The 230,686-nt window shown below is 68.5% G+C and carries 214 protein-coding genes and 2 riboswitches (1 of these 216 running past the window's edge); of the genes, 97 read left to right on the plus strand and 117 right to left on the minus strand.

All coding sequences use genetic code 11. The annotated features are described in order from the left end of the window. Positions 1–990, plus strand: the 3' portion of a protein-coding gene (locus EV649_RS02615) for a M1 family metallopeptidase (protein WP_130380109.1). The gene continues 1,146 nt to the left of window position 1, outside the view; 990 of the gene's 2,136 nt are visible here — the last part of the coding sequence; its start codon lies off the left edge, out of view; the stop codon is at positions 988–990. Here the strand turns inward: EV649_RS02615 and EV649_RS02620 are convergent. Beyond that, positions 987–1,355, minus strand: coding sequence for a DoxX family protein (locus EV649_RS02620; protein ID WP_130380111.1), 369 nt, complete (start codon positions 1,353–1,355; stop codon positions 987–989). The two genes, EV649_RS02615 and EV649_RS02620, sit on opposite strands and share 4 nt — an antisense overlap. 78 nt (positions 1,356–1,433) lie before the next feature. Here EV649_RS02620 and sigJ point away from each other — a divergent pair, with 78 nt between their 5' ends. After that, positions 1,434–2,291 (plus strand): RNA polymerase sigma factor SigJ, encoded by an 858-nt coding sequence (gene sigJ, locus EV649_RS02625; protein ID WP_130380113.1) that lies wholly within the window; start codon positions 1,434–1,436, stop codon positions 2,289–2,291. Here the strand turns inward: sigJ and EV649_RS02630 are convergent. After that, complete coding sequence (locus EV649_RS02630; RefSeq protein WP_241997675.1) at positions 2,265–3,161, minus strand: diacylglycerol kinase family protein; 897 nt, start codon at positions 3,159–3,161, stop codon at positions 2,265–2,267. The two genes, sigJ and EV649_RS02630, sit on opposite strands and share 27 nt — an antisense overlap. A 36-nt stretch (positions 3,162–3,197) precedes the next feature. On the opposite strand from EV649_RS02630, the gene EV649_RS02635 reads away from it, so the two are divergent. The 11 genes from EV649_RS02635 to EV649_RS02685 all read left to right on the plus strand — a co-directional run bounded on the left by EV649_RS02635 (position 3,198) and on the right by EV649_RS02685 (position 16,759). Beyond that, positions 3,198–4,610, plus strand: coding sequence for a serine hydrolase (locus EV649_RS02635; RefSeq protein WP_241997676.1), 1,413 nt, complete (start codon positions 3,198–3,200; stop codon positions 4,608–4,610). Between the two features lie 47 nt (positions 4,611–4,657). Then, positions 4,658–5,596 (plus strand): NAD(P)-dependent oxidoreductase, encoded by a 939-nt coding sequence (locus tag EV649_RS02640; RefSeq protein WP_130380117.1) that lies wholly within the window; start codon positions 4,658–4,660, stop codon positions 5,594–5,596. 97 nt (positions 5,597–5,693) lie between these two features. Continuing rightward, positions 5,694–5,826: riboswitch (guanidine-I (ykkC/yxkD leader) on the plus strand. A 56-nt stretch (positions 5,827–5,882) separates the two neighbouring features. Further along, entirely contained in the window at positions 5,883–7,460 is a 1,578-nt protein-coding gene (locus tag EV649_RS02645; protein ID WP_130380119.1) for an amino acid permease, read from the plus strand. After that, a complete protein-coding gene (locus EV649_RS02650; RefSeq protein ID WP_130380120.1) occupies positions 7,457–8,074 on the plus strand; it encodes a DUF1989 domain-containing protein in 618 nt (205 codons plus the stop codon). Before EV649_RS02645 ends, EV649_RS02650 begins: the two co-directional genes overlap by 4 nt. Beyond that, positions 8,071–8,697: an urea amidolyase associated protein UAAP2 gene (locus tag EV649_RS02655; protein WP_130380122.1), complete on the plus strand. Its 627-nt coding sequence runs from the start codon at positions 8,071–8,073 to the stop codon at positions 8,695–8,697. Before EV649_RS02650 ends, EV649_RS02655 begins: the two co-directional genes overlap by 4 nt. A gap of 2 nt (positions 8,698–8,699) precedes the next feature. Beyond that, positions 8,700–10,652, plus strand: a complete 1,953-nt coding sequence (locus EV649_RS41030) for a 5-oxoprolinase/urea amidolyase family protein (protein WP_198682274.1) — start codon at positions 8,700–8,702, stop codon at positions 10,650–10,652. Then, positions 10,649–12,244 carry an allophanate hydrolase gene (gene atzF / locus EV649_RS02665; protein WP_198682275.1) on the plus strand — a complete coding sequence of 532 codons (1,596 nt, stop codon included), beginning with the start codon at positions 10,649–10,651 and terminating at the stop codon, positions 12,242–12,244. Before EV649_RS41030 ends, atzF begins: the two co-directional genes overlap by 4 nt. 17 nt (positions 12,245–12,261) lie before the next feature. Continuing rightward, positions 12,262–13,446 (plus strand): M20 family metallopeptidase, encoded by a 1,185-nt coding sequence (locus tag EV649_RS02670; protein WP_130380124.1) that lies wholly within the window; start codon positions 12,262–12,264, stop codon positions 13,444–13,446. Beyond that, positions 13,443–14,606, plus strand: coding sequence for an amidohydrolase family protein (locus EV649_RS02675; protein WP_130380126.1), 1,164 nt, complete (start codon positions 13,443–13,445; stop codon positions 14,604–14,606). The genes EV649_RS02670 and EV649_RS02675 overlap by 4 nt, the downstream gene beginning before the upstream one ends. A 33-nt stretch (positions 14,607–14,639) precedes the next feature. Next, positions 14,640–15,938 (plus strand): amidase family protein, encoded by a 1,299-nt coding sequence (locus EV649_RS02680; RefSeq protein ID WP_130380128.1) that lies wholly within the window; start codon positions 14,640–14,642, stop codon positions 15,936–15,938. An 8-nt stretch (positions 15,939–15,946) separates the two neighbouring features. After that, a complete protein-coding gene (locus tag EV649_RS02685) occupies positions 15,947–16,759 on the plus strand; it encodes a MerR family transcriptional regulator (RefSeq protein WP_130380130.1) in 813 nt (270 codons plus the stop codon). Here EV649_RS02685 and EV649_RS02690 read toward each other — a convergent pair. The 3 genes from EV649_RS02690 to EV649_RS02700 are packed head-to-tail and all read right to left on the minus strand — an operon-like array spanning position 16,746 to position 19,611. Beyond that, complete coding sequence (locus EV649_RS02690) at positions 16,746–17,240, minus strand: DUF3830 family protein (protein ID WP_130380132.1); 495 nt, start codon at positions 17,238–17,240, stop codon at positions 16,746–16,748. The genes EV649_RS02685 and EV649_RS02690 overlap by 14 nt on opposite strands. Beyond that, on the minus strand, positions 17,237–18,622 hold the full coding sequence (locus EV649_RS02695; protein ID WP_130380134.1) for an amidase: 1,386 nt from the start codon (positions 18,620–18,622) through the stop codon (positions 17,237–17,239). The genes EV649_RS02690 and EV649_RS02695 overlap by 4 nt, the downstream gene beginning before the upstream one ends. Then, a complete protein-coding gene (locus tag EV649_RS02700; protein WP_241997677.1) occupies positions 18,619–19,611 on the minus strand; it encodes a D-2-hydroxyacid dehydrogenase in 993 nt (330 codons plus the stop codon). The genes EV649_RS02695 and EV649_RS02700 overlap by 4 nt, the downstream gene beginning before the upstream one ends. 67 nt (positions 19,612–19,678) lie before the next feature. Here EV649_RS02700 and EV649_RS02705 point away from each other — a divergent pair, with 67 nt between their 5' ends. From EV649_RS02705 to EV649_RS02715, 3 genes are read left to right on the plus strand one after another with little or no spacing between them, the layout of a single operon-like run. After that, positions 19,679–20,434 (plus strand): Asp/Glu racemase, encoded by a 756-nt coding sequence (locus EV649_RS02705; RefSeq protein ID WP_198682276.1) that lies wholly within the window; start codon positions 19,679–19,681, stop codon positions 20,432–20,434. Beyond that, complete coding sequence (locus tag EV649_RS02710; protein ID WP_130380136.1) at positions 20,431–21,600, plus strand: M24 family metallopeptidase; 1,170 nt, start codon at positions 20,431–20,433, stop codon at positions 21,598–21,600. Before EV649_RS02705 ends, EV649_RS02710 begins: the two co-directional genes overlap by 4 nt. 4 nt (positions 21,601–21,604) lie before the next feature. Further along, positions 21,605–22,792, plus strand: a complete 1,188-nt coding sequence (locus tag EV649_RS02715; protein WP_130380138.1) for a PLP-dependent aminotransferase family protein — start codon at positions 21,605–21,607, stop codon at positions 22,790–22,792. Here the strand turns inward: EV649_RS02715 and EV649_RS02720 are convergent. Then, entirely contained in the window at positions 22,789–25,698 is a 2,910-nt protein-coding gene (locus EV649_RS02720) for an FAD-binding and (Fe-S)-binding domain-containing protein (RefSeq protein ID WP_130380140.1), read from the minus strand. The two genes, EV649_RS02715 and EV649_RS02720, sit on opposite strands and share 4 nt — an antisense overlap. Positions 25,699–25,743: 45 nt before the next feature. On the opposite strand from EV649_RS02720, the gene EV649_RS02725 reads away from it, so the two are divergent. Both EV649_RS02725 and EV649_RS02730 read left to right on the plus strand, forming a co-directional pair. After that, positions 25,744–26,472, plus strand: coding sequence for a maleate cis-trans isomerase (locus EV649_RS02725; RefSeq protein WP_157996234.1), 729 nt, complete (start codon positions 25,744–25,746; stop codon positions 26,470–26,472). After that, positions 26,469–27,119 (plus strand): GntR family transcriptional regulator, encoded by a 651-nt coding sequence (locus EV649_RS02730; protein WP_130380142.1) that lies wholly within the window; start codon positions 26,469–26,471, stop codon positions 27,117–27,119. Before EV649_RS02725 ends, EV649_RS02730 begins: the two co-directional genes overlap by 4 nt. A 19-nt stretch (positions 27,120–27,138) precedes the next feature. On the opposite strand, the gene EV649_RS02735 is transcribed toward EV649_RS02730, so the two are convergent. Further along, entirely contained in the window at positions 27,139–28,611 is a 1,473-nt protein-coding gene (locus EV649_RS02735) for an NAD-dependent succinate-semialdehyde dehydrogenase (protein WP_130380144.1), read from the minus strand. A gap of 80 nt (positions 28,612–28,691) precedes the next feature. On the opposite strand from EV649_RS02735, the gene EV649_RS02740 reads away from it, so the two are divergent. Continuing rightward, positions 28,692–29,945 carry an aminotransferase class III-fold pyridoxal phosphate-dependent enzyme gene (locus EV649_RS02740; RefSeq protein ID WP_130380146.1) on the plus strand — a complete coding sequence of 418 codons (1,254 nt, stop codon included), beginning with the start codon at positions 28,692–28,694 and terminating at the stop codon, positions 29,943–29,945. Positions 29,946–30,060: 115 nt separating this feature from the next. Here the strand turns inward: EV649_RS02740 and EV649_RS02745 are convergent, their stop codons facing one another. Together EV649_RS02745 and EV649_RS02750 are read right to left on the minus strand one after the other, a co-directional pair. Next, positions 30,061–31,422, minus strand: coding sequence for an MFS transporter (locus tag EV649_RS02745; RefSeq protein WP_130380148.1), 1,362 nt, complete (start codon positions 31,420–31,422; stop codon positions 30,061–30,063). A 262-nt stretch (positions 31,423–31,684) separates the two neighbouring features. Further along, positions 31,685–32,395, minus strand: a complete 711-nt coding sequence (locus EV649_RS02750; RefSeq protein ID WP_130380150.1) for a TetR/AcrR family transcriptional regulator — start codon at positions 32,393–32,395, stop codon at positions 31,685–31,687. A gap of 103 nt (positions 32,396–32,498) precedes the next feature. Here EV649_RS02750 and EV649_RS02755 point away from each other — a divergent pair, with 103 nt between their 5' ends. Further along, complete coding sequence (locus EV649_RS02755; RefSeq protein ID WP_130380152.1) at positions 32,499–33,950, plus strand: DHA2 family efflux MFS transporter permease subunit; 1,452 nt, start codon at positions 32,499–32,501, stop codon at positions 33,948–33,950. Here the strand turns inward: EV649_RS02755 and EV649_RS02760 are convergent. The 6 genes from EV649_RS02760 to EV649_RS02785 form a co-directional block, all read right to left on the minus strand. Further along, the gene (locus tag EV649_RS02760; RefSeq protein ID WP_130380154.1) at positions 33,937–34,920 is read right to left on the minus strand and encodes a glycine betaine ABC transporter substrate-binding protein; all 984 of its coding nucleotides are present in this window, start codon (positions 34,918–34,920) and stop codon (positions 33,937–33,939) included. The two genes, EV649_RS02755 and EV649_RS02760, sit on opposite strands and share 14 nt — an antisense overlap. Further along, positions 34,917–35,738, minus strand: a complete 822-nt coding sequence (locus EV649_RS02765) for an ABC transporter permease (protein WP_130380156.1) — start codon at positions 35,736–35,738, stop codon at positions 34,917–34,919. Before EV649_RS02765 ends, EV649_RS02760 begins: the two co-directional genes overlap by 4 nt. 115 nt (positions 35,739–35,853) lie before the next feature. Then, the gene (locus EV649_RS02770; protein WP_130380158.1) at positions 35,854–37,020 is read right to left on the minus strand and encodes an ABC transporter ATP-binding protein; all 1,167 of its coding nucleotides are present in this window, start codon (positions 37,018–37,020) and stop codon (positions 35,854–35,856) included. Beyond that, complete coding sequence (locus EV649_RS02775; protein WP_241997678.1) at positions 37,013–37,576, minus strand: ABC transporter permease; 564 nt, start codon at positions 37,574–37,576, stop codon at positions 37,013–37,015. Before EV649_RS02775 ends, EV649_RS02770 begins: the two co-directional genes overlap by 8 nt. Positions 37,577–37,784: 208 nt before the next feature. Beyond that, positions 37,785–38,141 carry an iron-sulfur cluster assembly accessory protein gene (locus EV649_RS02780; RefSeq protein WP_130380162.1) on the minus strand — a complete coding sequence of 119 codons (357 nt, stop codon included), beginning with the start codon at positions 38,139–38,141 and terminating at the stop codon, positions 37,785–37,787. Positions 38,142–38,330: 189 nt separating this feature from the next. Then, a complete protein-coding gene (locus EV649_RS02785) occupies positions 38,331–39,425 on the minus strand; it encodes a glycerate kinase (protein ID WP_130380163.1) in 1,095 nt (364 codons plus the stop codon). A 219-nt stretch (positions 39,426–39,644) separates the two neighbouring features. Between EV649_RS02785 and EV649_RS02790 the strand changes: the two genes are divergently transcribed. From EV649_RS02790 to EV649_RS02800, 3 genes are read left to right on the plus strand one after another with little or no spacing between them, the layout of a single operon-like run. After that, positions 39,645–40,040, plus strand: coding sequence for a VOC family protein (locus EV649_RS02790; RefSeq protein WP_130380165.1), 396 nt, complete (start codon positions 39,645–39,647; stop codon positions 40,038–40,040). Beyond that, on the plus strand, positions 40,007–40,696 hold the full coding sequence (gene nfi / locus EV649_RS02795) for a deoxyribonuclease V (protein WP_130380167.1): 690 nt from the start codon (positions 40,007–40,009) through the stop codon (positions 40,694–40,696). Before EV649_RS02790 ends, nfi begins: the two co-directional genes overlap by 34 nt. Next, positions 40,689–41,210, plus strand: a complete 522-nt coding sequence (locus EV649_RS02800; RefSeq protein ID WP_130380169.1) for an NUDIX domain-containing protein — start codon at positions 40,689–40,691, stop codon at positions 41,208–41,210. Before nfi ends, EV649_RS02800 begins: the two co-directional genes overlap by 8 nt. Here the strand turns inward: EV649_RS02800 and EV649_RS02805 are convergent. The 8 genes from EV649_RS02805 to EV649_RS02840 form a co-directional block, all read right to left on the minus strand. After that, positions 41,175–41,876, minus strand: coding sequence for an SRPBCC family protein (locus EV649_RS02805; RefSeq protein ID WP_130380171.1), 702 nt, complete (start codon positions 41,874–41,876; stop codon positions 41,175–41,177). The genes EV649_RS02800 and EV649_RS02805 overlap by 36 nt on opposite strands. Continuing rightward, positions 41,873–42,727 carry a xanthine dehydrogenase family protein subunit M gene (locus EV649_RS02810; RefSeq protein WP_130380173.1) on the minus strand — a complete coding sequence of 285 codons (855 nt, stop codon included), beginning with the start codon at positions 42,725–42,727 and terminating at the stop codon, positions 41,873–41,875. The genes EV649_RS02805 and EV649_RS02810 overlap by 4 nt, the downstream gene beginning before the upstream one ends. Next, entirely contained in the window at positions 42,724–45,123 is a 2,400-nt protein-coding gene (locus EV649_RS02815) for a xanthine dehydrogenase family protein molybdopterin-binding subunit (RefSeq protein WP_130380175.1), read from the minus strand. Before EV649_RS02815 ends, EV649_RS02810 begins: the two co-directional genes overlap by 4 nt. Then, the gene (locus tag EV649_RS02820) at positions 45,120–45,611 is read right to left on the minus strand and encodes a (2Fe-2S)-binding protein (protein WP_130380177.1); all 492 of its coding nucleotides are present in this window, start codon (positions 45,609–45,611) and stop codon (positions 45,120–45,122) included. The genes EV649_RS02815 and EV649_RS02820 overlap by 4 nt, the downstream gene beginning before the upstream one ends. A 75-nt stretch (positions 45,612–45,686) precedes the next feature. Next, a complete protein-coding gene (locus EV649_RS02825) occupies positions 45,687–46,829 on the minus strand; it encodes an XdhC/CoxI family protein (RefSeq protein ID WP_130380179.1) in 1,143 nt (380 codons plus the stop codon). Then, positions 46,822–47,847: a VWA domain-containing protein gene (locus tag EV649_RS02830; protein WP_241997679.1), complete on the minus strand. Its 1,026-nt coding sequence runs from the start codon at positions 47,845–47,847 to the stop codon at positions 46,822–46,824. Before EV649_RS02830 ends, EV649_RS02825 begins: the two co-directional genes overlap by 8 nt. A 69-nt stretch (positions 47,848–47,916) precedes the next feature. After that, complete coding sequence (locus EV649_RS02835; protein WP_130380183.1) at positions 47,917–48,792, minus strand: MoxR family ATPase; 876 nt, start codon at positions 48,790–48,792, stop codon at positions 47,917–47,919. Positions 48,793–48,830: 38 nt separating this feature from the next. Then, a complete protein-coding gene (locus EV649_RS02840) occupies positions 48,831–49,406 on the minus strand; it encodes a nucleotidyltransferase family protein (protein WP_130380185.1) in 576 nt (191 codons plus the stop codon). A gap of 82 nt (positions 49,407–49,488) precedes the next feature. Here EV649_RS02840 and nadA point away from each other — a divergent pair, with 82 nt between their 5' ends. Beyond that, positions 49,489–50,670 carry a quinolinate synthase NadA gene (gene nadA / locus EV649_RS02845; RefSeq protein ID WP_130380187.1) on the plus strand — a complete coding sequence of 394 codons (1,182 nt, stop codon included), beginning with the start codon at positions 49,489–49,491 and terminating at the stop codon, positions 50,668–50,670. 119 nt (positions 50,671–50,789) lie between these two features. On the opposite strand, the gene EV649_RS02850 is transcribed toward nadA, so the two are convergent. The 6 genes from EV649_RS02850 to EV649_RS02875 form a co-directional block, all read right to left on the minus strand. Further along, a complete protein-coding gene (locus tag EV649_RS02850; protein WP_157996153.1) occupies positions 50,790–51,737 on the minus strand; it encodes a type IV toxin-antitoxin system AbiEi family antitoxin domain-containing protein in 948 nt (315 codons plus the stop codon). Between the two features lie 211 nt (positions 51,738–51,948). After that, on the minus strand, positions 51,949–53,136 hold the full coding sequence (locus tag EV649_RS02855) for a glycosyltransferase (RefSeq protein ID WP_130380191.1): 1,188 nt from the start codon (positions 53,134–53,136) through the stop codon (positions 51,949–51,951). Next, positions 53,136–53,552, minus strand: coding sequence for an adenylyltransferase/cytidyltransferase family protein (locus EV649_RS02860; RefSeq protein WP_130380193.1), 417 nt, complete (start codon positions 53,550–53,552; stop codon positions 53,136–53,138). Before EV649_RS02860 ends, EV649_RS02855 begins: the two co-directional genes overlap by 1 nt. Beyond that, the gene (locus EV649_RS02865; protein WP_130380195.1) at positions 53,552–54,277 is read right to left on the minus strand and encodes a CDP-alcohol phosphatidyltransferase family protein; all 726 of its coding nucleotides are present in this window, start codon (positions 54,275–54,277) and stop codon (positions 53,552–53,554) included. Before EV649_RS02865 ends, EV649_RS02860 begins: the two co-directional genes overlap by 1 nt. Next, complete coding sequence (locus EV649_RS02870) at positions 54,274–54,702, minus strand: adenylyltransferase/cytidyltransferase family protein (RefSeq protein WP_130380197.1); 429 nt, start codon at positions 54,700–54,702, stop codon at positions 54,274–54,276. The genes EV649_RS02865 and EV649_RS02870 overlap by 4 nt, the downstream gene beginning before the upstream one ends. A 70-nt stretch (positions 54,703–54,772) precedes the next feature. After that, a complete protein-coding gene (locus tag EV649_RS02875; protein ID WP_130380199.1) occupies positions 54,773–55,978 on the minus strand; it encodes a glycosyltransferase family 4 protein in 1,206 nt (401 codons plus the stop codon). A 61-nt stretch (positions 55,979–56,039) separates the two neighbouring features. On the opposite strand from EV649_RS02875, the gene EV649_RS02880 reads away from it, so the two are divergent. Next, positions 56,040–57,752 (plus strand): right-handed parallel beta-helix repeat-containing protein, encoded by a 1,713-nt coding sequence (locus tag EV649_RS02880; protein ID WP_241997680.1) that lies wholly within the window; start codon positions 56,040–56,042, stop codon positions 57,750–57,752. 130 nt (positions 57,753–57,882) lie between these two features. After that, positions 57,883–59,463: a right-handed parallel beta-helix repeat-containing protein gene (locus EV649_RS02885; RefSeq protein WP_241997681.1), complete on the plus strand. Its 1,581-nt coding sequence runs from the start codon at positions 57,883–57,885 to the stop codon at positions 59,461–59,463. 354 nt (positions 59,464–59,817) lie between these two features. On the opposite strand, the gene EV649_RS02890 is transcribed toward EV649_RS02885, so the two are convergent. The 6 genes from EV649_RS02890 to EV649_RS02915 are packed head-to-tail and all read right to left on the minus strand — an operon-like array spanning position 59,818 to position 66,206. Then, on the minus strand, positions 59,818–61,200 hold the full coding sequence (locus EV649_RS02890) for a mannitol dehydrogenase family protein (RefSeq protein WP_130380203.1): 1,383 nt from the start codon (positions 61,198–61,200) through the stop codon (positions 59,818–59,820). Further along, positions 61,197–62,030, minus strand: a complete 834-nt coding sequence (locus EV649_RS02895) for an ABC transporter permease subunit (RefSeq protein WP_130380205.1) — start codon at positions 62,028–62,030, stop codon at positions 61,197–61,199. The genes EV649_RS02890 and EV649_RS02895 overlap by 4 nt, the downstream gene beginning before the upstream one ends. After that, a complete protein-coding gene (locus EV649_RS02900) occupies positions 62,027–62,905 on the minus strand; it encodes a sugar ABC transporter permease (protein WP_130380207.1) in 879 nt (292 codons plus the stop codon). The genes EV649_RS02895 and EV649_RS02900 overlap by 4 nt, the downstream gene beginning before the upstream one ends. Then, positions 62,902–63,948, minus strand: coding sequence for an ABC transporter ATP-binding protein (locus tag EV649_RS02905; protein WP_130380209.1), 1,047 nt, complete (start codon positions 63,946–63,948; stop codon positions 62,902–62,904). Before EV649_RS02905 ends, EV649_RS02900 begins: the two co-directional genes overlap by 4 nt. Then, the gene (locus EV649_RS02910; RefSeq protein ID WP_130380211.1) at positions 63,945–65,153 is read right to left on the minus strand and encodes an extracellular solute-binding protein; all 1,209 of its coding nucleotides are present in this window, start codon (positions 65,151–65,153) and stop codon (positions 63,945–63,947) included. The genes EV649_RS02905 and EV649_RS02910 overlap by 4 nt, the downstream gene beginning before the upstream one ends. A 57-nt stretch (positions 65,154–65,210) precedes the next feature. After that, complete coding sequence (locus tag EV649_RS02915; RefSeq protein ID WP_130380213.1) at positions 65,211–66,206, minus strand: LacI family DNA-binding transcriptional regulator; 996 nt, start codon at positions 66,204–66,206, stop codon at positions 65,211–65,213. Between the two features lie 144 nt (positions 66,207–66,350). Here EV649_RS02915 and uxaC point away from each other — a divergent pair, with 144 nt between their 5' ends. Then, the gene (gene uxaC / locus EV649_RS02920; RefSeq protein WP_130380215.1) at positions 66,351–67,757 is read left to right on the plus strand and encodes a glucuronate isomerase; all 1,407 of its coding nucleotides are present in this window, start codon (positions 66,351–66,353) and stop codon (positions 67,755–67,757) included. A gap of 170 nt (positions 67,758–67,927) precedes the next feature. Next, positions 67,928–69,340: a right-handed parallel beta-helix repeat-containing protein gene (locus EV649_RS02925; RefSeq protein WP_241997682.1), complete on the plus strand. Its 1,413-nt coding sequence runs from the start codon at positions 67,928–67,930 to the stop codon at positions 69,338–69,340. On the opposite strand, the gene EV649_RS02930 is transcribed toward EV649_RS02925, so the two are convergent. Both EV649_RS02930 and EV649_RS02935 read right to left on the minus strand, forming a co-directional pair. Further along, positions 69,326–70,612 carry a hypothetical protein gene (locus tag EV649_RS02930; protein WP_241997683.1) on the minus strand — a complete coding sequence of 429 codons (1,287 nt, stop codon included), beginning with the start codon at positions 70,610–70,612 and terminating at the stop codon, positions 69,326–69,328. The two genes, EV649_RS02925 and EV649_RS02930, sit on opposite strands and share 15 nt — an antisense overlap. Beyond that, a complete protein-coding gene (locus tag EV649_RS02935) occupies positions 70,612–72,237 on the minus strand; it encodes a Wzz/FepE/Etk N-terminal domain-containing protein (RefSeq protein WP_130380219.1) in 1,626 nt (541 codons plus the stop codon). The genes EV649_RS02930 and EV649_RS02935 overlap by 1 nt, the downstream gene beginning before the upstream one ends. Positions 72,238–72,397: 160 nt before the next feature. On the opposite strand from EV649_RS02935, the gene EV649_RS02940 reads away from it, so the two are divergent. The 3 genes from EV649_RS02940 (at position 72,398) to EV649_RS02950 (ending at position 77,860) form a co-directional block, all read left to right on the plus strand. Then, positions 72,398–74,617 (plus strand): LamG-like jellyroll fold domain-containing protein, encoded by a 2,220-nt coding sequence (locus EV649_RS02940; RefSeq protein ID WP_130380221.1) that lies wholly within the window; start codon positions 72,398–72,400, stop codon positions 74,615–74,617. A gap of 163 nt (positions 74,618–74,780) precedes the next feature. After that, positions 74,781–76,310: a fibronectin type III domain-containing protein gene (locus tag EV649_RS02945; protein ID WP_130380223.1), complete on the plus strand. Its 1,530-nt coding sequence runs from the start codon at positions 74,781–74,783 to the stop codon at positions 76,308–76,310. Positions 76,311–76,366: 56 nt separating this feature from the next. Next, positions 76,367–77,860, plus strand: a complete 1,494-nt coding sequence (locus EV649_RS02950) for a fibronectin type III domain-containing protein (RefSeq protein ID WP_241997684.1) — start codon at positions 76,367–76,369, stop codon at positions 77,858–77,860. Here the strand turns inward: EV649_RS02950 and EV649_RS02955 are convergent. The 16 genes from EV649_RS02955 to EV649_RS03030 all read right to left on the minus strand — a co-directional run bounded on the left by EV649_RS02955 (position 77,847) and on the right by EV649_RS03030 (position 94,696). Further along, on the minus strand, positions 77,847–79,115 hold the full coding sequence (locus tag EV649_RS02955) for a hypothetical protein (RefSeq protein WP_130380225.1): 1,269 nt from the start codon (positions 79,113–79,115) through the stop codon (positions 77,847–77,849). The two genes, EV649_RS02950 and EV649_RS02955, sit on opposite strands and share 14 nt — an antisense overlap. A 9-nt stretch (positions 79,116–79,124) precedes the next feature. Continuing rightward, the gene (locus tag EV649_RS02960; protein ID WP_130380227.1) at positions 79,125–79,871 is read right to left on the minus strand and encodes a WecB/TagA/CpsF family glycosyltransferase; all 747 of its coding nucleotides are present in this window, start codon (positions 79,869–79,871) and stop codon (positions 79,125–79,127) included. Continuing rightward, a complete protein-coding gene (gene gmd, locus EV649_RS02965; RefSeq protein WP_130380229.1) occupies positions 79,868–80,851 on the minus strand; it encodes a GDP-mannose 4,6-dehydratase in 984 nt (327 codons plus the stop codon). Before gmd ends, EV649_RS02960 begins: the two co-directional genes overlap by 4 nt. After that, positions 80,848–81,777, minus strand: coding sequence for a GDP-L-fucose synthase (locus EV649_RS02970; protein ID WP_130380231.1), 930 nt, complete (start codon positions 81,775–81,777; stop codon positions 80,848–80,850). The genes gmd and EV649_RS02970 overlap by 4 nt, the downstream gene beginning before the upstream one ends. Continuing rightward, a complete protein-coding gene (locus EV649_RS02975; protein WP_130380233.1) occupies positions 81,777–83,261 on the minus strand; it encodes a sugar transferase in 1,485 nt (494 codons plus the stop codon). Before EV649_RS02975 ends, EV649_RS02970 begins: the two co-directional genes overlap by 1 nt. Before the next feature lie 239 nt (positions 83,262–83,500). Next, positions 83,501–84,394, minus strand: coding sequence for a phytanoyl-CoA dioxygenase family protein (locus EV649_RS02980; RefSeq protein ID WP_130380235.1), 894 nt, complete (start codon positions 84,392–84,394; stop codon positions 83,501–83,503). Positions 84,395–84,440: 46 nt separating this feature from the next. After that, complete coding sequence (locus EV649_RS02985) at positions 84,441–85,769, minus strand: glutamate-1-semialdehyde 2,1-aminomutase (protein ID WP_130380237.1); 1,329 nt, start codon at positions 85,767–85,769, stop codon at positions 84,441–84,443. Beyond that, the gene (locus EV649_RS02990; protein ID WP_130380239.1) at positions 85,766–86,314 is read right to left on the minus strand and encodes a dTDP-4-dehydrorhamnose 3,5-epimerase family protein; all 549 of its coding nucleotides are present in this window, start codon (positions 86,312–86,314) and stop codon (positions 85,766–85,768) included. The genes EV649_RS02985 and EV649_RS02990 overlap by 4 nt, the downstream gene beginning before the upstream one ends. Positions 86,315–86,316: 2 nt before the next feature. After that, complete coding sequence (locus EV649_RS02995) at positions 86,317–87,555, minus strand: polysaccharide pyruvyl transferase family protein (protein ID WP_130380241.1); 1,239 nt, start codon at positions 87,553–87,555, stop codon at positions 86,317–86,319. After that, positions 87,552–88,460, minus strand: a complete 909-nt coding sequence (locus EV649_RS03000) for a glycosyltransferase family 2 protein (protein ID WP_130380243.1) — start codon at positions 88,458–88,460, stop codon at positions 87,552–87,554. Before EV649_RS03000 ends, EV649_RS02995 begins: the two co-directional genes overlap by 4 nt. Next, positions 88,457–89,752 (minus strand): hypothetical protein, encoded by a 1,296-nt coding sequence (locus EV649_RS03005; RefSeq protein ID WP_130380245.1) that lies wholly within the window; start codon positions 89,750–89,752, stop codon positions 88,457–88,459. The genes EV649_RS03000 and EV649_RS03005 overlap by 4 nt, the downstream gene beginning before the upstream one ends. Next, the gene (locus EV649_RS03010) at positions 89,749–90,864 is read right to left on the minus strand and encodes a class I SAM-dependent methyltransferase (RefSeq protein WP_198682277.1); all 1,116 of its coding nucleotides are present in this window, start codon (positions 90,862–90,864) and stop codon (positions 89,749–89,751) included. Before EV649_RS03010 ends, EV649_RS03005 begins: the two co-directional genes overlap by 4 nt. Positions 90,865–90,878: 14 nt before the next feature. After that, positions 90,879–91,529: a PIG-L family deacetylase gene (locus EV649_RS03015; protein WP_130380249.1), complete on the minus strand. Its 651-nt coding sequence runs from the start codon at positions 91,527–91,529 to the stop codon at positions 90,879–90,881. Then, on the minus strand, positions 91,529–92,365 hold the full coding sequence (locus tag EV649_RS03020) for a glucose-1-phosphate cytidylyltransferase (protein WP_130380251.1): 837 nt from the start codon (positions 92,363–92,365) through the stop codon (positions 91,529–91,531). Before EV649_RS03020 ends, EV649_RS03015 begins: the two co-directional genes overlap by 1 nt. 25 nt (positions 92,366–92,390) lie before the next feature. Continuing rightward, a complete protein-coding gene (locus tag EV649_RS03025) occupies positions 92,391–93,635 on the minus strand; it encodes a class I SAM-dependent methyltransferase (protein WP_130380253.1) in 1,245 nt (414 codons plus the stop codon). After that, positions 93,635–94,696: an SDR family oxidoreductase gene (locus tag EV649_RS03030; RefSeq protein WP_130380255.1), complete on the minus strand. Its 1,062-nt coding sequence runs from the start codon at positions 94,694–94,696 to the stop codon at positions 93,635–93,637. The genes EV649_RS03025 and EV649_RS03030 overlap by 1 nt, the downstream gene beginning before the upstream one ends. Positions 94,697–94,883: 187 nt before the next feature. Here EV649_RS03030 and EV649_RS03035 point away from each other — a divergent pair, with 187 nt between their 5' ends. From EV649_RS03035 to EV649_RS03090, 12 genes are all read left to right on the plus strand, one after another. Further along, positions 94,884–95,681: a class I SAM-dependent methyltransferase gene (locus tag EV649_RS03035; RefSeq protein ID WP_130380257.1), complete on the plus strand. Its 798-nt coding sequence runs from the start codon at positions 94,884–94,886 to the stop codon at positions 95,679–95,681. Positions 95,682–95,796: 115 nt separating this feature from the next. Beyond that, the gene (locus EV649_RS03040; RefSeq protein ID WP_130380259.1) at positions 95,797–97,119 is read left to right on the plus strand and encodes a nucleotide sugar dehydrogenase; all 1,323 of its coding nucleotides are present in this window, start codon (positions 95,797–95,799) and stop codon (positions 97,117–97,119) included. After that, positions 97,116–98,354, plus strand: a complete 1,239-nt coding sequence (locus tag EV649_RS03045) for a glycosyltransferase family 4 protein (protein WP_206751576.1) — start codon at positions 97,116–97,118, stop codon at positions 98,352–98,354. The genes EV649_RS03040 and EV649_RS03045 overlap by 4 nt, the downstream gene beginning before the upstream one ends. Before the next feature lie 2 nt (positions 98,355–98,356). Continuing rightward, positions 98,357–100,276 carry an asparagine synthase (glutamine-hydrolyzing) gene (asnB, locus tag EV649_RS03050; protein WP_130380261.1) on the plus strand — a complete coding sequence of 640 codons (1,920 nt, stop codon included), beginning with the start codon at positions 98,357–98,359 and terminating at the stop codon, positions 100,274–100,276. A gap of 27 nt (positions 100,277–100,303) precedes the next feature. Next, entirely contained in the window at positions 100,304–102,454 is a 2,151-nt protein-coding gene (locus EV649_RS03055; RefSeq protein WP_130380263.1) for a bi-domain-containing oxidoreductase, read from the plus strand. Next, the gene (locus EV649_RS03060) at positions 102,451–104,388 is read left to right on the plus strand and encodes an alginate lyase family protein (RefSeq protein ID WP_198682278.1); all 1,938 of its coding nucleotides are present in this window, start codon (positions 102,451–102,453) and stop codon (positions 104,386–104,388) included. Before EV649_RS03055 ends, EV649_RS03060 begins: the two co-directional genes overlap by 4 nt. Before the next feature lie 68 nt (positions 104,389–104,456). Then, on the plus strand, positions 104,457–105,707 hold the full coding sequence (locus EV649_RS03065; protein WP_157996154.1) for a hypothetical protein: 1,251 nt from the start codon (positions 104,457–104,459) through the stop codon (positions 105,705–105,707). Continuing rightward, complete coding sequence (locus EV649_RS03070) at positions 105,704–107,389, plus strand: Wzz/FepE/Etk N-terminal domain-containing protein (RefSeq protein ID WP_130380267.1); 1,686 nt, start codon at positions 105,704–105,706, stop codon at positions 107,387–107,389. Before EV649_RS03065 ends, EV649_RS03070 begins: the two co-directional genes overlap by 4 nt. Next, on the plus strand, positions 107,386–108,606 hold the full coding sequence (locus EV649_RS40695) for an O-antigen ligase family protein (protein ID WP_157996155.1): 1,221 nt from the start codon (positions 107,386–107,388) through the stop codon (positions 108,604–108,606). Before EV649_RS03070 ends, EV649_RS40695 begins: the two co-directional genes overlap by 4 nt. Beyond that, on the plus strand, positions 108,603–109,811 hold the full coding sequence (locus EV649_RS41035) for a glycosyltransferase (RefSeq protein ID WP_198682279.1): 1,209 nt from the start codon (positions 108,603–108,605) through the stop codon (positions 109,809–109,811). The genes EV649_RS40695 and EV649_RS41035 overlap by 4 nt, the downstream gene beginning before the upstream one ends. After that, on the plus strand, positions 109,808–111,424 hold the full coding sequence (locus tag EV649_RS03085; RefSeq protein WP_130380271.1) for a right-handed parallel beta-helix repeat-containing protein: 1,617 nt from the start codon (positions 109,808–109,810) through the stop codon (positions 111,422–111,424). Before EV649_RS41035 ends, EV649_RS03085 begins: the two co-directional genes overlap by 4 nt. Positions 111,425–111,428: 4 nt before the next feature. Further along, positions 111,429–111,785: a hypothetical protein gene (locus EV649_RS03090; protein ID WP_130380273.1), complete on the plus strand. Its 357-nt coding sequence runs from the start codon at positions 111,429–111,431 to the stop codon at positions 111,783–111,785. A 42-nt stretch (positions 111,786–111,827) separates the two neighbouring features. Here EV649_RS03090 and EV649_RS03095 read toward each other — a convergent pair whose 3' ends face one another. The 4 genes from EV649_RS03095 to EV649_RS03110 form a co-directional block, all read right to left on the minus strand. Further along, positions 111,828–112,370, minus strand: a complete 543-nt coding sequence (locus tag EV649_RS03095; RefSeq protein WP_157996157.1) for a sigma-70 family RNA polymerase sigma factor — start codon at positions 112,368–112,370, stop codon at positions 111,828–111,830. A gap of 57 nt (positions 112,371–112,427) precedes the next feature. Further along, on the minus strand, positions 112,428–113,951 hold the full coding sequence (locus EV649_RS03100) for a sugar transferase (protein WP_130380277.1): 1,524 nt from the start codon (positions 113,949–113,951) through the stop codon (positions 112,428–112,430). A gap of 299 nt (positions 113,952–114,250) precedes the next feature. Then, positions 114,251–114,526, minus strand: a complete 276-nt coding sequence (locus tag EV649_RS03105) for a hypothetical protein (RefSeq protein ID WP_130380279.1) — start codon at positions 114,524–114,526, stop codon at positions 114,251–114,253. Beyond that, positions 114,523–115,341: a PspA/IM30 family protein gene (locus tag EV649_RS03110; protein WP_130380281.1), complete on the minus strand. Its 819-nt coding sequence runs from the start codon at positions 115,339–115,341 to the stop codon at positions 114,523–114,525. Before EV649_RS03110 ends, EV649_RS03105 begins: the two co-directional genes overlap by 4 nt. A gap of 165 nt (positions 115,342–115,506) precedes the next feature. Between EV649_RS03110 and EV649_RS03115 the strand changes: the two genes are divergently transcribed. From EV649_RS03115 to EV649_RS03175, 13 genes are all read left to right on the plus strand, one after another. Beyond that, positions 115,507–116,094, plus strand: a complete 588-nt coding sequence (locus tag EV649_RS03115) for a DUF3043 domain-containing protein (protein WP_130380283.1) — start codon at positions 115,507–115,509, stop codon at positions 116,092–116,094. 35 nt (positions 116,095–116,129) lie between these two features. Further along, a complete protein-coding gene (locus EV649_RS03120; RefSeq protein WP_130380285.1) occupies positions 116,130–117,140 on the plus strand; it encodes an aldo/keto reductase family protein in 1,011 nt (336 codons plus the stop codon). After that, entirely contained in the window at positions 117,137–117,346 is a 210-nt protein-coding gene (locus tag EV649_RS03125) for a hypothetical protein (protein ID WP_130380287.1), read from the plus strand. The genes EV649_RS03120 and EV649_RS03125 overlap by 4 nt, the downstream gene beginning before the upstream one ends. Positions 117,347–117,388: 42 nt before the next feature. Then, positions 117,389–117,461: riboswitch (cobalamin riboswitch) on the plus strand. A gap of 114 nt (positions 117,462–117,575) precedes the next feature. Then, positions 117,576–118,292 (plus strand): SCO2322 family protein, encoded by a 717-nt coding sequence (locus tag EV649_RS03130; protein WP_130380289.1) that lies wholly within the window; start codon positions 117,576–117,578, stop codon positions 118,290–118,292. Then, positions 118,293–119,378, plus strand: a complete 1,086-nt coding sequence (locus tag EV649_RS03135; protein ID WP_130380291.1) for a CbiQ family ECF transporter T component — start codon at positions 118,293–118,295, stop codon at positions 119,376–119,378. It begins immediately after the preceding gene. Beyond that, the gene (locus tag EV649_RS03140) at positions 119,375–120,985 is read left to right on the plus strand and encodes an ABC transporter ATP-binding protein (protein ID WP_130380293.1); all 1,611 of its coding nucleotides are present in this window, start codon (positions 119,375–119,377) and stop codon (positions 120,983–120,985) included. The genes EV649_RS03135 and EV649_RS03140 overlap by 4 nt, the downstream gene beginning before the upstream one ends. Further along, on the plus strand, positions 120,982–121,791 hold the full coding sequence (locus EV649_RS03145; protein WP_130380295.1) for an ECF transporter S component: 810 nt from the start codon (positions 120,982–120,984) through the stop codon (positions 121,789–121,791). Before EV649_RS03140 ends, EV649_RS03145 begins: the two co-directional genes overlap by 4 nt. After that, positions 121,784–122,311: a bifunctional adenosylcobinamide kinase/adenosylcobinamide-phosphate guanylyltransferase gene (locus EV649_RS03150; protein ID WP_130380297.1), complete on the plus strand. Its 528-nt coding sequence runs from the start codon at positions 121,784–121,786 to the stop codon at positions 122,309–122,311. Before EV649_RS03145 ends, EV649_RS03150 begins: the two co-directional genes overlap by 8 nt. Beyond that, the gene (gene cobS, locus EV649_RS03155) at positions 122,308–123,084 is read left to right on the plus strand and encodes an adenosylcobinamide-GDP ribazoletransferase (RefSeq protein WP_130380299.1); all 777 of its coding nucleotides are present in this window, start codon (positions 122,308–122,310) and stop codon (positions 123,082–123,084) included. Before EV649_RS03150 ends, cobS begins: the two co-directional genes overlap by 4 nt. 150 nt (positions 123,085–123,234) lie before the next feature. Next, complete coding sequence (locus EV649_RS03160) at positions 123,235–124,410, plus strand: ROK family transcriptional regulator (RefSeq protein ID WP_130380301.1); 1,176 nt, start codon at positions 123,235–123,237, stop codon at positions 124,408–124,410. 80 nt (positions 124,411–124,490) lie between these two features. Further along, on the plus strand, positions 124,491–125,570 hold the full coding sequence (locus tag EV649_RS03165; RefSeq protein ID WP_130380303.1) for a substrate-binding domain-containing protein: 1,080 nt from the start codon (positions 124,491–124,493) through the stop codon (positions 125,568–125,570). A 114-nt stretch (positions 125,571–125,684) separates the two neighbouring features. Further along, the gene (locus EV649_RS03170; RefSeq protein ID WP_198682280.1) at positions 125,685–126,500 is read left to right on the plus strand and encodes an ATP-binding cassette domain-containing protein; all 816 of its coding nucleotides are present in this window, start codon (positions 125,685–125,687) and stop codon (positions 126,498–126,500) included. Beyond that, on the plus strand, positions 126,497–127,801 hold the full coding sequence (locus tag EV649_RS03175) for a sugar ABC transporter permease (RefSeq protein ID WP_130380305.1): 1,305 nt from the start codon (positions 126,497–126,499) through the stop codon (positions 127,799–127,801). Before EV649_RS03170 ends, EV649_RS03175 begins: the two co-directional genes overlap by 4 nt. A gap of 83 nt (positions 127,802–127,884) precedes the next feature. On the opposite strand, the gene EV649_RS03180 is transcribed toward EV649_RS03175, so the two are convergent. The 6 genes from EV649_RS03180 to gcvT form a co-directional block, all read right to left on the minus strand. Next, a complete protein-coding gene (locus tag EV649_RS03180; protein ID WP_130380307.1) occupies positions 127,885–128,904 on the minus strand; it encodes a dipeptide ABC transporter ATP-binding protein in 1,020 nt (339 codons plus the stop codon). 18 nt (positions 128,905–128,922) lie between these two features. Further along, positions 128,923–130,116, minus strand: coding sequence for an ABC transporter ATP-binding protein (locus EV649_RS03185; RefSeq protein WP_241997686.1), 1,194 nt, complete (start codon positions 130,114–130,116; stop codon positions 128,923–128,925). Continuing rightward, on the minus strand, positions 130,113–131,105 hold the full coding sequence (locus EV649_RS03190) for an ABC transporter permease (RefSeq protein ID WP_130380309.1): 993 nt from the start codon (positions 131,103–131,105) through the stop codon (positions 130,113–130,115). Before EV649_RS03190 ends, EV649_RS03185 begins: the two co-directional genes overlap by 4 nt. A 97-nt stretch (positions 131,106–131,202) precedes the next feature. Further along, the gene (locus EV649_RS03195) at positions 131,203–132,960 is read right to left on the minus strand and encodes an ABC transporter substrate-binding protein (protein ID WP_130380311.1); all 1,758 of its coding nucleotides are present in this window, start codon (positions 132,958–132,960) and stop codon (positions 131,203–131,205) included. Positions 132,961–133,001: 41 nt separating this feature from the next. Next, on the minus strand, positions 133,002–134,009 hold the full coding sequence (locus tag EV649_RS03200) for an ABC transporter permease (RefSeq protein WP_130380313.1): 1,008 nt from the start codon (positions 134,007–134,009) through the stop codon (positions 133,002–133,004). Between the two features lie 351 nt (positions 134,010–134,360). Continuing rightward, a complete protein-coding gene (gene gcvT, locus EV649_RS03205; protein WP_130380315.1) occupies positions 134,361–135,461 on the minus strand; it encodes a glycine cleavage system aminomethyltransferase GcvT in 1,101 nt (366 codons plus the stop codon). 97 nt (positions 135,462–135,558) lie between these two features. On the opposite strand from gcvT, the gene EV649_RS03210 reads away from it, so the two are divergent. After that, positions 135,559–137,064: a leucyl aminopeptidase gene (locus EV649_RS03210; protein ID WP_130380317.1), complete on the plus strand. Its 1,506-nt coding sequence runs from the start codon at positions 135,559–135,561 to the stop codon at positions 137,062–137,064. A gap of 61 nt (positions 137,065–137,125) precedes the next feature. On the opposite strand, the gene EV649_RS03215 is transcribed toward EV649_RS03210, so the two are convergent. Further along, a complete protein-coding gene (locus tag EV649_RS03215; RefSeq protein WP_130380319.1) occupies positions 137,126–137,443 on the minus strand; it encodes a hypothetical protein in 318 nt (105 codons plus the stop codon). A gap of 184 nt (positions 137,444–137,627) precedes the next feature. Here EV649_RS03215 and lpdA point away from each other — a divergent pair, with 184 nt between their 5' ends. The 5 genes from lpdA (at position 137,628) to EV649_RS03240 (ending at position 143,381) form a co-directional block, all read left to right on the plus strand. Further along, positions 137,628–139,019, plus strand: coding sequence for a dihydrolipoyl dehydrogenase (lpdA, locus tag EV649_RS03220; RefSeq protein WP_130380321.1), 1,392 nt, complete (start codon positions 137,628–137,630; stop codon positions 139,017–139,019). A gap of 128 nt (positions 139,020–139,147) precedes the next feature. Beyond that, positions 139,148–141,034 (plus strand): 2-oxoglutarate dehydrogenase, E2 component, dihydrolipoamide succinyltransferase, encoded by a 1,887-nt coding sequence (sucB, locus tag EV649_RS03225; protein ID WP_130380323.1) that lies wholly within the window; start codon positions 139,148–139,150, stop codon positions 141,032–141,034. 102 nt (positions 141,035–141,136) lie between these two features. Beyond that, positions 141,137–142,024 carry a TIGR01777 family oxidoreductase gene (locus tag EV649_RS03230; protein ID WP_130380325.1) on the plus strand — a complete coding sequence of 296 codons (888 nt, stop codon included), beginning with the start codon at positions 141,137–141,139 and terminating at the stop codon, positions 142,022–142,024. 4 nt (positions 142,025–142,028) lie between these two features. Further along, positions 142,029–142,712, plus strand: coding sequence for a class I SAM-dependent methyltransferase (locus EV649_RS03235; protein ID WP_130380327.1), 684 nt, complete (start codon positions 142,029–142,031; stop codon positions 142,710–142,712). Between the two features lie 99 nt (positions 142,713–142,811). Next, entirely contained in the window at positions 142,812–143,381 is a 570-nt protein-coding gene (locus tag EV649_RS03240; RefSeq protein WP_130380329.1) for a hypothetical protein, read from the plus strand. Positions 143,382–143,505: 124 nt separating this feature from the next. Here EV649_RS03240 and EV649_RS03245 read toward each other — a convergent pair whose 3' ends face one another. Beyond that, positions 143,506–145,107 (minus strand): protein kinase, encoded by a 1,602-nt coding sequence (locus EV649_RS03245; RefSeq protein WP_130380331.1) that lies wholly within the window; start codon positions 145,105–145,107, stop codon positions 143,506–143,508. A 138-nt stretch (positions 145,108–145,245) separates the two neighbouring features. On the opposite strand from EV649_RS03245, the gene lipB reads away from it, so the two are divergent. Then, complete coding sequence (gene lipB, locus EV649_RS03250; protein ID WP_347233129.1) at positions 145,246–145,917, plus strand: lipoyl(octanoyl) transferase LipB; 672 nt, start codon at positions 145,246–145,248, stop codon at positions 145,915–145,917. Here lipB and EV649_RS03255 read toward each other — a convergent pair. After that, the gene (locus EV649_RS03255; RefSeq protein ID WP_130380335.1) at positions 145,899–147,278 is read right to left on the minus strand and encodes a sulfatase-like hydrolase/transferase; all 1,380 of its coding nucleotides are present in this window, start codon (positions 147,276–147,278) and stop codon (positions 145,899–145,901) included. The genes lipB and EV649_RS03255 overlap by 19 nt on opposite strands. 193 nt (positions 147,279–147,471) lie before the next feature. Between EV649_RS03255 and EV649_RS03260 the strand changes: the two genes are divergently transcribed. Beyond that, on the plus strand, positions 147,472–148,632 hold the full coding sequence (locus tag EV649_RS03260) for a hypothetical protein (protein ID WP_130380337.1): 1,161 nt from the start codon (positions 147,472–147,474) through the stop codon (positions 148,630–148,632). 3 nt (positions 148,633–148,635) lie between these two features. Here the strand turns inward: EV649_RS03260 and EV649_RS03265 are convergent, their stop codons facing one another. The 5 genes from EV649_RS03265 to EV649_RS03285 form a co-directional block, all read right to left on the minus strand. Continuing rightward, on the minus strand, positions 148,636–149,604 hold the full coding sequence (locus EV649_RS03265) for a LysR family transcriptional regulator (RefSeq protein ID WP_130380339.1): 969 nt from the start codon (positions 149,602–149,604) through the stop codon (positions 148,636–148,638). A 109-nt stretch (positions 149,605–149,713) separates the two neighbouring features. Further along, positions 149,714–150,880: an ABC transporter permease gene (locus EV649_RS03270; protein WP_130380341.1), complete on the minus strand. Its 1,167-nt coding sequence runs from the start codon at positions 150,878–150,880 to the stop codon at positions 149,714–149,716. Continuing rightward, on the minus strand, positions 150,877–151,758 hold the full coding sequence (locus tag EV649_RS03275) for an ATP-binding cassette domain-containing protein (RefSeq protein ID WP_130380343.1): 882 nt from the start codon (positions 151,756–151,758) through the stop codon (positions 150,877–150,879). The genes EV649_RS03270 and EV649_RS03275 overlap by 4 nt, the downstream gene beginning before the upstream one ends. Positions 151,759–151,889: 131 nt before the next feature. Further along, positions 151,890–152,549, minus strand: a complete 660-nt coding sequence (locus EV649_RS03280) for a response regulator transcription factor (RefSeq protein WP_130383499.1) — start codon at positions 152,547–152,549, stop codon at positions 151,890–151,892. Between the two features lie 4 nt (positions 152,550–152,553). After that, complete coding sequence (locus EV649_RS03285) at positions 152,554–153,939, minus strand: sensor histidine kinase (protein ID WP_130380345.1); 1,386 nt, start codon at positions 153,937–153,939, stop codon at positions 152,554–152,556. A gap of 56 nt (positions 153,940–153,995) precedes the next feature. Between EV649_RS03285 and lipA the strand changes: the two genes are divergently transcribed. The 3 genes from lipA to EV649_RS03300 all read left to right on the plus strand — a co-directional run bounded on the left by lipA (position 153,996) and on the right by EV649_RS03300 (position 157,121). Further along, entirely contained in the window at positions 153,996–154,931 is a 936-nt protein-coding gene (gene lipA, locus EV649_RS03290; protein ID WP_130380347.1) for a lipoyl synthase, read from the plus strand. 26 nt (positions 154,932–154,957) lie between these two features. Further along, positions 154,958–155,653: a DUF4191 domain-containing protein gene (locus tag EV649_RS03295; protein ID WP_130380349.1), complete on the plus strand. Its 696-nt coding sequence runs from the start codon at positions 154,958–154,960 to the stop codon at positions 155,651–155,653. A gap of 172 nt (positions 155,654–155,825) precedes the next feature. Then, on the plus strand, positions 155,826–157,121 hold the full coding sequence (locus EV649_RS03300; protein WP_241998082.1) for a cyclopropane-fatty-acyl-phospholipid synthase family protein: 1,296 nt from the start codon (positions 155,826–155,828) through the stop codon (positions 157,119–157,121). Here EV649_RS03300 and EV649_RS03305 read toward each other — a convergent pair whose 3' ends face one another. Next, positions 157,122–157,583, minus strand: coding sequence for an RDD family protein (locus tag EV649_RS03305; protein WP_130380353.1), 462 nt, complete (start codon positions 157,581–157,583; stop codon positions 157,122–157,124). It abuts the gene before it with no gap. A 190-nt stretch (positions 157,584–157,773) separates the two neighbouring features. Here EV649_RS03305 and glnA (EV649_RS03310) point away from each other — a divergent pair, with 190 nt between their 5' ends. Then, positions 157,774–159,198, plus strand: a complete 1,425-nt coding sequence (gene glnA, locus EV649_RS03310) for a type I glutamate--ammonia ligase (protein WP_130380355.1) — start codon at positions 157,774–157,776, stop codon at positions 159,196–159,198. Positions 159,199–159,286: 88 nt separating this feature from the next. Here the strand turns inward: glnA (EV649_RS03310) and EV649_RS03315 are convergent, their stop codons facing one another. Further along, a complete protein-coding gene (locus EV649_RS03315) occupies positions 159,287–159,793 on the minus strand; it encodes a peptidoglycan-binding domain-containing protein (protein ID WP_130380357.1) in 507 nt (168 codons plus the stop codon). A gap of 86 nt (positions 159,794–159,879) precedes the next feature. Further along, on the minus strand, positions 159,880–160,755 hold the full coding sequence (locus tag EV649_RS03320; RefSeq protein ID WP_130380359.1) for an aldo/keto reductase: 876 nt from the start codon (positions 160,753–160,755) through the stop codon (positions 159,880–159,882). Between the two features lie 85 nt (positions 160,756–160,840). Here EV649_RS03320 and EV649_RS03325 point away from each other — a divergent pair, with 85 nt between their 5' ends. Beyond that, complete coding sequence (locus EV649_RS03325; RefSeq protein WP_130380361.1) at positions 160,841–161,410, plus strand: TetR/AcrR family transcriptional regulator; 570 nt, start codon at positions 160,841–160,843, stop codon at positions 161,408–161,410. Between the two features lie 567 nt (positions 161,411–161,977). On the opposite strand, the gene EV649_RS03330 is transcribed toward EV649_RS03325, so the two are convergent. Beyond that, positions 161,978–162,811, minus strand: a complete 834-nt coding sequence (locus tag EV649_RS03330; protein WP_198682281.1) for a helix-turn-helix transcriptional regulator — start codon at positions 162,809–162,811, stop codon at positions 161,978–161,980. A 121-nt stretch (positions 162,812–162,932) separates the two neighbouring features. Between EV649_RS03330 and EV649_RS03335 the strand changes: the two genes are divergently transcribed. Continuing rightward, entirely contained in the window at positions 162,933–163,946 is a 1,014-nt protein-coding gene (locus EV649_RS03335) for an aldo/keto reductase (RefSeq protein WP_130380363.1), read from the plus strand. Between the two features lie 3 nt (positions 163,947–163,949). On the opposite strand, the gene EV649_RS03340 is transcribed toward EV649_RS03335, so the two are convergent. Then, complete coding sequence (locus EV649_RS03340; protein WP_130380365.1) at positions 163,950–165,821, minus strand: glycoside hydrolase family 76 protein; 1,872 nt, start codon at positions 165,819–165,821, stop codon at positions 163,950–163,952. Positions 165,822–165,981: 160 nt separating this feature from the next. On the opposite strand from EV649_RS03340, the gene EV649_RS03345 reads away from it, so the two are divergent. Together EV649_RS03345 and EV649_RS03350 are read left to right on the plus strand one after the other, a co-directional pair. Continuing rightward, positions 165,982–167,031, plus strand: coding sequence for an LLM class flavin-dependent oxidoreductase (locus EV649_RS03345; protein ID WP_130380367.1), 1,050 nt, complete (start codon positions 165,982–165,984; stop codon positions 167,029–167,031). A 122-nt stretch (positions 167,032–167,153) separates the two neighbouring features. Further along, a complete protein-coding gene (locus EV649_RS03350; protein WP_130380369.1) occupies positions 167,154–168,041 on the plus strand; it encodes a peptidoglycan recognition family protein in 888 nt (295 codons plus the stop codon). Positions 168,042–168,054: 13 nt separating this feature from the next. Here EV649_RS03350 and EV649_RS41935 read toward each other — a convergent pair whose 3' ends face one another. Beyond that, entirely contained in the window at positions 168,055–168,909 is an 855-nt protein-coding gene (locus EV649_RS41935; protein ID WP_277875607.1) for a hypothetical protein, read from the minus strand. A gap of 122 nt (positions 168,910–169,031) precedes the next feature. Here EV649_RS41935 and EV649_RS03360 point away from each other — a divergent pair, with 122 nt between their 5' ends. After that, complete coding sequence (locus tag EV649_RS03360; RefSeq protein WP_130380373.1) at positions 169,032–169,337, plus strand: pyrophosphatase; 306 nt, start codon at positions 169,032–169,034, stop codon at positions 169,335–169,337. Here the strand turns inward: EV649_RS03360 and EV649_RS03365 are convergent. The 5 genes from EV649_RS03365 to EV649_RS03385 are packed head-to-tail and all read right to left on the minus strand — an operon-like array spanning position 169,325 to position 173,118. Continuing rightward, positions 169,325–169,897, minus strand: a complete 573-nt coding sequence (locus EV649_RS03365) for a DUF1700 domain-containing protein (RefSeq protein ID WP_130380375.1) — start codon at positions 169,895–169,897, stop codon at positions 169,325–169,327. The genes EV649_RS03360 and EV649_RS03365 overlap by 13 nt on opposite strands. Further along, positions 169,894–170,235: a PadR family transcriptional regulator gene (locus EV649_RS03370; RefSeq protein ID WP_130380377.1), complete on the minus strand. Its 342-nt coding sequence runs from the start codon at positions 170,233–170,235 to the stop codon at positions 169,894–169,896. The genes EV649_RS03365 and EV649_RS03370 overlap by 4 nt, the downstream gene beginning before the upstream one ends. Before the next feature lie 51 nt (positions 170,236–170,286). Continuing rightward, complete coding sequence (locus EV649_RS03375) at positions 170,287–171,831, minus strand: DUF6297 family protein (RefSeq protein ID WP_130380379.1); 1,545 nt, start codon at positions 171,829–171,831, stop codon at positions 170,287–170,289. Then, entirely contained in the window at positions 171,828–172,472 is a 645-nt protein-coding gene (locus tag EV649_RS03380) for an ABC transporter ATP-binding protein (RefSeq protein ID WP_130380381.1), read from the minus strand. The genes EV649_RS03375 and EV649_RS03380 overlap by 4 nt, the downstream gene beginning before the upstream one ends. A 10-nt stretch (positions 172,473–172,482) precedes the next feature. Then, a complete protein-coding gene (locus EV649_RS03385; protein ID WP_130380383.1) occupies positions 172,483–173,118 on the minus strand; it encodes a class I SAM-dependent methyltransferase in 636 nt (211 codons plus the stop codon). A 96-nt stretch (positions 173,119–173,214) separates the two neighbouring features. Between EV649_RS03385 and EV649_RS03390 the strand changes: the two genes are divergently transcribed. Continuing rightward, entirely contained in the window at positions 173,215–174,198 is a 984-nt protein-coding gene (locus EV649_RS03390; protein WP_130380385.1) for a carbohydrate kinase family protein, read from the plus strand. An 11-nt stretch (positions 174,199–174,209) separates the two neighbouring features. Here the strand turns inward: EV649_RS03390 and EV649_RS03395 are convergent, their stop codons facing one another. Genes EV649_RS03395 through EV649_RS03435 form a run of 9 tightly spaced genes read right to left on the minus strand, consistent with a single transcriptional unit; the run spans position 174,210 to position 183,806 of the window. Next, the gene (locus tag EV649_RS03395; RefSeq protein ID WP_130380387.1) at positions 174,210–174,671 is read right to left on the minus strand and encodes a hypothetical protein; all 462 of its coding nucleotides are present in this window, start codon (positions 174,669–174,671) and stop codon (positions 174,210–174,212) included. A gap of 53 nt (positions 174,672–174,724) precedes the next feature. After that, positions 174,725–175,405 (minus strand): GntR family transcriptional regulator, encoded by a 681-nt coding sequence (locus EV649_RS03400; RefSeq protein WP_130380389.1) that lies wholly within the window; start codon positions 175,403–175,405, stop codon positions 174,725–174,727. A 43-nt stretch (positions 175,406–175,448) separates the two neighbouring features. Continuing rightward, a complete protein-coding gene (locus EV649_RS03405; RefSeq protein WP_130380391.1) occupies positions 175,449–176,726 on the minus strand; it encodes an alpha/beta fold hydrolase in 1,278 nt (425 codons plus the stop codon). Continuing rightward, a complete protein-coding gene (locus EV649_RS03410; protein ID WP_198682282.1) occupies positions 176,723–177,547 on the minus strand; it encodes an ATP-binding cassette domain-containing protein in 825 nt (274 codons plus the stop codon). Before EV649_RS03410 ends, EV649_RS03405 begins: the two co-directional genes overlap by 4 nt. Beyond that, a complete protein-coding gene (locus tag EV649_RS03415; RefSeq protein ID WP_130380393.1) occupies positions 177,544–178,347 on the minus strand; it encodes an ABC transporter ATP-binding protein in 804 nt (267 codons plus the stop codon). Before EV649_RS03415 ends, EV649_RS03410 begins: the two co-directional genes overlap by 4 nt. After that, positions 178,344–179,327, minus strand: a complete 984-nt coding sequence (locus EV649_RS03420; RefSeq protein WP_130380395.1) for an ABC transporter permease — start codon at positions 179,325–179,327, stop codon at positions 178,344–178,346. The genes EV649_RS03415 and EV649_RS03420 overlap by 4 nt, the downstream gene beginning before the upstream one ends. Further along, positions 179,324–180,271, minus strand: a complete 948-nt coding sequence (locus EV649_RS03425; protein WP_130380397.1) for an ABC transporter permease — start codon at positions 180,269–180,271, stop codon at positions 179,324–179,326. Before EV649_RS03425 ends, EV649_RS03420 begins: the two co-directional genes overlap by 4 nt. Next, complete coding sequence (locus EV649_RS03430) at positions 180,268–181,962, minus strand: ABC transporter substrate-binding protein (protein WP_241997687.1); 1,695 nt, start codon at positions 181,960–181,962, stop codon at positions 180,268–180,270. Before EV649_RS03430 ends, EV649_RS03425 begins: the two co-directional genes overlap by 4 nt. Further along, positions 181,962–183,806 carry a beta-L-arabinofuranosidase domain-containing protein gene (locus EV649_RS03435; RefSeq protein WP_130380399.1) on the minus strand — a complete coding sequence of 615 codons (1,845 nt, stop codon included), beginning with the start codon at positions 183,804–183,806 and terminating at the stop codon, positions 181,962–181,964. Before EV649_RS03435 ends, EV649_RS03430 begins: the two co-directional genes overlap by 1 nt. Positions 183,807–183,924: 118 nt before the next feature. Here EV649_RS03435 and EV649_RS03440 point away from each other — a divergent pair, with 118 nt between their 5' ends. After that, positions 183,925–184,557, plus strand: coding sequence for a hypothetical protein (locus EV649_RS03440; protein ID WP_130380401.1), 633 nt, complete (start codon positions 183,925–183,927; stop codon positions 184,555–184,557). Between the two features lies 1 nt (position 184,558). Here EV649_RS03440 and EV649_RS03445 read toward each other — a convergent pair whose 3' ends face one another. Both EV649_RS03445 and EV649_RS03450 read right to left on the minus strand, forming a co-directional pair. Continuing rightward, complete coding sequence (locus EV649_RS03445; protein ID WP_130380403.1) at positions 184,559–187,081, minus strand: polynucleotide kinase-phosphatase; 2,523 nt, start codon at positions 187,079–187,081, stop codon at positions 184,559–184,561. Next, entirely contained in the window at positions 187,078–188,478 is a 1,401-nt protein-coding gene (locus EV649_RS03450) for a 3' terminal RNA ribose 2'-O-methyltransferase Hen1 (protein ID WP_130380405.1), read from the minus strand. The genes EV649_RS03445 and EV649_RS03450 overlap by 4 nt, the downstream gene beginning before the upstream one ends. Positions 188,479–188,696: 218 nt before the next feature. On the opposite strand from EV649_RS03450, the gene EV649_RS03455 reads away from it, so the two are divergent. After that, positions 188,697–189,020: a hypothetical protein gene (locus EV649_RS03455; RefSeq protein ID WP_130380407.1), complete on the plus strand. Its 324-nt coding sequence runs from the start codon at positions 188,697–188,699 to the stop codon at positions 189,018–189,020. Between the two features lie 23 nt (positions 189,021–189,043). On the opposite strand, the gene folE is transcribed toward EV649_RS03455, so the two are convergent. Then, the gene (folE, locus tag EV649_RS03460) at positions 189,044–189,655 is read right to left on the minus strand and encodes a GTP cyclohydrolase I FolE (RefSeq protein WP_130380409.1); all 612 of its coding nucleotides are present in this window, start codon (positions 189,653–189,655) and stop codon (positions 189,044–189,046) included. An 81-nt stretch (positions 189,656–189,736) separates the two neighbouring features. Between folE and EV649_RS03465 the strand changes: the two genes are divergently transcribed. Further along, positions 189,737–190,408, plus strand: coding sequence for a helix-turn-helix domain-containing protein (locus tag EV649_RS03465; protein WP_130383503.1), 672 nt, complete (start codon positions 189,737–189,739; stop codon positions 190,406–190,408). A gap of 9 nt (positions 190,409–190,417) precedes the next feature. Next, positions 190,418–190,903 (plus strand): Cys-tRNA(Pro) deacylase, encoded by a 486-nt coding sequence (ybaK, locus tag EV649_RS03470; RefSeq protein WP_130380411.1) that lies wholly within the window; start codon positions 190,418–190,420, stop codon positions 190,901–190,903. Here the strand turns inward: ybaK and EV649_RS03475 are convergent. Genes EV649_RS03475 through EV649_RS03485 form a run of 3 tightly spaced genes read right to left on the minus strand, consistent with a single transcriptional unit; the run spans position 190,890 to position 195,480 of the window. Then, positions 190,890–192,215, minus strand: coding sequence for a glycoside hydrolase family 32 protein (locus EV649_RS03475; protein ID WP_198682284.1), 1,326 nt, complete (start codon positions 192,213–192,215; stop codon positions 190,890–190,892). The two genes, ybaK and EV649_RS03475, sit on opposite strands and share 14 nt — an antisense overlap. A gap of 23 nt (positions 192,216–192,238) precedes the next feature. Further along, complete coding sequence (locus EV649_RS03480; RefSeq protein WP_130380415.1) at positions 192,239–194,344, minus strand: phospholipase C, phosphocholine-specific; 2,106 nt, start codon at positions 194,342–194,344, stop codon at positions 192,239–192,241. Positions 194,345–194,397: 53 nt separating this feature from the next. Beyond that, positions 194,398–195,480, minus strand: coding sequence for a 3-deoxy-7-phosphoheptulonate synthase (locus EV649_RS03485; protein ID WP_130380417.1), 1,083 nt, complete (start codon positions 195,478–195,480; stop codon positions 194,398–194,400). A 205-nt stretch (positions 195,481–195,685) separates the two neighbouring features. Here EV649_RS03485 and EV649_RS03490 point away from each other — a divergent pair, with 205 nt between their 5' ends. The 4 genes from EV649_RS03490 to EV649_RS03505 all read left to right on the plus strand — a co-directional run bounded on the left by EV649_RS03490 (position 195,686) and on the right by EV649_RS03505 (position 197,737). Continuing rightward, positions 195,686–196,201 (plus strand): GNAT family N-acetyltransferase, encoded by a 516-nt coding sequence (locus EV649_RS03490; protein WP_130380419.1) that lies wholly within the window; start codon positions 195,686–195,688, stop codon positions 196,199–196,201. A 64-nt stretch (positions 196,202–196,265) separates the two neighbouring features. Beyond that, positions 196,266–196,622 carry a hypothetical protein gene (locus EV649_RS03495; protein WP_347233114.1) on the plus strand — a complete coding sequence of 119 codons (357 nt, stop codon included), beginning with the start codon at positions 196,266–196,268 and terminating at the stop codon, positions 196,620–196,622. A 44-nt stretch (positions 196,623–196,666) separates the two neighbouring features. Next, the gene (locus tag EV649_RS03500; protein WP_130380421.1) at positions 196,667–197,215 is read left to right on the plus strand and encodes a histidine phosphatase family protein; all 549 of its coding nucleotides are present in this window, start codon (positions 196,667–196,669) and stop codon (positions 197,213–197,215) included. Positions 197,216–197,443: 228 nt separating this feature from the next. Then, positions 197,444–197,737 (plus strand): WhiB family transcriptional regulator, encoded by a 294-nt coding sequence (locus tag EV649_RS03505; RefSeq protein WP_130380423.1) that lies wholly within the window; start codon positions 197,444–197,446, stop codon positions 197,735–197,737. 44 nt (positions 197,738–197,781) lie between these two features. Here EV649_RS03505 and EV649_RS03510 read toward each other — a convergent pair whose 3' ends face one another. From EV649_RS03510 to EV649_RS03530, 5 genes are read right to left on the minus strand one after another with little or no spacing between them, the layout of a single operon-like run. Then, positions 197,782–198,195, minus strand: a complete 414-nt coding sequence (locus EV649_RS03510) for a PLD nuclease N-terminal domain-containing protein (RefSeq protein ID WP_130380425.1) — start codon at positions 198,193–198,195, stop codon at positions 197,782–197,784. Positions 198,196–198,230: 35 nt separating this feature from the next. Continuing rightward, positions 198,231–199,103 (minus strand): ABC transporter permease, encoded by an 873-nt coding sequence (locus tag EV649_RS03515; RefSeq protein WP_130380427.1) that lies wholly within the window; start codon positions 199,101–199,103, stop codon positions 198,231–198,233. Beyond that, positions 199,093–199,863 (minus strand): ABC transporter ATP-binding protein, encoded by a 771-nt coding sequence (locus tag EV649_RS03520; protein ID WP_130380429.1) that lies wholly within the window; start codon positions 199,861–199,863, stop codon positions 199,093–199,095. The genes EV649_RS03515 and EV649_RS03520 overlap by 11 nt, the downstream gene beginning before the upstream one ends. 22 nt (positions 199,864–199,885) lie before the next feature. Beyond that, positions 199,886–200,953, minus strand: a complete 1,068-nt coding sequence (locus EV649_RS03525) for an ABC transporter substrate-binding protein (protein ID WP_130380431.1) — start codon at positions 200,951–200,953, stop codon at positions 199,886–199,888. A gap of 32 nt (positions 200,954–200,985) precedes the next feature. Then, positions 200,986–201,894 (minus strand): sulfite exporter TauE/SafE family protein, encoded by a 909-nt coding sequence (locus EV649_RS03530; protein ID WP_130380433.1) that lies wholly within the window; start codon positions 201,892–201,894, stop codon positions 200,986–200,988. A gap of 293 nt (positions 201,895–202,187) precedes the next feature. Here EV649_RS03530 and EV649_RS03535 point away from each other — a divergent pair, with 293 nt between their 5' ends. Then, on the plus strand, positions 202,188–204,770 hold the full coding sequence (locus tag EV649_RS03535; protein ID WP_241997688.1) for a family 78 glycoside hydrolase catalytic domain: 2,583 nt from the start codon (positions 202,188–202,190) through the stop codon (positions 204,768–204,770). On the opposite strand, the gene trmB is transcribed toward EV649_RS03535, so the two are convergent. The 4 genes from trmB to EV649_RS03555 are packed head-to-tail and all read right to left on the minus strand — an operon-like array spanning position 204,767 to position 209,272. Then, positions 204,767–205,462 (minus strand): tRNA (guanosine(46)-N7)-methyltransferase TrmB, encoded by a 696-nt coding sequence (gene trmB / locus EV649_RS03540; protein ID WP_130380437.1) that lies wholly within the window; start codon positions 205,460–205,462, stop codon positions 204,767–204,769. The two genes, EV649_RS03535 and trmB, sit on opposite strands and share 4 nt — an antisense overlap. A gap of 32 nt (positions 205,463–205,494) precedes the next feature. Then, a complete protein-coding gene (locus EV649_RS41430) occupies positions 205,495–205,941 on the minus strand; it encodes an SRPBCC family protein (protein ID WP_130380439.1) in 447 nt (148 codons plus the stop codon). Next, positions 205,938–206,249: a helix-turn-helix domain-containing protein gene (locus tag EV649_RS41435; RefSeq protein ID WP_130380441.1), complete on the minus strand. Its 312-nt coding sequence runs from the start codon at positions 206,247–206,249 to the stop codon at positions 205,938–205,940. Before EV649_RS41435 ends, EV649_RS41430 begins: the two co-directional genes overlap by 4 nt. A 38-nt stretch (positions 206,250–206,287) precedes the next feature. Next, entirely contained in the window at positions 206,288–209,272 is a 2,985-nt protein-coding gene (locus tag EV649_RS03555; RefSeq protein ID WP_130380443.1) for a bifunctional [glutamine synthetase] adenylyltransferase/[glutamine synthetase]-adenylyl-L-tyrosine phosphorylase, read from the minus strand. 173 nt (positions 209,273–209,445) lie between these two features. On the opposite strand from EV649_RS03555, the gene EV649_RS03560 reads away from it, so the two are divergent. From EV649_RS03560 to EV649_RS03570, 3 genes are all read left to right on the plus strand, one after another. Then, entirely contained in the window at positions 209,446–209,940 is a 495-nt protein-coding gene (locus tag EV649_RS03560) for a hypothetical protein (protein WP_130380445.1), read from the plus strand. A gap of 91 nt (positions 209,941–210,031) precedes the next feature. Then, positions 210,032–210,529 (plus strand): SigE family RNA polymerase sigma factor, encoded by a 498-nt coding sequence (locus EV649_RS03565; protein WP_130380447.1) that lies wholly within the window; start codon positions 210,032–210,034, stop codon positions 210,527–210,529. Next, positions 210,526–211,074, plus strand: a complete 549-nt coding sequence (locus EV649_RS03570; protein ID WP_130380449.1) for a hypothetical protein — start codon at positions 210,526–210,528, stop codon at positions 211,072–211,074. Before EV649_RS03565 ends, EV649_RS03570 begins: the two co-directional genes overlap by 4 nt. Positions 211,075–211,086: 12 nt before the next feature. Here EV649_RS03570 and glnA (EV649_RS03575) read toward each other — a convergent pair whose 3' ends face one another. Continuing rightward, a complete protein-coding gene (gene glnA, locus EV649_RS03575; protein WP_130380451.1) occupies positions 211,087–212,427 on the minus strand; it encodes a type I glutamate--ammonia ligase in 1,341 nt (446 codons plus the stop codon). Between the two features lie 142 nt (positions 212,428–212,569). Between glnA (EV649_RS03575) and EV649_RS03580 the strand changes: the two genes are divergently transcribed. Further along, the gene (locus EV649_RS03580; protein WP_130380453.1) at positions 212,570–212,977 is read left to right on the plus strand and encodes a hypothetical protein; all 408 of its coding nucleotides are present in this window, start codon (positions 212,570–212,572) and stop codon (positions 212,975–212,977) included. On the opposite strand, the gene EV649_RS03585 is transcribed toward EV649_RS03580, so the two are convergent. Together EV649_RS03585 and EV649_RS03590 are read right to left on the minus strand one after the other, a co-directional pair. Beyond that, positions 212,903–213,811: an HTTM domain-containing protein gene (locus EV649_RS03585; RefSeq protein ID WP_130380455.1), complete on the minus strand. Its 909-nt coding sequence runs from the start codon at positions 213,809–213,811 to the stop codon at positions 212,903–212,905. The genes EV649_RS03580 and EV649_RS03585 overlap by 75 nt on opposite strands. Beyond that, entirely contained in the window at positions 213,808–214,278 is a 471-nt protein-coding gene (locus EV649_RS03590; RefSeq protein WP_241997689.1) for a hypothetical protein, read from the minus strand. Before EV649_RS03590 ends, EV649_RS03585 begins: the two co-directional genes overlap by 4 nt. An 89-nt stretch (positions 214,279–214,367) precedes the next feature. Between EV649_RS03590 and EV649_RS03595 the strand changes: the two genes are divergently transcribed. Continuing rightward, positions 214,368–215,000 carry a peptidoglycan recognition family protein gene (locus EV649_RS03595; RefSeq protein ID WP_198682285.1) on the plus strand — a complete coding sequence of 211 codons (633 nt, stop codon included), beginning with the start codon at positions 214,368–214,370 and terminating at the stop codon, positions 214,998–215,000. Here EV649_RS03595 and EV649_RS03600 read toward each other — a convergent pair. Next, a complete protein-coding gene (locus tag EV649_RS03600) occupies positions 214,946–216,133 on the minus strand; it encodes a DUF418 domain-containing protein (RefSeq protein WP_130380460.1) in 1,188 nt (395 codons plus the stop codon). The genes EV649_RS03595 and EV649_RS03600 overlap by 55 nt on opposite strands. A gap of 85 nt (positions 216,134–216,218) precedes the next feature. On the opposite strand from EV649_RS03600, the gene EV649_RS03605 reads away from it, so the two are divergent. The 4 genes from EV649_RS03605 to panB all read left to right on the plus strand — a co-directional run bounded on the left by EV649_RS03605 (position 216,219) and on the right by panB (position 221,620). After that, on the plus strand, positions 216,219–216,860 hold the full coding sequence (locus tag EV649_RS03605) for a GNAT family N-acetyltransferase (protein WP_157996158.1): 642 nt from the start codon (positions 216,219–216,221) through the stop codon (positions 216,858–216,860). Next, entirely contained in the window at positions 216,857–217,378 is a 522-nt protein-coding gene (locus EV649_RS03610) for an AAA family ATPase (RefSeq protein ID WP_157996159.1), read from the plus strand. Before EV649_RS03605 ends, EV649_RS03610 begins: the two co-directional genes overlap by 4 nt. Before the next feature lie 52 nt (positions 217,379–217,430). Further along, a complete protein-coding gene (locus tag EV649_RS03615; protein ID WP_130380466.1) occupies positions 217,431–219,203 on the plus strand; it encodes an NAD+ synthase in 1,773 nt (590 codons plus the stop codon). Positions 219,204–219,385: 182 nt separating this feature from the next. Next, positions 219,386–221,620 carry a 3-methyl-2-oxobutanoate hydroxymethyltransferase gene (gene panB / locus EV649_RS42120; protein WP_347233115.1) on the plus strand — a complete coding sequence of 745 codons (2,235 nt, stop codon included), beginning with the start codon at positions 219,386–219,388 and terminating at the stop codon, positions 221,618–221,620. A gap of 151 nt (positions 221,621–221,771) precedes the next feature. On the opposite strand, the gene EV649_RS03625 is transcribed toward panB, so the two are convergent. Next, positions 221,772–222,671 carry an aldo/keto reductase gene (locus tag EV649_RS03625; protein WP_130380468.1) on the minus strand — a complete coding sequence of 300 codons (900 nt, stop codon included), beginning with the start codon at positions 222,669–222,671 and terminating at the stop codon, positions 221,772–221,774. A gap of 88 nt (positions 222,672–222,759) precedes the next feature. Here EV649_RS03625 and EV649_RS03630 point away from each other — a divergent pair, with 88 nt between their 5' ends. Then, positions 222,760–223,257 carry an NUDIX domain-containing protein gene (locus tag EV649_RS03630; protein ID WP_130380470.1) on the plus strand — a complete coding sequence of 166 codons (498 nt, stop codon included), beginning with the start codon at positions 222,760–222,762 and terminating at the stop codon, positions 223,255–223,257. A 1-nt stretch (position 223,258) separates the two neighbouring features. Here EV649_RS03630 and EV649_RS40710 read toward each other — a convergent pair whose 3' ends face one another. After that, on the minus strand, positions 223,259–223,435 hold the full coding sequence (locus EV649_RS40710; RefSeq protein WP_157996160.1) for a hypothetical protein: 177 nt from the start codon (positions 223,433–223,435) through the stop codon (positions 223,259–223,261). A 63-nt stretch (positions 223,436–223,498) separates the two neighbouring features. After that, a complete protein-coding gene (locus EV649_RS03635) occupies positions 223,499–224,245 on the minus strand; it encodes a helical backbone metal receptor (RefSeq protein ID WP_130380472.1) in 747 nt (248 codons plus the stop codon). Between the two features lie 295 nt (positions 224,246–224,540). Between EV649_RS03635 and EV649_RS03640 the strand changes: the two genes are divergently transcribed. Further along, entirely contained in the window at positions 224,541–225,152 is a 612-nt protein-coding gene (locus EV649_RS03640; protein WP_130380474.1) for a histone H1-like repetitive region-containing protein, read from the plus strand. Positions 225,153–225,237: 85 nt separating this feature from the next. Here the strand turns inward: EV649_RS03640 and EV649_RS03645 are convergent, their stop codons facing one another. Then, positions 225,238–225,426, minus strand: a complete 189-nt coding sequence (locus EV649_RS03645; protein WP_130380476.1) for a hypothetical protein — start codon at positions 225,424–225,426, stop codon at positions 225,238–225,240. Positions 225,427–225,479: 53 nt separating this feature from the next. On the opposite strand from EV649_RS03645, the gene map reads away from it, so the two are divergent. After that, positions 225,480–226,328 (plus strand): type I methionyl aminopeptidase, encoded by an 849-nt coding sequence (gene map / locus EV649_RS03650; RefSeq protein WP_130380478.1) that lies wholly within the window; start codon positions 225,480–225,482, stop codon positions 226,326–226,328. Then, the gene (locus tag EV649_RS03655; protein WP_130380480.1) at positions 226,325–226,705 is read left to right on the plus strand and encodes a GNAT family N-acetyltransferase; all 381 of its coding nucleotides are present in this window, start codon (positions 226,325–226,327) and stop codon (positions 226,703–226,705) included. The genes map and EV649_RS03655 overlap by 4 nt, the downstream gene beginning before the upstream one ends. On the opposite strand, the gene EV649_RS03660 is transcribed toward EV649_RS03655, so the two are convergent. The 3 genes from EV649_RS03660 to EV649_RS03670 form a co-directional block, all read right to left on the minus strand. Continuing rightward, positions 226,696–228,231 carry an HNH endonuclease signature motif containing protein gene (locus EV649_RS03660; protein ID WP_157996161.1) on the minus strand — a complete coding sequence of 512 codons (1,536 nt, stop codon included), beginning with the start codon at positions 228,229–228,231 and terminating at the stop codon, positions 226,696–226,698. The genes EV649_RS03655 and EV649_RS03660 overlap by 10 nt on opposite strands. A gap of 88 nt (positions 228,232–228,319) precedes the next feature. After that, a complete protein-coding gene (locus EV649_RS03665) occupies positions 228,320–228,775 on the minus strand; it encodes a GNAT family N-acetyltransferase (RefSeq protein WP_130380484.1) in 456 nt (151 codons plus the stop codon). Further along, the gene (locus EV649_RS03670; protein WP_130380485.1) at positions 228,772–230,265 is read right to left on the minus strand and encodes a peptidase S10; all 1,494 of its coding nucleotides are present in this window, start codon (positions 230,263–230,265) and stop codon (positions 228,772–228,774) included. The genes EV649_RS03665 and EV649_RS03670 overlap by 4 nt, the downstream gene beginning before the upstream one ends. Before the next feature lie 44 nt (positions 230,266–230,309). Here EV649_RS03670 and EV649_RS03675 point away from each other — a divergent pair, with 44 nt between their 5' ends. After that, on the plus strand, positions 230,310–230,678 hold the full coding sequence (locus EV649_RS03675) for a DUF952 domain-containing protein (RefSeq protein WP_130380487.1): 369 nt from the start codon (positions 230,310–230,312) through the stop codon (positions 230,676–230,678). Positions 230,679–230,686: the final 8 nt, after the last annotated feature.

Genomic DNA, 230,686 nt, shown 5'->3' on the forward strand with positions numbered 1-230,686 from the left:
CAGTGGAAGGTCGACCTGTCTGCCTACGCGGGCACGAGCGTCGAGGTGTCGATCACGTACGCCAGCGACGACCTGGTCCAGCTTCCGGGCGTCGTCGTGGACGACATCGTCGTCTCCACCGGCGAGGGTACGACGTCGTTCGAGGCCGACGCCGACCCGTTCGACGGCTGGTCCGTACCGGGCCCGCCGGCCGGTAGCGCGCCGAACCCGAACGACTGGATCGTCGGCACGGCCGCGGACGCCCCACCGACCACCGGAGAGGTCGTCGAGGCCTCCTTCGCCCGGCAGAGCGAGATCGTCGGGTTCTTGTCCAGCACGTTCGGCCGATATCCGTTCGCGGCCTCCGGCGGCATCGTCGACGACGTGGACGGCCTGGGATTCGCGCTGGAGAACCAGACGCGGCCGATCTACGCCCGCGACTTCTTCACCGACCCGATCAACGGCCAGAACGTGATCGTGCACGAGCTCACCCACCAGTGGTTCGGCGACAGCCTCGCGGTGCAGCGGTGGCAGCACATCTGGTTGAACGAAGGGTTCGCGACGTACGCCGAATGGCTGTGGAGCGACCGTGAAGGGATGGGTACCGCGCAGGAGAACTTCGACTTCTTCTACAACCTGTTCCCGGCCGACGACCCGTTCTGGACGCTGGCGATCGGCGACCCCGGGCCCGACGCCCTGTTCGACTTCGCGGTGTACGCCCGCGGCGCGATGACATTGCACCAGTTGCGGCTCGCCGTCGGGGACGCGGACTTCTTCACGATCCTGCGGACCTGGGCAACGAACTACCGCAACGGCAATGTCACGACCGGCCAGTTCATCGCTCTCGCGGAGAAGATCTCCGGGCAGCAGCTCGACAGCCTGTTCCAGACCTGGCTCTTCTCCACGACCAAGCCGGTGCTCCCCACGGCCGCCGCCAAGTCGGCGACGTCCACACCGGCCGCGGCCGGGAGTCTGCTCGAAAGAGCCAGGACCGGTCAGCTGCGGCGCTAGAGCGCAGCGAACCGAGCAGCGGCTACGAATGCCGCCAGCGCCAGGAGGATGGTGTTGGCGGCAGTCGAGCCGGGCTCGCGCAGGGAGGAGTGCGAGGTGGCCGCGCCGATCATGACCACACACAGGCCCACGGCCGCGAGTGGAGTGAGGACACGGGCGGTGTCTGTCAGCCACGGCGCGAACAGACCGGCCACCGCCAGGAGCTCGCAGACAGCCACGAAGCGGACCAGCGGCATCGGGAACGGCGCGATCCCGGTCTGACCGGTGGCGATCAGGCGAGCGCGGGACATGACGGCCTTCAGGATGCCGGAGATCGTGAAGACAATCGCCAGCATTCCGCTGAAGATCCAGGTGATCGTGTTCATGTCGATTGCAGACGATCGGACAATCAAACCTGTGACACTGTCACAGGGAGGCACCTTCGATCGTCTGTGATTGGTGTGATGGAGGAACTCAGGCCGCTGCTGTTGTCGATCGCGTACCGGATGCTGGGCACGTTCGGGGACGCGGAGGACGTCGTACAGGAGGCGTACCTGCGGTTGCACCGGGAGCCCGAGGTCACTTCACCGAAGGCGTTCCTGACCACCGTGACGACCCGCCTGGCGATCGACCAGCTGCGCTCGGCGCGGCGGCAGCGGGAGGAGTACCTCGGACCGTGGCTGCCGGAACCGGCCGTTGACGAGTACGTCGATCTCGCGGACCGCGCCGCGCTCTCGGACTCGCTGTCCACCGCGTTCCTCGTCCTCCTCGAACGACTCACGCCCGACCAACGCGCCGTTTTCCTGCTCGGTGACGTGTTCGGCTACTCGTACGACGACCTCGCCGGCATCCTCGGCAAGACACAGGCCAACTGCCGCCAGCTAGCCGTCCGTGCCCGCCGTCGGATTGCCGACAATCGACCACGCTTCGACCCGTCCCCGCAGGAACGTGACGAGCTGGTACGACGGTTCGTCGCGGCTGCCGAGGACGGTGAGCTGGAGGCGCTCGTCGCCGTACTCACGCCGGACGCGACCTTCACCGGCGACGGTGGCGGCAAGGGCGGCTTCCCCCGGCCGGTGCACGGCGCCGGCAACGTGGCCCGGATGCTCGTCGGCGTCTTCGGCAAGTTCCGCGAGCTGACCAGCGAGCCGGTGCATGTCGGCGGACAGCCCGCGCTGCGGATCCACGACCGGTCGAACCACACCGTCGCGGTCTGGTCGTTCACCATCGCCGAGGGCCGGATCACCGCGATCCACGGCATCGTGAACCCCGACAAGCTGACCCACCTGCAGCCGTCAGGGCACCCGGACGACCAGAGCTGACGCGTCGACCTCAGCGGTCAACGACGTACCGTCCGAGACGGTGTCGCCGTCGAGCTGGCGCCGTACGGTGCGCTCCGCCCGGACCTGGATGCGACGGCCGGTGAAGCGCTGGATGTGTTCCTCCCGCCAGGACTTGATCACGAGGCCGAGCACGAGCCGCGGCCAGTGGCTGATCCGGCGCGGGGCGAGGACCACCGCGTCGATGCGGCCGTCGTCGGGGGTCGCGTCCGGCAGCAGAGGGATGTTCGCCTGCAGTGTGCCGACGTTGCCGAGCACCACGGTGCGTGCGCGACGACGTACCGCAGGCTGGTCGTCGACCGTGATCTCGACCCGGACGGACGGATGGTTCAGGTTCTTCAGCGTCGACACGACGTACGCCGCCCATCCGGCCCGCTTCTTCAGGTCGTCGGGGGCATCCGCGATGATCGCGGCATCCAGCCCCAGGCCCGCCATCACGACGAAGCGGTCGGTCGGCAGCTGATCTCCCTCGACCAGCACGCTGTCGATCCGCCGGTCCGAGCCGTCGAGTACCTCGGCCAACGCGGTCTCGAGCTCGAGCGAGATGCCGAGATTGCGAGCGAGCAGGTTCCCGGTCCCGGCCGGCAGCACCCCCACCGGGATCCCGGTCCTGGCGAGCTCGGCGCACACCACCCGCACGGTCCCGTCACCGCCGGCCACCAGCACCAGGTCGACCGCGTCGTCGATCGCACGCCGGGCCATCGTCACACCGGCGTCGTCCTCGGTCGTCTCCAGCCACAGCGGATCCTCGAACCCCCGCGCGGCCAGTGCCTTCTCGACGGTACGGCGGAAGTCGTCGCCGTCGACCTTCACCGGGTTGACGATGACGGCTGCCCGCCTGGCAGAACTCACCTGATTTTGTCCGTTCGGAGAGATAGCGTGCTGAGAATGAGCAGACTTGCACGGAGTACGCCAGAAGCCCAGGGGCTGTCCGCTGCCGCACTCGACAGTTTCGTCGGAGCGCTGGACGCCGGGCAGCCGGAGATCCAGACCCTGATGCTGGTGCGGCACGGACACGTGGTGCTGGAGGAGGCGTGGGCGCCGTACCGGCCGGAGGATCGGCACCTGCTGTTCTCGGTGTCGAAGAGTTTCACGTCGACCGGCATCGGCCTGGCGATCGACGCGGGGCTGCTGTCGCTGGACGACCAGGTGATCTCGTTCTTCGGCGCGGACGAGTTGCCCGAGACGATCAGCGACAACCTGGCCGCGATGAAGGTCCTGCACCTGCTGACGATGACGACCGGGCACTCGAAGGACACCGTCGAGGCGCTCAGCCGGGACCGCCGGATGGTGAAGATCTTCCTCGGACTCGAGGTGCAGCACGAGCCGGGCACGGTGTTCGCGTACAACAGCGGCGCGACGTACATGCTGTCTGCGATCCTGCAGCGACTCACCGGTGAGACCCTGCTCGAGTACCTGCGCCCCCGGCTGTTCGAGTCGCTCGGCGCCACCGAGGCGACCTGGCAGGTGTCGAAGGAAGGCATCGTCGTCGGCGGCTGGGGCCTGAGCCTCAACACCGAGTCCCTGGCGTGCTTCGGGCAGCTCTTGCTCCAGCACGGCGAGTGGAACGGCAAGCAACTCGTCCCGGCCGAGTGGTTCGAGGCAGCCACCTCGAAGCAGGTCCCCAACGACAACGAGGAGAACCCGGACTGGAAACAGGGCTACGGCTTCCAGTTCTGGCGCGGCCGCCACAACACGTATCGCGGCGACGGCGCGTTCGGGCAGTTCATCCTGGTCTTCCCGGAGTACGACGCGGTGCTCATCACCACGAGCTCGACCACCGACATGCAGGCGATCCTGAACACCGCCTGGGACTACCTGCTGCCGGCTCTCGAGGGCAAGGAGGTCCCAGAGACGCAACGCCCGGAGCGGCTCGAGCTCGCGCCACCGAGCGGTGCCGCGCCGACGGGCGGCAACGGGCGGACGTACCACTTCTCCGCAGACAACCCGACGGGACTGACGGCTGTGCGGCTGGACCCGGACGGCACCGGCCTGTTCAGCTTCCGTGACTTCAGCGACGGGAGTCCGCACGACCTCGTCTGTTCGCCTGGCGAGTGGCGCGAGGAGACTGCCCGGGGCGCGGTCGACGACGCCGGCCCCGAGATCGGTGAGCGGGTCCTGACCAGCGCGTACGGCGACGGCGACGCGTTCGTCGCGACGTTCCGCTGGGTGGAAACCCCGTTCCTCGCCACCCTCACCTGCCGGACCGACGGCGACACGATGACCGTCGACGGTCAGCTCAACGTTTCCTTCGGACCGACCGAATTCACGCTGATTTCGGAGGAGATGTCACAGAACTGAGGCGGCGCGTGTCCTCCGGGTCGTAATCACGACGACGGAGGAATGACATGAAGGTTTTGGTGGCAGGCGCGACCGGCGGACTGGGCCGGTCACTGGTACCGCAGCTGCTCGCGGCCGGACACGAGGTGACCGGGATGACCCGGTCCGAGTCCGGCGCGGCCGGCGTGCGGTCATTCGGTGCGGACGCCGTACTCGCGGACGGCCTCGACGCCGCCGCGGTACGGGCCGCGGTGGAGTCGGTCCGCCCGGAGGTCGTCGTACACCAGATGACGGCACTCAAGAGCGGCATCGACTTCAAGCACTTCGACGACAGCTTCGCGATGACGAACCGGCTGCGGACCGAAGGCACCGACAACCTGCTCGCGGCCTCCCAGGCGGCCGGCGTACGACGGTTCGTCGTCCAGTCGTACGCCGGCTGGAACCTCGAACACGGTGGATCCGTCGCGAAGACCGAGGCGCAGCCGCTCGACCCGAACCCGGTGCCCGCCCAGCGGCAGACGATGGCCGGGATCAAGCACCTCGAGTCGGCGGCACTGAACACCGAAGGGATCGAGGGCGTCGCGCTGCGGTACGCGAACTTCTACGGCCCGACCGGCGACATCGGCAAGGGCGGTTCGATGGTCGAGATGATCCAGAAGCGCCGGCTCCCGCTGATCGGCGACGGCACCGGGGTCTGGTCCTTCATCCACTACGACGACGCGGCCGCCGCGACGGTGAAGGCGATCGAGAGCGACGTCACCGGCGTGTTCCACGTCGCCGACGACGACCCGGCCCAGGCCGCGGTCTGGCTGCCCGAGTTCGCCAAGATCCTCGGTGCGAAAGCGCCACTCCGTGTCCCGGCGTGGCTCGGTCGCCTCGCCGCCGGCGACGTCGGCGTGGCCGCCTTCACCGAGATCCGCGGCGCCGACAACACCCTCGCCAAGAAGACCTTCGACTGGCAGCCCGGCTACGCGTCCTGGCGCGAAGGTTTCCGCCACGGGCTGTGAGGCGGGACTGGTGAGAGGATTCCTTTACTTCGCTGTTACACGCGAGGACGACTGCTGAAACCGGCTCGTCCTGAACTGGAACAGACCCGCCGACACGGCGGGGCGCCCCTAGGGTTCCGCTGCTGGTCGATCTGACGGCAGGACTGGTCCGAGAGGGGAGGCGGTGCTGTCGCTGTAGTTGAGGCAAGCTCGACGGCGCCGCTCCACGGCGGGACAAAAGCCCGGGAGGCCTTGATGGCCCCGGGCTGCCGTGTGCGTTCCTGGGCCCGATGCAGCGGAGGCCCAGATGTCAGGAACTAGCACAGCACCCCCTGAAACTCTCAGCAGCGAGCAACTCGGCGCACGCGACCTCGGCCACTTCGGCTACGCGCAGCAGCTCTCGCGCCGCGTCGGCAGCTACGCGTCGTTCGCGGCCGGCTTCTCGTTCGTCTCCATCCTCACCACCGTCTTCCAGCTGTTCGGTCTGGGCTTCGGCTTCGGCGGTACGGCGTTCTTCTGGACCTGGCCGGTCGTCCTCACCGGCCAACTGATGGTGGCGTTGTGCTTCGCCGAGCTCGCCGCCCGGTACCCGTTGTCCGGAGCGATCTACCAGTGGGCCCGCCGCCTCGGCGGCGCTGTCGTCGGGTGGTTCGCGGGCTGGACCATGGTGATCGCGCAGATCATCACGCTGGCCACGGCGGCGATCGCGTTGCAGGTCGTGCTGCCCGCGGTCTGGCCCGGTTTCCAGTTGGTCGGCAGCGATCCCGCTCTCGCATCGAAGGACGGCGCGGCGAACGCCGTACTCCTCGGCTGTCTGCTGCTCGTCGCTACGACGGTGCTCAACGCGACCAGTGTCCGCATCACCGCGGTCGTGAACTCGGTCGGCGTGACCTGCGAACTGGTCGGTGTCGTGTTGATCGTTGTTTTGTTGACAACCAGAGCGGAGCGCGGTCCGTCCGTCGTACTGCACACGACGAACCTCGACAGCAGCACCGGGTACGTCGTACCGCTGCTGATCTCGGCGTTGATGGCGGCGTACGTGCTGGTCGGGTTCGACAGCGCGGGCGAGTTGTCGGAGGAGACGCACAAGCCGCGCGCGACGACGCCCCGGACGATCATCCGCGCGGTCACCGCCTCGGGGATCGGTGGCGCGTTCCTGATCGTCGCGGCGCTGATGGCCGCGCCGTCGCTGACCGACGGGGACCTCGCCACGCAAGGCCTCCCCTACGTGCTGACGAGCCGGCTCGGTACGACGCCCGGCAAGCTGCTGCTCCTCGACGTCGCGCTCGCGGTCTGCGTGTGCACGCTGGCGATCCAGACCGCGGCGGCCCGGATGATCTTCTCGATGGCACGCGACAACGTGCTGCCGGGATCGCGACAGCTGCGCAAGGTGTCCACGCGCACCGGTACGCCGGTCGCTGCGACGGTGGTGCCCGGTCTTCTGGCCGGTGTCTGCCTCGTGGTGAACGTGGGAAACGCGGGCCTGTTCCTGGGCCTCGCCAGCGTCTGCATCATGCTGCTGTACGTCGCCTATCTGATGGTCACGACGCCACTGCTGGTACGACGTTTGACCGGCGGCGGACTGCCCGGCGGCGTGGACGAGAACGGGCGGCCGCTGTTCTCGCTCGGACGGTTCGGTCTGATTGTCAACATTGTTGCGGTCGCCTACGGACTCGCGATGGCGATCAATCTCGGCTGGCCACGCGCCGAGGTGTACGACCCGGCCGGTGACGGTTGGTACCTGCAGTACCTCCCGCTGATCACCCTCGGCGTCGTAGCGGTCGGCGGTCTCCTCGCCTACCGGACCCAGCGCACCGCCTACTACGCCTCGATCGGCGTACCCGTGCCCACCACCACGCCGGCCGTCGAAGGCGCCAGCGCATGACCCTCGATCACACGCACGAGGTGCCAGGCGGCGCCGCGTGGTCTGCGCCGGTGCGAGCGGGACGCACCATCACCCTGACCGCGCTCGCCGACGGTGCGAACGCGACGATGCTGATCATCGGCGCCGACCGCCTCGATCGCCTGAACATCCCGGACACGTTGAAGTCCCAGATGTCGGCCCGCATCAAGCCAGGGATGGTCCTGATGTCGGATCGCGGCCTCGCGCTGGCAACCGTCACCGCCTCAACCCTTGACTGGCACGACTGCCTCACGGGCGCCCTCCCCGACCAACTCCTCCTACTCGAACTCACCAAGCACGGCTTCGGCGAACCTGACCTGCACGCCTGCATCAACTTCTTCAGCAAGGTCTCCGTCGCAGACGACCCGCGCGCATCGCTGACCTACGTGACCGACCACGCCCACACAGGTGACACCGTCACGCTCCGAGCCGACCAAGACCTCCTGATCTTCCTCTCGACCGCCTCCCACGCGCTGTCCGACGGCCCCTCCGCGAGCGTCGCCGTACGGCTCGAAACACCTGATCACACACCGGATCCCGAACTCCGCGAGGAAGCGATCCGCGCACTGCGCCTGACCCGGGAGCTGATCGCATGACCATCACCTCAACGACCTCCACCACCGTCGCGCTGGACACCGTGGTGGAGGCCGGCGACGGCGCCCTCGTGACCGTGCCGTCGGGCGGTCGATTGCAGATTGTCGACCTTCACGGCAACCAGGCCGTGGACACGTTGTTCTACGACGCCCACGACATCGACAACCGGTACTCCGCCTTCGACACGATCCGCGAGCAGCGGGCCGTGTTCCTGACCACCGGATCACGCCTGGTGTCGACCAGGCTCGACGAACTCGCCGTGATCACCGACGACACCTGCGGCCGGCACGACACCGTCGGCGGCGCCTGCTCGCAGGAGAGCAACGTCATCCGGTACGGCGAGTTCACGCGGCATCAGCACGCGTGCCGGCAGACGTTCCTGCGCTATGGAGCGAAGGCGGGCATCGGCCAGCGGCAGCTCACACACAACGTCAACTTCTTCATGAACGTGCCGGTGACGTCGAGCGGCGGCCTCACGTTCGAGGACGGCCTGTCCGCCCCGGGCAAGTACGTCGAAATCACCGCGAGCCGCGACCTGTTCGTGCTGATCAGCAATTGTCCGCAGGTCAACAATCCTTGTAACGGCTGGGATCCGACGCCGATCCAGCTCCTGGGCCGGTGGTGACGGTGGCCGTCGTCACAGTTGTTGCCCCAGGCATCCAAACGACGGTGCAGGACCTGGCCGGGCGGCCAGGCCTGTGGGACGTCGGCGTACCACCGTCCGGGGCTGCCGACGAACTCACGTTCGCGCTCGTCAACGCCGCGGTCGGCAACCCGGAGAGTGCGGCCGGGCTGGAATGCGTACTCACCGGACCGGTTCTCACCTGCGACGAGGACCGGCTGATCTGCGTCGGAGGCGCTGCCCGCAATCCGACTGTCGACAATCTGCCGTTCAGACCGGGGATGGTCGTCCGATGGCCGGCCGGATCGGTGCTGGACATCGGCCCGCTCGACGGTCCCGGGATGCGTGGGTACGTGGCGATCCAGGGCGGACTGGACGTGCCGCGGGTGCTGGGCAGCCGGTCCACGTTCGTCCTCGGCGGCTTCGGTGGTCACGACGGCAAGCCGCTCGCGGCCGGCGATCAGCTTCCGCTGGGTCGGCAGGAGAACCTGCTCACCCCGTTGTCGGTGGAGCTGCCGGTGATGTCGGACTCCTGGCAGGTGCGCGTCATCCCCGGACCCCACGGAGCACCGGAGCATCTCACCGCCGAAGGTGTCGACGCGTTCTTTGTCAACGAGTGGATTGTCGACCATCGATCCGACCGCACCGGCGTCAGGCTGATCGGGCCGAACCCCGGATGGGCGCGGACCGACGGCGGCGAGGCCGGTCTGCATCCCTCGAACGTGCACGACTCCGCGTACCCGGTCGGCGGCATCATGCTGTCCGGCGACACCCCGGTCATCGTCGGCAAGGACGGACCGTCGCTCGGAGGATTCGTCGTACCCGCCGTAGTGATCGAGGCCGATCGATGGATGCTCGGCCAGCTACGCGCCGGCGACTCCGTTCACCTGGTCCCCGTGACCCCCGACACGGCGGCCGAAGCGATCCGGGCCCGGCGCCGCTGGCTGACCGATCTCCGCCAGGAGCCCGCAACCGTCCCCGTCGCGACCATCACTCCCGATCGCCCAAGAGTCCTTCACCACGGCGAGCAGGCCGGCCCGGCGCCGTCGTACACGATCAGGTGCGCGGGCGAGCGGCACGTGCTGGTCGAGGCCGGTCCGGCCGAGCTCGACCTCACGGTCCGGGTCTGGATCCACCTGCTGGCCCAGGCCCTGCGGGACGACCCGCCGGCCGGGATCACGGAGATCGTCGAAGGAGTGCGATCGCTGCTCGTCGCGGTCGACTCGGCCCGGCTCGCGCTCACCGAACTCGCCGAGCGGCTCGCGTTCCTGGCCGCCGGCCTGAGCGATCCCGAGACCGTGGTGCTGCCGGCCCGGGAGGTAGTGCTGCCGATCGCGTTCGATCATCCCGCGGCGCACGAGGCGATGCGCCGCTACGCCACGTCGGTCCGGCCGGACGCGCCGTGGTGCCCGGACAACGTCGAGTTCATCCGGCGGGTCAACGATCTGGACACCCGGGACGAGGTCTTCGAGATCGTCCAGGCCGCGACGTACCTGGTGGTCGGTCTCGGCGACGTGTACCTCGGCGCACCGGTCGCCGTACCGGTCGATCCGCGGCATCGGCTCGTCACCACGAAGTACAACCCGGCGCGGACCTGGACGCCGCAGAACGCGGTCGGGATCGGCGGGATCTACCTGTGCGTGTACGGGATGGAGGGTCCCGGCGGGTACCAGCTCGTCGGACGCACGGTCCCGGTCTGGCGGCTCTCCCCCGATGACGCGCAACCTTGGTTGCTGAGGCAGTTCGACCTGATCAGATTCGCGCCGGTGAGCGCGGAGCAACTTGAGCATGAGCGGGCCGAGATCGCGGCCGGACGGGCGGATCTGAAGACCGCACCGGCGACGTTCTCGATCTCCGACGTACGCCGGATCGAGCAGGAGGCACCTGTGGACATCGCGACCTTGCGCGCCAGACGCCGCGCCGCGTTCGAGGCCGAGCGGGCACGGTGGGGAGCATGAACAACGAGTGGATCACCCGGGTCGACCCGATCGAGCCGGTTCCCGGACCGTTGCACGGGCTCACGATGGCACTCAAGGACAACATCGACCTGGCCGGTGTGCCGACGACTGCAGGCGATCCGCGCACGACCGAGCCCGCGAAGGACAACGCGTTCGTGGTCGATCAGCTGATCGCCGCCGGCGCCGTACCCCTGGGGAAGACGAACCTGGATCAGTACGCGACGGGTCTGGTCCGCACGCGATCGCCGTACGGCGCGTGTCACTCGGTCTTCTCGCCTGACCATGTGTCGGGCGGCTCGAGCTCTGGCAGCGCGGTTGCGGTCGCCACTGGGCAGGTCGACTTCGCGCTCGGCACTGACACCGCGGGCAGCGGTCGCGTTCCGGCTGCCTTCAACCGGCTCGTCGGTATCAAGCCGAGTCGTGGTCTGGTCTCCGCGCGCGGTGTCGTACCGGCGTGCCGGTCGCTCGACTGCGTCACGGTGATGGCGCGATCGGTCGCCACCGCGCGCCGCGTCTTCGACGTGATGGTGGCCTTCGACCCCGAGGACGCCTGGTCGCGGCGAGCGTCGTCACTCCCCCATCGCCGGCCGGGCCGGGTAGCGGGATCGGCGGCGGTGATCGGCGTACCGGATGTCGGGCTGGGTCTGGATCCGGAGTACGAACAGACGTGGCAGGCGACGCTCGATGAGGCGCATCGGCTCGGCGAGGTGGTCAAGGTCGACGTACAGCCGTTGCTCGAAGCTGCCGATCTGCTGTACTCCGGACCGTGGCTGGCCGAGCGCTGGCTGGCCTTCGGGGACAAGCTGGATGACTCTGCTGCGGTCGATCCGACCGTACGGACGATCGTGCGCGGCGGCGCGGCGTTGACTGCCGCCGGCGCGTTCACGGGTTTCGACCGGCTGGCGACGCTGAAGCGTGCGAGTGAGCATCTGTGGACGCAGCTCGACGCGCTCCTGCTGCCGGTGACGCCCGGGCATCCCACGCTGGCCGAGGTGGCGGCCGATCCGATCGGCGTGAACAGTCGTCTCGGTCGCTTCACGAACATGGTCAACCTGCTCGACCTGTGCGCTGTCGCCTTCCCGGGGCCGGATCGCGCCGATGGCCTGCCGTTCGGGATCCAACTCCTGGCGCCGGCCGGCCATGACCTCTCGGTGATCGATCTGGCGGCTCTCTGGTGTGGGGAGGAGGTGCCTCCGGGTGATGTGGACACCGACGTACTGCTCGCGGTCGCGGGTGCCCATCTGTCTGGCCAGCCACTCAACGATCAGTTGGTACGGCGTGGTGCTCGGCTCGCCTACACCGCCCGGACCGCTTCGTCGTACCGGATGTATCTGGTGGACGGACCGCGTCCCGGCCTGACCCGGACACTGTCGAGTGCGGACGGCCCGGGGATCGAGGTCGAGGTGTGGAGCGTGCCGGCCGCCGAGCTGGGTGGATTCGCGGCGACCATCGATCCGCCGTTGGCGATCGGGCCGCTCGAACTGTCGGACGGTCAGCAGGTCCTCGGCTTCCTGTGTACGGCGGACGCCGCGGACCCGGAGCGTGACATCACCGCCTCCGGCGGCTGGCGCGCGTACCTGGCCGGGGACTGAGCCTAAGGTTGGTGGGCATGAGCCTGACGCCCGCCGAACAGAAGGTGCTGGACCGCATCGACGAGGACCTGCTGGTCCAGATCACGCAGGATCTCGTCCGGGCCCCTGGACAGAACCCGCCCGGTGAGGAGGCCGCCACGGTGGCCGCCCTCACCGCGGCGGGTCGTCAGCTCGGGCTCGACGTCCGTACTTCTCCTGTCGAGCCCGGCCGGGACAACGTCTCGATCACGCTTGCCGGTGGCAACGATCCCGGCCTGCTGCTGCTCGGCCACACCGACGTCGTCCCGGTCGGCGACGGCTGGACGGTCGACCCGTACGGCGGGCTCCTGCGCGACGGCCGGATCTACGGCCGCGGCGCATCCGACATGAAAGGCGGCCTCGCCGCATCGCTGGTAGCCCTCGCCTCCCTCCGCGGCGCCACGCTGAGCGGCCCCGTCGAACTGGCCGCGGTCGTCGACGAGGAAGAAACCGGCAAGGGCATCCGCGCCTACATCGCCGCCAACCAGCACCCGGTCCGTCAGTACGCCGGATGTATCACCGCCGAGCCGACCGACCTGCAGACGATCGTCGCTGCGCGCGGTGACTCGTACCTCCAGGTCTCGGTCCACGGCCGCGCCTCGCACGCCGGCAACCCCGACGGCGGCGCGAACGCGATCTACGGCGCGGCAGCCGTCGTTGCCGAGATCGAACGCCTGCACAAGGAACTCGCGGCGACGCCCCATCCCCTTCTCGGCCCGGCCACCTGGAGCGTCGGCCAGATCAACGGCGGCACCGGCGGCTCGATCGTTCCCGCCGACTGCGTGATCGTCGCCGACCGCCGGCTGCTTCCCGGCGAGTCCCCTGCCGACGTACTCGCCGACCTCGATCGCCGCGTCGCCGCGCTGCATCTGGAGGATCGCGGGCTGACCGTCGAGCTCGCGATGCCGATGGAGATGCCCGCCTTCGAGACCCCCGAGGACGCCGACCTGATCCAGATCACCGAGGCCGCGCGCTTCGACGCCGGCGGTCCACCGATGCCGCTCGCGGGCTGGACCGCTGCCTGCGACGGCGGGTACATCGCCCGAGATCTCGGCGTACCGGTCGTTGTCCTAGGCCCCGGCTCGGTCACCACCCAGGCACATCGCGCAGACGAATCCGTCGCCGTCGCCGAGCTGGTCACGGCAGCACGCACGTACGCCCTCACCGCACTCCGACTCCTATGAGCGGGCGCTTGGTTCTTCGCGACGGGTCGGTGTTTGATGTCGGGTCTGGCGTCGTGCATCGGGCGGACGTTGTGGTGGAAGGTGAGCGGATCGTCGAGGTCGGGATCGGGCTCGACGGTGACGACGCGATCGACTGTGACGGCGGGTTGCTGGTTCCGGGGTTCATCGACTGCCACACGCACCTGTGCATCGCGCACACGCGGCTCGACCCGTTCGGGCTGCCGCGGTCGGTTCGCCCGCTGTCCGCCGTACCCGTGCTGCGAACCCTCCTGAGCCTCGGCGTCACGACGGTGCGCGACGCGTGGGGCGCGGATGCCGGGGTGCGGATGGCGGTCGAGAAGGGCTGGATCGACGGACCGCAGGTGCTGCTCAGCCTGCGGCAGGTCGGTACGACGGGTGGCATCGGCGACCTGTGGGCGCCGCGGACGGGGTCGCTCGACTTCTTCGAGGATCCTTCGCTGCCCGATCCGATCTTCAACGGCGCCGACGGGGCGCGGGCCGTCGTACGGCGGATGGTCCGGGCCGGTGCTGACTGGATCAAGGTGACCGTCACCGGTTCGCTGGCGATCGGGAAGGGCCTTGCGGACCTCGAGCTGACCGAGGACGAGATGGCTGCGCTGGTCGACGAAGCGCAACGGCGGGGAGGCCGGCGGGTCATGGTGCACGCGCACGGGGCGCGGGCCGCGGAACTCGCCGCCCGCGCCGGTGCGGGGAGCATCGAGCACGGGACGTATCTCGACGAGGCCGCGGTGCACGCGATGGCCGAGCACGGGACCTGGTACGTGCCGACCCTCTCCGTCACCCAGTCGGAGCCGACCGCCACGCCGGAGGGCGCCGCCGAGGCCCACCTGGAATCCATGCGACTCGCCATCGCCGCGGGAGTGCGCATCGCGATGGGCACCGACAACCCGGTCCGACCGCACACCGAGGTGCTGTGGGAGCTGAGACATCTCGCTGCCGCCGGGCTGGGTGACGTCGGCGCGCTGCGAGCCTCGACGATCGACGCGGCGAGGCTGCTGGGGCTCGCGGACGACCGCGGTGAGATCGCGGTGGGCAAGCGGGCGGACATGGTTCTCCTGGAGGGCGTCGACCTGGACTGCAGCTCACTCGAGAGTCGGATCCAACGGGTGTTCCACAACGGAGCCGAAGTCGGGCGTTGACTCTGACACGGTGTCAGACCATAGGACAGCCGCATGTACACAGCAGGAGAGGTCGCGGAGCGGATCCGCACGGGTCAGGTCACGTCGCGTGAGGTGACGGAGGAACTCCTCGCGCGGATCGCAGACGACACGCAGGTCCATGCGGTGGTCGAGGTCCGGCGCGAGCACGCCTTGGCACAAGCAGACCGAGTCGACGCGCTCCTGGCCGAGCGGGGCGGTGTGGTCGGGCCGCTGCATGGGGTGCCGGTGACGGTCAAGGACTGTTTCAATGTCGCCGGGATGCGCACCACTTGGGGCAATCCGGCGTTCGCTGAGTACATCGCCGACCGGGACGCGGCTGTCGTGGAGCGGCTGCAGCGCGCCGGCGCGATCGTCGTCGGGAAGACCAACGTGCACGCGATGCTCGCCGACTTCGGCCAGACCGCGAACGAGATCTACGGACGCACCAACAACCCCGCCGACCTCGCCCGCACCCCCGGCGGATCGAGCGGTGGCGCAGCCGCAGCGCTTGCGGCCGACCTGACGTATCTGGAGTACGGCTCCGACCTCGTCGGCTCGATCCGACTCCCGGCGGCGTACTGCGGTGTCTACGGACTCAAGCCCACCAACGGCCTGGTCCCGATGCGCGGCTTCGAGATCCCCGGTACGCCGTACCTCCCAACCGAACTGCCCGCATTGTCAACAATCGGACCACTAGCCCGCTCCGCCCCCGACCTCCGGACCGCCCTACGCGCGACCGCCGGCCCCGAAGCCCCGTACTCGTACAACCTCCGCCCACCCCGGCACGACCGCCTCCAGGACTACCGCGTCGGCGTGGTCACCGATCACCCCGCGGCGCCCGTCTCCAGCGAGGTCGGCGACGCGCTGTCCGACACGATCGACCGCCTGGCCCGCAGCGGCGCGAAGATTGTCAACAATTGGCCGGACGGGGTGGACGCGAACGAGCAGGCGGAGGAATTCGGCCGCCAGGTAGAGCTGTTCTTCGCGCTCCACGGCGACGAGGACAGCGACCTGACCGCCGCGGACGTGCGCGACCTCGACCAGCGCAGGATGCAGGCCCGCGCGACCTGGCAGCAGTACTTCGAGGACGTCGACGTCTTCCTGTGCCCGACGAGCTTCACCGTCGCGTTTCCGCACGGCTCGACGACGATCGACGGGCAACCCTATGAAACACAGGTGTTCTGGATCGCGCACGCATCACTGACAGGTCATCCCGCGCTCAGCATGCCGATCGGCCACACACCAGCCGGGCTGCCGGTCGGCGCCCAGGTGATCGGTCCGTGGCATGAGGACGACACCGCGATCACGTTCGCAGAGCTCCTGGCTGGTTGACTGCCCTCATGTTCGCAATCGGAGAGTTCGCCCGCCACGGCCGGGTGTCGATTCGGATGCTGCGGCACTACGACGCACTCGGCCTGCTGAGACCGGCGTACGTCGATCCCGTCACGGGCTACCGCAGTTACACCGCCGGCCAGCTCGCTGACCTGAACCGGATCGTCGCGCTCAAGGACCTCGGCTTCTCCCTCGACCAAGTCGGCAAAATGATTGCAGACAATCTCGGCCCGGCCGAGCTGCGCACGATGCTCACGATGCGACGGGCACAACTGGAGACCATGCTCGCCGAGAGCTCCGCGCGGCTCACGCAGGTCGAGTCACGTCTGCGCGGTCTGGAAGCCGACATTCCGACTGTCGACATTGTGGTCAAGGAGCTGCCCGCCGTACGGCTCGTCGGCCTCACCGCCACGGCCGCGAGCTTCACGCCCGACGACATCACGCCCGTAGTGCACCCGCTGTGCGCGGAACTCGGCCGACGCTTGCCGGACGCCGACGTACGGCCCTCCGGTCGGCTGACCTGCCTGTATGCGCAGGAGTCCGAGGACGAGGTCGTCGTACGCGCGACGGTTCCGGCCGCGGTCGATGCCGGAGGCAACCTCAACGGACTGGAGGTGATCGACCTGCCCCTGACGCAGGCCGCGACGCTGGTACACCGCGGGCCGATCGACCAGGTACTGCCTTCCTGGCAGGCGTTGGCGCGGTGGCTCGACGACAACGACCGACGCGCGGCCGAGCCGGCCCGCGAGCTCTACCTCGACACCCCGGACGACCCGGAGCACTGGGTCACCGAACTGCAGCAGCCGCTCACAACCGACTGAACGACAGCGTCTCTCCCCGAGCGCCGCCCATCCAAAGGTCCTGGCAAGCGGCGGCGAACTCGTCGAGGTTCTCGGCGATCGCGCCGAACACGTTGCCCGGGACCCAGCCCTGATCGCCGTTGATCAGCAGGTTGTTGCGGCCGTAGAACACAGCAAGGTCGACAATCGCACCAGTCGTCCCGGTGCCGGTCGTGTTCTCGTACCCGTACGCCGGATTCCCCAGATCGTCGGAGTCGAACGAGAACCAGCACAGATCCCCCGGGATCGGTGTGACAGTCGTGTTCTCCTTGCCGGGATCGGGCGCGAATCCGGGCAACAACGTGTAGATCTCGTTCCGCGCGTACTTGCCGTGGAACACCGGCGCCGACAGCGGCAGCGCGTCCCACACCGCCGCGCACGTCCGCGGCGCCACGTCATCGAGCAACTTCGCCACGCAGCTCACGCCGCGCTTGTCCAGGCTGACGGAGATGTGCTTGCTCACTGAGCCTCCAAGGTCGGGGTACGCCGATGCCAGTCCGTGGCCGCCTGATACGCCTGGCCGACCCGCAGCGTCAGCGCGTCGGCATGCCGCGGCGCGACCACCTGCAGTCCCACGGGCAGCCCGGCACGGGTGAAGCCGCACGGCACGCTCAGCGCGGGCTGCTGGGTGAGGTTGAACGGATACGTGTACGGCGTCCAGTCGGTCCAGTCCGGCGATGCCGAACCGTCCGGCACGTCCTGGCCGATCGGGAACGCCGTGATCGGCAACGTCGGCGTGACGAGTACGTCGTACCGCTCGTGGAAGCGGCCCATCAGCGTCCCGAGGTCCATCCGGATCGCGCTCGCGTCGAGGAAGTCCGACGCGGAGTACGCCGCGCCTAGCTCCGCGACCCGGCGCAGTCCCGGATCGACGCGGTCGTCGACCGTGTACGCCGAGAGCACCTTCGCGGCGCCGGACCACCACAGCACGTTGAACGCGTCGATCGGATCCGCGAACCCCGGATCCACCTCCGTCACCTCGGCGCCCAGACTCTCGAGTACGCCGACCGCGGTCCGGACCAGCGCCTCGACCTCCGGATGATTGTCAACAAAACCAAGATCTACCGAGAACCCGATCCGCAACCCGGCGACCCCGTCGTCGAGCCCGTCCAGGAACGACCGGCCCGGAGTCGGCATCGCCGACCAGTCCCGCGCGTCGAACCCGGTGACCACGTCGAGCAGCGCCGCCGCGTCTCGTACGGTCCGCGTCATCGGCCCCGCGTGCGACAGCGTCCCGAACGCGCTCGGCGGGAACAACGGGATCAGTCCGTACGTCGGTTTCAGCGCGACCGTACCGGTGAACGCGGCCGGGATCCGGACCGATCCGCCGCCGTCGGTGCCGAGCGACCACACGCCCATCCCGAGTCCGACCGCGGTCGCCGAACCGCCGCTCGATCCGCCCGACGTCTTCGACGGATCCCACGGGTTGCCCGTCGCGCCGTACGTGTGCGAGTCGGTGACGCCCTTCCAGGAGTACTCCGGCGTCGTCGTCTTGCCGAGGAAGACGGCGCCGGTCTCACGCAGCCGCGCGACGGACGGCGCGTCCTCGTCCCACGGTCCGGCCGGGTCGATCATCGTGCTGCCGCGCATTGTCGGCCAGCCTTTTGTCCACAATGCGTCCTTGATGGACGTCGGGACGCCGTCGCCGGGTCCGAGTGGCGTGCCGGAGTGCCAGCGGGCTTCCGACTCCTTCGCCGCGGCGAGCGCACCCTCGGCGTCGACGAGCACGAACGCGTTGACCTGCTCGTCGTACCGCTCGATCGCGTCCAGCGCTTCCTGCGTCGCCTCGACCGGGGACAGCTCGCCGGTGCGGTAACCCTCGACCAGCTCGGATGCTTGTCTCATCGATCTCCTGTCGGAATGTAGCCAAGCTTCTTGTCGACAATGTTCAGCAGCGGTTCGCCGGCCAGCCAGCGCCGGACGTTGGCCGCGAACTGGTCCGCGAGGGTGTCGCGCCAGCCGACTACGTCACCGGACATGTGCGCGGTGACAGTCACGTTCGGCGCGTGCCAGAGCGGATGGTCCGGTGGCAGCGGCTCGGTGTCGAAGACGTCGAGGGTGGCTGCGATCCGTCCGTCGCGGACCGCGGTGAGCAGTGCGGTTTCGTCGACAATCGGACCGCGGGCAACGTTGACAAGGTGCGCGCCGGGCCGCATCGCGGCGAGGACCGCCGCGTCGACGAGCCCGCGGGTCGCGGCGGTCAACGGTGCGGCGATCACGACGTGGTCAGCCCATCCGACCTCGGCCGGAAGATTGCTGCTGGCAACAATCTCGCCGAAGTCCGGGTCGTCCCCTCGCGCGACCCGGCCGGCGCCCCGCACCTCCAACCCGGCGGCGCGGAGCAGCCGGGCAGTCTCTCTTCCGATCGCACCGGTCCCGACGACCAGTGCCCTCGCGCCCAGCACGCTCCGGGTCTCGCGGTGCTGCCAGCGACGGCCGCGCTGCAGATCGAAGCTGCGCAGGCTGTCCTTGGCGTTCGCGATCACCGCGCCGAGCACGTACTCGGCGATCGGCCGGTCAAACACACCGTGCGCGTTCGTGACCACGACCGCGGAGTCCCGCAGTTCGTCGAAGAGCAGCGTGTCGACACCGGCAGCGGTCACATGGATCCACTCGAGTGCCTCGGCGTCCGCCCAGACGTCCCGGACCGCCGTCGAGAAGAAGTCCCAGAGCATCAGGGCTCGCGCACCCCGGACCGCTTCGCCCAGGCCGTCCGCGGCGCAGTACCGGAAGTCGACCGGCAGCCCTTCGAGGCCAGGCGGACGGTCGGTCGAGCGCTCGCAGAGCACCGCGATCACAGGTCGCTCGGCGCTTGCTGGCGGGGAGGCTGGCACGTCATCGAGGCTAGGAACTCGCTAGTAGGATTGTCAACAATCTCCTGATGGCCGCACACTGACTCGCATGAGCACGCGTCCCTCCACCCATCCGCTGCCGGCGGCGGTGCCTCCACTGCTGCAGACGGGTATCGGTGTCGTCGCGCCGTACGACTTCGCGCTCGACCGCGAGCTGTGGCGCTGGGTGCCCGACGACGTCACGCTGCACGTCACGCGGACGCCGTACGCACCGATGGCCGCCACCGTCGAGATGGCGGTACATATCTCGGATCCGGAGCTGATCGCGCGGACGACGTACGACGTGCTCGCGGTGGCCCCGCTCGCGGTCGCCTACGCCTGCACGTTCGGCAGTTTTGTCGGCGGACTGACCGGCGAGCTGGCGCTCGTGGACGCGATGGTCGGCGCCGGAGCGCCGGCCGCGGTCACCACGAGCGGTGCGTTGCTGCTGGCGCTGCGCCGGCTCGGAGTCAACCGGATCGCGACAGTCACGCCGTACACGAACGACCTGACCGCAGGGCTGACTGCATTCCTCGCCCAGGCCGGGATCGAGGTGGTCGCGACCGCCGGGCTCGGCCTGATCGCGCAGATCTGGGCCGTCCCCTACGAGACGACCGTGGAGCTGGTTCGCAGCGTCGACAGCGACCTGGTCGAGGCGATCTTCATCAGCTGCACGAACCTTCCGACGTACGACGTGATCGCCGGGCTGGAGGCCACGCTCGGCAAGCCGGTGCTGACCGCGAACCAGGTCACGATGTGGTCGGTGCTCGAACTCGCCGGGCATACCGGGATCGGTCCGGGACAGCGATTGCTGAGCCTCCCATGATCGAGCCTCCGATCAATGAGTACGGCGCCCGCCTGGCGAAGGTCCGCGCCGTACTGGCCGAGCGTGGTCTGGGCGCGCTCGTGGTCAGCGATCCCGCGAACCTCTTCTACCTGACCGGGTACGATGCCTGGTCGTTCTACACGCCGCAGTGCCTGCTGGTTCCGGCCGAGGGCGACGTGCGGTTGTTCGCGCGGGCGATGGACGCGGCCGGAGCGTCGTACACCTGCAACCTGCGTGCGGACCAGATCCACGGGTATCCCGAGCAGCTGGTACACCGGTCGGACGTCCATCCGTACGACTGGATCGCGAACGTCTGCCGCGAGCTGATCCCGGCGGGCGCCGATGTCGCGATCGAGAGCGACGCGCACTACTTCACCGCGCGCAGCTACCTTGCCCTCAGCAACGGTCTGCCCGGACGCCGGCTGGTCGACTCGGCCGAGCTGGTGAACTGGGTCCGGCTGGTCAAGTCGCCGTACGAGATCGGCCAACTGCGGATCGCCGGCCGGATCGCCGAGCAGGCGATGCGGACCGCGCTCGATCGGCTCCAGCCGGGTCGGCGGCAGTGCGACGTGGCCGCGGAGATCCTCGCCGCGCAGACGATCGGGACGCCCGAGCACGGCGGTGAGTACCCGGCGATCGTGCCGATGCTGCCGACCGGTGCCGCCGCCGGTACGCCGCACCTCACCTGGAGCGATCGTCCGTTTGTCGACAACGAGGCAACCACGATCGAGCTGGCCGGCGTGTTCGGCCGGTACCACGCCCCGCTCGCCCGCACCGTGATGCTCGGCGACCCGCCGCGACGCATCCGCGAGACCGCGAAGATCGTTGCCGACGGCATGCAGGCCGCATTATCGGCAATCCGGCGAGGTGTCACCGGCGGCGCCGTGCACGCCGCCTTCAACGACGTGATCGCCGCGCACGGCCTGGTGAAGGAATCCCGGATCGGGTACTCGATCGGTATCGGGTACCCGCCGGACTGGGGTGAACGCACCGTCAGCCTGCGGCCCGAGGAGACCACCGTGCTGACCGCGGGAATGGCGTTCCACCTCATCCTCGGGATGTGGATGGACGGCTGGGGCTACGAGCTGTCCGAGCCCGTGGTGGTCGCCGCCGACGGAGTGGAAAGACTGACCGGTCTGTCCCACGAACTGACGATCAGGAGGTAGTCCCTTGCCAGCACTCCCGTACGCCGCACGCGCCGCCGGACTGGTGGGTTCGGTGATCGACTCGAGTACGTCGCTGCTGCACAAGCAGACGCACGACATCGTCCGTTTCGCGATGGGATCACCCGCGGCCGAGGCGGTACCGGCGCAGATCCTGTCCGCGATCGCGGCCGACGAGCTGAGCCGGCCCTCGAGCTACGACTACGCCGCGACCGAGGGAGACCCGCCGTTGCACGCGGCGCTGCTGGAGATGCTGCGCGGGACCAGCGATGAGACGACCGCTGAACGGCTCACGATCACGGCCGGCGGCATGCAGGGCCTCGACCTGTTCTGCAAGATCTTCGTCGACCCGGGTGATCTGGTCGTCGTCGAGTCGCCGACGTACACGAACGGCAGTGCGACCGCGCTCTCGTACGGCGCGGAACTGCTCGAGGTACCGGTCGACGACGACGGCATGATTGTCGACGATCTACCACGGCTGCTGGACGGGCGGCGGCCGAAGGCGATCTACACGATCCCGACGTTCCAGAACCCGTCCGGTGCGACGCTCTCGCTCGAACGACGGCATCGCCTGCTGGAGCTGGCCCGGTCGTGGGGCTCGATGGTGATCGACGACGACCCGTACGGCCTGCTCCGGTTCGCGGGCGAGCCGCTTCCGACGCTGCGCGAACTCGGCGCGGGCGATCCGCTGGTCTTCGCCGTACGGACGTTCTCGAAGGTCGTCGCGCCGGGTCTGCGCGTCGGATGGGTCGACGCGGATCCCGAACTGCAGCAGCTGCTGATCAACGCGAAACAGGCGATGGACACCTGCACGAATCTGCCCGCACAGCGGCTGCTCACCGGGTTCCTGACCGGCGGGCATCTCGAGGAGCATCTCGTTCGGCAGCGAGCGGCGTACAAACAGCGCAAGGAAGCGATGCGTGCCGCGCTGACCGAGCACTTCGGCGACATCGCGCACTGGACCGATCCGGAAGGTGGCTTCTTCCTCTGGGTCACGCTGGAGAACGGCGTCAACGCCGAGGAACTGTTCGAACTCGCGCTGGCCGAAGGCGTCGCGTTCATCCCCGGCCCGGCCTTCTCTCCCACCGCCCGCTTCCAGAACGCCTTCCGCCTCTGCTTCGCCTCGACGCCCCCCGCCCGCATCCACGAAGGCATCACCCGCCTCCGCCGAGCCACCGACAAACTCGCTCCCTAGCCGGGTGGCGTGGGGAGGGCTTCGGCCAGGAGTTGGGCCAGGTGGCGGGGGTGGCGGGGTGTGGCTTGGGAGATCTGGGTTCGGCAGCTGAAGCCGTCGGCCAGGACGGTGGTTGTCTCGGGCAACGACCGTACGGCGGGGAGCAGCGTGCGTTCACCGACTGCTTTGGAGATCTCGTAGTGGTCGCGTTCGAAGCCGAAGTTGCCGGCGAGGCCGCAGCAGCCCGGGTCCGCGAGACCCGCCTCGATGCCGGCCGCTTCCATCAGCTTGCGGTCGGCGTCGAAGCCGAGGACGGCGTGCTGGTGGCAGTGCGGTTGGACGAACGCCGCTCCCCCCACGTACGGCGGTTGCCAGCCGGACTCGGCGAGCAGCTCGGAGAACGTGCGGATGTTCGCGCCCGCCGACGCCGCAAGCGGGTTGTCGGCGAGGAGGGTGGGGGCGTCGTGGCGGAAGGCCGCCGTACAGCTGGGTTCTAGGCCGACGATCGGCGTACCGGCTTGGAGGTGCGGAGCGAGTACGCGGAGGGACCGGTCGAGGACGCGGCGGGCGGTGGTGAGCTGGCCGGTCGAGATCCAGGTGAGGCCGCAGCAGACCGGCTTCGCGGGCAGGACAACCTCGTGCCCGGCGGCCTCCAGTACGGCGAGCGCGGCACGGCCGATCTCCGGCGCGAGGTAGTTCGTAAACGTATCCGGCCAAAGAACAACCCGCCGCCCACCAGCCGAAGATGGGCTGTTGCGGTGGGTGAACCAGTGTGTGAAGGTCTCCGTTGCGAAGGGCGGGACCTCCCGTTCGGCCGCGATTCCGCCGAGGCGCTTTGTCAGTTGCAGGCCGGCGAACCGGTTCGCGAGGCCCGGCGCTCGGGACGCAAGGCGCGACCACACAGGCAGCCAACCCATCGACCAGTGCGACAACGGCCGCGCCCACGGACGGCGCGCGTAGTGGTGATGAGTGAACTCGGCCTTGTACGTCGCCACGTCGACATTCACCGGGCAGTCCGACAGACATCCCTTGCACGACAGGCAAAGGTCCAGCCCGTCGCGTACCTCGGTCGACCGCCACCCGTCCGTGATCAGGTCACCCTGCAACATCTCCCACAACAGATGCGCCCGTCCACGCGTCGAGTGCACCTCGTCCCGCGTCACCTGGTAGCTGGGGCACATCACACTGCCGGACGACTGCCGGCACTTCCCGATCCCCACGCACCGCCGCTGAGCCTGCGCGAAGTCGTGCTCATCGTCGGGATAGTCGAAGATTGTCAACATTCTGCGATCCTTCGCCGGACCGTCGTGCCGGATCGCGAGGTCGAGCTGCGGCGGGTCGACAATCATGCCCGGGTTCAGCACGCCCGCCGGATCCCAGATCCGCTTCAGCTCGCCAAGGAGCGCGACCCCGTCAGCGCCGTACATCCTGCTGAGCAGCTCCCCGCGCGCCCGCCCGTCACCGTGCTCGCCGGACACCGAACCGCCGAGCTCGACCACCAGGTCCGCGGCCTGCTCGACGAACTCCCGGTACGTCGCGATCCCGCGCGCACTCAGCAGGTCGAAGTCGATCCGCATGTGCATGCAGCCCTCGCCGAAATGCCCGTACGACGCACCCGACAGACCGTGCCGCCCGAGCAGCTCGTCGAGACCGCGCAGGTACGCGCCCAACCGCTCGGGTGGTACGGCGGCGTCCTCCCAACCGCCCCACGCCTCGGCTCCGTCCGCGCGCCGCGTCGCGAGGCCCGCGGCGTCCGTACGGCACCGCCACAGGACGGCCTGCGCCTTCGGGTCGGTCACCAGGGACGCGGTCGCGCCGGAATCACGCAGGTCCTCGAGCATCGCGCGGGCAGCCGACGCAGCGACCGTCTCGTCATCGCCGGCGATCTCGACCAGCAGCCAGGCGTTGCCGCTCGGGAGCCCGGCGTGGACCGCGGCGTCACGGACCTCCGTCGGCAGCCGGTCCACCAGTTCGTTGTTGATGGACTCCATCGTGAGCGGCGCGTGCCGCAGCACGACCGGCACACAGTCGGCCGATGTGATCGAGTCGGCGAACCCGAGAACACACAAGACCTTTGCCTTGGGCAACTCAACGAGCTGGACCGTCGCCCGCAGCGTCGCGGCGAGACCGCCTTCGCTACCGGCCAGCAGACCGGCCACGTTGTACCCGTTCTCCGGCAGCAGCCGATGCAGCGCATAGCCGGAGATCTGCCGCGTGAACTGCCCGAACCGGCGGCGGATCAGCAACTCGTTCCGCCCTACGAAAGCCTGAAGCGCCCGATGCAACTCCCCCTCCCGACCCGGCCGAGCAGCCAGCTCCGCAAGCACAGCCTCCGGTGCGGTACCCGTGCTGATGCCGGAGTCGAGGGTCAGGCGGGTTGCGTCGGCGAGGATCACGTCCAGGGAGCGGAGGTTGTCGGCCGTGGTGCCCCAGGCGACCGAGTGCGCGCCGCAGGCGTTGTTGGCGATCATGCCGCCGAGGGTCGCGCGGCTTGCCGACGACGGGTCGGCGCCGAACGCCAGGCCGTGCGGTTTCGCGGCGGCCAGCAGATCGGTCAGTACGACGCCCGGCTCGACGACCGCCGTACGTGCCGAGGTGTCGATGCCGAGGATGCGATTCACGTGCCGGGACGTGTCGATGACGACGCCGCCGATCGCGTTGCCCGCCATCGACGTACCGCCGCCCCGCACCACCACCGGCGCCCCAGCCGCAGCAGTCAACGCAACAGCCGTCGCCAGGTCCTCGGCATCAGCTGGTACGACGACCAGGTCCGGCACCGCGCGGTAGTTCGACCCGTCCGCCGCGTACAGCGCCCGCGTTCCCCGATCGTCGCCGACCGCACCCCGGAGTTCCCGGCGCAGCGTGCCGGCCAGGCCCGCGGCGTCGTACGCGACGGAGCCGGTGCCGGGGCGCTCTGGGGTTAACATTGTCGACAATCTACCTTTCGGACGATGGACCAGCCAGGAGGCCCGATGGTCACGGTAGGACTCCTTTACCCCGGACACAGCGCGGAAGACGACTACCCGTCCCTGGAGGCGCGGCTCGACGGATCGGTGAAGCTTCCGGTCGTCATCACCTCGGTGGGCGAGGACGCGCATCGGGTGGACGCGCTCCTCGACCTCGGCCGGGCGGAGCGGCTCGCCGAAGGGGCCGCGGAGCTCAAGCCGGCACGGCCGGACTCGGTGATGTGGGCGTGTACCTCGGGCAGCTTCGTGTTCGGCCGGGAGGGTGCGAACATCCAGGCAGCCGGCGTGGCCCAGGCGCTCGGCGTACCGGCGTCCTCGACCTCGATCGCGTTCGTCGACGCGTGCCGGGCACTCGGCGTCAAGCGAGTCGCCGTCGCCGCGTCGTACCCGGAAGACGTCGCGCAGCACTTCGTCCGGTTCCTGACCATGGGCGGCGTCGACGTCGTGTCGATGGGCAGCAACGGGATCATCACCGCCGCCGAGGTCGGGACACTCGCACCCGAGCAGGTGATCGCGATGGTGAAGGCGGCCGACCACCCGGACGCCGAGGCGGTCCTGGTGCCGGACACCGCGATGCACACGCTGGGGATCGTCGACGAACTGGAGGCCGCAGTCGGCAAACCGGTGCTGACCGCGAACCAGGTGACGGTCTGGAAGGGGCTCGAGTTGGCCGGGGCTGTACCCTCCTTGCCAGATCTGGGGACGTTGTTCGCCACAAGGGGGAATTCGGAGTGACCAGTTACATCGAGCCGCTGGCTCAGGAGTCGACGCCGAGCATCATCGCCGACAAACTGCGCAAGGCCATCGGCCACGGGGAGTTCAAGCCCGGCGCCCAGATCGTCGAGGCCGACCTGGCCCGCAAGCTGGGCGTCAGCCGCGGTCCGTTGCGGGAGGGCATGCAGCGCCTGACCCAGGAAGGGCTGTTGGTCTCGATCCGCAACCGCGGCCTGTTCGTCATCGACATGACGCCCGCGGACATACGCGACATGTACCTCGCCCGCGAGGCGATCGAGCGCGCCGCGGCCTTCAAGATCCTCCGCGACGGCGACTTCGAGACCGTCGGACTGGCCCTGCTCGCGATCGTCGACCAGATGGCGGCCGCCGAAGGCGATCCGGCCGCGGTCGGCGAGCTCGACATCGCGTTCCACGAGCTGCTCGTGCGGCTGGCCGACAGCCCCCGGCTGTTGCGGATGCATCAGACGTCCATCATCGAGACGCGGATGTGCATCCACGCCCTGGAGGAGACGTACCTCGGCACCGACGCCCGCGCCATCGAGCACCAGAGGCTCGCCAACGCGATCCGGACCGGCGACGTCGCGCGCACCGACGAGCTCCTGAGCGCCCACATGGACGACGCCATAGAGCGCCTCGTCAACCGCTGAGCCCCGCCCCTGGGCCCCGTCAGCTGACCGCGATGCCGATGTACTTGGTTTCGAGGAACTCGTCGATCCCGACCGCGCCGCCCTCGCGGCCCAGCCCGGACTGCTTCACGCCCCCGAACGGCGCGGCGGGATTCGACACCACGCCCTGGTTCAGCCCGACCATCCCGGTCTCGATCGACTCCGCGACCCGGAGCGCGCGCCGCAGGTCGTTGGTGAACACGTACGCGACCAGCCCGTACTCCGTGTCGTTCGCCGCCCGCACGACCTCCTCCTCGGTGCTGAACGGCGTCAGCGGCGCGACCGGCCCGAAGATCTCCTGGTCCGCCATCGCCGCGTCCCGCGGGACGCCAGTGAGGACCGTCGGCGGGTAGAAGTACCCGTTACCTGCCGCAACCTCTCCCCCGGTGAGCACGGTCGCACCCCGTCCGACCGCGTCCGCCACCAGCGTCCGCACCTTCTCCCGGCCCGCCTCGTCGATCAGCGGGCCGACGTTCACACCCGGTTCGGTACCGCGCCCGACCGTCAGCTCGCCCATCCGCTCCGCGAGCCGGCGCCCGAACTCGTCGATCACCGACTCGTGCACGAAGATCCGGTTGGCCGCCGTACAGGCCTCGCCCATGTTCCGCATCTTCGCCGCGATCGCGCCGGTCACCGCCTCGTCCAGGTCCGCGTCCTCGAACACCACGAACGGCGCGTTGCCGCCGAGCTCGAGGGACGTCCGCAGCACCTTCTCCGCGCACTGCTCGAGCAGGACCCGGCCGACCCGCGTGGACCCGGTGAATGACAGCTTCCGCGCCAGCCCGGATCGGATCAGCGGCTCCATCACGCCGCCCGCATCCATCGCGGTGACGCAGTTGACGGCTCCCGCGGGTACGCCGGCCTCAGCCAGGATCCCCATCAACGCCAGCATCGACAGCGGTGTCTGATGGGCGGGCTTGATGACGCTCGTGCAGCCGGCCGCGATCGCCGGGCCGAGCTTGCGGGTCCCCATCGCCATCGGGAAGTTCCACGGGGTGATCAGCAGACACGGGCCCACCGGCTGCTTGGTGATCAGGAAGCGGGCGTTCCCGGCCGGCGCGGTCTGGTACCCGCCGTCGATCCGGACCGCCTCGCCCGCGAAGTGCCGGAAGAACTCGGCCGCGTACGCGATCTCGCCGCGAGCCTCGGCCAGCGGTTTCCCCATCTCCAGCGTCATCAGCAACGCGAGATCGTCGACGCGTTGCATCAACAGCTCGTACGCCGTCATCAGCATGTCGGACCGTTCGCGTGGCGACGTACGGGCGAAGTCCGGCTGGGCAGCGGCGGCTGCCTCGAGCGCGGCCCGCCCGTCCGCCGGTGACGCGTCGGCGACCGCGCAGAGCACCTCGCCGGTCGACGGATCGACGACGTCGAACGTCGCGCCGCGGGTCGCGTCGGTCCACTTCCCATCGATGAACAGCCGCTTCTCGACGGCCTCGACCACCCTCGATTCGTCCACCCTCGACTGCTCCATCTGCACCCCTTCACCGGCCTCGACAGCTGAGATAGGCTGATTGTCGACAATCTACCATCCGACGACTGGAGGGGAAGTCCGTGGCAGAGCTCTCGCAGATCCTCAAGCAGGCGACCGGCGTGGTCGCCGCCCGCGGTGTGGGCGTTCAACTGTTCGACGAGGACGACCGCAGGTACCTGGACTTCACCGCCGGCATCGGGGTCACGTCGACCGGGCACTCTCATCCGCGGGTCGTCGCGGCCGCCCAGGAGCAGGTCGGCCGGATCATCCACGCGCAGTACACGACCGTCATGCACCGGCCGTTGCTCACGCTCGTGGACCGGCTCGGCGAGGTCCTCCCCCGGCACCTCGACCGGATGTTCTTCGCGAACTCCGGCAGCGAGGCGATCGAGGCGGCACTCCGGCTCACCCGCCAGGCGACCGGCCGGCCGAACGTGATCGTGTTCCACGGCGGCTTCCACGGCCGGACCGTGGCGGCGGCCACGATGACCACGTCCGGGACCAAGTTCCGCTCCGGTTTCAGCCCGTTGATGGCCGGCGTGCACGTGTCGCCGTTCCCGGACCCCGGCCACTTCGGCTGGCCCGTGGAGCAGGCGACCGACTTCGCGCTCAGCCAGTTGGACTACGTCTTGCAGACGTTGAGCACGCCGGCCGACACCGCGGCATTCTTCGTGGAGCCGGTGCTCGGCGAGGGTGGGTACGTGCCCGCGAACGAGCGGTTCTTCGCGGGCCTCCGCGAGCGCGCCGACGCGCACGGGATCCTGCTCGTGATGGACGAAGTACAGACCGGGTTCGGACGGACCGGGAAGTTCTGGGGCGGCGACCACTTCGGTTCGCACCCGGACGTTCTGGTCACGGCGAAGGGTCTCGCGTCCGGGTTCCCGTTGTCCGGGATCGCCGCGTCGTCGGAGCTGATGGAGAAGGCGTGGCCCGGCTCGCAGGGCGGCACGTACGGCGCGAACGCGGTCGCGTGTGCGGCGGCGTTGGCGACGCTGGATGTGATCCAGGACGAGGGCCTTGTGCAGAACTCCGCGGACCGTGGCGCTCAGCTCAAGCAGGCGCTGCAACTGGTCGCGGACAAGCACGAGCAGATCACCGACGTACGCGGGCTCGGGCTGATGATCGGCAACGAGTTCCGCGACGCGGACGGGAAGCCGGACCCCGTGACCGCCACCGCGGTCCAGCAGGAGGCGGCACGCCGTGGCTTGCTGTTGCTCACGTGCGGCGCCTGGGGGCAGGTCGTGCGCTTCATTCCCGCGCTGGTCGTCTCCCCCGACGAGATCGACGAGGCCGCCGGCCTCTGGTCCGACGCAGTCACCGCAGTAGTCGGCTGAGTCCTCGGCTGCTGGGTTCGGCGGGGTCGGATCCGCGCTCTCCGGAAACTCTTTCGCGCTGGTTGGCGAATTGTTTCCGGAGAGCGCGGATCCGTGCGTCAGGCCTTGGCGTGGGTCAGGCCTTGGCGTGGGCCGGTTCGAGGGCGACCGGCGGCGGGGCGTCGTCGGTGCCCGGGATCTCGGTGCCGTTGAGCGGGCACCGTGACGTCTCGGGGACCTTGGCGAGGGCGAGCGCACCCACGACGCAGGCCGCCATCATGTAGTACGCCGGTACCAGCGAGTCACCCAGCTTGGCCGTCAGCCAGTCGTTGACCGCGGGCGCCGTACCGCCGAACAGCGACGTCGACACGTTGTACGCGATCGCGAATCCGGCGTACCGGACGTGCGTCGGGAACATCGCCGGGAACGTCGCGGAGATCGTCGCCAACTGCGGCACGTACAGCAGTCCGAGGACCGCGAAGCCGATGATCGCGCCGGCCACGTTCGTCCCCATCAGCAGGAACATCGGTACGCCGAACACGAACAAGCCGGCCAGCGACGCCCACCACAGCGGCTTGCGCCCGAGCCGGTCCGACGCCCGCCCGGCGAACGGGACGAAGATCATCATTGTCAACATTCCGATGATCGGCACGATCAGCGATTCGTCCGCGCTCAGCCCGATCTCTTTCTCCAGGTACGTCGGCATGTACGTGAGCAGCGTGTAGTTCACGACGTTCAACGCGATGACCATGCCGCCGAGCCGCAGGATCGGGGCCCAGTAAACGGCCAGCAGGTCCTTGAACTGGGTCGTGGTCTCCTGCTCCTTCTGGCCCTTCGCCTCGAGCTCACGGAAGACCGGCGTGTCCTCCAGGCGGGACCGGAGGTAGACGCCGACCAGGCCGAGCGGCGCGGCGACCAGGAACGGCAGCCGCCAGCCCCACGCGTGCATCGCCTCGTCGCCGAGCACCAGCGAGAAGCCGAGCATCAGCAGCGCGCCGAGCGAGAAGCCGGCCAGCGTGCCGAACTCCAGGAAGCTGCCGAGGAACCCGCGCTTGCGGCTCGGCGCGTACTCGGCCATGAAGGTCGCGGCACCGCCGTACTCGCCGCCGGTCGAGAAGCCCTGGACCATCCGCAGCAGGACCAGCAGGATCGGCGCCCAGAGGCCGATCGTGTCGTACGAGGGGACCAGACCGGCGAGCAGGGTCGCGCCGGACATCATCAGGATCGTGATCGCCAGCACGTGCTTGCGGCCGAGCCGGTCGCCGAGCGGGCCCCAGACCAGCCCGCCGAGCGGGCGGACCAGGAACGAGACGGCGAACGTCATCAGCGCCAGCAGGGTCTGGCTCTCGGTGTCGCCCGGGAAGATCGCGGCCGAGATGTACGTCACGCCGTAGGCATAGATGCCGTAGTCGAACCACTCGGTCGCGTTGCCGATCGCCGAGGCGGCGATCGCTTTCCTGAGCACTCCGGGCGGCTGCTCTTGTTCCGTCGTGGTCACGGGGGGCCGGTCCTGGGCGCTTCCACCCTGCGGGGGCTGAGCGCTCTCGGGCGGCTGGGTCTCGGAGTCCACGGTTTCCTCCTGTCGTCATACGGCCTCACCCGAGTGCCCACCCGCAGACAATCCACACACCCCACGGGATCAGGTCGTAGTTTTGTTGACAATCCGAAGGTTAGCCATGTGCAATCGTGAACCACAAGCGATGGCTACCGGTCGATCACGCCAAATCGTTCAATTCCACCCAATGCCGCTCGGTGCCCGCTCAGTGGCGCTCAGCGAGCGACGCGAGACCGGCAGTGATCACCGAGATTCCGAACTCGAACCGGTCATCACCGGCAGCACCGGCCGTCAAGGGACCCGCGAGCGCCATCGTGAGCGGGAACCGGTCGGCCGGCAACGAGGCGAAGTAGGACCGCAAACCGTCCAGGAACCGCTCGAGATCCTCGGGGCTCCACTGGTCGGCCCGCTGCACGTTCTCCTCGAACGCCACCGCGGTCACGTACAGCGGAATCAGATCGACGGCCCACGCCACAGCCTGATCCGGCAGTCCGCCGGCCTTGAGGATGCCGAGCAGACACTCGGAAGTCCGCAGCGCCGCCTCCCCCAGCGGCACGGCCCCGATCGCAGCGCGCGCCACACCGGGCATCGTCCGCATCGCGCGCAGCATCTCGCGCATCGCTTCCTTCAACTGCTCTTGCCAGCGCTCGGGATCCGGCGGCGACGGCAGGTTCATCGCCTGCGCAGCCCGGTCGACCAGAAGCTGATCGAGCTCCTTCTTGTTCGCGACATGCGCGTACAGCGAGGCGGGGCCGGTGTGCAGTTCCTGCGCGATCTTGCGCATCGAAACCGCCTCGTACCCCTGGTCGACCATCACCCGCAGGGCAGTGTCGACAATCCGCTCCCGGTTCAACGGCTCCTTGGCCGGACGCACGGGCTTGGCGGGACTGATCGGCTGCCACGGCGATTGGGTCATGCGAACCACTGTAGCGAACGCCGTACTTGACGGGAACACTGTTCGCGCGTAGAACAGTGTTCGTCAACGAACACCGTTCGCATCCCATCCTAAGGAGCCACCGATGAGCGCCGCCGCCGTACAGACCCCACCCGACACCACGACGACCCCGCGCGGAACGCCGTACCGCTGGCGCTGGCTCGTGGTCGCCACCATCCTCGTCGCCGAGATCATGGATCTTGTCGACGCGACGATTGTCAACATTGCTGCTCCGTCGATCCGGGCCGACCTCGGCGGCTCCGAATCGGCCATGCAGTGGATGCTCGCCGGATACACGCTGGCCTTCGCGATCGGGCTGGTCACCTTCGGGCGGCTCGGCGACCTGGTCGGCCGCCGGCGGCTGTTCGTGATCGGAGCTCTCGGGTTCACGATCGCGTCCGCGGTCTGCGGGCTGGCCACCAGCCCCGAACTGCTGATCGGCAGCCGGGTCGCCCAGGGCCTGCTCGGCGCGGTGATGATCCCGCAGGGTTTCGCGATCCTGAAGTCGATCTTCCCGTCGGACGAGCTCGGCAAGGCGTTCGCGATGTTCGGCCCGGTGATGGGGCTGTCGGCGGTCGCGGGCCCGATCCTGGCCGGCGTACTGATCGACGCGAACTGGTTCGACGCCGGCTGGCGGACGATCTTCTTCATCAACGTCCCGATCGGGATCGCCGCCCTGGCCGGCGCGCTGTGCTTCATGCCCGAGGTCAAGACCACCGGCGCCTCCCGGCTGGATGCCATCGGCGTGATCCTGGTCAGCCTCGCCTCCGGCCTGCTGATCTACCCGCTGGTGCAGGGCCGCGAGCTCGGCTGGCCGTTGTGGACAATCCTGATGTTGACCTCGTCGGTCGCGGTCTTCGCGCTGTTCGGCTGGCGGGAGCGCCGCTCCGGCAACCCGGTGATCGACCCGTCGCTGTTCCGCAACCGCGGGTACGTCGCCGGCCTCGGCGTGATCACCACGTTCTTCCTCGCGATGAACGGCTTCATGCTGGTCTTCAACCTGTTCACCCAGCTCGGCCTGCACTACAGCCCGCTGAAAGCCGGCCTCGCGATGGTGCCGTTCTCGCTCGGCATCGCGATCGGCGCGCCGCTGTCCGCCGGCCTGCTCGCCCCGAAGCTCGGCCGCAAGGCGCTACAGCTAGGCATCGCAGTGATGACGGTCGCGATGGTCGGCGTCTGGTTCACCCTGCACACGCACGGCGACGCGACCACGATCTGGAACCTGGTCCCGGCGACGCTGGCCACCGGGATCGGCGCCGGCATGGTGTTCGCCCCTCTGTTCGACATCATCCTGGCCTCGATCGACGACCAGGCCGCGGGATCGGCGTCCGGCGTACTGACCGCCATGCAGCAGTACGGCGGTGCGATCGGAGTCGCCGTGATCGGCACCGTCTTCTTCCAACTGCTGCCGACCCACGCGTTCCTGGGCGCAACCAAAACCTCGGTCCTGGTCGCGATCGGACTGTTCGTCGTCAGCCTCGCGGTGTCGTACCTACTCCCGAAGCGCGCCCGCGAGGAGAGCGTCAGTCACGGCTGACGAACCCCTCCTTCACCAACCAGTCCATGGCGACGTCGGCGGGCTCACGTCCGTCGACGTCGACCTGCGCGTTGAGCTCGATCAGCACCTCGTCGGTGAGCTTGTCCGACACCGGCTGCAGCAGCTCGCGCAGCTGCGGGTACTTGTCCAGCACCTTCTTGCTGATCACCGGAGCCACGTTGTACGCCGGGAAGTACCTCTTGTCGTCCTGCAGTACGACGAGGTCCAGCGACTTGATCCGCCCGTCGGTCGTGAAGATCTCCCCGAACCGGCAGTCCCCCTTGTTCGTCGCGGCGTACACCGCGCCCGTGTCCAGGGTCCGGATGTTGTTGCGCGGTACGCCGGAACCCAACGGGATCCCGTAGTGCTTCAGCATCGGCTCGAACCCGTCGTTGCGGTTCGCGAACTCGGACTCGACACAGAACGTTCGTTCCTTCACCGGCAGCGACTCGACCTGGGACAGCTTGGTGACGTGGAGCCGGTCGGACTCCTTCCGGGTCATCGCGAAGCCGTAGCTGTTGTTCATCGGAGCAGGCTTCAACCAGATCAGCCCGTACTTCTGCGCGTCCTCCTTGCGTACGGCGTCGTACTGCTGCTGCTTGTCGGGGATGCCGGTGTCGTGGCCGAGGTACGAGATCCACGCGGTGCCGGTGTACTCCCAGGCCATCTGGATCTGGTTCTGGATCATCGCCTGGCGGGACGTGTCGGAGCCGGGCATGTTGGTGAGGTCCTGGACGTCCGCGCCGGCCGAACGCATCAGGATCGCGGCGATCTTTCCGAGGATCAGCTGCTCCTGGAAGCTCTTCGAGCCGATCGCGATCTTCAGCCCGTCGAGGTTCTTCACCTCGGAGAGCGGTCCTTGGAGTGCGCCGGTCGGTACGAAGCCGCCGCTGGTGCCGAGGCCGCAGCCCGACAGGACTGGGACCAGGAGTACGAGTAGCGCGGACGCTGCCGCGACGAGCCGCTTCATCCGAGCCCTCTCGGTCGGGTGACTTCTTCCAGTACTCGGCCCGCCCAGTCGATCAGCAGCGCGAGCGCCGCGACCAGTACGGCGCCGCTGATCAGCACCGGGTAGCGCAGCAGGCGGATGCCGGTGGTGATCAGGCTGCCCAGTCCCCCGGCGTCGATGAACGTCGCGAGGGTCGCCGTACCGACGACCAGGACCAGTGCGGTACGGATGCCGGCCATGATCACCGGCACCGCGAGCGGCAGTTCGATCCGTCCGAGGACGGCGACGCTCGACATGCCCATGCCGCGACCAGCCTCGACGAGGGTCGGGTCGACGCCTTGCAGGCCGACGATCGTGTTCCGCAGTACCGGCAGGATCGCGTAGAGGCAGAGCGCGAGGATCGCGGTCCAGAAGCCGAAGCCGAGCCAGATCGCGAGCAGCACGATCAGCCCGATCACCGGCGCCGCCTGGCCGGCGTTCGCGATCGCGACCACGACCGGAGCGGCCCGGCGAGCCCGCGGCCGGGTCAGCATGATGCCGAGCGGTACGGCGACCAGCAGCACGATGATCGTGGCGACGACCGTGAGCTTGAGGTGCTCCACGGTCAGCTGGCCCACGAGTTTCCAGTCGAGCTGCCGCTGCTCGATCGAGTCGAGCTCGGCACGGGACCGCCAGATCGCCCATACCCCGATCACGACGGCCACGAACAACGGCTGCCCGATCAACAGCCCCCACGACGGCCGACGTGCCCGGTTGCTCGCGAGCCCGGCCGCAGTCGCCTTCGCATCGGCGAGGTTCTCCGGCGCCTTGAGATCCGGTCCAGGGTCCAGTGCGGTCATGGGGCCTCCCGGCCTGGACTGAGGAGCGGAGGGAGCGAAGCGACCGGAGCGACGAGGGAAGGCCGGGAGTTACAGCCCCATGACCCGCCGCGACGGAGTCGCGGCATCGGTACTGTCATTGCGCGACCTCCGCCTCCGGTTGGCCGTTGCCGTCCTGGATGCGGGCGAGTACGGCCTGGAAGTCGACCACGCCGAGGTACTCGTCGCGCCGGCCGGTGACGACCGCACTGCCGTGGCTGGACATCAGCATCGTGTCGAGCGCGTCGTTCAGGGTCGCCCGCCGGTCGATCGTCACCAGGTCGGTGTCGTCGTGCGGCGCCGGCACATTGTCGACATCTGACAAGTCGGATGTCCACATCCAGTCGACCGGTCGCCGCCGGCCGTCCAGGACGACGACCGAGTCGTCACCCGCCTTCTTCGCGGCCCGCAGTACGGCGGGTGCCGAGTCGCCGATCTCCGCGACCGTCGGCTGCCCCAGCTCGATCTCGCTCACCCGGCTCAACGTGAGTTGCTTGAGCGCGGCGCCGGCGCCGACGAAGTCCGCGACGAACCGGTCCGCCGGGTTCGCCAGGATCGCCTCGGGGGTGTCGTACTGCGCGATGTTCGCGCCCTCGGTGAGGATCAGAATCCGGTCGCCGAGCTTCACCGCCTCATCGAAGTCGTGCGTGACGCAGACGATCGTCTTGCGCAGCTCCTCCTGGATGCTGAGCAGTTCGTCCTGCAGCCGCTGCCGGGTGATCGGGTCGACCGCGCCGAACGGCTCGTCCATCAGGATCACCGGCGGGTCGGCGGCGAGTCCGCGAGCGACGCCGACGCGTTGCTGCTGGCCGCCGGACAGCTCGCGCGGGTAGCGGCCGCGGTACCGGTTCGGGTCGAGGCCGACGAGCTCGAGCAGTTCGTCGACACGTTCCGCCGTACGGCGTTTGTCCCAGCCGAGCAGCCCCGGGACCAGGGCGATGTTCTGCGTGACGGTCATGTGCGGGAACAGGCTGCCGCCCTGGATCACGTACCCGATCCGGCGCCGCAGATCGTCGTCGTCGGAACGGCTGACGTCCTCGCCGCCGATCCGGATACTGCCCGACGTGGGCTCGATCAGCCGGTTGATCATCTTCAGCGAGGTGGTCTTGCCGCAGCCGGACGGGCCGACGAACATCACGATCTCGCCGGCCGGGATGTGCAGGGACAGGCCCTCGACAGCGGGCTTCTTCTGGCCCGGGTACCGCTTGACGACATCGGTCAACTCGATGTCGACGCCGCTGACTTCTGGTTCGGATTCAGGCACGGATACCTCTCGAGGTGGTCAGGCGGCCGACGAGCAGCAGCATGGCGTCCAGGATCAGAGCGAGCAGGACCACGCCGATCGTGCCGACCAGCGCGGAGTTCAGAGCGTTCTTGCCACCGATCTGGGTCAGGCCGGTGAAGATGAAGCTGCCCAGGCCGGGGCCGAGCACGTACGCCGCGATCGCCGCGATCCCCATCGACATCTGGGCCGAGACCCGGACGCCGGCCAGGATCACCGGCCAGGCCAGCGGCAGCTCGATCCGGAACAGGGTCCGGACCGCGCCCATGCCCATCCCGCGCGCCGACTCGATCAGCGTCGAGTCGACGCCGGCCAGGCCGACCACGGCGTTCCGCAGGATCGGCAGGCAGGCGTAGAACGTGACAGCGACCACCGAGGTCGCCGTACCGATGCCGGCCACCGGGATCATCAGGCCGAGCAGCGCGAACGACGGGATCGTCAGACCGACCGCGCTGACCGCGCCGGCCAGCGACGCGATCCGCGGGTTGCGGTGCACGACGACTGCCAGGCCGACCGCGATCACGGTGGCCAGAAGCACGCACTGGATGACCAGGCTCAGGTGCTGGTAGCTCTGATAGAGCAGTTGAGAATTACGCTCAGTTATGTAGTCCCACACAGGGCGACACGTACCCAACAAGCGTTCGACTCACACATTGGCACGATCGCTACGGAAGTCCGGACATGCCGAAGCCCCTGGTCGCCTTGCCGGCGGCCAGGGGCTTCAGGGCTAACTCAGTTGCTCAGCCTCAGTTGAACGAGTCGCCGCAGGCGCAGGAGCCGGTGGCGTTCGGGTTGTCGATGGTGAAGCCCTGCTTCTCGATGCTGTCGACGAAGTCGATCGACGCGCCCTTCAGGTACGGAGCGCTCATCCGGTCGGTGACGACACTCACACCACCGAAGTCGGCCACCACGTCGCCGTCGAGCTGACGCTCGTCGAAGAACAGCTGGTACCGCAGCCCGGAGCACCCACCCGGCTGCACGGCGACCCGCAGCGCGAGGTCGTCGCGGCCTTCCTGGTCGAGCAGCGCCTTCACCTTGGCGGCGGCCCCGTCGGTGAGGAGAACACCAGTGGCAACGGCCTGCTCGGTCTGCGCTTCAGTCATTCCTGACTCCAGTCATCTGCTCAAGTGCCGACGTACAGCTCAGTCGGCACGGAAGTCTCTTGTCAACACTGGCCAACATCACCCGGCCCGCGCTCATTCCCATGGTCGCACACCAATTTCGCAGATCAACTACCCCGCTCACAGGCTGGGTGGCGATCAGGCTGGTGTGATCAGGATCTCGGGGTCGGTTCAGCGGGCCCAGGTGCGGGCGACACGCTCCGCGACGGCGGCCAGCGAGCCGTGCGGGTCCGCGAACGCCTGCTCCTCGCCGACCGCGTCGACCAGCGCGTACGCCGACTCGACACCCATCGAGCGCATCTCGCGGGAGCCGATCAGGACCTTGCCCGCGAGTACGACGCAGGGCCGCATCGCGTCGTTCGCGACCTTCGCAACGCCCGCGATCACCTTGCCGTCGCGGGACTGGAAGTCGAACGCGCCTTCACCGCTGATGACCAGGTCCACCTGCGACGCCTTCTGCTTGAGGCCGGTCAGCTCCGCAACCAGGTCGATTCCGGACACCCGCTCGGCGCCGAGCAGCAGGAGCGCGTACCCGAGCCCGCCCGCGGCACCCGCACCCTTCTTGTCCGCGGTCTTCCGGTCGGCCAGCTCGGCGAAGTGCGTCAGCCAACCGTCGACCTCAGGCTTGCGCTCGTCCGAGATCCCCTTCTGCGACCCGAACACGTTCGTCGCGCCCCGCAACCCGAGCATCGGGTTCTCCACATCACTGGCCGCAACGAACTCGACCCCCGCCACCCGTTCCCGAGCCGGCCCCAAATCCACGGCGCTGAGCCCAGCCAGCCCCGCGGCCCCAACATCCAACCGCCCAACACCAGCCGTTGCTCCTAGGGCGGCGAGCAGACCTGCGCCGGCGTCGTTCGTTCCCGAACCTCCGAGTCCGAGGATGATCCGCTTCGCGCCGGCGTCCACGGCTGCGGTGATCAGCTGCCCGACCCCATACGTGCTCGCGTCCTCAGGCCGCCGCTGCTTCGGCTCCACCAAGTGCAGCCCGCACGCCTGCGCGGTCTCGACGTACGCCGTCTCCCCCGCCAGCAGCACCGTCGCGGGAGTCTCCTCACCGAGCGGCCCGCGCACTGTGACCGACAGCAGCTTCCCGTCGACCACCGCGGACAGTACGTCGATGAACCCCGGACCGCCGTCGGCCATCGGCGCGACCAGCACCTCAGCACCCGGATCCCGGCGCCGCCACCCTTCCTCGATGGCCGCCGCAGCCTCCACAGCTGTCAACGTCCCCGCGAACTTGTCCGGCGCAATCAGAATCCGCATGCCCACATCCTCCCTCACCGCATCTGCCTGCCGGGCGCCCCGTCCAAGCCAGCCGCCGTGCTGGGCGGGCCGCACGACAGGACGTAGTCATATACGTGCACGGCGCCGCCCGCCTGAGCAGCCCGCAAACCCACCACGATCACCGGACACCTCCTGTCCTTAGCGCTCAGGACACACGCTGATTGACGGGCCCGGAGGAGGACAGTTGGATCGTTCGGCATGAAGACAATCCTCTTCGCGGTCCGCGTGAGTGACCTGGAGCGTTCGCTCGCCTTCTACACCGCCGTCGGATATCTCACCCTCGCGACGATCCCGCGCGACGACGGCTCCAGCCTGATCTGGCTGCGTCTCCCGGACGAGCAGTCCGTGTCCCTCGAACTCGTCCACCGCCCCGCCGACGGCCCGGTCGAGACCGGCGGCTTCGAGCACTTCGCGATCGAGATCGACTCGCTCGCCGAAACCATCGAGCGGCTGACCGCCGCGGGCCTGCAACCGGGCGAGCCCGAACTGCCAGGCGGTCCCGACGGGCCCAAGACCTCCTGGCTGGTCGACCCCGACGGTTACCGCATCGAGCTGGTCGAATGGCCCCCGAGCGGCGCGCCGACCTTCCCGTGACGAACCCGAGTTGGCCAAGCACGCCCGCCGAGGCGATCGCCGTCCAGGAAGAACTCCGCGGGCTGGTCGATCCCACCGACACCGACGGACCAGCGCGTTATGTTGCCGGGCTGGACGTCGCGTACGACGAAGACCGCCTGGCGGCTGCTGTCGTCGTGCTGGACCTGGAGACGCTCGACGAAGTGGAGCGGGCGGTGGTGCGTGGTGAGACGACGTTCCCGTACGTGCCGGGGTTGTTCGCGTTCCGCGAGGTGCCGGCGTTGCTTGCAGCGCTGGAGCAGCTCGTGGCGGCGCCGGAGCTGCTTGTGTGTGACGGGCAGGGGCTCGCGCATCCGCGGCGGTTCGGGCTGGCGTGCCATCTCGGCGTACTGACAGGGATCCCGGCGATCGGTGCGGCGAAGACGACGTTCGTCGGGTCGCACGGGGAGCTTGCACAGGAACGCGGGTCGACGGCTGAGCTCGTCGACGGCGGCGGGGTGGTGGGGGCGGCGGTGCGGACGCAGGCCGGGGTCAAGCCGGTGTACGTGTCTGTTGGGCATCGGGTGAGTTTGGAGAGAGCTGTCGATCACGTGTTGCGGTTGGCGCCGCGGTACCGGTTGCCGGAGACGACGCGGCTCGCCGATCGGGCTTGCCGGGAAGGATTGTTGGATGGTTGACAATGCACCGCGGGTGCCGGGGTACACGCGGCACGAGTACGGGGAGCGGATCGGCGCGAGCGCGCGGCTGCGCGCGGGAGCGGCCGCGGCGGTGATGGACGGGGATCGGTTGCTGCTGACGAAGCGGACCGACAACGGCGAGTGGTGCATGCCAGGTGGGGCGATCGATCCGGGTGAGCGGCCGGCGGAGGCTGCCGAGCGCGAGACGCTCGAGGAGACCGGGCTGGTGGTGCGCGTGACTGGGCTGGTCGGCGTGTACTCGAACCCTGATGTGGTCGTGGTCTATCCGGACGGGAATCGCGTGCAGGTTCTCGGCGTGGTGTTCCGTGCGGAGGTCGTCAGGGGCGAGGCGGGGTGCTCCGCGGAGGTGAGTGAGTCCGGTTGGTTCACTGCGGAGGAGGCCGCGGGGCTGACGGTGATCGCGGGGCATCGGCCGATCCTGCCGGCGGTGTTCGGAGGCGAGTTGTACTTTGATCCGTCAGCGGCGGAACAGGCGACGGAGGACGAGCGCTAACACCGCGCCGATCAGGTACGGCGCCGCGCGACGGGCAAGCATCGGCAGCAGAGCGCTCCCGAGATCCAGCACCACCTCGTCGGCCTCACCGGAGTTCGCCGAAGCAGAAGTCGATGGCGGCGAGGTGTGCACCGAGCCTCCGCTAGCGGTGCTAGCGGACGGGGTTTCGGTGGAGCTAGCGGTGCTAGCGGAGGTGGGTGGTTGGGGTGTGGGGGTGTCTGCGGTGTCCAGCTTGGTTTTGAGGCAAGCGGTGAACTGGTCGAGGAGTTTGTTGGAGACGTCCTGGATCAGGCCGCGGCCGAACTGGGCGGGGCGGCCGGTGATGGTCAGGTCGGTGTCGACGGTGACCTCGGTAGACCCGTCCGCGGCGCCCGCCAGCCGGGCGGTGACGCGGGCGCTCGCCGTACCGTTTCCTCTGCGGTCCTTGCCCTTGGCCTCGATGACCGCCTGGTGACCGGCCTCGTCGCGCTCGACGAAGGTGCCGTTGCCGGAGTACTGCAGCGACACCGGCCCTAGCTTCACCTTGCACGAGCCGGTGAAGTCATCACCTTCGTACGACGCCAGGGTGGCGCCGGGGAAACACGGCACCACCCGTTCGAGGTCGTTGAACGCCGCCCAGGTCTGCTCCACAGGCGCCGGTACGACGAACTTGTGCTCGAGCTTCACGCGGTACCCGCCGCAGCCAGGACCGCTCGCCGGGTGAGCACCGTGGCGAGGTGCCGGCGGTAGTCGGCGTCACCGTTGAGGTCGCTCACCGGAGACGTCCCGTCCGCCGCTCGCGCCGCGGCCTCCCGTACGGCGTCCGCGGTCGCGGGCTGCCCGACGAGAGCCGCCTCGACCGCAGTCGCCCGTACCGGCGTCGAACCCATGTTGCCGAGCCCGACCCGCGCCTCCGCGATCGAGTCGCCGTCCAACCGCACCGCCGCCGCGACCGACACGATCGACCAGCCCTGCGCGACCCAGTTGAACTTCTCGTAGTGCGCGCCCCACCCGGTGTACTTCGGCACTCGCACCTCGACGAGCAACTCGTCGTCGCCGATCGCCGTACTGAACACGCCCTGGAAGAACTCCGAGGCAGGCACGGTACGTCGGCCGTCCGGCCCCGCGATCACGAACGACGCGTCCAGCGCCACCGCGACCGCGGGCAGATCCGCTGCCGGATCCGCATGCGCGAGCGATCCGCCGAACGTGCCGCGATGCCGGATCTGCGGATCGCCGACCGTTGCCGTGGCCAACGCGATCAGCCGCGCGTGCTCGGCCACCAGCGGATCCGACTCCACCGTGCTGTGCGGGGTCATGGCGCCGATCACCAGCGCGTCGCCGTCGTCCCGCACACCTTGCAGATCGTCGATCTTCCCAATGTCGACAATCACCTCAGGTGCCGCCAGCCGCAACCGCAGCGCCGGCATCAGGCTCTGCCCGCCCGCCAGCACCTTCGCGTCGGGGTGCTCGCGCAGCAGCCCCAGCGCCTCGTCGACCGTCGCGGGGGCGAAGTACTCGAACGCCGCCGGGATCATGACCGGCTCCCTTCCTGACTGGCACTTTTCTGGATGGCGGTCCAGACGCGGTACGGCGTACACGGCATCGGCACGTCCGTGACGCCGAGCGGTCGTAGAGCGTCGACAATCGCATTGACGACAGCCGGCGTGGACGCGATGGTCCCCGCCTCGCCGACGCCCTTCACGCCCAGCTGGTTCGTCGTCGCGGGCGTCTCGGTCCGTGCCGTCTCGAAGCTCGGCAGATCAGGTGCCCCCGGCAACGTGTACTGGTCGAACGACCCGGTGACCAGCGTCCCGGAGTCGTCGTGCACCGCTTCCTCGTACAGCGCCTGCGCGATGCCCTGCGCGAGACCGCCGTGCACCTGCCCCTCGACGATCATCGGGTTCACCACGACGCCGACGTCGTCGACGCAGACGTACGACCGGATGTTCGTCGCACCGGTCTCGGTGTCGACCTCGACCGCGCACAGGTGCGTGCCGTGCGGGAACGAGAAGTCGTCCGGGTCGAGGGTCGCGTCGGCGTCCAGGCACCCTTCGGCCGAGCCGTCGAGCTTGTGTCCCTGGAAGACCGCGAACGCGAGCTCGGCCATCGTCATCCCGGCGTCGGTCCCGCGCACGCCGTACCGCCCGCCACTGAAGTCGAGGTCGTCCGCGTTCGCCTCCAGCAGTTGCGCCGCGATCGGCTTCGCCTTCTCGATCACCTTGTCCGCGGCGGCCAGCACCGCCATGCCACCGACCGCCAGCGACCGCGATCCGTAGGTGTCCAGTCCGCGTACGGCGACCTGGGTGTCACCGTGCAGTACTTCGACATCCTCGAACGCCACGCCGAGCCTGTCCGCGACCAGCTGGCTCCACGCGGTCTCATGTCCCTGACCGTGCGGGCTCGTCCCGGTGACCACCTCGACCTTCCCGGTCGGCAGCATCCGAACGGCGGCGTGCTCCCAGCCGCCACCGACGTACCCCATCGAGCCGAGCCACCGCGACGGGGCCAGGCCGCACATCTCGGTGTACGTCGAGACGCCGATCCCGAGCTGCACCGGGTCGCCGGACTCGCGCCGCTTGCGTTGCTCGGCGCGCAGGTCGTCGTACCCGAACAGGTCGCGCGCCTTCGCGGTCGCGGCCTCGTAGTTGCCGGAGTCGTACCGCAGCCCGGACACCGTCGAGAACGGGAACTCCTCGTGCTTGATCCAGTTCCGCTCGCGGATCTCGAGTGCGTCGACGCCGACGCGGGCGGCGAGCTCGTCCATCACCCGCTCGATCGCGTACGTCGCCTCGGGGCGGCCCGCGCCGCGGTACGCGTCGGTCCACGTCTTGTTCGTGAACACGTTGGTGATGCCGAGGTGGTACGCCGGGAACTTGTAGATGCCGTTGTACATGAACGCCCCGAGCAGCGGGATCGCCGACGTGACCAGGCCGAGGTACGCGCCCATGTCGGCGAGCAGCTCGACCTTCAGCCCGGTGACCGTGCCGTCGGCGTTCGCGGCCAGCGTGACCTGCTGCCACTGGTCCCGGCCGTGGTGCGCGGCCATCAACGACTCGGACCTGGTTTCGGTGTATTTACAGGGCTTCCCGGTACGCCGGGCCGCGATGACCGTGAGTACTTCCTCCGGGGTGAACTGCAGCTTGCCGCCGAAACCGCCGCCGACGTCCGGCGCGATCACCCGGATCTTGTTCTCCGGGATGCCGAGCACGAGCGCGATGAAGATCTTCACGAAATGCGGTACCTGGGTCGACGACCAGACTGTCATTTGTTCAGTTGTCGGATCGACGACAATCGACCGCGGCTCCATGAACGCGGGGATCAGCCGCTGCTGGCGGAACTCCTCCTCGATCACGATGCCGCCGTCGCGGGCGGCCGCGATCGCCGCCTCGACGTCGCCGCCGGTGCCGGACTCGACCGAGTCGTACGACCACACCGCGGACACGTTCGTCCCAAGATCCGGATGCGCGATCACCTCGTCGCGGGCGGCCGCCTTGAGTTCGAGGGCGGGTTCGAGCTCGTCGTAGTCGACGTCGACGAGGTCGGCGGCATCGTTCGCCTCGGCCGCCGTACGGGCGATGACCATCGCGACGATCTCACCGGCGAAAGCGACGTGGTCGACCGCCATCGACGGGTGTACGGGCGCCTTCTGGTCGGGGATGACGGCCCACGCGTTCGGCAGCGCCCCCTGCTCGTCGGCGATGTCGGCGCCGGTGATCACGGCAACGACCCCGGACGCCGCCTTGGCCGCCTCGGTGTCGATCGACGTGATCCGGGCGTGTGCGAACGGGCTGCGCACCATCGCGAGGTGCTGCAGGCCGGGCAGCACGATGTTATCGGTCCAGCGGGTCCGGCCGGTGATCAGCCGGGCGTCCTCCTTGCGCCGGCGCGAGGCGCCGATCTCGGTCGCCGGGCGTTCCTCGGTGGCGGTCATTGCGCACCTCCGGCCGCGCTGTGCTGCGGTGCTGCGGCCGCTGCCGCTTGGACGGCCTTGACGATGTTCTGGTAGCCGGTGCAGCGGCAGAGGTTGCCCTCGAGCCCGAGCCGGATGTCGTCGTCACTCGGATTCGGATTGTCTGCAATCAGATCGATGGATTGCATGATCATGCCTGGTGTGCAGTATCCACACTGCAGGGCGTGGTTCTCGTGGAAGGCCTGCTGCATCGGGTGCAGCTCGCCGTTCGTCGCGAGCCCTTCGATGGTGGTGATCTCATGACCGTCGGCCTGGACCGCGAGTAACGAGCAGGACTTCACACTCCGCCCGTCCAGGTGAACCGTGCAGGCGCCGCAGTTGCCGGTGTCGCAGCCGACCACAGTGCCCGTCTTCCCCAGTTGCTCGCGCAGATACAGCACGAGCAGCGTGCGCGGCTCCACCTCGTCCGTGAAGCTGCTTCCGTCGACCTTGACCGTGATCCGGGTCATCGCCCCGCCTCCAGATGTCAGCAATCGCCGTACTTTTGATCCTGCTCCTGTTGTGATGCAGCCCACAAGGGTCGATCAGTGGTGGATCGGCCCTTCTGCGGCGGAGAGTCGTTGCCCGGCGCCACCCCAGCGCTGGGCGATGATCTCGGCGGCGATGCTCACCGCGGTCTCCTCCGGCGTCCGCGCGCCGAGGTCCAGACCGATCGGGCTCGCGAGTCGCGCCACCTCTTCGTCGGTCAGTCCGGCTTCCCGCAACCGCTTCAGCCGGTCGTCGTGCGTACGCCGCGATCCCATGGCGCCGATGTAGGCGACCTGCGGCAGTCGCAACGCGACCTCCAACAGCGGTACGTCGAACTTCGGGTCATGCGTCAGTACGCAGATCACCGTCCGGTCGTCGATCCGGCCGGCCGCCGCCTCGCCCGACAGGTACCGGTGCGGCCAGTCCACAACCACGTCGTCGGCGGACGGGAACCGCGACGCGGTCGCGAACACCGCCCGTGCATCGCAGACGGTCACGCGGTAGCCGAGGAACGACCCGAGCCGCGCGACCGCCGCCGCGAAGTCGATCGCCCCGAACACCAGCATCCGCGGCACCGGCGCGTACGACGACACGAAAACCCGCATCCCCTCACCCCGCCGCTGCCCGTCCGGCCCGTACTCCAAAGTCTCCGATCGTCCGTTTGCCAACAATCCGCGCGCATCGTCGACCACCGCGTCGTCGGCACGATCCGATCCCAGTCCCCCGCTCGCCAGCACCTCGGTCCCCGCCGACTCCGCCGACGCCGGGCGGACCACGAGACGGCGGCCGAGGCGCGACGGGTCCGGGTGTGCCACGACGGTCGCGACCGCGACCGGGCGGCCCTCGGCGATATCCGCTGCCACCTCCGCCAGTTCCGGGAACGACGTACGGTCGACCTTCTCGACGAACACGTCGATGATTCCGCCGCAGGTGAGTCCGACCGCGAACGCCGACTCGTCGCTCACGCCGTACCGCTGCAGCACGGGCTCGCCCGACTCGAGGATCTCCTCGCCGAGCTGGTAGACCGCGCCCTCGACGCAGCCGCCCGACACGCTGCCGACCACCTCCAGCTCAGGACCGACAAGCATCACCGCGCCCGGCGGCCGGGGCGCCGAGTCGAACGTCGCGACAACGGTGCCGACGGCAACCGATTCGCCGGCCTGCCACCACGCCAGCAACCGGTCTAGTACGTCACGCATCCGCCACCACCTCCAGGAGTTCGGCGAAGCTGGCCAGGCTGTGCCCGGCAACGAGGTCGTCCAGGTGCGGCAGTACGGCGACGATCCCGGCCTGCACCGGCTCGTACCCCCGCTTGCCGCGATGCGGATTCAGCCACACCACCCGATGCGCCAACCCCGCCAGCCGCTGCAACTGCGCACCGAGCAGAGACGCGTCACCGCGCTCCCACCCGTCACTGCACACGACGACGACGGCCCGCCGCGCCGTACCGCGCTGACCCCAGCGATCGAGGAACACCTTCAGCACCTCCCCCAGCCGCGTCCCACCCGACCAGTCCGGTACGACGTCACCCGCCAACCGCAGCGCGAACTCGGGATCGCGGTGCCGCAGAGCCGGGGTGACGCGAGTGAGCCGCGTGCCCATGGTGAAGGCCTCGACCGAGCGCGGCGCCTGCTGGACCATCACGTGAGCGAGCCGCAGCAGGCTGTCGGCGTACGGGCGCATCGAGCCGGAGACGTCGATCAGTACGACGACGCGCCGCGGTCGGACGCCCCGACGGCGGTAGCGGACGCGGCCCGGTTCGCCGACCTGGCGCAGTTGGGCGCGCAACGTGCGGCGCGGGTCGATCTCACCGCGATGGGACGGGCGGCGACGGTTCGCGCGGCGGATCGGGGTCTGCGGGCGGAGGGTGCCGAAGAGGCGGGCGAGTTCGGCGCGGTCGGCGGCGGACAGTTCGGCGACGTCGCGGTGCCTGAGGACTTCCGTCGTACTGGCGGAGACGTTGAGAGTGTGGTCGCCCCCGGTTTCGTCGGTGCCTTCGCCGAGGTTGGCCTGGACGGAGGATTGTGGGGTGCGGCTCGGGACGACGCCGCGCGATCGGTCGCCGGTGAACCAGGCGGCGAACACCTCGTCGTACCTCGCGGTGTCGTCGGGGCCGCTGCACAGTGCGGCGCGGCCGGCCCAGTACACGTCCGCGGTCAGGGTGGCGTCGAGCGAAGCAACGGCTTGCAGAAAGAGCTGCACCCGATCGGCAGTCACCGCAAGTCCGGCGTGCCGAAGCGCAGAAGCGAACCCAGCAAGCGCAAGATCCGGAGCTGTCATCGGTTCTCAGCTCGCCAGCAGGCGGTCGAGGGATTCGCGGACGCGGTCGGTGTCCTCGCGGTACTTGAGGACCGCGCCGAGGGTCGCGGCCGCCGTTTCGACATCGAGTACGTCGGCGCCGAGCGCGTCGAGGGCGCGGGCCCAGTCGAGGGTCTCCGCGACACCGGGCGGCTTGAGCAGGTCGAGATCACGCATCCGCTGCACCGACCGGGCGACCTGCTCGGCAAGCAGTGCGGACACCCCAGGCAGCCGCGTCCGGACGATCTCGATCTCACGAGCCAGACCCGGATGGTCGATCCAGTGGTACAGGCATCGCCGTTTGAGCGCGTCATGCACCTCGCGGGTCCGGTTCGAGGTCAGCACGACGATCGGCGGCACCTCAGCCGTGATCGTGCCGAGCTCCGGAATCGTCACCTCGTACGTCGACAGCACCTCGAGCAGGAACGCCTCGAACTCGTCGTCGGCCCGGTCGATCTCGTCGACGAGCAGTACGGCGGGACTTTCGCGGAGGGCCCGCAGTACCGGGCGGGACAGCAGGAACCGTTCGTCGAACAGGCTCTTCTCGACCTCTTCGACCGCCGCGTCGGAGCTGGTCGCCTCAACGGTGCGCAGATGCAGGATCTGGCGCGGGAAGTCCCAGTCGTAGAGCGCCTGCGAAGCGTCGATGCCCTCGTAACACTGCAGCCGGATCAGGTCCAGGTCGAGCGCCTCGGCGATGGCGCCCGCGAGCGAGGTCTTGCCGGTGCCTGGCTCGCCTTCGAGCAGCAACGGGCGATGGAGCGCGAGCGCGAGATACCCGACCGTGGCCAAGCCCTCTCCGGCTAGATACCCGGTCGCCCGCAGACACTCGGCAAGCTCAGCCGCCGAGCCGACGGCACTCACTCCTTCAGCATTCACCCACTTCCGACCCTTGCCAACCCTCACCCATGGCCCGGCGGCAACTCCCCTACCGTGTCGACGTCCGCGCCGTCACCCAGATCCGCGCACTCCACCAACACCACCTGGTGTTCCCGCATGTACCCCCGGGCCCCCTCGTCACCTCGAGCAGACGCGATCACCCCGTCCCAGTGCGCCCGCCCGATCACCACCGGATGCCCCGGCACACCCCGGTACGTCGCCCGCACCAGTGCGTCCTCACCACCGCGATCCGCAACCCGGCGTACGGCGGCCGCCGTCAACCCCGGCACGTCCACCGTCACCACGACCACCGCCTCCGACAACGTGTCAGTTGAGCTAAGGCCGGCGCGGAGGGACGCCCCCATCCCCTCATCCCAGTCGGTTGCCTCAACAACCTCGCCCGGCTCGTCGGACAGCTCCGCGCGCACCTGATCCGCGGACGCTCCGACGACCACCACGACCGGTGAGCACCCGGCCTCGGTGAGTAGACGGGACGTACGGACCACCCACGGCACCCCGTCGGCGTCCCGGATGAGTGCTTTCGGCGTACCCATCCGACGCCCAGCGCCCGCGGCGAGGACCAGTCCTGCGATCTTCACAACCGCAGCGTACTGATTTCACACTCTGAGCAGTGACGTCTGCCACGCGGCGTACCGCGATCGGCGTGCGACGATATCTGACGTGACGACGATCGCAGACGGCTCGAAGTCCCTTCCGTTGCTGTTTCTCGGGCAGAACACCGACCCGCACTCCGAGCGCGGTGTCGAGTGCCCGGGCGCGCTCCCGCCGGCGTCCGACCCGGATCTGGTCGAGCGGGCACTGAAGGCGAAGGCGGCGCTCGGTGACCAGGTGTTCGTGCTCGGGCACCACTACCAGCGCGACGAGGTGATCCAGTTCGCGGACGTCACCGGTGACTCGTTCAAGCTCGCCCGCGACGCCGCGGCTCGCCCGGACGCGCCGTACATCGTGTTCTGCGGCGTGCACTTCATGGCCGAGTCCGCGGACATCCTCACCAACGACGAGCAGACGGTGATCCTGCCGGACCTCGCGGCCGGTTGCTCGATGGCGGACATGGCGCGCATCCAGCAGGTCGAGGCCGCCTGGGACGCGCTCGCCGACGCCGGTGTCGCGGACGTGACGGTTCCGGTCACCTACATGAACTCCAGCGCCGACATCAAGGCGTTCTGCGGCCGCAACGGCGGCGTCGTGTGTACGTCGAGCAACGCGGAGACCGCGCTGAACTGGGCGTTCGAGCAGGGCGAGAAGGTGCTCTTCCTCCCGGATCAGCACCTCGGCCGCAACACCGCCGTACTGCAGCTGGGTCTGTCGCTCGACGACTGCGTCGTGTACGACCCGCACAAGCCGGGCGGCGGCCTGACCCGCGAGCAGCTCGCGGCCGCGAAGATGATCCTGTGGCGCGGGCACTGCTCGGTGCACGGCCGCTTCACCCCCGAGTCCGTCGACGACGTCCGCTCGCGGGTCCCCGGCGTGAACGTGATCGTGCACCCCGAGTGCCGCCACGAGGTGGTCACGAAGGCGGATCAGGTGGGCTCCACGGAGTACATCATCAGCGCCCTGGAAGCCGCTGAACCCGGTACGTCGTGGGCCGTCGGCACCGAACTCAACCTGGTCCAGCGCCTCGCGAAGCAGCACACCGACAAGAACATCGTCTTCCTCGACAAGACGGTCTGCTACTGCGCCACCATGAACCGCATCGACCTCCCGCACTTCGTCTGGGCCCTGGAGAACCTGGAAGCCGGCCACGTCGTCAACCCCATCAAGGTCGACGCCGACACCCAGCACTACGCCAAGGTAGCCCTCGACCGCATGCTCGCCCTCCCGGGCAAAACCGCCCGCGACTGAACCCCCACGCCTCCCCGCGTTCGAGGGGATATCCGTCCGTACGCAGGGTTCTCTACTCGTACAAGAGGGGAGAACCCTGCACTTGCGCGGATATCCCCTCGAACGAAGGACCGGCGGCGTCAGGCAGCTTTGCCGGCCTGGGCGAACGCTTGTCGAAGGGTCGTTGCGAGCACCAAGGGACGATCGAGGTCCGCCCAGTCGGTCCGGACCACTGCGAGTCCCCGCGCTCGCAGCCGATCCTCGCGACGTTTCTCCTGGATCAGCACCTCCGGAGATCCCCCGCCGTACTTGAGCAGCCCGTCGAACTCCACCACCAGGTTGTACGCCGGGAAGTAGAAGTCCACCCGCCCGATGAGCCCGTGGCTGTCGTAGAACTCGACCTGCAGGACCGGCTCGGGGAACCCGTGTTCGCGCAGGAAGACCCGCAGACGCGACTCGCCGACGGACTCGGAGAGTTTGGTGCCGAAGCGCAGCGCCGCCCGTGCTGTGGTGCTTCCGGGCCAGAACTCGATCAGTTCCAGCAGACGCCGTACCCCGTCCTCACCCAGGTTGTCCGCTCGGAGAGCAGCGTCGATGTTCACGACAGCCTGCTCGAACGACGCCGTACACGCGGACTCGACCGCCGCGCGCGACGCGCTGGTCGCCAATCGCCCTGCGACCACCGTCAGGTCATCCTGGGCCGGCTTGGCGACGTGGTGCTGAACACCGGCGACGACGCCACCGGCCAGCCCGTCCAGCCGGCTGACATGCACACGGTCCAGGCCCAGGCCCCACACAGGCAGGTCGTGGAGCACGAGTGACGACTGATGGCTGACGGCAACAGAGCCCGACCGCAATGAGTTCATCGCAGCGTGGATCTCCTGGCGATGTTTCCACCGGACACGTTCCCAGGTCGGGAGCGCCGAGAGGTCGACAGTCTCGGCGTACTGGCCGCGCCGGATCCGCACCCACCGGCCGTCCTTCAGGTGGCGGAAGATCTGGTCAGCGGAGCAGCCGGACGTCAGCGCCTGGCTGCGGCTGAAGACGCCGCCCTGCTTCTCCGCGATCGCTTGGAGCCGTACATTCACCCACCAAGCATCCCCCGGCCACCGCCTCCAGCGGTCCACGATCCGCCACCCTGTGGATATCCGTTCGAGCGGATATCCCCGCGTCTGTGGGGTTCTCTGCTCATATACGAGTAGAGAACCCAGCACGCGGCAGGTTATCCCCTCGTGTTGGCACGGGACGGGCGTGCGGGGCGGGCGTGGGCTGGAGTGTGGTGCGGTACCGCGGAGGGGGTTAGCGGGAGACGCGGGCGGGGGTGTACCAGTCGGCTAGGAGGTTGGGGAGGCGGTCGGGGCCCCAGCGGTCTACTGGGGTGATTCGGCCGTGTAACGAGGCGAGGCCCTTTGCGAGTTCGCCTACTACGTCGCCTTGCCACGGGACGGTGACGCCTTCGTCGGGGCCGACGATGACGGCGGGGCCGCCGCGGTCCACGCAGACCACGGGGCAGCCGGAGGCGAGGGCTTCGGTGACGGCCCAGCCAGCGGCTTCGCGGAACGCGGGGGCGAGGAGCGCGTCGGCGCGGAACATGGCGGCCAGGACCTCCTCGCGCGGCAGGGCGCCCATGAACTCGACGCGGTCGCGGACGCCGAGCTGCCAAGCCAGGCTTTCGGCGCGTCCCCAGTCGGGCCCGTCGCCGATGATGCGCAGCTCCCAGTTGGCCGCCTCAGGACGGGCCAGCGCGCTGATCGCAATCAGGACGCCCTTCCACGGGATCAACCGTCCGACGAACAGCGCCGTCTTCACACCGCCAGCACCGAAGGGTTCATAAGGACCGGACGCGGTGAAACGCCGGATCGCCACGTTCGGCTGCACCACGATCTCCCGAGCGTACGGCGCGAACGCCTCAGCGACATCGTTGTTCTGAGCAACCATCAGGTCGGCGGTCTGCGCCATCCGCCGCCCGGTCGCGCGGCGCCGGAGCCCGGTGTACGCACGTCGTACCAGCTCCCCCACCACACCGCGCGCACCGAGCCAGTGCGCCATCGACAGCGGCGCAGTCGTCGACCCGCCGACGGGTCCCCAGATCACCTTCGCCGATGACGGCTCGACCACGCCGGCGCCCATCCAGTCGACCGCGAAGGTCAGATGGTGGATCACGTCGAACGACTGCTCCTCATGCAGACGCCGCGCCGTACGCCGCGCCAGCCCTTGCCACAGCGGGTAGTACCAGTACACGTCCGATGGCCGTCGCCGCAGCCGGAGAATCCACTTAGGCATCTCGAGCGGTACGACAGTCAGACCGGGCACCGGCCGCGCCGCGAGCTCCTCCTCGATCTCGTGCACGAACTTGCCCCGGGTCAGCAGCCACACGTCGTGGTCCCGCGCCGCCGCCTTCGCCCACGCCCACCCGGCGCCCGGCTCGGACCCGCCTGTCGGCCGGCAGGCGTACGCGCTGAGCAGTACCTTCGGCCGGCCGTACATCAGCTCATCCCCTCCAGGAGCCTGCGCAGATCGGTGCTCGAGGTCGAAGCGGTGTACGGGAAATAGTGCACCTGTGCGCCCACCTCACCCAGCAGCCTTTCCAGTCTGGTCCCCTTTTCCGTTCCCTTCCAGTCATCGCCCTTGAAGAGAACGTCGTACCGCAACTGCTGCCACATCTCGAACTTGTCGCTGGACCAGTCGCTGACCACCTCGTCGACGAGGTCGAGCGCTCGGATGACATCCATCCGTTCCTCGTGCGGCACGACCGGCGGGCGGCCCTTGATCCGGGTCACCACATCGTCCTCGACGACGCCCGCGATCAGGTGGTCGCAGTACTCGCGGGCGCGGCGCAGGATGTTCAGGTGCCCGATGTGGAACATGTCGTACACCCCGGGCGCGTACCCGATGATCGCCATCAGGCGCGCACCCCCAGCACGGCCATCTCCCGGTACCACTTCCCGACCGCGGCCGCGAGGAACAGCAGGTTCAGCGCGAGCAGAGCGCCGTACAGCACGACGAACAACGACGGCGTACCGAAGGCGAGGAAGACCAGGCACAGTACGCCGTAGTCGGTCGGTGCGATGAGCAACGACTTGACCACGGAATCGCCGCGCTCGTTGGGTTTCGAGGAAGCGCCGTGCCGCCGCCGCAGCTGGTCGATCAGGATCAGCCCGAAGAACAGCACCGACGACACGCACACGTACGCGAGCGGGACCAGCAGCACCAGATCGTTGTCAAAGGCATCGAAACGGTAGAACGAGATCAGTACGGCGCTGTGCAGCAGCACGATCTTGACCGCGTCGATCATGTGGTCGAGCCACTCCCCCAACGGCGATCCGCCGCCCCGGAGCCGGGCCAGCTGCCCGTCCGCGGAGTCCAGCCCGTATCCGAGCACGAGCAACAACGTCACCACCAGCGCGAGGCCGAGTGACGGGCGCACGCAGGCCAGCAGCACGATCCCGACCAGCGAGCAGAACCCGGAGGCGAGGCTCACCTGGTTCGGTGTCCGCTTTCCGAGGAACGCGGCGGCTGCGAACATCCGCCCGATCCGCCGGTTCACGAACCGCGAGTACGCCGGCGTACCGGCCGACGGCTTCTGCGCCCGGGACAGCTGCGCGACAGTCTGCCGCAGCCCACTCATGCGACGTTCGAACTGCGGGACTGCCGCTGGTCGATCGCGGCGCGCAGGATCGGGCTGCGGGAGCCGCGCCCGGCGGGCAGGACGGTGATCAGCCCCGCCGGAATCCCATCGAGCTCGTCCACCCCCAGTACGCCGTCCGTGGCGCCGGCAGCGAATACGGTCTGAACCCCCAGTACGCCGGTCAGCCACTCGGACCGTACGTCGTCCACGGCAACCACCTCGTCGACGCACCGCAGGTGCTCGACGATCTGCGCCCGCTCGAGCAGCGGCACGAACGGCCGCCCGCCCCACGCGTCCAGCGCCCAGTCGTCGGACAGCACCGCCACGACGAGCCGGTCGCAGTGCCGCCGCGCCCGCTCGAGCACGTCGACGTGCCCTACGTGGAACAGGTCGAAGACCCCGGCCACGCATCCAACCCGGGGCACACTGCCCACCCTTACATCCCCCAACGCAAACTCCTGAATTCCGTCCGGCACGACGCCGCCCCCTGCGTCTTCATACCCGTGGTTCCGTGCGCGCCCGGCCGTTGGCGGAGTGCCGGGCGATCGCATCGGTGTAGATCCTTTCCGTGGCCTCCAGGTCACGCTCCGGTGTGAAGCGTTCCAGATAGACCTGACGGGCTCGTTCGCCGAAGGCTATCGAAGTCTCGGGATCAGCCACCAACCCGATCGCTTTCCGCAATCCTTCCGGATCGCCGGGCGCGGTCAGCGCACCGGATTCACCGTCGTCAACCAGCTCCGCGAGCGCCCCGAGCCGGGACGCGACCACGGGCACCCCGTGCGCGAAAGCCTCCACCACTACGAGCCCGAAGCTCTCATACGACCGCGCCGGTACGACGGCGACGCGCGCGGACCGCAGCTGTTCCATGCCGTCCGCCCACGGCAGTTGACCAAGCACCTGAATCGACAGGTCTTTCCGGGCGCGTTCCTCGGCCGCCGCCCGCAGCGGACCATCGCCCACCACAACCAATCGGCCGAGCGACGCGTCCCACACCTGCAGAAGATCCGCGAACCCCTTGTCCTCGCTCAACCGCCCGAGGAACACCACCGCGTCCCCCGCACCGCTGCGCACCGCACCCGAATGCGGTATGGCGTGCGGCTTCACCACGAACCGCTCCGGATCGAACCCGGCCGCGGCGTACCGGTCCCGCACGAACTCGGACGGTACGACGAACGTCCCGACGTACCGCTGCCAAGTGTTCAAGGCGTTGTGCACGCCGATGCTCGTCGCCAGCGGCAACGTCTGCACCCGCGAGTCGCGGTAGCAACCGTGCTTCACGGCCGCCAGCGGCACCTTGCCGATGCAGGACTCGCACGGTCTGCCGTCGCGCTGCAGAACACCGTTCGCACACAGCAGCCGGAAGTTGTGCAACGTCGCCACGACCGGAAGGTTCAGCCGGTACGCCGCCCGCAGGACCGAGGGGCTGAACAACGGGAAAGTGTTGTGCACATGCACCACATCGGGCCGCTGCGCCTGCAATAGCTGTGTTAAATCGCGTTCCGCCGAAAATGACCAAACGGAGCGAGACGGTAACAGTGCGCGATCTTTTCGCCCCATCTCGGCGATGTCGTCGCTGTTCCGGGCGTACAGGTCGATGTCATGTCCTGAGTTACTCAACAAATCAACCGTTTGCGCGACAACCGTGTTCTCCCCACTGGGTTGACCGGTCCGGTAACGGTTGTGCAACATGGCGACCCGCATGGGACTACCTTAAGTCCCGCAGTAACTACACCTGGTTTCGCCCGCCTCCCAGGAGAGTGCATTGAGGAAGTTGTGGTTCGCAGCGCTCATCGCTGCGGCGGCGGCCGTTGTCTCGGTCGCGGTGCCTGTGATCGCCAACGAAAACAAGGCGACCACAACAGCGAAGTCCGAGGACGCCGAGCAGACCGCGTCCCGAGCGCTGCCCTCGCACCGCCCAGGCAAAACCACCACGGCCAAGCCCGGCACGACCCAGCCGAAGACCACAGCCACCACCGCACCGCCGAAGAAGCCCGGCACGACGACGCATCCGACCCGCAAGCCGACGACATCGGCGACGCCGAGCAAGCCGGTCGAGCCGAAGCTCCCGAAGCCACCCGGCGTCGACTCCGACGAGGCTGGCCCCGCCGTCGCCGGACCGTGCGTCGGCACGGTGATCAAGCCCGGCCAGAACGCCCAGTCGATCGTGAACTCCAAGCCGGCGGGTACGACGTTCTGCTTCGCGGCCGGTCTGCACCGGATCAGCGACACCATCCGTCCGAAGGCGAATCAGGTGCTGGCGAGCGCGCAGCGCGCCGTACTCACCGGGTCGGTTCCGCTGAGCGGGTGGGCCAGGTCCGGGTCCGTCTGGGTGGTGCGGGGTGCGCTGCCGTCGGCGTACGGCAAGAGCGGTGAGTGCGAGGACAACAAGGCGAACATCTGCTATCTGAGGGAACAGTTGTTCCTCGACGACACGCACCTGACGCGGGTCGCGAGTGTCGCGGCGGTCAAGGCCGGCAAGTTCTACGCCGACTACGCGGCGAACACGATCTACCTCGGCAGCAACCCGGTCGGTCACGAGGTCGAGATGTCGAAGACCGCGACCGCGATCGAGTCCGGCGCGAGCGGCGTGGCCGTCCGCGGGCTGACGATCGAGCACTTCGCCAGCGCACCGCAGGCCGGGGCGCTCGTCTCCGGGCCCAGCTGGAAAGTGACCGCCAACGACATTCGCTGGAACCACGCGGTCGGCGTGATGCTGGTGAAGGCGAACAGCACCAAGGTCGACAAGAACCTGATCCACCACAACGGCCAGCTCGGCCTCGGGCAGTACAGCTCGGCCGCGGCCGCCGTCACGCGGAACGTGATCAGCTCCAACAACACCGACGGCTTCTGGATCGCCGACTGGGAGTCCGGCGGCATCAAGTCCACCCGCTCGTCCGGCACCGTGAGCGGCAACGTCATCAAGTCCAACCTGGGCATCGGGATGTGGGCCGACGTCGCCGACGACGGCCGGGTGATCAGCGACAATCAGATTGTCGGCAATGCGGCGGACGGCATCCGGTACGAGATCAGCCGCAACGGCACCATCGAAGGCAACACGGTGACCGGCAACGGCTTCGGCACCGGCCGCGGCTCCGGTACGTCGCTGTGGGACGGCGGCGGGATCAACGTGAACACCTCGACCGGGGTCACCATCAAGGGCAACCGGGTCTCGGGCAACGTCAACGGCGTGACGATCCAGTCCCGGACCCGTGGCAGCGGCCCGTGGGGCACGTACCTGCTGCGCGACGTCCAGGTCAGCGGGAACACCATCGAGATGACCGGCGGGACCCAGGCCACCGGCATGGTCCAGAACTCCGGCGCCGCGGTTCCGGCCGGCGAAGTGGTGTTCAGCGGCAACAAGTACGTCCTCGACGACCTCGGCACCCAGCGGTTCGCCCGCTTCGGCACCAAGCTCACCGCGGCCGGCTGGCGGGACGCGGGCCTGGACACGATCGGCAGCTTCCTGGCGAACTGACCGCTTGCCTTTCGCAACATGTTTGTGCGCTACGTATTGCCATGACTACGTGACGTAGGGGTAATCTGCGTAGCGAAGCCGCGCCATGGGGGGTGCGCTCAGGGCTACCTGTGCCACCGGAGGCTCCGCTATGAGGACAGCAGTTGTTGCAGTTGTTGCAGTCGGCACCAGTCTGGTTGCCGTCGGCCCCCTGCCTGCCCAGGGTGCCCTCACTCCACCTGCAACCATTCCACCTACCATCACTCCATCCGCCGCCGTTCCGCCGGCCGACGGGACGTTCCGGACCGGTCCCGCGCTCGCGCCCGCCTGCAGCGGTGTGCCGATCCGGACCACCGACAACGCCGCCCGGATCGTCGACGACGCCCCGACCGGTACGACGTTCTGCTTCACGGCCGGCTGGCACCGGATCACCGAGACGATCCACCCGAAGGCGGACCAGGTGCTCGCCGGCAACAACGGCGCCGTACTCACGGGATCGATCAGACTGACCAAGTGGACGGCGAACAACGGCGACTGGGTGACCACGGGAGCCCTGCCACCGGCGTACGCGCAGACCGGGCAATGTGAGGACAACACGGCGAACATCTGCCACCTGGGCGAGCAGCTGTTCCTGGACAGCAAACATCTGACCCGGGTGGCAACGCGCGACAAGGTTGCCCCGGGCACCTTCTACGCCGACTACGTGGCGAACGCCATCTACCTGGGCAGCAACCCGGCCGGGCACTCGATCGAGATGTCGAAGACGCAGACCGCGATCGAATCGAGTGCGACCAATGTGACCGTCCGCGGGCTGACAATCGAGCACTTCGCCACCCCGCCGCAGGGCGGTGCTGTGGTACTCGGCCTGGGCTGGAAGGTGATCGCCAACGACATCCGCTGGAACCACGGGGTCGGCGCGATGCTGGTGAACGCGGACGGCGCCGTACTCGAGCAGAACCACATCCACTCGAACGGCCAGCTCGGCATCGGCCAGTACAGCACGCTCAAGGCAACCATTGCCTCCAACGAGGTCAGCTACAACAACACCGACGGCTTCTGGATCGCGGACTGGGAGTCCGGCGGGATCAAGACCACCTGGTCCAGTGGCGGCTGGGTGAGCGGCAACCTGATCCAGTACAACCGCGGCGTCGGGCTGTGGAGCGACGCGTACGACGACAGCCGCACGTTCAGCAGCAACCAGATCCTCGACAACGCCGCGGACGGGATCCGCTACGAGATCGGCCGCAACGGCATCATCGAGGACAACGTGGTCAGCGGCAACGGTTTCGGCACCGGCCGCGGATCCGGTACGTCGCTGTGGGACGGCGGCGGGATCAACGTCAACACCTCGTCGAACGTCCAGGTCCGCGACAACGTGGTGGCGAACAACGTGAACGGGATCGCGATCCAGTCCCGCACGCGCGGCTCCGGCCCGTGGGGCACCAACCTGCTCCGCGACATCGTTGTCTCCGGCAACCAGGTGACGATGCGCGGCGGCACCACCGCGACCGGCATGGTGCAGAACGCCGGCGCGGTCATCCCGGCCGGCGAGGTCACCCTGAACGACAACACCTACATCCTCGACAGCCTCGCCGCCGAACGCTTCCAGAAAACCGGCCAGTGGTACACGGCCAAGGCATGGCGCACCACCGGCCAGGACACCACCAGCGCCTTCACCCTAGGCAAAGCAGTCCTGGACGCCACCGGCATCCTCACAATCCTCCCGCAGTGAACTGCCCCACCCACCTGGGCTCCCGCAATCCCCACCACCGCACGCCGGGGCCGCGCCGCGGGATCGCCCACCGAGGCTGGGTAACCCCGCGCACCTCAATCGACCAGCAGGATTCCCCAACCCCAAACCCGATGGCTGCAGGGCTCCAACCCTCTCAGCGACAGTGCGCCTACACGCGAGCTTTCACGAGAGGTGAGCGCGTTCGTCTTGTCCGATCACTGCCCGTCCCCGGGACCGCGGCCGCCAACGTCACCTTGACCACCAAGGTGAAGAACTCCGTGCACGTCACCGCAACAAGCGTCGCCGCAGTCTGCTGACTACGGGCTAGGTCCTGTCTGGACTGCCCGACAGGACCTAGTGGGTCAAGGTGTTGACGTGGTCTACGAGGAGGTCGCGGAAGAGCTGTGAGTCTCGTAGGTCGGGGGTGAAGATGGTGTCGATGGCTAGTAGGGCGTCTACCAGTTTGGTGGGGTCTGTGGTGTCTGCTGCTGCGGACTTGAGGCGGGCTGCCTGGGGGTCGTCCAGGTCTGGGGTGCGTTGGACGTAGACCATCCAGGCGGCGACGGCTAGTGAGATTGTGCGTGGCTCGGCGCCGGCTGTCAGGCGGTCGCGGACTGTGCCGAGCATGCGGACCGGGAGCTTGACCGAGCCGTCCATCGCGACCTGGCGGGTGCGGTGCTTCAGCGCCGGGTTCTCGAACCGTTCCAGCACGGTCGCGCCGTACGCCGCCAGGTCCAGCCCGTCGGGTGGCATGAGAGTCGGTACGACGTCATCGGTCATCAGCTGCCGCGCGAGCCCGCCGAGCTCCTCGTCGCGAACCGCCTCAGCGATCGTCTCGTACCCGCGCAGCGCACCGAGGTACGCGAGCATCGAGTGCGTGGCGTTGAGCATCCGCAGCTTGGCCTGCTCCCACGGCGCGACATCACCGGTGAGTACGGCGCCACCGCGCTCCCAAGCGGGACGCGCACCCGCGAAGTCGTCCTCGATCACCCATTGCAGGAAGGGTTCCGCGACCACCACGGCCTCGTCCCGTACGCCGAGCAGCCGAGCGGCCTCGTCGCGGTCCGCGTCCGTCGTCGCCGGCACGATCCGGTCCACCATGCTGGCCGGGAACCGCGTCCCCTCGAACGTCGCGGGAACCTTGCCGAGCGCATCGAAGTACTCGGTCACCAGCGTCCGCAAGAAGGGGCCGTTGGCAACCAGGTTGTCACAGGAGACGATCGTCAACGGCTCTTCGCGACGGGCGATCGCCGCCGCCAGCTGGCCGACGACCGTGCGCGGCGGACGGCCGGTCAGGTCGGCCTGGATCTCCGGATCGTCCAGGTTCAGCCCGGCACCGGCGGCCCGGTACCCCTTCTCGGTGACGGTCAGCGTCACCACCGACACCGCCGGATCCGCGATCCGCGCGACCACGGCCTCCGGGTCCTCGGGCACGGTCAGCACCTCGCGGATGCTGCCGATCACCTGGACCGACGGCTCGCCGAGGCCGCGCTCGAGGACGGAGTACAGAGCGTCCTGCGGTGCCAGCTGGTCGCGGACCGTGGTGGAGCGCTGGCTCACACCGGTGATACCCCACCGGGTCTCGCCGGTTTCGACCGCTGCCCGTTCGGTGACGACGGCCTGATGGGCGCGATGGAACGCACCGATCCCGAGATGGACGATGCCGACCGACAACGCCTTCGGGTCGACCGCGGGGGCGACGGGGAGGTTGGTGAGACTGAGCCTGCTGGAATTCATTCGGAGGGTTCTTCCTTCACTCGGGCGACCAATTGGGTTGGGTTGACGAAACGAAGAGCCACCACCAGAAGTACCAGCATCATCGCGGTGTAGATCACGGCCATCGCGTCGACGGACTGTTGCGCCCGGATCCCGGCGGCGGACATCGAGTAGTACAACGCGACCACGAGCGTCTGCGAGTCCGGCCCGGCGGTGAGGAACGTCAACTCGAACATTCCGACCGTCCGCACCAGCACCAGGATCGCCGAGGCCAGCAGGCCGGGGACGAGCAGCGGCGCGAGGATCTTCAGGAACACCGCGCGCGTACCGGCACCGAGCATCCGGGCCGCGTCCTCGATCCGCGGGTCGACCTGCTCGATGAACGGCGTCATCGTGAGGATCACGAACGGCACCGACGGCACCAGGTTCGCCAGCACGACACCGGACAGGTGCCCCGCGAAGCCGAACTTGTAGAGCACCGTCGCGAGCGGGATGCCATAAGTGATCGGCGGCATCAGGATCGGCAGCAGGAACGTCAGGTACACCAGCCGCTTGCCGGGGAAGTTCTTCCTGGCCAGCACGTACGCCGCGGGCGCGCCGACGAGCACCGACAGTACGACGACCAGCGCGGACACGAGCAGCGTGACGACGATGACGTGGAACAACGTGAACTCTCGCCACGCGTCGCCGTACCACTGGGTGGTGAAACCGCTCGGGAACCAGGTGTCGAACCACTTCGTGCCGAACGAGCTGACCAGCACCGACAGCACGATGCCGGCGAGGTTGACGAAGAAGAACACGACGACGGCCCAGATCACCCAGCCCAACGGGGTGGCACGAATCTGCTTCATCCTTTGCCTCCCGTCGATCCGGTGTAGAGCCGCGACCGCCACAGCAACACGATCGCCACGACGACCAGCTCCACCGCGCCCATCACCATCGCGATCGCCGACGCGTACGAGTAGTCGTACTGCTCGTACGCCGCCTGGTACGCCGCCAGCGAGATGACGCGGGTGGATCCGGCCGGGTTACCGACCAGCACCGCCGACGGGAACACCGAGAACGCCAGTACGAATGTCAACAAAAAGGTTGTCGCCAATCCGGGTGCCAACAACGGGAGGGTGATCCGCCGGAACCGCTGCGCGCGGGAGGCGCCGAGGGTCGCCGCGGCCCGCTCCAGCGTCGGGTCGATCCCGGACAGGTACGACAGCACCAGCAGGAACGCGAAGGGGAACCCGGTGATGACGAGCGAGAAGAACACACCCCAGTAGTTGTTCGTGAGGCGGATCGGATTGTCAACAATGTGCAGGCTGAGCAGGACGCGGTTGAGCCAGCCGGTCGGGCCGAGGTAGTTGAGCAGTCCCTGCGCGGTGAGCACGGTCCCGAGGGTGATCGGTACGACGAGGATCGTGGTCAGCAGCCGCTTGCCGCGGAACCGGCCGCGCAGGCGGAACGCGATCGGAACGGCGGCCAGCACGTTCAGCAGCGCCGCGGGGAGCGCGATCTTCAGCGTGGTCGCGATCGTGTCGCGCTGGTACGCGTCGCTGAAGAACTTGTCGTAGTTGGCCAGCACGCCGCCGCCCTGCATGGGCTGGAACGACAGGCTGAGCCCGTACAAGAACGGGTAGATGAAGAGCAACAGGACGAAGATCGTGGCCGGGAGCAACAACCACAGACGGCGGTCGACACCGCGCTCGGCCAGCCGGTGCTGCCAGATCGCGCTCATGACGGATACACCAGGAGCCGCCCGGGCGTGACGGTCAGCGCCACCTGCTCCCCCGCCTCGACCCGGCGCTCGGTCCGGACATGCAAGCGAACGTCATCGTCCAGAACCACCTCGACCGCGCGCTCGCGGCCCTGGTACTCGACGACCTCGATGAGCCCCTTCACGCCTTGATCCGCGAGCTTCACGTCCTCAGGGCGCACCGCAGCGATCACGTCGTCGCCCGGCGCGACAGCACCCTGCGCGGACCCGCGGATCGCCGTACCGCCGAGGTCCACGGTCACCTGGTCGCCGTTCATCTGCGACGCCTTCAGCGGCAGCAGGTTGCGGTAGCCCATGAAGTCGGCGACGTGCCAGGTCGACGGCTTGGTGTGTACCTCCTCGGGCGTGCCGATCTGCTGCACCTTGCCCTGCCGCATGACGACCAGGCGGTCGGCCATGCTGAGCGCTTCTTCCTGGTCGTGCGTGACGTACACGGTGGTCAGCCCGAGCGACTGGTGCAGCCGGCGGATCTCGGTACGCATCTCCAGGCGAAGCTTGGCGTCCAGGTTGCTCAGCGGCTCGTCCATCAGCACCAGCGACGGCTCGAGTACGGTCGCGCGGGCGATCGCCACCCGCTGCTGCTGACCGCCGGACAGCTGCCCGGGCAGCTTGCTCGCATGCTCGGTCAGCTGCACCGTCTCGATCGCCTCGGTCGTCCGCCGCCGTACGTCGTCCTTCGGCAAGTGCCGCATCCGCAGGCCGAACGCGATGTTGTCGCGGACGGTCAGGTGCGGGAACAGCGCATAGTTCTGGAACACCATGCCGAAACCGCGCTTCTCCGGCGGCAGCGTGTCGATCCGCTGGTCGTCCTGCCAGATCGCGCCCGCGGTCAACGGGAGCAGGCCGGCCAGGCAGTTCAGCGCGGTCGACTTTCCGCAACCGGACGGACCGAGCAGGGCGATGAACTCGCCCCGCTCGATAGTCAGATCGAGCCCGGACAACGCGTCCGCCGTACCGAACCGGCGGGAGACGCCCTCCAGGCGCAGCTGGTCGAATCCGGTCACGAGCCCTTCACCTTGCTGCCGCCGACCTCGCGGTCCCACTTGTCGAAGGCGGCCACCAGCGCCTTCGCGTCCAGCGGTACCTCTGTCGGATTGTCGGCAATCAACTTGTCGTACTCCGGCCGGCCGAACTCCGCGATCGCGTCCTTGCTCTCCTGCGGCGCCTGCGACAGCTCGACACCCTTGATCGCCGGCCCCGGGTAGAAGTACCCCTTGTCGTACGCCTTGGCCTGCTGCTCGGGCGTCAGCATGAACTGCAGCAGCTGCAGGATCGCCGCCTGCTTGTCGGTCGACACACCCTTCGGTACGACGGCGTAGTGCGCGTCGGTGACCCAGTGGAAGCCCTGGATCGGCGTGATCGCGGCCTCCTTCGGAACGGTGCCGAGGACGCGCGGGTTGATGTCCCAGCCCGTCGTACTGGCGATGATGTTGGCCGAGCCGTTGGCGAGCGCCTTCATCGTGTCGGCGGTGCCGGACGGGTAGAAGTCGACGTACTGGTTGAGTTCCTTGAGGTACGCCCAGGTCTTGTCCCAGCCGTTCACCGGGTCCTTCGGATCCTTGTCGCCGAGGATGTACGGCAGGCCCATCAGGAACGTGCGGCCGGGGCCGGAGTTCGCGGGCCGGGCGTACATGACCTTGCCCTTGTTGGCCTTCGCGTAGGCGAGCAGGTCGTCGGCGGTCTTGGGCGGCGACGGGACCTTCGACGGCATGTACTCGAGCAGCGGGCCGGACGGGTAGTAGGTGACCGTCACACCTTCCTTGCCACCCAGTTCCTGCATCTTCTGTGCGGGCGGCAGGTAGTCCTTCATACCGGGCAGTCGGCCGGAGTACTTCGTCAGCAGGTCGGTCCACAGGCCCTGCTCCCGGCCGGCGGCGAGACCGTCGGTGCCGGTGAGCACCAGGTCGATGTCGACCCGGTTCGCGTTCTGCTGGGCCTTGATCTTGCCGGCCAGCTCGGGCGCGGGTCCCTTCGAGTACGTGACCTTCGAGATCACGTCCGAGTGCTGCTTGACGAAGTCGTCGATCATTCCCTGGGTCAGCTGCAGATTGCCGGCCACGTCGAGGACGTTCAACGTTACGGCCTTGGCCGGCTTGTCCGGTACGTCGCCACTGCTCTCGGTGGCGGGTTTGTTCGGCGCCGGAGCGCCGCAGGCCACCAGCACAGCTAACAGGCCGGTGGCCGCGATCAACTTCCGCTGCAGATGCATCGGGTATCTCCTCGGATCAAGGGCGGCCCGGCACAGCGTCACGACTGGCCGGGTTGATCACTTCTGTGGTGCTGGTCCGGTCGAGTCCCGGACGATCAGTTCCCCGTGCAGCTCCCCGTGCTTCGAACCTTCGGCGGCGCTCTCCGGGTCGTCGAGCATCGCGAGCAGCAGCTCGACGGCGATCCGGCCGGCCTCCTGCTTCGGCAGCCGGACCGTGGTCAGCGCCGGCCGCGCCATCCTGGACATCGCGATGTCGTCGACCCCGACCACGCTCAGGTCGCCCGGGACCGAGATGCCGCGGCTGTGCAGGCGGGCCAGCAGGCCGATCGCGACCAGGTCGTTGTAGGCCACGACCGCGGTGGCGCCGGTCGCGACCACCTGGTCCGCGGCCGCCATACCGCCTTCGTACGTCGGCGCGAAGTTGCCGACCGGTGCGAGCTCGGCCCGCAGCGCCTCGACCGCGTTGCGCAGGCCGAAGCCGCGGTGCTGGGTCGACCAGGATGTCGCCGGTCCGCCGACCCACGCGATCCGACGGTGGCCGAGGGCAACGAGATGGGCGACGGCCTGCCGCATCCCGTCCTCGTTGTCGTAGGCAACGCCCGGCAAGCCGACGGCAGTGCGGTTGACGAGTACGACGGTGGTGTCCTGGGCGATCGCCGCCAACTCCTCGTCACTCGCCCGCGGCGAGCACAGCACAACACCGTCGACCTGCTTGGACAGTGCGCGCACCAGCCCAGCCTCAGCCGCCGGGTCCTCGTCGGTGTCCGCGACGAACACGGCCACGTCGTGGTGGCGGGCGCGCGCCTGCACGCCCTTGGTGAGGCTGGCGAAGAACGGGTTGGCCAGATCCGGCACGACCAGGCCGATGGTGCCGGTCCGGCCAGTGATCAGGCCGCGGGCCGCCCGGTTCGGCTCGTACCCGAGCTGCTCGACCGCGGCCGCGACGCGGGCCCTGGTGGTCGCGTTGACCATGCCGGGCAGCGAGAGCGCGCGCGAGACCGTCGACGGCGATACGCCGGCCAGCCGCGCCACATCCCGGATATTTGCCGCCATGGTCATCTCCTCAGGGGGTCGCGGACGAGTCTGCAATCGGTTGCAGCTTGTGTCAAGACGCCGTTCCCTGGACCGCACCTTGTGCTGACAAGGGTGGACTGCAATCCTTTGCAGTGCCCGTTTCAACCGCTCAACGGAGGACCCATGCCGAAGGCCCTGCAGCCTCATCCGGACCGCGCCCTGCCGGCCGGCGCCGCGCGGGACGTCGCCCGCCGGATCCACGCCTCGACGAAGGACCTGCCGCTGCTGTGCCTGCACGGACACGTCGACATCGGGCTGTTCGCCACCGACGCGCCGTTCGGCAACCCGGCCGACCTGCTCGTCGTGCCGGACCACTACGTGACCCGGATGCTGATCTCCCAGGGCGTCTCCCCCGACAAGCTCGGACTCCCCCGCCGCGACGGCCGGCAGACCGCCGAGCCGCGGGAGATCTGGCGGGAGTTCTGCGCCAACTGGCACCTGTTCCTCGGCACCCCGAGCCGCTACTGGCTGGAGCACGAGTTCGCCGAGGTCCTCGGCCTCACCGTGCACCCGTCCGCGGAGACCGCCGACGAGCTGTACGACCAGATCTCGGCGCGGATCGCGGAGTCCGAGTTCCGGCCGCGAGCACTGCTCGACCGCTTCAACATCGAGCTGATCTCGACCACCGACGCCGCGACCGACGACCTCGCCCAGCACGCGAAGCTCGCCGCGGACCTGCCGGGCCGGGTGGTCCCGACCTTCCGCCCGGACGCTGTTGCCCACGTCGACCGGGACGGCTGGCCCGCGCTGATCACGCAGCTCGGCGCGCTGGCCGACGTCGACACCTCGACGTACGACGGGTTCCTGCAGGCGATCCGGCAACGTCGGCAGGCGTTCATCGCGGCAGGCGCGCGCGCCACCGACCACGGTCACCTGAGCGCGGCCGCCGTACCGCTGACCGACGCGGAGGCCGGGCGGATCTACGCCGGCGCGTTGAAGGGTGACGTGACGGCTGAGGACGCGGCGGCGTTCGCGGGGCACATGCTGTACCAGTCGGCGGTGATGTCGGCTGAGGACGGACTGGTGATGCAGCTGCACCCCGGCGTACTGCGGGACCACGATCCGGCGATCTTCGCGACGTACGGGCCGGACCAGGGGCACGACATCCCGGTGACGACCGAGTTCACGCGGTCGCTGCGGCCGGTGCTCGAGCGGTTCGGTCACGTCGAGGGTTTCCGGTTGGTGCTGTTCACCGTCGACGAGACGGTCTACAGCAGGGAGCTAGCACCGCTAGCGGGGGTCTACCCCGCGGTGCGGCTCGGTGCGCCGTGGTGGTTCCTGGACAGCCCCGACGGCATGCGCCGGTTCCGCGAGCTCGTGACCGAGACGGCCGGTTTCTACAACATGTCCGGCTTCGTCGACGACACCCGCGCGTACCTGTCGATTCCCGCGCGGCACGACCTCGCTCGCCGGATCGACGCCGGCTACCTGGCCGACCTCGTCGTACAACACCGAATGGACGAGGACGACGCACTGCAGGTCGCGAAGGCACTCGCATACGACCTCGCCCGAGACACGTACCTGTCCTGAGAAACCCCGCGAACAGGTAGTCTCACGCAGATCTGTTCACCGGGGCGGTTGAAGGGACCTCGATGAGGCGTGGGGTTGTCGCGGCTGCTGGTGCCGCGCTGCTGTTGTTGTCGGGCTGCACGGATTCAGGGAGCGCCCCAGAAGCGTCGAAGCCCGCGCCAACTGTCACGGTGACGGTTCCCACCGCTCCACCGGCTGCGGCGGCCGCCGTGCTTGGACCGACGGGCCCGAGCACGGCGAAAGCCTGCAAGGGAACCGTTATCGCGGTCGGCGTCGACCCGCAGCCGATCATCGACGCCGCCCCCGCTGGCACCACGTTCTGTTTCGCGAAGGGCGTCCACCGCCTCACGCGAGCGATCCAGCCGCGCGAGGGCGACACGCTCGCGGGTGAGCCCGGCGCCGTGCTGAGCGGCGCCGTCCGGCTGACCGGATGGAAGCGGACCGGGAACGCCTGGACTGTGCAGGGTGTGCTGCCGGCGGCGTACCCGCTCAAAGGTCAGTGTGAGGACGACAAGACCAAACCGTGCCAACGAGGCGAGCAGCTGTTCGTCGACGGCAACCACCTGACCCGTGTGATGAGCCCCAGCCAGCTCAGGCCCGGCACCTTCTACGGCGACTACCGCGCCAACACGGTCTACCTCGGCGACGACCCGACCGGGCACGTCACAGAGATGTCCCGCACCCAGACCGCGATCGACAAGTCGGCCGACAACGTGACGGTGACCGGCCTGACGATCGAGCACTTCGCGAGCCGCCCGCAGGCGGGCGCATTGCAGGCCGGCAGAAGCTGGAAGGTGACCGCCAACGAGGTCCGGTGGAACCACGCCGTCGGCATCATGGTGATCGAGGGCGACAACGCCGAGCTCAGCCGGAACACGGTCGCCGACAACGGACAGCTCGGCATCGGCCAGTACAAGTCCGCCGGCGTCCGGATCGCCGCGAACCTGGTCACCCGCAACAACTCCGACGGCTTCTGGATCGCGGACTGGGAGTCCGGCGGGATCAAGTCCACCCGCTCGTCCGGTGAGGTCAGCGGCAACGACATCGTCGCGAACCGCGGCATCGGGATGTGGAGCGACATCGCGGAGTACGACCGCCGGATCACCGGGAACCGGATCCGCGACAACGCCGCGGACGGCATCCGGTACGAGATCAGCTACGCCGGCGTCATCGACCAGAACGTCGTACAGCACAACGGATTCGGCACCGGCCGCGGCTCCGGCGGCTCGCTCTGGGACGGCGGCGGCATCAACGTCAACACGTCGTCCGACGTACACGTCCGGGGCAACCTGATCCAGGACAACCGCAACGCGCTGTCCATCCAGTCCCGCACCCGCGGCGACGGTCCGCGCGGTACATACGTCCTACGCAACGTCCTCGTCGAGGGCAACCTGATCGTGATGACCGACGCCGCCTCGTCCCTCGGCGTGGTGGAGAACAAACGCTCCCCCGCGCAACCGGGCGCCATCACGTTCCGCCGCAACAGCTACCAAGGCGCCGATCGGTTCGCCTACCGCGGCATGACGATGACCTGGTCCGAGTGGCAGAAGTCAGGCTTCGACCAGGACTCAGTGAGTAGCTGACGCCCGTCTTCGCTGCCGTAGCCGGTCGCTGTCGCAGATCGCGGCGGCGACCAGTAGGTGCACCGTCATCGAGGACAGGTCGGACAGGCCGCTCTCGTTCAGCGACGCGGCCGTGACGTACCCGAGCAGCAAGGCGCCGCAGGCCCGGATGTACGGCGTCGGCGCGCGGAGGACCGACACCCACGCCGCGATCAGCGCCACCGCGACGATCGCCACAGCCAGCAGACCGGTCTCCCAGTAGAGCCCGAGCCAGCTGTTGTCGATCGCCATCACGTCGACGTCGCCTTCACCGCGGGTGAGCAGCACGCGCTTGTTGCCGAGTCCGTGGCCGATGATCGCGGTCTGGATCGACACCTTCTCGTCGAGGACCGCCTGCCAACTCGTCGTACGGCCGCTCAGCGATGTGATCTGCTGCGTGCCCTGGCCGCGCAGCAGCCAGGTGTGCAACGACCCGATGGTCAGGAACGCGAGGCCGAGCAACCCCGGGACGGCGAGGCACGCGATGCGGCCGAGCCACGTCTTCCGGGTGATGATCAGTGCGATCACGAGCCCCAACGCGACCGCGGCGGCCGACGTACGGGTCCGGCTGGCCGCGATCAGGACGCCGCCGAGGCCGATCAGCATCACCGCGGGCAGTGTGGCCAGCTTCCGGCAGACCAGGCCGATCAACGCCAGCCCGAGCAGGATCGCGCCGACCTCGCCGACGCGCGGCGGCAGCATCGGGATGATGACGCCTTGCAGCCGGTACCCGGCGCCGAGGGACCGCAGCGGCCGCCACGCCTGCGAGGGGGCCACTGCCAGACTCAGTACGACGGTTGCTGCTAGCAACAGGTGGGCCCACAGATGCGCGCGGACCAGCCGCTCCGGCACCTGTACCAACGGCCCCCACAGCAGGAAGAGCAGCACCAGGCCGATCAGGAAACGGGCCAACCGGGTCAGCGGCCCCATCGGCTCCGCCAGCAGGAACGCCGTCGCGCACGCGAACAGCACGTACATCACGTACAGCCAGCTGGCCGGATTCACGCGGGTCCGGAACCCGGGCTTGGTCGCCGCCAGTGCGACCATGAAAACCGCTCCGAGCAGCAGCCCCTTGGCGATGCTGTTCGTGGACCCGGTCGTGCCCTGCGGCGCAGCCACCCGCGCCGACCAGGGCTGCACGCCGAGCACGAACAGGCACCACAGCATCAGCCAGAACCAGGCCGGCCGCTCGCTCTCGCCGGCGACCGTGCCCGGCACTGCGGGGGCCAATCGCGTCCCGGAAGCCATGGACATCAGCGCATCGTCGGCGTACCCGCGTCCAGCGGCTTGTAGTTCAGCGGGATCCCGAGCGTCTCGTCCTGCGTGGAGGTGCCGATCAGTACGACGCCCAGCACCGGGGCGCCGGCGAACTGCAGGGCGCCCGTCAGCCGCGCGACGTCCATCTCCTTGTCGAGGCCGACCTGCACCACGAGCACCGACGCGTCGACCGCCGCGGCGAGCGGGGTGATGCCGTGCCGCCCGACCGAGGCCGGGCCGTGGATCACCACGGAGTACCCGGGCGGCAGGTCCGCGACAATCCCCGGTACCAGCGACGGGCCGACCGCCTCGGCCGTCTCCTCGTGGTTCAGCCCGGGCGGCAGCACGTACAGGTCCGCGACGGTCCCCGGCCGGAACAGCTTCCTGGCCCGGATCGCGCGGGTCGCGGCCGGCTCGTTCACCAGGTCGGTGAGGCCTTCGTGCCCGGTGAGATGCGGGAGCACCGGCGTACCTTCGATGTCGGCCAGCACCAGCAGCGTCTCGCGGCCGTCGCGCGCGTTCGCCTCGGCCATGGCCAGTGCGATGCCCGCCGAGTTCGGCGTCGGGGACGCCGACACGACCAGGAGCGCGCCCGGGGCGCCGGCTGCGAACGCGCGCGGGTTGAGCTCGCGGCGCGCCAACGCGCCGCTCGCCTCAGCGCCGAGCGCGGTGATCTCGTACTGCGGGAGCTCCGGAGCGGACCGCTGCCACACGCGCCGCCGATTTCCCTCGGACGCCGCGATCACCGGCGCGGACGAGGCCCGCGCCGCCTGGTCGCGGGTCAGGATGTACGGCGTCAGGTGCGATCGCAGCAGCGCGAGACCGAAGCCGAGGACCAGACCGAGGATGCCGCCGACGAGGATGTCGCGGGCAACCATCGGCGACGAGCTGGCGGTGTCGGTCGTCGCCGGCGTGACGAGTTGGCTCCCGGAACCGACGGTCGACAGCGCCTTCAGCATCGCGGCCGCGTCGTCCGCGGCCTGCCGGGCCTCGGTCGCCAGCCCGACGCGCTGGTCGCGCAGTGCGGCCGCGGTCTGGTTGTCGCCGCGACCGACGGCTTCATCGATCTGGCTGACCAGGCTGCGAGACTGCGTGGTCGCCGTCTTCGACCGGGCCTGGGCCTGCTCGGCCAGGTTGGTCAGCAGCGACTTGGCCTCGGTATTGCGCTGCGCCAGGTAGATGGCCGCAATCGCGTTCGCCCGGTCGACCGCCTTCTGCGCGGTCGGGCCGTCGGTGGTGACCAGGTAGGCGTTGTCGGTGACAGCCTTCACCCGGGTCACCGCGGCCAGGTCCTGGATGGTCTGGTCGTTGTCCGGCATGCCGAGCGCCTTGACGACGGCCTTGAGCAGCGTCGGGCTGGCCATCACCCGCGCCTGGGTCTCGGCCGGCAGGTCCATTCCCAGCGGGCCACTCTTGTCCGCGGACGTGGACAGCTTGCCGACCAGCGCCGGCGGCACCGCCGGGCCGATCACCAGCTGGCTCGAGGCGGTCCAGCGCTCGGTCTGGGAGAGCGCGAACACGGAGGCGCCGAGCAGTCCGAGCAGGATGCAGCCCAGGATCAGCCATTTCTGCCGCAGCAGTGACTGAGCGGTCTCCCGCCAGACCACGGTGCCCGGTTCCATGCAGTACCTCACTCTGTTCGGCGCCAGCGCCCCAGGATATCCACAGGTGCGGACGGAGTGCTCACGCGATGTGCTCGCTGTGCCCTACTCTCTTCCGGGGGGATATCTGAGGTATCAGGCGCCTCGTGCGTCGATCATGTCCAAGGGGGGACATCGCTACATGACGAAAACACGGCTGTTCACGCGCCTGGGGATCGTGGGCACTCTGCTCGCCGGCGCCCTGGTGGTGACGCTCGCGCCACCGGCGCACAGCGTCGAAGCGTCGCTCGCGGCAACCAACAGCTCGACCTGGCAGACCAACGCCAGCGTCCAGGGCCTCGCGGTCGCCGCCGGCACGGCGTACGCCGGAGGACGCTTCACCAGCGTCCGCCCGCCGGGCGCCGCGCCCGGGACCGGAGAGGTCGCCCAGGCGTACCTGGCCGCCTTCGACACCGGCACCGGCGCACTGGTCAGCACATTCAACCCGGTGCTGAACGGTCAGGTCTACGCGGTCGCCGCCTCCGCGGACGGCTCCCGGATCTTCGTCGGCGGAGACTTCACCACGGTCAACGGCCAGACCCGGAACCGGATCGCCGCCTTCGACACCGCCACCGGCGCCCTGGTGACGAACTGGAAACCGTCTGTTTCGTACCGCGTCAAGTCCATCGCGGTCTCCGGTACGACGGTGTACTTCGGCGGCTCGTTCGGCCTGGTCAACGGCGTGGACCGCCTGCGGCTCGCGGCCGTCACCACCGACACCGGCACGTTGTTGCCGTGGGCCCCCGCGACGAACGGCGACGTGTACGCCGTGGACGCCGCCGACGACGCGTCCAAGGTGTACGCCGGTGGCCAGTTCAGCACGGTCAACGGCACAACGCAGAACACGGTGACCAGCCTCGATCCGGTCAGCGGCGCCGTACTACCCTTCCCCGGCGCATCCGCCGTACCGCCGCCGAACGGGTCCTGCACGACCCGGGTGAAGACGATCGACGCCAGCGGCGACACCGTGTACTTCGGCAACGGCGGTGACGGCGGCGGGTGCTTCGACGGCACCTGGGCGGCCGACATCGCGACCAACACCCTGAAGTGGAAGAACCAGTGCCTGGGCGCGACCGAGGCCGTCAAGGTCGTCAACGGCTGGCTGTACAAGGGCTCGCACGCCCACGACTGCGCCAACCAGGGCGCCGGCGGCTTCCCGCAGGGCTTCGGGTACCGCTTCCTGCTGAGCGAGAAGCTGACCGACGGCACGCTCGGGCCGTGGTTCCCGAACACCGACGCCGACCCGAACAGCGTGACCAACGTCGGCCCACTGGCGTTCGCGACCGGCGGCAACGACCTGTGGGTCGGCGGCGACTTCCTCAACGTGAACGGCACCGGTCAGCAGGGCCTGACCCGCTTCACCAACGCTGCCCCGGGCGCTGCCCCGGCCAAACCGGCCAAGCTGCTCCCGTACAGCGTCCAGCCCGGCGTCGTCGAGATCCACTTCCCGACCGTCGTCGACAACGACGACAGCACGCTGACCTACCGGCTGCTGAAGGGGTTCAGCAACACCACCATCGCGACCTGGACGGCCAAGTCCACGCCGTGGGACCGGCCGTGGCTGAGCTACACCGACACCTCCTCGGCGCCGGGTGAGGTCACCAACTACCGCGTCGAGGTCACCGACGGCAGTACGACGATCCGCGGCAACTACTCCGACCAGATCACAGTCGCCTCGGCGGCATCGACGGCGTACGACCAGATCGTCAGCGCGGACGGGCCGCAGGCGTACTGGCGACTCGGCGAGCCCGTGGGTACGACGACCTCGGTCGACGCCTCGGGGCAGAGCAACAACGGCACGTTCACCGGCGTGACGCTGGGCGGCGCCGGCGCGATCGCGGGCAACACCGCGATGACGACCAGCTCGACCAGCGGGCGGATGGTCGGCGAGAAGGCGTACAGCATGCCGCAGCAGTTCACGGTCGAGGCCTGGGTCAAGCAGAGCGGGTTCAACCGCGGCGGCCGGATCATCGGCTTCGGCAACTCGAAGACCGGGAACAGCGGCGGTGGCGGCGACCGGATGCTGTACATGCGGACCAACGGCTCGGTCGTCTTCGGCGTGAACGACGGCTCGCAGCGGACGCTGACCAGCCCGTCCGGCAAGAACGACGGCCTGTGGCACCACGTGGTCGGCAGCTACGACAACGGAATGATGAAGCTGTACGTCGACGGCGTACTCAGCGGAAGCGCCCTCGTGGGTTCGGCGTCGGTGTACTACGGCTGGTGGCGGGTCGGGTACGACCTGACCAACTCGTGGCCCGGTGGCGGAGCGACCCAGACCGGAATGGGCATCGACGAGGCGGCCGTCTACCCGTACGCGCTCACCCCCGTGCAGGTCCAATCCCACTACGCAGCAAGGTGAGCTGTGTTTTTTAAAGTGAAATGGCGTCTTTCTGCAAGATCTGACACAAACTCATAACGCGGGTAGGAGGTCTGCTTCCGGTAGGCCTCCTACAGCGGTAATGTCCGCCGCTGGTGCGTGATGAGGCACGCACTGTTACGCCCCCGCCTGTGTAAGGACATAAATGAAGAAGTTAGTGCTCGCCCTGATCACGGGTGCGGCTGTGCTCGCCGCCGCGTTGATTCCCTCCGGACCTCCGGTGCAGGCAGCGACGCCGGGCTTCGCGTCCGCGGTGTCCGCGATCAAGCAGACCTCGTGGCAGACCAACAACAGCGTGAACGCGCTGGCGATCGCCGGGAACACCGTGTTCGCGGGCGGCATGTTCACCAGGCTCCGGCAGCCGGGTAAGGCGTCCGGCGAGGCGCCGGAGACCCTCCGCTCGTACGTCGCCGCGTTCGACCGCACCACCGGGAAGCCGACGGCGTTCGCGCCGACGCTGAACGGGCCGGTGTACTCCATCGCCACCAGCCCCGACGGCAAGTGGGTGGTGATCGGCGGTGACTTCACCATGGTGAACGGCATCCGGCGTAGCAAGATCGCGATGTTCTCGGTCGCCACCGGCAAGCTGGTCGCGGCCTGGGACCCGGTCGTGGCGGCCCGGGTGAAGGCGCTGGCGATCTACGGCAACAGTGTGTTCATCGGCGGCGCGTTCCGCGCGATCGACGGCGCGACCCGCAACCGGCTGGGCGCGGTCCGGCTGATCCAGGGCGACCTCCTGCCCTGGAACCCGAACGCGAACAGCGACGTGTACGCCGTCGACGTCTCCGACAACGGCACCCGGGTGTTCGTCGGCGGACCGTTCAGCACGATCAACGGCAAGGACCACTACTCGCTGGCGATGCTGAACAACACCACCGGCGCGGCGTTCGACTTCCCGGCGGCGGCCGCGATCCCGAAGCCGACCGCGACCTGCACCACGCGGGTGAAGGACATCGACACCCTGGGCGACAACGTGTACGTCTCGAACGGCGGCGACGGCGGCGGCTGCTACGACGGCGTACTGGCCGCACAGGTGTCGACCGGCAAACTGCTATGGCAGAACAAGTGCCTGGGCGCGACCGAGGCGATCAAGGCGATCGGCAGCTGGCTCTACAAGGGCTCGCACGCCCACAACTGCTCCTCGTCGCCGAACGGCTTCCCGGACGGCACGGGAACGCACTACCTGCTGGTCGAGAGCACGATCAACGGCAACCTCGGGCCGTGGTTCCCGAACACCGACGCGAACCCGAAGAGCACCACCCAGGTCGGCCCGCTCGCGATGGCCGGCACCGACACCGACCTGTGGGTCGGCGGTGACTTCCTGCACGTGAACGGCACGCTCCAGGTGGGAATCACCCGGTTCACGAACACGCCGGGCGGTGCGGCTCCCGCCGTACCGAAGGCTCCGACGCTGACCGCGACGACGACCGGCCGCGTGTACGTGAGCTACGGGGACTCGTACGACCTGGACAACCTGTCGCTCACGTACAACGTGTTCCGCGGCTCGCTGAACGTCGGCTCGAACAAGTACACGACGTACTTCTGGCAGCCCCGCAAGACCTACCAGGTAGTCGACCGCGGCCTCGCCCGCGGCTCGTCGTACACGTACCACGTAGAGGTCCACGACGGCCGCAACATCATGAAGGGCGCCTCGGCCACGGTGAAGATCCCGTAACTGCCCCTTCCGCATCGGAACCCTCAGTCGTAGCTTGGTGACTGGGGGGAACGATCATGGGGAGAAGACTGTTTGTTGCGCTGGGCATCAGCGGGCTCGTGCTGGGGGTGGTGCCGGCACCACCCGCGATTGGCACCGGTGCAAGCCTGACCGCGGTCGCCGTATCGACCTGGCAGACCGACGCCAGTGTGCTTGGCCTGGCCGTTGCCAAGGGCAAGGCGTACGTCGGGGGCCGCTTCCTGGCCGTGCGTCCGCCGGGCGCGGCCGCCGGGACCCACGAGACGAGCCGGACCTATCTGGCCGCGTTCAGCCAGAGCACAGGGGCGCTCGACGCCGGGATGAACCATGTCCTGAACGGGATCGTCTGGGCGGTCGTCGCGTCGGCCGACGGGTCCAGGGTGTACGTCGGTGGCGACTTCACCCGCGTCGACGGCCAGGTCCGGAACCGGATCGCAGCCTTCAACACCGCGACCGGCGCACTGGTCGCGACCATCGCGCCGCAGGTGTCGTACCGCGTGAAGGCGCTCGCGATCGGCGGAACCAGCCTGTACTTCGGTGGGTCGTTCGGGCTCGTGAACGGCGTGACCCGGAACCGGGCCGCCGCGATCAGCACGGTCACCGGTGCACTGCTGCCGTGGAACCCGAACGCGGACAACGACGTGTACGCGATCGACGCGGCCGATGACAACTCGAAGGTCTATCTGGGCGGAACGTTCGCGAAGGTCCGCGGGACGAGTCGCTGGGCGGTTGCCAGCGTCAACAACTCGACCGGCGCACTGCTGCCCTTCGCCGCGGCGTCCGCCGTACCGTCGCCGTCGAGTGGATGCACGTCGCGGGTGAAGGACATCGAGACGTCCGGCAGCCGGGTGTACTTCGCCAACGCCGGTGACGGCTGGGGGTGCTTCGACGGGACCTGGGCGGCTGATGTTGCCACCGGCAACCTGGTCTGGAAGAGCACGTGCCTGGGCGCGACCGAGGCGATCACCATGGTGAACGGGTGGCTGTTCAAGGGGTCGCACGCGCACAGTTGTCCCGGCACCTTCTCGGACGGCAGCGGCACGCACTTCCTGCTGCTGCAGAACCCGGCGAACGGGACCCTGGGACCTTGGTTCCCGAACACGAACGCCGGACCGCCGACGTCGGTCGGGCCCCTTGTGTCGGCAAGTGGCGGCAGCGATCTGTGGATCGGCGGTGACTTCACCAAGGTCAACGGCGCCGGCCAGCAGGGGCTGACCCGGTTCACCAATCTCGGCCCCGGCGCCGCACCGCTCGCCCCGGCGCCGCCGACACTCTCCAGGCCGGCCATCGGTCAGGTGAAGGCCACTGTTCAGGCCTCGCTGGACAACGACGACATCCGTCTCACCTATCGTCTGCTCCGCGGGACGATCGTCGTCGCCAGCACGAGAGTCAGCTCCGCGTTCTGGTCCCGTCCCACCGTCACGCTCACGGACACCACAGCGCCGACCAGAACCACCCAGAGCTACCGCATCGAGGTCTCCGACGGGAACCACGCCGTACGAGGCGGCTACTCCACCGTCACCGTCCGCTGACCCGGCGGTGCGCGGCGATCGCTCGGTGGGCCTCGTTCCACCACAGGAGCAGGGTGGCGAAGGAGGCGCCGGCCAGGCCCCATGCCGCGCCTTTGGGGCCCCACAGGAAGGCGCCGCCCACACCGCAGACGATCAGAACGACCGAGGAGATCAGGCGGACGCGGAGGCCGCGGGTCGCGGCGGTCAGGGCTCGGAGGATGGCGAAGGCGCCGGCGTTGGAGGCGCCTAGGGCCTGGAGCAGGATGACGGGGACCAGGACGCTGTGGGCCTGGTTCCAGACGCCGGGGCCGAGCAATTCGCGGCCGACGACCGGGGGTAGCAGGAGGAAGATCGCGCCCCACGCCAATGCGCCCGCGCCGACGCCGAGTGAGATGGCGAGGCCGACGAGCCAGAGGCGCCGGTACGAGTGGCGCAACGCCCGGGACGCTTCGGGGACGGAGATCATCCGGATGCCTTGGTTCAGTACGTTCACGGGACCGAGTAGTACCTGCGCTCCCCGGATACCCGCGGTCGCGACGAGGCCGGCGGCCGCGGTGATGCCGAGCATGTAGAGCTGGATGGTGCCGGAGACCGCGAGCATCTCCCCGACGTACTTCGGGCTCACGTCCCAGTTCCGCTTGACCCATTCACGGATCAGCTGCCGCCGCGGCGCCACGCCGGCCTGGAAGCGGCCGGCGATCGCGGCGATCACCGCGCCGAGTCCCCACGCGAACGTCAGCGTGAACGCGGACGTCGTACCGGTGAGATAGAGGCCGCCGAAGATCGCGAGCATCGCCAGCAACCAGATCAGGTCGTTGACGAACGCCTTCTGCCCCTCGCCGACGACGAAGAACGCCCAGCGCCACGCGTCCTGCAGGAGCAGGCCCGGCATGGTCAATGCGAAGGCGAGCAGCACACCACGAGACGGCACGGCCGGGACAGCCGCGATGGCAAGACCGAGCAACGACGCCAGGACGCCGGTGAAGAGAGCAGTCGCTGTGCTCGCGCGGACTGCTCGTTCCCACTCGGGGGTGCGAGCGCCGGAGTGCCGTACGGCGAGGGGCTCGGTGGAGATCGCCCGCGACACGTTCAGGGCGATCGTGTAGCCCCCGAACGCGAGCGCGTAGACACCGAAGTCGGCGACGGTACTGGACCGTGCGACGACGACTCCGACGGCGAGGTTGCTGAGGCTCGACAAGCCCTGATCGGCAAGACCCCAGCCCGCGCGACCAGCCGGACCGGCCAGCCGACGTAGTTTCGGCCGCCGGAACTTCACCGCCTCACTCTAAACGGGACGGGGCGGGTGGCGGAGGATGCCGAGGAGGAATCGCGGGATGCCCAGGACGTAACGCTTCCAGAGCCGGCGCGGCTCCTTGTACAGCCGGTAGCTCCACTCCAGCCCGGAGCGCTGCATCCAGTACGGCGCGCGGTCCAGCCGGCCGGTGTGGAAGTCGAACGCCGCGCCGACCCCGATCAGGATCGTCGCGTTCAGCCGGTCGCGATGGTCGGCCATCCAGCGCTCCTGCTTCGGCGCCCCGAGCCCGATCCAGACGATGTCCGGCCGCGCCTCGTTCATCCGGGCGACCGTCTCCGCGTCCTCGGCGTCCGTCAGTTCACGGTACGGCGGGCATTCGACGCCGACGACCTTCAACGCCGGATGCCGTTCCTGGAACCGCTCGCGCAGTTCCTCCGCCACGCCCTCGGCACCGCCGTAGAAGTACTGCGTCCAGCCGCGATCCGCCGCCTCGGCCAGCACCCGCTCGAGCAGATCCGGACCGGCTACGCGGTCCATCTCCTCGAACCCGGCGCGCTGCCCGGCCCACACGAGCGGCATCCCGTCCGGAACGGTCAGACCGGACGTGTTGTAGACCTCGGTCAGCCGCGCGTCGGCACGCGCGTGCAGCAACGCGTTCATGTCGGACACGCACACCAACTGACGTTCACCGCCGTCGATCCAGCGCGCGAACGTCTCCACTGTCCGGTCCAGATTCGTCACGCTGACGTGGATCCCGAGAACGTCGACCCTACTCATGCGTCCTCCCTGGTCAGCAGTGCGAGGTCGGCGTCGACCATGATGCGGACCAGCTCGGGAACATGCACCTGAGCCTTCCAGCCGAGGTCGGTGGCCGCCTTCGACGCGTCCCCGATCAGCGAGTCCACCTCGGTGGGACGTTCGTAGCGCTGGTCGTGGTCGACGTACTTCTCCCAGTCCAGCCCGACGTGGTCGAACGCCAGCGAGACGAAGTCGCGGACGGAGTACGACGTACCGGTCGCGATCACGTAGTCCGCGGGGGTGTCGTGCTGCAGCATCCGCCACATGCCCTCGACGTACTCCGGGGCGTAGCCCCAGTCACGGGATGCGTCCAGATTGCCCAAGTACAAGCGATCCTGGCGACCCGTCTTGATCGCCGCAACCGCGCGGGTGATCTTCCGCGTCACGAACGTCTCGCCGCGCCGCGGGGACTCGTGGTTGAACAGGATGCCGTTCACCGCGAACATGTCGTACGCCTCGCGGTAGTTCCGGGTCATCCAGTAGCCGTAGAGCTTCGCGGCGCCGTACGGCGAACGCGGGTGGAACGCGGTGTCCTCGTTCTGCGGGGGCGGGGTCGCGCCGAACATCTCCGACGACGACGCCTGGTAGAACCGGCAGTCCAGCCCGATCATCCGGATCGCCTCGAGCAGTCGCGTCGTACCCATCCCGGTGGTGTCGCCGGTGTACTCCGGCTCGTCGAAGCTGACCCGCACATGCGATTGCGCGGCCAGGTGATAGACCTCGGACGGCTGGATCGACGCGAGCAGCGTCACGAGCCGCGAACCGTCGGTCAGGTCGCCGTAGTGCAGGAAGAGCCGCTTGTCGCGGGCGTGCGGATCCTCGTACAGGTGGTCGATCCGCTTGGTGTTGAAGGTGCTGGCGCGCCGGATCAGGCCGTGCACCTCGTACCCCTTGGCCAGCAGCAACTCGGCCAGGTACGAACCGTCCTGACCGGTGATGCCCGTGATGAACGCTTTCATGCCACATGCTCCTGGTACCAGGCGTAGGTGGCGGCCACACCGTCTTCGAGGGAAATGGAGGGCTTCCAGCCGAGCGCCAGCAACCTGCTCACGTCGAGCAGCTTGCGCGGGGTGCCGTCCGGCTTGGACAGATCGTTGCTCAGGGCACCGGTGTAGCCGACCGTCCGCGCGACCAGTTCGGCCAGCTCGCGGATCGTCACGTCGGCGCCGACACCGACGTTGATCGGCTCCGGTGCGTCGTAGTGCTCCAGCAGGTGCAGACACGCGTCGGCGAGATCGTCCACGTGCAGGAACTCGCGCCGCGGCGTACCGCTCCCCCACAGCACCACCTCGGGCGCGGCAGAAGCCTTTGCCTCGTGGAAGCGCCGGATCAACGCGGGCAGAACATGCGACGACGTCGGGTCGAAGTTGTCGTTCGGGCCGTACAGGTTCGTCGGCATCGCGGAGATCCAGCGCAGGCCGTACTGCCGGCGTACCGCCTGGACCTGCATGATGCCGGCGATCTTCGCGATCGCGTACGCGTCGTTGGTCGGCTCCAGCTCGCCGGTCAGCAGGCTCGACTCGCGGATCGGCTGCTCGGCGTACTTCGGGTAGATGCACGACGACCCGAGGAACAGCAGCCGCGGCGTGCGCACCTCGAGCGCCGCGTCCATCAGGTTCACCTGGATGCGCAGGTTGTCGCTGAGGAACTCGGTCGGGTGGTCGCGGTTCGCGAGGATGCCGCCGACCCGCGCCGCGGCGTCGATCACGACCGCCGGCCGGTGCTCGCGCAGGAAGTCGAACGTCTGCTGCCGGTCGCGCAGATCGAGCTCCGCCGACGACGCGCCGATCAGGTGCGTGTACCCGGCCGCCTCGAGACGACGCCACAGCGCCGAGCCGACGAGGCCGCGGTGGCCCGCGACGTACACCGGTCCATGTGAATCCATCAGTACGCTCCCGCGCCGTAGAACACCGCGCGCACGGTCTTCCAGAGAATCAGTAGATCCAGCGTCATCGACCAGTTGTCGACGTACCGCAGGTCGAGGCGGACGGACTCGTCCCAGCACAGGTCGCTGCGGCCGCTGACCTGCCACAGGCCCGTCATTCCGGGCTTCACCAGCATCCGCCGCGAGTCGTCGGCGGCATACAGCGCGACCTCTTCGGCCAGCGGCGGCCGCGGACCCACGAGCGACATGTCGCCGCGCAGCACGTTGAACAGCTGCGGCAACTCGTCGAGCGAGAACCGGCGGATCCAGCGTCCGAGCGGCGTCATGCGTGGGTCGTTGCGCATCTTGAAGATCACGCCGTTGCCGTCGCTCAGCGCATACAGGTCGCTGAGTCGCTCCTCCGCGTCGACGTACATGCTGCGGAACTTGAGCATCGTGAACTCGGTCCCCGCACGGCCGACCCGCTGCTGCCGGAACAGGACCGGGCCGGAGCTGGACAGCTTCACCGCGAGCGCCAGGCCGATCAGCAACGGCGAGAATACGGCGACGATGCCGAGGGCAACGACTCGGTCGAAGACCGCCTTCATCAGGTGCGGTCCGCCGCTGACCGACGGCCGCTCCAGGTGCAGCAGGGACAGGCCGGCGACCGGGCGGACGGAGATCCGCGGGCCGGCCACCTCGATGATGCCCGGGGAGACGATCAGCTCGATGCCGCGCTGCTCCAGCGCCCAGGACAGCCGGCGCAGCAACTGGCCCGCCAACTCCGGGTCGGTCGCGATCGCGACGACCTCGACCGCGTGCCGGTCGGCGGCGGCCAGGATGTCCGGCTCCGCGAGCTCTTCAGGCTGCATCGGGCCGTTGCTGTCACCACGTGGGCGGCAAGTCGCGACAACCCGGAAACCGTCGGTCGGGCGGCTCTCCAAGTGCTCACAAAGCGTCGCGGCCGGGCCACTGCGCCCGACCACGAGAACCCTGTGCATGCAGCGACCTCTGACCCGGTGCCGGTGCAGGTCCTTCCGCAGCGCGTACCGCAGCAACAGCGCCGCCACCACCATCACCGGGATCGCGAGCACCACGAAGCCACGGGCGATCTCGGCCTTGGTCACGTACGACGTCATTGCGACCGCCGCGGTGAGTCCGACGCCGGCGCGAAGCAGCGACCGGAACTCGTCCGGCCCGGCCCCGTAGAACCGTGAGTCGTACCCCTTCGACAAGGCGACCGCAGCCACCCAGGCCAGCGGCAGCACACTGCTCACCACGAGATAGCTGGAGCCGACGTGGTATCCGAACCGGGTCAGCAACGCGATCGAGACACCGAGCATCGCAGCGAGCAGATCGCCACCGACAGCGGCCCAGCGGTACACGCCGACCCAGCGCGGCTCGGTCGAGCGCGACGGCAGCGGAACGATCGCCGGAACCTCGTGCGGGACGACCCAGAGCGGCCGACGGCTGTCCACAGCGTCAGGCGCTTCTGCTCCGCTCACAGCGGCCTCTCGTTCCCTCCCGCGACTGCGCGGTCACTTACAGTGTCCGTCACAGCCTGCAGTGTGTCCTTGTTTACCCGCGCGTCGGCGGCGAGTCACCGAACATTACTACGCGGGCAGTCCTCGGACGACGAGAGGCACCGATCCTTGGGGAGATCTTTCGTTTTCGGCTGAGCCGTCAGGTTTCCCCGCCGGATCGCGGTGCCCGGCCGGCGTCGGAGCGACGCCGGCCGGAGGTGTCACGCGATCGCGTGCGCCGGTGTGTCGTACGCGGCCACGACGTCGGCCGGGATGTGCTGCAGGTCGCTGACCCGGAGGTAGTCGCCCATCGTCGTACCGGTGCATTCCGAGTCGATGTTCGGCGCGGACCGGCCGTCGACCGCGTCGCCGAGGTGCACGGTGCGCAGGTCGATGCTGAACCGGGTCCGGCCCGAGGTGTTCGGCACGCTGGAGTGCAGCTGGGCCCCGGAGAACAGGATGATCCCGCCGGGCTTGCAGATCGGACGGATCTGCGGCACCAGCTCGACCTCTTCCTCCGGCACCGGCTGGACGCGGGTGTCGGTGCCGATCTGGGTCGCCGCGATGTTCCGGCTGGTCGCGTTCCACTCCGCGTAGTTGTAGACCCGGGAGCTGTTCTTCACCGGTGTCTGCCAGTACCTCGGGTGGAACGCGAGCCCGTTGTCGTCGCTGATCGGGAAGATCGGCAACCACCAGTTGAGCTGGGTGAACGGCGCGGAGTACCAGGTGTCACGGTGCGGGTGGAACGCGAACGCGATCCCGGTGGTGAGGTAGTCGTTCGACGTCGAGCTCCGCATCCGCGGTACGTCGAAGTACACCTGCTCCTGGTCGCACCCGAAGTCGACCAGCATCTCCTGGATCAGCCGCTTCGACTCCGGGTGGTGAATGAACCGCGGCTTCAGCTCGGCGAGCAGCGCCGCGTAGTCCTCGACGGCCATGTCGAACTGCGCCGACTCCGGATCCAGCGGCGCGAACGCCTCCCGGGCCAGCTCACCGGCGAACTCGGTGAGTGCCAGCGTCGACGGCCGCGGTGAATAGACGAACAGGTCGCCGTCGTACAGCTTCTGCCGCCGCTCGTCGTCGGTGAAGTCTGCGTCAACATAGATCGAATGCATGGTCTTCCCCCCTCGGGATTCTGTGGTGTGCGGTGTTCTGGTCTGTTCAGCCGTACCGGCGGAACACGGGTTTCACGGGTCGGCCCCCCAGCCACGGATCCGGGCTCCCGAGTTCGAGGGCCGCGCGGTACTCCGAACAAGCCTTGGCCACGACCTCGACGGTGCGGGCGATGTCGTCCGCGGTCAGCGCGCTGCTGACGACGAAGGACGGGCCGATCACCCCGCCGAGGATCAGCTCGCGCAGGAACAGCGTGCGGTACGCCTGCGAGGGCACACCGTTCGCGTCGAGGGTCGCGAACACCAGGTTGCTCGCCCGCCCCCGCACCAGCACGTGGTCCTGGACCCCGGCCGCGGCCGCTGCCGCCCGGACGCCGGCCGCGAGTTCGTCGCCGAGCTCGTGCAGCCGGGCCGCGATACCTTCCTGCGCGTAGACGTCCATCACGGCCATCGCGGCCGCGAGAGAATGCGTCTCGGCGCCGTGGGTCGTGCTGAGCAGGAACACCCGTTCCCGGCTGTCCCGCAGTCCGCCGCGCTCCATCAGCTCGCGACGGCCGGCCAGCGCGGACACCGCGAAGCCGTTGCCGAGCGCCTTGCCGAACGTCGAGAGGTCGGGCGTCACGCCGTACAGGCCCTGGGCGCCGGACTCCGCGAAACGGAAGCCGGTGATCATCTCGTCGAAGATCAGCAGCGCACCGTACCGGTGCGCCAGGTCGCGCAGGCCTTCGAGATAGCCGGCCGGCGGATCCTGCTGCGTCGCGGCCTCGAGGATGAGACACGCGACCTCGCCGTCGTGGCGGCGGAGCATCTCCTCGGCCGCGGCCAGGTCGCCGTACGGGAAGCCGACGGTGAGGTCCGCGATCTCGCCCGGGATGCCCGCAGACATCTCGGTCCGGGCGATGAACCAGTCGTCGATCGAGAAGAACGCGTGGTCGCTGCAGATCGCGACCAGCCGGCGACCGGTGACCGCGCGGGCCAGCTTGACCGCCGCGGTGGTGACGTCCGAGCCGTTCTTCGAGAACTTCACCATCTCGGCCGTCGGCACCGAGGTCAGGAAGCGTTCGGCAGCCTCCAGTTCGATGATGCTCGGGCGGACGAAGTTGGTGCCGCGGTCGAGCTCGCGCCGGACCGCCTCCAGCACCTTCGGATGGCAGTGCCCGAGGCTGACCGCCCGCAGACCGGAGCCGTACTCGATGTACTCGTTGCCGTCGACGTCCCAGACGTGCGCGCCGTCACCGCGGGCGATCACCGGCGCCAGGTCCTCGGGGAACTGGTCCTCGCCCTTGGCGTACGTGTGCGCACCGCCGGGGATCAGGTCGTGCAGCCGTTTGTTGGCCGCGACGGACTTCTCGAAGGACTTCTCAAAGGGTTTGGTCATGTGAGCCTCGCAGTGGCGAGATCGAGCGACGCGGCGGCCCGGTCCCGGTCGGACATCAGCGTCACCGGCAGCGGCCACGGGATGTCCAGGTCGGGATCGTCGAAGCGGATTGCCACGTCCTCGGACGGGTCGTGCGCACGGTCGATGCGGTACGAGACGTCGGCGGGATCGGTGAGGGCCTGGAAGCCGTGTGCGCAACCGGCCGGCACGTACACCGTCACCTGGTTGTCGCCGGTCAGGTCGAACGTCTCCCGGTTCCGGTACGTCGGCGAGCCGGGACGCAGGTCGACGACGACGTCGAACACCGCGCCGTACGAGCAGCGCACCAGCTTGGCCTCACCCCGGCCGGACCTGGTGTGCATACCGCGGACGACGCCCTTCCGCGAACGGGAGATGCTGTCCTGCACGAAGCCGTCCGGGTCCAGACCGGCCTTCGCGATCACGTCGCGATCGAACGTGCGCGAGAAGAACCCGCGCTCGTCGACGTGCGGCGCCGGCCGGAACAGGAACACCCCGGCGATCGCCGGTACCTCGATCACATCCATCGCTACTCCCCCCGCTCCACTGCGACGCGAGACGTCGTCCCCACCCCGAACAGCGCCGCGGACAGCACGTCGTACTGCCTTTTGAGTTCATGGATGAACTCGAGATTCTTGGCCTGCATGGCCGGCACGACCGACGCTCCCCGGACCTCGAGCGCGCGGAACTGGTTGATCAGCTGCGCCACGTCGAGGCTCTGGATCGGCTGCCGGAACTCGGCCAGCCGCATCTGCTCCATCAGCACGTCGCTCTTGGTCCCGTAGCTGATCGAGATCGTGGGCTTCGACATCCTCAACGCCGACAGCACGTTGTGGTAGCGCGACGCGACGACCACGTCGACCCTGGCGAGCTGGCCCATCAGGTCACCGAGTCTCTCGACGGGCTCGTCGATCAGCCGCTCCTCGACGAGCTCCGGCCGCTTCTCCCGCAGGTCCTCGACGATGGCGTCGACCACGGTCCGGTCGATCGCGTCACCGGTGACGAGCCGGATCCGGTAGCCCTGGTCGACCAGCCAGCGGGCGAACTCGACGATCTTCTCGGTGTATGTCGCGTAGACCTCGTGCTTGCGGGCCCGATCGGCGTTCACGCCGTAGTAGGCCATAACCCCGAGGCCGACGGTGCGGTGCGGGTGCTCCACAGGCACCGGCTCCGGCAGGCCGAAGGCGAGGTCGGGATACACCTCGTCCCGGCTGGTGTCGAGGCCCATCTGACGCATCGCGTCCCGGGAGTACTCGTCCCGGAAGGAGCGGTACGACGCCAGTCGCGCGGCACCCACGTACAGCCACCGGATGAGCCGCAGGTGCGTCGGGTTGGCGCCGACGTTGACGAACGCGGCTTTCGTACCGACGATCCGCGCCGACAACGCCATCAGGAACAGCGCGTACGGGAAGCCCCACGGCATCAGGTCGACCGTGGACTCGAACACCCCCATGCCGGGCACGATCACGACGTCGTACTTGCGGATCACCAGCGGCATGCGGACCAGGTCGGCCACCTTGCCGAACGCCTTGCGCGCCACGTCACCGAGCCGCGAACGACCCGGGCCGTGCGCCTGGTACCAGGTGATGGCCACCGACGGGATGCCGTACTGGCGCTCGAACGCCTCGGGGCCGGCGCACACGCAACTGAGCTCGGCCTCCGGGTGCCGGGTGCGGATGAAGGACAGCATCGCGTCGAGCGAGCCGTGGTTGCCGAGGTTCCCGGATCCCAGCAGGCCGAAGAACGCCACCCGTGGCGCACGGGTCATCTGGTCACCCCAGCTTCCGGCTCGAGCACGGTGTCCTCGATCCGTCGCGAACTGCCCGGCACCATCCGGCTGGCCATCCACAGCGCGAGGTACTGGTAGCACTTGCGCCGCTCCGCCGACGACAGCGGCGCCCGGCGGATCGCGCTGACGAATCCCCAGACGTACTCGACGAGCAGGCGCGGAACCGGATTGCGCAGCCGGTTGGCGCGCCGCGGATCCATGTTGGCGCTGCGGGCCCGGATGTTCGGCCGCGCGCGTTCGGCCCGGCCGGGGTGGTCGCGGCGGAAGAAGAGCTGCTCCGGCACCTGGTAGAACGGCCCGTGCAGACCGATCTCCGTGACGAAGGTCCGGTCCGCGTGGTGATAGCTGTCGTGCAACGGCGTACGGCGGATGACGTCGGACCGGATCACTCCGTAGAAGTCGTCACCACCGACCGCGAACAGCATGCTGCGGAACCGCTCGGACGGCCGCGGGTCATCGGTCGCCAGCGGGTACTCGACCGGCAGGACGATCCGGCCCGCGGGGTCGATGATCGCCTGCCAGGCGTGGGCGAGCACGACGTCCGGGTTCTCGTCGAGCGCCTCGACGCACTTGAGCAGCAGATCGCGCCCGTAGAGGTCGTCGTGGGAGGCCCACTTGTGCAGTTCCCCGCGGCCCTCGGTGAAGACGAAGTTGTGATTGGGTCCGGCACCGATGTTGACCGGCTGCCGGACGTAGCTGATGCGCTCGTCGCGCGCGGCGTAGTCGCGGCAGATCTCCTGGGTGCTGTCCTCCGACGCGTTGTCCGAGATGATGAGCTCGAACTCCGTGTAACTCTGTCCGAGTAGCGCATCCAGTGACTGGGCGAGGTACTCCTCGCCGTTGTAGACGGGCAGTCCGACCGTCAGCCGGGGTGCTGCCTTCATGACGTCCTCACCTCTGTTCTTTGTACTTTGAGCCCGATCCGCAGGCTCGACCACCAGATCAGCGCACCGGCGAAGGTCGCGATCGCCGCGCCCCACGCAGATCCGTGGGCGCCGTCGACGACCGCTCCGGTCACCGTCGCGGTCAGATAGATCGCGGACGCCATCAGCTGGGACCGCAGACTCAGATGCGCCATACCGAGCGCACGCAGGCCGGCCGACGCGCCCGTGGAGAAACTGGTACTCATCACGGCCAGCGTGGCGGGCACGATGAGGGCGGACGCGGGCAGCCAGACCTCACCGAGCAACTCGCGTCCCCACGCGCCCGGCAGCGCGACGATCAGCAGCGTGCCCCAGGCAAGAGCGGCGGCAGCCTGGGCGCCTCCGAGTGCCAGGCAGAGGAGCGGCAGGTGCCGCGGTGAACGGCGCAGCACCCGCGCGGCCTCCGGCACGGCGAACAGGCCCACGCCGGTCAGGAGCATGTAGAACGGGCCCAGCAGGAGCTCCGCGCCCCGCACGGTACCGACGTCGGCCACGCCCGCGACCGCGCCCAGGACGTACATCCGCAGTTGGTACGCGCCGCTGAGGCTGACGTTCTCGAACAGGTACCGCAGGCCGAGCGCGCGCTGTTGCGAGAACCACATCCGGGCGCGCGACGGGCGCGGCAGGATATGAGCCTGCAGACCGCTGACCAGAGCCGCGACCGCTGCCGATCCACCCCACGCGATCACGAACAGGCCCACACTGGGCCGCATCGATGCGAGGAGCAACAACGGAACCAGGGTGGCGGCCCAGGTGAGGTCACTGATGAGTGCCTTGCCGCCTTGTCCCGAGGCGAAGAACGCGAACCGCCAGCTGTCCTGCAGCAGCAGCCCGGGCACGACCACGGCAAGGCCGAGGAAGGCCGCGCCGACCACGCCGTCGAGCAGCAGACCGACGACCGCGCAGAACGCACCGGCGACCAGCCCGACCATGATGGACATCCCGGACGACTTGGCCACCGCGGTCCGCCAGACCTGCCGGTCCACACCGCTGAAGCGGACTGTCAGCGGGTCGGTGGCCAGCCCGCGGGAGACATTGAGGATGACGCCGTACGTCACCCAGGCGAGGCTGAAGCCGCCGAACTCGGCCGCACCGAGCTCGCGCGCGACGAAGATCCCGACGACGAAGCTCACCGCGCTGGTCACGGCCTGATCGACCAGGCCCCAGCTGAGTCGGCCGACGATGCCGCGAGCGCGTCCGGGCGGCGCCTTGTGGCGACCGGACGACGCCTTGCGCTCCAGCGAGGTGGTCATAACTCGTGCGGTTCCGGGAGTGGTACGAGATAGGTCGCGCCCCAGCCGCCGTCGGCCTCGAGCTGGGCGATGATCTCGTCGGCGATGTCCCAGGTGAGGACGAGGACGATGTCGGGTCGCGCGGCCTTCAGGTCCTCGATCGGACGGATCGGCACCATGCAGCCACCCGGCACGCGGCGGCCGTGCTTGCCGGGGGCGAGGTCGACGGTGAACGGCAGCAGATCCGTTGTCACCTTGCTGAGGTCGAGGAGCACCGGCGCCTTGGAAGGAGCGCCGTACCCGAGGACCGTTCGTCCGGCGGCCTTGTGCCGGGTCAGCGCGTCGTGCAGCGCGCCGGCCGCATGCGACGCGGCCTCCTGCAGACTGCCGAGCTGTACCTCGTCGGCGATGCCCGCGGCGTCCTCGTCCTCCAGCACCACGTCGACCGAAGCGTCAGGTTTCGCATCGGCCGCGTGCCGGAGCATCACCATCAGGCTGCCGCCGAACATGTCGACCTGCTGCACCGACTCGACCGCCAGACCGTGTACGGCGGCGAGGTTCCGCAGTGCGCGCAGCGAGACATACGCCCAGTGCCCGTGGCGGATCGTGTCGAACTGGTTCCCGACGAACAACGGCAACAGGTGGTGGAACTCCATCACCAGCAGGCCGCCCGGCGCGAGCCGATCCGCCCGCAGCTTCAGCATCTCGCCGTACTGCGGCTCGTGCACGATGCCGTGCACGTCGATGACCAGATCGGCCTTCTCACCCTCACCGGCCAGCCGCGAGCCAGCGGCGTACAGATGCTCGAGCCAGGAACCCCCGTGGTGGCTGGCGAACTCGAAGACGACGCTGTTGTGCAGCTCGGGGTACTCCGTGAGCAGCTCCTTCACCGACTTCTCGGCATGCGCGATGCTCGTCGCGGACTCCACCGCCAGCGGCTCCTCCGGCAGTTGCGCCTCGACCGGACCGAGCTGGACCAGCGTGCAGGCCCGGCACAGCCACAACTCGAGCGGCCAGCGCGGATCCGGACCCGGTGTGTCCACGGGCGGGAAGTAGTCGGCACACGGCTGTGGCCCCAGATCGACCACCGGTACGACGTTCTCCGCGGCGCACCCACGACACTTGAAGCTCACTGCATCCCCCTTGTTCACCATGTCAGCGTGGCTTTGGCTGTCGTGAAGGCTTCGGCGTACGGCGCCCGGCACTCCATCCCCCGGAGCCGGGCCAGTCCGGCGAACACCTCTTCGTCGAACCAGTCGTGCGGGACCTGCGACGGGTACGCCTTGTGCAGCAGCGCCACCTTGTCCCGCAACTGCTCCTCGGTGAGTTCGACGTACAGCCACGGCCGGCCGAGGTCGCCGTCCCACTTGGGGATCTCGTAGTGCAGCACCAGATGGCTGCGCCACACGGTCGGCGCCAGCTCGGCGATCAGCCGGTGGTCCTGATGTGCGTCGTTCTTGCTCGGGGCAAGCACCAGGTCGGGCCGGCGGCTGCCGCGAGCCGTTGCCTCGAGCAACTCCTTGGTCTCGTTCCAGTACGCCGGCAGTCGCCCGTCCGGCAGCTCGGCCGACGTCACGGTGACCTCGCACTCCGGCAGGAACAGCTCCGCCGCGCGGCGGGCCTCCTCCAGGCGCACCGGCGTACCGGTCGCGATCACGAACTCGGCGGTCAGCTCCGGCACGGACTCGGCCAGCTTGAGCAGCGTGCCGCCGCAGCCGATCTCGATGTCGTCCGGATGCGCGCCGAGGGCGACCAGGTGGACCGGTCCGTCGATGAGGCCGAGCTGGAACGGCAGCATCAGATCGCCACCACTACCGGCCCGCCGGCCGACAGGATCCGGCTGTGCTGCTCGCGGTTCTCGTGGCTCCACAATGCCCACGGCTTCTTGCCGGAGCGGTACAGCTCCTCGAGCTGGCTGCGTTCCTTGAGCGTGTCCATCGGCGCCCAGAACCCGTGGTGCGGGATCGCCTCCAGCTTGCTCATCGCGGCCAGCCGCGGGAACGCGTCGCCGACCAGGTCCTCGTCCTCGTGCAGGACGTCGAAGATCTCCTTCTTGATCACGAAGTACCCGCCGTTGATCCAGACGTTCAGGTCGGCGGCCGAGCGCAGCCCGGTGACCCGGGAGTCGGTGCCGAACTCGACGACGTGGAACGACGCCTGCGGCGGCACCGCGAGCAGGCTCGCGGTGATGTCGCTGGTCATCACGTGGTCGACGATCTTGTCCATCGGCGCGTCGGTCAGCACGTCGCCGTAGTTCGCCAGGAACGCGTCGTCGTCCTCCAGGTACGGGCGGACCCGGCGCAGCCGCTCACCGATGCTGGTGTCGATCCCCGTGTCGACGAAGGTGATCTTCCACTCGCTGATGTCGGAGTCGAGCAGCTCGACGTGCTGCCCGCCCTTGGTCATCACGAAGTCGTTGGAGACCGTCTCCTCGTAGCGCAGGAAGTACTCCTTGACCGCGGACCCGCCGAAGCCCAGGCAGAGAATGAACTCGGTGTGGCCGAAGTGCGCGTAGTACCGCATCACGTGCCACAGGACCGGCCGGTCGCCGATCGTCATCATCGGTTTCGGTGCGGAGTCCACGCCGCTGCGCATCCGCAACCCGAACCCCCCGCAGAAGATCACGACCTTCATCTGACTCCCCTTCCCCCCTACTACTTCAGATCACTTCGAGGCGCGGGATGGGTACGACGAACTTCGCGCCCCACTCCCGTGCGTAGCCGAGCTGGTGGACGATCTCCGCGCGCAGGTTCCACGGCAGGATCACGATGTAGTCGGGGCGCGTCTCGGCGAGGCGCTCCGGGGCGTGGATCGGGATGTGCGTGCCGGGCAGGAACATCCCGTGCTTGTGCGGGCTGCGGTCGACCGTGTACGGCAGCAGGTCCTCGCGGATGCCGCAGTGGTTGAGCAGCGTGTTGCCCTTACCGGGAGCGCCGTACCCGGCGACGAACTTGCCGTCGCGCTGTGCCTGGATCAGGAACTCGAGCAGATCGGACTTGATCTTGAACACCTCGGCCGCGAAGCCCAGGTGGCCCTCGACGCTGTGCAGGCCGGCGTCCTCCTCGTCCTGCAGCACCTTGCCGACCAGCTCGGTGGGCTCGCCCGCGGTCGCGGTCGGCGTGCTGAAGACCCGGAGCGAGCCGCCGTGGCTCTGCAGCTCCTGGACGTCGACGACCGTCAGGCCGGCCCTGTTGAGTGCGTCGGCCGCGGTCTTGAGCGTCAGGTACGAGTAGTGCTCGTGGTAGATCGTGTCGTACTGACGGTTCTCGATCAGCTGGAGCAGGTGCGGGAACTCGAGCGACACCAGGCCGTCGTCCTTCACCAGCGCGCGCAGACCCTTCGCGAAGTCGACGATGTCCGGGACGTGCGCGAACACGTTGTTGCCGACGACAAGGTCCGCCTTGCCGTACCGCTGGGCAGCGTCGGTGCCGGTCGCCTCGCCGAGGAAGTAGCTCTCGGTGCGGATGCCCTTCTCGTTCGCGATCTTCGCGATGTTCGCGGCCGGCTCGATCCCGAGCACCGGGATGCCTTCGGCAACGGCGTGCTGCAACAGATAGCCGTCGTTGCTCGCGGCCTCGACGATCAAGCTGTTCTCGTTCAGCTGCAGCCGTTCCTGCATGTCGACGACGAACCGGCGGGCGTGCTCCACCCAGCTGGTCGAGTACGACGAGAAGTAGAGGTAGTCGCTGAAGACGTCGTCGGCGGCGACGTACGCCGGGAGCTGGACCAGCAGGCAGTTGTCGCAGATCCGCACGTTCAGCGGGTAGAACGTCTCACCGCTGTCGATCTGGTCGGCGCGCAGGAAGCTCTCACACGGCGGCGACATACCGAGGTCGACGAACGTCCGGGTCAGCGGTTCGCCGCACAGGCGGCAGGCGACCGAATCCGTCACTGTGTCCGTCATCAGTTCATCTCCTTCGGCCCGGGAAACGGCTCGTCGGTCTGGCGGCGCAACTGGTCGTCGACCAGGCCGGCGCCGAGCAGTTGCTGGATGCGGCGCAGCCGGACGAACTGGGCCGAGTTGAAGTCGTCGAGCGTGAGGCCGTGGCGCCGGTAGGCGTCGTACAGCTCGTCGACGCCCTTGCGGACCGTCCACGCGAGCCTCAGGTCCGGGAACGTGTCGTTGAGCTTGCTGAAGTCGACCTTGTAGTTGCGCAGGTCCGGGCCGGCGCCGTCGGCGATCGACAGGGTCGACCCCGGTACCGCCTCGCGGACCATCTCGGCGATGTCGCGGACCTGGACCACGTCCTCGGAGCGGCCGACGTTGAACGCCTCGTCGTGGATCGTCTCCCGCGGCGACTCGAGCACCTTCAGGAACGCGCGGCTGATGTCCTCGATGTGGACCAGCGGCCGCCACGGGGTGCCGTCGCTCTCCAGGCGGACCTGGCCGGACGTCAGCGCGATCGCGGTCAGGTTGTTGACCACGATGTCGAGCCGCAGTCGCGTCGAGGCGCCGTATGCCGTCGCGTTCCGGAGGTACGTCGGGCTGAACGTGTCGTCGGCGAGCTTGGACAGCTCCTGCTCCGCCAGCGCCTTCGTCTCGCCGTACGGCGTAACCGGGAACATCTCGGCGTCCTCGGCGACCGCCTCCGACCCCGCTGCGCCGTACAGGCTGCAGGAGGATGCGAACAGGAATCGTCCGACACCGGCGTCCTTCGCCGCGCGGGCGAGGTTCAGTGTCCCTTCGAGGTTGACCGAGTACGTGGCGTCGCGGTTGAGGTGCCCCAGCGGATCGTTCGACAACGCGGCCAGACAGACCACCGCGTCGTACCCCGTCAACTCCCCCGCCGTCACGTCCCGCATGTCACGCGGCACCCGCGCACCGATCGGCTCCGGCCCGCCCAAGAGGTCGCACCCCTCGTACAGCCCGGTGTCCAGTCCGTCCACCTGATGCCCCGCAGCGCGCAGGAACGGCACCATCACCGCCCCGATATAGCCACGATCCCCGCTGACCAGAACCCTCATCCGGCTTCCCCTCACCCCAGCCCACACCCCTGCGCAGCCTCTGTCGCCCATACAGATCCGCGGGGACGCGTCCTGATACAGGCAATTTCGGTATCAGACGGCAGGGCTCGGTGCTCTCTTCGGTGGCCGCCCGCAATCGGCAGGAAGCACGACTACGGGAGGTGACGGTGTGTGCGCACCAGCTGACATGAAGCGCTTGGCAGCGGAAGCGAAGGGCTTGGTAGTACAAGCACTGGACCGCGTGACGGTACGGCTGGGGTTCGGTCACTCGCAGGAGCGGCTCGTCGACGACGCGAAGGCGTATTGGGTCGACGGTATGGCGGAGCCGACGTGGCGCGGATTCTCGCACTTCCGGGACGCCGGGGTGTTCCAGACGACGGCGGACTGGACATCGGTCGGGCGAGAACACTGGGACCTCTTCGAGCGGCTGGAGCGGCTGCGCGGCGGTGCCGACCGGTACTCGCGGATCGTCGAATGGGGCTGCGGCGGCGGCGCGAACGCGCTCGCGTTCGCACCACACTGCGACGAGTTCGTCGGGGTGGACGTCAACCCGCAGACGCTGGACGAATGCGGGCACCAACTGGAAGCGGTGCCCAAGACGAAGTTCACCCCGGTCCTCGCCGACATGAGCAACCCCGAGGCTGCCGCCGAGCAGGTCGGGCAGGTCGACGTCTTCATCTGTCTGTACGTCCTGGAGCTGGTACCCAGTCCTGAGTACGGACTGCGGCTCATGCAGATCGCGCACGACCGTCTGAAGGACGGCGGGGTCGCGTTCGTGCAGACGAAGTACCAGACCGCCAATTGGCGCACCGCGTCCCGCCGGCACCGCTACCGCGGCTCCCGCTCCTCCGGCATGACGTCGTACCCCATCGACACCTTCTGGACCCAGATGACCGACCTCGGCTTCCAGCCCGAGGCCTGCTACCTGGTCCCCCACAACCCCCTCGACGAACGCTACGCCTACTACCTACTGAGCAAACGCTGAACCGAAATTCCCGACCGAGATTTTCACCGGCATGTATCAACAGGCCGGGGAGGGCGCTCTCATGGGCGCTGTGGGGACGCGGGGGATGCCGCGTCATGAGCCTGTGGGGGGCGTTATGAAGGTTGCCGTATTCGGCTTGGGATACGTGGGGTCGGTGACGGCGGCATGTCTGGCGGCTGCTGGGCATGAGGTGTGGGGCGTGGATGTCGACACGGCGAAGGTCGAGCCGATCGCCCAGGGTCACAGCCCGGTCGTCGAGCCGGGGCTGGACGAGCTGGTCGCGGCGGGTGCCACGTCGGGACGGTTGCACGCGACCACCGATCCACGGCTCGCGCTCGAGCGGGCCGATGTCTCACTGATCTGTGTCGGCACGCCGTCGACGCAGGCGGGCAGTACCGATCTCACCTACATCAAGCGCGCGGTGCGTGACATCGCCGAGGCCGCGCGGGTCGTCCTCCGGCCCGAGTCGGGATTTCACAGCATCGTTATTCGCAGCACGGTCCCGCCGGGCACCGTCGACGAGGTGGTCGCCCAGGTGCTGGCCGACGTACCGCCGCCGGACGGTCTCACGTTCGGTACGGCGATGTGCCCGGAGTTCCTGCGCGAGGGATCCGGTCTCGCGGACTTCTACGAGCCGCCGTTCGTCGTGGTCGGCACCCGCAACCCGAAGGTCGGTACCGCTCTGACCGACCTGTTCGCCTTCCTGAACGTCGACGTGCAGATTGTCGACGTTCGTACGGCGGAAGCACTCAAGTACGCCTGCAACGCGTTCCACGCCACCAAGGTCTCGTTCGCGAACGAGATGGGGCGGATCTTCCGGCACTTCGGCGTGGATTCGCGCGAGGTGATGAAGATCTTCGTGCAGGACACCAGCCTGAACATCTCGCCGTACTACCTGAAGCCCGGTTTCGCGTTCGGCGGCTCCTGCCTGCCGAAGGATCTGCGAAGCGTCCTGCACCTCGCGCGGCTCAACGACACCGAGCTCCCGCTGCTGGCCGGCACGCTCGCCACCAACGAGCGGAGCGTCCGCGACGTCGTCGACCGCGTGATCGCCGGCCCCGGCCGCGAGATCGCGCTCCTCGGCCTGAGCTTCAAGCACGCCACCGACGACCTCCGCGAGAGCCCGAACGTCGAGCTCGCCGAACGGCTGATCGGCAAGGGCTACAACCTCCGGATCTACGACGCGATCGTGAACCCGAGCCGTCTGGTCGGCGCGAACCTGCGACACGTCACGTCCAAGCTCCCGCACCTCCAGCGGGTTCTCACCGACGACCCCGACGCGGCGCTGGCCGGCGCCGACCTGGCGATCGTCGCGGCGACCGACCGGCCCGCCGTGCAGGCCCTGCTCAGAACACCACCGGCACGAACCATCGACCTGAGCGGCCGGCTCGGCGCCGATGTCGAGGCGTTGCCCGGATACGAAGGAGTGGGCTGGTGAGCGGTCCGCGCATCCTGATCATCATCCAGAACCTGTGGGTCCCGTTCGACCGTCGCGTCTGGCTGGAGTGCCAGGCGCTGGTGGCGGCCGGGTACGACGTCACCGTGGTCTGCCCGAAGGGTCCGGGCGATCCGTCGTACGAGGTCATCGACGGGGTGACCGTGCACAAGTACAAGGCGTATGCGCCGGGCGGCAGCAAGGTCAGCTTCGTCTGGGAGTACGCGTACTCGTTCCTGGCCACGCTCCGTCTGGTATTCCGGGCCCGCAAGGCCGGCAAGTTCAAGGTCCTGCAGGCCTGCAACCCGCCGGACATCTTCTGGCCGATCGCGATGCTGCTGCGCCGCCTCGACGGCACCCGGTTCGTGTTCGACCACCACGACCTGTGCCCGGAGCTGTTCCAGTCCCGGTTCGGCGGTACGACGAGCCTTCCGTACAAGGGATTGCGCTTCCTCGAGCGGATGACGCATCGTAAAGCTGACCACGTCATCTCGACGAACGACTCGTACCGCCGCATCGCGATCACGCGCAGCGGCAAGGCGAATCAGGACGTCACCGTGGTCCGCACCGGGCCGGACCCGGACAAGTTGCTCCGCGGCGGAGCGGACGAGTCGCTCCGCCGCGGTCACCGCTACCTCGTCACCTACATCGGCGTGATGGGTCCGCAGGACGGCGTCGACATCGTCGTCCGCGCCGCGGATCATATTGTCAACAATCTGCAGCGCACCGATATCGCGTTCACGCTGATGGGCGGCGGCGACTCGTTCGACGATGTGGTCGCGCTGCGGGACGAGCTAGGGCTGACCGAGTACATCGAGTTCACCGGCCGCGTGCCAGACGAGACGGTCCGCGCGGTGATGTCGACCGCGGACCTCGGCCTGTCGCCGGATCCGAAGAATCCGCTCAACGACGTGTCGACAATGAACAAGACCATGGAGTACATGGCGTTCGAGCTCCCCGTCGTCGCCTTCGACCTGATCGAGACCAAGGTCTCCGCCGCGGACGCCGCGGTGTACGTCGAGCCGAACGACGTGGCGCAGTACGGCGACGCGATCGTCGCGCTGCTCGACGACCAGGTACGCCGGCGCCGGATGGCGAAGCTCGGCCGCGAACGCGTCGAGCAGGTGCTCGCGTGGAAGCACCAGCAGAAGGCATACCTCGAGGTGTACGACCAGCTCACCGGGCACGTCAGCCAGCTCGGAACCGTGGCCGGCATCCGCAACGCGACGGGGTCCTGACTGTGTGCGGCATCGCCGGTTGCTACCAGCAGCACGACGGCTTCGCGCTTGCGGAGGCGATGAGCGACCGGATCGCCCATCGCGGTCCGGACGCCGACCGGGTGTACGCGTTCGACGAGGGTGACGTCCGTGCCTACCTGGCGCACCGCAGATTGTCGATCATCGACCTGTCGTCGGCCGCGGATCAGCCGTTCAGCAAGCGCGGTCTGACGATCTGCTACAACGGCGAGCTCTACAACTACAAGGAGCTCCGGGCCGAGCTCTCCAAGTCCGGTGTGCACTTCCGGACCAACGGCGACACCGAGGTCGTGCTGGAAGCCTGGCGCCGCTGGGGCCCGGACGCACTCAAACGGTTCCGCGGCATGTTCGCGTTCGCGATGCTGGACGAGGACAGCGGCAGCATGTACCTGGCCCGCGACCCGCTCGGCATCAAGCCGCTGTACTTCCTCCGCCGTGAAGGCGGCGTGATCTTCGCGTCCGAACTGAAGGCCATCGTCGCCGCGGTCGGCTCCGAGCTGCGCACCGAACCAGGCGCCCTGATCGCGTCGATGCTGTATTACTGGCTGCCCGAACAGCGCTGCGCGATCGATGGCGTCGAGAAGCTGCCGCCGGGCTCGTGGGCGGAGTTCCGGCCGGACGGCAGCAGCCGGCACGAGACGTACTGGCGGGTGACCGACGTCGCCACCGAGGCCGCCGCCGGTCCCCCCGCCGACCTGCGCCAGGTCATCGAGGAGTCCGTCGCCGCGCACCTCGTGGCCGACGTACCGGTGTCGACGTTCCTGAGCGGCGGCCTGGACTCCAGCCTCGTCACCGTGCTGGCGAAGCAGATGGACCCCGGGGTCGACTCGTACACGATCACGTTCCGCGCCGAGGACCAGAAGCTCGAGGCGATGCCGGACGACGCGGTCTACGCACGGAAGGTGGCCCGGCAGTTCGGGATCGACCTGCACGAGATCGAGATCGCGCCCGATGTCGTCGAGCTGCTTCCGCGGATTGTTGACATTCTGGACGAGCCGATCGGCGACCCGGCCGCGATCAACACGCTGCTGATGTGCGACACCGCACGCGACGCGGGCGTGAAGGTCCTGCTGTCCGGGATGGGCGCCGACGAGCTGTTCGGCGGGTACCGCAAGCACCTCGCGTGCGTGATGGGAGCGCAGTACCAGCGGCTCCCCGGCGTACTGCGGAACGGTCTGGTCGGCCCGGCGGTACGGCGGCTCCCGGTGACCGCGAACGGTCGCGGACTGCGGTACGCGCGCTGGGCAAAGCGGTTCGAGACGTTCTCGAACCTGCCGGAGGAAGAGGCGTTCCGGCGCAGCTACACGATGTACGACGCCGACCAGCTCGCCGGCCTGATCAGTCCGGACCTGGACCCGTACGTCGGGAAGCTGCTCGCCGAGCACAGCGACATCTACCACGACACGACCCTGACCGACCACGTGAACCGGATGTGCCTCGCGGACTCGCGGATGTTCCTGCCGGGCCTGAACCTCGCGTACACGGACCGGTCCAGCATGGCGGCGTCGACCGAGGTACGGACGCCGTTCGTGGACCCGATCGTCGCGCGGGCGGCGTTCTCGATCCCGGGCAGCGACAAGATCCATCGCCGGGTCAGCAAGCTCGCGTTGAAGAAGGCGGCCGAGGCCTGGCTGCCGAAGGAGATCATCTACCGGCCGAAGGCGTCGTTCAGTGCGCCGCTGCGGGCGTGGGTGCGGAACGACCTGCGCGAACTGGTGGACGACGTGCTGCTGCGCGGGGAGCTGGTCGGGAGCGGGTTCCTGCGGCAGGCCGCCGTACAGAAGCTGGTCGACGACGAGCGAGCCGGGCGCGAGGACTACTCCAAGCAGATCTGGCAGTTGCTGACCCTGGAGACCTGGACCCGGCACATGCGGTCAATGGGCGTCACGATCACCTCACTCTGAAGACTCTTCTCTTTCTGAAGGACTGGCATGAAACAGGTTGCGCAGAACTACAAGTCCGGCGAGCTCGCGGTTCTCGACGTACCGCCGCCGGCCTGTGCGCCGGGTGGCGTGCTGGTTCGTTCGCTCTATTCGCTGATCTCCACCGGGACCGAGCTGATGAAGGTCGGCGAGGCGAAGCTGTCCCTCGTCGGCAAGGCGAAGGCCCGGCCGGACCAGGTGCGGAAGGTGCTGGACTCCGTTGCCCAGCAGGGCGCGCTCAACACCTACAAGAAGGTGATGAACAAGCTCGACTCGTACACGCCGCTCGGGTACTCGCTGTGTGGTGTGGTGGTCGAGGTGGGCGCCGGCGCCGAGGAGTTCAGTGTCGGGCAGTTGGTCGCCGCGGCGGGGAACGAGTTCGCGCTGCATGCGGAGTACAACTGGGTGCCGTTGAACCTGTGTGTGCCGGTTCCGGACGGGGTGCCTGCTGAGCAGGCAGCGTTCTCCACGGTCGGTGCGATCGCTATGCAGGGCGTGCGGCAGGCCGAGGTACAACTCGGCGACACAGCTGTGGTGATCGGGCTCGGGCTTGTCGGGCAGCTGGTTGTGCGGTTGCTGGTTGCCGCTGGGGTCCGGGTGTTCGGCATCGACACGGTCGAGGACCGGTGCCGGATGGCCGAGAAGGCGGGGGCGCTGCACTGCTCCTCGCCTGACGAAGCCGGCGTCGCAGGCCTCGAGCGGGCGTTGCTGGACGCATCAAATGGGCTGGGAGCGGATCACATCCTGCTGTCCGCCGGCGGGCACTCCAACGGTCCGGTCGAGACAGCCGCCCGGCTGGCCCGGGACCGCGCCCGCGTGGTCGACATCGGCAAGACCAGACTCGACCTGCCGTGGAACGCGTACTACGAGAAGGAACTGGACGTCCGGTTCTCGCGTTCCTACGGGCCCGGCCGGTACGACGACCGCTACGAGCTCCAAGGCATCGACTATCCGGCCGGCTACGTCCGCTGGACCGAGCGCCGCAACCTCGAGTGCTTCGTCGACCTGATCGCCCGCGAACAGATCGACGTCGGTTCGCTGATCGCCAGCACCTTCCCGATCGCGGACGCCACGGAGGTCTACCAGAAGCTCAGCAGCGGCGCCTATCCAGGCGTCGGGTTCCTGTTCGAGTACCCCGACGTACCTCTGGCAACCGCACCGCCGACGACAACATCGGCGGCACGTCCTGCCGCACCCACAAGTGGTGGAGTGCGGATGGGGTTCATCGGGGCAGGGAACTACGCGTCGAGCATGTTGCTGCCGCATCTGCAGAAGGACGAGCGAGCCGTGCTGGCGCGCGTGGCAACCAACAAGTCGTTGTCGGCGGCCAACGCTCAGCGGCGGTTCGGGTTCGAGGCAGTTTCCACCAGCGCGGACGAGGTGCTGACCGACGCGAGCCTGGATGCCGTGTTCGTGGTGACCCGGCACAGCTCGCACGCGGAGCTGGCCTGCCGGGCGCTGGAGAGCGGGAAGGCCGTCTTCGTCGAGAAGCCGCTCGCGCTGACCGACGACGAGCTCGACCGGATCGTCGCCACGGTGGAGGCCACCGGCAACGATCGGCTGATGGTCGGGTTCAACCGCCGGTTCGCGCCGTTGCTGACCGACCTGAAGGACCGCTTCGGCCACCCGGGCGGCAGCTTCTCGCTGCGCTACCTGGTGAACGCCGGCAAGCTCGACTCCACCAGCTGGTACCTCGACGCCGGCAAGGAAGGCACCCGGTTCGCCGGTGAAGGCGGCCACTTCATCGACACGCTGACCTGGTGGCTGAACAGTCTCCCGACCGAGGTGTACGCCGTACCCGGACCTGACACCGGCGACGTCGTCGTCACGCTCCGGTTCGCGAACGGGTCCGTAGGCACGATCAGCTACGTCGGCGGCGGCAACTCGCGCTTCCCGAAGGAGACGATCGACATCACCGGCGCCGGCCGGAACGCCCGGTTCGACAACTTCCAGAGCGCCTCGCTGTGGACCGGACGCAAACCGTCCACCCGCAAGTCCCGCAGTACCGACAAGGGCCAGCGCACCGAACTCGAACGCTTCGTCGCCGCCGTGAAGTCCGGTGGCCCGATGCCGATCGCGTTCGACGCGCTGGTCGCCACCACCCGCGCGACGATCGCGGTCGACCGCAGTCTCGCAAGTGGCAAACCGGAGCAAGTGTGAGCCGCCAGCCTCTGGGCTGGTACGTCCGCCGCCTCCGCCGGATGTCCCCCACTGAAATCATCTGGCGAACCCGCGATGCCGGACGCCGTACTGCCTGGGCCTACCAGCACGTCAGGCCCGGGCAGGACGCGGCGGTCAACCTCCCGCTCCGCAAGGATCTGACCTTCGGTACGACGCTCCCGCCGAGAACCGCCGGCGCCGTACCGGAGGAAGCCCGGAAGGCGGTGATCGAGACCGCCGACGCCATCCTGGCCGGGAATCTCGAGGTGCTCGGCGTCGAGCGCACCGACCTCCGCGCACCGGACTGGTTCCGCGACCCGGCCACGGGCCGCCGGTCCGACCCGACGCAGTACGTCTTCAAGCTGAACCACCGCAACGAAGAAGCGGTCGGCAACATCAAGCAGGTGTGGGAGCTGTCCCGCCACCACCACCTCACCCAGTTGGCCGCGGCGTGGTACCTGACCCACGACGACCAGTACGCCGAACGCGTCGCCGACCACCTCAACGACTGGTGGCGGTCGAACCCGTTCCTGTCCGGCGTGCACTGGGCGAGCGGCATCGAGCTCGGCTTGCGCCTGATCAGCTGGACCTGGATCCGCCGGCTGTTGAACGACTGGCCCGAGATCACCGACCTGTTCGAGCACAACGAGTTGGCGCTTCAGCAGATCTACTGGCACCAGCGCTATCTCGCCGCGTTCCGCAGCCACGGCTCCTCGGCCAACAACCACGTGATCGCAGAAGCGGCCGGCCAGCTCGCCGGCGCCTGCGCGTTCCCCTGGTTCACCAAGAGCGCCCGCTGGCGTGCAGACGCCGCAGCCCTGCTGGAGAAGGAACTCGACGCCAACACGTTCCCGTCCGGCGTCAACCGCGAGCTGGCCACCGACTACCACCGCTTCGTCTCCGAGCTCGGCCTGTACGCCGCTTTGGAGGCCGACCTCGCAGGCCATCCGCTCAGCCCGCAGACGTGGGCCCTGCTGACCCGCACCGTCGATGTGGCCGCAGCGATCGTCGACACGAGCCTGAGGCCACCGCGCCAAGGTGACGACGACGAAGGTATGGCGCTCGTCCTCGACCCACCAGACATCACCAACTGGTCGGCGTACCTCTCTCTCGGCGCCGCCGTGGTCGGCGCAGCGCCCTGGTGGCCGGACAGCCCTCCAACAGCGACCTCGGTCATCGTCGGCTCGCTGGTCAACGCCCAGCAACCAGACCGACCGGCCAAACGACCGGACCACTTCCGGGACGCCGGACTGACCATTCTGCGGAGTAGAGACACCGGTCCGGAGATCTGGTGTCGTGCGGACGCCGGTCCGCACGGTTTCCTCTCCATCGCTGCCCACGCCCACTCGGACGCGCTCTCGCTCGAGGTGCGCGTCGACGGCGTCGACATCCTCGCCGACCCGGGTACGTACTGCTACCACGGCGAGGAGGAGTGGCGGGACTACTTCCGCTCCACCATCGCCCACAACACCGTCGAGGTGGCGGGTACCGAGCAGTCCACCTGGGGCGGCCCGTTCCTCTGGCTGCGCGGCGCGACAGGCACGGTACGCCGTCACGACGAGAACAGCTGGGACGCCGAACACGACGGCTACGCCCCTGTGACGCATCGACGTACCGCCGTACTGGACCACGGCGTGCTGCGCGTGGAGGACCACCTCGACGCCGCAACCGACGTACGGATCGCCTGGCATCTGGGACCTGAGGTGTCGGTGGAGCTGGACGGCTCGACCGGACGCCTGGAGTGGTCCAGTGGCTCGGCTGTCGTCGAACTGCCGGCAGGACTGTCCTGGACGCTGCACCGCGGTGAGACCGACCCGATCCTCGGCTGGTATTCCGGTCGTTTTGGCCACAAGGTCCCGTCGACGACCCTGCTCGGCAGCGGTCGATCGGACCCGACCTACCCGATGGTGACCAGATTCCTGCTGTCTACCTGAACCCGTGTATCACGAGGAGCGCTCGCCGCTCCTTTGTACGGAGAGCGCCTGCGGTTGAGGAGGGACGCGTGAGCACGCAAGAACTCGACGTCAAGAAGGCGTTACGAGCGATCGTGCGGCATCGGCGGATCGTCGGCGCCGTTGCGGCCGTCGGGCTGCTCGGCGGGATCGGCGCTGGTCTGCTGATCCCCCCGCTGTACTCGGCATCGTCGCTGGTACTGCTGCCACCGCCGCCGGCCGTGCAAGGTCAGGCCGCACCGAGCGAGCAGAACATCGACACTCAGGTCTTTATCGCGAGCAGCGAACCGGTGCTGAAGAGCGCCGGTCAGAACGTCAGTCCCGCACTCAGCGTCGAAGAGGTCAAGAAGCGCGTCAGGGTCCAGTCTGCGACCTCGGACGTCATCCAGATCAAGAGCGAAGGCGTCAGCAAGCAGCAGGCGACCAGCCTCGCGAACGCCGTCGCCGACGTCTACCTGGTGTTCGTCACGACGGAACAGAAGCTGCCCGGTGATCTGGGCAAGAAGACCGGCGCACGGGTCCTGGAGCGCGCGACGACGGCCAGCGGCGGAGGGCTGGCCCCACATCTCGCTGTCTACGGTCTCCTCGGTCTCATCGGTGGCGCACTGCTCGGCGCGGTGGCCGCACTCGTCATCGCCCGCAGCGACCGGCGGCTCCGGCTGCGGGACGAGATCGCCGACGCGATCGGCATCCCGGTGCTGGCCTCTGTCTCGTCGTACCGGGCGAAAGGCGTCTCCGACTGGAGCAACCTGCTCGAGCGCTACACGCCGCCCGCTGTCGATGCCTGGAGTCTTCGCAAGACGCTGCACCGCCTCGGCCTGGACCCGAAGGAGAACACTTCGGCCTCGCTGACGGTCGTCTCGTTCACCGAGGACGAGGCCGCGCTGCCCTTCGGGCCGCAGCTGGCCGCGTACGCGACCTCCATCGGCATCCCGACCTCGCTGGTCGTCGGCAACCACTACGAAGCGCCCGGCGTCGTGCCCGGGACCGTCGTCGGATCCGGCAGCCGGGCCCATCTGGACATCCTGGTCGTCGTCGTGGACCGCGAGGAGCCGAAACTGAACGACGTCCTCGGCACCACCACCACGGTCGTCGCAGTCGCGGCGGGCGCCGTGACTGCCGAGGAACTCGCCCGGCTAGCGGTCGCCGCGGACGACGCGGACCGCACCATCGACGGCATCATCGTGACGGATCCCGATCCGTCCGACCGCACCATCGGGCGGGTACCCCGCTCCCTGCGGCGGTCCGGCTCCGCGCTGCCGACCTTGCTCAGCGGCGCGGCGAGGAGGCGAGCCCGATGAGCGAGCACTGGCGGGCCGAGCAGCCAGGCCCCGAGACCGTCTGGTCGGACGACGACGAGCTGTACGGCACCGACGAACGGACCGACAGCTATCCACCGGACGCGCTCATCACGCTCCGGTTCCTCAAGGACGCCGTCCGCCGGCACGCCCGGCTATGGATCGCCGTCGCGGTCCTCGGCCTGGCCCTGGGTACGGCGGTTCCCTTCGTCATGCCGCCCGCGAGCCAGTCGTCGGCCAAGCTGTTGCTGACCCACCGCGAGGGCGAGAACGTCATCACCGCGATGGCGACCGACGCCAGCCTGGTGACCACGCGGAGTGTCGCGCAACTGGCCATCCAGAAGCTCAACCTCGCCGACACGCCTGACGAGCTCCTCAAGCGGTACTCCGCGACGGCGCTGACCGACCGCATCCTCCAGATCGACACCAAGGCAAAGACGAGCGCGGAGGCGACGGCTCTGGCCGACACCCTCGCCAGCGTCTACCTCGTGTTCCGCAGCCAGCAGATCGCCGAGCAGGCTGCGCCTCTGCAGGCCGATCTCGCGGAAGCGGTCGCCGCGGTCAAGCGCGCCGAGGCAGCGGTCAAGGCAGCCGGCGGCGACCCCAGCGACACGTCCGCTCCGACCACCACGCTGACGGCCAGGCTCGGCCAGGCGCGGGAGACCCAGCGCACCATCGAGCAGCAGCTCCTCGACCAGCAGGTGGCGAGCGCCCGGATGACCAGCAGCCGCGTCCTCGACGAAGCCGCGCCGGTCCGGGTGTCCCGGCGGCACACGCAAATCGTCGCCACCGGCTCCGGACTCGCCGTGGGCCTCCTCCTCGGGCTCGGGTTCGTCATCGTCCGGGCGATGATCTCCGACCGGCTCTGGCGGCGGCAGGACGTGGCAAACGCACTCGGCGTACCGATCAAGTTGAGCGTCGGACGCCCGCGGCACCGCCGGCGGCCGACCCTCCGCAGGCTCCGCGCACCGCAGCCCGACCTCGGGCCGGTCGTGCGGCACCTGGGCTGGAACGTCACCGCCGAGGACGGGCTCAAACCGGCCCTCGCGGTCGTGAGCATCGACACGACGAAGGACTGCGCGCTGATCGTCGCCTTACTCGCACGGTCCTTCGCCGAGCACGGGCAACGGGTTCTGGTGGCCGACCTGACCGACACCGGCGACCTCGCGGCCACGTTCGGCATCAAGAAGCCGGGCACGTTCGAGACACAGGTAACGGCCGACGACCTCCCGGTCAACGTTCATCGTCCGGAGTCGGGCACCGGTGCGCTCGAAGGGCTTCGCCTGCACGAGGAGACCGACACCGACGAGGAGAAGGCGCTGCACGCGGTCTGGGCCGCCGCCGACATCGTCCTGGTCCACGCGACCCTCTCCCCCGCGCTGGGCGCCGAGTACCTCCGGGCGTGGTCCGGCCGCGCGGCACTCGTGGCAACCGCGGGCCGGTCCAACGCGACGACCCTGCACGCCACCGGTGAGATGATCCGGCTCGCCGGACTCCGCATCGAAACGACCGTGCTGCTCCGCGCCGACCGCACCGACGACAGCCTCGGGCAGTGGGAGGCGGAGACCGAGCAGACCGAGCAGGCCGAACAGTCCGAGGAGACCGAGCAGGTCGGGCCGAACGCGAAGGCCGGGCAGAACGGGCAGGCTACGGCCGGATCCGGGTTCGGAAAGGTCGCCCCATGACAGCTCCGCCGCTCCTCGGCACCGAGGCGGCGATCCGTTCACAGCCGACGCCGCGGAGCATCCGGCGCCGGATCTACACCTGCTGGGGGCTGCTGGTTCTCAACGTCGTCCCGTTCTATCCCGGCGCGCCGCACCTGCTGCCGATCCCGGAGGCCCTCGGCAAGCTGATCACACAGAGCTCGCTGTTCGTGGCGTTGCTCCTTGCGGTGAGCATCAATCGCCGAGGATGGATCCGCCGGAGCACCTTCATCCTGCTGGTGGCCGTGATGTCCGGGGTGGCAGTGATGGACAGCCTGCGGAGCGAGTTCATCTTCGGCAGCCTGTACCGCGTCTGCCGCCTGATCGCGTTCCTGCTGACCCTGTTGCTGCTGACCCCCTGGTGGGCCCGGCGCGACCTGCTCCTGGTCAAGGCACATCTGTTCATCGTCGGGATCGTCCTGGGCTCAGTTCTCGTCGGGTACCTCGTCGCACCGGGCGTCGCGACGGCGCAGGGGGGCCGGCTGGGCGGCGCGATCTGGCCGATCCCAGCGACACAGGTCGGCCGGTACGCCGCAACCGCGATCGGGCTGACCGTGATCCTCTGGATGTCCGGCACGATCCAGCGAAGAACGGCATTGATCACGGCTACGGTCGCGATGCCGATCCTGTTGCTCAGCCACACCCGCACGGCGCTGGTGTCCCTGATGGCCGGCCTCCTGATCGCGGGGCTCAGTCTGTTCCGCACCCGGGCCCGTGTCCGCAGGGCGTTCGCGACGGGAGCGGTCATCGTCTCGATCGGTGCACTCAGTCTGTCCTCGGTGCTGACCACCTGGCTGGCCCGCGGCCAGGACACCCGGCAGCTGTCGAACCTGACCGGCCGCACCGCGGTCTGGGACATGGTGCTCGCCGCACCGCGGGGCTGGTTCGAGAAGTTGTTCGGCATTGGCCTGGCCAACAAGTCGTTCGACGGCCTGGCGATCGACAGCAACTGGATCTCCACGTACTACGAGCTCGGCCTGGTCGGAGTGGCGCTCAACATCGCGATGCTCCTGTTCCTGCTGGTCGCCGCGGCTTTCCGCCCGCACGGCGTCCACCGGGCGATCGCGCTCTACCTGGTCGGCTACGCCATCGTCTCCAGCTTCACCGAGACGGGTCTCGGCGACGCGTCGCTCGCCTTGCTCGAACTGGCCCTCGCTGCATCTCTGCTCCTGCCGACCCTCAACAGAGGCCCGCGATGAGAATCCTCGTTCTGCACAACCGCTATCGCTCGGCGGCTCCCAGCGGCGAGAACCGGGTCGTCGACCAGGAGAGCCAGGCCCTCCGGGCTCTCGGTCACGACGTGGAACACTTCGAACGGCGCAGCGACGACATCGAGAACTGGTCGCCGCTGCAGAAGGCCGCCCTGCCGGCGACCGTGGTCTGGAGCCGCAGCTCGCACCGGGACCTGAGCGAGGTACTGCGACGGTTCGAGCCTGACGTGGTGCACGTTCACAACACTTTTCCCTTGCTCAGTTCCTCCGTGCTGTACGCCTGCCGTGACGCCGGCGTACCGGTGGTCGCGACGCTGCACAACTACCGCCTGGTCTGTGCGACCGGCGACTTCTTCCGGGACGGCAAGATCTGCCTGGAATGCGCCGACGGCAGCTCCACGGCCGCCCTCCGGCACCGCTGCTACCGCGGCTCGGTGCTCGCGACCGCGCCCGTCGTCGTGGCCGGGCGCGTGCACCGGAACGCATGGCGCTCGCTGGTCTCGGCGTACGTCCTCCCGACTGCTTCCCAGATCCCGTTGCTGGCCGCGATGGACTTCGATCCGGCGCGCGTCTTCGTCAAACCGAACCTCGTGCCGTACGACGGACCTGTGTCGGGGCCCGATTCACGCGAGCACCAGGTGGCCTACGTCGGCCGCCTCGACGAGGCCAAGGGCCTGCCGTTCCTGATGCGCGCCTGGGACGACTACTGCTCGACGGCAGGCGATCAGGCACTGCGTCTGGTGATCGCCGGCGGTGGAGCACTGGAAGCGGAGGTCTCGCGCTGGGCCGAGCAGCGTCCGTCGGTCGAGGTGACCGGAATGCTCAGCAAACAGGAGTGTTTCGAGCTGATCACCCGCTCGCGCGCCGTACTGCTGCCCTCACAGGTCCAGGAGACGTTCGGGCTCGTGCTCGTGGAGGCGATGGCTGCCGGCGTCCCGTCGATCGCCGCGGCCCACGGCTCGTTCCCCGAACTGATCACCGACGGCATGGACGGCTCGCTGTTCCGGCCCGGTGACGCCACCGAACTGGTGACCGCGCTCCAGGACGTCGACCGGTCCCCGGAGCGGTACGAGAAGTACGGGCTGCAGGCAAGGGCGACGTACGAGGACCGGTTCCATCCCACCCAGAACATCGGGCACCTGCTCGAGATCTACCGGTACGCAGTGGAGCATCCCGCTGTGCGACGCCAATGAACACCCGGCGCCTGCTGGTCGGCTGCGGGGCTCTGTTGCTGGTCGGCGGCCTGGTCACTGCCGGGTACGTCGCCAGGAACCGCTCCACCGTGACCCAGGCCTCGACCGACGTCAGTGTCTTTGGATCACAGTCGTCGGCACCGGGGCCATCGGCGACCGCAACCGCGCCTGTGACACCGCCGGCCACCATCTGCGGCAACACGACCCTGTTGGCCGGTCCTGCGAGGCCACCCAGCGGCGCCGTCGTCGTGCTGCGGACGCAGAACCTGATCGCCCTGACCGAGGACCGCCCTGCCGGTACGACGTTCTGGCTCGTCCCGGGGGTGCACACACTGGGCACCGGGCAGTACGACCAGGTGACGCCGAAGGCCGGCAACACGTACGTCGGCGCACCGGGAGCGATCATCGACGGGCAGCACAAGAATCTGTACGCGTTCACCGGGCCGGCGGGCGGCGTCGTCATCCGGAACCTCACCATCCAGAACTTCGGGCGCCACGGTTCCAACAACGACGAGGGCGTGGTGAACCGCGAAACCTCGGCGGCCTGGACGATCCTCGGGAACACGATCCGGAACAACGCCGGGAACGCGGTCATGGTCGGCACCCGGAACCTGCTGCGCCACAACTGCCTCGCGGACAACGGGCAGAGCGGCTTCGGCACGTACAACGCCACCGCCAGGGTTTCGAACATCACGATCGACGGCAACGAGATCACCGGCAACAACATCGACGACTGGGAGCGCATCAGGCCCGGCTGCGGCTGCACGGCCGGAGGGAAGTTCTGGGAGGTCACCGGAGCGATCGTGCGGAACAACTGGGTGCACGACAACAAGGGCGTCGGCCTCTGGGCCACCACGAACAACGCCGGATTCCTCTTCGAGGGCAACTACATCGCCGGCAACGACGCCCAGGGCCTGATCTACGAGATCAGCTACAACGCGGTCATCCGGAGCAACACGTTCGTCGGCAACGGCTACGTCCAGGGCCCGAGCAACGGCAACTTCCCGACCGGAGCCATCTACATCTCCGGGTCGGGGAGCGATTCGCGGGTCCACGCGGGCTCCGGCCGGACCCTCGAGATCACCGACAACGTCTTCACGGACAACTGGTCGGGCGTCGTGCTGTGGGAGAGCTCCGACCGCTTCTCGGGATCACCCGCGGAGGGCAGCCACGCCGACACCCTGGTGAACCCGGGGGTGGTCACCGCCAAGACCTGCACCAAGGCCAACATCACGGCAAAGCCCTACTTCGACGACTGCCGGTGGAAGACCCAGAACGTTCAGGTCCACCACAATCTCTTCAGCCTCGACCCGAGCCACCTTCCGGAGACCTGCAGCTCACAGAGCGGCTGTGGCTACAACGGCCTGTTCGCGAACTTCGGGACCTACCCCGCGTGGTCGCCGTACAAGGGCACCGTGATCGAGGAAGCCGTTGCACTGCAGCAGAACAACAGGTTCTCCTCGAACGTCTACTCAGGCCCGTGGAGCTTCGTCGTTCCCGCACAGGGCTCCCGGGCGAACTGGGCGACCTGGCAGGGCGCGCCGTACAGCCAGGACACGGACAGCGTGATCAAGCTGCCGACTCCCGCCAGCGGATCGACCGGGGGGCGCTGAAGCGATGATCGGGCCTCCGGAGCGAGCCGCCTGTGAGCAGATCGCGCTGCTCCGGTCGGTCGGGTACGCCGCGTTCGGCCGGCACGAGCGGGACCTCGACGTGCTCGACCTGGTCTTCGACAGCCTCATCGACCAGCCCGGAGGCGACGACGTACGACGGCTGCGCTTCGCAGGGCACGGGGTGACGCTGGATGTGGAACGCACCACGCTGACCGTGGAACTGTGGGTCTCCCCGGCCGGTCCGGTCGTGGTCGAGGCCCGCGGCGGCGACAGCCCCGGGGACGCCCAGGTGGTGAGCTTCCTGCTGCGGTGGCCGGGCAGCGCACAACGGCCGGTCCGGACCGCCTGGATCATGCTCTGACCAGAGCATGATCGGTCGGCGGCCCGGACCGGGTCTGCTGCCTCAGGAGGCAAGCAGCAGTCTGAGCTTCTCCAGGCAACGGCCGCGGATCGGGCCGATGCTGCCGATCGGAATCCCGATCGTCGCGGAGATCTCGGCGTACGGCGTCGGCGGATCGGACATCAGCATGCCGAGCAGCTGCTGCCACCGGTCGGGCAGCTTTTCGAGCGCCCGTCGTACGTCGTCCGCCCGTTCGCCGGCGATCAGGTCGGAGTCCAGCTCCGGCGCGTCACCGGCCACGTCCTCGAACGCCGTTGCTTCGTAGGTCAGCAGCACGCGCTTGCGGAACGCCAGTACCCGCAGGCATTCCCGGCGCGTGGTGACGACCAGCCAGGCGCCGACCCGTTCGGGGTCGACGCGATTGATGTGCTCGAGCAACCGCAGCCAGACCACCTGCGAGACGTCAGCGGCGTCGCTGTCGCCCAGGCGGAAGCTGCGGGTGACGGCCCATACGAGCCGTGCATAGTGATCGACCAACTGGCTCCAAGCCCCCTGATCCCCCGCCGCGGCCCTGATCACCAGAGTCGCGGCCTCGGATCGGGCCACGGCCGATCTTTCCAGTACTACAGTCACGGATTCCCCCCTCGGGAACACAAACACCGCCTAGTACGCGCCGTCGCTCCCCAGCACTGCGCGTGCGGTCTTCCACAGAATCAAAAGGTCCAACGCGATCGACCAGTTGTCGGCGTACCGCAGGTCGAGCCGCATGGACTCCTCCCACGTCAGGTCGCTCCGGCCGCTGACCTGCCACAGGCCGGTCAGGCCCGGCTTCACGAGCATCCGCCGCGCGTCGTCGATCGCGTACTGCGCGACCTCGGCGGGCAATGGTGGACGCGGGCCAACCAGTGACATGTCCCCCCGGAGCACGTTCACCAGCTGCGGCAGCTCGTCGATCGAGAACCGTCGCAAGTACCGCCCGACCCTGGTCACCCGCGGGTCGTCGCGGAGCTTGAACAGGACCCCGTTACCGTCGCTCAGCGCGTGCAGCTCCGCCTTGCGTGCCTCGGCGTCGGCCACCATCGTGCGGAACTTCAGCATCTGGAACTGTTCACCGCCCCGTCCCACCCGGGTCTGCCGGAACAGCACCGGACCGCGGCTGGTGAACTTCACCAGAACCGCTGTGACCATCAGGAGCGGCGCAACCGCCAGCAACATCAGGCAGCCGACCACCCGGTCGAAGATGCTCTTCAGCACATGCGGTCCACCGCTCACCGACGGCCGCTCCAGGTGCAGCAGCGACAGCCCGGCAACCGGCCGGATCGAGATCCGCGGACCCGCCACCTCGACGATCCCCGGCGACACGATCAGGTCGACCCCGCGCTGTTCGAGCGCCCAGGACAACTTGCGCAACGAGTGACCGGTCAACTCCGGGTCGGCCGCCACTGCGACCACCTCGACGTCGTACTGGTCGACCGCCGCCAGGATGTCCATCTCGGCACGGCCCAGCCGCTCAGGGCTGGTCTCGCTCAACGGTTCCTCGAACGCGTCGCCGCGCGGCAGGCAACTCGCCACCACGACGTACCCGTCGGTCTTCCGCTCCTCCAGGTGCCGCCGCAGCGTGGTCACCTGATCGTTGCGTCCGACAACGAGCACCCGGCGCATACACCGGCCGTCGAACCGCCGGCCGGAGATCTGCCGGTGCAGCACCCAGCGCGCGAACATCGCCGCGAAACAGGTCATCGGCACCGCCAGCACGACGAAACCACGCGCCACCTGGAACTTGGTCGCGTACGACGTCACCGCTACCACCGCGGTCAGCGCGACGGCCGCCCGGATGATCGAGCGGAACTCTTCAGGGCCCGTGCCGAAGTAGCGGGTCTCATAACCCCGCTCCAGCGCCACACAGGCCAGCCACGCGATCGGTAACGCGGCTCCGAGCAGAACATAGTCGAGGTTGATCTGGGCACCGAACCGGACGACGAGCGCCAGCGAGACACCGAGCAGCGCGGCCGCGAGGTCGCCGGCGAGCGCTGCCCACCGGTACTTCGCGACCCAACGCGCCTCGGTGAACCGTGCCGCACGCGGCACGACCGCAGGTACAACGTCCGGTACCACCCAGACCGGCCGACGTCGTTCCCCCGACGGCGCCGGCCGAAGGTCAGCCGGTTCGGCCAACCCCTCAGACATGACAAGATCAGTCACGCACAGTCACCCCCCACAGGTGAAAACCGAAACCCGTGACCAACCCACACCCCGTCACGGACCTCGTCCCAAACGCCGCCCCCACAACGGCGTGAACCAGAGAGTACTACGTGGATGCAGCGCGCAACAGCACCGGAGGAGAGTGTTTACCCCTGCGTAAAGTCGACTCTGCGGTTCCGTAAATCAAAGACCCCCGGGAACCCGTTCGCCGGGTTCCCAGGGGTCTCAAATGATTACTTCAAGTGACCAGTCGCCGGGTCGGGGCACTGATCGGGGGTGGTGCTTCAGCCGGCGATCAGGCCGTCGCCGCTGATCAGTTCCCGCATCTCGGCGAGCGAGCTGTCCGACGGGGGCAGGATGGCGTCGGAGTCGTGCAGCTCGTTGTCCGGCACCTGCTCGCCGGAGCGGACGAAGTCCAGCAGCGCGGCGAACGCGGTCTGGTACGCCGTCTCGTCGCCGGACGACACGGCCTTCTCGAGGTCGCCGTCCACCGCGTTGAGCGCGTCCAGCTTGTCGTCGGCCAGTCGCCACTGGCCTTCACCCATGATGCGAACGATCACCGAACATCTCCGTCCTGAGGTCGCGCCGGCTCGGCTGCCGGCTGCTGCACTGGCTGGGCGGACTGCGGCTGGGCCTGTGCGGCCCCCTCACCGGAGAGCTCCTTCGGCGCATCGCCGCCGGACAGCTGGGCCTTCATCGCGGCCAGCTCGTTCTCCACGTCGGAGCCGGACGACATCCGGTCAAGCTCCAGGGTGATGTTGTCCTTGACGGTGCCGCTCGCGTCGTCGAGCGCGCCGGAGGCGAGCAGCTCGTCGATCGCGCCGGCCCGGGCCTGCATCTGCTGGGTCTTGTCCTCGGCCCGCTGGACCGCGAGACCGACGTCGCTCATCTCCTCGGAGATGCCCGAGAAGGCCTCGTTGATCCGGGTCTGCGCCTCGGCCGCGGTGTAGGTGGCCTTGATGGTCTCCTTGCGGGTCCGGAACGACTCGACCTTGGCCTGCAGCCGCTGGGAGGCCAGCGTCAGCTTCTCCTCCTCACCCTGCAACTGGGCGTGCTGGGTGGTCAGGTCGTCGATCTGGCCCTGCAGACCGGACTTGCGGGTCAGGGCCTCGCGGGCCAGGTCCTCGCGGCCCATCGAGAGCGCCTTCTGCGCCTGCTCCTGCAGCTTGGCCGACTGGGACTGCAGCTGAGACGCCTGCAGCTCCACCCGCTTCCGGCTGGTGGCCACGTCGGCCACGCCCCGCCGTACCTTCTGCAACAGCTCGAGCTGCTTCTGATACGAGTAGTCAAGGGTTTCGCGAGGATCCTCGGCCTTGTCCAGGGCGGAGTTCGCCTTGGCCTTGAAGATCGTCGACATCCGCTTGAAGATGCTCATCGATATCCGTACCCCTTCTGTGCCGGAGTGACGACCCGGCGTGCGTGCCTTCCACCCTATGTCCCACCGGGTCACCACACCATCAGGACTGGCCCCGATAAAGTAGGAGAAGGTCCGGGGACCACCCCGAGTCGCGACCTGCCCTGCGAATGAGGTTCTGACCCCGTGTTCCGTCGTACCAAGTCTGAGACAGATACCACCGTACCCGCCGACGCCCAGGGCAAGCCGGGCGGCAAGGGCCGGCCCACGCCGAGCCGCAAGGACGCGGAGGCCGCCCGCAAGGCCGCGTTCAAGAAGCCGCGCAACCGCAAGGAGGCCTCGGCGATCCGGCGGGACAAGGTCCGGACCGAGCGCGCCAAGATGCAGGCGGCGATGCAGACCGGCGACGACCGCTACCTGCCGGCCGCCGACAAGGGCCCGGTACGGCGGTTCGCCCGGGACTACGTCGACGCGCGCTACTCGGTGATGGAGTTCGCGCTGCCGGTCCTCCTGGTGGTGTCGCTGGTGGGCGTGGTGTTCTCGCCGCAGTTCCCGTGGCTGGCCGGGATGGTGAACCTGCTGTTCCTGTTCATGATCCTGCTGATCGCGGCGGACTGGTTCCTGCTCACCTCCGGGCTGAAGAAGCAGGTGGGGATCAAGTTCCCGAAGGAGTCGACCAAGGGGATCGGGTTCTACGCGGTCCGGCGGACCATGCAGATGCGCCGCTGGCGGCTGCCGAAGCCGATGGTGAAGCGCGGCGAGAAGCCGTCCTGAGCGCAGGCACGGAGCGCAGCAAGTAGGGTCGGACCATGGACTTCCGCTATCTGGGCAACAGTGGTCTCAAGGTCAGCGAGATCTCGTACGGCAACTGGCTGACGCACGGCTCCCAGGTGGAGAACGAGCAGGCCAAGGCCTGCGTGCGGGCGGCCCTGGAGGCCGGCATCACGACGTTCGACACCGCCGACGTCTACGCCAACACCAAGGCCGAGTCGGTGCTCGGCGAGGCGCTGGCCGGCGAGCGCCGTGAGTCGCTGGAGATCTTCACCAAGGTGTACTGGCCGACCGGTCCGGGCGGACCGAACGACACCGGTCTGTCCCGCAAGCACATCCACGAGTCGATCAACGGGTCGCTCAAGCGCCTCGGCACCGACTACGTCGACCTGTACCAGGCGCATCGGTACGACACCGAGACGCCGCTCGAGGAGACGATGGAGGCGTTCGCCGACGTCGTCCGGCAGGGCAAGGCGCTGTACATCGGCGTGTCGGAGTGGACCGCGGAGCAGTTGCAGGAGGGCCACCGGCTGGCCCGTGAGCTGCGCATCCCGTTCGTCTCGAACCAGCCGCAGTACAGCATGCTGTGGCGGGTGATCGAGGCCGAGGTGGTGCCGGCGTCGGAGGAGCTCGGCATCGGCCAGGTCGTGTTCTCGCCGATCGCGCAGGGCGTGCTCACCGGCAAGTACCTGCCCGGTCAGCAGCCGCCGGAAGGCTCCCGGGCGACCGACGCCAACGGGTCCAACTTCATCAAGCGGTTCCTCACCGACGACGTACTCACCCGGGTCCAGGAGCTGAAGCCGCTCGCCGACGAGGCGGACCTCTCGCTGTCGCAGCTCGCGATCGCGTGGGTGCTGCAGAACAGCAACGTCTCGTCGGCCATCATCGGCGCCTCCCGGCCCGAGCAGGTCACCGAGAACGTGAAGGCGGCCGGCGTGACGCTGGACGAGGATCTGCTGAAGCGGATCGACGAGGTGCTCGGCCACATCGTGGAGAGCGACCCGGCCAAGACCGCGCAGAACGCCCCGCAGAAGCGGCCGAACTCATGAGCTGGAGCTGGCGGTTCGAGACCGCGACCGGCGCCCTGGTCGATCCGGGCGAGGTCGGCGGGGCCGACTTCTCGGCGCAGGGTGACGCGGAGAGCTGGCTGGGTGAGGTCTGGCGGGACCTGGCCGACCGTGGCGTCGGTCAGGTGTTCCTGCTGGAGGACGGCCGCGAGGTCTACGGACCCATGAGCCTCTCCTCCGCCGAATAAGGGCAGAGTAAGCTTCGGTCGAACCACACGCCTGCGTCACAGGGAAGCCGGTCCAAGTCCGGCGCTGACCCGCAACCGTAGGCCACCCCATGAACAGGGTGGCGAGCCGGAACACTGTGACGCAGGCAGTCAGGCTCAACTACCCGCCGTGGTCCGCGGGTGGAGCCCCTACCCTGCCGGTGCAGGCGGGACCTCCTCCACCGGGCTGCGGCCCGACCGAGGAACCACCATGACTGCACACCGGACCGTACGACTGGTCCTCAGCCTGCTGGCGGGTCTCCTGCTGGCTGGGACCGTTGCCACCGTCTCAGCGACCGCCGCCCCGACCGAGGACGGCTACCGCTTCTGGGGCTACTACCAGTGGAGCAACGGCCAGTGGGCCTTCTCCCAGAAGGGCGCCGACGCCTTCGTCCCGGCCGACGGAGCCGTGGAGGGCTGGCGGTTCGCCGTCGGTGGCGCCAAGCCCCGGGTCCCGCGGGCCGCGGGTGACTTCGACGCGATCTGCGGCAAGACCCCGGCCGAGACCGGCAAGAAGCGGATCGCACTGGTCGTCGACCCCGGTACGCCGGAGGACGCGGTCGTCGGTGATACGCCGGGTGAAGCCAAGGGCACCTGCGTGGTGACCGCCCCGAAGTCGACCGGCGCGCAGATCCTCGCCGCGGCCGGACCGGTCCGGATCGAGAAGGGCCTGACCTGCGGCGTCGCGGGCTACCCGTCCAAGAGCTGCGGCGACCAGGTGAAGAACATCAAGGTCCCGGCCACCGAGACCCCGGTCACGCTGCAGATCGGCGCAGCGGTGGGCTCGACAGCAACACCTGCTGCTTCCACGCCTTCTTCAGACAGCAGTGGTACGCCGTGGACCGGCATCATCATCGCCGTCGTCGTGGTCCTCCTGCTGGCGGGCGGCGGGTTCTTCCTCAACCGTCGGCGTACTGCGGCGAGCTAAGTGCGCGCCGTACACCACCTCACACTCCCCCGGGCACTCCACCCGGGGGCCTGGTGGTTGTGGGCGCTCTGTATGGCTGTCGCGGCCAGCAGGACACGCAACCCCGTCCTGCTGGTCCTGATCCTCGCAGTGACCGGATTCGTCGTTTCAGCCCGCCGCAGCGACGCACCGTGGGCACACAGCTTCGCTGCGTTCCTCAAGCTCGGCCTGCTGGTCATCGCCGTCCGCGTGGTCCTGCAGGCGCTGCTGTCCACCCGCTCGCAGGGAAACACGCTGCTGTTCACACTGCCGCAGATCCCCTTGCCTGACTGGGCTGCGGGCGTCAAGCTCGGCGGCGACGTCACGGCAGAGGCTCTGGTGACGGCTCTGTACGACGGTGGTCAGCTGGCCGTCATGCTCTGCTGCGTGGGTGCGGCCAACGCACTGGCCAGTCCGCGGCGGTTGCTGAAGTCGTTGCCAGGGGCCCTCTACGAGATGGGCGTCGCCTGTGTGGTCGCACTGACCTTCGCGCCGCAACTGGTGACGGACGGCCGCCGCGTGCGCGCAGCACGCCGGTTGCGCGGCCGTACGCGCGCCTCCTTCCGTACGACGGCCATGCCGGTCCTGGAAGGTGCGTTGGACCGCTCGGTGGAGCTGGCGGCCGCGATGGACTCACGCGGCTACGGCCGTACCGCGCAGGCTCCTCGTGCTCAGCGTCGGCTCACGGCGTTGTGCGTGCTGCTGGGACTGCTGGGGATCCTGCTCGGTGTCTACGCGTTGCTGACCGACGCCATGGCGTTTCCGTTCGCCGCTGGTGCGCTGGCGGCCGGTGTGCTCCTGGCAGTCGCAGCTATGGCAGTTGGACGACAGCGGGTCAGCAGGACCCGCTACCGGCCCGATCCGTGGGCGCTGCCCGAGTGGCTCGTCGTAGCGGCCGGTGCCCTGGCCGCAGGTGCCATGGTGATCGCAGCGGTCCGCGGCGTGAACGGTCTGCTGCTGGCCGGCCCGTTGGTCGTCCCACCAGTACCTGTGCTGCCAGTCGTCGGCGTACTGATCGGACTGGTGCCCGCCATAGCCGCACCACCGTTAAGGAAGGCGGTTGCATGATCGAGTTCGACCAGGTGACCGTGACGTACGACGGGGCGCGGGAACCGGCCCTGCGGGACGTGAGCTTCACGGTGCCGGAGGGCGAGCTCGCGCTGGTGATCGGGCGGACCGGGTCCGGCAAGTCCACGTTGCTGCGGGCAATCAACGGCCTGGTGCCGCACTTCACCGGCGGCACGCTGGCCGGGCGGGTGCTGGTCGACGGGCGGGACACCCGCGAGTATCGGCCGCGCGATCTCGCCGATGTGGTCGGGATGGTCGGGCAGGACCCGATGGCGGGGTTCGTCACCGACACGGTCGAGGACGAGTTGGCGTACAGCATGGAGTCACTGGGTGTGGCGCCGGACGTGATGCGGCGACGCGTCGAGGAGACGCTGGACCTGCTCGGGCTGGCCGACGTACGGGACCGGGCGTTGACGTCGCTGTCGGGCGGTCAACGGCAGCGGACCGCGATCGGAGCAGCTCTCACGTCGCATCCCGCCGTACTCGTGCTGGACGAACCCACCTCCGCGCTGGACCCACAGGCGGCCGAGGAGGTGCTGGCCGCGCTCCAGCGGCTCGTGCACGACCTGGGCGTCACTGTGGTGATGGCCGAGCACCGGTTGGAGCGTGTGATCCAGTACGCCGACCGCGTGATCGAAGTACCCGGTGGCGCCGCTGCTGTGTCCACAGGCCTGCCGGCCGACCGCATGGTGACCGCACCGGTCGCGCCGCCGGTGGTGGAGCTGGGACGGCTGGCTGGATGGTCACCGCTCCCCCTGTCAGTACGAGACGCCCGACGCGCTGCTGTCGCCCTGCGCAGCCAGCTGGATTCTGCTGCACCAGCGCGGCCGCTGGCTGCGCTCGGCAAGGAGCTGGGACGGTGCACCGACCTAGTCGTTGGCTACGGCAACGTGACGGCACTACGCGGTGTTTCGCTGAGCATCAAGGCCGGTGAGGTCGTCGCACTCATGGGCCGCAACGGCGCAGGCAAGTCGACGTTGCTGAACTCTCTCGTCGGCATCATCACTCCTCGTTCCGGCACTGCGACCGCCGCAGGAGTCGACCCACGCCGTACCAAGCCAAAGCGACTGGTCAAGGCAGTCGGACTGGTCCCACAGGAACCCGCAGATCTGCTGTACGCCGCTACTGTCGCGGACGAATGCGGCAGCGCGGACTCCGACTTCAAGGTGCCCGCAGGTAGTTGCCGGGCACTCCTGGAGCGGCTGGCACCCGACGTGCCTCTGGACATGCATCCGCGCGACCTGTCCGAAGGACAACGGCTGTGTCTGGCGTTGGCCGTCGTACTGTGCGGCGCGCCGCCGTTGTTGCTGCTGGACGAGCCAACTCGCGGGCTGGACTACGGCGCGAAGCGGCGGCTGGTCGCGATCCTGCGCGAGCTGGCGGCTGCCGGGCATGCAGTGGTGCTGTCGACGCATGACGTGGAGATGGTCGCCGAAGTCGCCACGCGGGTGATGGTGCTCGCCGACGGTGAGCTGGTGAGTGATGGCGAGACGGCGGAGGTGATTGCCGGGTCTCCGGCGTTCGCGCCGCAGGTGGCGAAGATCCTTGCGCCGTTGCCGTTCCTGACCGTCGGCGAGGTCGCCGAGGCGTTGGACCGAGCCTCGTGAACCTGATCCGGCTCAAGCCCCGCAGCACGCTGGCGTTGCTCGTCGCGTCACTGGTCGGCGTACTCGCGTTCGCATGGCCGTTGTTCTTCCAGACCTCGCAGGCGGGTCAGTCGGCGATCGGTCACACCACGGATGCGCCGTGGCTGTTCGTGTTGCTGCTGCCGTTGCTGGTGGCCGTCGTACTCGCGGAGCTATCCGAGGCCGGGATCGACGCGAAGGTGATCTCACTGGTCGGCATGCTCGCCGCGGTCGGCGCCGCGCTACGCGCGTTGGGCCCGGGTACGGCGGGACTCGAGCCCGGGTTCTTCCTGCTGGTGCTGGCGGGGCGGGCGTTCGGGGCCGGGTTCGGGTTCGTGCTCGGGGCGGTGTCCTTGCTGGGTGGGGCGTTGATCAGTGGCGGGGTCGGGCCGTGGATGCCGTTCCAGATGTTCGCGTGCGCCTGGGTCGGCTGCCTGGCCGGCCTCCTGCCGCGCGTCGGCGGGCGGTTGGAGTTGCTGCTGCTGGCGGCGTACTCGCTGGTCTCGGGCGTGCTGTACGGCGTGATCATGAACCTCTGGTTCTGGCCGTACGCGACGTTCGGCAGCGACTTCTCGTTCATCCCCGGCGACTCGCTGGCCGCCAACGGGCACAGGTACTTGTTGTTCGTGGTGGCGACGTCGCTGGGGTGGGACATTCCGCGCGGGATCCTGAGCGCGGTGCTGGTGCTGGTGCTCGGGCGGCCGATCCTGAACGCGTTCCGGCGTACGGCGCGCAAGGCGGCCTTCGAGGCGCCGGTGGTTTTCGAGCCCGGGAGGACGAATGCCTGACCGAACCCTCATCCTCGGCGGAGCCCGCTCCGGCAAATCCGTCGCCGCCGAACGCCTGCTGTCCGCGGAGCCCGACGTCCTGTACGTCGCAACCGGCGGAGAGGACTCCGGTGACGCCGAGTGGGCGGCCCGGGTCGCGAAGCACCAGGCCCGTAGGCCCGCCTCCTGGGGTCTGGCGGAGACGATCGACCTGGTACCACTGCTCGAGTCCCCCGGTCCCCCGCTGCTCATCGACTGCCTCACGCTGTGGCTGTCGAGAACCATGGACACCAGGAACGTCTGGTCGGACCTCGGCCGGGCCGACCTCGTCGAGCAACAGATCGCCGAACTCGCCGACGCGTGGTCCGCGACCGCCCGGCGCGTGGTGGCCGTCAGCAACGACGTGGGTTCCGGCATCGTCCCCGCCGACCCCGGCACCCGCCTGTTCCGCGACCTCATGGGCCGCCTGAACACCACCATCTCCCTGGCGTCCGACCAGGTCCTCTGGACCGTCGCCGGCCGAACCCTCCCTCTCACATGAGCGCATGGGGTGCGGCGACCCGTCTTTCGCTCGGGACGCTGACAGTGCTGCCCGCGGGCGTGCCATCCCGGGTTGACCGGGAGGTTGGCGGGCGGGCGATGGTGCTGGCGCCGGCCGTGGGAGTGCTGGTCGGCGGGATCGCGGCGGGTGTGGTCGCTCTGGCTCAACTGGTGAAGCCTGAGGCGGACCTGCTCGCCGCTGTGCTCGGAGTGCTTGTTGTAGCAGGGCTTTCGGGTGGGCTGCACCTGGACGGGCTCGCCGACTTCGCCGACGCGCTGGGCAGCCGGCGGGATCGCGAGACGATGCTGCGGATCATGAAGCAGAGCGACATCGGCCCGTTCGGTGTCGTCGCGATCATCGGCGTACTGCTCCTCGACGTCGCCGCCCTCACCGCCTGCCTGCAAGCGAACTTCGGCTGGCAGGCGCTCCTGATCGCCATCACCGCGAGCCGCCTCACCCTCCCCTGGTCCTGCCGTACGTCGATCCCCGCGGCCCGCCCCGACGGCCTGGGATCGTTCGTCGCCGCCACGGTCCACCCACTCACGGCAACGCTCACCACGGCCGCCACCCTCGCCGCGACCCTCGCCCTCAGCGCTCCCGGCGTACTCCGCCTGACCGGCACCGCAGCCGCCGTCCTCCTGGCCGTCGTGACCAGCCTGCTCACCAGCCGCCGAGCCGTCCGAGCCCTCGGCGGCACCACCGGCGACGTCCTCGGCGCAACCGTCGAACTGGCCCTTCCGGTGACCCTTGTGACGCTCGCCCTGACCGTGTGAGCGCTCACCTCCACCACCTCGCGGCCGGGGTGGTCTACTGTCGCCGACGAGACGTTCCAGTGGGGTAGTGACGGCGAGGTTGCGGAAGATGTTCGTGGTTCACGACCGGTGGGCGGCCGGGCACGCCCCGCGATCCGTTATCTTTATGTAATGAACGCAACTCGCCCAGCCCCGGGCTCGCAGGCTTCGCTGCGCGAAGCCAATCGTGCGCGCGTTCTCGGTGTCGTCCGGCAGCACGGCCCGCTCACCCAGGTCGAGATCGCCGCCGCCTCCGGTCTGTCCGCCGCCACCGTCTCGAACATGGTCAAGGAGCTCGACCAGGCCGGCATGGTCGGCCTGTCCCGCAGCATCCGCAACGGCCGCCGCGCCGTACTGGTCTCCCTCGCGTCCGGCGGCGGACTGCTGGCCGGTGTCGCGTTCGGCGAGCGCGACGTGCGGGTCGCGGTCGCGAACAGCTCCCGCGAGATCCTCGCCCAGCAACTGATGCCGCTGCAGGCCGACCACGTCGCCGACGAGGGCATGGAGCGCGCCGCCCGGCTGCTCGCCGACCTGGCCGAGACGGTCAGCTCCGGCGTCGAGGACATCTCCGCGATCGGGTTCGGCCTGCCGATGCCGGTCGACTCCGTCAGCGGCGAGGCGGGGTCCGACGCGGTGCTGCCCGGCTGGCGCGGCGTCAACGTGACCGAGGCGATGTCCGGGTACCTGCGCGCCCCGGTCGCCCTCGACAACACCGCAAACCTTGCCGCCCTGGGCGAACTGCGGGCCGGCGCGCTCCGCGGCGTCCGGAACGGCTGCTACCTGAAGTTCTCGTACGGCGTCGGCGCGGGCATCGTGATCAACGGCGACGTGTTCCGCGGTTCGACCGGTACGGCGGGCGAGATCGGGCACGTCACGATCGACGAGAACGGCCCGATCTGCCGCTGCGGCAACCGCGGCTGCCTGGACACGTTCGTCGGCTCGCGGGCACTGATCAGCAGTCTGGCCGCGTCGCACGGACCGCTGCGACTGAAGGACATCGTGACCCGCGCGCTCGCCGGCGACCTCGGCTGCCGCCGCGTGATCGAGGACGCCGGCCGGCGCGTCGGCGTCGCCGTGGCAGGCGTCGTGAACCTGCTGAACCCGGAGGCGATCGTTGTCGGCGGCCTGATGGCCGAGGCCGGCGAACTGATCCACGCCCCGCTGCGTGAGGCCCTCGACCGGTGCGCGATCCCGAGCGCCGCGGCGACCGTCGAACTGCGCCCCGCCGAGCTCGGCGACGAAGCCGACATTGTCGGCGCGATCCACCGCGCATCGATGCTGAGTCACACCAATATCTCCATTTCTTGAATTCAAGTCTTGACGCCAAGACGCTGGGGAGCTTGACTGCGGGCAGGCCAATCGGGGCCGTCTCGTCAAGGAGCCGCCATATGTCCGTCTCAGCACTTCGTCTCGTCGGCCTCGGGCTTGCCGTCTCGGTCCTCGCCACCTCCTTGGTGGCCTGTGGGTCCGACGACTCCGGCTCGGGCAGCGGCTCAGGCAGCGCGAAAAAGGTCGCGCTGTTGCTGCCCGAGTCGAAGACCACCCGGTACGAGGCGCTCGACCGCCCGCTGTTCACCGAGGCGCTGAAGGCGGCCTGCGGCGACTGCCAGCTGATCTACAGCAACGCCGATCAGGACGCCGCCAAGCAACAGCAGCAGGCCGAGGCTGCGCTGACTCAGGGCGCGAACGTGCTGGTCCTCGACCCGGTCGACGGCAAGGCCGCCGCTGCGGTCGCCGCCTCCGCGAAGGCCCAGAGCGTCCCGGTGGTCGCGTACGACCGGTTCATCGAGAACGCCAACTACTACGTGTCGTTCGAGAACGAGGCGGTCGGCAAGCTGCAGGCGCAGACCCTGCTCGACGCCCTCAAGGCGGCCGGCAAGACGTCCGGGAACATCGCGATGATCAACGGCTCGCCGACCGACCCGAACGCCGCGGACTTCAAGAAGGGCGCGCACAGCGTGCTCGACTCAAGTGGCTTCAAGATCGCCGCCGAGTTCGACACCCCGGACTGGAGCCCGGACAAGGCGCAGGGCTGGATGGAGGGCCAGCTGAGCGCGATCAAGAACGGCCTGGTCGGCGTGTACGCCGCCAACGACGGCACCGCCGGTGGCGCGATCGCCGCACTGAAGGGCGGTGGCGTGAAGCCGCTGCCGCCGGTCACCGGGCAGGACTCGGAACTCGCCGCGATCCAGCGGATCATCGCCGGCGACCAGGCGATGACCATCTACAAGGCGGTCAAGCCGCAGGCCGAGGCCGCCGCCAAGGGAGCAGTCGCGCTGGCGAACGGCGGCAAGCCCGAGTCCACCACCGACAAGAACGGCGTACCGTCGACGATTCTCGACCCGGTCGCGGTGACCAAGGACAACATCAAGGACACCGTGGTCAAGGACAACATCTACAAGGTCGCCGACATCTGCACCGCGTCCTTCGCCGCCGCCTGCACCGCCGCAGGCCTGTCCGCCAACTGACCCGCCCCTCGGCGTGGCCCCCCGCAGTGAGGTGCGGGGGGCCACGCCGACCTCTCCCCAACCGCGCCCCCGGCGAGGATCATGGCGTGAAATAAGTCCCAGGAGGCTCAACACGTGACTGTTACCCCGACTCCCCTCGATGTCGGTGCCGGTACGGTGCTGACGTTGCAGGGGATTTCCAAGCGTTTCGGGGCCGTGCAGGCTCTGAAGAACATCGAGCTGGACGTCCGTGCCGGTGAGGTGCTCGCTCTCGTCGGCGACAACGGCGCCGGCAAGTCCACGCTGGTCAAGACGATCGCCGGCGTCTACACCGCCGACGACGGGTCGATGGTGTTCGACGGCCGGCCGGTCCGGGTCGGCAGCCCGGCCGAGGCGCAGCAGCTCGGCATCGCCACCGTGTTCCAGGACCTGGCGCTGTGCGACAACCTGGACGTGGTCGCGAACCTGTACCTCGGCCGCGAACTGCGCAAGAACGGCGCGCTCGACGAGGTCGAGATGGAACGCTCTTCCTGGGAGCTGCTCCGGCAGCTGTCCGCGAAGATCCCGTCGGTCCGGATCCCGGTCGCCAGCCTGTCCGGCGGCCAGCGGCAGACCGTCGCGATCGCGCGCAGCCTGCTCGGCCGGCCCAAGGTCGTGATGCTGGACGAACCGACGGCGGCTCTCGGCGTAGCTCAGACCGCCGAGGTCCTCAACCTGGTCGAGCGGCTCCGCGAACGCGGCCTGGCCGTCATCCTGATCAGCCACAACATGGCCGACGTGATGGCGGTCGCCGACCGGGTCGCCGTACTGCGTCTCGGCCGCAACAACGGCGTCTTCGTGGTCAGCGAGACCCGGACGCAGGACATCATCGCCGCGATCACCGGCGCAACCGACAACGCGGTCTCCGAGCGCGCCGCGCGCCGGAGCCGGGAAGAGGGACCGGCCTCATGAGTCTCCAAGGATCGGGGACCCGCCCCCAGGACTTCACAGGTGCGACGGCGGCGCCCGAGGAGAACGGCGCGGCCCAGCTGCCGGCCGATCTCCAGGACGAGCGACTGATCGCCGGCCACGGGATCAGCGGCGCGGTCGGCGCCTTCACCGCCCGGCTCCGGTCCGGCGACCTGGGCTCGGTCCCGGTGGTCGTCGGCCTGGTCATCATCTGGGCGGTCTTCCAGGTCGCGAACAGCTCGTTCCTGTCCAGCCGCAACCTGGTGAACCTCACGCTGCAGACCACGTCCGTCGGGGTGATTGCCCTCGGCATCGTTCTGGTCCTGCTGCTCGGCGAGATCGACCTCTCGGTCGGTTCGGTGAGCGGCGTGGCGGCCGCGGTCGTCGGCGTCACGTTCGTCAACCAGGGCTGGCCGATCGTCGCGTCGCTCGTCGCCGCCATCGCGCTCGGCGTGCTGATCGGCCTGTTCTACGGCCTGCTCTACACGCGCTTCGGCGTACCGAGCTTCGTCATCACCCTCGCCGGTCTGCTCGGATTCCTCGGTCTCCAGCTGCTGGTGCTGGGCAAGGACGGCACGATCAACCTGCCGTACGACTCCGCGCTGGTCGGATTCGCGACGCGGAGCTTCCTCTCCCCCGCGATGGCCTACGCCCTGGTTGCTCTGGTGGTCGTGGCCTACGCACTGAGCCGCTGGCAAGGCCGGACCGCTCGCGCCGCGGCGGGTCTGTCCGCGGCGCCGACCTCGGTCATCGCGATCAAGGCCGCCGGCCTCGCGATCGTGCTGCTGATACCGGTCACGGTCCTGAACGGCGACCGCGGCGTCTCGTCGATGTTCCTGCTGTTCCTCGCCCTGGTCGTGGTCACGGACCTCGCCGTACGACGGACGCGCTGGGGCCGCTCGGTCTTCGCCGTCGGCGGCAATGTCGAGGCCGCGCGCCGGGCCGGTATCAACGTCCGGATGATCTACCTGACGGTGTTCGCCGCCTGCACCACCTTCGCCGCGGTGGGCGGCATCCTCGCAGCGGCCCGGCTCGTAGCGGTCGGCCAGGCCAGCGGTGGCACCGACGTCAACCTGAACGCGATCGCGTCCGCTGTCATCGGCGGCACCAGCCTGTTCGGCGGCCGCGGTTCGGCGTACTCTGCGCTGCTCGGCGCGCTGGTGATCACCTCGATCTCCAACGGTCTCGCCCTGCTCAGCCTGGATTCCAACGTCCGCTACATCGTCACCGCGGGCGTCCTGCTGATCGCGGTCACGATCGACTCGCTCAGCCGCCGGAGCCGCCAGGCCCACGGCCGCGCCTGACCCGCCAGGCAATAAGAGAAGGCAGACACAAGAAAGCCCCGTCGCCGTTGACGGGGCTTTCTCGGCTCTAGGCGATATCGGCTCTAGGCGGTTTCGGCGATCAGGTCGACCTTCGGCTCCGCGAAGTGGCAAGCGGCGGTGTGGCCCGTGCTGGACTGCGGTTTGATCTCCAGCAACGGCTCCTGGGTGGCGCAGATTCCCTCCGCCTTCCAGCAGCGGGTCCGGAACCGGCAGCCGCTCGGCGGGTCGATCGGCGAGGGTACGTCGCCGACCAGCCGGATCCGCTCCTTCGGCGGGACGCCGCGGATGGTGCCCAGGTCCGGCGCGGCCGACAGCAGCGCCTGCGTGTACGGGTGCTGCGGCGCGTTGTAGATCTGGTCCCGCGAGCCCTGCTCGACGATCTTGCCGAGGTACATCACCGCGACCTCGTCACAGAAGTGACGGACGACGCCGAGGTCGTGCGCGATGAACACGAACGCGATCCCGAGGTCCTTGCGCAGGTCCTCGAGCAGGTTCATCACCTGGGCCTGGATCGACACGTCGAGCGCGGAGACCGGCTCGTCGGCGATGATCACCTCGGGCTCCACCGCGAGCGCCCGGGCGATGCCGATGCGCTGCCGCTGACCGCCCGAGAACTCGTTCGGGTAGCGGTTGTGGTGCTCCGGGTTCAGGCCGACACGCTCCAGCAGTTCCTGGACCCGCGCGAGCTCCTTGCCCTTCGGCACCAGGTTGTGGACGCGCAGCGGCGTACTGATGATGTTGCTGACCGTCTGCCGCGGGTTCAGCGAGCTGTACGGGTCCTGGAACACGATCTGCAGCTGGCGGCGGAACGGGCGCAGGTCCCGCTCCTTCAGCTGCGCGATGTCGGTGCCCTTGAACACGATCTCGCCGGCGGTCGGGGTCAGCAGCCGGGTGATCATCCGGCCGGTGGTCGACTTACCGCAGCCGGACTCGCCGACCAGGCCCAGGCTGGCGCCGGCCTTCAGCTCGAAGGAGACGCCGTCGACGGCCTGGACGACCTTCTTGGTCCGGCCGAGGCCGGCCGCTTCCTTGATCGGGAAGTGCATCTTCAGGTCGCGGACCTGCAACAAAGTTTCGCTCATAACTCCTCAGTCCCCTCGTCAGCCCAGTCTCGGCGCGACCTCGGCCTCGTAGATCGAGGCCTTGGCGTGCAGGTGACATCGGGAAGTGTGGGCACCGGCGCCGTCCACCGGCAGCAGCTCCGGCAGTTGGGTGGTGCAGAGCTCGCCCTTGACCCGCTCGACGTACGGGCAACGGGCGCTGAACGAGCAGCCGTCCGGCAGGTTCAGCAGGCTCGGCGGCAGGCCCTTGATCGGGCGCAGCCGCTCGCTCGCCGCGGAGACGGTCGGGATCGACTCGAGCAGACCCCAGGTGTAGGGCATCCGCGGGTTCGCCAGGACGTCCTCGGCGGTGCCGTACTCGACGCAGCGCCCGGCGTACATCACCAGGACGTCGTCGGCCATCTCGGCGACCACCCCGAGGTCGTGCGTGATCAGCACGATCGCGGAGCCGAACTCCTTCTGCAGGTTGTTCAGCAGGTCCAGGATCTGCGCCTGCACGGTGACGTCCAGCGCGGTGGTCGGCTCGTCGGCGATCACCAGCTTCGGGTCGTTGATCAGGCTCATCGCGATCATCGCGCGCTGCCGCATACCGCCGGAGAACTCGTGCGGGTACTGCGAGAACCGGCGCGGCGGGTTCGGGATCCCGACCAGGTCGAGCATCTCCAGCGCCCGCTTCTTCGCCACGTCCTTGGACACCTTGTGGTGCACCCGGTACGCCTCGACCAGCTGGTTGCCGATCGTGTACAGCGGGTGCAGCGAGGACTGGGGGTCTTGGAAGACCATCGACATCGCGTCGCCGCGGATCTTCATCAGCTCGTTCTCGGGCAGGCCGACGAGTTCGTCGCCGCCGAGCCGGATCGAGCCGGTGATCCGGGTCCGCTTGCGGTCGTGCAGGCCCATCACGGCCATACTCGACACCGACTTGCCGGAGCCGGACTCGCCGACGATGGCCAGCGTGCGGCCGAGCGGGACCGAGTAGCTCAGCCCGTTCACCGCGCTCACCAGGCCGTCGGCGGTGGGGAACTTCACGGCCAGGTCCTCGACCACCAGGTACGGCGTCTCGCCGCTCGGGTTGATCGAACCCTGCCGGCGCTCGCGGGTGGCGACCGACGGACCACGCTTGGCGTCCGCGGTGGCGTCCGCCGAGGTGGGTGCACTCTCGGCCATGCTGTCCTTCCGGTCTTCGGGGACGCGGTCTTGAGGGGCGCGGTCCTCGGGGGCGGGTGTGCTCACGACAGCCTCACTCGCGGGTCGATCAGGCTGTAGCCGATGTCCACCAGGAAGTTCATCGCGACGATGATCACCGAGGCGACGAGCACGGTGCCCATGATCACGGGCAGGTCGTAGTTGTTCAAACTGTCCAGCACCAGCTGCCCGAGCCCGGGGAGGTCGAAGATCCGCTCGGTGAAGATCGCGCCGCCTAGGCTGCCGGCGATGTCCAGACCGAAGATCGTCACGACCGGGATCAACCCGGAGCGGAGCGCGTGCTTGTAGGTGACCACCCGGTCGGACAGGCCCTTGGCCCGCGCGGTCCGGATGTAGTCCTCGCTCAGCGTCTCGACCATGGAGCCGCGTGAGTACCGCGCGTACGACGTGCAGTTGTAGATACCGAGCACCAGCCAGGGGGTCAGCAGGCCGGCGATGAATTTCCCGAAGTTCTCCGAGGGCGGTGTCCACTCACCCCGCGGCAGGATCGGATAGACGATGGTCAGGTACAGCGCGACCATCAGCGCCACGATGTAGTAGGGCACCGAACTGACCACCAGCGTGCTGGTCATCAGCGCCCGGTCGCCGAGGCTCCCGCGTCTCTTCGCCGCCATCGATCCGACGAACACACCGATCGTCAGGACCAGTACGGCGTACCCGAGGACGAGCGACAGCGTCACCGGGAACCTGGAGCCGATCAGCTCCGTGACCGGGCGGTCGTTCTTGAACGAGAAGCCGAGGCACGGGGCCGCGCAGTGCTGCGTGACGCCGGAGGTGGTGAAGTCACGGCCGGCGAAGATGCCGATCGTGTAGTCGGCGAACTGCTCGACCTTCGGCCGGTCGAGGTGCAGGTTCTTCGTGATCTCCTCATAGCGCTGCTGCGTGCAGTTGCGCTCACCGCAGATGGCCGCGGCCGGATCGGTCGGCGCGATGAAGAACAGCGCGAACGTCGCGATCAACGTTGCCAGCACCACACTGAGCGCGCTGACCAAGCGGCGCGCCACGAAATAGAGCACGGGATTGTCTCCTCACCGATCGGCGTGGTGCCCGGACTTGTGGTCCGGGCACCACGCCACCCTCAGTGGATCAGTACTGCTTCAGAACGGACGTCGGTCAGGGCTGCTTCAGGAACATCGAGGTGAACTCGAACACACCCTGGGTCGGGTCGTTCACCGCACCGCCGATGTTCTTGCCGACCGGCATGTTGCTCGAGCTGTAGTAGAGCGGCAGGACCGGGAGGTACTTCTCCATGATCTCCTTGTCGATCTTCGGCCACTCCTTCAGCTGCTCGTCCGGAGTCTTGGCCTGGATCGCCTCGATCTTCTTGTCCAGCTCCGGGTCCTTCAGCTGACCGACGCTGTTACCGGCCTCGACCGCAGCGGTCGTGAACAGCACCGGGAACCAGCTGGTGGCGCTCGGCCAGTCGGAGCACCAGCCGGCCGGGGTCCGGCCGATGTTCACCGGGGCGTCCGGCGCACCGGTGAACTTGCGGATGTTCGCCTTCGGCACACCGATCGCCTTGACCTTGAAGCCGGCCTTCTCGAAGGCCTGCTTGCGCAGCTGGTTGGCCTGGGTCGAGATCTTGTCGTCGATCGAGTAGTACCAGCTGAGCTCGAAGTTCGACTTGCCCGCCTTGGCCAGCTCGTCCTTGACCTCCTTGGCGACCGCGTCGTCCTCGGCGCCGTCACCGGTGCCGTTCAGGCCCGGCAGCTCGTACTTCTCGTAGCCCGGGACCGCCGGCGGCAGGATCGTCGACGCGGGCGGGTCGGTGGTCGGGTTCAGACCGGCGACCTTGCGCCACGAGTTGTAGGGGTACGCCTTGGCGATCAGCTTACGGACGTCCAGCGGGATCTTCTGGGTGTCCATCGTGTACATGTTCGTGCACGGCGACTGACCCGTGATCAGCTGCGACTGGTCCTTGACCTCGGGCAGCAGCGTGGTGTCCAGGTTCGAGTAGTTCACCGCGTTCGCGTCCGGGCCGGAGCTCACCAGCACCTGGCGCTGGGCCTTGATGGTGTCCTGACCGAACTTGAAGTCGAAGGCGTCCGCGTACTGGTGCCGCACCGGGTCGGTGTTCGGGTCCCAGCTCGGGTTCTTCACCAGCTTGAGCTCGCTGCCCGGGTTGTAGGACTGGACCATGTACGGGCCGGTCGACATCGGGTGCTGCTCGTAGTTCTTCTGGGTGTCCTTCGCCTTCGGCATCGGCGCGAAGAGCGGGAACGCCGCGTAGAACGGCATGTCGTCGAACTTCTTCGCCAGGTGGATGACCAGGGTGTGGTCGTCCGGCGTCTCGACGCCCTTGTACGCGTCGCCGCCGGCGACGTACGGGCCCTTGTAGGTCTTGCCGTCCAGGAAGTAGTCCATCTGGTACGTCGGGCCGTTCTCGTACAACGTGTGCGCGAAGGACCGCTTGATCGCGTACGCGTAGTCCTCGGCCTTGACCGGCGTACCGTCCTGGTACTTGATGCCCTGCTTGAGCTTGAACGTCCAGGTCAGGCCGTCGTCGGACTTGGTGCCGAGGTCCTCGGCCAGGTCCGGTACCAGCACCGGCTTCTTGTCCGGGCCGTCGAGGCGGAACTGGGTCAGCGCGCGGAAGTACAGCTTCTCGATCGCGTTACCGTCCACGTAGTACGTGTCGGTCGGGTCGAAGCCGGACGGCGTCACGTCGGACAGGACGGTGATCGTCCCGCCCTTCTTCGCACCCTCTACGTCAGGGGCCGGGCCTTTCGCAGTGGGGTCCGTCGCCTTGACCTGCGCGCCTCCCACCGCGTCGGTGCCGCCCTTGCTGCCGCTGTTCGAGGACGGGCTGCCACAAGCCACGGCGGTCAGCATGACCGTCGCCGCGACCGCGGTTATCCGTTTCCACTGCATGGTCGGGTTTCTCCTTTTCTGCCGCTGGGGCAATCGCCGTACTACCGGCGAGTCTTGGGGTCGAAGGCGTCGCGGATCGCGTCTCCGAGCAGGGCCAGCGCGAGCACCAGGGCGGTGATCCCGATGACCGGCAGCCACAGGTAGAGCGGGTCTGCCTTGTACCAGTTGGTGGCGACGGCGATCGTCTGGCCCCACGAGGGCTTCGGTTCGACCAGTCCGACACCGAGGAACGAGAGCCCGGCCTCCGCGGTCACGTACGCGGGGACTGCCAGCGAGGCCGAGATCACGATCGGGGCCACCAGGTTGGGCAGCAGTTCCTTGAACAGGACCTGCCAGGTCGGCACACCGATCGCCTTGGCGGCGAGTACGAACTCGCGCTCGCGCAGTGAGAGCACCTCGCCGCGGATGATGCGGGCCAGGCCCGCCCAACCGAAGAACGCGAGGACGAAGATCAGCACGTAGAACCGGATGTTCGCCTGGTCTTCCGGCGTCAGGTTGAACGAGCCGCCGCGCAGCGACTCGACGATCGGAACCAGTGCGATCGCGAAGAGCAGGAACGGCAGGCTGAGCACGAAGTCGATCAGCCAGGAGATGACCCGGTCGACCCAGCCGCCGAGGAAGCCGGCCAGCAGGCCCATCACGACGCCGATCGCGGTGCCGACCACGGTCGCCAGGAACGCGATGATCAGCGACGGGCGGGCGCCGTACACCCAGCGGGCGAAGTTGTCCCGGCCGGTCTTCGGCTCGATGCCGAACCAGTGGTCCGGGGTGATGCCGATCGTCGGGTAGCCGAACTCGTCGATCTGCCGGGTGTTGAAGGTGCTGATGTCCTGGCCCTCGAGCTTGGCCAGCAGCGGCGCCAGGACGGCGACCAGGATGAAGAACAGCACGATCGACGCGCAGATCACCGCGACCTTGTCCTTGCGGAGCCGGTCGAACGCGATCCGGCTCGGCGACTTGCCGTGCGGAGTGGCGGCCGTACGGACTGGCTCCGCCGAGGCCGGGTGTTCTTCGACCCCTACGGTCGAGTCGGGCGACCCAATACTCATTCGCACTCCGTCAGTTCAGTCGACCGGATTTCGGTCCGCGGATCCGGCACTTATCGGTGGATAGCGTGCCGACCTTTGCTCTCTTGCGGGCTCGCGTCAAATCCCCTTGACAAGGGATTCCGCCGTAGCCGCGCGCTAGCCTGCCCGACACTGTGACACCAAACCAGCAGTGCCCGGCAGCAGTGCACAAATCGTTACCGGAACCGGTAGCCGAACGGAACATTTGCCCCATTTCGTCACCGTTCGCAGTCAAACCTGCGCAAAACGCGTCGGCACAGTACCGACAGTGGCCGTTTTGTGCCAGGTTATGACGGAGGGTAACGGTTCTCGACGTTCGGTCGCGGAACGCGGTCAGCGCACGTGAACGGTCACGAAGGGCGGTTTGACGACGTCGAAGGTTTCCCCGCGACCCCGGATGTCGACGGTTACCTGATCGCCTTCTTTCACCGACGCGTCCAGCAAGGCCAAAGCAATACCTTTCTTCAGCGTCGGCGAGAACGTTCCGGAGGTAACTTCACCGAGCGCCGTACCGGATTGATCCAGAACCGACATATGCGGCCGCGGAATACCCCGGCCGGCGGCCCGAAGACCGCGCAGGATCCGGGCCGGACCGCGCTCCTTCTCGGCGCGCAGGGCCGCGTCGCCCCAGAAGTGCTCCTTCTTCCAGCCGACCGCCCATCCGGACCTCGCCTGGACGGGCGTGATGCCGGGCGCGATGTCCTGGCCGTGCAGCGGGTACCCCATCTCGGTCCGCAGCGTGTCCCGCGCGCCCAGTCCGGCCGGGACGATGCCGTACTGCTCGCCGGCCGTCAGCAGCGCGTCGAACACGGCCACCGCGGCGGCGTTCGGTACGACGAGTTCGAAGCCGCGCTCGCCCGTGTAGCCGGTGCGGCACACGACCACCGGCGTACCGCCGAAGTCGGCCGTGGCGAAGGACATGTAGTCGTGTCCGGTCGGCAGGCCGATCGCGGACACCACCTCGTCGCTGTTCGCGCCCTGCACAGCGAGGATCGCGTAGTCGTCGTGAACGTTGGTCACCTCGACACCGTCGGGGGCGTCGGCCTGGAGCAGGCGAACCACCTCGGCGGTGTTGGCCGCATTCGGGATCAGGAACACGTCGTCGTCGGCGTGCAGGTAGGCGATCAGGTCGTCGACCACTCCCCCGTTCTCGTTGCAGCACAGCGTGTACTGCGCCTGACCCGGCGCGATCTTGCCGAGATCGTTGGTCAGGCACGCGTTCACGTACGCCGCGGCGCCCGGACCCTTGACCGTCGCCTTGCCGAGATGGCTGACGTCGAAGACGCCGACCGACGTACGGACCGCGGTGTGCTCGGCCACGACGCCGGAATACTCCAGGGGCATCTCCCAGCCGCCGAACTCGGCGAACTTGGCGCCGAGCGCGACGTGGCGCTCGTGCAGCGGGGACTTCTTCAACTCGGTCGACTCGGTCATGGAGCGGAACTTACCCGACGCGTAGCATGCTCAGGCAGCACGCACGTACCGTGACGACCGGCCATCTGCCCGCCGGTCAAGGAGGACTGAGGATTTCGTGACCACCATCACCCTGAGCAAGTCAGATGCCGCCGGCGTCAAGAGCGACGCCGTGGTCATCGGCGTGGTCAAACTCGGCGGCGCCGTCACCCTGCCGGCCGGCACCGAGTCGCTGAACGCCGCGTACGGCGGGAAGCTGGTGGAGGTGCTGTCCGGTCTCGGCGCCACCGGCAAGGTCGGCGAGGTGACGAAGGTACCCGGGCCGCTGCTCGGCAAGCCGGGCAAGTCCGCGACGCTGATCGCGGTCGGTCTCGGCTCGGCGCCCGACGGCGCGCTGAAGACCGAGGACCTCCGGGCCGCGGCCGGCACCGGTGTGCGGGCGGCGAAGATCTCGCAGTCGGTCGCGTTCGCGCTGCCGGCCCCCGACGCCGAGTGCGTGCGTGCTGTCGCCGAGGGCGCGTTGATGGGTCGCTACGCGTTCACGGCGTACAAGTCGTCGGACGGCGCGAACGAGGTGCCCGGCAACCTGACCGTGCTGACCGACCTGGCCCGCAACAAGGACGCCAAGGGCGCGCTCGAGCGCGCCCAGGTGACCGCGGATGCCGTCGCGCAGGTGCGGGACTGGGTGAACACCCCGCCGTCGGACCTGCACCCGGCCGAGTTCGCGGCCGACGCGGTCAAGCTCGGCAAGGAGTACGGCGTCAAGGTCGAGGTGCTCGACGAGAAGGCGCTCGCCAAGGGCGGGTACGGCGGCATCCTCGGCGTCGGCCAGGGCTCGAGCAACCCGCCGCGGCTGGTCCGGCTGACCTACACGCCGAAGAAGCCCGTCACCCACCTGGCCTTCGTCGGCAAGGGCATCACGTTCGACTCCGGCGGCCTGTCACTGAAGACGTCGACCGGCATGGTGAGCATGAAGTCCGACATGGCCGGCGCCGCCGCGGTGATCGGCGCGACGATCGCCATCGCGCGGCTCGGTCTGCCGGTCCAGGTGACGACGTACGCCGCGATGGCCGAGAACATGCCGTCGGGTTCCGCGGCCCGGCCCTCCGACGTACTGACGATGTACGGAGGCAAGACCGTCGAGGTGCTGAACACCGACGCCGAGGGCCGCCTGGTGCTCGGCGACGCGCTGGTCCGGGCCTCCGCGGACCAGCCCGACCTGATCATCGACGTGGCCACCCTGACCGGGGCGTGTGTCGTTGCCCTCGGCACCAAGGTGGCCGGCGCGTTCGGCAACGCCGACACGGCCCGCGACCGGGTGGTGGACGCGGCGGTCGCGGCCGGCGAGTCGATGTGGCCGCTGCCGATCCCGACCGAGATGCTGGACAAGCTGAAGTCGCACTCCAAGGTCGCCGACCTGGCCAACATCACCGGCGAGCCGTGGGGCGGCGCCCTCGCGGCGGCCGCCTTCCTCGGCGACTTCGTTGCTGACGGCATCGACTGGGTGCACCTCGACGTGGCCGGTCCGTCCTTCAACGACAGCGGTCCCTCCGGCTACACGCCCACCGGCGGCACCGGCTACGCCGTCCGCACCCTGGTCGAGCTCGCCGCCTCAGCAAGCTGAGGTGACGGTTCGGGGAGTTCTACCTACCTGCAGCGACCGGTAGGACTCCCCGCACGACCACTCAGGCGAGGCCGTTCTTCTTCATGCGGGCGTTGTACTCGCGCATTCGGGGCGGGTAGCCGACGACGGCCGCGTCGTACGACGGGATGCCGAGGCGGTTCGCGAAGTCGTGGGCCCACTTCACCGACGGGACCCGGCGCCGGGTCCACTCACCGTCGACCGCGACCAGCAGCAAGGTGTACTCCGTCACCGCCGTCCGCGGCTCGACGAATCCCTCGACGCCCTGACGGGTCTGGGCGAACTCGCGCAGGTGCGCTTGGTCGGGAGTGTCCGACCGTCGCATCGTTCCGGCCTTCTGCCGGCGACCGAACCACTTCATGGGAGTAAGTGTCCACTATCTGTGCAAGTCCGGGCCGAAATCCTGGATAACGGTTGCGGCCGGTCCGGATGGGCGCGTCGTGACCGGCCCGGGGGTGGATCCGCGCGCGATCGGTGGAAAGATGACGCCGGGCCGGTACCGCGACCCGGGCCGCCCGCCTTGGACCACACCCACGGAGGAACCTGTGACTGAGAGTGGTACTGCAACCGGTACGTCGTACGACCTGGTAATTCTCGGCGGCGGCAGCGGTGGCTACGCCGCCGCGCTGCGCGCCGCGACGCTCGGCCTGTCCGTGGCGGTGGTCGAGAAGGACAAGGTCGGCGGGACCTGTCTGCACCGTGGGTGCATCCCGACCAAGGCGCTGCTGCACGCGGCCGAGGTCGCGGACTCGGCGCGCGAGGGTGAGCAGTTCGGAGTCCGGACGACGCTCGAGGGCGTCGACATGGGCGGCGTGAACAAGTACAAGGACGGCGTCGTCGACCGGCTGTTCAAGGGTCTGCAGGGCCAGTTGAAGGCCCGCGGCATCACGGTGATCGAGGGCGAGGGGCGGCTGACCTCGCCCACCACGGTCCAGGTCGGCGACACGACGTACACCGGCCGCAACGTCATCCTTGCCTCCGGCTCCTACTCCCGTTCCCTTCCCGGGCTGGAGCTCGACGGGCACCGGGTGATCGCGAGTGAGCACGCGCTGACGCTCGACCGGGTCCCGGAGTCCGCGGTGATCCTCGGCGGCGGCGTGATCGGCGTCGAGTTCGCCTCCGCGTGGACGTCGTTCGGCACCAAGGTGACGATCGTCGAGGCGCTGCCGCGGCTGGTCCCGTCCGAGGACGCCGACTGCTCGAAGACCTTGGAGCGCGCGTTCCGGAAGCGGAAGATCGCGTTCAAGACCGGTACGCCGTTCGAGTCGGTCGCGGTGACCGATTCCGGCGTTCAGGTGACCGTCGCGGGCGGCGAGGTGATCGAGGCCGAAGTACTGCTGGTCGCCGTCGGCCGGGGACCCAACACCACGGGCCTTGGGTATGAAGAGGTCGGGGTCGCTCTCGACCGTGGGTTCGTGACCGTCGACTCGACGCTGCAGACCAGCGTGCCGGGCGTGTACGCGGTCGGCGACATCGTGCCGGGGCTGCAGCTCGCGCACCGCGGGTTCCAGCAGGGCATCTTCGTCGCCGAGCACCTCGCGGGTCTCGCGCCGACGCCGATCGACGAGGCCGGCATCCCGCGCGTGACGTACTCCGAGCCGGAGGTCGCGTCGGTCGGGCTGACCGAGGAGCAGGCCCGGGAGAAGTACGGCGACGTGGAGATCCTCAACTACAACCTCGGCGGCAACGGCAAGTCGCAGATCCTGAAGACGGCCGGCTTCGTGAAGCTGGTCCGCGCTCGTGACGGCGCGGTCGTGGGGCTGCACATGGTCGGTTCGCGGGTCGGGGAGCTGATCGGCGAGGCGCAGCTGATCTACAACTGGGAGGCCTACCCGGCGGACGTGGCGCCGCTGGTGCACGCCCACCCGACCCAGAACGAAGCCCTCGGTGAGGCTCACCTCGCCCTCGCCGGGAAACCTTTGCACTTCCATGACTGACCCTGCTGGACCGCCCCAGTAAGTTTGAGCTGCAGGAGCGTGAAGGATGCCCGTGACCCGGATCCCGAGCGCTCCGGCGGCACCGTAGGCTGACACTCGACCGATCAGACGAAGGAGCAACGACCGTCATGCCGACCTCTGTATCCCTGCCGGCCCTCGGGGAGAGCGTCACCGAAGGAACCGTCACCCGCTGGCTCAAGCAGGTCGGTGACACGGTTGCCGTGGACGAACCCCTGCTGGAGGTCTCGACCGACAAGGTCGACACCGAAATCCCGAGCCCCGTCGCCGGCACCCTTCTCGAGATCAAGGCCGCCGAGGACGAGACCGTCGAGGTCGGCGCCGAACTGGCCGTGATCGGCGACGCCGGCGAGGCCGGCTCCGCTCCCGCCGCTCCGGCCGAGCCCGCGGCAGACCCCGCGCCGGCCGCTGCCCCCGCCGAGTCCGCTCCGGCTCCGGCCGCCGAGGCCCCCGCCGCCGCTGCCCCGGCCGCTCCTGCTGAGGCTTCTGCTGCTCCGGCCCCTGCCGCTGAGGCTCCTGCTCCGGCTGAGGCTCCTGCTCCGGCCGAGGCTGCTCCGGCCGACGGTGCTTCCGGTACGTCGGTGACGCTGCCCGCGCTGGGCGAGAGCGTGACCGAGGGAACCGTCACCCGCTGGCTGAAGCAGGTCGGCGACGACGTGGCCGTTGACGAGCCGCTCCTCGAGGTCTCCACCGACAAGGTCGACACCGAGATCCCGAGCCCGATCGCCGGCAAGCTCCTGGAGATCAAGGTCGCCGAGGACGAAACCGTCGAGGTCGGCGCCGAACTGGCCATCGTCGGCTCCGGCGCAGCCGCCCCCGCCGCCGCTCCGGCCGACTCGGCTCCTGCTCCTGCTGAAGCCCCCGCCGCTGCTCCGGCTGCTGCTCCTGCCCCAGCCGCCGCTCCCGCTCCCGCACCTGCCCCGGCTGCCGCTCCGGCTCCTGCCGCTGCCCCGGCTCCTCAGGCTCAAGCTCCTCAGGCTCAAGCTCCTGCGGCTCAGGCTCCGGCTCCCCAGGCGGCTCCGGCTCCGGCGGCAGCTCCGGCTCCTGCGGTTTCGCCGAACGGCTCCGCCGACGGCGCGAACTACGTCACCCCACTGGTCCGCAAGCTCGCCGCGGAGCACGAGGTCGACCTGAACGCCGTACAGGGCACCGGCGTCGGCGGCCGTATCCGCAAGCAGGACGTGATCGCCGCAGCCGAGGCGAAGAAGGCCGCCGCCGCCGCACCCGCTCCGGCAGCCCAGGCCGCGGCCCCTGCCGCCGAGGCGAAGGCCCCGGTCGTCAGCCCGCTGCGCGGCACCACCGAGAAGATGAGCCGGATCCGCAAGGCGATCGCGGCCCACATGGTCAACAGCCTGAAGGTCTCGGCCCAGCTGACCACGGTCGTCGAAGTCGACGTCACCGAGATCGCCAAGCTGCGCAACAGGAAGAAGGCCGAGTTCGAGGCGCGCGAGGGGACGAAGCTGTCCTTCCTGCCGTTCTTCGCGCTCGCCGCGGTGGACGCGCTCAAGCAGTACCCGAAGCTGAACGCGTCGATCGACGAGGAGAAGGGCGAGATCACGTACCACGCCGCCGAGCACCTCGGCATCGCGGTGGACGTGGAGCGCGGCCTGATGGTCCCCGTCGTACACAACGCCGGCGACCTGAACATCGCCGGCCTGGCGAAGAAGATCGCCGACCTCGCCGACCGCACCCGCAACAACAAGGTGCTGCCGGACGAGATGGCGGGCGGCACGTTCACCATCACCAACACCGGTAGCCGGGGCGCGCTGTTCGACACCCCGATCCTGAACCAGCCGCAGGTCGGCATGCTCGGGACCGGCGCCGTCGTGAAGCGTCCGGTGGTCATCACCCACCCGGAGCTCGGCGAGACGATCGCGATCCGGCAGATGGTGTACCTGGCGCTGACCTACGACCACCGCCTGGTCGACGGCGCTGACGCGGCCCGCTACCTGACCGCGGTCAAGCAGCGGCTCGAAGAGGCCCAGTTCGACGTCTGATCCGATCGGACACCCGGCGCCGGTGCCTGTCTCCGCGGAGGCGGACACCGGCGCCGTTCTCTTTCGATCCGGCTGTCGTGACCCCGACAAGGAGCAAGCGGGATGAAGTACGTACTGGCCGGCGCCTCCGGCTTCCTCGGCAAGGCCCTCGCCCGCGACTTGGTTGCCAACGGCCACCAGGTGCTCCGACTGGTACGCCGGTCGCCGTCGGCACCGGACGAGGTGCGCTGGGACCCGGCCCGGGGCGATCTGGACGTTGGTGCTCTGGGCGATCCCGATGTCCTCGTCAACCTGGCCGGCGCGAACATCGGCCGCCCGTGGACACCGACGTACCGCCTGAAGATCCGGGAGAGCCGGGTCTCGACCACCGCGACCCTGGCCGCGGCGGCGACGCGACTCGACCGCCGGCCGGTGCTGCTCACGCAGAGCGGGATCGGCGGCTACGGCACCGACCTCGGCGATCGCATCCTGACCGAGGACTCCGACCTCGGCGAGGGCTTCCTGTCCGACGTCGTCCGGCTGTGGGAAGGCGCGCTCGAACCCGCCCGTGAAGCAGGCAGCCGGGTGGCTGCGCTGCGAACAGGCGTCGTACTCGACAGCAAGGCCCCGGCGTTCCAGCTGCTGTCCCTCCCCTTCCGCATCGGTCTCGGGGGCCGCTTCGGGTCTGGCACGCAGTACTTCCCGGTGGTCTCGCTGACCGACTGGATCCGCGCCGTCCGGCACGTCGCCGAGAACGACACCGTGAGCGGCCCGGTGAACATCACCCTGCCGACACCGGCAACCAACCTCGAACTCACCGAAGCCCTGGCAACCGCCCTGCACCGCCCGTCCCTCGTCCCAGTGCCCGCGATCCTCATGAAGGCGGCCCTCGGCGAGTTCGCCTGGGAGCTCCTGGGCAGCAAGCGAGCCCTCCCCACCCGCCTCCAGTCCACCGGCTTCACCTTCCACCACCCCACAGTCACCGCCGCGATCTCCGCCGCCCTCGCCTAGCCCCGTGACACCCACGCCGAAGACCACCGCACGGTACGACGGCCTCGCCGAGTGGTACGACGACCACAACGCCGCTGCGGCCGACTCCAACCGTGAGCCCCTGCTCGATCTGCTCGGCCCGGGCGATGGTCTGTGCCTGGATGTTGGGTGTGGGACCGGACAGAACCTGCAGACGCTGCACAGTACGGGACGCACCGTCGTTGGCCTCGAGTACTCCGCGGATCAGTTGGGCCTCGCCCAGCAACGCGCGGCCGATGGCAAGGCGCTGGTCCAGGGCGACGCGGCTGAGCTGCCGTTCGCTGACGCTGTCTTCTCTACTGTCGCCGTTCTGTGGCTCTCCACCGACGTCGACGACTTCGCCGCTGTCCTGCGGGAGGCGGCTCGCGTGCTGCACCCAGGCGGGGTGCTGGTGTTTTACGGGGCCCATCCGTGCTTCAACGGCCCGCATACCGAGAGCCGTCCCGATGACGGCCGCATCGTGCATCCGACGTACCGCACTGTTGGTTGGCATCCCCCAGCGCCCTGGTGGGGCGAGGGCGGTATTCGCCAGCGCCTCGGCATGCGACACGTGCCGCTTGCCGACCTTCTCAACGCGTTCGCCGGCGCGGGACTGGCGATCACCCGGACCGTGGAGCCGCGCACCGACCCGGTGCCCTGGGTCCTGGCCCTACGCGCCGAGAAGCGCTAACTCGCCGAAACAAGCGCCGTTCACGGATGGCGCGGTTGGTTGGACGATGCCGCGCCGGTGTGGTCTCGCGGACCGGTGTTGCCCTGGTTGGATTGCTGGGTGGCGACTCTCTTCGTTGATCTGGAAACCACGAGCGTTCGGGAACCTTGGCTGCCGGGTGGCCGGCAGATCTGGCAGGTGGCGGTGATCCGGCGTGAGGACGACGGGCGCGAGACGGCGTACAACCGGTTCGTCCGGCTGGACGAGCTGGATCTGTCGGCCGCGACCGAGCGGGCGCTGGAAATCAGCCGCTTTCATCGGCACCCGTCGCTGAACGGATCCGAGCAGGACGTGAGCAGCGGTCGAGAGGTCGCGGAGCTGATGGTCGAACTGACGGCCGACGAGCCGCTGTGGGTGGGGGCTGCGCCGTGGATGGATGCGACCGACGTACTGCATCTGATGCATCTCAACGGCCTGGTCGCGGATGACGCAGCGGACGTGCCGTGGGACTTCCGGCTTGTATGCGTGATCAGCCAACTGTTGGGCCGGACCAACCTGCCGCCGACGGCGGACGTTGGCGAGATGTCGGCGGCCGTCGGCATCGACCAGTCCTCGTACGCGATTCACGACGCGTTGGCGGACACCTACTTCGTACGGGACGTGTTCGACGCACTGAACCGACCGAACTGACGACCGTCGCGCCGCCGTACCCAGGGTTCGTGTCAGCGTCTTTGTGCACCCACCGACCGTTTTGGCGCGCTCAGAATGGTTGGTGGGGGCACAAAGTTGCCCCGAGGAGGTGGGGTGGGGGCGTTTAGGTCGAGTGGGTGATTGTGGTGATGCGCCAGGTGTGGGTGGGTTGACGGGCGGCGCTGCGTGAGGGGGCGGCGGTGCGTGGGGTGGTTGTCAGGGTGATCAGTCTGGTGACCGGGGGTCCTGGTGGGAGTGGGGTCTTGGCGCCGGTGTGGTCGACTGCTTGGCCGGCTGTGAGGTGGTCGGTGGTTTTGAGGGTGACGGTGTTTGCGGTGCGGCGGGTGATTGCGGTGCTTTCGATCGTGATTCGGAGTCCTTCGACGCGGACGTTCTGGTTGCGATAGGCCGATAGGAGGGCTCTGTCGGCGCGCCAGGGGGCGCTGCCTGGAACGTAGATGCGGTCGAGGGCGTCGAGGTCGAGGGTCCAGAAGGCTTGAGCGCGCTGGACGTCGAGCGCCTGCAGCGTCTCCATCCAGGTGGCCAGCTCTGCTGAGGACGCGGACTCGGGGCGTGGCGCCGAGGTCGTGGCTCGGGTCTGGCTCGGCGATGTCTCGGGTCGCCCTGAAGCCGTTGGGTGGGCGGTGGGCGACTGAGTGGGCGGGGACGCCGACGGGCGTCGGGCTGTGGACTGCGCAGCGCTGGGGTCTGGATGGGCGGTTGCTGGGGTGTCGATTGTGCGGAGTGTGGCGATGGCGATCGCGAGCACGATGATCGCGGCCAGGGCGGCTGCGGCGAGTACGCCGTACGCGGGGTGTGGGAGTTGGGGTAGCGCGGAGCTGACCACAAACCGGGTACGGCGGGGTTTGTTGCGGCGGTTCGGGCGGATGCGCTTCGAGCGAGTCTTGGCGGACGGTGCGGTGGGGTGTGGTCGCTTTGGTTTCGTCAGTGGTGGGGTCGGTGGGTCTGCTGGAGGTGGGGCGAGCGGTGCACGGGAGGCGGCTGGCGCATCGTCGTCGTCTGCAGATCCCCCCGCGGACGTCGGAGGGGGTGTCGGGGCGTGGGGCGGTGGGGTGCTGGTGGGTGCTGTGGGTGCGGTGCTGGTGAGTGGGGCGAGGTCTATGGGGGCGGCGGGGGTGTGGGTTAGGAGGCGGTGTGGGAGGGCTCCAAGCGGGGTCTTGGTGATGAGGGTGGGCGGGAAGGGGGTGGGGTCTGCGCTGACGCGGTGGGTGAGGGCGGCGAGGGCTTGCTGGTCGGCGGTGGGGTCGGTGGGGCGGAGGGTGGCGTCGGTGAGGATTGGGCGGCCGTCGGCGTCGAAGAGGATGTTTTCGGGGGTGATGGAGCCGTGTGTGAGGTTCGAGGCGTGGAGGTGGGCCAAGGCGTCGGCGAGCGGGGCGAGGAGGGTGACGAGTTCGCCGCGGGACAGTGGACCGCGGCGGGTGAGGAGGGCCGCGAGGCTGCCGGCGGCCAGGTGCTGGGTGATCAGGATCCAGCCGGTGTCGGTCTCGCGGAACTCGTGGAGCTGCGCGACATGCGGGTGGCGGAAGCGGGACAGCAGGCTCAGGTCCTCGCGGAGCCGCCCCCGGTCGGGGTACGCACTGTGCGGGATGTGTTTGAGCACGGCGTTGCGGCCCGAGGCGCGGTCCCGGACCTGCCAGACGGTGCCGGCCGGCCCGGACCCGAGCTCGCGGCGCAGGCTGTAGCCGGTGAGATCTGCGAGGTCCATGTCCAAGAGGATGCACCGATCGCGACCTCGCCCGTCGAAGTTATCCACAGCCCAGGGCCCGGCCCCGATCAGCCCCCGCCTACACTCGAAGGCGTGAGGGCTATCAGGTACGTGGAAGCCGGATTCGGCGCCGACGCGGTGGACTACGAGACCGCGTGGACCGAGCAGCGACGACTGCACGCGGAGGTTGCCGAGGGCACCGGCTCGGACACGGTGATCCTGCTCGAGCACCCGCCGGTCTACACGGCGGGCAAGCGCACCGAGCCGCACGAGCGGCCGATGGACGGTACGCCGGTGGTCGACGTGGACCGCGGCGGCAAGATCACCTGGCACGGCCCCGGGCAACTGGTCGGGTACCCGATCGTCAAGCTCGCCTCCCACGTGTACGTCGTGGACTACGTCCGGCGGCTCGAGGAGGCACTGATCGGCGTCTGCGCCGAGCTCGGCGTCAAGACCGGCCGGGTCAAGGGCCGCAGCGGCGTCTGGGTCGCGGCCGATGACCGCGGCCGCGAGCGGAAGATCGCCGCGATCGGCATCCGGGTCGCGCAGGGCGTGACCATGCACGGCTTCGCGCTGAACTGCAACAACGACCTGGCCTGGTTCGACCGGATCGTCCCGTGCGGCATCTCGGACGCCGACGTGACCACGCTCTCCAAGGAGCTCGGCCGCGAGGTCTCGACCACCGAGGTCCTCGACTCGGTACGCCGGCATCTCGACGAGCTCCTCGCCTGGAACGAGTACGAGCGCAGCCCGGACATCGACCACCACGAGGAGCCCCCGACCGCGATTACCTACGGATTGACGGTCTGAGCCTCAAGCCCAACCTCCGCACGCCAATCGGCGTGCAACGAGCGCAATCGGTCGACGATCTCCGGCTGCGCTGACAGGTGGTTGGTCTGCTCGCCAATGTCGTCAGCCAGGTTCGCGAGGAACCAGCCTTCCCCCATCGGCGCGTGCTCGTAGTCACGCAGATGCCTGGTGTTGGCGTCGTCGGCCACCCAGCTGAGCTTCCACTCCCCCGACCGCACCGCCCACTGGAACCCGCAGTCCCAGTGCAGGTTCTCGTGCGCCACTTCGGCGATCCCGGCCAGCACGGGCAGGATGTCGACGCCGTCGGCATCGTCCACTGTCGCGCCCGCAGCCGCGGCCAGCGTGGGGACCAGGTCCATGGTGCTGACAAGTGCGCCCGTACGACGTCCCGCCGGCAGCTGGTCCGGCCAGCGCCAGAGCATCGGGATGCGGATGCCACCGTCCCACAGCGTGTACTTCGTCCCGCGCAACGGTGCGTTGTCGCCGAAATTGCAGGTCGATCCGCCGTTGTCGGTCACGTACACGACGATCGTGTCGTCGCCGGCCATGTCGAGCAGCCGCCCGATCTCCGCGTCCATCAGCTCCAGCTGGGCGAGGTAGTACTCGCGCCCGTGCGGCAGGTTCGGCACGATCACGTCGTCGTACCACTCCATGAACGGACCGTCCGCATCCGGCGACCAGTCGCGGAACGCCGGGAGCCCGCGCGCTTCCAGCTCGGAGTCCGGGAGCTGCCAGCAGAAATTGTGTACGGCGTTGAACGCCACCATGCAGAAGTACGGCCGCTCGTCCTCCGCGTCCATGAACTCCGCCGCGCGGCGACCGAACTCCGCGGTCAGGAAGCCCTCGTGCTCAACTGGCTCGTCGCCTGACAGCAGAGGCTGCACAGCCATGTGGTGCGCGGCCGGCTGACCGTACGACTCGACTGACTCGTCGGAGTGATGTAGGTAGTTCAGCCGCCCGAACGACTGCCCCGCCAGCCCGTACAGCGTCTCCTCGAACCCGTGGTGCGGCGGACACGCTCTGTCCCCCACACCCTCCTTCCCGTAGTGCACCTTGCCGAAGTACCCCGTCCGGTACCCCTGGTCGCGCAGGATCTCCGCGAGCGTCGGTACGTCGTCCGGCGGGAACGCGGCCGAGTCGAACCATTGGCCGCCCCACCGCTGCTGGTACCGCCCAGAGATGATCGACGCCCGTGACGGGCTGCAGATCGGCGCGGTCACGTAGGCGTCGGTGCAGCTCACTCCCTCGGCGGCGAGCCGGTCCAGCGCCGGAGTGCGTACGTCGGAGTGCACCCCGAGTCCACCGCGGTCGGCGTACCCGTGGTCGTCGGAAACGATCAGCAGAATGTTCGGAGCGGGCAACAGCTCATCCTCTCGAAAGGCGCACAGCAGCCATCTCACCAGAAAACGCGCCTTTGGTGGGTCTACCCACCAGATGCAGGGTTGGCGTCCGGGATCTCGGACGCCAACCCTGCATCGCGGACGTCAACCCACGATCGGGGGTGTGCCGAAGTGTCTGCGGCGTGTAACCGCAGTTCGTCGCTACCTTGGGGGTGTGTCCAAATTTCTTGGGTTCTTGCTCGGCGTAGCTGTTGCTCTGGCCGGACCGGCCGTGTTCGGAGTCCTCGCGGCGCCGGGTGGTATCGAGCTGAACACGAAGGGGATGGCGCTTGCCTTCGGCATCGGCGCGCTGATCTTCTGGGCCGTGGTGTCGTACTTCTCCGGCGCCGGCGCGCTGGGGGCGTTCATCGCCTTCGGCGCCCTGATCTACTGCTGGCTCTGGATCCCGAACCGGACCACGAACTTCCTGAACGACGTCCCCGGCGTCACCAACGGGATGATCGACGGGTCGAAGCAGTACACCCTGAACGGCGTGGTGCCGATCCTCGGGGTGATCTCGCTGGTGTACGCGATCCAGTTGATCGTCCACGGCGTCCAGCGCCGGCGGCGGGAGCGGGCCGACGCCGAGCGGCTGCAGCGCGAGCAGGAAGCCGCGCAGGCGCAGCAGGAGGCGGACGTCGCGGCCGTATATCCGGTTGCCGGAGGCACCTATCAGGCGCCGGCGGCGTACGAGGGTCACACGCGGTACGACGACCTCTTCGACGAGCCCGAGGCGGCGCAGCCGCGGAACCAGGCCGACGATCAGACGCGGCAGTTCCCGGCCGACGAGGCGGAGGAGTTCGAGCACACCCGCCAGTTCCCCGAGGCAGATGCCGAGAGCAACTACCCCGGCGAGGACACGGTCATCGCCGCGCCTCCGGCGGCCGAGGAGCCAGTCGCAGAGCAGGAGTCGCCGAAGCCGGCAGCCCCTGTCGCGGAAGCGCCCGCCGCACAGCAGGAGCCCGTCGCACAGCAGGAGCCCGCAGATCAGCCGACTCCGGTAGCCGAGGCGAACGAGCCGGCTGAGGAGACTCAGCCGGTGGAGACCACGCCCCAGGCGGCCGCGCCCGTCGAGGAGACCCAGCCCGTAGAGGCAAAGCCCGAAGCGGTCGCGCCCCCCGTTGAGGAGACCCAGCAGGTCGAGGCGAAGCCGCAAGCGGTCGAGGAGACCCAGCCGGTTGAGACCAAGCCGCAGCCGGTGGAGGAGAAGAAGGCGGAGCGGAGTGTTTCGCCTCGGGAGCAGGTGGGGTCTCAGTATCGGGAGCGGATGGAGAACCCGGAAGACACCGGGGAGTTCCACCTCGCGTTCGAGAACCCGGTGGTCAAGCCCGCCTGAAAGTCAGGCAACGTGCATGCGCTGCTGGTGCTGATCCCGGCGCGCATGCTCGGTGATGGCCTCGTCGTACGCCGCGCTCGCCATCTGCAGCACGTCGCCGGCCATCTGCGCCCGAGGTGAGTCGGTGCTCCAAGCGAGCACCAACTTCCGGTGAATCGGGTCACCCACCAGAGTGCGAGTAGTGACGTCAGCCGAAAGCATCCGGTACGACGTGGGCGAGATGAGCGCCACGCCCTGACCGCTGGTCACGAACCCCATAAGCACCGACGTGTCGACCGAATGGTGCTCGACCCGAGGCTGGAACCCAGCCGCCTCGCACGCCGCCCGGAACAGCACGTGGAACCCGCTGTCGTCCGGCGGCTCACCGATCCACTCCTCGGCCGACAGCGACGCCAGATCGACCTCACCACGCGCCCGCGACGCTTCCGCTACCGGGTGGTCCGCCGACAAAGCGACGTACGCCGACTCTGACTCGACGACCGTGGTGGACTCGACCCCTGCCGGCAGCCGCAGCTCGAACCCGGGGAACTCCCGCAACAGCGCGAAGTCGAGCCGCCCGCTCTCCAGCTGCTGCAGCAGCACGCTGGTGGACCACTCGACCTCGATGCTCACCTGCTCGATCTCGCCGTGGGCGCGGAGCCGGGACGCGATCCCGGACATCGGCGCGGTCGGGAACCCGCCGAGCCGGACCGCCGACGACTCGACCGCGGTCATCGCGGACACGGTCGCCGACAGGTGGTCGACGTCGACCAGGATGGCGCGCGCGCGATCAACGGCGTACCGGCCGAGCGGAGTCGGCTTGACGCCGGTGCGGGAGCGTTCGAACAACTCGCCGCCGAACGCGGCCTCGATCCGCTTCAGCTGCGCGGTCAGGCTCGGCTGGCTGACCTTGAGCCAGCGGGCGGCCCGTCCGACGGACCCCGCTTCTGCCACCAGGACCACCACCCGCAGGTGGCGCAGCTCAACGTTCATGCGTTGAGACCGTAGTCGAGGTCTACACACAGCACACAGCGACCCTACATTGCGGTTTCGTCACAGCCGGGCCCGGAGCTGTAACGCCGGGCCCGGTTGTGACGATGTGCTACCTCGATTCGAGCGCCAGAGCCTCGCGGTAACCGAGACGACGGCCGGTCTGCAGCAGGGTGCGTTCGTACAGCCGCGCGCCCATCCGGACGATCAGCACGGTGGCGGCCAGCAGCAGCGCGATCGCGACCAGCGGCTGCCAGATCGGCACGTCCTCGGTCAGCATCCGGCCCGGCATCGACATCGACGACGCGATCGGGACGAACGACGCCACGGTCTTGGCCGACGACCCCGCGAAGACCGAGAAGAAGAACGGGATCATCAGGATCATCTGCCCCGGCAGCGTGGTCGACCCGAGGTCCTCCTGCCGCGTGGCCAGCGATCCGGCGACCGCCCAGAGCCCGGCGAGCGCGACGAACCCGAGCACGAAGAACACCACGAACCACCCGGCGACCGGCGCGACCACTTCGAGGATGTCGGCCTGGTCGGTGGCGAGCAGCCCGATCAGGGACGCACCCGCGATCACCACGATCTGGGTCAGCGCCAGCACCGTGTTGCCCAGCACCTTCCCCCACAGCAGCGACCGGATCGGCACTGCGGCGGCCAGGATCTCGACGACCCGGCTCTCCTTCTCTTGTACGACGCTCTGCGCGATCATCATCCCGAAACCGAGCGCGGTCATGTAGAACACCAACGCCAGCCCGATGTTCACGAAGTCGGAGACGATGTCCGGCAACGGGCCCGGGTTCAGCAACTGCAACGAGACCTTCGTGCCGGCGTGCAACTCCGCCGGGCTCAGTCCCGCCTTCCCGGCGTTCGTTTCCATCCCGACGGCCGCGGCCGCTTCGCGCAGGGCGCCTTCGACCCCCGAGTCGACGCGGTCCTTACCGAGGACGACGTACCCGTCCGCGTCCGGCAGCAGCGCGGCCTTCACCTTGCCGTCCGTGACCGCCTTCTCAGCGGCCGGCCGGTCGGCGAAGCGGGTCGTTTCGTAACCGTCGCCGCCCGCAGTCGCCGACGCCGTCTGAACGACCTTCTGACCTCCGTCGTCGATGACCCCGATCTTGTCCGGGCCGCCCTTGCCGGCGAGGATCGCGGGCAGGATCACCGCCACCATCACGATCAGTAGCATCACCAGCGTCGAGCCGATGAAGGTCTTGTCCCGCAGCTTCGTGGTGATCTCGCGCTCGGCGATCAGCACCCACGGCTTGTCCAGTGTCTTCATCGGGTCGCCTCCCGGAAGACGTCGCTCAGTGCCACCCGCTCCGGCCCGAACTCGAGCACCGGTCCGCGGCTGATCGCCTCCTGCAGGATCTTCTGCTCCACGGCTCCGTCCAGTACGTCGAACAACGCCGTACCGCCGGCCACGTCGCGCACCTGGATCCCCCGCACGTCACGCAGCCACCCGGCGTCGCCGTCCACGACCAAGCGGTACGTCGACGTAGGCCCGGCCGCCAACTCGGACACGGCACCCGCCGCAACGACCTTGCCGCGGGACAGTACGACGAGGTCGTCGCACAGCCGCTCGACCAGGTCGAGCTGGTGGCTGGAGAACAGCACCGGCACGTCCGACGTCACCTCCTCGCGGAGCAGGTCGACCATCGCGTCGACAGCGAGCGGGTCGAGGCCGCTGAACGGCTCGTCCAGCACCAGCGCGATCGGCTCGTGGACCAGCGCGGCCGCGATCTGCACCCGTTGCTGGTTGCCCAGCGACAGCGTCTCGAGTACGTCGGACGCACGCTCGGCCAGCCCGAGCCGCCCGAGGATCTTGTCGGTCCGCGCGGCGGCGCGCTCCTGGTCGAGCCCGTGCAGCCGGCCGAAGAACACCAGCTGGTCGCGGATCTTCATCTTCGGGTACAGCCCGCGTTCCTCGGGCATGTAGCCGAAGTCCCGGCGTACGTCCTGCGTCAGCGGCTTGTCCTGCCACCGCACCTCGCCGGCCGTCGCGGCCAGGACCCCGAGGATGATCCGCATCGTCGTCGTCTTCCCGGCCCCGTTGGCCCCGACGAATCCGGTCATCCGTCCCGGTACGACGTCGAAGGTCACGTCGTCCAGCGCCAGATGATCACCGAACCGCCGGGTGAGCCCAGCCACCCTCAGCATGTGTCACCGTTCCCATCAGCTTTCAGCCCCCGGCCGGGCGCTCGCCCGACACTCCTAAAGCTAGCCAGCCGAGGTGTGCCGGCACGTCGCCCGTGAGGGTGATCGCCGGCGTCATCCGTACGACGGATGGATCAGCCGGTCGGGTCGTCGCCCGGGGTGACGAGGCCGCATTCGTACGCGAACACGACGGCCTGGACCCGGTCGCGCAGGCCGAGTTTCAGCAGCACGCGTGACACGTGGGTCTTGACCGTCGCCTCACCGACATACAGCTGGGAGGCGATCTCGGTGTTGGTCAGGCCGCGGGCGATCAGCCCGAGCACCTCGCGCTCCCGCTCGGTCAGCTCCGCGAGCAGATCCGGCCGGTACACCCGTTCTCCCTTGCCGGTGAATCGTTTGATCACCCGCCGGGTCACCTCGGGAGCGAGCAACGCGTGCCCGGAGTGCACGACCTGGATCGCCTCCACCAGGTCCTCGGGCGCGGTGTTCTTGAGCAGGAAGCCGCTCGCACCGGCCCCGAGCGACTCGAAGAGGTAGTCGTCCCGGTCGAAGGTGGTGAGGATGACGACCTTTCCGGCGTCCTCCGCGACGATCCGCTGGGTCGCGGTGATCCCGTCCATCCCGGGCATCTGGACATCCATCAGTACGACGTCCGGCCGCAACGCCAGCGCCAGCTCGATCGCCTTCTCGCCGTCCGATGCCTCGCCGACCACCTCGATCTCCGGCTCGACCGACAGGATCATCCGGAACCCGGCCCGCACCAGGTCCTGGTCGTCGACCAGCAGCACCCGCATCGGGTCAGTCACGTACTTCTCCCCCAGCCAATGGACGGTTCTGCGGATCCAGTGGGATCCGGACCCGGACCCGGAATCCTCCCACGGGCCGCGGGCCGATCTCGCTCTCGCCGCCGAGCAGGCCGACCCGTTCGCGGATCCCGACATGACCGAGCCGGCTGCCGACCGGGGCGTGTTTCGGGCGGCCGTCGTCGAGCACCTCGAGCTCGATCGCCTCACCGAGATAACGCAGTGTGACGTGGGCGCTGCGGGCCGTCGAGTGTTTGCGGACGTTCGCGAGCGCCTCCTGGGCGATCCGGTACACCGACACCGACACAGTCTTGGGCAGCTCGGCCGGCGATCCGATCTGGTGGAAGCCGACCTCCAGACCCAGGCTGTTCGCCTCCGCGATCAGCGCGGGCAACCGGTCCGCGCCGGCCTGCGGCTCCTTGGGATCCGGCGTACCGATATCGAGGTCAGGGTCCGCCGAGCGGAGCATGCCGAGCAGCTGGCGCATCTCGTTCACCGCGCTCCGGCTGGACTCCTCGATCACGTTCAGCGCGTTCTTCGCCGCGTCCGGGTCGGCGTCCATCACCCGCCGGGCGCCTCCGGCCTGAATGCCGATGCTGCTGATGTGGTGGGCGACGACGTCGTGCAGTTCGCGGGAGATGCGCAGCCGCTCGTCGATCACCGCGCGCCGCGAGTTCGCCTCCTGCTGCGCCGCCAGCTCGGTCGCCTGCTGCTCGAGCTCGAACCGCTGCCGCGCGGTCGCCCACGCGGTCCGGCCCCAGAAGTACGCGCCGAAGAAGTAGAGGACGTTCAGCGCGACCGCGATGATCACGCTCGAGACGTACGGCGAGAAAAGGGCGTGGTTCGGCCCCTCGAGCGCGTTGTTGCGCAGCGCTGTGACGAAGTTGAGCGCCAGCCAGCCGAACATCACGATGAAGACGACCGCGACCGCCGCCTTCATCAACCGCCGGTCCCGCGCCCACGCGACGGCCGCGTAGATCGCCATGAACATCGTCGCCTGGGTGACCAGGTTGCCCGCGAACGCGAACATCGCCCGTTCCCCGTTCACCACGAACAGCACCGCGACCGCCAGCAGCACCGGGACCGGCCACCGGCGCCGGAAGCACAACGGCAGCGCGGCGGCCGCACTCAGCACGTACGGCTCGACGCCGCCGATCCCCAGGTCCACGTGCGTCGGCGAGGCGCCGCGGGCGAGCTCGGTTGCGAACAGGCCCGCGACCGCCATCCCGAGACCGAGCAGTACGTCGTACCGCTGCTCGCGGGCGGTCGGCGCGGGACGGGTCCAGCCGCGCACCCCGGTACGGGATCCAGTACCGGATCCCGTACCGGACGCCGGCGGGGTGCCCGGTTCGGCATCCGTACGCAGCTCAACGGTGGACATAGCCCATCACCCTACGGGTGGGACGGCCCTGATTCCTGGCGCGTACCCTTGGGGGCGTGACCATCGCCCCAGAAGGACGGAAACTGCTCAGGCTCGAGGTGCGCAACGCGGAGACCCCGATCGAGCGCAAACCCGAGTGGATCAAGACCCGCGCCAAGATGGGCCCGGAGTACCAGGCGCTGCAGAAGCTGGTGAAGTCCGAAGGACTGCACACGGTGTGCCAGGAAGCCGGCTGCCCGAACATCTTCGAGTGCTGGGAGGACCGCGAGGCGACCTTCCTGATCGGCGGGGACCAGTGCACCCGGCGCTGTGACTTCTGCCAGATCGACACCGGCAAACCGGAGGCGCTGGACCGCGACGAGCCGCGCCGCGTCGCCGAGTCGGTCCGCACCATGGGTCTGCGCTACGCGACCGTGACCGGCGTCGCCCGCGACGACCTGGACGACGGCGGCGCCTGGCTGTACGCCGAGACGATCCGCCAGATCCACGAGCTGAACCCGGGCACCGGCGTGGAGATGCTCGCGCCGGACTTCAACGCCGTACCCGAGCAGCTTGCCGAGGTGTTCTCGTCGCGGCCGGAGGTGTTCGCGCACAACGTCGAGACGGTGCCGCGGATCTTCCGCCGGATCCGGCCCGGCTTCCGGTACGAGCGCTCGCTGGACGTCATCACCCAGGCCCGCGACTACGGGCTGGTCACCAAGTCGAACCTGATCCTCGGCATGGGCGAGACCCGCGACGAGGTCAGCCAGGCGCTGAAGGACCTGCACGCGGCGGGCTGCGAGATCATCACGATCACGCAGTACCTGCGGCCCTCGGTGCGGCACCACCCGGTCGAGCGCTGGGTGAAGCCCGAGGAGTTCGTCGAGCTGGACGCCGAGGCGCAGGAGATCGGTTTCGCCGGAGTGATGTCCGGTCCGCTGGTACGGTCCTCGTACCGCGCCGGCCGGTTGTACCGACAGGCCGTTGAGTCACGTATGAACGCCGCCAACTAACACGGCATGAACCAGGACAGGTAGAGATGGCCAAGAACGACGCGCCCGAAGAGAAGACCAGCAGGCTCAAGCAGATCGTTTCGGCGTACAAGCTGACCCGGAAGTCCGAGCCGCTGGTCGGCCTGGTGCTCGCCGGGATCTTCCTCGGCGTCGTCGCGCTGGCCGTGCTCGGCGGATTCCTGGTGGGCCCGCTGCTGGTGTGGATCCCGCTCGGCGTCGCGCTCGGTTTCCTGGCCGCCACGATCGTCTTCGGCCGCAAGGTCGAGAAGGCGGCGTACAGCCAGATCGAGGGCCAGGCCGGCGCGGCCGCGTCCGCGCTGCAGACGCTGCGCCGCGGCTGGAGCGTCGACCCCGCGGTCGCGGTCACCAAGAACTCCGACATCGTCCACCGGGTGGTCGGCAAGCCGGGCATCATCCTGGTCGGCGAGGGGCAGCCGAGCCGGGTGAAGAACCTGCTCGCGGCCGAGGCGAAGAAGCACAACCGGGTCGCCGGCGGCGCGCCGGTGACCCAGATCGTCGCCGGCAAGGGCGAGGGCGAGATCGACATCCGCAAGCTGACCAAGTACGTGATGAAGCTGCCGGCCGTCCTGCAGCCGTCCGAGATCACCGACCTGCTGCAGCGGCTGAAGGCGCTGGACGCGGTCCGGCCGCAGGTGCCGATGCCGAAGGGCCCGGTGCCGACGAGTCTCAAGGGCGCCCGCCAGGCGATGCGCGGCCGCTGAAATAGCTGTTGGGGGTATCTCTGAGTGAGACACCGGTAACCCGGTGGCCGCTCAGGCAGTTGATCTGTCGTGACGTGGCACGTGTGTGCCTCCGTGTCGCGCTGTGGGGTGGCTGGTTGGCCTTAAGGTGCGACCAGGACGGATCGATACAGGGGTAGAGATGACGGATGTGATGCCGCGTGTGCAGCATCCTGTACACGCGCCGGAGACCGAAACCTGGCCGACGCTGGCCCGGCCACGGTCGAACCCGGTCCGTCGGTACGGCGCTGCGACCGCGATCCGGCTGATCGCCAAGGATCTCCCGGCCACGATCCACCTGGACCGCAACCGCTCGTTCGGCCTCGGCGGCCCCGCCATGCGGGTGCACCGTACGTCGGCGTTCCTGGACCGGCTCGGGCAGGATGCCGGGTCCGGGTTCGGCGAGGCGTACCTGGCCGGCGACTGGGACCCGGAGCCGGGCACCGACCTGGCCGACCTGCTGGTCCCGTTCGCCGAGCGGTTCAGCAACGACGAGACCCGGCACCTGCTGCCGAAGTGGGCGCAGTCGCTGCGCTGGCTGGTCACCCGGTCGCAGCCGGGCGAGCAGGAGAACGACCGAGCCGGCGCCCGGGAGAACATCAGCCGGCACTACGACCTGAGCAACTCGATGTTCGCCGAGTTCCTGGATCCGACGCTGACCTACTCCGCTGCCTATTTCGGAGACACTGCCTTCGGCGGCGACCCGACGGCCGATCTCGCGACGGCGTCGTACGACGAACTCTCCGCCGCCCAGCTGCGCAAGCTCGACTCGATTCTCGACGCGGCCGGGGTGCGGTCCGGGTCACGGGTGCTCGACATCGGCTGCGGCTGGGCGAGCCTCGCGATCCGCGCCGCGCAGCGTGGCGCCTGGGTGACGGCGATCACGATCGCCTCGCAGCAGGCGTTGCTGGCACAGCGCAAGATCGCCGAAGCGGGCGTCGGTGACCGGGTGCAGGTCGCGCTGCGCGACTACCGCGATCAGATCGGCGAGTTCGACGCCGTACTGAGTGTGGAGATGATCGAGGCGGTCGGCGAGAAGTACTGGCCGGTGTACTTCGACGCGATCGAGCGGCGGCTCGCGCCCGGCGGGGTCGGCGTCGTGCAGGCGATCGTGATGCCGCACGAGCGGATGCTCGCGACCCGGAACACGTTCACCTGGGTGCAGAAGTACATCTTCCCCGGTGGTCTGATCCCGTCGATCAAGGTGATCGAGGACGTCACCGCGCAGCACACCGGCCTGCGGGCGGAGGTGATCCGCCACCTCGGCGGGGACTACGCGCGGACGCTGCGGGTCTGGCGGAACCGGTTCATCGAGCACTGGCCGGAGATCGCGGCGCTCGGGTTCGACGACACGTTCGGGCGGATGTGGGAGTTCTACCTCGCGTACTCCGAGGCGGGCTTCCGGACCGGGTACCTGGACGACGTACAGCTGCTCCTGACGAAGCGCTGACTAACGCAGTACGACGACCGTCCTGGCGGCCAGATCGTGCAGCCCGCGCCGGTCGCGGTCGAAGATCACCGCGGGGATCAGCAGGCTGACCAGCAGCGCGCGGAGGATGCCCGCCAGCACACCGGGCGGCGCGGTGTACGTCTTCCGGTCGCGGACCGGAACCACCCGCAGATCGCAGATCCGGTGGCCGATGGTGCCGCCGGCCAGGCCGGTCAGGATCCCGGTCGTCACGGCGAAGATGGCCGAGTGCATCACGCCGAAGTCACTGCCGCCCGCCCACATCGGCCGGCCCATCACCACGGACGCGATCAGGCCCGCGATCAGCCAGTCGATCAGCAGCGCCACTACGCGGCGTCCCCAGGTCGCCACCGAGCCCGGTCCGTCCTCGGGAAGGCCCAGCCGATTGCCCGGGTAACGGAATTCTTCGGTGGGTCCGGTTGCGGCCGCCGCGGATGATGCCATGATGTCTAGCCTACGGACACACCCGGGGTCGGTTCCACGCGGACCGCGAGATCTCAGGGCGTGACCGCCGTACACCAGTGGGTCAGCGCGGACACGCTGGGCGTAACATCCGCGAAACATCAGGGTCACGACGGAGAAACCGGCGGGCCCTACGTTCAGATGCAATCTCTGAGCCACCCTAGGAGTACGTATGTTTTCCAGCGCTGAGGAGCTGCTCGCCTACGTCAAGGACGAGGGCGTCGAGATCGTCGATGTCCGGTTCTGTGACCTGCCAGGCATCATGCAGCACTTCACCGTCCCGGTGTCGTCGTTCGGGCCCGAGGTCTTCGAGGACGGCCTCGCGTTCGACGGTTCGTCGGTCCGCGGCTTCCAGCAGATCCACGAGTCCGACATGAAGCTGCTGCCGGACCCGACCAGCGCGTACGTCGACGAGTTCCGCAGCGCCAAGACGCTGGTGGTCAACTTCTTCGTGCACGACCCGCTGACCGGCGAGGCGTACTCGCGTGACCCGCGCAACATCGCCCGCAAGGCTCAGGAGTACCTGAAGTCGACCGGTATCGCGGACACCGCGTTCTTCGCTCCCGAGGCCGAGTTCTACGTCTTCGACGACGTCCGGTTCGAGACCAAGGCGAACTCCTCGCACTACTCGATCGACTCGATCGCCGGCGCCTGGAACACCGGCCGGGTCGAGGACGGCGGCAACCGCGGCTACAAGGTCCGCTACAAGGGTGGCTACTTCCCGGTCGCGCCGACCGACCACTTCGGCGAGCTGCGCGACGACATCACGCTGGCGCTGGAGCGGTCCGGCCTGATCGTCGAGCGCGCCCACCACGAGGTCGGTACGGCGGGTCAGGCCGAGATCAACTTCCGCTTCGACGAGCTGCTCAAGGCCGCCGACGACGTGATGAAGTTCAAGTACATCGTCAAGAACACCGCGTGGAAGGCCGGCAAGACCGCGACCTTCATGCCGAAGCCGATCTTCGGTGACAACGGCTCCGGCATGCACTGCCACCAGTCGCTGTGGAGCAACGGCGACCCGCTGTTCTACGACGAGTCCGGGTACGGCGGCCTGTCCGACACCGCCCGCTGGTACATCGGCGGCCTGCTCAAGCACGCCCCGTCGCTGCTGGCCTTCACGAACCCGACCGTGAACTCGTACCACCGCCTGGTGCCGGGCTTCGAGGCGCCGGTCAACCTGGTCTACTCGTCCCGGAACCGCTCGGCCTGCATCCGGATCCCGATCACCGGCTCGAACCCGAAGGCGAAGCGGATCGAGTTCCGCTGCCCCGACCCGTCGGCGAACCCCTACCTGGCGTTCGCGGCGCAGCTGCTGGCCGGCCTGGACGGTATCCGCAACAAGATCGAGCCGGCCGACCCGGTCGACAAGGACCTCTACGAGCTGCCGCCGGAGGAGCACGCGGGCATCGCGCAGGTCCCGACCTCGCTGCCGGCCGTGATCGACGCCCTCGAGGCCGACCACGCCTTCCTGCTCGAGGGCGACGTCTTCACCGAGGACCTGATCGAGACCTGGATCGACCTCAAGCGCGACAACGAAATCGCCCCGATCCAGCTCCGCCCGCACCCGCACGAGTTCGAGCTCTACTACGACGTCTGAGCCGCTTAGCCGGCCGAAACGGCGGCAGACCTGGGAATCTCTCCCGGTCTGCCGCCGTTTCTCGTTGGGATGTGTAGGTGCTAGATCCCTACCACCAGGTGACCGGCAGCTTCAGGTACATGCAATAGTTCCCACTGCCGTTGTTGGCGCGGGCCTTCATCTTTTTGCGGGTCTCCGGGCCGTACCATCCATCAGCGGTCACTCCGACGTACGACTGCACGGTCTTCAGCGCCTTCTCGGTGGCGGAACCGAACTGCCCGTCCGTAGCGAGGTTGGTGCTGAACTTCTTGACGCCGCCACTTGCGGGGTGCGGCCCGTAGCACTCGTTGAGAGTCATCTGGAGCTGTCGGACACCGTCGCCGCTCGTGCCCTTGTAGAGGTTGCAGTTCAGGCTCCTGCTGCTCGTGGTCCCCGTCCCGTAGATCGGCACGATGCTCGCGCTGGGGTCGAGGTTGACGTTCCTGACGTACGCCCAGCTGTTGCAGGTGGTGACCGCCTCGGCGGGACCTGTGGCCAGGATGGATCCGGCCACGCCGACGGCCGCGACCGCGCTGATCATCAGGATGTTCCGTGGAGCTTTCTTCAACGTACGCATCGAGAGAGTCCTCTGTGAGACGACAGGCAACACCGCGAACGTATTCGCAGCGCCTTTCCACTCCCTTTCTGTTCGCTTTCCAGCGGTCAGACCGCGATCGCGTCGAGCTTCGCGAGCGCCTCGGGGTCGAGGTGGGTGGCGGCGGCGCGAAGATTGTCTTCCAGGTGGGCGACGCTGCGGGTTCCTGGGATGAGGGCGGTGTGTTCGTCGTGGGCGAGGATCCAGGCGAGGCAGACCGCGGCGGGGCTTGCGCCGAGTCGTGCGGCGGTTTCCTGTACGGCGGGGTGCTCGGTTGGGGATGGGATCTGGTCGAAGGCCGAGCCCAGGGGGAAGTACGGGATCCAGGCGATGCCGTTGGCTGCGCAGAGTTGGAGTTGGGGTTCGGACGAGCGGTCCAGGAGGCTGTAGGCGTTCTGGACGCAGACGATCCCGGCGGGCAGCGCCTGCTCGAGCTGGTCGGTGCTGATGTTGCTGAGGCCGATCGCGCCGATCAGCCCTTCGTTGCGCAGAGCAATCAACTCGGCGAGCTGGTCGTCGAGCGGGACGATGTCGTCGCCTTCGGCAATGAGCCCCGGCCCCTGATCCGCCCGGCGGAGGTTGACCACGGGTACCTGCTCCAGACCGAGCGACGTGAGGTCGAGATGGACCTGCTCCCGCAGCTGCTCCGGCCGCTGCGCCAGGGCCAACGGCACCGGCGCGTCCACCCGGCGTGCGCCGACCTTGCTCACGATCACGAGGTCGTCCGGGTACGGGTGCAAGGCGGCCCGGATGTGCCCGTTCACCGTGGTGTGCCCGTAGAACGACGCGGTGTCGAGGTGATTGATGCCGAGCTCCACAGCGCGGTGCAGGACCGCACCGGCCGCGGCGGTGTCGACGTGTTCCAGTTGCATCGCGCCGTACCCGATCCGCGCGATCTCGTGCTGCCCGAGCTTGACTGTTCCGCCCGGTCGTTCGGATGTCATCAGCTATGTCCTCAGGTAGAGTCAGTGGAAGTGGAGATTTCTCCACTTCTTTCGACGATAGCACTAACTGGAGGTTTCTCCACTTATGCGGGCGGACGCTGAGCGGAAGCGTGAGCAGGTGGTGGCGGCGGCCGGGGACGAGCTCGCCGATCTCGCCGTGGCCGCGCGCAACGGCGAGCCGGTGCGCCTGTCCCTCGACCGGGTGGCGGCTCGGGCGCGCGTCGGCGTGGCCACGCTGTACCGGCACTTTCCGACCCGCGAAGCGCTCCTCGAGGCGGTCTATCGGCAGGAGCTCACCCGGCTGTGCGACGCCGCGCCCGAGCTCGCCGCCGGCGCGCCCGCCGACGAGGCCCTGCTCACCTGGATGCACCGCTATCTCGACTTCGTCGACTCCAAACGGGCCATGGGCCTCGATCTGCGCAACATGGTCGCATCCGGCGCCGTGACGCAGACCGACACCCGCGCCCGGCTCTCCGAAGCCGTCGGACACTTCCTGGATGCGGGTACGGCGTCCGGCGTCTTCCGGTCCGACGTACCTCCGGACGATGTCGTCGCGGCGATGGCCGGCGCGGTGATCGCCGCCGCTCCAGACCAGCAACGCGAGCAGACACAGCGCCTCCTCGCCCTCCTGATCGAGGGCCTCCGCACCCGCTAGTGCCTCGCCAAGGAACATTCGGGTCATAACGCTTCCGGACGAGGCACGGCGCCGTGACCGCTGACCACTCAGCGACGAACGCCACCACTCGGGCGGGACATCCTCACCCGACCGACACACTCATCACCAAACCAGTTTGGGGAGCGTCCGCGCACAGACCGGGGAGTCCTACCTCCCGATCCGGGCAGGCAGGACTCCCCAAACCAGTTTGGGGCTCACAAGCACGTCACGCCTCCGCACGGGCGTACGACGCGGACCGGCCGAGCTGACGGATAGGCGACCCGACCGATTCTTGAACGATCGCGCTCAGTGCCCCAGCATCGAACCCGAGTCTGTGTACCGCGCCCGCCGACAAGTACGCCTGACCGCGCTCGAACGACCGAGGGTCAGCCAGTCGCCGTACCATTCGCGAAAGACTGTCCGTGCGGTGATTCACTCGTGCAGCCTACGGCCGCGCAACGCTCCGAGTCGTGGCGAATGGCTCCCGTGCCGAACCTTGAGTCGTGGATCGGGATTGTCCCAAGCGGCGTGTCGTCAGCCGATTTCCACGACCGGACGGGCGGTGCGTCACGCGAAGGACTGGGTGCCGATGACGCGGAGGAGGTCGAGTTTTTCGCGGGCGTCGGTGCCTTCGATCGGGAGGAAGGCCCGGACCCGTACGTCGGCCGCGGGCGTCAGGAGGGTTTCGCAGGTGAGGTCGAGCTCGCCGACCTCCGGGTTCAGGAACCGCTTGCGCGGCAGGCGGCGTACGGCGACCTCGTGGAGATCCCACAACGCGCGGAACTCCTCGCTGTGCGCGACGAGGTCCTCGACCAGTTCGGTGATGTCGCGGTCGCCCATCCGGCGGGAGTACGTCGCGCGCAGGTCGGCGACGTGGGAGGCCGAGTGGACGTCCCAGTCCTCCTCGGGGAAGATCCGCCGGATCGCCGGATCGGTGAACCAGAGCCAGGTCAGGTTCCGGGCGCGACCCTCGCCGACGAGCGGGCCGATGACGACGTCGGCCAAGGCGTTCTGCCAGAGCACCTCGTCCAGGTCGGTGCAGATGACGACCGGGAGGTCGGTGAGACGACTGACGAGTGCGAGCAGGCCGGGGTTGATATGCGTCCCGGCCCGGCGCAGCGGAGGGTTGAGGCCGGCCAGGTGGTACAGGTGATCGCGCTCGTCCAAGTCGCAGCGCAGCGCGCGGGCGAGGCTGGCGACGATCGGCTCCGACGGGTTCGCGCCGCGGGACTGCTCCAGCCGCGAGTAGTAGTCCGTCGACATGCCGGCCAGCTGCGCGACCTCTTCCCGGCGCAGTCCCGGCGTACGGCGGCGTGCGCCCTCCGGAAGGCCGACGTCCGCCGGCCGGAGCAACTCGCGGCGACGGCGGAGGAAGTCGGCCAGGCCATCACGATCGATCACACGTTCCATCATGCGTGACGTACGGCGCGCTATCCAGGGACAACCTGTCCGTGGATGAAGTGGACCTTCTCCACGGCCGACGGTCGCTCCAAGGTGGAGACAACCCCAAGGAGGAAACACCATGCACTACCGCACGCTCGGCCGGACCGGTATCAAGGTCAGCCCGTACGCCCTCGGCGCGATGATGTTCGGTGCCGTCGGCAACGACGACCGCGAGGAGTCGATCCGGATCATCCACAAGGCGCTCGATGCCGGGATCAACTTCGTCGACACCGCGGACGTCTACTCGCACGGCGGCTCCGAGGAGATCGTCGGCGAGGCACTGAAGGGCCGTCGGGAACACATCGTGCTGGCCACCAAGTCGAACCGGCCGATGGGCGACGATCCGAACCAGCGCGGCAACTCCCGGCGCTGGATCATGACCGCGGTCGAGGACTCGCTGCGCCGGTTGCAGACCGACTACATCGACCTCTTCCAGATGCACCGCCCGGATCCGGAGACCGACATCGAGGAGACGCTGTCGGCGCTGACCGACCTGATCCGCAGCGGGAAGGTCCGCGCGATCGGTACGTCGACGATGCCGGCGAGCGACCTCGTCGAGGCGCACTGGGTCGCGGAACGGCGTGGCCTGGAGCGGTTCCACACCGAGCAACCGCCGTACTCCATCCTCAACCGCGGGATCGAGCGCGAGGTGCTTCCCGTCGTGCAGAAGTACGGGATGGGCGCACTCGTCTGGAGCCCGCTCGCCCAGGGTCAGCTGACGGGACGGGCGCCGGCGGACCTTCGGCGTACGGCGATGTTCCGCCACATGTCCGACGAGCGGCGGCTCGAGGTCGTCGAGCAGGTGATCCCGGTCGCCGACGCGGCCGGGCTGAAGCTGACCCATCTGGCGATGGCATTCGCGATCGCGCACCCGGCGGTCACATCGGCGATCATCGGCCCGCGCACGATGGAGCACCTGGACGACGCGCTGACCGGCGTCGACGTCGTGCTCGGTGACGACGTTCTCGATCAGATCGACAAGATCGTCCCACCGGGCACCGACGTCGGCCGCCTGGACATGGACTACGACACACCGGCCATCCTCGATGCCGGCCTGCGCCGCCGCCCGGTGGACGATCGCTCAGCTGCTTAGGGCCTAGTTGTACGTAGCAGTCACGTGGTAGACGCGGCCGCCCCAGCCGTCGTCCGGGAACGAGTCGGAGATCCGGACGTAGCCGGCCTTGTCGGCACCTAGGTACTGCGTGAGGTCGAAGGTCCGGACCGCCTTGTTCTCGCCGTCGTGGTACGGGGTCGTCTCGGTCGCGACCGTGGTCCAGTTCTGCCCGTCGCCGCTGATCTGGACGACAAACTGATTGTCGATTGTCAACGATACGGATGCCGACGTGGTGTCGGACGGGAACGGGAAGCGGTAGACGAAGTACGAGTGCCCGTCGGCGAACCGGTTCTGTACGCCGTTGCTCTGCGACCCGTCCGCATCCCACAGCCACGGCGTTTCAGCCGCCGTACCGGTGTCGAAGTCGGCCGTGTGCGCAATGAGGATGTCGGACCGGGTCGTGAACGACAGTTGCGATCCGGACGTCGCCGATACGGTCACCGAATGCAGACCGTCCGGCGTACCCGCGGGAATCGTCACGTCGAGGTCGACGGACGTCTGCACCGGTACGGCGTTCCCGCGGGTCTGGAGCGACACGGTCGTCTTGCTCGGCGTGACCGTCCAGCCGGACGGAGCGGTTGCTTGGACGACGGCCTGAATCCGGTCACCCACCGGACCGGTCGCCTGTACGTCGACCTTCACCTTCACGTGGGTGGCACTGCCAGTCGCGGGCATCACGACGGGCAGAGCAGGATCGGTTGTCGCGGACAACGATCGCACCGGCGGCGTCAGCGGTACGGCGGCGATCAGAGCGCTCAAGGCGCTGGCCTGAGTACGCCAGTCGAAGACGTTCGGGGTCGCGCCGGACCACCGCACGCCGAGCCTGTCGGCCGCGTCGTGGTTGTTGTCCCAGATCGTTGCGGCCTGCTGCGCGACGAAGTCGGTGTAGCGACGGTCGCGCGTGGTGTCGGCGAGATCGGTCCAGTAGCGCATGAAGATGCCCTTGAACTGCTTGCCGTTGTCGTCACACGTGCGGCCCGGCGCATCGCAGGCCTCCGTCAGGACGCCGTCGGTGACGAGGCCGCCCGGAGCGATCGCGGCGTCCGCCAGCCGCCGTACCGTGGTCAGCAGTTTCGGGTCGCGGGTCGCGCGCCACAGCTCGAGGCCGGCGCCGATCGCGAGGCCCTGGTTGTAGCTCCAGACCGTGTCGCCGTTGCTCTCGCAGTTGCTCTTCAGGCCGTCGTTGACGAGGCCGGCGGAGTTGATCATGCCGCTGCCGGTGAACCAGTTCCAGCCTTCCTGCGCACGGCCGAGCCAGCGAGTGTCGCGCGGCAGGCGGTTGTGCAGTTCGGCGGTCAGGCGGATCCAGAGTCCGTTGGTGACGGCGTTCTTGTAGGTGCGTTCGCCGTCCCACCACACTCCCCCGCCGCACGAGCTCGGGTCCCAGTAGCCCTCGACGTACTCCGCGATCGTGATCGCCATGTCGAGGTACTTGCGGTTCTTGGTCAGGTCGTACGCCTGGATCCAGGTCAGGCCCCACCACTCGGAGTCGTCGATGGCGCGGCTGGTGAAGTTGCCGAGCAGCGGGTCGCCGGACAGGTACCCGGCCGGGAACACGCCCTTGTCCTTCTCGAACGTGTTGTCCAGCTGCCCCAGGTAGCGCCGGTCGCCGGTGCGCTGCATGTAGTCGCCGATGGTCTGCAACGCGACCGCGGAGTTCCACCAGCTCGACGGGAACCAGGCCTTGTTCGGCTCGTACGAGCCCATCAGTACGTCGGCCGCGACACGGGCCCGCGCGGTCGCGGTCGCACCGTCGGACCCACCGGCGGCACCGGCGGGTTGTGGCACGAGGGCCGCGGCGAGCAGGATCGCCCCGGCCGTCAGAACCTTCAGAATCTGCACACGACGATTCACACGATCTCCTCGAGATGCTTCATGGCGGCTCGGCTCACCGAGGTTGGAAACGTTTCGAGAACGTATCGTCGTCGCCCCCGACAACGATGTCAATGCCTCGGACGACCAGCCCGCGAGACACCTCAAAGTCGACTAATCGAGTGCATTTAATGTTCTTCTCATGACTTTTCTCTGGTACATCCCGAACCAGGTCGATCCCGGTCACCGGGGGGACGACGCCGTCCAGGGACACAACAGCATCGAGCGGCTGACCGAGCTGGCCCGGCTCACCGAGGACCACGGGTGGTCCGGCGCGCTGCTCGGCACCGGGTGGGGCCGGCCCGACACGTTCACGGTCGCGACCGCACTGGCCGCGCGGACCACGACGTTCCAGCCGCTGGCCGCGATCCGGCCCGGATACTGGCATCCCGCCCACTTCGCGTCCGCGGCGAGCACGCTCGACCAACTGACCGGCGGGCGGCTGCTGGTCAACATCGTCTCCGGCCAGGACAACCTCGCGGCGTACGGCGACAGCGAGGGCGACCAGCCGCAGCGGTACGCCCGCACGAAGGAATTCCTCCAACTGGTACGGCGCTTGTGGACCGAGGAGAACGTGACGTTCGCCGGCGAGTACTTCTCCGTCACCGGCTCCACGGTCGCGACACGTCCCGTCGTACGGGAAGGCCGTCCGCATCCGCGGTTGTACTTCGGTGGCGCGTCGGATGCCGCGCAACAGGTCGCCGCGACGGATGCCGACGTACAACTCTTCTGGGGTGAGCCGCTCGACGGGGTCGCCGCACGGATCGCTCGGCTGCGCGAGCTGGAGAACGAACTAGGTCGCGAGCATCCGCCGCTGGAATTCGGGCTGCGGATCACCACGCTCGTCCGCGACACCACCGAGGAGGCCTGGGCGGACGCCGAGGCGAAGGTCGCGAAGATGGCGGAAACGCACGGCTCGCGCGACGCCCGCTGGTTCAAGGCAGTCGGCCAGCAACGCCTCCTCGACCTGGCCGAACGCGGCGAGGTCCTCGACGACAACCTCTATACCGCCCCGGGTAAGTACGGCGGTGGCGGTGCCGGCACCACCTGGCTGGTCGGCTCCCCCGACGACGTCGCCAAGTCCCTCAACAAGTACCGCGACCTCGGCATCACCCACTTCATCCTCTCCGACACGCCGTACCGCGAAGAAATCATCCGCATCGGCGACCAACTACTCCCCCTGCTTTCCTGAGGTCGAACCCCAAGGCTGATTGGATGTGATCATCGCTTGACGAGCGCATGCCGAGTGTGATCGGTTGATTACCGAGCGCCAACGGTGGGTATGTGGCGCTGTGAGGCATGTGAGGAGCACTGATGGTCGAATATCTGCCCCGGTCCGCGTGGAACGCGCGCCCGCCGAACGGTGGACCGGGCAACCTGACCGTGTCGCGGGTCGAAGGCGCTGTCATCCACTGGCCGGGCACCGGATCGACGAGTGTCATCCACTCCCAGGCGGCCGTCGCGTCCGCGTTGCGTGGCTGGCAGGACTACCACATGGACACCCGCGGCTGGTCCGACATCGCGTACCAGATCGCGGTCGACCAGGCCGGCCGCGCCTGGACGTTGCGCGGCCTGCGGACCCAGTCCGGCGCCAACGGCGGCACCGACGTGAACGAACGGTACGGCGCGATTCTGCTGATCCTGGTCACCGGGGAGCAGCCGTCGGCCGCGATGAAGGCGACCACCCGCGGAGTGATCGCCGACTTCCGCAGAATCTATCCCCGCGGTACGGCGATCCGGCCGCACTCCGCGGTCCGCCCGGAGCCTACCGACTGCCCCGGCGACCCCGCCCGCGCCGCGATCGCCCGCGGCGAATTCACCCCCGGCCACTCGGAGGACGACATGACCCCGGCCCAGATGCAGGAACTGAAGAACTTCATCGAGGCCCGGACGCAGGCCTACGCGCTCTGGACCCACCGGCAGTTGCGCAAGGACCTGTCCGCGGTGGTGAAGGCGTACGCGCTCGACATCAAGAACTACGAGCGCCAGACCGACGCCGCCGACGCCGCCCGCGCCGCTGCGGCGGTCTGGGCCACCGCCCCGCCGAGCCTGCAGGCCGACGGCGCCGCTGCCGCGGAGGCGCCGGCCGCCCCGGACCCGAACACCGATCCGGACCTCAGCCTCCCGGACCTCGACCCGTTCCCGGACGCGCCGGCCGCCGAGGAGCAACCGGCCTCCAACGGCGACGAGCCGACCGCCTGATCCTGACGCTCCCTCAACGCCCTGCGGCCTTCAGAACCCGCAGGGCGTTGAGCGTGATCATCTCGTTCGGTCCACTGCGCCCCCAGTCGACGACTTCCGGCGTACGGTTGCCGCCGAGCGGACCCCACCACGGCGTGCCCGCGTTCCACCGTCCGTCCGGGCGACGCCGGCGCTCCAACTCGTCCAGTGCGTCAGTGGCGCGCTCGTCCTTCCCCAGCCCGAGCCGTGACAACACGAGCAGGGCCTGCAGGATGTCGTAATGCCAGTACGGCGGATAGCTCGGGCGCAACCACCGCGGGTTGATGACCTCACCGGTCGCGAGGCTGCGGAACAGCCGGTGTTCCAGAAACAGCTCCCCTGCCCGAAGCGCGGCGTCTCGGGCCGCTGCCTCGCCCGTGGCTCGGTAGTACTCGTGGAGTCCCCAAGCAGCAGCATGCGTCTCGTGGAACGACGATCGCCGGCCAGACGCGCTCCGGTCGCAGTTCCAGCCGCCGTCCGGCCACTGCCACTCGATCAACCCTTCGGCCAACCGCTGCACCCGTGGATCGGCAGCCATACCGAACCGGCTGCAGGCGCCGAGTGTGTTGCCCTCGATGGACCCGCACCTGCGCACCAGCCCGTCGATGACAGCCACGCCGTACTTCAGAGAGCGCATGATCTCGGCCAGGTCGTACTCGGCCGCCGCCACCGCCCGCGGTTCCTGCGCCGGTACCTCCAGTTCCGCCAGCGAAACGATCCGCCAGTGGGCGCCGGTCCACTTCTTGTACGCCCGCCGGTCCGCGCAGGCGTCGGTCAGCAATCGACTCACGATCGCCCCGCTCAGTACGTCCTCCGCGTGTTCCTCCCCCAGCAGGTCCCGTCGGGCCATCCCCCGAACCGCCGGCTCCCTTGACTCCAGTAGCCACGCCACCGCATCCATCCCCCCATTCTGGCCCCCCATTCTGGACCGATGGATCGGCGATTGTCGGTGCGAGCTGATTGGGTAGGTTCGTGGATCTCGAAGAGCTGACAGCGCGGTTGGAGAAGATCTCGGTCGGGTACGGCGAGCGACTGGGCTTCGACCGCGACCCGGACTGGTTCCTGCTGAAACTCCAGGAGGAGGTCGGCGAACTCACGCAGGCCTATCTCCAGCACACCGGCCGCGCGCGAGCCAAGGGCGCGACACCGGACGACATCCGCGCCACGTTCCACCAGGAGTTCGCCGACGTACTCTGCCAGCTTCTGCTCTTCGCTCGCCGGCACCAGGTCGACCTCCCGGCAGAGGTCGACCGAAAGTGGCTTCGCTACGAGGCCTGACCGGCCGGCTGCACCTTGGCGGGCGCCTTCGCCGCCAGCACCATGCCGACCAGCAGGGCGACTCCGATCAGGGTGTCAACTGTGATGCTCAGCGCCCACGGCGGCTGGATGGTGGCCTCCATCCCGAGCAGGACGGCGTACGCGAGCGGCCAGTTGAGTGTGCCGAGGAGCTTCCACGCGACGGTCCAGCGGTTCGACGACCACAGCATCCCGATGCCGATCACGTAGGCGATCATCGGCACCCAGATGCTCGGCAGATAGGGACCGAGGAACACCAGCGCGAGGGCGACCATGTCGCTCGGGCGCAGCTTCGGTGGGACCTCCACCAGGACCAGACCCTCGGTGGCCGCGGCAACGATCTCTTGCGGGTCGCCGAGGCGCTGCAGGATCTGCCGGATCTCGCTCTCCGAGGAGGCACCGGCCGCGCGCTCCTCGGCGATGTGCGCCTTCATGTCGTCGATCAGCTCGGTCCGGCGCGCTGCCGGCAACGCCTCGGCTGCCTTCGCCAGCTCTTTCAGGTACGCGTCGACCAGCCGGTCGTTGTCCTGCTCCACGTTCATCCCCGTCTCCCATTCTCAAGGATCGCGTCGACCGAGGCGCAGAACCGTTGCCAGTCCGCGGTGAATGCAGCCAGCGCCTGGCCGCCCTCGGCCGTCGATGTGTAGTACCGCCGCGGCGGTCCGGACTCGGACTCGCGCCAGCTCGTCTCCACCAGGCCTTCCCGTCGTAGCCGGGCCAGCAGTGGGTAGATCGTCCCCTCGGTGGTCACCAGACCGTCGACCTCGCCCAGCGCCTTCACCAACTCGAAACCGTAACGAGGCTCTCCCTGCAACAGCGCGAGGACGCAGAACTCCAGCGTCCCGCGGCGCAGCTGGGTGAAGACCTTCTCCGCTACCATGCGACACAAGGTACCTGTCCGCACCAAGAACCTGCAACCACCACTGACCGGTCAGGCAGTCTTGGGGCGGACCGCGAACATCAGCATCAGGACGACGGACGGGATCACGACGACCCAGAGGCTGCTGAGGTTGAACAGGACCGGCGCCAGGCACAGGACCAGGAGGTCGAAGCCGCGGGCCGGCTGGGAGAACAGGCCGGGCGGGATCGCGCCCATCGGGGACGTGACCAGCGGTCCGGCGTACGACGGCGGCCGCGCGGACGCCTGCCGGACAGTACCGGAGATGACGGCGGCGGCCACGGCGAAGCTGGAGGTCGCGCTGCCGACCGCGGGATAGGCGCAGGCCGCCCAGACGATCGTGAACAGGCCGGGGACGACGGCCATCACCACCCGCAACTCGCGGAGGTCCCAGCCGAGCGCACGCACCAGGCCGGTCGAGCGGCACGCGGTGCGGAGCCCGTCGAGCATCGGCCGTACGGCGATGAAGCCGGCGATCGCGGCCGCTATCGGTACGAGGACGTGGAAGCCGGCGCCGTGGACCGCATACGGGACGACGAGCAGCCCGAACGCGACCGCGATCCGGCGCGGCCAGCGCAGGATCCGGTGGAACTCGCGATGCACGATCGCGGCCCCGTCCGCACCCCGACCGCGGCGGGAACGCACCCGCCCTTTCAGCCGCCAGTGCCGCCCGGCGATCACGTCACCAAGCATGCTGACATCAAGACTGCTGGCCGCCCCCGCGAGACCAGCCAGCAGTTCGCCCCCGGCAATCACACTGATCCGCCCGAGCCGATCAAGCGTCCGCGAGGCTAGCACCGCCAACACCACACCAACCACAACCGCCATCGCGCACAACAGCAGCAAGTACAGCTGACCGGAAGTCAGCCCGCCTGCATCACGAACGGTGAATGTCGAGGTGATGATGTGGTTGGTGAAGCGGTCCTCGCCTGGGCGGAAGGCCAGGAACACTGCCGGGATCACGGCAGCCGCCAGCAGCACGTCCGAAACCCTCAAGGCCCACTTGGAACGACGTGTGGTCTGCTGGGCCCAGACGGTCGCGACTGCGGCGCAAACGAGCAAGGCGCCGATCAGTACGGCGGCCTCGATCACGTCGAACCACGGCTCGCCGAGCAGGGCCCAGATGACTGCACCCGCGACGACGCCGATCACCGCGACCGAGGCGATCACCAAGCGGTACGCCGGTCGCAGCAAGGAAGCTCGGTTCACCGGAGTCGCCAGCAACCAGAACCCGGTCGCCCGCGACGCCGACACCGGGCCTACCGCGAGCAGCACCCGGATCGTGGTTGCCAGCAGCAACGGCATGACGATCCACGGCAACCACGACGTCAGCTGTCCGCACGTCCACGACGTACAGGTCGCCGCGTTCGAGTTCAGATGCCGTACGACGTTCCCGCCCGTCGCCCCGACCATCGCCAGGGTGAACAGGACCAGGTACACGTCCTCGAAGATCTCCCAGAACGACCGGTCCGCGTGCTGCCGCCGCGTCGTGCGCATCCACGACCGCAGCGCCCGCGACGACGGGATCGTCCCGAAGTCCGATGGATCGAACCGCACCGGCCCGTCGGCAGCGCTCATGGGAGCGGAGTGAGGGTGACGACGGAGTCCGCGACCGTCTCGACCAGGGCCGGGTCGTGGCTCGCGAAGAGGATCGCCGTACCAGACTTCTTCTCCTCGAGGAGGCGGTCGGACAGCCACTGCACGCCGCCGGTGTCGAGGCGGGCCTCAGGCTCGTCGAGGACCATCAGCTTGCGCGGGCGGACCAGCGCCGTCGCCAGCGCGAGCCTGCGGCGCTGGCCGGACGACAGCGAGCCCGGCAGCTGATCGGCAGCCGGCAGCAGACCGATGTCGTGCAGCGTCGTGTCCACCAGGTCTTCCGGCGACGAGTTGCCGTGCGCGCGGGCGAGCAGGTCGAGATGCTCGGCCGCGGTCAGGTCCGGGAAGAAGTCCAGGTCGTCGAGCAGGGTGGCGACGTCCCGGCGTACCGCCTCGGCGCGCTCGTCGATCGGCAGACCGTCGAGCAGGATCTTCCCGGCCGCCGGCTCGGCCGCGCCGACGATGCACTTCAGCACGGTCGTCTTGCCCGCGCCGTTCGGCCCGACCAGGGCGATCGCCTGGCCGGCCCGCAACGTGAACGTGAGGCCCTCGATCACGGGACGGTCGCCGTACTTGTGCTGCAGATCCGTCACCGCCAGCCGAGGCGCCGCCTTCTTGCTCATTTCGCGCGGCTCACTTCTTCCGGACCAGGGTCAGCCCGTCGCCGATCCCGAGCATGATCACGTCGACGCGGTCGTCCTTGGCGACGTGCGCGTTGAACTCCTTGCGGTCCGCCGGGCCGTCCGCGTCCACCACCCGGCCGCCGGCCAGCGTGTTGTCGAACAGCAGCAGCCCGTTCGGCCGGATCAGCGGCAGCACCGCCTCGAAGTACTGGATGTACCAGCCCTTGTCGGCGTCGACGAAGGCCAGGTCGAACTCGCCGTCGAGCTTCGTCACCGACTCGTGCGCGTCGCCGATCCGCAGGTCGATCTTGCCCGCGACCCCGGCCCGCTCCCAGTACCTGCGGCCGATCGAGGTCCAGTCCGCGTCGACGTCCAGGCAGATCAGCTCGCCGTCGTCGGGCAGCCCGCGGGAGATCGCCAGCGCGGAGAAGCCGGTGAAGGTGCCGATCTCGACCGCCCGGCGGGCGCCGATCAGACGGGTCAGCGTGGTCAGCAGACCGGCCTGGTCCGCGGTGGTCAGCATCCCCGCGGCGCTGCCGAGCTTCTCGGTCTCGGCGCGCAATTCGGTCGCGATCTCGTCCAGCGGCATGCCGTGGGCGAGCATGTAGTCGTGCAGTTCCTCGGTCACCGGTACCTGATGGCCCATGGAAATTCACCCCTCCGTGTATTAGATCGGTCGCCTGTAGTCTCTATGGGTTGTTCGTTGGACTGACACCCACCCCACCTCGAGGGAGCACCCCGTATGCGCATCGCCGTCGCCGGATCGATCGCGACCGACATCCTGATGACGTTCCCGGGCCGGTTCAAGGACCAGTTCCTCGAGGAACAGATGCACAAGGTCTCCCTCTCGTTCCTGGTCGACGAGCTGGTCGTCCACCGCGGCGGCGTCGGCGCCAACATCTGCTACGGCATGGCCCAGCTCGGGTTCCCGTCGCTGCTCGTCGGCTCGGTCGGCGCCGACTTCGTCGAGTACGGCGCGGCGCTGACAGCGGCCGGCGTGGACATCTCGCACGTCCGCGTCTGCGCGAACGTACACACTGCCCGGTTCACCTGTACGACGGACCTGGACGCGAACCAGATCGCCTCGTTCTACACCGGAGCGATGGCCGAGGCGCGTGAGCTCGACCTGGGCGCGATCCATCAGGCCGCGGGCGGTGTCGACCTGGTGCTGATCGGCGCCGACGACCCGGAAGCGATGCTCAAGCACACCCAGCTGGCCAAGCAGCACGGCATCGCGGTCGCGGCCGACCCGTCGCAGCAGATGGCGCGGATGGACGGTGCCGACATCCGCACGCTCGTCGACGGCGCGGCGTACCTGTTCAGCAACGAGTACGAGGCCGGGCTGATGGTGCAGAAGACCGGCTGGAGCCACGACGAGATCCTCGAGCGGGTCGGCGTACGCGTCACGACCCACGGCGGCGACGGCGTCGTGATCGAGGACAGCAGCGGGATCCTCGCGAAGGTCCCGGCGGTGCCCGCGCCGAACCTGGTCGACCCGACCGGTGGCGGCGACGCCTTCCGGGCCGGCTACCTGACCGGCCGCGCCGCCGGACTCGACCACGAAGCGGCCGCCCACCTCGGCTGCACGCTGGCGACCACGGTGCTGGAGACGGTCGGCACCCAGGAGTACAGCCTGGACCACCCCACGTTCCTCGACCGGCTCACCAGCACGTACGGCGCCGACGCTGCCGCCACCGCGAAGCAGGCGCTGAGCGTGATCTCCTAGGTCCCCGTCTCCTAGGTAGAGGTGATCCGGTCGATCGTGAAGGTGGCCTGTTTGCTGTTCGCGATCCCGACCCGGATCCGGTAGCCGCCGATCGCCGCGGACTTCTTCGGCCCGAGCGTGACGTGCTTGTTGCCGACGTAGAAGGTGATGGCGGTCTTGTGCCGCTCGTACCCGACCATCTGCCCGCCGTTGCAGGTGAAGCCCTGGTCGGAAATGAAGATGTTGCTGCCCGAGAAGTTGAACCTGCCGTCCTTGAACGACCCGGTGCAGTCCGCCTCCGGCACAACCGGCTTGGGCTTCACCGTCGGCTTCGGCGTCGGCTTCGGAGTGGGCCGCGGGGTAGGCGTGACGATGGACGTCGGCGTACTGCTGACCGGCGTCGCCCCACCCTGCGACCAGTTCCCGGACTCACCGCTGCACCCGGCCAGCACCAGCGCCACACTCACCACGCCCAACCACCGCATCTGACCCATACCGCCAGCGTCCCAACGATCCGGGTGTCAGGGCGCAGAGTGGCCGCAACCTGTCACGACGACCGGGCCCACAGTCCTCGGACGTGGCCGATGTGGCGGCGCATCAGTTGCTCGGCGCCCTCGCCGTCGCCGGCCTCTACCAGGTCCAGCAGTTCGTGGTGTTCGGTGGCGGACGGGACCAGGCGGCCGCTCTCGACCAGTGGAGTGAGGCCGAGCAGGCGCGTCTGCGAGCGCAGGTCCGACACGACGTCGACGAGTTTCTGGTTGCCGGAGTACGCGAGCAGCGTCACGTGGAAGACCCGGTCGGCCTCGATGTACGCGATCAGGTCGCCGGCCTGGGCAGCCACCACGATGTCCTCGGCCAGCCGCCGCAACCGCGGGTAGTCCTTCGCCGGGATCGCGGGTACGACGTCCCGGATCGTCGGCGGCTCGATCAGCTGGCGGAGCGCCGCCAGGTTGTCGAGGTCCTCGTCGGACACGTCGGTGACCCGGAAGCCCTTGTTCCGCAACGAGATCACCAGGCCCTCGCGGACCAGGTCCAGCATCGCCTCGCGGACCGGCGTCGCGGAGACCCCGAACCGCGCGCCGAGCGTCGGCGCCGAGTACACCTCCCCCGGCTTCAGCTCGCCGGAGATCACCGCCGCCCGCAGGGCATTGGCGACGCTGTCGCGCAGGTTCTCGCGTTGCGCCAGCCGCCGTACGCTCGGCAGCGGCCCGATCGAATCGGCAGCCATGGTTCACCTCCTGGGGTCGCCGCCTATTGTGAAGCACCGGTCATCAGCGATGAGGGATGCCACCCCCGATGGAGGCGACCAGCTCGGTGAGCCGCTCGAAGACCCGCTGCGTGCTCAGCCCGTCGTGCTCGTACTCGTTCGTCACCCACGCCTGCACGTTGCCGACCCGGTGCGCGGTGTCCAGCTGCAACCCGGAGTCGACGTACATGTCGTCGAAATACACCGCAGCCGCCACCGGTACGTCGTTCGCGGCCAGCCGCTCGAGGTCGTACAGCTCCGGCCACCGCGGCCGCTGCGCCAGCACCTCGACCGCGCCCTGGAACGGCCGCAGCCCGCGGATCTCCTCGAACATCCAGGGGTACATCATCTCGCCGGTGAACAGCAGCGGCCGCGCGTCCTCGGCGAACTCGGGATGCCGCGCCCGCTCCGCCTCGGCCGCCCACCCGGTCGCCCCGTCACCGGATCCGTAGATGCTCTCCTGCAGCGCGGCGAACAGCGGTCCGCCGACGTACGACGACGCTCCCAGCACCTGGCCGAGGAAGCCGTCGGACAGTTCGTCGCCGTCGAAGGCCTCGTCGATCAGCCAGTGGATGCGCTCGTACCCGGGCTTCATCCCGAAGTCGATCCCGAGCGACTGCAACCGCCGTACCGTCAGCCGATCGCCGTCCGGCAGCAGTACTTCGGACTCTGCCAGCCGGTCCGCGATCCGGCCGATCCGCTCCTCGTTGTGCGGGTACCGCCGGTAGAACTCCCGGTTCTTGGCCGCCACCCGCGGATAGGTCCGCCGGTACACCTCGGCCGCCGACGGGTCGATCGACGCGAGCCCACCGGTCACGTAGCACGCGGTCAAGGCATCCGGCGCCTTGGACAAGTAGGTGAGCGTGAGGAAACCGCCGTAGCTCTGGCCGAGTGTCGACCAGCGGCGGCCGCCGAAGACCTTGTTCCGCAGCTGCTCGGCGTCCGAGATGATCGAGCCCGCCCGGAAACACGCCAGGTAGTCGGCGCCTTCCTCGGCCGACATCGACGCCATCCGCCGCCCGCTGACCGGCGTACTCCGGCCCGTGCCGCGCTGGTCCATCAACACGACCCGGTAGTTCTTCAGCGCGTGCTCGATCCACCCCGACACCCCGGTCGGTCGCGGGCCCTTCCCACCGGGTCCGCCCTGCAGGAACAGCAGGCACGGCAGGTCCTCGTCCTTCCGCGTCGGATCGATCAGCTCCCGCGCGAACACGGTGATCGACTCGCCCGGGTCGGACCAGTCCAGCGGCACCGAAACCTCGTGCTCACGAACATGCATCCCCGGAATCGTGTAGCTCGTCATGAAGCCTTCTTCCCCCTGCGTCTGGCGTCCCATTCCGGGTTGATCCGCGGTACGGCGGCCAGCAGCGTCTTCGTGTACTCGTCCTGAGGATCCCCGAACACCTGGTCCCGTGTCCCCACCTCGACGATTCTGCCTCGGTTCATTACCGCGACCCGCTGTGAGATCTGCCGTACGACGGCCAGGTCGTGCGCGATGAAGACGTAGCTGAACCCGCTCTCCCGCTGCAGCCGCATCAGCAGCTCCAGCACCTGCGCCTGGATCGACACGTCGAGCGCCGACACCGCCTCGTCGCAGATCACCAGCTTCGGGTTCACCGCGAGCGCCCGGGCGATCCCGATCCGCTGCGCCTGGCCGCCGGAGAACTGCGCCGGGTACCGCCGGCAATGGTCCGGGTTCAGCCCGACCCGCTCCATGAGCTCCTGCGTGAACGCCCGCCGCCCGCCCTTCGGCGTGATCCCCTGGTACGTCAGCGGCGCAGTGACGATCCCCTCCACCGTGTACCGCGGGTTCAGCGACGAAAACGGATCCTGGAACACCACCTGCACGTTATTCCTGAACGACGCCAGTTCCTTGCCCCTGGCCCTCGTCACGTCCTGCCCGTCGAACACGACCGCCCCGGCGGTCGGCTCGAGCAACCGGGCCGCGATCCGCGCGGTCGTGGACTTGCCACTGCCCGACTCCCCCACGATCGCGAGCGTCTCACCGAGCTCCACCTCGAAGCTCACGTCGTCGACCGCCGTGAACACCGACTTGCGAGCCATCGTCCCTTCGCCCCTGGTGACGAACTCCTTCGTCACCCCGCGCACCTCAAGCAAAGTCACAGTGCCACCTCGTCATCGATCCGCGGTACGGCGTCCAGCAGCATCCGCGTGTACTCGTGCCGCGGATCCGAGAACACCTGCTCCGCGGTCCCGTACTCGACCGGATCACCCGACTGCATCACCAGCACCCGCTGGGCGATCGAGCTGATCACCGCGAGATCGTGGGTGATGAACATCATCCCGGTCCCGGTCGTGGACTGCAGCTCGCTGAGCAGCTCCAGGATCTGCGCTTGCACGGTCACGTCCAGCGCGGTCGTCGGCTCGTCCGCGATCAGCAACGACGGCGAACAGCACAACGCCATCGCGATCATCACGCGCTGCCGCATACCGCCGGAGAACTGGTGTGGGTAGTGGTCGACCCGGCGCGCCGCATCCGGGATGTGCACTCGCTCCAGCGCCTCGATCGCGACCCGCCGGGCGGCCCGTCGCGTTCCACCGCGATGCGTCCGGTACATCTCCTCGATCTGCAAACCGACGGTGTAATAGGGATTCAGCGACGACAACGGGTCCTGGAACACCATCGAGATCGCGTTGCCACGCACGGATTTCAGGTCGCGATCCGAGCGCCCTAGCAACTCGGCACCGTCCAGCCGGACGCTGCCCGACGTACGGGCGCCACGTGGCAGCAGCCCGAGTACGGCGAGGGCGGTCATCGACTTGCCCGACCCGGACTCGCCGACGATCCCGACCGTCTCGTCCCGGCCGACCGTGAACGACACGTTCTTCACCACGTCGACCGGTCCGCGGCTCGTCGGCAATGTGACAGTCAGATTGTCGACAACGAACAATTCGTCACTCATGACGACACCACCCGTACCCGCGGATCGAGGGCCGTGTACAGCAGGTCCACCACGACGTTGCCGATGACAACAAAGAAGGCGGCGAGCAGGGTGACCGCCATGATCACCGGCTGGTCGTTCTTGGCGATCGAGTCGGCGGCCATCTTGCCGATCCCGTTCAGTCCGAACACGGTCTCGGTGATCAGCGCGCCGCCGAGCAGGCCGGCGAAATCCATCCCGAAGATCGTGGTGATCGGCGTCAGCGCGGGCCGCAACGCGTGCCGGCGCATGATCAGCGCGCCGCTCAGTCCCTTGGCCCGCGCGGTCCGGTAGTAGTTCTCGGCCAGCGTGTCGATGACATTGCTCCGGGTCAGCCGTGCGTACAGACACGCGTAGCCGACGGCGAGCACGACCCACGGCATCAGGTACGACTCGAGCCACAGCAGCGGGTCGTCCGCGAACGGCACCGCCGACGGGAACGGCAGCAGTTGCAGCTTTACGACGAGCACGTACTGCAGCACCAACGCGAGCACGTAGTTCGGCACGCTCACACCGCCGAGCGCAAGGCCCATCGCAGACCGGTCCCACCACGTGCCCTGCTTGACCGCGCTGACCAGACCACCGATCACGCCGACGAGCAGCCACAGTACGGCGGCACCCACAGCGACCGTGATGCTCACTGGCAGCCGCGCGGTGATCATGCTCCACACCGACTCGTTGGTCTGGAAGCTGTACCCGAGACACGGCGCCGAGCAGTGCACCGAGCCGTAGTCGCGGCCCGCGAAGATCCCACTCAGGAAGTCCCAGAACTGCGTGAGGAGCGGCTGGTTGAGCCCGAGCACGTCACGGATCGAGTCGATGCGCTCCGGCGTACATGTCTTGCCGCAGATCATCACCGCGGGATCCGGTGAGAGCTTGAAGAAGATCAGGTACGTGAACAGGCAAACGGCCAGCAGGATCAGGACGACGCCCCCAAGGCGGCCGAGGACATAGCGCATCATGCGGCTTCTCCTTGGTCGATGAGGGTTCGGATCTTGTCGCCGAGGACGGTCAGGGAGAGCACGGTGAGGAACAGGAACAGGCCGGGGATCGCGAAGAACATCGGGTCCACCGAGTACCAGCTCACCGAGCTCGAAATCATCTGGCCCCAGGAAGCGGTCGGCGGCGAGACACCGACGCCGAGGAAGGACAGGCCCGCCTCGGTGCCGATGTAGCCGGGGATCGCGAGCGTCGTCATCACGACGATCGAGCCGCGCAGGTTCGGCAGGATCTCCCGGAACACCACCTGCGAGTCCTTCGCCCCGGACGCCCGCGCCGCCTCGACGAACTCGCGGTTCGCCAGCGTCATCGTCTGGCCGCGGATCACCCGCGCCAGGTACGGCCAGCCGAACGCACTGATCACCACGACCAGCAGCACCGGCCGGTTACCCGACGGCAGCGACGACAGGATCGCGATCATGAAGATCAGCGCCGGGAACGCCATCAGGAAGTCCATCAGCCGGGAGATCACCTGGTCGACCCAGCCGCGGTAGAACCCGGCGAGCATGCCGAGCACGACGCCGAGGATCCCGGTCAGCAGGGTCGCCGAGAGCGAGATCGTGATCGACACGCGCGCGCCGTACACGATCCGCGCGAACAGGTCGCGGCCGTTCTGCGGCTCGACGCCGAACCAGTGCGAGCCGCTGATCCCGCCGAGCGAACCGTGCGGTACGCCGCCGAGGTCGGAGTTGATCGCGGCCGAGTCGAACTGGTACGGCCCCCAGCCGCTGAGCTTGGTGATCAGCGGCGCGGCGACCGCCATCAGGACCACGATCGCCAGGAACACCAGGCACGCGAGCGCGCCCTTGTCCCTGGTGACCGCGGTGAGGATCCGCCGGCCCGAGGTGGGCGGTGCCGACGACGGCACCACCTCCTCGACTTCGGCAAGGGTCGGACTTGTTGTCACTTGCTGCTGTCCTTGAGTCCGACCGACACCAGGTCGATGCCGCCCGAGAACCCGTCGTGCAGGTAGGCGCCACCAATGTTGCTACCGACAAGCATCAGGACCTTCTCGTACAGCAGCGGGACGACCGGCGCCAGCGCCATGATCTGCTTGTCCAGTTCGCCGTACGCCGCATTCGCAGCCTTCACATCGGTCAGCTTGGCGATCTCGTCGATCTTCGCGTTCACGCCCGGGTCGTTCAGCTGCGCCAGGTTGCTGTTGCCCTTCGGGGTGATGTTGCGGCCGTCGAACAGCGGCGGCAGGAAGGTCGCGCCGGACGGCCAGTCCGGGCACCAGCCGGTGATCGCCGCGTCGTGCTGCTGCGACGTCGTACCGATGACCTCGTAGTACGTCGCGGTGTCGATGGTGTTGATCTTCACGGTGATCTTCAGCGGCTCGAGCGCCTGCTGGATCGCGACCGCCATCGCCTGCATCTTCGGTTGCGCGCGAGTGTCGAGCGTCATGGTGAAGCCATTGGCGAAGCCGGCCTCGGTGAGCAGCTTGCGGGCGCCGTCGACGTCACCCTTGTGGTCCGGGCTCGGGTACGGGTCGTAGTCCACCCGGCCGGCAATGGTCGGCGGCTGGATGCTGGTGGCGATCTCCGCGAGGGTCGATCCGCCGACCGCGTCGCGGACGGTCTGCTTGTTGACCGCGAGGTTGATCGCCTGCCGCACCTTCACGTTGTCGAGCGGCTTCTTCGTGGAGTTCAGCCCCATGTACGTCGTACAGCCGCCGAGACCGCTCATCGTGCGCTCCTTGAGCTGCGGCGTCTGGATGCGCGCGACCGAAGCGGCCTGGATGGTGCCGGCGATCGCGTCGGCGTCGGTGCCCTGGCCGGCGATCATCCGCTCGTCGATCGTCGCCGGGTCGAGGCCGAAGGTCCACTGGAACGCGTCCGGGTTGGCCGTCCGCACGTCGTCGGTCTTCTTGTCCCACTTGTCGTTGCGGACCACCTTGAGCGACGCGCCCGGCTTGTTCTCGGAGACCTTGTACGGCCCGGACGCGATCGGCTTGCTGTCCAGCGAGTTGCCCGCGCCCTGTCCCTTCGGCACCGGCGTGAAGGTGTTCTGCGCGACTACGCTGCCGAAGTCGGCGTACGGCTTCTTCAGGTGGAACACGATCGTCTTGGCGTCCGGCGTCACGATCGTCGGCAGGTCACCCGACTTGTAGGGCCCTTGGTACGACGCGGGCGCGGCGATCAACTGCTTCGCGTACGGCGAGCCGATGCCGATCTCCGGATCCCAGGCACGCGAGACACCCCACTTCACGTCGGCACTCGTGATCGGCGCACCGGTCTCGAAGAACAGGCCGTCCTTCAGCGTGAACGTCCAGGTCTTGCCGCCGTCGGAAGGCTTGCCCGTGTCGGTCGCGAGGTCCGGCACGATCTTGGTGCCGTCGGCCCCCGGCGCGGCGCCCTGGGTGGTGAGCGTGCGGTAGATCAGCCGGTAGAAGTTGTTGACGCCACCGTCGAAACCGCGGGCCGGGTCGAGGTGCGAGAACGCTGCGTTCGCGAGCACCTGAAGCGTGCCGCCCTGCGCGGCCTTGGCGCCGGGGCCGGCGGATTCACCTTTAGCGCCGGAACTGTTGCCGCCGCACGCGGTCAGCGCGAGCGCCGCCGATGCCACGAGCCCCACCAGCATGGAAGTTCTCTTCATCAGTCTTCTCTTTCCGTTCGCAGCCATACACGCATGGCCAGGGCCTGACGGTTTCCCCAGAGGAAGTACGGCACGAACGTCACCGGTACCTCGTCGATGGCGGATCCTGGGGTCTGTTCGGTGAGCACGGGATAGAGCTCGGGAGGCGGCGCCGGCGCGATACCGGCGGTCAGTTCCAGCACGAGATGGTCGTCCTGGCGGCGCGCGATCGCCTTGGTCACGGCGGTCGGCGTGAGCAGCAGGTCGTCGACCGGTGCCGCGGAATCTTGTTGCTCGACGCAATAGACCAGCGGTCCGCGGGCGACGGCGATCGCGCCTCGGGTCGCATCGAGGTACGGGTGCGATCCGTGCGCTCTCGGTGCCATCGGCAACGTCAGCCGCAGTACGTCGCCACGCTTGAAGTTTCGGGTTGTCACGGCCCAGCCGGCGTCTACGGACTGTCCGTCGAGCTGCGCATCCGAAGCCCATCGCGGGATGCGGAGGGCGATCGCTCGCTCCTCCGCCGGTGCGTCCTCGACGGTCAGCGTGATCTCGCCGTCCCACGGGTAGTTGGTGGTGACGGTGACGGTGAGATCCTCGGTGGTGACGCGGGCGTCCGCGTAGATGCCGACGTACAACGTGTCGTCGCGGTGGAGCGCGACGTGGTCCTGGAGTTCGGACATCCAGCGGATGATGTTCGGCGGGCAGCACGGGCAGCCGAACCAGGACCGGCGGAGAAGTTCGCCGCCGTCCTCGGCGCCGGAGCGCTGCTCGTGGTCCGGGCGGCGCTGCAGCGGGTTGTCGTAGAAGAACGCCGTACCGTCGGCCGAAAGCCCTACGGCGTAAGCGTTGTAGAGCACGGTCTCGTACACGTCGAGGTACGACGCCTTGCCGGTGGCGCGGAACATCCGCCAGGCCCACTGCATCGTCGCGATCGCCGCGCATGTCTCGGCGTACGCCCGCTCGGACGGCAGCTCGTACCGGTCGCCGATCGCCTCGTCGGAGTGCCGGCTGCCGAGCCCACCGGTGAGGTACAGCTTGGTCGCGACCATGTCGTCCCACAGCCGCTCCAGCGCTGCCAGCAGCGTCGGGTCGCCGGTCTCCAGGTGTACGTCAGCCGCACCCGCCGCGAGGTACGCCATCCGTACGGCGTGACCGGTGACGGACGGCAACTCGCGGAACGGCACGTGGTCCTGGAAGTACTCCCCCGGGAAGATCGTGTGCTTGAGCTTCCCCCGACCACGCCGGTCGACGAACAGCCGGGCCTGCGTGAGGTAGTCCTCGTCGCCGGTTTCACGATAAAGCTCGACGAGCGCCATCTCGACCTCGGGATGCCCGTCGACAACCTCCTCGCCGTGGTCGCCGTACTTCTCGACGACGAGATCCGCGAACCGCCGGGCGATTGTCAACAATCTTCCATCGGACAATCGGCGCCGCGCTGCGACGGCCGCCTGGATGAGGTGGCCGAGGTTGTACAGCTCGTGACCCCAGCCGAGGTCGGACCAGGGCTGCTTGGGCTGGTCCGGGTCCTGGAAGTACGAGTTCAGGTAGCCGTCGTCGGCCTGCGCCTGCTCGAGCAGTTCGACGACCTCGTCGTAGAACTCCCGCGCACCGGCCGGCGCGTCGTCGCGATCGACCTCGTAGGCGAGGCCCTCCAGCGTCTTGTAGAGATCGGTGTCCAGGAACGGGTACCGCCCGCGGTACGGCCCGACCGACGGGTCGGCCAGCCGCCGGAGGTTCTCCAGGTTCCCGGCCTTGCGCAGCTCCGTGATCGCGTGCGGGATCGTCGCCTGCCGGTTCCGCTGCTGCCAGTCGTGCAGCAGTCCACCGGTCAGCTCCACGCTCAGCTCTGTACCGTGTGACATTGCACAGACCTTAAGTGCAATGTCACACCTTGCCAACCCCCAACCACAGACGTTTACACACCGGAAACGATCCGACCGGTCAGCATGCGATGGCCCTCCGCAGCGAGATCGTGTTCCGGTGACCGCCCAGCGCCTCGATCTCCGCCGTCCGCCGACCAGGCCCGCCGCCGGCAATCTCTTCCGCGTCACGGCCGCCGTGAGCTTCCTCAGCATTCCCCTGCTCTGGGTCGCCTACTTGGTCGTCCCGCCTGAGGAGATCCCTTGCCAGGACCACGCCTGCCCGCCGTCGGTCGACGTGGTCAGACGTACGGTCGAACCGTGGGTGGTCGTCGTCGCGGCCGCGGGCGCCGAGCTCGTCGTGATCGCCTGTTATCTCGTCCTGGCCGCGGCGCGCGGGACCCTCGACCTACGCACCGGTCTGCGATGGTCACCTACAGCGGTCGCCATCGTGGCGCTCTCCGTCGGCAGCTTCGGCTGGCTGATGGACAACGGCGCAGGGCTCAGCTTCGACGCCGCAGAACTCACCTTCTTGCTCTTGCTGGCCGCCTGGCTGCTCACGCCGCTGGTCCTGTACGCCGTGCATCGGGGCGACCGGCGCGCCGTGCTCCCCGTCGTGGTCGGCCTCGCCCCAACCGCCCTCGGCAACGCGGTCCTGATCGCGAACGACCCGCTCGTCGCGCCCATGGGGCTGCCCGCGATCATGCTCGTGGTCGGCGTGATCACCGTCCTCGTCGTTCGCCGGCGGCGGTGAGTCAGAGGCGCGGGTCGATCGGTTCGGATTCGAGGGCCAGTACGGCGAAGACGCATTCGTGGATGCGCCACAGCGGTTCGCCGCGGGCTGCGCGGTCGAGGGACTCCAGGCCGAGGGCGTACTCGCGGAGGGCCAACGAGCGTTTGTGGCCGAGGTTGCGGTCGCGGAGGCGGGTGAAGTTCTCGGGCTCGGTGTAGTCGGGGCCGTAGATGAGCCGCAGGTACTCCTGCCCGCGCACCTTCAACCCCGGCTGGGCGAGACCCTTCGCCGTGCGAGTCAGGTTCGCGGCAGGCTTCACCACCATGCCCTCTCCCCCGGCCCCGGTCAGCTCCTCCCACCACGCGACCCCGGCGTCCCAGTTGTCCGCATCCACGAACAGCCGCCGTGTCTGCGTGACCAAGTCCGGGCCCGCGGCAACCATCCGGTCCGAGATACCGAGGTGCCAAGCATGCGGTCGTTCCTGATACGTCGTCCCTTCGGACGCAAGCACCTGGAACGGCGCGACCCGCACCCCGTCGAGCCCGTCGGTCGGCCAGCAGTACCGTCGGTACGCCGCGGTGAACCGCTCCGCATTCGCCGTACGCCGCTCGGCCGACGCCAGCAGATCGCCGACGTCCAGGCCGGCCGCCTGGGCAGACCGTAGCGCAGCGGTTGCTGCGGGCAACGACGTACGAGCGGCCGCTCCGACGGCGGCGTACTGGTTCCGGAGCAGGTCCTCGGCCTTCGCGCTCCACGGCAACAGTTCGGCGTCGAGCAGCAGCCAGGACGTGTCGAGTTCATCGAAGACACCAGCATCGGAGGCGACCGCACGCAGGCGGAGCAGCAGCTCGTCGGTGAGTTCCGCGTCGAAGAACGACCGTCCGGTGCGAGTGTGGATCGCGCCGCGGCCGGCCAGACCGAACCGCTTCTCGGCCACGTCGTCGTCCCGCGTCAGCAGCACGACCGCCCGCGAACCCATGTGCTTCTCCTCGCACACCAGCTCGGTGACACCCTGGCCCCGGAACGTCTCGAACGCCTGCCGCGGGTGCTCCAGCAGCCCCGGCTCCGGCGAGGTCGCGACCGGGCTCATCGTCGGCGGCAGGTACAGCAGGAAGCGCGGATCGATCGCGAACCGGCTCATCACCTCCAGCGCCGAGCCGGCCTGCTCGGCCCGGATGCTCAGCCGCCCGTGGGCAGCGGTCTCGATCACCCGGCGACCGGTCACGTCGGTCAGCTCGAGTACGTCGGGCTCGCGCGGCGGCGCCGTTGCCACATGCAACGGTTTCGCCGGCGCGTAGTACTCCTCGGCCGCCTCCACCGCCACGAGTTCCCGCTCCGGGTAGCGCAGCGCGGTCAGCGATCCGCCGAAGACGCAGCCCGTATCGAGGCAGATCGTGTTGTTGATCCACTCCGGCTCGGGCGTCGGAGTGTGGCCGTAGACGACCATCGCGCGACCCCGGTAGTCGTTCGCCCACGGGTAGCGCACCGGCAGCCCGAATTCGTCGGTCTCCCCCGTCGTCTCGCCGTACAGGCAGAACGAGCGGACGCGGCCCGACGTACGACCGTGCATCCGTTCGACGAGGCCGGCGTGCGACACGACCAGCTTGCCGTCGTCGAACACGTAGTGCGAGATCAGCCCGTCGATGAATGCCGCGACCTCATCGCGGAACTCCGAAGGCTCAGCGGCCAACTGCTCGAGCGTCGTCTCGAGGCCGTGGCTGATCTTCACGTTCTTGCCCCGCAGCGCACGCAGCAGCTTGTCCTCGTGGTTGCCAGGGACGCAGTAAGCGTTGCCGGCCGCAACCATTCCCATCACGAGCCGGAGTACGCCGGGAGAGTCGGGACCGCGGTCGACGAGGTCACCGACGAAGATCGCCCGCCGGTCCTGGTGTACGGCGTCGACCGGCCGTCCGGCGTCGTCGCGTGTCAGCGTGTAGCCGAGGTCGGTGAGCAGCCGCTCGAGTTCGGGACGGCACCCGTGCACGTCGCCGATGATGTCGAACGGGCCGTGACGGTCGGTCAGATCGTTGTACAGCCGCGTCCGTTCGATGCTGACGGCATCGATCTCCTCGACGCTTTCCAGCACGTGAACCGTCCGGAAGCCTTCACGCTTCAGGCTGCGCAGGCCGCGCTTCAACTGCGAGCGCTGCCGCGTGATCACCTTCGACCCGAACTGCCGGTCCGATCGCTGCTCGTTCCGCTCGACGCACACACGCTCCGGCGGGTCGAGCACGATCGCGACCGGGAGTACGTCGTACTCGCGGGCCAGATTCACGAGCTCCTTGCGGGCCTCCGGCTGCACGTTGGTGGCGTCGATCACCGTCAACCGCCCGGCGGCCAGCCGCTTCCCGGCGATGAAGTTGAGAACCTCGAAGGCGTCCTTCGTCGCGGCTTGGTCGTTCTCGTCGTCCGAGACGAGCCCGCGGCAGAAGTCGCTCGAGATCACCTCGGTGGCCAGGAAGTGCTGACGCGCGAACGTCGACTTGCCGGAGCCGCTGGCACCGACCAGCACGATCAGGGAGAGAGCTGGTACGTCGATCTTCATCGAGCCTCCTCCCGGCGGAACAGCGCGAGCTGCGTCGGCGGTCCCACCTCAGGGTCGTCGGCGCCGACGGGCCGGAACTGCACGGTGTAGCCGAAGCGGTCTGCGATCTGCTGGGACCAGGTCCGGAACTCCGCGCGGGTCCACTCGAAGCGGTGGTCCGGGTGGCGGAATTTGCCGGCCGGGAGGGACGGGAAGCGCACGTTGTACTCGCTGCTCGGGGTGGTGACGACGACCGCGGCAGGGCGTGCCGCACGGAAGACCGAGTCCGCCAGAGCCGGCAGCCGTGGCGGGTCGACGTGCTCGACGACCTCCATCAGCACGACGGCGTCGAGCCCGGCGAGCCGCTCGTCGGCGTATGTGACCGACGACTGCAGGAACTTCAGCCGGTCCCGCTGGCGATCCGGCAGGTCGTCGTAGTGCAGCCGCCGCTTGGCCCTGATCAGCGCCCGCGCCGACACGTCGGTCGCGATCAGCTCGCCGATCATCGGGTCCTTCAGCAGTTCGCCGACCAGCGCGCCCTCACCACATCCGATGTCCGCGATCCGCCGTGCACCGAGCTCCCGCAGTACGTCGGCCACCGTCGTACGCCGTTCGACGGCCAGCGACACCGAGCCCTCGTCCGACGTCTCCTCCGCGAGCTCGAGCCCGTCCGCCTCGGCCAGCCGTTCGAGGACGGCGTCGGCCAGGTAGCGCCGGTGCGCGAGGTAGCGGTGCGAGATCAGGTCCTTCTCGGGATGCGCGGCCAGCCAGCCCTCGCCGGCGCGGACGAGTTTGTCCACCTCGTCCGATCCGACCCAGTAGTGCTTGGCGTCATCGAGGACCGGGAGCATCACATACAAGTGCTTGAGTGCATCGGCCAGCCGCAGTACGCCGGTCAGCCGCAGGTCGACGTACCGCGAGTCACCCCAGGCCGGGATCTCCGGGTCGAGCGGCACGGGGCGGGCGTCGACGGTCCAGCCGAGCGGCGCGAAGAACCGCTCCGTGAGGTCGGCGCCGCCGTTGCACGGGAGCGCCGGGACGTGGACCTCGAGCGGGATCGGGCGCACGGCGAGGTCCGGGTGGGCGTCGCAGCGGCCGTTCATCGCCGTACGGAAGAGCTTTCCGAGCGCGACGGCGAGCAGGCTGGAGGCGGCGTACGGGCGGTCGTTGACGTACTGGCCGAGCGTGAAGCCTTCGGCCGCCTTGCCGCGGCCGGCCTTCACCAGGCCGATCGGGTCGATCTCGAGCAGCACCGCCGCCGTACAACGCTCGGCGGTCGCCTCCGGGTAGAAGACGTGGGCCGATCCTCCGGTGACGTCGATCGCCTGCGGACGGGCCGGGTTCTTGTGCAACAGGAACCCGAAATCACTCGCGGGCGCGTCTACTCCGGCCAGATCGGTACCAATCGTCAGGAACACCGTGGTATTCGATCACGGGTCGAGGATTGAGACACGCGGATTCAGGTCTGGCGTGTTCGGGGGGTTTGGTTCTAGCTTGTTTTGAGAAGATGAGTCGCTACAGACCGTCCTTCCCCGCTGACAGTCGGTACATGTCCCCGGTTTGTGGCGAGAGCCCAACTACGCCGCTACGGGGAAAGGATCATGGCAGCTCTTACACGCCACACGGGGTGTCGCCGGTGAAGCCCCAGACGTTCGAACTCGTTCGTTACACCGACATCAGTGGGGTTTCCGGAACCGGCGTCGTCGCCGAAGGTTGTGTCTTCACCGACGGCTCGGTCGCCCTGCGCTGGCACGGCGCGAACCCGTCGACGGCCGTCTGGCCGGACCTGGACTCCATCCTCGCCGTTCACGGCCACTGCGGCGCCACCGTCGTGCGCTGGCTGGACGTCTCCGAGATGGAACCAGTACCGGGCACCGACCTCCTGCCCGGCGAGCTCACGCACATCCTGGCCACCGGTCGCCGCACCCACCACCACCCGTCGGCCGCCGCGTCGGCCTAACTGAAAACTTCGTCTGGCTGCCCTTACGGGGTGAGGCCGGTCAGCGCGAAGAACTCCTGCCGCGAACTGGGGTTGCCACGCAGGATCCCGTGCAGCGAGGACGTGACCGTCCGCGAGCCTGCCGCACGGACGCCGCGCAACGACATGCACTGATGCTCGGCCTCGATCACCACGCCGACCCCCTTCGGGTCGAGGTGATCCTGGAGCCAGTCGGCGACCTGCTTCGTCAGCCGCTCCTGCACCTGGAAGTCGCGCGCGAACAGCTCCACCACCCGGGCCAGCTTCGAGAGCCCGAGGATGCGGTCGCCGGGCAGATACCCGACATGGGCGACGCCCTGGAACGGCAGCAGGTGGTGCTCGCACAGCGACTGCACCGGGATGTCCTTGGCCAGGACGAGCTCGTCGTACCCCTCGTCGTTCGGGAAGGTGGTCAGCTCGAACTCCCGCGGCGTCAGCATCTCCGCGTACGCGTTCGCGACCCGGCGCGGGGTGTCCGCCAGGTGCGCGCTCTGCGGGTCCCGCCCGAGCGCGGTCAGCAGGTCCGCGACCGCCCGCTCCGCGGCGGGCATATCGATCTCCGCCCGGCGCGCGACGATATGGAGGGGCACGGACTCGAGGTCGGCCGAGATCGCCATCTGCACACTCCCTGAGGTATCAACGAACTGACATCATACTGTTTGACCAACCGAAGTTGTCGATAGAATCATTCCGTGGACATGTCCTGGGACGCCGCCGTACAGGCGGTCGCCGTACTCGAGGAGCCGACCCGTCGCCGGCTCTACGAGTACGTCGTCGGGCAGCCCGGCCCCGTGAGTCGGGACGACGCGGCTAGTGCACTCGGGCTGCCGCGGACCACGGTCGCGTTCCACCTCGACAAGCTCACCGAAGAGGGTCTGCTCGACACCTGCTACGAGCGCCGCACCGGCCGCACCGGCCCGGGCGCGGGACGGCCCGCGAAGCTGTACCACCGCTCCGACCGCGAGATCGAGATCACCCTTCCCGAACGCCAGTACGCCGTCGCCGGCCACCTCCTCGCCACTGCCATCCAGGACGCCGAAACCACCGACCTCACCCCCCGCGAGGCAGTCAACCGCCGAGCCCACGAGTACGGCGAGGCCCTAGGCCGAGCCGCTCGGGACCGCGGTGAGGGAGACCCGTTGGTCGAGGTGCTCGAGGCGCATGGGTTCGAGCCGCGGCCTGAGGAGGACGGGATCGCTTTGGCCAACTGCCCGTTCCGGCGACTCGCGAAGGACCACCCGCAACTGGTCTGCAGCATGAACCTGCACCTCGTCGCCGGCCTCCTCACCAGCCTCGACTCCCCACTCGAAGCCGAACTCGCCCCCACCCCGGGCCACTGCTGCGTCCGGATCACCAACAGTTCTCACTAAGCTCTCCCCGTGGCGAAGAAGCAGAGTCAGGGAACACCCGCGACCGTTGTGCTGACGAAGGCGAAGGTCGAGTTCACGACGCATGCGTACGAGCACGACCCGGCGGCGAAGTCGTTCGGGCTGGAGGCCGCCGAGGCGCTCGGGCTGGCGCCGGAGCAGGTGTTCAAGACGCTGCTCGTCGAGGTCGACGGGAAGCTCACGGTCGGCGTCGTACCGGTCGGCAAGCAGCTCGACCTGAAGGCGATCGCGGCCGCGGCCGGCGGGAAGAAGGCGGTGATGGCCGACCCGGCCGCCGCCGAGCGCACCACCGGGTACGTCGTCGGCGGCATCAGCCCGATCGGCCAGAAGCGCGCCCTGCCCACGGTCGTCGACAGCACCGCCACCGACCACCCGACCGTCTACGTGTCGGGCGGCCGGCGCGGCCTCGACATCGGCCTGTCCCCCGCGGACCTGATCACCGTCACCAAGGCACGCACCGCGGCTATCGCCAGATAGACCTGAGCCGATGGATGGTGAGCGTGTCGAGGTGTATCCGACCCTCGGCGACGAGCTCTGGCTCAGCTGAACGAATGTTGTAGCTCTGATAGACCGCGCCGTCATTACCGAACACATCTAGCTGATCGCGGTCGACGAGTAGCTGCAGCTTGATCTTCCCGTCGACCGTCCGCAGCTTGGCGCCGTCCAGGGTCTCCTGCTCAGCGTCGTACACCACCTCGCGACCGACTCTCAGACTGAACTTCCTCGCCTCTCGGACGTCGACGGTCGCCTCGAGCTCGTAGGTAGTCCCAGCTGGAAGCTGCTGTACGTCGTCTTCAACTGTCAGGCTCTCCCAGGTCCGCGTGCTTTCGCGCAGAGTTGCGAGCTCTGGGACCGGGGTGCTGAAGACGCGGAGGCCGTCGTCGGTGTGGTGCAGGGTGAAATCCACCGGGAAGGTTGCGTTGCCGGTCCAGATCGATCCCTTGTTCTCGCCCTGCCAGGCCATCGACACGACCCGGTCGTTCGGCAGGTTCGAGAAGTTGAGTGCCGCGTAGTATCCGCTGCCGGCGTACGTGTCGGTCTGATTGATCTTCTGCGGTCCGGTCCAGTCGGTGTGAAACGCCGTACCGTCCCACTCGCCGATCTGATACTCACCGCTCCCGCCGTGCAGGAGCCAGCGGTATCCGCCGTCGATCGGCATCCGGATCATGTTCGGGCACTCGAACAACCAGTCCGCTCGGTACCGCGACGCGAACGTCCAGTCGAGCAGGTTGGTGGACGTGTAGAAGTTGACGCCGTTGCCGCCCTCGTCCGACCACACAACCATGCCCCAGTGCTTCGACACCGGATCCCAGAACACCTTCGGGTCGCGGCTCGTGCCGCCGGGCGTCACGACCTTCTTCCCGTCGGCGTACGTCGTGAACGTGTTGCCGCCGTCCAGGCTGTAGAAGACCGTGACGCCGTTCGTGCCGGAGTAGACGACGATCGGGTCGTCGTCGCCGTTCTTCAGACCGCTCGCGTTCTCGGTGTCGACCACGCCGCCGCCCGACCACAGGTCGCCAGGATGGACGTGCGGGTCGAGAGCGATCGGTTGTTGCGTCCAGTGCACGAGGTCGGTGCTGGTCGCGTGGCCCCAGTGCATGGTGTCCCAGACCAGGCTGAACGGATTGTGCTGGTAGTAGAGGTGATACACGCCGCGGTAGTACAGCGGCGCGTTCACGTCGTTCATCCAGCCGCCGCGGGTACTGAAGTGGAACTGACCCCGGTTGTCCTCCTGGTAGTTCGTCGCCGGGTACGGAAAATCCCTCGGTACGTCGGTGTGTGCGCTCACCATTACAACGATGACATAGCGCTTCAGCCGGTGATGCTCGGCTTGCCCGTTTCCAAGTGGCCGGAGAGGCGACGGCGGTATGTCGGGTCGTCGGGGGTCGTGGCCTCGACGTCGTACCAGCCGCTGTCGGTCGGCCAGAAGATCGGGCGGGACTGCTTGCCGCGGAGCTCGATCGTCGTGGTCTTGCTGCCGTAACCGCGAGCCTTCAGCTTCACGGTCAGCGGTTTCCTCGAGGCGTTGACCAGGTGCAACTGGAGAGCGCCGGCGCGGTTCTCGATGCGTACGTCGAGGCCCGCCGCAGGGCCGGAGGACGAACCGGCGACCTCCGCCCAGAACCGGTTCGGGCCCTGGACCGCGAGTTCGAACGGACCGTCGACGGGAATCGCGACCGCCGTCGGGGTATCCCCCGGAGTCTTGTCCGCGTGCGTGTGGTGGACGTCGAAGTGCGCCGGCGCCGGGAGTTCGCCCCCGTACGGATAGACGGTGAAGTGCGCCGACTGTGCGCCGTAGTTGCTGAGGGCAAGCATCAGCTTGCCGTCGGCCACTGATCCCGAAACCGCCGGCCCGTAAGGGAGTGCGCGGGCGGGGCGCCGGCCGGGTTCCTGCGCGGGGACAGCCTGGTCGGTGGGCGGTGCCGGGTGCCAGCGGTTGATGGGCGCCGGGACCGGGCCGGGCTTGTCGACAGACGGCTGCCGGTAGCTGCGGTCGAAGTCGAACGTCGACGTCAGGTCACCGCAGACCGTCCGCCGCCAGGAGCTGATGTTCGGTTCGCGGACGCCGGTCCAGAGTTCGAGGAACCGCAGTACCGAGGTGTGGTCGAAGACCTGCGAGTTCACGTGACCGCCGACCGTCCACGGTGACACCACGGTCATCGGGACGCGCGGGCCGAGCCCGATCGGCTTCCCGGCGTACCAGTCGTCGCCCTCGCCGGACGGCGGCCGCGGCGCGACCGGCGGCGGGACGTGGTCGAAGTACCCGTCGTTCTCGTCGAAGTTGATCAGCAGCACGGTCTTCGACCAGGTCTCCGGGTCGGAAGCGATCGCGTCGAGCACGTCGTAGATCAGGTTCGCGCTGCCGACCGGCGTGGACGAACCGGGGTGCTCGGAATCGACCGCGGAGGGGACCAGCCAGCTCACCTTCGGCAACGTGCCGGCCTTGATGTCGGCGCGCAGCCGTGGCACCAGCGACTCAGGCTCGGACCGGTACATCGCCTTGCGGAACAGCTCCTGCTCGTCAGCCGAGAGCTTCCCCACCGCCGCGTCGAGCTGCTGCAACGCGACAGTCCGCTCGGCCTCGGTCTTCGCGAACAACTTGTCGTAGAACTCCTCGGTCGTCCGGTAGCCGCCCGGTACGTTCTCGAGGATCCGGTGCCCGATCTCCTTGAAGGTCTTGAAGTACTCGACCGCGTTGTCGGTGAAGTTGTCCCACTCCTGGTAGATCTGCCAGGAGACATCGGCCTGCTCCAGCCGTTCCGGGTACGCCGTCCAGTCGTAGCCCTCGTGGTCATACGAGTACGCCGCGTTCGTCACCGCGCGCTGCGTCGTACCGGGCTCGTAGCCGACCGTGCCGGACCACAGGTAGTTGCGGTTCGGGTTGGTCGAACCGTTGACCGAGCAGTGGTACGCGTCGCAGATCGTGAACGTCTCGGCGAGCTCGTACTGCAGCGGGATGTCGCGGCGGTCGTAGTAGGTCATCGTGGCGGCCGTCTTGGCCTGCACCCAGTCGTCGTTCCAGCCGCCCGCCCAAGCCTGCGTGGCGTCGCCGTACCCGTGGGCCAGCGCGCCGAGGTACTGGATGTCGTCCGGGTTGCGGCCCGCGTCGGCGGCGGCCTTCCGGAGCGAGAACGGCAGCACCTCGCCACCGCCCGTCTTCGGCTGGTGGAAGATGCTCTTGCCGTTGCGCAGCCGCAGCGGCTGCCGGTCGCCGTACCCGCGGATTCCGCGCAGCGCGCCGTAGTAGTGGTCGAACGAGCGGTTCTCCTGCATCAGCACGATCACGTGCTCGATCGCGCGCAGACCACCACGCCTCACAGGTTGCGCCATCGCGGTGTGCAGTGACGGTGGAAGCAGCGAGACCGCTGCCCCACCCGCCACCGAACCGAGCACCAGACGCCGGGAGATCTCAGTCATGGTCCGGACCTTAGGGTCCGCCCGTAGCCGAAGCGAGACCTCGAGGTGAACAGCTATCCGCGCCGGGCCACCACCGCGTCGCGGAGCTTCTCTAGGACTGCCTCGGTCGTTTCCCAGCTCATGCAGGCGTCGGTGATCGACTGGCCGTAGACCAGCTCCCGGGTCGGGTCGAGGTCCTGGCGACCCTCCTGCAGGAACGACTCCAGCATCACGCCGACGATCGCCTGGTTGCCGGCCGCGACCTGCGCGCCGATCTCCTCGGCCACGACCGGCTGCCGGCGGTGGTCCTTGCGGCTGTTGCCATGGCTGGCGTCGATGACGACCCGCTCGGCCAGGCCGGCCTTGCGCAGCAGCTCCTGCGCGCCAGCAACGGACTCGGCGTCGTAGTTCGGGCCGCTGTCCGAGCCACGAAGTACCAGATGGCAGTCCGGGTTGCCGCGGGTGTGCAGGATCGCGGGCGCACCATCGTGATCGATGCCGGTGAAGACATGCGGTACGGCGGCCGCCTTGATCGCGTCGACGGCCGTGGCGATCGATCCGTCCGGACGGTTCTTCATCCCGATCGGCATCGACAGGCCCGACGACAGCTGCCGGTGGACCTGGCTCTCCACGGTCCGGGCACCGATCGCACCCCAGCCGACGGTGTCCGCGATGTACTGCGGGGTGATCGGGTCGAGGAACTCGCAGCCGACCGGAAGCCCGAGCTCGCTGACCTGCACGAGCAGCTGACGGGCGATCCGCAGACCGCGGTTCACGTCACCGGAGCCGTCGAGGCCCGGGTCGTTGATCAGGCCCTTCCAGCCGAGGGTCGAGCGCGGCTTCTCGAAGTACACCCGCATCACGACGAGGAGCCCGTCGGACAGCCGCTCGGCGACCGGGCGGAGTCGTTCGGCGTACTCGAGGGCCGCGTCGGCGTCGTGGACCGAGCACGGGCCGACGACGACCAGCAGACGGTCGTCGACGCCGTTCAGTACGTCGGCCACCGCCTGGCGGCCGTCCGCCACGGTTCGGGCGACGTCGTCGCTGAGCGGGAACTCGTCGTGCAGGGCGAGCGGGGTGACCAGCGGGACTGTCTTCTCGATACGTCGGTCGACGACTCGGGACTGCTGTTCGCTCGGTTTCGGGAGGGTGTTCATTGTGGGGACCTTTCCGCCGGTCCGCATGCGTGCGACGCAGTCAGCCGGCTGGGAACGAGAAAAGGCAAGGACGGTTGTCCTTGCCTTCGTGCCGGCTCTGGTGTCTGCGGGTGGGCGTCAGCAATCGGCTGAGTCGCCCGGCACCAGGGCCGGCCACTCAAAAAATCGCCAATAGCTGCGCTTCACGTGCACGACAATATCACCCATGAACATCCGTACCGCCCAGCGAGACGAGCTCCCCGCACTCCAGGAGCTCGAGGTTGCTGCCGGCGTGCTCTTTCGCAACATCGGTATGACGGACGTCGCGGAGCATCCGCCGCCCGCCTTGGAGATCTTCGAGCAGTCCTGGGAGGCCGGGCAGCTGTGGGTGTCGGTCGACGACGCGGACAAGCCGACCGGCTTCGTCTTCGTGAAGCTCGTCGACGGCGGCGTACACATCGAGCAGGTCAGCGTGCACCCGGATCATCAGGGACACGGGATCGGCCGGCAGCTGATCGAGTACATCGGTACGTGGGCCGCCGAGCAAGGGTTTCCGGTGCTGACGCTGAGCACGTTCCGGAGCGTGCCGTGGAACGCGCCGTACTACGCGCGGCTCGGGTTCACGGAGCTGCCGGCCGCGGAACTCACGCCCGGGCTGACGGAGATCCTGGCCGTCGAGACGGCATTCGGACTCGACCCCGCGGAGCGCATTTTCATGCGTCGGCCGGTTGCTCGCGAGTAACCACCTGATGGGTGGCTTCGTTGATCGCTGCAAGACCGGATCGAGACATCGGGGAGTGCAGCAGGTGGTGAGGCCGCGAACCTTCGAGTTGGTTCGGTACCGAGATCCCAGTGGCGTGTCCGGGACCGGCGTGGTGGCGGAAGGGTGTGAGTTCACCGACGGCTCGGTGGCCCTGCGCTGGCGCGGCGACAACCCGGCGACGGCCGTCTGGCCGAACGTCGACGCGATCCTGGCCGTGCACGGCCACCAGGGCGCGACCGAGATCCGCTGGATCGACGCGCAGACCTCGCCGGCGGCTCCACGGGCCGGCCTCGACAACCTGTTCGACGAGCCGCACCAGGTGCGGCCGCCGACGTCCTTGACCGACTCGCCGCCGCCCGGCCACACCCGTGGATGGGCGGGGGCCAGACATCTCAGGTAGAACATGCCCGTGACGCAGATCCACTCCCGGCCACGCCCATGCCCGTGACGCAGATCTACCTCGTCCGGCACGGTGAGCCGGACTACGAGCCGATCGACTCCCGCGGCTGGCCAGGAATGGCGGCCGACTCCGCGCCACTCACCGCCCTCGGGACGAAACAGGCCGAGGAGCTCGCGGACCTGCTCGGCGGCATCCGCGCGACGTACCTGGTCAGCTCCCCGTTCACCCGGGCTCTGCACAGCGCCGCGATCGTCGGCCATCGGCTCGCACTCGGCGTCAAGGTCGACTACGACCTGCGCGACTGGTTGCCGGACCACACCGGTCGGTGGCGCAGCGCCGCCGACGTCCGCGCGGCGCAGGCCGAGTTCGAGACGTACGACGGCGAATGGCCGGACGGCATCCAGCGACCCTGGGAGCCGCTGTCCCGGGTCCGCGAACGCGCCCGCGCCGCCCTCGCCCGGCACACCGCCAGCACCGACGGACCGGTCCTGGCGATCACGCACGCGACAGTGATCCGGGCCCTGACCGGCGAACGGAACACACCCCATGGAGCCCACGAGTACTACCGATTCGACCCGGAGATCGGTGCCTGAGGCATCTGCACGTGCAGACGAACTTGCACCGTTAAAGTGACTCATGTCACATCAGGTGATGACGTGAACACACCTGCCGCCTGAAATCCGCCGATCACCGGCCGCGACGGCACGCGGCGATAACGAATGGCCCGAACTTCGAGACAACAAGGGTTGAACTCGCTCTGAGATGAGCATAGTTTTCACCGAGCGCCCGTCCGCGCTTACGGTGAGTCATAGGAGGTTGCCATGTCGAGAGGGATGCCTCGTCTGCCCCGCCCGCTCATGGATCTGTGGGACTGGCAGTCGCAAGCCGCATGCCGGGACGTCAACCCGGAACTCTTCTTCTCACCCGAATCGGAGCGTGGCGTTCGCAAACGCGCCCGCGAGATGGTGGCCAAGTCGCTGTGCGGCACCTGCCCGGTCCAGCCCGAATGCCGCCAGCACGCCCTCGCCGTCGGCGAGCCGTACGGCGTCTGGGGCGGCACCACGGAGTCCGAGCGCGACAACACCCTCCTGCCCGAGCACCGGAAGTCCGCCTAGCTGCTCGCAGCCGGCGAACCGCGTCGTAAGGCCTGTGTGAAAACTCAGGCCTTACCGTCGTCGGTCTCGGACGGGGAGTCCTCGGATCCCTTCGGTTCCTTCGGTTCCTTCGGTTGCTTCGGCTCGTCCGCCGGGTCCTCGGGCTCGGGCGGCTTCACGGTCGTGCGCGGGTCCCGGTAGCGGTCCAGTGACTTGAGGAAGTCCGGATCGTCATCCGGCGCCGTCGGCCGCGCAGGCGGCTTCGACGGTTCCCGCCGTACGACGCTCTCCTGACGATTGGCGTGCGCCCGCGACATCAGCAGCCAGACGATCGGCCCCGCGAACGGGACGAACACGATCAGGACGATCCACAGCAGCTTCGGCAGATGCGGCACGTCTTCGTCGGGTGTCTGGATGCACGAGAACAGCGCGTAGACAGTGAGCACCAGGCTGATCAGGAACGGCAGAAATCGGACCACGTTCCAACAGTACGGCTAGTTCGGGCACAGGTTGGTCAGTGAGCGGACGAGGTGAGTCCCCGGGCGCGGAGCACCGAGTTCTCCAGCGGCCGGAACACCAGCAGTTCGATGCCGACGCCGACCACGAAGATCAGCACGATCCCGGCGAACACCATCGAGATGTCCGACAGCGACATGCCGTTGTGCAGGAACTGCCCGAGGCCCTCGCCGAGCTCCGGCGAGGTCGCGATCAGCTCAGCCGCCATCAGCGACCGCCACGAGAACGCCCAGCCCTGCTTGAGACCGCCGAGGAACCCGGGCAGCGCGGCCGGCAGCAGGATGTACCGGATCCCGCCGAAGCGGCCCGCCCCGAGCGCCTTGCCGACCCGCGGCAGGATCGGCGGCACCTGGTCGAGACCGGACACCAGCCCGTTCGCGATCGACGGCACCGCGCCGAGCAGCACCACCCAGTAGATCGCGCGGTCGTTCAGCCCGAACCACAGGATCGCCGCCGGCACCCACGCCACCGAGGGCAGGCTCTGCAGCCCCGAGACGAGCGGCCCGATCCCCCGCCGTACGACGCGGATGTTCGCGATCGCCAGCCCCAGCGGTACGGCGATCAGCAGCGAGATCGCGAACCCGATGACGGCCCGGTGCACGGATACCCAGAACAGCTCGAGGATGTCGCCGCTCGTCACCAACTGCCAGATCTGACCCCAGACGGCCGCCGGCGAGGGCAGTTTGAACTCGGGCCAGAACGCTGCGGCCCACAACGCCTGCCAGATCGCCACCAGGACGACGATCGCTCCGACCGGCGGCAGTACTCGCGCGGCGATCCGCCGTACCCGCGATCCCTCGGGCGCGTTGACGGGCGTGTCGAGGGCGTCCAGGCCGGCCTCGACGGATCCTTCCTGGACATCAAGCGGCATGACTGCTGATCACCTTGCGCAGCGCGGTGTTGATCTCGTCAACTGCATCAGGAGCATCATCCACATCCCATTCCTGCACGACGCGCCCGGGACGCGACGACAGCAGTACGACGCGTTGCCCGAGCCGCACCGCTTCGCGGACGTCGTGCGTGACGAACAGGATCGCCGTACCGGTCGCACGCCAGATCCGCAGCAGCTCACCCTGGAGAACGTCGCGGGTGATCGCATCCAGCGCCGAGAACGGCTCGTCCATCAGCAGCAACGACGGCTTGCCCGCGTCGGCACTATCAGTGGTTGACGCCAGAGCCCGAGCGAGAGCGACCCGCTGCCGCATGCCACCGGACAGCTCGTGCGGCCGTTTGTCGCCGAGACCGGCGAGCCGCACCAACTCCAGCAGCTCCGCGGCCTTGGCCCGCCGTTGCGCCTTCGGTACGCCGGCCATCCGCAGCGGCAGCTCGACGTTCCCGGCCGCGGTCAGCCACGGCATCAGCGCGGCCTCCTGGAAGACGACGGCCGGGCGCGACGAGTTCAGCTCGATCCGGCCGCTCGTCGGCCGGTCCAGACCGGCGACCAGGTTGAGCAGTGTGGTCTTGCCGCACCCGGAGGCGCCGAGCAGGCAGACGAACTCGCCGGCACCGACCTCGAGGTCGACACCGTCCAGCGCGACGACCGCCTTCCGGCCGCTGCCGAACGCCTTCCCTACTTGGTGAAACCGCACCGGGGTGAGCTGGTCGGGCGGCGCGTCGACAATGGCGGTCATCGGGCTCTCCTCTACTTGACTACTACTTGGCGTCCAGGCCGGCGGCGTCGACTGCCGGCTTGCCTGCCTGGGTGAGGACCTCGTTCAGCGGTCCCAGGTCCGCGAAGCCGGCCACGTTCGGCGCCTGCTTCGCGATCCCCGCGGTGACCTGGTCCTTGGCCAGCTGCGGGAAGGTGGCGGCGATCGGGTCTGCGGTGATCTTGATGTGCTCCCACGCCCGGTCGATGACCGCAGGCTTCAGCGCCTTGCCGGTCGCCGCCTTGAGCTGGTCGTTCACCACGGTCTTCGCCTGTGCGGCATCCGACGTGCTGAAGTCGATCGCCGCGTTCAGGCCCTTCAGCAGCGCCGTCACCGTTGCCGGGTGCTCCTTCAGGAATTGGGTCCGGACGATCAGTACGGTCGTCGGGAACTGCCCGTTCGGCCACAGCGTCGCCTCGTCGAGCAGCACCTTCGCGCCCGCATCCAGGACCAGGCGGGACGACCAGGGCTCGGGCAGCCAGGCCGCGTCCACGTCGCCCTTCTTGAACGCGTCCAGCGTCTGCGCGTTCTCCAGGTTGGTCACCTTGACCTTGCCGGTCAGCTGGTTGTCGGCGAGCCACTTCTTCAGCGACACGTCCTGCGTGTTGCCGAGCTGCGGCGTGACGACGGTCTTGCCGACCAGGTCGGCCGGCTTGGTGATCGTCGGCTTGACGACGAGCTGCGCGCCGCCGGACGTGGCGCCGGCGATCAGCCGGACCGCCTCGCCGTTCGACTTCGCGTAGGCGTTGATCGCCGGGCCGGAGCCGATGAAGGAAGCGTCCAGCGAGCCGCCGAGCAGCGCGCCGACGGCCTCCGGGCCGGCGTTGAACTTCGTCGGCACCAGCTTCGTGCTGCCGAGCTCCTTGGTGAACAGGCCCTTGCCGAGACCGACCAGTGCGGCGGCGTGGGTGACGTTCGGGAAGTAGCCGAGCCGCAGCTCGGTGGCGGGACCCTTGTCGCTCGACGCGGCGGGCGACTCGTCGCTGTCGGCGCGCGAGCAGCCGGCGGCAGCAACGGTCAGGGCCAGGGCGGCAGCGAGCAGGCGGAACGGACGAGTGGCGGAGATGCTCACAAGAAGACCTTTGTCTTGGCGGAAGGTGAAGCTCAGGAAGCGGGCTCGAGCTCGGTTTCGTCGAGCAGTTGTTCGGCCTCGCGGACGGTACGGCGGGCCGCGGCGCGGACGCCGTACGTGACGATCGCGGCCCAGCCCAGGACGAGGGCCGTGTAGACGGCGTACCGCGGGCCGGTGGTGACGTCGAGGCCGTTCAGCACGGTGCGGGCGTTGGTCAGGATCAGCACCAGGCCGACCCCGACCCCGAGCCAACGAGTGGCCAGCCGGGACACCAGCCAGGCGGCGAGCGGGGCCGCGATCACGCCGCCGATCAGCAGCGCGGCGACGATGCCGAACGGCAGGTTCTTCCCGCCCAGCCCGAACAGGAACCCGATGCTGGCGGCGACCGAGACCAGGAACTCGGCAGCGTTCACCGAACCGACCGCCCGGCGCGGCGCCAGCTTGCCGCTGGACAGCAGCGCGGAGTTCGCGACCGGGCCCCAGCCGCCACCGCCGGTGGCGTCGATGAAGCCGGCCACCAGACCGAGCGGGCCGAGGAACCTCCCGGCCGGGCGGCCCTCGATCACCGCCCGGACCTTCCCGGTGCCGAACCGGACCAGGATGTACACGCCGAGCAGGAGCAGCAGGCCGGCGACCCACAGGGACGCCGATTCGGTCGAGAGGCTGGAGAGGAATGTCGCACCGGCGAACGCTCCGACCGCGCCGGGAGCCCCGATCAGCGCGACGACGCGCCAATCCACGTTGCCGAACCGCCAGTGCGACAGGCCGGAGGCAAGCGTCGTGCCGACCTCGGCCAGGTGGACCGAGGCGGACGCGACAGCCGGGGTGATCCCGGTGATCAGCAGGGCGGTACTGGCGGTGACGCCGTACGCCATGCCGAGGGTGCCGTCGACGAGCTGGGCGATCGAGCCGAGCAGCGCGATCAGGACGAGGCGACGCATGGATGTACTCCTACGGAACGGGGAGGAGACGGGCAGGAAGGTACGCCGTCGTTCAACAACCCGAGGAGTTCACGCGCAGCAGATCGACGTGCCGGCGCCGGGTGAGGGCGTCTCCGGGCGCGTTCGCGATGATCTGCATAGGACCATGAAAGCGGACAAAGTCGAGCAAGATGCTCAGGTTTCAGCATTTGGACCTACGAATCACGAATCGAGACGAACGATCAGATTCGATCATCGGCCAGATCTGGTCACACGGTTGAAAGCCACGGCGACCGCTGCCTACGGTCCTGTGCGTGCTGACTCCCCGCTCTTTGAAGACCGAGTACGCCGCCCAACCGCTCGGCGTCGAGGTCCCTCGGCCGCGCTTCAGCTGGATTGCCGTCGCCCCCGGGTACGGCGCGACGCAGACGGCGTACCAGATCCTGGTCGCCTCCGCGCCGGAGCTGCTCACGCCGGAGAGCGCCGACGTGTGGGACTCGGGCAAGGTCGAGTCGGCGCGGACCTTCGGGATCGAGTACGACGGTCCGACGGCGGCGCGGACGCGGTACCACTGGACTGTCAGGTTGTGGGACGACCAGGGCGGTGAGTGGGCTGCACCAGAATGGTTCGAAACCGGAGTGCTCGACGAGGGGTTCGGGGCCGCGCAGTGGATCGGTGGCGCGACCGACAGCGCACCGCTCCTCCGGCGCGCGTTCGCCGTGGACGGCACCGTCCGGCGCGCCCGGCTCTACGCGAGCGGTCTCGGGTACGCCGACCTGCGGCTCAACGGGCACGCGGTGAGTGACGCCGTACTCGATCCGGGCTTCACCGCCTACGACCGCACCGTTCTCTATGTCACGCACGACGTGACCGAGCTCCTGCAGGCCGGCGACAACGTGGTCGGCGCCGAACTCGGGCGTGGTTTCTTCGGACTGACCTCGGTGAACGTCTGGCGCTGGCACGACACCCCGTGGACCGCTGACCCGCGGCTGATCGCGCGACTGGTGGTCGAGTACGACGACGGCCGGGTGGACGAGGTGGTCACGGACGAGACGTGGCGGATCTCGGGCGGTCCGACGCTGTCGGACTCGCTCTACACCGGTGAGACGTACGACGCCCGGCGGGCGCTGCCCGGCTGGGACGCGGCTGGGTTCGACGACTCCTCCTGGTCCGCGGCATCGGCCGTCGAGGCGCCCAAGGGGAAGCTGACCGCGCAGGCCCACGAGCCGATCCGGGTGGTCGAGACCGTCGACCCGGTCGAGGTCACCGAGGTTCGGCTCGGCGTGTGGATCGTGGACTTCGGGCGGACCGTGGCGGGCTGGACGAGGCTGTCCACCACCGCGCCGGCCGGGACGACGATCAGCCTCACGCATGGCGAGACGGTTGCCGACGGCAACGTGGCGGCGTGGAACGTGCACGTCGACGGCGACCGGATCCAGCGCGACGAGTACATCGCGGCCGGCACCGGGGTGGAGACGTGGGAGCCGCGGTTCTCCTACAAGGGCTTCCGGTACGTGCAGATCGAGGGCGCGGCCGCCGATCTGCAACTGCGGGTGGTGAACTCGGACGTTCCGTCGGTGACCCGGTTCTCGTCGACGCAGGCGCCGTACGAGCAGTTCGAGCGGGCGATGCGGCGCACGATCCTGAGCAACCTGCACGGGATCCCGACGGATACGCCGTACTTCGAGAAGAACGGGTGGACCGGCGACGCGCAGGTCGGCGCGCCGACGATGCTCGCGACCCTCGATCTGGCGCGGTTCTTCACCAAGTGGCTCGGCGACATCCGGGACAGCCAGGCGGACTCCGGGCAGCTCCCGGTGATCGTGCCGACCAGCGGCTGGGGTTTCACCGACCTCTCCCCTGCGACCGAATGGCCGACTGTTTATCCGTTCCTGTTGCGCGAGATGTATCGCTGGTACGGCGACGAGCGGCTGCTCCGCGAGCACTGGGACTCGCTGACGCGCTACCTCGCGTGGGAGTTGGATCGGGTCGAGGACGGGTTGTCGGTGAGCGTGCTCGGCGACTGGCTGCCGCCCGGGTTCGGGGGCGGTCCGGCGCCGGAGGACCGGCGGCTGACGGGTACGGCGTACCTCTACCGGGCGCTCGTGGTCGCGGCGGAGATCGGCGAGGTGATTGGGCAGCCCAACGAGTACCGGAAGGCGGCGGACGGGCTCGCCGACGGGCTGAACCGGACGTTCCTGGATCGCGCCGAAGGCCGGTACCGGTCGGCCGACGACCCGGACTACCGGCAGACGTCGAACGCCGTACCGCTGGCGTTCGGAATCGTGCCGGACGAGTTCGTCGAGCAGGTCGCGGCCGGGTTGGCAGCCGACGTCGAGGCTCGTGGCTTCCACCTCAACACGGGCTGCCTGGGCGTCGGCGTACTGCTGCCGGTGCTGACCGCGCACGGGTACGGCGACGTGGCAACGAAGGTCGCGCTGCAGCGGAGCTATCCGAGCTGGGGCTACTGGTTCGACCTCGGCGCGGACACCATGTGGGAGAAGTGGGAGGACGATTCGCGGTCGCGCAACCACTACTTCCAGGGCACGGTCGTGCAGTGGATCTTCGAGAACGTCGCCGGGCTGCGCGTCGTCGACGCCGGCAGCGAGCGGATCGTCGTACGGCCGGATGCCCGCGACGAGGTGGACTCGGCGAGCATCCGCACCGAGACGATCCGCGGGCGCGTGGCGGTCTCATGGAAGAAGACGGCACGGGTCCTGTCGCTGGACGTCCAGGTGCCGGTCGGCACGACGGCTGAGGTTCATGTGCCGTCGGAGCGAGCAGCGGATGTCGACGCCGTACCGCAGGCGTTCGCCGGCTCAGCGACGTACGACGAGGGCTACACCATCTACACCGTCGGCGCCGGACTGTGGTCGTTCACGAGCCGGTCGGCTTAGAACTTGGTGTAGATCAGGTCGCGGACCTCGCGGCCCTCGGCTTGCGCGCGGGACTCGAACTTGGTGACCGGGCGCCACTCGGGCCGCGGGGCCCATCCGCCGTACTCGTTGTGCAATGAGGGTTCGGCTGCGCAGACCTCGAGCATGCGGTCGGCGTAGTCCGTCCAGTCCGTTGCCAGGTGCAACGTCCCGCCCGGCTGCAGGCGGTCGGCGATCAGGCCGACGAACGGCGCCGTGACGAGCCGGCGTTTGTGGTGCCGCTTCTTCGGCCACGGGTCCGGGAAGTAGATCCGTACGCCGGCCAGCGCGCCGGGGGCGACGTGATCACGCAGGAAGTCCAGCGCGTCGCCCTGCAGCAGGCGGACGTTGTCGAGGTCGTACTTCTCCACCCACAGCATCAGCTGACCGAGCCCGGCCGGGTAGACCTCCGCGGCCACGTGGTTGACCTCGGGCGCGGCGACGGCGAGCTGCGCGGTCGCCTCCCCCATCCCGGAGCCGATCTCCAGCACGGTCGGCGCCGTACGGCCGAACCAATCCACCAGATCCAGCTCACCGGTCGGCAGATCCTCCTGCGTCCGGCCGAGCTCCGGCCACCGTGTCTCCCAGACGCGCTTTTGCCCGACCGTCATCCGCACGCTGCGGCGGACGGTGCTGAAGACACCGACTTGCCGGACCTGATCTGTTGCTCCCACCAGGTGAATTCTAGGGGGTGTCAGACACCCCCTCAGGAGAAGGTGATCTCCAGGGTTCGGTTGGTCTCCAGGTAGGTCTTCAGGTTGGCGAGGATCGGGGCCCAGCCGTTCCGCCAGCCCTCGACGGTGTCCTCGGCGATCTCGTCGTGCACGACCTGCAGTTTCACCACGTTCTTGCCGGCCGGCTCGATGGTGAACGTCACCCGACCGGGGGCTTCGTCGGCGCGGGCCTCGAGGAACTCGTTCTTGAACGTGTACGCCAGCGTTTTCGGCTCGTCGTACAGCAGGACCTCGCCGGAATCGGTCAGGCTGTCGTCTGCGCTGTCGTAGAAGCGCACCGGCGAGCCGACCGTCCAGTCCGACTCGATCCGGCGACCGAACCAGTACAGCTGGGTGAACGCTCCCGACGTGAGCGCCTCCCACAGCTTCTCGGGGGTGGTCTCGATGTAGGTCACGTGGATCATTGCCGGCTTGCTCATCTTTCCTCCAAAGCTGCCTTGAGCGCGCTGAGCGCACGCAACTTGTCGCGTTCGTAGTTGCTCAGCCACCGTTCGGCGATCTCGTTGATCGGCACCGGGTTCAGGTAGTGGAGCTTGTGGCGTCCGCGCTTGACCGTGACCACGAGGTTCGCGTCCTCGAGGATCCGCAGATGCTTGGTCACGCCCTGCCGGGTCAGGTCCGGCAGCAACTCACACAACTCCTGCAGGCTCTGCCCGTTGCGCTCCCGCAGGGCGTCCAGCAGCTGCCGCCGGCCCTCGTCGGCCAACGCCTTGAACACCAGCTCCACACGTTCGACGATAGGCAACTAAAAGGTTGCCTGTCAACCTAGTCGTCCCAGAACAGACGGGCGACGGTGTTGTGGGCCCGGCGGGTGGTGCGGAGGTAGTCGTCGGAGAAGCGGCCGGATTCGCCAGGTGGGTAGCCGCAGATCTGGGCCACGGCCGCCAGGTCGCGCGGATCGCGCGGGAGCGAGTCGCCGGGGCGGGCGCGGACGAGCATGATCGCGTTCCGGATCCGGGTGGCCAGCACCCAAGCCGCTTGCAGCGTCTCAGCCTCGGTGGGGTCGACGAGGTTGGCCTCCACCCCGGCTCGGAGCGCGGTGAGCGTGCGCGTCGTACGGAGACTGGGAACGCGGTGCGCTTCGCGGAGTTGCAGGAGCTGAACGGTCCACTCGATGTCGGCCAGACCGCCGCGGCCGAGCTTGGTGTGCGTGCTCCGGTCGGCGCCGCGCGGCAACCGCTCGGCGTCGACGCGCGCCTTGATCCGGCGGATCTCCATCACGTCGCGTTCGCTCACACCGTTCACCGGGTAGCGCAGCGGGTCGATCAGTTCGCGGAACGACTGACACAGGTCTGCGTCGCCGCACAACGGGTCGGCGCGGAGCAACGCCTGCGCTTCCCACACGGCCGACCAGCGCGCGTAGTAGGAGGCGTACGACGCCAGCGTCCGTACCAACGGTCCTTGCCGGCCCTCCGGGCGCAGGTCCGCATCGATCGCGACGGCTGGATCGGCGCCGGGCAACGACAGCATCCGGCGCAGCTCGGTCGCCGCCTGGGTCGCGAAGTCCGTCGCCTTCTTCTCGTCTGCGCCCGGGAGCGGGTCGTGCACGAACATCACGTCCGCGTCGCTGCCGTACCCGAGCTCGTGACCACCGAACCGGCCCATCGCGACGATCGACATCCGGGTCGGTTCGGGCTCCCCCTTGGCGACCGCCTTGCGTGCGACTTCGAGCGCGGCCGTCAGTGTTCCGACGGAGATATCGGTCAGCCCGTCGCCGACGGTCTCGACGTCCAGCAGGCCGGACAGGTCCGCCGCGGCGGTCCGGAACAGTTCACGGCGTCGTACGGCGCGGATCGCCGCGACCGCGGCCTCCGGCGAATCCTGCCGCCGGGCCGCCGCGGACATCTCGGTGAGCAGAGCCTCCTGGGTGCGCGGCGTCAGCTCTCGCTCGTCGGCGAACATCGCGGTCGCTTCCGGGGCGCGCTGCAACAGGTCGACGGCGTACCGGCCGCTGGCCAGCAGGTGCGCCAGCCGCTCGGCTGACGCGCCCTCGTCGCGCAGTTGGCGCAGGTACCAGGGCGTCGAGCCGAGGGCGTCGGAGATCGTGCGGAACGCGAGCAGACCGGCGTCCGGATCGGGTGATTCGGCGAACCAGCCGAGCATCGCGGGCAGCAACGCCTTCTGGATCGACGAACGCCGCGAGACCCCTTCGGACAGTGCTTCGATGTGCCGCAGCGCCGACGCCGGATCGGCGTACCCGAGGGCTGTCAGCCGCTGCTTCGCCGCCTCGGGAGTCAGGCGTACTTCGTCGCCCGGGATCCGCGCGACCGCCGCGAGCAGCGGGCGGTAGAACAGCTTCTCGTGCAGGCGCCGTACCTCGAGCGCGTGCTTCTTCCACGCGGCGGTGAGATCGGTGACCGGGTTCTTCGTGAAGCCGAGCGAGCGACCGAGCCGTCGCAGGTCGGCCTCGTTGTCCGGGACCTGATGCGTACGGCGCAGGCGGAACAGCTGGATGCGGTGCTCCATCGACCGCAGGAAGCGGTACGCATCCGCGAGTACGGCGCCGTCCGTGCGGCCGACGTACCCGCTGCTCGTCAGGGATTCCAGCGCGACCAGCGTCGTACCGCTGCGGACCGAGTCGTCGCTGCGACCGTGCACGAGCTGCAGGAGCTGTACGGCGAACTCCACATCACGCAATCCACCGGGACCGAGCTTCAGCTGGCGATCGACGTCCGCTGCCGGGATGTGGTCGATGACGCGTCGGCGCATCGCCTGGACGTCGGAGACGAACCCTTCCCGGTCGGCGGCGGACCACGTGAGCCGACCGATCTTCTCGGAGTACTCACGACCGAGCTCGGCGTCGCCGGCGACCGGGCGGGCCTTGAGGAGGGCCTGGAACTCCCAGGTCTTCGCCCAGCGCTGGTAGTACGCGAAGTGGCTGTCGAGGGTGCGGACGAGCGGACCCGACTTGCCTTCCGGCCGGAGGGCCGCGTCGACCGGCCAGAGCGTGCCCTCGCCGGTGTGCGCCGAGCAGATCCGCATAGCGGCAGCGGCGAGCTGGGTCGCGGTCTTGATCGCCGGAAGCTCCGGTTCGCCGTCGAGCGGCTCGGCGACGAACAGTACGTCGACATCGCTGACGTAGTTGAGTTCCCGGCCACCACACTTGCCCATGGCAATGATCGCGAGCCGGCAGTCGGCGGCGGCGGGATGAGCGGCGAAGTATTGGTTGCGGGCGATGTGCAGTGCGGTCTCGAGCGCTCCCGCGGCGAGATCCGCGAGTACGGCGGCGACCTCGTCGACGAGCAGCCCCTCGGCGAGATCCCGGGCCGCGAGCCGGAGCAGCAGGCGGCGGTACTCGACCCGCAGCGCGTCGACCGGGTTCTCCGCGTCGACGGCGGACGCGAGCTTGGCCGCGACATCCTCCACCGACGGCCGCGCACCCGCGAGCGCGGGGTCGGCGAGGTCGTACCAGTGCCGTGGATGTACGCCGAGATGCCGCCCGAGCGCCTCGCTCGCGCCGAGCACGTACACGAGCCGGCGACGGAAGCCCTCGTCCATCTCGAGCGTGCGGGCGAACGCGGCGAGATCGTGCTTGTTCCGGTGCAGCGCCTCGGCCATCGCGCAGAGACTCTGCAGCGCGAGATCGGGATCAGCCGACTCCGAGAGCGTCGTGATCAGCTGCTCGGTGGCCAGCGGACTGTGCGAGTCCAGCGCGTCCAGGTCCTCGAGGATGCCGGCCGCCCGCCGCGGGTCCTCGAACCCCAGCCGAACCAGCCGCCCCTCCCAAGACCCCCTACGCCCGTCAGCCACCCCCGCAGGCTACCCAACCCACTCCGGCCAGACTTTGAGAACCCACCGACCACGTTCCGGCCGGCGAAATGGTCGGTGGCTTCTCAAAGTCTCGGCTGGATCGCGGATGGATTGCGGTGAATACACGGTGTCGTGTAGCGAACTCGCTCAGTAGTCGGGCATGATGACTGTCCATGGTCATGATGACGGGGACACTCGCCGTGCGCGGCACGGTGGTGTGGTTGACACCGCAGCAGGGCGGACGGGTCTCCGGCCCGCCGGAGCCGGACTACGACTACGACTACACGGCGACCGCGTACCTCCCGCCCCGCACCCCCGAGGACGGCCAGGCCGGGATCGCCCTGCGCCACTTCTCGCCGGGCGCCTGGCGGACGCCGGCCGACGCAATTCTCGTTCCTGCCAAGGGAAATCGGGCCCAGCAGGTGATCCCCGGCTGCATCGTGATCATCACCGAAGGCGTCCGCCCCGTCGGCCTTCTCACGGTCGAGGAAGTCAACGCGCTCGCCCCGGACGGTACGCCGGTGGTCACCACCGCCCCGTCATTCGAGGCGACTGTCGAGGCCACCCCGCTCTCCACCGAGCCGCCGTACCGGCACTCCACGGCAGCCGCGCGCTGGACCTCCAAGCACGCCTCCGATGACTCCCCCACCCAGCCCGCCGGAGTCTGAGCACAGGCCCGTCCGGGATTTGTGCTGACGGACCCCCAACGTCGCCGTCCGGTTGTTCGTCTATACCGGTAAGAGGACGGACGGTGGTGTGGTGGCTGACTGGGAGCATGCGTTCCGGGTGTTGCTGGCTACGCGCGGCGCTGCACTGCGCAGCTACGCCTATCTGTTGACCGGTGACCCGGCAACAGCCGGCGACCTGGTGCAGGAAGCGCTCACGCGGGTGTTCGGCCGCCGCCGGATCGGCGAGGACATCGATCAGCTCGAGGCGTACGTCCGGCGAGCGATGCTGAACCAGTACGTCGACGGCCGCCGGCGACTCGCGCGGTGGAACGCGACCCGCCATCTGCTGGTCGACGTGCCACACCACGACGACGACCAGGTTGCGGTGGCGGACGAGGTCCGCAGGGCGCTGGGCACCCTGTCGCCGAGGCAGCGGGCGTGCGTTGTTCTGCGCTACTACGAAGACCTGACCGTTGCCGAGGTCGCGGCCGAGCTCGGCTGTGCCGAGGGCACCGTGAAACGTCACCTGGCCGACGCCAGAGCCAAGCTCGCGACGCAGCTCGGCATCACCGAGGAGAGTGCCCGATGAACGACCTACGAGAACTGCTCCGGGCCACCGCCGCCGAAGGCAGCGAGGCCGTTGACCTCGCCGAGGACCTGGTGGCCGAGCGCATCCGGCATCGCCGGACCCGCAACAGGCGATTCGCGGTCGGGGGTACGGCGCTCGGCGCCGCCGCGGTGATCGCCGGGACCGCGTGGATCGTCCGGCCCGGCGACGGACAACCGCCGGCAGCAAGTGGGCCGGCCCCTCGAATCGTCAGGTCCGACTCGGACTACTCCAGTGGAATGGAGGCCCTGTTCCGAACCACCTTGACCGTCGACGCGAACGGGTGCGTCCAGGCCGGCCCGGACCATCCCGCGGTAACCCTCGTGTGGCCACGCGGGTACACCGTCCGCGGTGATGCGAAGTCCTTCGAGATCCTCGACCCAGCGAACAAGGTCGTCGCACGGTCGGGCGTACCCCTCGACATCGGCGGTGGCGGCGCCGACAGCTTCAAGGACACCTGGACGGGACGGGACTGCAGGAACGGCCGCGCGGTGTGGTTGGTCGGTCACGTCGGACCCAGGCGATAGGACGTCGGCGTACTACAGGACCGGGAGCAGCTTGTTCAGCTCGAACGGGGTGACCTGGCGGCGGTAGTCCTGCCATTCGGCGCGCTTGTTGCGGAGGAAGAAGTCGAAGACGTGCTCGCCGAGGGTCTCGGCGACCAGTTCGCTGTCCTCCATCGCGCTGATGGCTTCGGCGAGGCTGCCGGGCAGAGGCTTGATGCCGAGCGCCTTGCGTTCGCGCGGCGTCAGGGACCAGATGTCTTCCTCGACCTCGACGGGCAGCTCGTAGCCTTCCTCGATGCCCTTCAGACCGGCGGCGAGCATCAGCGCGAAGGCGAGGTACGGGTTCGCGGCCGAGTCGAGCGACCGGAACTCGACCCGCGAGGACTGTCCCTTGTGCGGCTTGTACATCGGCACCCGCACGAGCGCGGACCGGTTGTTGTGACCCCAGGAGACGAACGACGGCGCTTCGTCCCCGACCGCGAGGCGCTTATAGGAGTTCACCCACTGGTTCGTCACCGCGGTGATCTCGGCCGCGTGCTGCAGCAGGCCGGCGATGAACGCCCGCCCGGTCTTCGACAGCTGGTACTGCGCACCGCCCTCGAAGAACGCGTTGCGATCCCCCTCGAACAGCGACATGTGGGTGTGCATGCCTGACCCCGGCTGGTCCGACAACGGCTTCGGCATGAACGACGCGTAGATCCCCTGCGAGAGCGCAACCTCCTTCACCACGACGCGGAACGTCATGATGTTGTCGGCGGTCGACAGAGCGTCGGCGTACCGCAGGTCGATCTCCTGCTGCCCCGGGCCGCCCTCGTGGTGGCTGAACTCGACCGAGATCCCCATCGACTCGAGCATCGTGATCGCCTCGCGGCGGAAGTCGTTGCCGATGCCCTGCGGCGTGTGGTCGAAGTACCCGGACGAGTCGACCGGCTCCGGCGTCGTACCGGGGGCGCCGCTGAGCGACTTGAACAGGTAGAACTCGATCTCCGGATGCGTGTAGAACGTGAACCCGAGATCGGCCGCCTTCGACAGGGTGCGCTTCAGCACGTGCCGCGGGTCGGCGAACGACGCCGAGCCGTCGGGCATGTTGATGTCGCAGAACATCCGCGCGGTGCCCATCGTCTCGCCCCGCCAGGGCAGGATCTGGAACGTCGACGGGTCCGGTTTGGCCAGCATGTCGGCCTCGGTCACCCGGGCGAAGCCCTCGATCGCCGACCCGTCGAACCCGAGTCCTTCCGCGAACGCGCTCTCCAACTCCGCCGGCGCGACCGCGACCGACTTCAGGAACCCGAGCACGTCGGTGAACCAGAGCCGCACGAAACGTACGTCGCGCTCCTCCAGCGCGCGCAGTACGAACTCCTGCTGCTTGTCCATCAGTCCACCTCTCACCGGAACATCTCTCAGGGACATCTCTCAGGCACATCACGGGGTCTCTCACAGTGTGCCCCGCCCTTGTTAAGCAGACGTTACGTGGCTGGGCGGACTTGACCGCATTCAGGGCCTAGCGTGTCCCTTTGTGCAGACGATCTTCCACGCCGCCCTGACCGTGGCCGCGATCCTCTGCCTCAGCGACCTGATCGTCAGTACTGCCCGCTTCGCGCAGTCGCTGCGGCGTAAGCGACCTGCCGAACGGGACGTGCTCGGGCGCCGCTGGCTGCCGATCCCGGAGCTCGGGTTCGGCATGTGCGCGTTCTGCTGCCCGGGCCTGGTCACGCTCGGGCTGACGCATCACAACGCCGACAACCTGCCGACCCTCCAGATCCTGCTCGCCGCCCTGGTCTTCGGGTACGCCGGCGCCGTACTGTCCCGCGTCGTCCGGACCCCGGGCCCCGGCGGGCGCCGCTTCAAGCTACGCGCCGGCCTCCTGCTCGGCCTGCCGGCCGTGTTCGGCCTGGTCTTCGGCCTTTCCGGCATCGCGGTCTGAACGGCGCGCCTGGAACCACGGAGCGATGCGTTCGAGTGGCGCGAACGCGAGCCAGCAGACGACTGTCGGCAGGAAGTGGATCAGCAGGATCGCGGTGTTCGCCGCATGGAACCCGAGGAAGAACAGCGCCCCGAACAGCTGCCAGCGCCCCTTGAGCCACAGGATCACCGGCGAGCAGAACTCCCCGATGATGCCGACCCACTGCATCACGTGCAGCACCCACGGGTAGTGCAGCAGCCACTCCCCGACCGGGTGCGGCCGCCGCACGATCGCCCACGTCAGTACGGCGCTGCCCGGCCAGCTCAGCACCCATCCGGCACTGCGCAGTTTCGCGACCGCGGACAGGAAGTACGTCGCGATCACGCAGATCTGGATGCACCGGATCGCCCAGCCGGCCGCTTCCGATCGAGTTTGGTCGCCGTACGACGTGATGCCCCGGCTGCCCGCCTTCACGGTCGGCAGGACCCACAGGGCGATCACCAGCGCGAGGTGGTCGTGGTCGACCTTGCCGTCGCTCATCCCGATCAGCACCCACCAGGTGAACGCCGGCGCGACGATCCAGCCGGCCACGCGGGGGAAGTAGTTCGTCGCCCCGATCAGGCACGCGACGATGAGGACGACATACAGAATTGTCGTGTTCGCGACCGATGGTTTCGGTAGGTCGAGGAGGCGGGCGAGGAGCAACGGCTCGTACAGCCCGGGGTGCTCGCCCTTGTCGCGGGTGTCGCGGACGAACGCGTGCATGTCGAGGATGACGAACAGGTACAGGACCGTCCGCAGCCAGGCGATCCGCGCCAGGGCGATCGTCGGTGTGAACCAGTTGGCGATCTTCATCGGCGTACCTCCCAGGTTGCGAGCACCTGGGACGTCGGCGGTCCTTCGACCTTGCCTTTCACGAGCTGGGTCGTGTCGCGGATCAGTTCGAGCTTCACGTACTTCGGCTGGTCAGGATGCTTGCGTGCCCACCCGTCCGCGACCTGCTGCAACAACGACGGGTCCTTCACGATCTCCCCGGCCCGCGCCTCGATCTCGGCCCGCGCCACCCCGGCGCCTTCGATGTTCAGCGGTACGTCGACCGTCGTGCCGGCGTCCGTCACCGCGCTGACCCTGGTGTAGTCGATCTTGGCATCGTCCGGCACCGACATCGCGTACTGCGACATCGGACCGAACGGCCAGGCGTCGTCGCTGGCGCGCACCGAACCGTTGATCAGCAGGCCGATGCCGGCTACCGCGACGAGCACCCGCACCGCCTTACCGACCCGCCCCACCCGCACCACATCCGGCGCCTGACTCTGTGTCACCACGTCATTAGATCATTCCGGTTTGGGGCACTCGTTGGTAGGGGATTTTCTATAACATGACCGCCCCAGAAAATTTCCAACATGCCCGGGTGTCCCGGCGTACCGTCCTCGGCGCAACCGCCGGCGGCGTACTGCTCGGTGGCATCACACTCCCGACAGCAGCGCACGCCGCCCCCGCGCCGCGCTGCTACACGCGCACCGAGTGGTCGGCGCGCCCTCCCAAGTCCGCGACGCAGGTGATCGCCAAGCCCGATCACATCGTCATCCACCACACCGCGAGCCCGAACGTCACCGACTACTCGCTCGCCGCGGCGTACAAGGTCCAGCACTGGATCCAGGACCTGCACATGGACACCAACGGCTGGATCGACATCGGCAACCAGCTCACGATCAGCCGCGGCGGGTTCCTGATGGAGGGTCGGAGCAAGTCGCTGTCGTCGATCAACAACGGGCAGAACGTGCTCGGCGCGCAGACCGCGAACAACAACAGCCACACGATCGGTATCGAGCACGAAGGCATCTACGTGACCGAGAACGTGCCGGTCGCGCTGTTCGACATGTCGGCGCTGACGTGCGCGTGGTTGTGCACGAAGTACGGTCTGGACCCGCAGGTGGCGATCGTCGGGCACCGGGACTACAACACGACACAGTGCCCGGGTGACGTGTTCTACGCGCGGCTCCCGGAATTGCGGGATCGCGTGTCCGAGATCGTCTTGGGCTGATACGTGATCCTTCGGATCAGGAGCTCGAACGGTCCGCGGTAGCTGGCGCGTCGCATCCGGTCGGCGAGCAGTACGGTCGCCAGCCAGGTCGCGACGGCGAGCAGGGCTGTCGTGGTCGTGGTGAGCGTGTCCGACAGGTCGAGCAGGTACGGCGTGAACACGGCCGCCCAGACGACGGACTGGGCCAGGTAGCACGTCAACGATCGTTGTCCGACGGCGGCGATCGCCACGGTCACACGGCCCTGGCGGTCGCCCATCCGGTGTGCGATCAGGACGATGAGGGCGGCGTACCCGAATCCGCCGAAGACGCCGGTTGCGTCGTGCAACGGTCCGAGGATGGTCACCGCGTGATCGCTGGGCCGGGTGAGTACGCCGCCGACGATGAGCGAGATCGGGAGGGCGCCGAGGATCGCGATCGTGAGGCCGAGCAGGGCCGTCGTACGGAGCAGGGTGAGGTGTTCGGCCGGGCGTTCGAGGATCCGGCGGCGGCCCGCCCACAGGCCGATCAGGAACGGGGTGACGAAGCCGATCCAGCCGAGTCCGGCGATGAACGGCTGCACGACCAACCGGTCGGGGAACTGGCCGAGGAAGGTTGCCGGGAGCATCGAAGGATCGGGGCCATCGGCGGAGCCGGCGAGGGAGTCGTCGCTGGGCAGTGCGGTGAGGACGAGGACGGCCGCGGCGACGACGAATAGCCAACGGTCCTTCCAGCGCAGGGCCCAGACGCCGAGGAACAGGAGTACGCCGTACGCCGCGAGGATGTCGCCAACGTAGAGCAGCATCGCGTGCAGGAAACCGAGCACGACCAGCACGAGGCTGCGGCGCCACAGCAGTTTGCGGATCGGCCACCACTCCTTGCCGGATTCGCGTTGGCGGCGGACGATCTGCGCGACGCCGTACCCGAAGAGGACGCCGAACATCGGGAACGCGCGACCGTCTACGAGGGTCGAGATCAGCAGGCCGAGCACGTGGTCGACGGGCGATCCGGCGGTCGGGAATCCGCCGAAGTACTCGTGGCCGGCGATGAAGTAGTGCGAGTTCGCCAAGGCGATGAAGAGCAGCATGAAGCCGCGGGCGAGGTCCGGGCCCAAGGCGCGTTCACTGAGTCCGGTCGGTCCGCCCTGGGTGGTCATGGTTCCCAGTCAATCCGTGCGGCGTCGGCGGCACATCCGACGAAAGTCCCTGCCGAGTGAACCTTCGTCGCTGTTCGATAGTTGCATGCACGACGAGGCCCTGAGTCGTTGGCAGCGTGGGTGGTCCGCCTCCCGCGGGTGGACCGACTTCCAACGCGTCGACGACGTCACGGTCGTCCGGATCGGCGAGCCGGAGCGGCGGGTCGAGTACGTCGCGGCCGAGCAGCACGCCACCGCCGCGGCGCATCTCGCGCTGACCGACTGCAATCCGCCCGGTACGTCGTGGCTCACGATCACCGGCGCCGCGGATCGCGTCGCCGCCGACCTCAGGCCGCTCGAGATCGTCCGCACCGAATGGCTGATGACCGTCCGGCTGGTCGACCAGGTGTCGTATCCCGTTCCCCCGCCGTACTCCCTCGAACTCTCCGCCACGCCGTCCGTGGTCGAGGCACAGGTCTGCGGGTACGGCGAGGTCGCCGCCACCGGACGGATGGCGGTCCTGCACACCGGCGCCGTCGCCGACATGATCCAGACCGATCCCGCCCATCGCCGCCGCGGTCTCGCGCGGGCCGTCATGACCGCCCTCGCCCACGCCGCCCGATGCCGCTCCGCCACCACCGCCTACCTCGCCGCCTCCCCCGAGGGCCGCCGCCTCTACAAGTCCCTCGGCTGGACCACCCTCACCCCCCTCGTGGTAGCCCGCACCTCGCTAACGTCATCACGGTGAAGCAGATCATCGCGTTCACCGGACTGCCGGGAACCGGAAAGTCGACGCTGGCCGAACAGTTGGCCACCGAAACCGGAGTCCCGGCTTTCGCCGGCGACTGGTTGCTCGGAGCCCTCAGACCGCACGGCGTCCTCGGCGGCCTCGACCGTCCGGCGTTCCTGGCGATGTACTACGACCTCCTCGGGACGCTCGCCGAACGGCAGCTGATGCTCGGGCAGTCGGCGATCGTGGACTGTCTGGTCAACGAGGAGATCGCGGAGCGGTGGGGCGAACTGGCCGCGAGGTACGACGGGCGGTTGCGGATCGTGGAGTGTGTCTGCAGCGATGAAGGCGAGCACCGCCGGCGGCTCGAAGGGCGGCGGCGTGGGATCCCCGGGTGGCACGAGGTGGGGTGGGATCACGTGGTGCGGATGCGGAGTGAGTATGCGCAGTTGGGGGGTGAGCGGCTGACCGTGGATGCGATGGAGACGGTGGACGGGAACCTCGATCGGGTGCGGAGTTTCCTTCGGCATTCGTAAGAGGTTGGCGATGCACGTGGGGTCGGGCCGGGGGAACCAGTAATGTGCTCTCGTGCCTCAGCTTCGGGTAGCGCTTGCTCAACTCAATGTGACCGTGGGTGATATCGACGGGAACACCGACAGGATCGTCGCGTGGACCCGGAACGCGGTCGAGCGAGGTGCGCACGTGGTCGCGTTCCCGGAGCTCGGACTGACCGGTTATCCGGTGGAGGATCTCGCCCTGCGCGCGTCGTTCGTGGACGCCTCGCAGCACCGGATCCACTCGCTCGCCAAGCGGCTCGCCGACGAAGGACTCGGCGACATCGTGGTGATCTGCGGGTACCTCGACCGGGCCGGCGGTACGGCGATGGGCATCGACCGCCTCGGCCGTCCGAAGGGCTCCCCCACGAACGCCGCCGCGGTCATCCACCAGGGCCGCGTCGTCACGAGTGCCGTGAAGCACCACCTGCCGAACTACGGCGTCTTCGACGAGTTCCGGCACTTCGTCCCCGGCAACACGTTGCAGGTCGTCCGCATCCACGGCGTCGACGTCGCCCTGGTGATCTGCGAGGACCTCTGGCAGGACGGCGGCCCCGTCGCGGTCACCCGCGAGGCCGGTGCCGGACTCCTGCTCGTCGTCAACAGTTCGCCGTACGAGGCCAACAAGGACGACGTCCGCGGTGATCTCGTACGGCGCCGCGCCCGCGAGGCCGGCTGCGCGCTCGCGTACGTGAACCTCGTCGGCGGCCAGGACGAACTGGTCTTCGACGGCGACTCGCTGATCGCCGATGCCGACGGCAAGATCTTCGCCCGCGCACCGCAGTTCGAGCAGGGCAGCATGGTCGTCGACCTCGACCTCCCGGCGGCCTCGGGGACGCCGTCCGGCACCCACGAAGGCATCGAGATCGTGCACACCGTTCTCCAGGACGACGAGCTCCCGTCGTACGAGGCGATCGAGTCGAACATCGCACCGCGGCTGTCCGACGAGGCCGAGATGTACGGCGCGATCGTCACCGGGCTGCGCGACTACGTGCAGAAGAACGGCTTCAAGTCGGTGCTGCTCGGGCTGTCCGGCGGCATCGACTCCTCGCTGGTCGCCGCGATCGCCTGCGACGCGATCGGCGCCGAGCACGTGTTCGGGATCTCCAACCCGAGCGTGTACTCCAGCGACCACTCCAAGGACGACGCCGCCGACCTCGCCGCGCGGACCGGCCTGAACTATCGCGTCGTACCGATCCAGCCGATGGTGCAGCCGTTCCTGGACACGCTCGGCCTGACCGGGCTCGCGGAGGAGAACCTGCAGGCCCGGGTCCGCGCGGTGATCTGGATGGGGCTGTCGAACGCCGACGGCCACCTGGTACTTGCCTGTGGCAACAAGTCTGAGCTGTCCGTCGGCTACTCGACGATCTACGGCGACGCGGTCGGCGGGTACGCGCCGCTGAAGGACGTCCCGAAGACAGTCGTCTGGCGGCTCGCGAAATGGCGGAACGAGGACGCGAAGGCTCGCGGCCAGCAGCCGCCCATCCCGGCGAACTCGATCGCCAAGCCACCGTCGGCGGAGCTTCGCCCGGGTCAGCAGGACACCGACTCGCTGCCGCCGTACGACCTGCTCGACGACATGCTGGACGACTACGTCGAGCAGGACCGCGGCAGTGCGGAACTGGTCGCCGCCGGGTTCGAGACCGGGCTGGTCACCCAGGTGATCCAGCTCGTCGACCGAGCGGAGTACAAGCGCCGGCAGTACCCGCCGGGCCCGAAGATCACCCACAAGGCGTTCGGCCGGGACCGTCGGTTGCCGATCACCAACGCGTGGCGTGAGGATGCACGAAAGGCGGCCGAGCACTGAGCGACTCCTGGCGGTACCGACCGTCCCAGCCCGACCCCTGGGCTCAGGACCAGCCGTGGGGCTCCTCTGAGGAGACCCACGACCGCTCTGGCCTGCCCAAAGAGAGTCACCCCGACGATGTGAGCGATCGCTCACCCACAGGCGGTGGCGCTCACCCTCCGCATCGGTGGGACGATGAAGGCATGGTTGACAACTTCCTGTCGGCCGGTACCCAGGGTGACGACGAGGAGTTGCCCTCGCCGTACGGGACCGGACCGGCGAACCGGGCAACCGAGGAACACCGCCGCTCGGACTACGACAACGACACCTGGCGGGACCGCGACTCAGGTACCTCTGGGTGGGGTCTCGACCCGTCACCGTCGCTGCCGAACGCGCCGCGCACGTACGAGCGCGGGCCGGTCCCGCAGCAGCCGTACGTGCCGAAATCGCCATACCTTCCCAGTGCGCCACCTCCTCCGCAGGAGTCGTACGGGCGGGAGCACCAGGAGCAGAACCCGTTCCGGCAACAGCCGCCGGCGCAACAGCCTCCGCAGGCACCGCCGCAGGGGCGGCCTAGTCCGTTCGGGCCTGGGTCCAACGGTGCGGCAGGTGCGGCCCAGCCGCGGCCGGCCCAGCCTCCAGTACCTCCGGCGCCTCAGGCTCCGGGTGGAAGCGGTACGCCGCAGCGCCCACCGCAGCCGTCCAACGGCAGCACGAACTGGGGCAGCCCGGCACCACAGCCGAACCCGTTCGTCCCACAGCCGCCGTCACCCGCTGCGAACAACGGCACCAGCAACGGACTGAACCACGGCTCGAGCAACGGGCTCAGTAGCAATGGGTCGAGTAATGGGTCGAGCAACGGTTTGAGCAATGGGTCGAGTGCGCAGCAGCCGCCGCGGCCTCCGCAGCGTCTCCAACCACCGGACGCACCACGAGCCCAGGAGCCCGGCCGCGGCCAGGAACCACCCCGCCGCTACGAGCCGGGCCCGGGTCCAGAACCGATCTGGAGCCACGACCGCGTCCCCGAACCACCCCGCACACCCGAGCCGCCCCGTCAGGAGGGAGACACCCAGCGACGCGAGGACGCTGAACGCCGCCTGGAAGCTTTGCGGCGTCAGGACGCTGAGCAACGCGAAGCAGCTCGGCGACGCGAAGAGGCCCGACAGCGCGCGGAGGCTGAGCGGCGGCAGGGTGGTGGTGACGAGACTCGGCCTCAGGAGATTCGGCCTCGGCCGTCGCAGGAGGCAGCTCCTGGTGTGCGGGACAACGGGTATCTGTCGGACCCGAGTGCCGAGTACGAGAGCAACGCACCGGTCAACGACGCCAGCGAGCAACCGCACGTACCTGGTGCAGCCCGCCCGCTCGGCGCCCGCCGACGCGCGGGCGTCCAGCAGGACGCCCCCAGCCAGATCACCCCAGAACAAGCCACCTCACACCGAGCCGGCCGTCGCGCCCAACCAACCACGAGCGACACCGCAGGTCCGTCTGCGACCAAAACACAGGCCGCCGACACATCCCCGAGCAGTGCAGCTCCGGCAGCTGCAGGTGCAGTCGCGGGTGGTGAGGCGGAGATTTCGCCGTACGGCGGAGGTGCAGGGAAGCAGGCTCCGGAAGGCGCGGCTCCTGGTGACGGGGTGAAGCGGCCGCGGCGGTATCGGATTCATCATCTGCGGGACTTCAAGAGCCGTGGTGAGAAGTGGGCGATGCTGACGGCGTACGACCAGTACACCGCCGAGATCTTCGACCAGGCCGGTATCCCGGTGCTGCTCGTCGGTGACTCCGCCGCGAACAACGTGTTCGGCTACGACACCACCCTCCGGGTGACGGTCGACGAGCTCATCCCGTTGGCGCGTGCGGTTGCCGGGGCGGTCGAGCATTCGCTGGTCGTCGCGGACCTGCCGTTCGGTTCGTACCAGGCGTCGCCGGAGCAGGCGTTCCACACGGCAGTGCGGTTCATGAAGGAAGCCGGCGTTCACGCGGTGAAGCTCGAGGGCGGGCGGACCGTCGTACCGATGGTCGAGAAGCTCACGCAGTCCGGCATCCCGGTGATGGCGCATATCGGTTTCACGCCGCAGAGCGAGCACAGCATCGGTGGGTACCGCGTCCAGGGCCGGGGTGATCAGGCAGCCGGTCTGATCGACGACGCCGTGGCGCTCGCCGAGGCCGGTGCGTTCTCGGTGGTGCTGGAGATGGTCCCGGGCGACGTCGCCGCGGAGATCACGAAGCGCATCCCGATCCCGACGATCGGCATCGGCGCCGGCCGCGACACCGACGCCCAGGTGCTGGTGTGGCAGGACATGGCGGGCCTCCGCTCCGGCACCATGCCCCGCTTCGTCAAGCAGTACGCCGATCTCCGCGGCATCCTCACCAACGCCGCCACGACGTACGCCTCCGAGGTCGCCTCAGGAGCATTCCCAGGAGACGAACACACCTTCTGACAACCCACGCGTCGGCAGCTCGACAGTACGTATACGCCCACTACCGATCCGCGCGGACGCACGCACGCCTGTCACCCAGGCCAACCAGCAGACACCTCCTGTCGAGCTGCCGGCCCACCGGCCCTGAGCTAGCTGGGTTTGGGCGTCGCGGTCAGATCCAGGGGAGCGATGAGCGTTCGGTCCAGTACTCCTCTGGTTGCTGGGTGAACTCGGTGAGTGGGCCGTCGGTGCGGTAGGCGAGGTTGCTGGCTAGTTGGGCCGTCGTGGTTGCTCCGCTGAGGACCACGTCGGCCCACGGTTGAGCGACGGCCGCGCCGACGGCCAACGCGTCAGGTGCGACGCCGTGCTGGTGGGCGAACTCGTTGAACGGCGTCTCGCCCGCGCGGGACGTGAGGCGGCCGTTGGCGACGGCCTCCTTCACGACGACGAACCAGCCGGCGTCGTGCGCCTCCACGAGTGCGGGACCGACTGACGTCTCCAGGACGTTCCAGGTGGCTTGTACGGCGGAGAACGGCGTACCGGAGGACAACGCCTTCCGCAGTGTCTCGGCCTGTCGTGGACCGCTTGTGGAGAGCCCGACGCGGACACCGGAGTCCGCGAGTTCGCGCAGCCGATCGAGCAAGCGCTTGTCCTCAAGCGCGGGGCTGTCCGACGTGAGGCTGTGCACGAGGTAGAAGTCCGGCGGTCCACCAAGCGCTTGCAGGGTCTCCGGCCATTGGCGTTCGAACGTCGCGAGGCTGTGGTTCTTCACCTCGTGCGTGTCCACGTCGTGCCGCCAGTCGGCGACGTACGTGTAACCCCATTTCGACCCGACAGTCATCGCGGTACGGCGTTCCGGTGTGATCCACTCTCCGAGGAACTGCTCGGCAAGACCGTACGAACGCGCGGCGTCGAAGTACCGAACACCTGCCTGCCAGGCCTGCTCCAGCAGCTCGTGCGTCCGCACCCGCAGGTCCTCGACCGCACGTCGCGGCGGCAGGTCCTCGTCGTGCCCGAGATTGATGTACCCGGGACGCCCGAGCGCTGCCAGTCCCAGACCGATGCTTGCCATGTTTCGATCGTAGGTGTCCACAGCAACCATGTGAGACGCGCCGCAGCACCCGACGCGGAACATGCACTGTCCTTTAGCGTTTTGTGGTGTGAGCGAATCCCAGTTGCCACCACGAGGAACGGTCCGGCACCGTACGACGGCCCGCGTGCTGCCGGTGCGTCCGGACGGCAAGGTGCTGCTGCTGCACGGCTGGGATCCGCTGAAGCCGCAGACGCCGTACTGGTTCACGATCGGCGGCGGCGTCGAATCCGGTGAGACGGTCGCGGAAGCGGCCGGCCGCGAACTGCGCGAGGAGGTCGGCATCGTGCTGCCGATCGACGCGCTCGGAACACCGGTGGCGACGAACACGATCGAGTTCGAGTGGGGCGGGTGCCGGATCGTCCAGCACCAGACGTTCTTCGCGGTCGCGGTGGACCGCGTCGACGTGACGTTCGCGAACCAGGAGGAGCTGGAGCTGCAGACCATCAGCGCGCACGGCTGGTGGTACGGCGACGACCTCGAGGCGACCGGTCAGGCCGCGCACGCCACGATCCCCGGAATGCTCCGGCGAGCAGCGGACGTCATCACACTGCGCCGAGCTTCGTAAGTCAGCGCTTGCGGGCTTCCTTCAGGACCTTCTTCGGGACCTTCTTGTCCACCTCGTAGTGCACGCGATCGAGCCGCTCGGCGCAGCCTGCCTTGGACAGGCGCAGCAGGACGACCGGGCACTTCTTGCACCTCGGCTTGTCCTTGCAGCATTTCTTCTTCGCGGTCATCGACGGCACGCAGGGAGCGTAGGTGAGGCATGCCTAACTCGTCCAGAGGTCGGGCGGTGATCGTGGCGGACGTCACGCGAGCTGTTCGCTCAACAGGTCGCGCGCCTCGACGAGTGACGGTCCGTACCAGGTCAGATGCCGCCCGGATACGCAGCGCGCGGGTTTCGTGAACGCCTCCGGACCGTCGTCGGGAGAAAACGGATAAGGCTCGTCGGGCAGCACCACGATGTCGTAGTCCGGTAACACGTCGAGGTCGATCCGCGGATAACGTTCACCGGATTGTCCAAGGACGTTGTCGATACCGATCCTCGACAACAGATCGCCCGCGAACGTGTCCCGGCCGAGCGCCATCCACGGCCGCCGCCAGATCGGTATCACGGCCCGCCGGCGCATTCCGTCGTACGGCGTACTCCACACCTCGCGCGCATCGTGCAGCCACTGCGGTTCGCCGCCGATGATCGCGGACAGCATGCGACCGAGCGAGTCGAGTGATTCGGGCACCGTCGTCGGCGCGGTCACCCAGACCGCGATTCCACTCGTTCGCAACGCGTCGAGATCGGCCGCGCGATTCTCCTCGGCGTTCGCGACGACGACGTCCGGTGCGAGTGCGCGGATGCGATCGAGGTCGGGATTCTTGGTACCGCGAAGACGTACGACGTCGAGGTCCGCGGGATGCGTACACCAGTCGGTGGCACCAACGATTTCGGCCGGATGCGTGACCGCGATCGACTCCGTCAACGACGGCACGATGCTCACCACACGACGCACCTCGCCGGGTAGTTCGACGACGTTGCGCAGGTCGTCGTACGCACTCTTCATCTGCTCGTTGCACCTCACGTTCGCAGGACGTTGCCGAGGACAACACTCGTCGATCGGGGCGTTTGAGGCCCAGATTGTGCGCGTGTCGCCAAGAAATTATTCTGCCTATCCGGCATGCTCGGGGCGCGGCGGAATCCCTTCTGCACAAGGATTTTCGGCATTTGCCTGCCAGTACGCCGCCAGTTCTCCTTAACCTGCGGACGTTTCCGGTGCTTTACGTAGCGCACAAGTGTTGTCATCATCATGACGACGAGGAATCCACCGTGGTTTTCCTCAGCCGCACCAAGGAGGCAGAGTGCCAGCCAAGAAGGCAGCCGCAGGGAAGGCGACAGCCAAAAAGGCTTCTCCCGCCAAGAAGACTGTCGCGAAGAAGACCAGCGCCGCGAAGACGACCACCGCGCGCAAGGTCAGCGCAGCAAAGAAGACAGCGACGAAGAAGGTGAGTGCGGCCAAGAAGACCGCCGCCAAGAAGACGGTGGCGAAGAAGGCGCCGGCCAAGAAGACCACCGCCAAGAAGGCCCCCGCGAAGAAGGTCGCGGCGAAGAAGGCTCCGGCGAAGAAGGTCACGGCCAAGAAGACCGTCGCGAAGAAGGCGCCGGCGAAGCGCGCGACCGCTGCGAAGAAGACGACGGCAGCGCGGAAGACGACGGCCAAGAAGACTGTCGCGAAGAAGACCGTCGCCAAGAAGGCGCCGGCGAAGAAGGCTCCGGCCAAGAAGGTCGCCGCCAAGAAGGCGCCGGCCCGCAAGGTCGCCGCCAAGAAGGCTCCCGCGAAGCGCGTCGCCGCGAAGAAGGCGCCGGCCCGCACCGCCGCGAAGAAGTCCGCGGTGAAGAAGACGGCTGCGAAGAAGGCACCGGCACGCAAGGCGCCGGCCCGGAAGACCGCGGCCAAGCGAGTAGCCCGCTGACCTTCACGTCAGCAGAAGTCGGTAACTGTCGAGGGGCACCACCCGGGTCGGGTGGTGCCCCTCGGCACGTCGTCGGAGCCGGACCTCAGTCGTCGTTCCACTTCGGGTCGTTGTCCCAGTCCTCGTTGCGTTCCTGGGCCTTCTCCAGGGCGCGGGCGGCCTCCTCGGGCGAGCTGTACGGCCCCAGCCGGTCGCCCGACTTCGCACCCTGGTACGGCTCGACCTTGCCGGTCCTTGTGTTGTAGTACCACTCGTTGCTGTGATCGTCGCTCATCTGGATGACCACCTCCTGGGAGTCTTGTCGCAGCTCTCTAGAATGATCTCACCATGTCTGTCCTTACCTCTGGCGTCATTTCGCCGCGCCGCGACGTACCTGCTTCCATTCCGCGTCCGGAGTACGTCGACAAGCCGGCGCCGACGCCGTACGACGGGTCCTATGTGACGTCGCCCGAGCTGATCGAGAAGATGCGTGTCGCGAGCAAGCTCGCGGCACGTGCGTTGCAGGCGGTCGGTGCAGCGGCGAAGCCCGGCGTGACCACGGACGAGCTCGACAGGGTCGGCCACGAGTACCTGGTGGAGCGCGGCGCGTACCCGTCGACGCTCGGCTATCGCGGTTACCCGAAGTCGTTGTGTACGTCGGTGAACGAGGTGATCTGCCACGGCATCCCCGACGACCGTCCGCTCGAGAACGGCGACATCGTCAACGTCGACATCACGGCGTACCTGGACGGCGTGCACGGTGACACCAACGCGACGTTCCTGGTCGGCGACGTCGACGAAGAGAGCAGGCTGCTCGTCGAGCGCACTCTCGAGGCACTGAACCGCGGCATCAAGGCGGTCAAGCCCGGTCGTCAGGTGAGCATCATCGGCCGCGTGATCGAGTCGTACGCGAAGCGCTTCGGGTACGGCGTGGTTCGCGACTTCACCGGCCACGGCATCTCGACGTCGTTCCACTCCGGCCTGATCATCCCGCACTACGACGACGAGCGTTTCGACGACGTGATCGAGCCCGGGATGACGTTCACGATCGAGCCGATGCTGACACTCGGCACGTACGAGTACGACCTGTGGGACGACGGCTGGACCGCGACCACGAAGGACAAGTCGCGTACGGCGCAGTTCGAGCACACGCTGGTAGTCACCGACACCGGCGCCGAAGTACTCACCCTCCCGTGACCGTCACGCAGTACCAGGAGACCCACCTCCCGGGCATCCTCGCAATCTGCGAAGCCGAGAACTGGCCAAGCCTCCCCGCCGATCCTGCTCGCGCACACGCGGTCTTCACGGCTCCCGGCGTGACGACCGTCGTCGCACTCGACGGCGACCAAGTCATCGGCTTCGCCTACCTACTGAGCGACGGCCTCATCCAGGCCTACCTCGCCCAGATGGCCGTCCACAGCGCATACCGCCGCAAGGGCATCGGCCGCGCCATCCTCGAGTACGCCACTCCCCTGACCGGCGCCCAACGCGTAGACCTGATCACCGACACCGCCGAAGACTTCTACGCGTCCCTGGAGCACCGAACCTTCTCGGGCTTCCGGATCTACCCGTAGCCGTTCCCACGCTGCCAAGCTACGGCCGGCATGAGATCGCGGTCTTCAGATATCAGAGAATCCTGGATGGGGGGTGGATCGGTCGAGGGATCGCCACGGACTGCGAAGCGGGCGGCTTCCTGCATCGTGGCTTCGTCGGCGGACCACCGGCCCGAACGCTGACTGCGCACCGCAGGTCCCGTGGCGGCATTGCCATCTGGCCGCGGGGCGGTTGCCGCGAGGAGGGCTGAGACGGGTGGCCTTGGTTGGGGTGGTGGGTCTGCCCAGCTCGGGCGGGACACCTGGACTTCTCCGTCGACGATGGTGATGACCCAGTGGCCGTCGTGGAGGGCCCGGTGGTGTGCTCGGCAGAGGAGAACCAGGTTGTGGATCGCAGTCTCGCCGCCGTCGATCCACGACCGGAGATGGTGGGCGTCGCAGTGGTTCGGCGGCGCACCGCACACCACGCAGCCCTTGTCGCGGACGTTCAACGCACGACGCATCACCCGCGTCACCAGGCGTTCGGCCCGTCCGACGTCGAGTGGCTCGGAGTTCGAGCCGAGCACCAGCGGGATGATCTTCGCGTCGCAGGCCATCCGGCGGATCGCCGCGGCTGAGAGACCATCGCCGTACACCAGGTCGCCGGTCGCGTCGGCGACGGCAGACTTCAGGTCCTCGAAATCGATGGTGACAGTGATGTTCGCCTTCGCACCGAACCCGGGCAGCCACCTCTCCGCGCCGGGCGCCGCCGCATCGTCGAGAGGAAGGGCACCGTCGAGAGGAAGGACCTCGGCGCCCGCCGCGGGACGGTTGTCGCCGATCGGTGGCTTGAAGCCGGTGTCTGTCGCTGCCGCGGCGATCGTCAGGGTGGAGGTGAGCGCGTCCGCTTGGCGCTTCTCGCGGGATCGCGGGTCGAGCTCACCGTCGACGGTCTTGTGCGGTCGAGCCGCCGCGTGGACGCGGGACCGGAGCAGCTCGGCGTTCTCGTTGGCCAGGTAGCCGCGGAACTTCACGCCGTTCTCGGCCTCGATCAGGGTCAGCGATTCCCGCTCGTACGCCGCGTTCTCGTCGGGTTCGGGGCCGTCGGAGTCCAGCAGGTCACAGATCTCCTTGGCAGCCTTGGCAAGCTCACCTGGGCACAGGTGACCGGCGAGGTCGACCAACTGTTCCTCTGCGACATCGAGGTCTGCTATCGGGACTCTGGACCGAACCCGCTCCAGCGCGGTGACGATCGCGTTCGCCTGGGCCGGACGCAGCGGCCGGGTCTCGTCGGTGAGGGCTGTCGACACGGCGCCGTATTTCGGCAATCTCCGGGCGAGCTTCAGGTCGCGGTGGGCCTCGCGGCGGTCGATGCGGTGGCGCATGGCAAGCAACTCGGCAGTGTCGCGAGCGCCAAGTTCTTCGGCAAGACCGGTCTCGTCGACGCGAGCGACCAACTGCAGGCGGTAGGTGAGCAACGAGGCGACGGCTGCGTCTACCTGGTCGAGAGTCGGCAGCAGCTCGCCGTCGCTCATCGACCAGACCGGCCGCTCGCCCAGAAGTTCCATGCCCACAACGATAGACATGCCCACCGACAGTTATCAAACCGGAATCTCCTTGTTTTCAAGGAGATTCGGTTGTCCACAGATGGAAAGATCATCCGTCGCGGAAGCCCAGATCACGATACAGTTCGAGTGCGGGCACGTTGCCGTCATCGACTCGCAAAGCAACAGTTGTCGCCGCACAGCAGGCCAGCAAAAACCGCGCGATCCCCCGCCGACGGTGCGAGCGGGCGGTGAAGAGTTCGATGATGAAAGCGCAGTCCGGGGTGTCGGGCCAAGGGGCGCGTTCGACGACCAGGAGTGCGCCGACCAACGTCTCGTCTTCCCAGGCGAGGCGGCTGAGGTTCGGCGCCAGTACGCCGTACTCCCCCGCGAACGTGAGCTCGATGTCCTCGAGTGCTTCCTGTTCCGTGGCTGCGGCAACGCCCGCGTCGTACGCCTCGAAGTACAGCTTGCCGAGCGGGATTGCGTCCTCGACCGCCGGTGGACGCAGTACGACGCCTGGGACGGCCGGCGTCTGTACTGCGTCTGCGCGGCGGATGAGGATCATCGGTTGGACGATGCGGTGATGAAGGTGCCGAGGTCGGCGGACTGTTGGATGCGGGACTGGTCGTGGATGTACATCATGTGGCCGGCTGGGTAGTACTTCGTTTCGATGTTGGTGGTCAGCTCGGCGGGGATCTGGAGGCGGGCGAGGGTGTGCTCGGTGGCGAAGTACGGCGTCGCGCCGTCGTAGTGGCCGGACGCGACGTGCACCTTCAGGTGCGGATTGACGCGCATCGCCTCGGCGAGCTTCTCCGCGACCGAGATCTGCGTGCCCTCGAACTCCTTGAACGACCAGTTCTTCGCGGCATCCATGTTGATGACCTCGTACGGCAGGTCGTTCTCGTAGCCGAGCTCGACGCGGACGTAGTGGTTGAGCGCCGCGGAGTACGGCCCGGTGATCGCGTTCATCGACGGGTCGCGGTCCTGCCGTTCACCGGCCGCGTCCGGGTCCCATCCGGTGAAGCGGCCGTCGAGCCGGCCGACAACCAGCCGACGGGCACGCAGCAGTTCGGCGAAGAAGCGGCCGTGCTCGATCCGCAGGTTCACGCGATCGATGTAGTCCTCGCTCAACCCGGTCAGCGAGGCCAGCCGGGTGACCACCTCGGCGCGGTAGTCCGCCGGGATTCGATTGCCCTGGGCAAGCGCATTCGGGTACCGGCCGGCCGCGAACCGTTCCGCGTCCGCGAGCACCTCCTCCAGCGACTGATCCGGCACAAGACCGTGGTAGTGCGCAATCGCGGCGTACGACGGAAGGAACAACGTGTACGGCAGGTCGTTGCCCGGCGTGAAGTCGAGCGTGCCGAACTCCAGCACCACCGAGATCAGCATGACGCCGTTGAGGTACATCCCGTACCGCTGCTGCAGATGCGCGGCCAGCCCCGCGGCGCGCGTCGTACCGTAGGACTCGCCGGCCAGGAACTTCGGCGACATCCATCGCCCGTTCCGCGAGGTCCACAGCCGGATCACCTCACCGACCGACTCCAGGTCGCGCGTGAACCCGTGGTAGTCCCCCGGCTTCTCCCCCTCCGCGGCCCGCGAGAAGCCAGTCGACACCGGGTCGATGAACACCACGTCGCTGTACTTCAGCAACGTCTCCGCGTTGTCGACGATCGAGTACGGCGGGGGCGCGAGCTCACCCACATCGCCGGAGACCACGCGGCGCGGGCCGAGCAGACCGAGGTGCAGCCAGATGCTCGACGATCCCGGCCCGCCGTTGAACGCGAACGTCACCGGACGGTCCTCGGCGTCCGCGTCGTCCAGCGTGTACGCCGTGAGGAACACCTCCGCCTTCGGCTTCAGCCCGTCGAACTTGCCGTCGGTGACCACCTCCTCGCGGAGCACGATCCGTCCGGTGGTCGCCGTGTACCGCAACTCCTGCCCGTCGACCGTCAGCGTGTGCTGCGTCGTCACCAGGTCGTCGACCGGCTTCGCGGGCTTGGTCTCCGGCTTGGTCTCGGGCTTGGTCTCGGGGTCGGTGTGCTCCTCGTTGGCCATGTCGAGCACCTTAATCCACCGCCGTAACCACTAGCGTTGGGTTCATGGCGACGATTCTGCACATCGCGTTCGTGGACCAGTGGGAGGCTGCGGTAGGGGCCGGAAGCTACCGATGGTCGACCCGCGGCAAGAGCCTCGACGACGGCGCGACGTTCATCCACGCATCCCGCCCCGACCAGGTCGCGATGGTCGCGAACTTCGCGTACGACGACGTGACCGAGCCACTGTGCCTGCTGGTGATCGACACCGCCCGGCTGGTGTCCGCGCTGTGCGACGAGGACCTGGACGGGACCGGGATGAGCTTCCCGCACATCTACGGGCCGCTGAACCTGGACGCGGTGGTCGACGTACGCCCGTACCTCCGGGGTCCCGACGGCCTGTGGCCCGAGGTGACCGCCGAGGCCGTATCCTGATCGTACGG

Origin of the sequence: Kribbella sp. VKM Ac-2569, from assembly GCF_004216905.1 — a bacterium.
Taxonomy (GTDB): Bacteria; Actinomycetota; Actinomycetes; order Propionibacteriales; family Kribbellaceae; genus Kribbella.

Bases quoted from the DNA above. Each gene is read 5' to 3' on its own strand.
- EV649_RS03430 (WP_241997687.1), bottom strand. From the start codon at position 181,962: ATGAAGAGAACTTCCATGCTGGTGGGGCTCGTGGCATCGGCGGCGCTC.
- EV649_RS02710 (WP_130380136.1), top strand. From the start codon at position 20,431: ATGATCGAGCCTCCGATCAATGAGTACGGCGCCCGCCTGGCGAAGGTC.
- EV649_RS03325 (WP_130380361.1), top strand. From the start codon at position 160,841: ATGCGGGCGGACGCTGAGCGGAAGCGTGAGCAGGTGGTGGCGGCGGCC.
- EV649_RS03605 (WP_157996158.1), top strand. From the start codon at position 216,219: ATGCACGACGAGGCCCTGAGTCGTTGGCAGCGTGGGTGGTCCGCCTCC.
- EV649_RS03150 (WP_130380297.1), top strand. From the start codon at position 121,784: ATGCCTGACCGAACCCTCATCCTCGGCGGAGCCCGCTCCGGCAAATCC.
- EV649_RS03280 (WP_130383499.1), bottom strand. From the start codon at position 152,549: ATGCGGGTGCTGCTGGTCGACGACCAGGACCTGGTGCGGGCCGGGTTC.
- EV649_RS02930 (WP_241997683.1), bottom strand. From the start codon at position 70,612: ATGTCCATGGCTTCCGGGACGCGATTGGCCCCCGCAGTGCCGGGCACG.
- EV649_RS03020 (WP_130380251.1), bottom strand. From the start codon at position 92,365: ATGAAGGTCGTGATCTTCTGCGGGGGGTTCGGGTTGCGGATGCGCAGC.
- sucB (WP_130380323.1), top strand. From the start codon at position 139,148: ATGCCGACCTCTGTATCCCTGCCGGCCCTCGGGGAGAGCGTCACCGAA.
- EV649_RS03100 (WP_130380277.1), bottom strand. From the start codon at position 113,951: ATGTCTGAGGGGTTGGCCGAACCGGCTGACCTTCGGCCGGCGCCGTCG.
- EV649_RS41430 (WP_130380439.1), bottom strand. From the start codon at position 205,941: ATGAGCAAGCCGGCAATGATCCACGTGACCTACATCGAGACCACCCCC.
- EV649_RS03420 (WP_130380395.1), bottom strand. From the start codon at position 179,327: ATGATGCGCTATGTCCTCGGCCGCCTTGGGGGCGTCGTCCTGATCCTG.
- EV649_RS02800 (WP_130380169.1), top strand. From the start codon at position 40,689: ATGGTTGACAATGCACCGCGGGTGCCGGGGTACACGCGGCACGAGTAC.
- EV649_RS02765 (WP_130380156.1), bottom strand. From the start codon at position 35,738: ATGACCGCACTGGACCCTGGACCGGATCTCAAGGCGCCGGAGAACCTC.
- EV649_RS03165 (WP_130380303.1), top strand. From the start codon at position 124,491: ATGTCCGTCTCAGCACTTCGTCTCGTCGGCCTCGGGCTTGCCGTCTCG.
- EV649_RS03005 (WP_130380245.1), bottom strand. From the start codon at position 89,752: ATGACCACCTCGCTGGAGCGCAAGGCGTCGTCCGGTCGCCACAAGGCG.
- gcvT (WP_130380315.1), bottom strand. From the start codon at position 135,461: ATGACCGAGTCGACCGAGTTGAAGAAGTCCCCGCTGCACGAGCGCCAC.
- EV649_RS03285 (WP_130380345.1), bottom strand. From the start codon at position 153,939: ATGTCCACCGTTGAGCTGCGTACGGATGCCGAACCGGGCACCCCGCCG.
- EV649_RS03445 (WP_130380403.1), bottom strand. From the start codon at position 187,081: ATGAAGATCGACGTACCAGCTCTCTCCCTGATCGTGCTGGTCGGTGCC.
- EV649_RS03395 (WP_130380387.1), bottom strand. From the start codon at position 174,671: ATGGGTCAGATGCGGTGGTTGGGCGTGGTGAGTGTGGCGCTGGTGCTG.
- EV649_RS02785 (WP_130380163.1), bottom strand. From the start codon at position 39,425: ATGCGGATTCTGATTGCGCCGGACAAGTTCGCGGGGACGTTGACAGCT.
- EV649_RS03600 (WP_130380460.1), bottom strand. From the start codon at position 216,133: ATGACCACCCAGGGCGGACCGACCGGACTCAGTGAACGCGCCTTGGGC.
- EV649_RS02885 (WP_241997681.1), top strand. From the start codon at position 57,883: ATGAGGACAGCAGTTGTTGCAGTTGTTGCAGTCGGCACCAGTCTGGTT.
- EV649_RS02810 (WP_130380173.1), bottom strand. From the start codon at position 42,727: ATGATCCCGGCGGCGTTCGAGTACTTCGCCCCCGCGACGGTCGACGAG.
- EV649_RS02635 (WP_241997676.1), top strand. From the start codon at position 3,198: ATGAGCAGACTTGCACGGAGTACGCCAGAAGCCCAGGGGCTGTCCGCT.
- EV649_RS03270 (WP_130380341.1), bottom strand. From the start codon at position 150,880: ATGAAGACACTGGACAAGCCGTGGGTGCTGATCGCCGAGCGCGAGATC.
- EV649_RS03180 (WP_130380307.1), bottom strand. From the start codon at position 128,904: ATGAGCGAAACTTTGTTGCAGGTCCGCGACCTGAAGATGCACTTCCCG.
- EV649_RS02815 (WP_130380175.1), bottom strand. From the start codon at position 45,123: ATGACCGCCACCGAGGAACGCCCGGCGACCGAGATCGGCGCCTCGCGC.
- EV649_RS03585 (WP_130380455.1), bottom strand. From the start codon at position 213,811: ATGAAGATCGCCAACTGGTTCACACCGACGATCGCCCTGGCGCGGATC.
- EV649_RS03000 (WP_130380243.1), bottom strand. From the start codon at position 88,460: ATGAAGGCAGCACCCCGGCTGACGGTCGGACTGCCCGTCTACAACGGC.
- EV649_RS02875 (WP_130380199.1), bottom strand. From the start codon at position 55,978: ATGCGGGTCGCCATGTTGCACAACCGTTACCGGACCGGTCAACCCAGT.
- EV649_RS03415 (WP_130380393.1), bottom strand. From the start codon at position 178,347: ATGAGTGACGAATTGTTCGTTGTCGACAATCTGACTGTCACATTGCCG.
- EV649_RS03670 (WP_130380485.1), bottom strand. From the start codon at position 230,265: ATGGCCAACGAGGAGCACACCGACCCCGAGACCAAGCCCGAGACCAAG.
- map (WP_130380478.1), top strand. From the start codon at position 225,480: ATGTCTGTCCTTACCTCTGGCGTCATTTCGCCGCGCCGCGACGTACCT.
- EV649_RS02985 (WP_130380237.1), bottom strand. From the start codon at position 85,769: ATGACCAAACCCTTTGAGAAGTCCTTCGAGAAGTCCGTCGCGGCCAAC.
- EV649_RS03030 (WP_130380255.1), bottom strand. From the start codon at position 94,696: ATGAGGGTTCTGGTCAGCGGGGATCGTGGCTATATCGGGGCGGTGATG.
- EV649_RS03130 (WP_130380289.1), top strand. From the start codon at position 117,576: ATGACTGCACACCGGACCGTACGACTGGTCCTCAGCCTGCTGGCGGGT.
- EV649_RS03175 (WP_130380305.1), top strand. From the start codon at position 126,497: ATGAGTCTCCAAGGATCGGGGACCCGCCCCCAGGACTTCACAGGTGCG.
- cobS (WP_130380299.1), top strand. From the start codon at position 122,308: ATGAGCGCATGGGGTGCGGCGACCCGTCTTTCGCTCGGGACGCTGACA.
- EV649_RS03530 (WP_130380433.1), bottom strand. From the start codon at position 201,894: ATGCGTCGCCTCGTCCTGATCGCGCTGCTCGGCTCGATCGCCCAGCTC.
- EV649_RS03140 (WP_130380293.1), top strand. From the start codon at position 119,375: ATGATCGAGTTCGACCAGGTGACCGTGACGTACGACGGGGCGCGGGAA.
- nfi (WP_130380167.1), top strand. From the start codon at position 40,007: ATGGCCCCCGAGCGGCGCGCCGACCTTCCCGTGACGAACCCGAGTTGG.
- EV649_RS03015 (WP_130380249.1), bottom strand. From the start codon at position 91,529: ATGCTGCCGTTCCAGCTCGGCCTCATCGACGGACCGGTCCACCTGGTC.
- EV649_RS02855 (WP_130380191.1), bottom strand. From the start codon at position 53,136: ATGTACGGCCGGCCGAAGGTACTGCTCAGCGCGTACGCCTGCCGGCCG.
- EV649_RS03480 (WP_130380415.1), bottom strand. From the start codon at position 194,344: ATGACTGAGATCTCCCGGCGTCTGGTGCTCGGTTCGGTGGCGGGTGGG.
- EV649_RS03665 (WP_130380484.1), bottom strand. From the start codon at position 228,775: ATGATCCTCATCCGCCGCGCAGACGCAGTACAGACGCCGGCCGTCCCA.
- EV649_RS03405 (WP_130380391.1), bottom strand. From the start codon at position 176,726: ATGACGAGCTACACGATTCCGGGGATGCATGTTCGTGAGCACGAGGTT.
- EV649_RS03345 (WP_130380367.1), top strand. From the start codon at position 165,982: ATGACTTTTCTCTGGTACATCCCGAACCAGGTCGATCCCGGTCACCGG.
- EV649_RS03560 (WP_130380445.1), top strand. From the start codon at position 209,446: ATGGTCATGATGACGGGGACACTCGCCGTGCGCGGCACGGTGGTGTGG.
- EV649_RS02670 (WP_130380124.1), top strand. From the start codon at position 12,262: ATGAGCCTGACGCCCGCCGAACAGAAGGTGCTGGACCGCATCGACGAG.
- EV649_RS02860 (WP_130380193.1), bottom strand. From the start codon at position 53,552: ATGGCGATCATCGGGTACGCGCCCGGGGTGTACGACATGTTCCACATC.
- EV649_RS03625 (WP_130380468.1), bottom strand. From the start codon at position 222,671: ATGGCAAGCATCGGTCTGGGACTGGCAGCGCTCGGGCGTCCCGGGTAC.
- EV649_RS03375 (WP_130380379.1), bottom strand. From the start codon at position 171,831: ATGAGCGCTGCCGACGGGCCGGTGCGGTTCGATCCATCGGACTTCGGG.
- EV649_RS02995 (WP_130380241.1), bottom strand. From the start codon at position 87,555: ATGACCCGTGCGCCACGGGTGGCGTTCTTCGGCCTGCTGGGATCCGGG.
- folE (WP_130380409.1), bottom strand. From the start codon at position 189,655: ATGGCGATCTCGGCCGACCTCGAGTCCGTGCCCCTCCATATCGTCGCG.
- EV649_RS03675 (WP_130380487.1), top strand. From the start codon at position 230,310: ATGGCGACGATTCTGCACATCGCGTTCGTGGACCAGTGGGAGGCTGCG.
- EV649_RS03085 (WP_130380271.1), top strand. From the start codon at position 109,808: ATGAACACCCGGCGCCTGCTGGTCGGCTGCGGGGCTCTGTTGCTGGTC.
- EV649_RS03520 (WP_130380429.1), bottom strand. From the start codon at position 199,863: ATGACCGCCATTGTCGACGCGCCGCCCGACCAGCTCACCCCGGTGCGG.
- EV649_RS02760 (WP_130380154.1), bottom strand. From the start codon at position 34,920: ATGAAGCGGCTCGTCGCGGCAGCGTCCGCGCTACTCGTACTCCTGGTC.
- EV649_RS02935 (WP_130380219.1), bottom strand. From the start codon at position 72,237: ATGGAACCGGGCACCGTGGTCTGGCGGGAGACCGCTCAGTCACTGCTG.
- EV649_RS02915 (WP_130380213.1), bottom strand. From the start codon at position 66,206: ATGGCGGCAAATATCCGGGATGTGGCGCGGCTGGCCGGCGTATCGCCG.
- EV649_RS03645 (WP_130380476.1), bottom strand. From the start codon at position 225,426: ATGAGCGACGATCACAGCAACGAGTGGTACTACAACACAAGGACCGGC.
- EV649_RS03660 (WP_157996161.1), bottom strand. From the start codon at position 228,231: ATGGAACTTCTGGGCGAGCGGCCGGTCTGGTCGATGAGCGACGGCGAG.
- EV649_RS02675 (WP_130380126.1), top strand. From the start codon at position 13,443: ATGAGCGGGCGCTTGGTTCTTCGCGACGGGTCGGTGTTTGATGTCGGG.
- EV649_RS03385 (WP_130380383.1), bottom strand. From the start codon at position 173,118: ATGGGCCATCAGGTACCGGTGACCGAGGAACTGCACGACTACATGCTC.
- EV649_RS02645 (WP_130380119.1), top strand. From the start codon at position 5,883: ATGTCAGGAACTAGCACAGCACCCCCTGAAACTCTCAGCAGCGAGCAA.
- EV649_RS03305 (WP_130380353.1), bottom strand. From the start codon at position 157,583: ATGGCATCATCCGCGGCGGCCGCAACCGGACCCACCGAAGAATTCCGT.
- EV649_RS03370 (WP_130380377.1), bottom strand. From the start codon at position 170,235: ATGGTAGCGGAGAAGGTCTTCACCCAGCTGCGCCGCGGGACGCTGGAG.
- EV649_RS03570 (WP_130380449.1), top strand. From the start codon at position 210,526: ATGAACGACCTACGAGAACTGCTCCGGGCCACCGCCGCCGAAGGCAGC.
- EV649_RS02755 (WP_130380152.1), top strand. From the start codon at position 32,499: ATGAGCGCCGCCGCCGTACAGACCCCACCCGACACCACGACGACCCCG.
- EV649_RS02650 (WP_130380120.1), top strand. From the start codon at position 7,457: ATGACCCTCGATCACACGCACGAGGTGCCAGGCGGCGCCGCGTGGTCT.
- EV649_RS03490 (WP_130380419.1), top strand. From the start codon at position 195,686: ATGAACATCCGTACCGCCCAGCGAGACGAGCTCCCCGCACTCCAGGAG.
- EV649_RS03635 (WP_130380472.1), bottom strand. From the start codon at position 224,245: ATGAAGAGTGCGTACGACGACCTGCGCAACGTCGTCGAACTACCCGGC.
- EV649_RS03335 (WP_130380363.1), top strand. From the start codon at position 162,933: ATGCACTACCGCACGCTCGGCCGGACCGGTATCAAGGTCAGCCCGTAC.
- EV649_RS02940 (WP_130380221.1), top strand. From the start codon at position 72,398: ATGACGAAAACACGGCTGTTCACGCGCCTGGGGATCGTGGGCACTCTG.
- EV649_RS03230 (WP_130380325.1), top strand. From the start codon at position 141,137: ATGAAGTACGTACTGGCCGGCGCCTCCGGCTTCCTCGGCAAGGCCCTC.
- EV649_RS03275 (WP_130380343.1), bottom strand. From the start codon at position 151,758: ATGCTGAGGGTGGCTGGGCTCACCCGGCGGTTCGGTGATCATCTGGCG.
- EV649_RS03110 (WP_130380281.1), bottom strand. From the start codon at position 115,341: ATGAGCATCTTCAAGCGGATGTCGACGATCTTCAAGGCCAAGGCGAAC.
- EV649_RS02980 (WP_130380235.1), bottom strand. From the start codon at position 84,394: ATGCATTCGATCTATGTTGACGCAGACTTCACCGACGACGAGCGGCGG.
- EV649_RS02680 (WP_130380128.1), top strand. From the start codon at position 14,640: ATGTACACAGCAGGAGAGGTCGCGGAGCGGATCCGCACGGGTCAGGTC.
- EV649_RS03320 (WP_130380359.1), bottom strand. From the start codon at position 160,755: ATGACATCCGAACGACCGGGCGGAACAGTCAAGCTCGGGCAGCACGAG.
- atzF (WP_198682275.1), top strand. From the start codon at position 10,649: ATGAACAACGAGTGGATCACCCGGGTCGACCCGATCGAGCCGGTTCCC.
- EV649_RS40695 (WP_157996155.1), top strand. From the start codon at position 107,386: ATGACAGCTCCGCCGCTCCTCGGCACCGAGGCGGCGATCCGTTCACAG.
- panB (WP_347233115.1), top strand. From the start codon at position 219,386: ATGGTTGACAACTTCCTGTCGGCCGGTACCCAGGGTGACGACGAGGAG.
- EV649_RS02895 (WP_130380205.1), bottom strand. From the start codon at position 62,030: ATGAAGCAGATTCGTGCCACCCCGTTGGGCTGGGTGATCTGGGCCGTC.
- EV649_RS02865 (WP_130380195.1), bottom strand. From the start codon at position 54,277: ATGAGTGGGCTGCGGCAGACTGTCGCGCAGCTGTCCCGGGCGCAGAAG.
- EV649_RS02695 (WP_130380134.1), bottom strand. From the start codon at position 18,622: ATGAGACAAGCATCCGAGCTGGTCGAGGGTTACCGCACCGGCGAGCTG.
- uxaC (WP_130380215.1), top strand. From the start codon at position 66,351: ATGCCGAAGGCCCTGCAGCCTCATCCGGACCGCGCCCTGCCGGCCGGC.
- EV649_RS02950 (WP_241997684.1), top strand. From the start codon at position 76,367: ATGGGGAGAAGACTGTTTGTTGCGCTGGGCATCAGCGGGCTCGTGCTG.
- EV649_RS02655 (WP_130380122.1), top strand. From the start codon at position 8,071: ATGACCATCACCTCAACGACCTCCACCACCGTCGCGCTGGACACCGTG.
- EV649_RS03090 (WP_130380273.1), top strand. From the start codon at position 111,429: ATGATCGGGCCTCCGGAGCGAGCCGCCTGTGAGCAGATCGCGCTGCTC.
- EV649_RS02900 (WP_130380207.1), bottom strand. From the start codon at position 62,905: ATGAGCGCGATCTGGCAGCACCGGCTGGCCGAGCGCGGTGTCGACCGC.
- EV649_RS03380 (WP_130380381.1), bottom strand. From the start codon at position 172,472: ATGAGCAAGAAGGCGGCGCCTCGGCTGGCGGTGACGGATCTGCAGCAC.
- EV649_RS02790 (WP_130380165.1), top strand. From the start codon at position 39,645: ATGAAGACAATCCTCTTCGCGGTCCGCGTGAGTGACCTGGAGCGTTCG.
- EV649_RS03055 (WP_130380263.1), top strand. From the start codon at position 100,304: ATGAAACAGGTTGCGCAGAACTACAAGTCCGGCGAGCTCGCGGTTCTC.
- EV649_RS02825 (WP_130380179.1), bottom strand. From the start codon at position 46,829: ATGCGTGACGTACTAGACCGGTTGCTGGCGTGGTGGCAGGCCGGCGAA.
- EV649_RS03125 (WP_130380287.1), top strand. From the start codon at position 117,137: ATGAGCTGGAGCTGGCGGTTCGAGACCGCGACCGGCGCCCTGGTCGAT.
- EV649_RS02945 (WP_130380223.1), top strand. From the start codon at position 74,781: ATGAAGAAGTTAGTGCTCGCCCTGATCACGGGTGCGGCTGTGCTCGCC.
- EV649_RS03265 (WP_130380339.1), bottom strand. From the start codon at position 149,604: ATGAACGTTGAGCTGCGCCACCTGCGGGTGGTGGTCCTGGTGGCAGAA.
- EV649_RS02960 (WP_130380227.1), bottom strand. From the start codon at position 79,871: ATGAGTAGGGTCGACGTTCTCGGGATCCACGTCAGCGTGACGAATCTG.
- EV649_RS02720 (WP_130380140.1), bottom strand. From the start codon at position 25,698: ATGTTAACCCCAGAGCGCCCCGGCACCGGCTCCGTCGCGTACGACGCC.
- EV649_RS03195 (WP_130380311.1), bottom strand. From the start codon at position 132,960: ATGCAGTGGAAACGGATAACCGCGGTCGCGGCGACGGTCATGCTGACC.
- EV649_RS02735 (WP_130380144.1), bottom strand. From the start codon at position 28,611: ATGGAGCAGTCGAGGGTGGACGAATCGAGGGTGGTCGAGGCCGTCGAG.
- EV649_RS02620 (WP_130380111.1), bottom strand. From the start codon at position 1,355: ATGAACACGATCACCTGGATCTTCAGCGGAATGCTGGCGATTGTCTTC.
- EV649_RS03515 (WP_130380427.1), bottom strand. From the start codon at position 199,103: ATGCCGCTTGATGTCCAGGAAGGATCCGTCGAGGCCGGCCTGGACGCC.
- EV649_RS03435 (WP_130380399.1), bottom strand. From the start codon at position 183,806: ATGTCACACGGTACAGAGCTGAGCGTGGAGCTGACCGGTGGACTGCTG.
- EV649_RS02750 (WP_130380150.1), bottom strand. From the start codon at position 32,395: ATGACCCAATCGCCGTGGCAGCCGATCAGTCCCGCCAAGCCCGTGCGT.
- EV649_RS03295 (WP_130380349.1), top strand. From the start codon at position 154,958: ATGGCCAAGAACGACGCGCCCGAAGAGAAGACCAGCAGGCTCAAGCAG.
- EV649_RS02705 (WP_198682276.1), top strand. From the start codon at position 19,679: ATGAGCACGCGTCCCTCCACCCATCCGCTGCCGGCGGCGGTGCCTCCA.
- EV649_RS02820 (WP_130380177.1), bottom strand. From the start codon at position 45,611: ATGACCCGGATCACGGTCAAGGTCGACGGAAGCAGCTTCACGGACGAG.
- EV649_RS03245 (WP_130380331.1), bottom strand. From the start codon at position 145,107: ATGGACCTCGCAGATCTCACCGGCTACAGCCTGCGCCGCGAGCTCGGG.
- EV649_RS03505 (WP_130380423.1), top strand. From the start codon at position 197,444: ATGTCGAGAGGGATGCCTCGTCTGCCCCGCCCGCTCATGGATCTGTGG.
- EV649_RS41935 (WP_277875607.1), bottom strand. From the start codon at position 168,909: ATGGCCCGACGGGACCTGCTGGGGGAGGAACACGCGGAGGACGTACTG.
- glnA (WP_130380355.1), top strand. From the start codon at position 157,774: ATGTTTTCCAGCGCTGAGGAGCTGCTCGCCTACGTCAAGGACGAGGGC.
- EV649_RS03315 (WP_130380357.1), bottom strand. From the start codon at position 159,793: ATGCGTACGTTGAAGAAAGCTCCACGGAACATCCTGATGATCAGCGCG.
- EV649_RS03120 (WP_130380285.1), top strand. From the start codon at position 116,130: ATGGACTTCCGCTATCTGGGCAACAGTGGTCTCAAGGTCAGCGAGATC.
- gmd (WP_130380229.1), bottom strand. From the start codon at position 80,851: ATGAAAGCGTTCATCACGGGCATCACCGGTCAGGACGGTTCGTACCTG.
- EV649_RS02990 (WP_130380239.1), bottom strand. From the start codon at position 86,314: ATGGATGTGATCGAGGTACCGGCGATCGCCGGGGTGTTCCTGTTCCGG.
- EV649_RS03025 (WP_130380253.1), bottom strand. From the start codon at position 93,635: ATGACGGACACAGTGACGGATTCGGTCGCCTGCCGCCTGTGCGGCGAA.
- EV649_RS03400 (WP_130380389.1), bottom strand. From the start codon at position 175,405: ATGGCTGCCGATTCGATCGGGCCGCTGCCGAGCGTACGGCGGCTGGCG.
- EV649_RS02780 (WP_130380162.1), bottom strand. From the start codon at position 38,141: ATGACTGAAGCGCAGACCGAGCAGGCCGTTGCCACTGGTGTTCTCCTC.
- EV649_RS03200 (WP_130380313.1), bottom strand. From the start codon at position 134,009: ATGAGTATTGGGTCGCCCGACTCGACCGTAGGGGTCGAAGAACACCCG.
- EV649_RS02685 (WP_130380130.1), top strand. From the start codon at position 15,947: ATGTTCGCAATCGGAGAGTTCGCCCGCCACGGCCGGGTGTCGATTCGG.
- EV649_RS03160 (WP_130380301.1), top strand. From the start codon at position 123,235: ATGAACGCAACTCGCCCAGCCCCGGGCTCGCAGGCTTCGCTGCGCGAA.
- EV649_RS03390 (WP_130380385.1), top strand. From the start codon at position 173,215: ATGCGCATCGCCGTCGCCGGATCGATCGCGACCGACATCCTGATGACG.
- EV649_RS03350 (WP_130380369.1), top strand. From the start codon at position 167,154: ATGGTCGAATATCTGCCCCGGTCCGCGTGGAACGCGCGCCCGCCGAAC.
- EV649_RS03215 (WP_130380319.1), bottom strand. From the start codon at position 137,443: ATGAAGTGGTTCGGTCGCCGGCAGAAGGCCGGAACGATGCGACGGTCG.
- sigJ (WP_130380113.1), top strand. From the start codon at position 1,434: ATGGAGGAACTCAGGCCGCTGCTGTTGTCGATCGCGTACCGGATGCTG.
- EV649_RS03365 (WP_130380375.1), bottom strand. From the start codon at position 169,897: ATGAACGTGGAGCAGGACAACGACCGGCTGGTCGACGCGTACCTGAAA.
- EV649_RS02970 (WP_130380231.1), bottom strand. From the start codon at position 81,777: ATGGATTCACATGGACCGGTGTACGTCGCGGGCCACCGCGGCCTCGTC.
- EV649_RS03300 (WP_241998082.1), top strand. From the start codon at position 155,826: ATGCCGCGTGTGCAGCATCCTGTACACGCGCCGGAGACCGAAACCTGG.
- EV649_RS02910 (WP_130380211.1), bottom strand. From the start codon at position 65,153: ATGCATCTGCAGCGGAAGTTGATCGCGGCCACCGGCCTGTTAGCTGTG.
- EV649_RS02890 (WP_130380203.1), bottom strand. From the start codon at position 61,200: ATGAATTCCAGCAGGCTCAGTCTCACCAACCTCCCCGTCGCCCCCGCG.
- EV649_RS03465 (WP_130383503.1), top strand. From the start codon at position 189,737: ATGTCCTGGGACGCCGCCGTACAGGCGGTCGCCGTACTCGAGGAGCCG.
- glnA (WP_130380451.1), bottom strand. From the start codon at position 212,427: ATGGACAAGCAGCAGGAGTTCGTACTGCGCGCGCTGGAGGAGCGCGAC.
- EV649_RS03485 (WP_130380417.1), bottom strand. From the start codon at position 195,480: ATGAACACCCTCCCGAAACCGAGCGAACAGCAGTCCCGAGTCGTCGAC.
- EV649_RS03040 (WP_130380259.1), top strand. From the start codon at position 95,797: ATGAAGGTTGCCGTATTCGGCTTGGGATACGTGGGGTCGGTGACGGCG.
- EV649_RS03070 (WP_130380267.1), top strand. From the start codon at position 105,704: ATGAGCGAGCACTGGCGGGCCGAGCAGCCAGGCCCCGAGACCGTCTGG.
- EV649_RS02640 (WP_130380117.1), top strand. From the start codon at position 4,658: ATGAAGGTTTTGGTGGCAGGCGCGACCGGCGGACTGGGCCGGTCACTG.
- EV649_RS03035 (WP_130380257.1), top strand. From the start codon at position 94,884: ATGAAGCGCTTGGCAGCGGAAGCGAAGGGCTTGGTAGTACAAGCACTG.
- EV649_RS02725 (WP_157996234.1), top strand. From the start codon at position 25,744: ATGGTCACGGTAGGACTCCTTTACCCCGGACACAGCGCGGAAGACGAC.
- EV649_RS41035 (WP_198682279.1), top strand. From the start codon at position 108,603: ATGAGAATCCTCGTTCTGCACAACCGCTATCGCTCGGCGGCTCCCAGC.